The sequence below is a fragment of the Cohnella thailandensis genome (genome assembly GCF_014212135.1).
Classification (GTDB): domain Bacteria; phylum Bacillota; class Bacilli; order Paenibacillales; family Paenibacillaceae; genus Cohnella; species Cohnella thailandensis.
This window is the reverse complement of record NZ_JACJVQ010000005.1, coordinates 57672-286559: the sequence shown is the minus strand read 5'-3', so window position 1 is coordinate 286559 and position 228888 is coordinate 57672. Positions and strand designations below refer to the sequence as shown.

Annotated in this window: 216 protein-coding genes, 6 tRNA genes, 2 pseudogenes and 1 riboswitch (2 of these 225 running past the window's edge); of the genes and pseudogenes, 60 read left to right on the top strand and 164 right to left on the bottom strand. The window is 57.7% G+C overall.

Annotation, left to right across the window (positions count from 1 at the left end; genetic code table 11):
- Positions 1–468, bottom strand: the beginning of a protein-coding gene (gene thiC, locus H7B67_RS06175; protein ID WP_185118914.1) for a phosphomethylpyrimidine synthase ThiC. Its footprint begins 1296 nt before the window's first position; only the first 468 of its 1764 coding nucleotides appear in the window; it begins with the start codon at positions 466–468; its stop codon lies off the left edge, out of view.
- A 344-nt stretch (positions 469–812) separates the two neighbouring features.
- Positions 813–918, bottom strand: a riboswitch (TPP riboswitch).
- A 673-nt stretch (positions 919–1591) separates the two neighbouring features.
- Between thiC and H7B67_RS06170 the strand changes: the two genes are divergently transcribed.
- A complete protein-coding gene (locus H7B67_RS06170) occupies positions 1592–2329 on the top strand; it encodes an MBL fold metallo-hydrolase (RefSeq protein ID WP_245363968.1) in 738 nt (245 codons plus the stop codon).
- A gap of 139 nt (positions 2330–2468) precedes the next feature.
- Here the strand turns inward: H7B67_RS06170 and H7B67_RS06165 are convergent, their stop codons facing one another.
- Positions 2469–2864 (bottom strand): hypothetical protein, encoded by a 396-nt coding sequence (locus H7B67_RS06165; RefSeq protein WP_185118913.1) that lies wholly within the window; start codon positions 2862–2864, stop codon positions 2469–2471.
- A 397-nt stretch (positions 2865–3261) separates the two neighbouring features.
- Here H7B67_RS06165 and H7B67_RS06160 point away from each other — a divergent pair, with 397 nt between their 5' ends.
- From H7B67_RS06160 to H7B67_RS06135, 6 genes are all read left to right on the top strand, one after another.
- The gene (locus tag H7B67_RS06160) at positions 3262–4731 is read left to right on the top strand and encodes a PTS mannitol transporter subunit IIBC (RefSeq protein ID WP_185118912.1); all 1470 of its coding nucleotides are present in this window, start codon (positions 3262–3264) and stop codon (positions 4729–4731) included.
- An 88-nt stretch (positions 4732–4819) separates the two neighbouring features.
- Positions 4820–6898, top strand: a complete 2079-nt coding sequence (locus tag H7B67_RS06155; RefSeq protein ID WP_185118911.1) for a BglG family transcription antiterminator — start codon at positions 4820–4822, stop codon at positions 6896–6898.
- 7 nt (positions 6899–6905) lie between these two features.
- Positions 6906–7343 (top strand): PTS mannitol transporter subunit IIA, encoded by a 438-nt coding sequence (locus tag H7B67_RS06150; RefSeq protein WP_185118910.1) that lies wholly within the window; start codon positions 6906–6908, stop codon positions 7341–7343.
- Entirely contained in the window at positions 7343–8503 is a 1161-nt protein-coding gene (locus tag H7B67_RS06145; RefSeq protein ID WP_185118909.1) for a mannitol-1-phosphate 5-dehydrogenase, read from the top strand. Before H7B67_RS06150 ends, H7B67_RS06145 begins: the two co-directional genes overlap by 1 nt.
- Positions 8504–8526: 23 nt before the next feature.
- Positions 8527–10254, top strand: a complete 1728-nt coding sequence (gene ptsP, locus H7B67_RS06140) for a phosphoenolpyruvate--protein phosphotransferase (protein WP_185118908.1) — start codon at positions 8527–8529, stop codon at positions 10252–10254.
- Positions 10255–10518: an HPr family phosphocarrier protein gene (locus H7B67_RS06135; protein WP_185118907.1), complete on the top strand. Its 264-nt coding sequence runs from the start codon at positions 10255–10257 to the stop codon at positions 10516–10518.
- Positions 10519–10646: 128 nt separating this feature from the next.
- Here H7B67_RS06135 and H7B67_RS06130 read toward each other — a convergent pair whose 3' ends face one another.
- The 4 genes from H7B67_RS06130 to H7B67_RS06115 form a co-directional block, all read right to left on the bottom strand.
- A complete protein-coding gene (locus tag H7B67_RS06130) occupies positions 10647–11273 on the bottom strand; it encodes a YcnI family copper-binding membrane protein (protein ID WP_185118906.1) in 627 nt (208 codons plus the stop codon).
- Between the two features lie 117 nt (positions 11274–11390).
- Positions 11391–12107 carry a response regulator gene (locus H7B67_RS06125; protein ID WP_185118905.1) on the bottom strand — a complete coding sequence of 239 codons (717 nt, stop codon included), beginning with the start codon at positions 12105–12107 and terminating at the stop codon, positions 11391–11393.
- Positions 12104–12943 (bottom strand): sensor histidine kinase, encoded by an 840-nt coding sequence (locus H7B67_RS06120; RefSeq protein WP_185118904.1) that lies wholly within the window; start codon positions 12941–12943, stop codon positions 12104–12106. The genes H7B67_RS06125 and H7B67_RS06120 overlap by 4 nt, the downstream gene beginning before the upstream one ends.
- Positions 12944–12965: 22 nt before the next feature.
- The gene (locus tag H7B67_RS06115; RefSeq protein WP_185118903.1) at positions 12966–14639 is read right to left on the bottom strand and encodes a copper resistance CopC/CopD family protein; all 1674 of its coding nucleotides are present in this window, start codon (positions 14637–14639) and stop codon (positions 12966–12968) included.
- A 366-nt stretch (positions 14640–15005) separates the two neighbouring features.
- On the opposite strand from H7B67_RS06115, the gene metE reads away from it, so the two are divergent.
- Positions 15006–17282 (top strand): 5-methyltetrahydropteroyltriglutamate--homocysteine S-methyltransferase, encoded by a 2277-nt coding sequence (gene metE, locus H7B67_RS06110; RefSeq protein WP_185118902.1) that lies wholly within the window; start codon positions 15006–15008, stop codon positions 17280–17282.
- 743 nt (positions 17283–18025) lie between these two features.
- Here metE and H7B67_RS06105 read toward each other — a convergent pair.
- The 3 genes from H7B67_RS06105 to pxpB are packed head-to-tail and all read right to left on the bottom strand — an operon-like array spanning position 18026 to position 21153.
- A complete protein-coding gene (locus H7B67_RS06105; protein WP_245363966.1) occupies positions 18026–18433 on the bottom strand; it encodes a gamma-glutamylcyclotransferase family protein in 408 nt (135 codons plus the stop codon).
- Between the two features lie 22 nt (positions 18434–18455).
- Positions 18456–19232: a 5-oxoprolinase subunit PxpA gene (locus H7B67_RS06100; RefSeq protein WP_185118900.1), complete on the bottom strand. Its 777-nt coding sequence runs from the start codon at positions 19230–19232 to the stop codon at positions 18456–18458.
- Positions 19233–19251: 19 nt separating this feature from the next.
- Positions 19252–21153: a 5-oxoprolinase subunit PxpB gene (pxpB, locus tag H7B67_RS30635; RefSeq protein ID WP_209649215.1), complete on the bottom strand. Its 1902-nt coding sequence runs from the start codon at positions 21151–21153 to the stop codon at positions 19252–19254.
- Positions 21154–21240: 87 nt separating this feature from the next.
- Between pxpB and H7B67_RS06090 the strand changes: the two genes are divergently transcribed.
- Entirely contained in the window at positions 21241–21567 is a 327-nt protein-coding gene (locus H7B67_RS06090; protein ID WP_185118899.1) for a hypothetical protein, read from the top strand.
- On the opposite strand, the gene H7B67_RS06085 is transcribed toward H7B67_RS06090, so the two are convergent.
- The 5 genes from H7B67_RS06085 to fur form a co-directional block, all read right to left on the bottom strand.
- Positions 21564–22187, bottom strand: coding sequence for a TetR/AcrR family transcriptional regulator (locus H7B67_RS06085; protein ID WP_185118898.1), 624 nt, complete (start codon positions 22185–22187; stop codon positions 21564–21566). The genes H7B67_RS06090 and H7B67_RS06085 overlap by 4 nt on opposite strands.
- Positions 22188–22345: 158 nt before the next feature.
- Positions 22346–23314, bottom strand: coding sequence for an aldolase catalytic domain-containing protein (locus H7B67_RS06080; protein WP_185118897.1), 969 nt, complete (start codon positions 23312–23314; stop codon positions 22346–22348).
- A 339-nt stretch (positions 23315–23653) separates the two neighbouring features.
- Positions 23654–24205, bottom strand: a complete 552-nt coding sequence (gene ssuE / locus H7B67_RS06075) for an NADPH-dependent FMN reductase (RefSeq protein ID WP_185118896.1) — start codon at positions 24203–24205, stop codon at positions 23654–23656.
- A 137-nt stretch (positions 24206–24342) separates the two neighbouring features.
- Complete coding sequence (locus tag H7B67_RS06070) at positions 24343–24990, bottom strand: hypothetical protein (RefSeq protein WP_185118895.1); 648 nt, start codon at positions 24988–24990, stop codon at positions 24343–24345.
- 75 nt (positions 24991–25065) lie between these two features.
- Positions 25066–25560: a ferric iron uptake transcriptional regulator gene (gene fur / locus H7B67_RS06065; RefSeq protein ID WP_221468678.1), complete on the bottom strand. Its 495-nt coding sequence runs from the start codon at positions 25558–25560 to the stop codon at positions 25066–25068.
- A gap of 174 nt (positions 25561–25734) precedes the next feature.
- Here fur and H7B67_RS06060 point away from each other — a divergent pair, with 174 nt between their 5' ends.
- On the top strand, positions 25735–26409 hold the full coding sequence (locus H7B67_RS06060; RefSeq protein ID WP_185118894.1) for a futalosine hydrolase: 675 nt from the start codon (positions 25735–25737) through the stop codon (positions 26407–26409).
- Positions 26406–27236, top strand: coding sequence for a 1,4-dihydroxy-6-naphtoate synthase (locus H7B67_RS06055; protein WP_185118893.1), 831 nt, complete (start codon positions 26406–26408; stop codon positions 27234–27236). The genes H7B67_RS06060 and H7B67_RS06055 overlap by 4 nt, the downstream gene beginning before the upstream one ends.
- A gap of 117 nt (positions 27237–27353) precedes the next feature.
- On the opposite strand, the gene H7B67_RS06050 is transcribed toward H7B67_RS06055, so the two are convergent.
- The 19 genes from H7B67_RS06050 to ilvB form a co-directional block, all read right to left on the bottom strand.
- On the bottom strand, positions 27354–27803 hold the full coding sequence (locus H7B67_RS06050; RefSeq protein ID WP_185118892.1) for a Fur family transcriptional regulator: 450 nt from the start codon (positions 27801–27803) through the stop codon (positions 27354–27356).
- A 114-nt stretch (positions 27804–27917) separates the two neighbouring features.
- Positions 27918–29147, bottom strand: coding sequence for an MFS transporter (locus H7B67_RS06045; RefSeq protein ID WP_185118891.1), 1230 nt, complete (start codon positions 29145–29147; stop codon positions 27918–27920).
- A 255-nt stretch (positions 29148–29402) separates the two neighbouring features.
- The gene (locus H7B67_RS06040; RefSeq protein ID WP_185119237.1) at positions 29403–30158 is read right to left on the bottom strand and encodes an ABC transporter permease; all 756 of its coding nucleotides are present in this window, start codon (positions 30156–30158) and stop codon (positions 29403–29405) included.
- Positions 30159–30203: 45 nt separating this feature from the next.
- Complete coding sequence (locus H7B67_RS06035; RefSeq protein WP_185118890.1) at positions 30204–31007, bottom strand: ABC transporter permease; 804 nt, start codon at positions 31005–31007, stop codon at positions 30204–30206.
- Positions 31004–31981 (bottom strand): ATP-binding cassette domain-containing protein, encoded by a 978-nt coding sequence (locus H7B67_RS06030; RefSeq protein ID WP_185118889.1) that lies wholly within the window; start codon positions 31979–31981, stop codon positions 31004–31006. Before H7B67_RS06030 ends, H7B67_RS06035 begins: the two co-directional genes overlap by 4 nt.
- A gap of 345 nt (positions 31982–32326) precedes the next feature.
- Positions 32327–32908: a sulfite oxidase-like oxidoreductase gene (locus H7B67_RS06025; protein ID WP_185118888.1), complete on the bottom strand. Its 582-nt coding sequence runs from the start codon at positions 32906–32908 to the stop codon at positions 32327–32329.
- A 40-nt stretch (positions 32909–32948) separates the two neighbouring features.
- Entirely contained in the window at positions 32949–34331 is a 1383-nt protein-coding gene (locus H7B67_RS06020) for a two-component system sensor histidine kinase NtrB (RefSeq protein WP_185118887.1), read from the bottom strand.
- Between the two features lie 157 nt (positions 34332–34488).
- Positions 34489–35886 (bottom strand): anti-sigma-I factor RsgI family protein, encoded by a 1398-nt coding sequence (locus tag H7B67_RS06015; protein ID WP_185118886.1) that lies wholly within the window; start codon positions 35884–35886, stop codon positions 34489–34491.
- On the bottom strand, positions 35883–36689 hold the full coding sequence (sigI, locus tag H7B67_RS06010; protein ID WP_185118885.1) for an RNA polymerase sigma-I factor: 807 nt from the start codon (positions 36687–36689) through the stop codon (positions 35883–35885). Before sigI ends, H7B67_RS06015 begins: the two co-directional genes overlap by 4 nt.
- 204 nt (positions 36690–36893) lie before the next feature.
- The gene (locus H7B67_RS06005) at positions 36894–37319 is read right to left on the bottom strand and encodes a hypothetical protein (RefSeq protein WP_185118884.1); all 426 of its coding nucleotides are present in this window, start codon (positions 37317–37319) and stop codon (positions 36894–36896) included.
- A gap of 188 nt (positions 37320–37507) precedes the next feature.
- Positions 37508–38056 (bottom strand): peroxiredoxin, encoded by a 549-nt coding sequence (locus tag H7B67_RS06000; protein ID WP_185118883.1) that lies wholly within the window; start codon positions 38054–38056, stop codon positions 37508–37510.
- Between the two features lie 59 nt (positions 38057–38115).
- On the bottom strand, positions 38116–39195 hold the full coding sequence (gene leuB, locus H7B67_RS05995; RefSeq protein WP_185118882.1) for a 3-isopropylmalate dehydrogenase: 1080 nt from the start codon (positions 39193–39195) through the stop codon (positions 38116–38118).
- 238 nt (positions 39196–39433) lie between these two features.
- A complete protein-coding gene (locus tag H7B67_RS05990; protein ID WP_185118881.1) occupies positions 39434–40438 on the bottom strand; it encodes a hypothetical protein in 1005 nt (334 codons plus the stop codon).
- A complete protein-coding gene (locus H7B67_RS05985; protein WP_245363982.1) occupies positions 40399–40872 on the bottom strand; it encodes an RNA polymerase sigma factor in 474 nt (157 codons plus the stop codon). The genes H7B67_RS05990 and H7B67_RS05985 overlap by 40 nt, the downstream gene beginning before the upstream one ends.
- A 565-nt stretch (positions 40873–41437) precedes the next feature.
- Positions 41438–42637, bottom strand: a complete 1200-nt coding sequence (locus tag H7B67_RS05980) for an aminotransferase-like domain-containing protein (RefSeq protein ID WP_185118880.1) — start codon at positions 42635–42637, stop codon at positions 41438–41440.
- 93 nt (positions 42638–42730) lie between these two features.
- Entirely contained in the window at positions 42731–44281 is a 1551-nt protein-coding gene (locus H7B67_RS05975; RefSeq protein ID WP_185118879.1) for a 2-isopropylmalate synthase, read from the bottom strand.
- Positions 44282–44421: 140 nt separating this feature from the next.
- Positions 44422–45414, bottom strand: coding sequence for a ketol-acid reductoisomerase (gene ilvC / locus H7B67_RS05970; protein ID WP_185118878.1), 993 nt, complete (start codon positions 45412–45414; stop codon positions 44422–44424).
- Between the two features lie 215 nt (positions 45415–45629).
- A complete protein-coding gene (ilvN, locus tag H7B67_RS05965) occupies positions 45630–46115 on the bottom strand; it encodes an acetolactate synthase small subunit (RefSeq protein ID WP_185118877.1) in 486 nt (161 codons plus the stop codon).
- The gene (gene ilvB / locus H7B67_RS05960; RefSeq protein WP_185118876.1) at positions 46112–47857 is read right to left on the bottom strand and encodes a biosynthetic-type acetolactate synthase large subunit; all 1746 of its coding nucleotides are present in this window, start codon (positions 47855–47857) and stop codon (positions 46112–46114) included. Before ilvB ends, ilvN begins: the two co-directional genes overlap by 4 nt.
- Before the next feature lie 529 nt (positions 47858–48386).
- Here ilvB and H7B67_RS05955 point away from each other — a divergent pair.
- Positions 48387–49193: a GNAT family N-acetyltransferase gene (locus tag H7B67_RS05955; RefSeq protein ID WP_185118875.1), complete on the top strand. Its 807-nt coding sequence runs from the start codon at positions 48387–48389 to the stop codon at positions 49191–49193.
- A 98-nt stretch (positions 49194–49291) separates the two neighbouring features.
- Here the strand turns inward: H7B67_RS05955 and H7B67_RS05950 are convergent, their stop codons facing one another.
- The 6 genes from H7B67_RS05950 to H7B67_RS05925 form a co-directional block, all read right to left on the bottom strand.
- On the bottom strand, positions 49292–49564 hold the full coding sequence (locus H7B67_RS05950; protein ID WP_185118874.1) for a 50S ribosomal protein L33: 273 nt from the start codon (positions 49562–49564) through the stop codon (positions 49292–49294).
- Positions 49565–49771: 207 nt separating this feature from the next.
- Complete coding sequence (gene rplT, locus H7B67_RS05945) at positions 49772–50131, bottom strand: 50S ribosomal protein L20 (protein WP_185118873.1); 360 nt, start codon at positions 50129–50131, stop codon at positions 49772–49774.
- Between the two features lie 51 nt (positions 50132–50182).
- Entirely contained in the window at positions 50183–50383 is a 201-nt protein-coding gene (gene rpmI, locus H7B67_RS05940) for a 50S ribosomal protein L35 (RefSeq protein ID WP_185118872.1), read from the bottom strand.
- Between the two features lie 19 nt (positions 50384–50402).
- Positions 50403–50897, bottom strand: coding sequence for a translation initiation factor IF-3 (gene infC / locus H7B67_RS05935; protein WP_185119235.1), 495 nt, complete (start codon positions 50895–50897; stop codon positions 50403–50405).
- A 295-nt stretch (positions 50898–51192) separates the two neighbouring features.
- Positions 51193–52455, bottom strand: coding sequence for a glycosyltransferase family 2 protein (locus tag H7B67_RS05930; protein ID WP_185118871.1), 1263 nt, complete (start codon positions 52453–52455; stop codon positions 51193–51195).
- A gap of 104 nt (positions 52456–52559) precedes the next feature.
- Positions 52560–53735 (bottom strand): glycosyltransferase family 4 protein, encoded by a 1176-nt coding sequence (locus tag H7B67_RS05925; protein ID WP_185118870.1) that lies wholly within the window; start codon positions 53733–53735, stop codon positions 52560–52562.
- A 193-nt stretch (positions 53736–53928) separates the two neighbouring features.
- Between H7B67_RS05925 and H7B67_RS05920 the strand changes: the two genes are divergently transcribed.
- Positions 53929–54456 (top strand): phosphatase PAP2 family protein, encoded by a 528-nt coding sequence (locus tag H7B67_RS05920; RefSeq protein WP_185118869.1) that lies wholly within the window; start codon positions 53929–53931, stop codon positions 54454–54456.
- Here H7B67_RS05920 and H7B67_RS05915 read toward each other — a convergent pair.
- The 6 genes from H7B67_RS05915 to H7B67_RS05890 all read right to left on the bottom strand — a co-directional run bounded on the left by H7B67_RS05915 (position 54453) and on the right by H7B67_RS05890 (position 60862).
- The gene (locus H7B67_RS05915; protein WP_342592613.1) at positions 54453–56126 is read right to left on the bottom strand and encodes an ABC1 kinase family protein; all 1674 of its coding nucleotides are present in this window, start codon (positions 56124–56126) and stop codon (positions 54453–54455) included. The two genes, H7B67_RS05920 and H7B67_RS05915, sit on opposite strands and share 4 nt — an antisense overlap.
- Positions 56127–56177: 51 nt before the next feature.
- The gene (locus tag H7B67_RS05910) at positions 56178–56477 is read right to left on the bottom strand and encodes a phasin family protein (protein ID WP_185118867.1); all 300 of its coding nucleotides are present in this window, start codon (positions 56475–56477) and stop codon (positions 56178–56180) included.
- A gap of 95 nt (positions 56478–56572) precedes the next feature.
- Entirely contained in the window at positions 56573–57160 is a 588-nt protein-coding gene (locus tag H7B67_RS05905) for a sterol desaturase family protein (protein WP_185118866.1), read from the bottom strand.
- Positions 57161–57426: 266 nt separating this feature from the next.
- Positions 57427–59592, bottom strand: a complete 2166-nt coding sequence (locus H7B67_RS05900) for a DNA topoisomerase III (RefSeq protein ID WP_185118865.1) — start codon at positions 59590–59592, stop codon at positions 57427–57429.
- A gap of 86 nt (positions 59593–59678) precedes the next feature.
- A complete protein-coding gene (trmB, locus tag H7B67_RS05895; protein ID WP_185118864.1) occupies positions 59679–60464 on the bottom strand; it encodes a tRNA (guanosine(46)-N7)-methyltransferase TrmB in 786 nt (261 codons plus the stop codon).
- Positions 60465–60673: 209 nt separating this feature from the next.
- Complete coding sequence (locus H7B67_RS05890; protein ID WP_185119234.1) at positions 60674–60862, bottom strand: hypothetical protein; 189 nt, start codon at positions 60860–60862, stop codon at positions 60674–60676.
- Between the two features lie 335 nt (positions 60863–61197).
- On the opposite strand from H7B67_RS05890, the gene mnmL reads away from it, so the two are divergent.
- Genes mnmL through H7B67_RS05865 form a run of 5 tightly spaced genes read left to right on the top strand, consistent with a single transcriptional unit; the run spans position 61198 to position 64694 of the window.
- The gene (gene mnmL / locus H7B67_RS05885) at positions 61198–62157 is read left to right on the top strand and encodes a tRNA modification radical SAM protein MnmL/YtqA (protein ID WP_185119233.1); all 960 of its coding nucleotides are present in this window, start codon (positions 61198–61200) and stop codon (positions 62155–62157) included.
- Between the two features lies 1 nt (position 62158).
- Positions 62159–62794 carry a class I SAM-dependent methyltransferase gene (locus H7B67_RS05880; RefSeq protein ID WP_185118863.1) on the top strand — a complete coding sequence of 212 codons (636 nt, stop codon included), beginning with the start codon at positions 62159–62161 and terminating at the stop codon, positions 62792–62794.
- Between the two features lie 20 nt (positions 62795–62814).
- Positions 62815–63219 carry a VOC family protein gene (locus tag H7B67_RS05875; RefSeq protein WP_185118862.1) on the top strand — a complete coding sequence of 135 codons (405 nt, stop codon included), beginning with the start codon at positions 62815–62817 and terminating at the stop codon, positions 63217–63219.
- Positions 63216–64196, top strand: a complete 981-nt coding sequence (locus tag H7B67_RS05870; RefSeq protein WP_185118861.1) for a type I phosphomannose isomerase catalytic subunit — start codon at positions 63216–63218, stop codon at positions 64194–64196. Before H7B67_RS05875 ends, H7B67_RS05870 begins: the two co-directional genes overlap by 4 nt.
- A 30-nt stretch (positions 64197–64226) precedes the next feature.
- Positions 64227–64694, top strand: coding sequence for a hypothetical protein (locus H7B67_RS05865; protein ID WP_185118860.1), 468 nt, complete (start codon positions 64227–64229; stop codon positions 64692–64694).
- Positions 64695–64990: 296 nt separating this feature from the next.
- Here H7B67_RS05865 and H7B67_RS05860 read toward each other — a convergent pair whose 3' ends face one another.
- The 8 genes from H7B67_RS05860 to H7B67_RS05825 form a co-directional block, all read right to left on the bottom strand.
- On the bottom strand, positions 64991–65179 hold the full coding sequence (locus H7B67_RS05860; protein WP_185118859.1) for a DUF4177 domain-containing protein: 189 nt from the start codon (positions 65177–65179) through the stop codon (positions 64991–64993).
- A 15-nt stretch (positions 65180–65194) separates the two neighbouring features.
- A complete protein-coding gene (locus H7B67_RS05855; protein ID WP_185118858.1) occupies positions 65195–65500 on the bottom strand; it encodes a hypothetical protein in 306 nt (101 codons plus the stop codon).
- A gap of 32 nt (positions 65501–65532) precedes the next feature.
- A complete protein-coding gene (locus H7B67_RS05850) occupies positions 65533–65961 on the bottom strand; it encodes a GNAT family N-acetyltransferase (protein WP_185118857.1) in 429 nt (142 codons plus the stop codon).
- An 11-nt stretch (positions 65962–65972) separates the two neighbouring features.
- On the bottom strand, positions 65973–66260 hold the full coding sequence (locus H7B67_RS05845) for a YhfM domain-containing protein (protein ID WP_185118856.1): 288 nt from the start codon (positions 66258–66260) through the stop codon (positions 65973–65975).
- A gap of 147 nt (positions 66261–66407) precedes the next feature.
- Positions 66408–66800 (bottom strand): DUF2500 domain-containing protein, encoded by a 393-nt coding sequence (locus H7B67_RS05840; RefSeq protein ID WP_185118855.1) that lies wholly within the window; start codon positions 66798–66800, stop codon positions 66408–66410.
- Between the two features lie 21 nt (positions 66801–66821).
- Positions 66822–67217 (bottom strand): hypothetical protein, encoded by a 396-nt coding sequence (locus H7B67_RS05835; RefSeq protein ID WP_185118854.1) that lies wholly within the window; start codon positions 67215–67217, stop codon positions 66822–66824.
- Positions 67218–67312: 95 nt separating this feature from the next.
- Entirely contained in the window at positions 67313–67678 is a 366-nt protein-coding gene (locus tag H7B67_RS31430) for a zinc ribbon domain-containing protein (RefSeq protein ID WP_425353916.1), read from the bottom strand.
- Between the two features lie 336 nt (positions 67679–68014).
- Positions 68015–68827, bottom strand: a complete 813-nt coding sequence (locus H7B67_RS05825; protein WP_185118853.1) for a hypothetical protein — start codon at positions 68825–68827, stop codon at positions 68015–68017.
- A gap of 291 nt (positions 68828–69118) precedes the next feature.
- Between H7B67_RS05825 and H7B67_RS05820 the strand changes: the two genes are divergently transcribed.
- A complete protein-coding gene (locus H7B67_RS05820; RefSeq protein ID WP_185118852.1) occupies positions 69119–69649 on the top strand; it encodes a MogA/MoaB family molybdenum cofactor biosynthesis protein in 531 nt (176 codons plus the stop codon).
- A 53-nt stretch (positions 69650–69702) separates the two neighbouring features.
- On the opposite strand, the gene H7B67_RS05815 is transcribed toward H7B67_RS05820, so the two are convergent.
- From H7B67_RS05815 to H7B67_RS05795, 5 genes are all read right to left on the bottom strand, one after another.
- A complete protein-coding gene (locus H7B67_RS05815) occupies positions 69703–71883 on the bottom strand; it encodes a methyl-accepting chemotaxis protein (RefSeq protein ID WP_342592609.1) in 2181 nt (726 codons plus the stop codon).
- 262 nt (positions 71884–72145) lie between these two features.
- Positions 72146–72748 (bottom strand): molybdenum cofactor guanylyltransferase, encoded by a 603-nt coding sequence (gene mobA, locus H7B67_RS05810; RefSeq protein WP_185118850.1) that lies wholly within the window; start codon positions 72746–72748, stop codon positions 72146–72148.
- A 20-nt stretch (positions 72749–72768) separates the two neighbouring features.
- On the bottom strand, positions 72769–74880 hold the full coding sequence (gene nasC, locus H7B67_RS05805) for an assimilatory nitrate reductase catalytic subunit NasC (RefSeq protein WP_245363963.1): 2112 nt from the start codon (positions 74878–74880) through the stop codon (positions 72769–72771).
- On the bottom strand, positions 74867–76984 hold the full coding sequence (gene nirB / locus H7B67_RS05800; RefSeq protein ID WP_185118849.1) for a nitrite reductase large subunit NirB: 2118 nt from the start codon (positions 76982–76984) through the stop codon (positions 74867–74869). Before nirB ends, nasC begins: the two co-directional genes overlap by 14 nt.
- A gap of 24 nt (positions 76985–77008) precedes the next feature.
- Entirely contained in the window at positions 77009–78274 is a 1266-nt protein-coding gene (locus H7B67_RS05795; RefSeq protein ID WP_185118848.1) for a molybdopterin molybdotransferase MoeA, read from the bottom strand.
- A gap of 476 nt (positions 78275–78750) precedes the next feature.
- On the opposite strand from H7B67_RS05795, the gene H7B67_RS05790 reads away from it, so the two are divergent.
- The gene (locus tag H7B67_RS05790; protein ID WP_185118847.1) at positions 78751–79986 is read left to right on the top strand and encodes a nitrate/nitrite transporter; all 1236 of its coding nucleotides are present in this window, start codon (positions 78751–78753) and stop codon (positions 79984–79986) included.
- 91 nt (positions 79987–80077) lie between these two features.
- Here H7B67_RS05790 and H7B67_RS05785 read toward each other — a convergent pair whose 3' ends face one another.
- Positions 80078–81553: a DHA2 family efflux MFS transporter permease subunit gene (locus H7B67_RS05785; protein ID WP_185118846.1), complete on the bottom strand. Its 1476-nt coding sequence runs from the start codon at positions 81551–81553 to the stop codon at positions 80078–80080.
- 151 nt (positions 81554–81704) lie between these two features.
- Here H7B67_RS05785 and H7B67_RS05780 point away from each other — a divergent pair, with 151 nt between their 5' ends.
- Positions 81705–82277 (top strand): TetR/AcrR family transcriptional regulator, encoded by a 573-nt coding sequence (locus tag H7B67_RS05780; protein ID WP_185118845.1) that lies wholly within the window; start codon positions 81705–81707, stop codon positions 82275–82277.
- Positions 82278–82297: 20 nt separating this feature from the next.
- On the opposite strand, the gene H7B67_RS05775 is transcribed toward H7B67_RS05780, so the two are convergent.
- From H7B67_RS05775 to H7B67_RS05765, 3 genes are all read right to left on the bottom strand, one after another.
- Positions 82298–84037 (bottom strand): B12-binding domain-containing radical SAM protein, encoded by a 1740-nt coding sequence (locus H7B67_RS05775; RefSeq protein WP_185118844.1) that lies wholly within the window; start codon positions 84035–84037, stop codon positions 82298–82300.
- A gap of 234 nt (positions 84038–84271) precedes the next feature.
- Complete coding sequence (locus H7B67_RS05770; protein ID WP_185118843.1) at positions 84272–85618, bottom strand: GH1 family beta-glucosidase; 1347 nt, start codon at positions 85616–85618, stop codon at positions 84272–84274.
- Positions 85619–85769: 151 nt separating this feature from the next.
- Positions 85770–86813, bottom strand: coding sequence for a hypothetical protein (locus H7B67_RS05765; protein WP_185118842.1), 1044 nt, complete (start codon positions 86811–86813; stop codon positions 85770–85772).
- Between the two features lie 180 nt (positions 86814–86993).
- On the opposite strand from H7B67_RS05765, the gene H7B67_RS05760 reads away from it, so the two are divergent.
- A complete protein-coding gene (locus tag H7B67_RS05760; RefSeq protein WP_185118841.1) occupies positions 86994–87848 on the top strand; it encodes an alpha/beta hydrolase in 855 nt (284 codons plus the stop codon).
- Positions 87849–88004: 156 nt separating this feature from the next.
- Positions 88005–88808: a Cof-type HAD-IIB family hydrolase gene (locus H7B67_RS05755; protein WP_185118840.1), complete on the top strand. Its 804-nt coding sequence runs from the start codon at positions 88005–88007 to the stop codon at positions 88806–88808.
- Positions 88809–89313: 505 nt separating this feature from the next.
- Here the strand turns inward: H7B67_RS05755 and H7B67_RS05750 are convergent.
- Positions 89314–89688, bottom strand: a complete 375-nt coding sequence (locus tag H7B67_RS05750) for a helix-turn-helix domain-containing protein (RefSeq protein WP_185118839.1) — start codon at positions 89686–89688, stop codon at positions 89314–89316.
- 283 nt (positions 89689–89971) lie between these two features.
- Between H7B67_RS05750 and H7B67_RS05745 the strand changes: the two genes are divergently transcribed.
- Positions 89972–90199, top strand: a complete 228-nt coding sequence (locus tag H7B67_RS05745) for a hypothetical protein (RefSeq protein ID WP_185118838.1) — start codon at positions 89972–89974, stop codon at positions 90197–90199.
- Positions 90200–90280: 81 nt separating this feature from the next.
- On the opposite strand, the gene H7B67_RS05740 is transcribed toward H7B67_RS05745, so the two are convergent.
- From H7B67_RS05740 to H7B67_RS05710, 7 genes are all read right to left on the bottom strand, one after another.
- The gene (locus H7B67_RS05740) at positions 90281–91363 is read right to left on the bottom strand and encodes a GNAT family N-acetyltransferase (RefSeq protein WP_185118837.1); all 1083 of its coding nucleotides are present in this window, start codon (positions 91361–91363) and stop codon (positions 90281–90283) included.
- Positions 91364–91610: 247 nt separating this feature from the next.
- Positions 91611–92654 carry a glycoside hydrolase family 5 protein gene (locus H7B67_RS05735; RefSeq protein WP_185118836.1) on the bottom strand — a complete coding sequence of 348 codons (1044 nt, stop codon included), beginning with the start codon at positions 92652–92654 and terminating at the stop codon, positions 91611–91613.
- A gap of 22 nt (positions 92655–92676) precedes the next feature.
- Positions 92677–94305 (bottom strand): response regulator, encoded by a 1629-nt coding sequence (locus H7B67_RS05730; RefSeq protein WP_185118835.1) that lies wholly within the window; start codon positions 94303–94305, stop codon positions 92677–92679.
- A complete protein-coding gene (locus H7B67_RS05725) occupies positions 94298–96133 on the bottom strand; it encodes a sensor histidine kinase (RefSeq protein WP_185118834.1) in 1836 nt (611 codons plus the stop codon). The genes H7B67_RS05730 and H7B67_RS05725 overlap by 8 nt, the downstream gene beginning before the upstream one ends.
- Before the next feature lie 39 nt (positions 96134–96172).
- Positions 96173–97864, bottom strand: coding sequence for an extracellular solute-binding protein (locus tag H7B67_RS05720; protein ID WP_185118833.1), 1692 nt, complete (start codon positions 97862–97864; stop codon positions 96173–96175).
- A 90-nt stretch (positions 97865–97954) separates the two neighbouring features.
- The gene (locus H7B67_RS05715; protein ID WP_185118832.1) at positions 97955–98857 is read right to left on the bottom strand and encodes a carbohydrate ABC transporter permease; all 903 of its coding nucleotides are present in this window, start codon (positions 98855–98857) and stop codon (positions 97955–97957) included.
- Positions 98858–98868: 11 nt separating this feature from the next.
- Positions 98869–99789 carry an ABC transporter permease gene (locus H7B67_RS05710; RefSeq protein ID WP_245363591.1) on the bottom strand — a complete coding sequence of 307 codons (921 nt, stop codon included), beginning with the start codon at positions 99787–99789 and terminating at the stop codon, positions 98869–98871.
- Between the two features lie 235 nt (positions 99790–100024).
- Here H7B67_RS05710 and H7B67_RS05705 point away from each other — a divergent pair, with 235 nt between their 5' ends.
- Together H7B67_RS05705 and H7B67_RS05700 are read left to right on the top strand one after the other, a co-directional pair.
- On the top strand, positions 100025–100909 hold the full coding sequence (locus tag H7B67_RS05705; RefSeq protein ID WP_185118831.1) for an ATP-binding cassette domain-containing protein: 885 nt from the start codon (positions 100025–100027) through the stop codon (positions 100907–100909).
- Positions 100909–101691: an ABC transporter permease gene (locus H7B67_RS05700; protein WP_185118830.1), complete on the top strand. Its 783-nt coding sequence runs from the start codon at positions 100909–100911 to the stop codon at positions 101689–101691. The genes H7B67_RS05705 and H7B67_RS05700 overlap by 1 nt, the downstream gene beginning before the upstream one ends.
- A 92-nt stretch (positions 101692–101783) precedes the next feature.
- Here the strand turns inward: H7B67_RS05700 and H7B67_RS05695 are convergent, their stop codons facing one another.
- From H7B67_RS05695 to cysT, 5 genes are all read right to left on the bottom strand, one after another.
- Positions 101784–102575 (bottom strand): TetR/AcrR family transcriptional regulator, encoded by a 792-nt coding sequence (locus H7B67_RS05695; RefSeq protein WP_185118829.1) that lies wholly within the window; start codon positions 102573–102575, stop codon positions 101784–101786.
- A gap of 162 nt (positions 102576–102737) precedes the next feature.
- Positions 102738–103838 (bottom strand): sulfate ABC transporter substrate-binding protein, encoded by a 1101-nt coding sequence (locus H7B67_RS05690; protein ID WP_185118828.1) that lies wholly within the window; start codon positions 103836–103838, stop codon positions 102738–102740.
- Positions 103839–103939: 101 nt separating this feature from the next.
- A complete protein-coding gene (locus H7B67_RS05685) occupies positions 103940–105004 on the bottom strand; it encodes a sulfate/molybdate ABC transporter ATP-binding protein (RefSeq protein ID WP_185118827.1) in 1065 nt (354 codons plus the stop codon).
- Positions 105005–105037: 33 nt separating this feature from the next.
- Positions 105038–105832 (bottom strand): sulfate ABC transporter permease subunit, encoded by a 795-nt coding sequence (locus H7B67_RS05680; protein ID WP_185119229.1) that lies wholly within the window; start codon positions 105830–105832, stop codon positions 105038–105040.
- Positions 105833–105834: 2 nt separating this feature from the next.
- A complete protein-coding gene (cysT, locus tag H7B67_RS05675; RefSeq protein WP_221468694.1) occupies positions 105835–106641 on the bottom strand; it encodes a sulfate ABC transporter permease subunit CysT in 807 nt (268 codons plus the stop codon).
- Positions 106642–106812: 171 nt separating this feature from the next.
- Between cysT and H7B67_RS05670 the strand changes: the two genes are divergently transcribed.
- Positions 106813–107214 carry a secondary thiamine-phosphate synthase enzyme YjbQ gene (locus H7B67_RS05670; protein WP_185118825.1) on the top strand — a complete coding sequence of 134 codons (402 nt, stop codon included), beginning with the start codon at positions 106813–106815 and terminating at the stop codon, positions 107212–107214.
- 16 nt (positions 107215–107230) lie between these two features.
- Here H7B67_RS05670 and H7B67_RS05665 read toward each other — a convergent pair whose 3' ends face one another.
- Together H7B67_RS05665 and H7B67_RS05660 are read right to left on the bottom strand one after the other, a co-directional pair.
- On the bottom strand, positions 107231–107863 hold the full coding sequence (locus tag H7B67_RS05665; protein WP_185118824.1) for a YigZ family protein: 633 nt from the start codon (positions 107861–107863) through the stop codon (positions 107231–107233).
- Positions 107864–107993: 130 nt separating this feature from the next.
- On the bottom strand, positions 107994–109343 hold the full coding sequence (locus H7B67_RS05660) for a glucose-6-phosphate isomerase (protein ID WP_185118823.1): 1350 nt from the start codon (positions 109341–109343) through the stop codon (positions 107994–107996).
- Between the two features lie 203 nt (positions 109344–109546).
- Here H7B67_RS05660 and H7B67_RS05655 point away from each other — a divergent pair, with 203 nt between their 5' ends.
- On the top strand, positions 109547–110428 hold the full coding sequence (locus tag H7B67_RS05655; protein ID WP_185118822.1) for an NAD(P)-dependent oxidoreductase: 882 nt from the start codon (positions 109547–109549) through the stop codon (positions 110426–110428).
- A 156-nt stretch (positions 110429–110584) separates the two neighbouring features.
- Here H7B67_RS05655 and H7B67_RS05650 read toward each other — a convergent pair whose 3' ends face one another.
- From H7B67_RS05650 to H7B67_RS05635, 4 genes are all read right to left on the bottom strand, one after another.
- Positions 110585–111940, bottom strand: coding sequence for an arsenic transporter (locus tag H7B67_RS05650; protein ID WP_185118821.1), 1356 nt, complete (start codon positions 111938–111940; stop codon positions 110585–110587).
- Positions 111941–112244: 304 nt separating this feature from the next.
- Positions 112245–113090: a carbohydrate ABC transporter permease gene (locus H7B67_RS05645; protein WP_185118820.1), complete on the bottom strand. Its 846-nt coding sequence runs from the start codon at positions 113088–113090 to the stop codon at positions 112245–112247.
- A gap of 3 nt (positions 113091–113093) precedes the next feature.
- Positions 113094–114011 (bottom strand): ABC transporter permease subunit, encoded by a 918-nt coding sequence (locus tag H7B67_RS05640; protein WP_185118819.1) that lies wholly within the window; start codon positions 114009–114011, stop codon positions 113094–113096.
- Between the two features lie 88 nt (positions 114012–114099).
- A complete protein-coding gene (locus tag H7B67_RS05635) occupies positions 114100–115410 on the bottom strand; it encodes an ABC transporter substrate-binding protein (protein ID WP_185118818.1) in 1311 nt (436 codons plus the stop codon).
- A 453-nt stretch (positions 115411–115863) separates the two neighbouring features.
- On the opposite strand from H7B67_RS05635, the gene H7B67_RS05630 reads away from it, so the two are divergent.
- Positions 115864–116781 (top strand): ArsR/SmtB family transcription factor, encoded by a 918-nt coding sequence (locus H7B67_RS05630; protein WP_185118817.1) that lies wholly within the window; start codon positions 115864–115866, stop codon positions 116779–116781.
- Positions 116782–116857: 76 nt separating this feature from the next.
- Here H7B67_RS05630 and H7B67_RS05625 read toward each other — a convergent pair whose 3' ends face one another.
- From H7B67_RS05625 to H7B67_RS05505, 26 genes are all read right to left on the bottom strand, one after another.
- A complete protein-coding gene (locus H7B67_RS05625; protein ID WP_185118816.1) occupies positions 116858–118510 on the bottom strand; it encodes an FAD-binding dehydrogenase in 1653 nt (550 codons plus the stop codon).
- Between the two features lie 581 nt (positions 118511–119091).
- Positions 119092–119406, bottom strand: coding sequence for a pyrimidine/purine nucleoside phosphorylase (gene ppnP / locus H7B67_RS05620; protein WP_185118815.1), 315 nt, complete (start codon positions 119404–119406; stop codon positions 119092–119094).
- Positions 119407–119440: 34 nt separating this feature from the next.
- Positions 119441–121456, bottom strand: a complete 2016-nt coding sequence (gene tkt / locus H7B67_RS05615) for a transketolase (protein WP_185118814.1) — start codon at positions 121454–121456, stop codon at positions 119441–119443.
- Between the two features lie 199 nt (positions 121457–121655).
- Positions 121656–122552, bottom strand: a complete 897-nt coding sequence (gene purU / locus H7B67_RS05610) for a formyltetrahydrofolate deformylase (protein ID WP_209649190.1) — start codon at positions 122550–122552, stop codon at positions 121656–121658.
- 30 nt (positions 122553–122582) lie between these two features.
- Positions 122583–123704 (bottom strand): deoxyribonuclease IV, encoded by a 1122-nt coding sequence (locus H7B67_RS05605; RefSeq protein WP_185118813.1) that lies wholly within the window; start codon positions 123702–123704, stop codon positions 122583–122585.
- A 152-nt stretch (positions 123705–123856) separates the two neighbouring features.
- Positions 123857–124090: a hypothetical protein gene (locus H7B67_RS05600; protein WP_185118812.1), complete on the bottom strand. Its 234-nt coding sequence runs from the start codon at positions 124088–124090 to the stop codon at positions 123857–123859.
- A 271-nt stretch (positions 124091–124361) separates the two neighbouring features.
- Positions 124362–125120, bottom strand: coding sequence for a C39 family peptidase (locus tag H7B67_RS05595; protein WP_185118811.1), 759 nt, complete (start codon positions 125118–125120; stop codon positions 124362–124364).
- Entirely contained in the window at positions 125113–125619 is a 507-nt protein-coding gene (locus H7B67_RS05590; protein ID WP_185118810.1) for a phage holin family protein, read from the bottom strand. Before H7B67_RS05590 ends, H7B67_RS05595 begins: the two co-directional genes overlap by 8 nt.
- A gap of 252 nt (positions 125620–125871) precedes the next feature.
- Positions 125872–125976: a CD1375 family protein gene (locus tag H7B67_RS30630; RefSeq protein ID WP_209649189.1), complete on the bottom strand. Its 105-nt coding sequence runs from the start codon at positions 125974–125976 to the stop codon at positions 125872–125874.
- Positions 125973–126584, bottom strand: a complete 612-nt coding sequence (locus H7B67_RS05585; protein ID WP_185118809.1) for an XkdW family protein — start codon at positions 126582–126584, stop codon at positions 125973–125975. The genes H7B67_RS30630 and H7B67_RS05585 overlap by 4 nt, the downstream gene beginning before the upstream one ends.
- Positions 126585–126602: 18 nt before the next feature.
- Positions 126603–129320: an autotransporter outer membrane beta-barrel domain-containing protein gene (locus H7B67_RS05580; RefSeq protein ID WP_185118808.1), complete on the bottom strand. Its 2718-nt coding sequence runs from the start codon at positions 129318–129320 to the stop codon at positions 126603–126605.
- Positions 129320–129607: a ketopantoate hydroxymethyltransferase gene (locus H7B67_RS05575; RefSeq protein ID WP_185118807.1), complete on the bottom strand. Its 288-nt coding sequence runs from the start codon at positions 129605–129607 to the stop codon at positions 129320–129322. Before H7B67_RS05575 ends, H7B67_RS05580 begins: the two co-directional genes overlap by 1 nt.
- Entirely contained in the window at positions 129604–130188 is a 585-nt protein-coding gene (locus H7B67_RS05570; RefSeq protein ID WP_185118806.1) for a putative phage tail protein, read from the bottom strand. Before H7B67_RS05570 ends, H7B67_RS05575 begins: the two co-directional genes overlap by 4 nt.
- Positions 130181–131260, bottom strand: coding sequence for a baseplate J/gp47 family protein (locus H7B67_RS05565; RefSeq protein ID WP_185118805.1), 1080 nt, complete (start codon positions 131258–131260; stop codon positions 130181–130183). Before H7B67_RS05565 ends, H7B67_RS05570 begins: the two co-directional genes overlap by 8 nt.
- Positions 131253–131654 (bottom strand): DUF2634 domain-containing protein, encoded by a 402-nt coding sequence (locus H7B67_RS05560; protein WP_185118804.1) that lies wholly within the window; start codon positions 131652–131654, stop codon positions 131253–131255. The genes H7B67_RS05565 and H7B67_RS05560 overlap by 8 nt, the downstream gene beginning before the upstream one ends.
- Positions 131651–131941: a DUF2577 domain-containing protein gene (locus H7B67_RS05555; protein ID WP_185118803.1), complete on the bottom strand. Its 291-nt coding sequence runs from the start codon at positions 131939–131941 to the stop codon at positions 131651–131653. The genes H7B67_RS05560 and H7B67_RS05555 overlap by 4 nt, the downstream gene beginning before the upstream one ends.
- Entirely contained in the window at positions 131938–132912 is a 975-nt protein-coding gene (locus H7B67_RS05550; protein ID WP_185118802.1) for an XkdQ/YqbQ family protein, read from the bottom strand. Before H7B67_RS05550 ends, H7B67_RS05555 begins: the two co-directional genes overlap by 4 nt.
- Before the next feature lie 11 nt (positions 132913–132923).
- A complete protein-coding gene (locus H7B67_RS05545) occupies positions 132924–133604 on the bottom strand; it encodes a LysM peptidoglycan-binding domain-containing protein (protein WP_185118801.1) in 681 nt (226 codons plus the stop codon).
- The gene (locus H7B67_RS05540; RefSeq protein WP_185118800.1) at positions 133604–135844 is read right to left on the bottom strand and encodes a tape measure protein; all 2241 of its coding nucleotides are present in this window, start codon (positions 135842–135844) and stop codon (positions 133604–133606) included. Before H7B67_RS05540 ends, H7B67_RS05545 begins: the two co-directional genes overlap by 1 nt.
- 249 nt (positions 135845–136093) lie before the next feature.
- Positions 136094–136516 carry a phage tail assembly chaperone gene (locus H7B67_RS05535; protein ID WP_185118799.1) on the bottom strand — a complete coding sequence of 141 codons (423 nt, stop codon included), beginning with the start codon at positions 136514–136516 and terminating at the stop codon, positions 136094–136096.
- Between the two features lie 28 nt (positions 136517–136544).
- The gene (locus H7B67_RS05530) at positions 136545–137006 is read right to left on the bottom strand and encodes a phage tail tube protein (protein ID WP_185118798.1); all 462 of its coding nucleotides are present in this window, start codon (positions 137004–137006) and stop codon (positions 136545–136547) included.
- A 1-nt stretch (position 137007) separates the two neighbouring features.
- On the bottom strand, positions 137008–138324 hold the full coding sequence (locus H7B67_RS05525) for a phage tail sheath family protein (protein WP_185118797.1): 1317 nt from the start codon (positions 138322–138324) through the stop codon (positions 137008–137010).
- Position 138325: 1 nt separating this feature from the next.
- On the bottom strand, positions 138326–138565 hold the full coding sequence (locus H7B67_RS05520; RefSeq protein ID WP_185118796.1) for a hypothetical protein: 240 nt from the start codon (positions 138563–138565) through the stop codon (positions 138326–138328).
- Positions 138562–138990: a phage tail terminator family protein gene (locus tag H7B67_RS05515; protein WP_185118795.1), complete on the bottom strand. Its 429-nt coding sequence runs from the start codon at positions 138988–138990 to the stop codon at positions 138562–138564. The genes H7B67_RS05520 and H7B67_RS05515 overlap by 4 nt, the downstream gene beginning before the upstream one ends.
- 4 nt (positions 138991–138994) lie before the next feature.
- On the bottom strand, positions 138995–139477 hold the full coding sequence (locus H7B67_RS05510) for a phage scaffolding protein (RefSeq protein WP_185118794.1): 483 nt from the start codon (positions 139475–139477) through the stop codon (positions 138995–138997).
- A gap of 224 nt (positions 139478–139701) precedes the next feature.
- On the bottom strand, positions 139702–140133 hold the full coding sequence (locus H7B67_RS05505) for a transcriptional regulator (RefSeq protein ID WP_342592506.1): 432 nt from the start codon (positions 140131–140133) through the stop codon (positions 139702–139704).
- A 219-nt stretch (positions 140134–140352) separates the two neighbouring features.
- On the opposite strand from H7B67_RS05505, the gene H7B67_RS05500 reads away from it, so the two are divergent.
- From H7B67_RS05500 to H7B67_RS05485, 4 genes are all read left to right on the top strand, one after another.
- The gene (locus H7B67_RS05500) at positions 140353–140670 is read left to right on the top strand and encodes a helix-turn-helix domain-containing protein (RefSeq protein WP_185118793.1); all 318 of its coding nucleotides are present in this window, start codon (positions 140353–140355) and stop codon (positions 140668–140670) included.
- A gap of 68 nt (positions 140671–140738) precedes the next feature.
- On the top strand, positions 140739–141173 hold the full coding sequence (locus H7B67_RS05495) for a DUF2621 family protein (protein WP_185118792.1): 435 nt from the start codon (positions 140739–140741) through the stop codon (positions 141171–141173).
- Positions 141174–141325: 152 nt separating this feature from the next.
- A complete protein-coding gene (locus H7B67_RS05490) occupies positions 141326–141787 on the top strand; it encodes a hypothetical protein (RefSeq protein WP_185118791.1) in 462 nt (153 codons plus the stop codon).
- A 21-nt stretch (positions 141788–141808) separates the two neighbouring features.
- On the top strand, positions 141809–143209 hold the full coding sequence (locus H7B67_RS05485; RefSeq protein ID WP_185118790.1) for an epimerase: 1401 nt from the start codon (positions 141809–141811) through the stop codon (positions 143207–143209).
- A gap of 50 nt (positions 143210–143259) precedes the next feature.
- Here H7B67_RS05485 and H7B67_RS05480 read toward each other — a convergent pair whose 3' ends face one another.
- The 11 genes from H7B67_RS05480 to H7B67_RS30750 all read right to left on the bottom strand — a co-directional run bounded on the left by H7B67_RS05480 (position 143260) and on the right by H7B67_RS30750 (position 154609).
- On the bottom strand, positions 143260–144078 hold the full coding sequence (locus H7B67_RS05480) for a GNAT family N-acetyltransferase (protein ID WP_185118789.1): 819 nt from the start codon (positions 144076–144078) through the stop codon (positions 143260–143262).
- Positions 144079–144170: 92 nt separating this feature from the next.
- A complete protein-coding gene (locus H7B67_RS05475) occupies positions 144171–145859 on the bottom strand; it encodes a DUF6382 domain-containing protein (protein WP_185118788.1) in 1689 nt (562 codons plus the stop codon).
- A gap of 17 nt (positions 145860–145876) precedes the next feature.
- Complete coding sequence (locus tag H7B67_RS05470; protein ID WP_185118787.1) at positions 145877–146323, bottom strand: prepilin peptidase; 447 nt, start codon at positions 146321–146323, stop codon at positions 145877–145879.
- Positions 146324–146344: 21 nt separating this feature from the next.
- Positions 146345–147238, bottom strand: coding sequence for a TadE family protein (locus tag H7B67_RS05465; protein WP_185118786.1), 894 nt, complete (start codon positions 147236–147238; stop codon positions 146345–146347).
- Positions 147239–147278: 40 nt separating this feature from the next.
- The gene (locus H7B67_RS05460; RefSeq protein ID WP_185118785.1) at positions 147279–149570 is read right to left on the bottom strand and encodes a hypothetical protein; all 2292 of its coding nucleotides are present in this window, start codon (positions 149568–149570) and stop codon (positions 147279–147281) included.
- A gap of 49 nt (positions 149571–149619) precedes the next feature.
- Complete coding sequence (locus tag H7B67_RS05455) at positions 149620–150237, bottom strand: pilus assembly protein (protein WP_185118784.1); 618 nt, start codon at positions 150235–150237, stop codon at positions 149620–149622.
- Positions 150238–150326: 89 nt separating this feature from the next.
- Positions 150327–150536, bottom strand: coding sequence for a Flp1 family type IVb pilin (locus H7B67_RS05450; protein ID WP_185118783.1), 210 nt, complete (start codon positions 150534–150536; stop codon positions 150327–150329).
- A gap of 24 nt (positions 150537–150560) precedes the next feature.
- Complete coding sequence (locus tag H7B67_RS05445; RefSeq protein ID WP_185118782.1) at positions 150561–151445, bottom strand: type II secretion system F family protein; 885 nt, start codon at positions 151443–151445, stop codon at positions 150561–150563.
- Complete coding sequence (locus H7B67_RS05440; RefSeq protein WP_185118781.1) at positions 151442–152182, bottom strand: type II secretion system F family protein; 741 nt, start codon at positions 152180–152182, stop codon at positions 151442–151444. Before H7B67_RS05440 ends, H7B67_RS05445 begins: the two co-directional genes overlap by 4 nt.
- On the bottom strand, positions 152179–153420 hold the full coding sequence (locus tag H7B67_RS05435; protein ID WP_185118780.1) for an ATPase, T2SS/T4P/T4SS family: 1242 nt from the start codon (positions 153418–153420) through the stop codon (positions 152179–152181). Before H7B67_RS05435 ends, H7B67_RS05440 begins: the two co-directional genes overlap by 4 nt.
- Positions 153383–154609 carry a nucleotide-binding protein gene (locus H7B67_RS30750; protein WP_185118779.1) on the bottom strand — a complete coding sequence of 409 codons (1227 nt, stop codon included), beginning with the start codon at positions 154607–154609 and terminating at the stop codon, positions 153383–153385. The genes H7B67_RS05435 and H7B67_RS30750 overlap by 38 nt, the downstream gene beginning before the upstream one ends.
- A 270-nt stretch (positions 154610–154879) precedes the next feature.
- Between H7B67_RS30750 and H7B67_RS05425 the strand changes: the two genes are divergently transcribed.
- A complete protein-coding gene (locus tag H7B67_RS05425) occupies positions 154880–156184 on the top strand; it encodes a WD40/YVTN/BNR-like repeat-containing protein (RefSeq protein ID WP_185118778.1) in 1305 nt (434 codons plus the stop codon).
- A 47-nt stretch (positions 156185–156231) separates the two neighbouring features.
- On the opposite strand, the gene H7B67_RS05420 is transcribed toward H7B67_RS05425, so the two are convergent.
- From H7B67_RS05420 to H7B67_RS05405, 4 genes are all read right to left on the bottom strand, one after another.
- Positions 156232–157170 carry an SPFH domain-containing protein gene (locus tag H7B67_RS05420; RefSeq protein WP_185118777.1) on the bottom strand — a complete coding sequence of 313 codons (939 nt, stop codon included), beginning with the start codon at positions 157168–157170 and terminating at the stop codon, positions 156232–156234.
- Positions 157171–157608, bottom strand: coding sequence for an NfeD family protein (locus H7B67_RS05415; protein ID WP_185118776.1), 438 nt, complete (start codon positions 157606–157608; stop codon positions 157171–157173).
- Positions 157609–158552: 944 nt separating this feature from the next.
- Positions 158553–160067, bottom strand: coding sequence for an alpha-glucosidase/alpha-galactosidase (gene melA, locus H7B67_RS05410; protein WP_185118775.1), 1515 nt, complete (start codon positions 160065–160067; stop codon positions 158553–158555).
- 112 nt (positions 160068–160179) lie between these two features.
- The gene (locus tag H7B67_RS05405) at positions 160180–161088 is read right to left on the bottom strand and encodes an AraC family transcriptional regulator (protein ID WP_245363590.1); all 909 of its coding nucleotides are present in this window, start codon (positions 161086–161088) and stop codon (positions 160180–160182) included.
- Between the two features lie 137 nt (positions 161089–161225).
- Between H7B67_RS05405 and H7B67_RS05400 the strand changes: the two genes are divergently transcribed.
- From H7B67_RS05400 to H7B67_RS05380, 5 genes are all read left to right on the top strand, one after another.
- Positions 161226–162170 (top strand): J domain-containing protein, encoded by a 945-nt coding sequence (locus tag H7B67_RS05400; protein WP_185118774.1) that lies wholly within the window; start codon positions 161226–161228, stop codon positions 162168–162170.
- Between the two features lie 215 nt (positions 162171–162385).
- The gene (locus tag H7B67_RS05395) at positions 162386–162490 is read left to right on the top strand and encodes a sporulation protein YjcZ (protein ID WP_185118773.1); all 105 of its coding nucleotides are present in this window, start codon (positions 162386–162388) and stop codon (positions 162488–162490) included.
- Positions 162491–162627: 137 nt separating this feature from the next.
- On the top strand, positions 162628–163356 hold the full coding sequence (locus tag H7B67_RS05390; RefSeq protein WP_185118772.1) for a M50 family metallopeptidase: 729 nt from the start codon (positions 162628–162630) through the stop codon (positions 163354–163356).
- A 33-nt stretch (positions 163357–163389) separates the two neighbouring features.
- Positions 163390–164355 (top strand): asparaginase, encoded by a 966-nt coding sequence (locus H7B67_RS05385; protein WP_185118771.1) that lies wholly within the window; start codon positions 163390–163392, stop codon positions 164353–164355.
- Positions 164356–164489: 134 nt separating this feature from the next.
- Positions 164490–166325, top strand: coding sequence for an ATP-binding protein (locus tag H7B67_RS05380; protein WP_185118770.1), 1836 nt, complete (start codon positions 164490–164492; stop codon positions 166323–166325).
- A gap of 77 nt (positions 166326–166402) precedes the next feature.
- Here the strand turns inward: H7B67_RS05380 and H7B67_RS05375 are convergent, their stop codons facing one another.
- The 3 genes from H7B67_RS05375 to H7B67_RS05365 are packed head-to-tail and all read right to left on the bottom strand — an operon-like array spanning position 166403 to position 169935.
- Positions 166403–168484 (bottom strand): carbohydrate-binding domain-containing protein, encoded by a 2082-nt coding sequence (locus H7B67_RS05375; RefSeq protein ID WP_185118769.1) that lies wholly within the window; start codon positions 168482–168484, stop codon positions 166403–166405.
- Positions 168485–168518: 34 nt separating this feature from the next.
- Positions 168519–169199 (bottom strand): DUF4956 domain-containing protein, encoded by a 681-nt coding sequence (locus tag H7B67_RS05370; RefSeq protein WP_185118768.1) that lies wholly within the window; start codon positions 169197–169199, stop codon positions 168519–168521.
- Positions 169192–169935, bottom strand: a complete 744-nt coding sequence (locus tag H7B67_RS05365; protein WP_185118767.1) for a polyphosphate polymerase domain-containing protein — start codon at positions 169933–169935, stop codon at positions 169192–169194. The genes H7B67_RS05370 and H7B67_RS05365 overlap by 8 nt, the downstream gene beginning before the upstream one ends.
- A 204-nt stretch (positions 169936–170139) precedes the next feature.
- On the opposite strand from H7B67_RS05365, the gene H7B67_RS05360 reads away from it, so the two are divergent.
- From H7B67_RS05360 to H7B67_RS05345, 4 genes are all read left to right on the top strand, one after another.
- Positions 170140–170817, top strand: coding sequence for a response regulator transcription factor (locus tag H7B67_RS05360; RefSeq protein WP_185118766.1), 678 nt, complete (start codon positions 170140–170142; stop codon positions 170815–170817).
- Entirely contained in the window at positions 170817–172115 is a 1299-nt protein-coding gene (locus H7B67_RS05355) for a sensor histidine kinase (protein ID WP_185118765.1), read from the top strand. Before H7B67_RS05360 ends, H7B67_RS05355 begins: the two co-directional genes overlap by 1 nt.
- A 134-nt stretch (positions 172116–172249) precedes the next feature.
- Positions 172250–172711 carry a chemotaxis protein CheX gene (locus tag H7B67_RS05350; RefSeq protein ID WP_185118764.1) on the top strand — a complete coding sequence of 154 codons (462 nt, stop codon included), beginning with the start codon at positions 172250–172252 and terminating at the stop codon, positions 172709–172711.
- Positions 172712–172741: 30 nt separating this feature from the next.
- Positions 172742–173101 carry a response regulator gene (locus H7B67_RS05345; RefSeq protein ID WP_185118763.1) on the top strand — a complete coding sequence of 120 codons (360 nt, stop codon included), beginning with the start codon at positions 172742–172744 and terminating at the stop codon, positions 173099–173101.
- Between the two features lie 110 nt (positions 173102–173211).
- On the opposite strand, the gene H7B67_RS05340 is transcribed toward H7B67_RS05345, so the two are convergent.
- Positions 173212–174921, bottom strand: coding sequence for an adenine deaminase C-terminal domain-containing protein (locus H7B67_RS05340; RefSeq protein WP_185119225.1), 1710 nt, complete (start codon positions 174919–174921; stop codon positions 173212–173214).
- A gap of 86 nt (positions 174922–175007) precedes the next feature.
- Between H7B67_RS05340 and H7B67_RS05335 the strand changes: the two genes are divergently transcribed.
- Complete coding sequence (locus H7B67_RS05335) at positions 175008–176282, top strand: Zn-dependent hydrolase (RefSeq protein WP_185118762.1); 1275 nt, start codon at positions 175008–175010, stop codon at positions 176280–176282.
- Positions 176283–176341: 59 nt separating this feature from the next.
- Here H7B67_RS05335 and H7B67_RS05330 read toward each other — a convergent pair whose 3' ends face one another.
- The 8 genes from H7B67_RS05330 to H7B67_RS05295 form a co-directional block, all read right to left on the bottom strand.
- A complete protein-coding gene (locus H7B67_RS05330) occupies positions 176342–177088 on the bottom strand; it encodes an amino acid ABC transporter ATP-binding protein (protein WP_185118761.1) in 747 nt (248 codons plus the stop codon).
- Positions 177089–177158: 70 nt separating this feature from the next.
- Positions 177159–178523, bottom strand: coding sequence for an LLM class flavin-dependent oxidoreductase (locus H7B67_RS05325; RefSeq protein WP_185118760.1), 1365 nt, complete (start codon positions 178521–178523; stop codon positions 177159–177161).
- Between the two features lie 12 nt (positions 178524–178535).
- A complete protein-coding gene (locus H7B67_RS05320) occupies positions 178536–179651 on the bottom strand; it encodes an acyl-CoA dehydrogenase family protein (protein WP_185118759.1) in 1116 nt (371 codons plus the stop codon).
- A 38-nt stretch (positions 179652–179689) separates the two neighbouring features.
- Positions 179690–180385 carry an amino acid ABC transporter permease gene (locus tag H7B67_RS05315; protein ID WP_281067841.1) on the bottom strand — a complete coding sequence of 232 codons (696 nt, stop codon included), beginning with the start codon at positions 180383–180385 and terminating at the stop codon, positions 179690–179692.
- A 48-nt stretch (positions 180386–180433) separates the two neighbouring features.
- On the bottom strand, positions 180434–181138 hold the full coding sequence (locus H7B67_RS05310) for an amino acid ABC transporter permease (protein WP_185118757.1): 705 nt from the start codon (positions 181136–181138) through the stop codon (positions 180434–180436).
- Positions 181139–181154: 16 nt separating this feature from the next.
- Complete coding sequence (locus H7B67_RS05305; RefSeq protein WP_185118756.1) at positions 181155–182012, bottom strand: transporter substrate-binding domain-containing protein; 858 nt, start codon at positions 182010–182012, stop codon at positions 181155–181157.
- Positions 182013–182052: 40 nt separating this feature from the next.
- Positions 182053–183828 (bottom strand): adenine deaminase, encoded by a 1776-nt coding sequence (locus tag H7B67_RS05300; RefSeq protein WP_185118755.1) that lies wholly within the window; start codon positions 183826–183828, stop codon positions 182053–182055.
- Between the two features lie 57 nt (positions 183829–183885).
- Positions 183886–185340 carry a 4-hydroxyphenylacetate 3-hydroxylase family protein gene (locus H7B67_RS05295; protein ID WP_185118754.1) on the bottom strand — a complete coding sequence of 485 codons (1455 nt, stop codon included), beginning with the start codon at positions 185338–185340 and terminating at the stop codon, positions 183886–183888.
- Positions 185341–185616: 276 nt separating this feature from the next.
- Between H7B67_RS05295 and H7B67_RS05290 the strand changes: the two genes are divergently transcribed.
- The 3 genes from H7B67_RS05290 (at position 185617) to H7B67_RS05280 (ending at position 190061) form a co-directional block, all read left to right on the top strand.
- Entirely contained in the window at positions 185617–186246 is a 630-nt protein-coding gene (locus H7B67_RS05290) for a TetR/AcrR family transcriptional regulator (RefSeq protein WP_185118753.1), read from the top strand.
- 277 nt (positions 186247–186523) lie between these two features.
- Positions 186524–188299 carry an ABC transporter ATP-binding protein gene (locus tag H7B67_RS05285; RefSeq protein ID WP_185118752.1) on the top strand — a complete coding sequence of 592 codons (1776 nt, stop codon included), beginning with the start codon at positions 186524–186526 and terminating at the stop codon, positions 188297–188299.
- Positions 188286–190061, top strand: coding sequence for an ABC transporter ATP-binding protein (locus tag H7B67_RS05280; protein WP_185118751.1), 1776 nt, complete (start codon positions 188286–188288; stop codon positions 190059–190061). The genes H7B67_RS05285 and H7B67_RS05280 overlap by 14 nt, the downstream gene beginning before the upstream one ends.
- A 126-nt stretch (positions 190062–190187) precedes the next feature.
- Here H7B67_RS05280 and H7B67_RS05275 read toward each other — a convergent pair whose 3' ends face one another.
- On the bottom strand, positions 190188–190421 hold the full coding sequence (locus H7B67_RS05275; protein WP_185118750.1) for a ferredoxin: 234 nt from the start codon (positions 190419–190421) through the stop codon (positions 190188–190190).
- Positions 190422–190600: 179 nt separating this feature from the next.
- The gene (locus H7B67_RS05270) at positions 190601–190825 is read right to left on the bottom strand and encodes an H-type small acid-soluble spore protein (RefSeq protein WP_185118749.1); all 225 of its coding nucleotides are present in this window, start codon (positions 190823–190825) and stop codon (positions 190601–190603) included.
- Positions 190826–190947: 122 nt separating this feature from the next.
- Here H7B67_RS05270 and H7B67_RS05265 point away from each other — a divergent pair, with 122 nt between their 5' ends.
- Positions 190948–191094 (top strand): hypothetical protein, encoded by a 147-nt coding sequence (locus tag H7B67_RS05265; RefSeq protein ID WP_185118748.1) that lies wholly within the window; start codon positions 190948–190950, stop codon positions 191092–191094.
- A gap of 26 nt (positions 191095–191120) precedes the next feature.
- Here H7B67_RS05265 and H7B67_RS05260 read toward each other — a convergent pair whose 3' ends face one another.
- From H7B67_RS05260 to H7B67_RS05230, 7 genes are all read right to left on the bottom strand, one after another.
- Positions 191121–192737: a LeoA/HP0731 family dynamin-like GTPase gene (locus tag H7B67_RS05260; RefSeq protein WP_342592510.1), complete on the bottom strand. Its 1617-nt coding sequence runs from the start codon at positions 192735–192737 to the stop codon at positions 191121–191123.
- Between the two features lie 5 nt (positions 192738–192742).
- Complete coding sequence (locus tag H7B67_RS05255) at positions 192743–194728, bottom strand: GTPase (protein ID WP_185118746.1); 1986 nt, start codon at positions 194726–194728, stop codon at positions 192743–192745.
- A gap of 126 nt (positions 194729–194854) precedes the next feature.
- Positions 194855–194940: transfer RNA gene (locus H7B67_RS05250), tRNA-Leu, on the bottom strand.
- Between the two features lie 143 nt (positions 194941–195083).
- Positions 195084–195320 carry a hypothetical protein gene (locus H7B67_RS05245; protein WP_185118745.1) on the bottom strand — a complete coding sequence of 79 codons (237 nt, stop codon included), beginning with the start codon at positions 195318–195320 and terminating at the stop codon, positions 195084–195086.
- Between the two features lie 153 nt (positions 195321–195473).
- Positions 195474–195559, bottom strand: a tRNA-Leu gene (locus H7B67_RS05240).
- A gap of 36 nt (positions 195560–195595) precedes the next feature.
- Positions 195596–195671: transfer RNA gene (locus H7B67_RS05235), tRNA-Lys, on the bottom strand.
- Between the two features lie 11 nt (positions 195672–195682).
- Positions 195683–195757, bottom strand: a tRNA-Glu gene (locus H7B67_RS05230).
- A 170-nt stretch (positions 195758–195927) separates the two neighbouring features.
- On the opposite strand from H7B67_RS05230, the gene corA reads away from it, so the two are divergent.
- Positions 195928–196860, top strand: a complete 933-nt coding sequence (gene corA / locus H7B67_RS05225; RefSeq protein WP_221468688.1) for a magnesium/cobalt transporter CorA — start codon at positions 195928–195930, stop codon at positions 196858–196860.
- 80 nt (positions 196861–196940) lie between these two features.
- Here corA and H7B67_RS05220 read toward each other — a convergent pair.
- The 3 genes from H7B67_RS05220 to H7B67_RS05210 form a co-directional block, all read right to left on the bottom strand.
- Positions 196941–197031: transfer RNA gene (locus tag H7B67_RS05220), tRNA-Ser, on the bottom strand.
- Between the two features lie 3 nt (positions 197032–197034).
- Positions 197035–197110: transfer RNA gene (locus tag H7B67_RS05215), tRNA-Asn, on the bottom strand.
- A 130-nt stretch (positions 197111–197240) separates the two neighbouring features.
- Positions 197241–197729, bottom strand: a complete 489-nt coding sequence (locus H7B67_RS05210; protein ID WP_185118743.1) for a SprT family protein — start codon at positions 197727–197729, stop codon at positions 197241–197243.
- A gap of 94 nt (positions 197730–197823) precedes the next feature.
- Here H7B67_RS05210 and H7B67_RS05205 point away from each other — a divergent pair, with 94 nt between their 5' ends.
- On the top strand, positions 197824–198186 hold the full coding sequence (locus H7B67_RS05205) for a hydrolase/acyltransferase (protein ID WP_185118742.1): 363 nt from the start codon (positions 197824–197826) through the stop codon (positions 198184–198186).
- Between the two features lie 98 nt (positions 198187–198284).
- On the top strand, positions 198285–198431 hold the full coding sequence (cmpA, locus tag H7B67_RS05200) for a cortex morphogenetic protein CmpA (RefSeq protein ID WP_185118741.1): 147 nt from the start codon (positions 198285–198287) through the stop codon (positions 198429–198431).
- Between the two features lie 161 nt (positions 198432–198592).
- On the opposite strand, the gene H7B67_RS05195 is transcribed toward cmpA, so the two are convergent.
- The 7 genes from H7B67_RS05195 to H7B67_RS05165 form a co-directional block, all read right to left on the bottom strand.
- A complete protein-coding gene (locus H7B67_RS05195; RefSeq protein ID WP_185118740.1) occupies positions 198593–200785 on the bottom strand; it encodes a Tex family protein in 2193 nt (730 codons plus the stop codon).
- A gap of 83 nt (positions 200786–200868) precedes the next feature.
- Positions 200869–201480 carry a TetR family transcriptional regulator gene (locus H7B67_RS05190; RefSeq protein ID WP_185118739.1) on the bottom strand — a complete coding sequence of 204 codons (612 nt, stop codon included), beginning with the start codon at positions 201478–201480 and terminating at the stop codon, positions 200869–200871.
- A gap of 119 nt (positions 201481–201599) precedes the next feature.
- The gene (locus tag H7B67_RS05185) at positions 201600–202778 is read right to left on the bottom strand and encodes an ABC transporter permease (RefSeq protein WP_185118738.1); all 1179 of its coding nucleotides are present in this window, start codon (positions 202776–202778) and stop codon (positions 201600–201602) included.
- 186 nt (positions 202779–202964) lie between these two features.
- Positions 202965–203315, bottom strand: coding sequence for a type II toxin-antitoxin system PemK/MazF family toxin (locus H7B67_RS05180; protein WP_185118737.1), 351 nt, complete (start codon positions 203313–203315; stop codon positions 202965–202967).
- Positions 203316–203318: 3 nt separating this feature from the next.
- A complete protein-coding gene (locus H7B67_RS05175; RefSeq protein WP_126961022.1) occupies positions 203319–203600 on the bottom strand; it encodes a CopG family ribbon-helix-helix protein in 282 nt (93 codons plus the stop codon).
- Between the two features lie 141 nt (positions 203601–203741).
- Complete coding sequence (gene alr, locus H7B67_RS05170; protein ID WP_185118736.1) at positions 203742–204926, bottom strand: alanine racemase; 1185 nt, start codon at positions 204924–204926, stop codon at positions 203742–203744.
- 308 nt (positions 204927–205234) lie between these two features.
- Positions 205235–206455, bottom strand: a complete 1221-nt coding sequence (locus H7B67_RS05165) for a LolA family protein (protein WP_185118735.1) — start codon at positions 206453–206455, stop codon at positions 205235–205237.
- A gap of 262 nt (positions 206456–206717) precedes the next feature.
- Here H7B67_RS05165 and H7B67_RS31425 point away from each other — a divergent pair.
- From H7B67_RS31425 to H7B67_RS05135, 7 genes and pseudogenes are all read left to right on the top strand, one after another.
- Positions 206718–207123: pseudogene (locus H7B67_RS31425) on the top strand (response regulator); the annotation flags it as partial.
- 68 nt (positions 207124–207191) lie between these two features.
- A pseudogene (locus tag H7B67_RS31420) lies at positions 207192–207419 on the top strand (response regulator transcription factor); the annotation flags it as partial.
- 13 nt (positions 207420–207432) lie between these two features.
- Positions 207433–208554 (top strand): sensor histidine kinase, encoded by a 1122-nt coding sequence (locus H7B67_RS05155; RefSeq protein ID WP_185118733.1) that lies wholly within the window; start codon positions 207433–207435, stop codon positions 208552–208554.
- Between the two features lie 125 nt (positions 208555–208679).
- The gene (locus H7B67_RS05150) at positions 208680–209615 is read left to right on the top strand and encodes an ATP-binding cassette domain-containing protein (RefSeq protein WP_185118732.1); all 936 of its coding nucleotides are present in this window, start codon (positions 208680–208682) and stop codon (positions 209613–209615) included.
- Positions 209616–209627: 12 nt separating this feature from the next.
- Positions 209628–210749, top strand: a complete 1122-nt coding sequence (locus tag H7B67_RS05145; protein WP_185118731.1) for an ABC transporter permease — start codon at positions 209628–209630, stop codon at positions 210747–210749.
- Positions 210750–210751: 2 nt separating this feature from the next.
- Complete coding sequence (locus tag H7B67_RS05140; protein ID WP_185118730.1) at positions 210752–211903, top strand: ABC transporter permease; 1152 nt, start codon at positions 210752–210754, stop codon at positions 211901–211903.
- A gap of 152 nt (positions 211904–212055) precedes the next feature.
- On the top strand, positions 212056–213075 hold the full coding sequence (locus tag H7B67_RS05135) for an AI-2E family transporter (RefSeq protein ID WP_185118729.1): 1020 nt from the start codon (positions 212056–212058) through the stop codon (positions 213073–213075).
- Between the two features lie 78 nt (positions 213076–213153).
- Here H7B67_RS05135 and H7B67_RS05130 read toward each other — a convergent pair whose 3' ends face one another.
- Both H7B67_RS05130 and H7B67_RS05125 read right to left on the bottom strand, forming a co-directional pair.
- Complete coding sequence (locus H7B67_RS05130) at positions 213154–214335, bottom strand: SulP family inorganic anion transporter (RefSeq protein WP_185118728.1); 1182 nt, start codon at positions 214333–214335, stop codon at positions 213154–213156.
- Between the two features lie 257 nt (positions 214336–214592).
- A complete protein-coding gene (locus tag H7B67_RS05125; protein ID WP_185118727.1) occupies positions 214593–215408 on the bottom strand; it encodes a hypothetical protein in 816 nt (271 codons plus the stop codon).
- Between the two features lie 198 nt (positions 215409–215606).
- On the opposite strand from H7B67_RS05125, the gene H7B67_RS05120 reads away from it, so the two are divergent.
- A complete protein-coding gene (locus H7B67_RS05120; RefSeq protein ID WP_185118726.1) occupies positions 215607–217538 on the top strand; it encodes an ABC-F family ATP-binding cassette domain-containing protein in 1932 nt (643 codons plus the stop codon).
- Positions 217535–218200: an HAD family hydrolase gene (locus H7B67_RS05115; RefSeq protein ID WP_185118725.1), complete on the top strand. Its 666-nt coding sequence runs from the start codon at positions 217535–217537 to the stop codon at positions 218198–218200. The genes H7B67_RS05120 and H7B67_RS05115 overlap by 4 nt, the downstream gene beginning before the upstream one ends.
- Positions 218201–218772: 572 nt before the next feature.
- Here the strand turns inward: H7B67_RS05115 and H7B67_RS05110 are convergent.
- From H7B67_RS05110 to H7B67_RS05070, 9 genes are all read right to left on the bottom strand, one after another.
- Entirely contained in the window at positions 218773–219057 is a 285-nt protein-coding gene (locus tag H7B67_RS05110; RefSeq protein WP_185118724.1) for a hypothetical protein, read from the bottom strand.
- 994 nt (positions 219058–220051) lie between these two features.
- Positions 220052–221185 (bottom strand): FMNH2-dependent alkanesulfonate monooxygenase, encoded by a 1134-nt coding sequence (ssuD, locus tag H7B67_RS05105; RefSeq protein WP_185118723.1) that lies wholly within the window; start codon positions 221183–221185, stop codon positions 220052–220054.
- A gap of 48 nt (positions 221186–221233) precedes the next feature.
- Positions 221234–222679 carry a 4-hydroxyphenylacetate 3-hydroxylase family protein gene (locus H7B67_RS05100; protein WP_185118722.1) on the bottom strand — a complete coding sequence of 482 codons (1446 nt, stop codon included), beginning with the start codon at positions 222677–222679 and terminating at the stop codon, positions 221234–221236.
- A gap of 6 nt (positions 222680–222685) precedes the next feature.
- On the bottom strand, positions 222686–224071 hold the full coding sequence (locus H7B67_RS05095) for an LLM class flavin-dependent oxidoreductase (protein ID WP_185118721.1): 1386 nt from the start codon (positions 224069–224071) through the stop codon (positions 222686–222688).
- A gap of 18 nt (positions 224072–224089) precedes the next feature.
- The gene (locus H7B67_RS05090; RefSeq protein WP_185118720.1) at positions 224090–225466 is read right to left on the bottom strand and encodes an LLM class flavin-dependent oxidoreductase; all 1377 of its coding nucleotides are present in this window, start codon (positions 225464–225466) and stop codon (positions 224090–224092) included.
- Positions 225463–226587 carry an acyl-CoA dehydrogenase family protein gene (locus H7B67_RS05085; protein WP_185118719.1) on the bottom strand — a complete coding sequence of 375 codons (1125 nt, stop codon included), beginning with the start codon at positions 226585–226587 and terminating at the stop codon, positions 225463–225465. Before H7B67_RS05085 ends, H7B67_RS05090 begins: the two co-directional genes overlap by 4 nt.
- Positions 226588–226632: 45 nt before the next feature.
- Positions 226633–227703: an ABC transporter substrate-binding protein gene (locus H7B67_RS05080; protein ID WP_185118718.1), complete on the bottom strand. Its 1071-nt coding sequence runs from the start codon at positions 227701–227703 to the stop codon at positions 226633–226635.
- 52 nt (positions 227704–227755) lie between these two features.
- Positions 227756–228556, bottom strand: coding sequence for an ABC transporter permease (locus tag H7B67_RS05075; protein WP_185118717.1), 801 nt, complete (start codon positions 228554–228556; stop codon positions 227756–227758).
- A gap of 24 nt (positions 228557–228580) precedes the next feature.
- Positions 228581–228888, bottom strand: the final stretch of a protein-coding gene (locus H7B67_RS05070) for an ABC transporter ATP-binding protein (protein ID WP_245363589.1). It continues 445 nt past the right edge of the window; 308 of the gene's 753 nt are visible here — the last part of the coding sequence; its start codon lies off the right edge, out of view — the gene reads right to left on this strand; the stop codon is at positions 228581–228583.

Sequence of the window (228888 nt, the reverse complement as noted above, 5' to 3'; positions counted from 1 at the left end):
CTCCGGACTCATTCCTTCGCGAATCGCGATGAATTCCATCTCCGGCGTCACGATGCCCTTGCGGGCGTAATGCAACTGGGTTACGTTGCGTCCCGCCGCGGCTCGCCGAGGACGCCGCAGCAGCCCCGGGAACGCCTCCGCCCCTTGGCGAACCGCCTTCTCCTCCGTCTTGAATCCGTTGTCTTCCGGCTTGACCGTTCTGCCCTCGTAGGCTTCCGTATCCTCGCGCTCGATGATCCAACCGTCCCGCAGCGCGGGCAAGCCCCTGCGAACGTCGGCTTCGAACGAGTCGTCGGTATACGGGCCGCTCGCGTCGTAGACGCGGACCGGCTCGTTCGGCGTCTCGGTTCCGCCCGGACCGCCGCTCGGCTCGAGCGCGATCTCCCGCATCGGAACCCGGATATCCGGGCGGGATCCGGTCACGTAAACTTTGCGGCTTCCCGGCAAGGGCGATGTTAAAATCGGCATGAAAAAAAACCTCCATACGGGTTGGATTGGAATCCCCCTGGAGGTCGCTGTCTAGCATCCGGAAATTGGACAATTGTCGCCGCGAGCGGACTCTTCGCCTGCTCCTGCCGCTTCTGCCGCGAAGGCAGAATGCTTGCGCCGATGACTTCCGAGCGCGGCGGAGCCGCGACATCAGAAAAGCCGCCCCCAGAAGGAGCGGCCTAAGTGCGCGCCACGCAAGCGATACGCGGAAGAACCCTCCGGGGACGGACATCCTCGAAGGATCTTCCGCCGACGTAAGGCACGCCGCTTGCGCTCGGAACGCCCGTTACCGCGGGACCGTTCCGGCAGACGCATCGCCATATGACACCCATTGCCCACTTTCCTACGCTGGCATGACCCAGATCAGGTTCAAAGGGACCAAGGCGAATCGCCTTATCTCAGCCCTTGCGGGCGCCCCTAGTGGAATTCCTAAAGACACTGTACATGTTGACGGAGCGGCTGTCAACTTCATCCAACCCTAATTCGGCGCCGGGAAGGCCGTTCAAGCTGCTTCGATGGCGGGTTCGGGGAAAAGACAATGCTAGCGATGCACCTGGTCGGACTGCCGAGAAAGTCATCCGGCGACTTTCATGCCCGGGATCGGCTAACGGACACTGGCGACTCTTAACCGCTGTTTTATGGCCCTTTGGAAATGTAATGGACATACAGATCAACGTATTTAACGGACTGTAAGTCCGTTAGAATCGCGGTTAACCCGTTTGAGGGCGTGGCGATTCCTTTTTGCCGGCTTCGAGCATCCATTTATCTGCCATCGATTCGGTTTGATAAAGAGTAATCGGGCTTTACTAATGCAAAGCTAGCGTATCCAGTACTACTCATTGGCGGAATCCGGCGCGGAAAACGAATGCGTGCCACCCGGCACCTCCTCTTTTGGCGCGATCAGCCAATGGGAGTAATCCGGTTATTCGTTTGTTAAAATCATGACACGCCGCCTTTCTCGCAACCCTCATTTGCCTATTGACAAATAAATATTTTTGTGTTATAATTATAAATTTATCTATTTACACATTGAAACATCTCCTTTAAGATAGTCAAACAGACCCCGGCCGGGTTCCTCCATCCTCAAGGAGTGTGAATCGCATTGCTTATCGATCAAGGAATTGCCATGCTGTCCATCCGCGCTCAGGTGATGGGACAAACGGATACGGTCCATCCGGTGCTGCTGTGGGACGAGCAGGACGTCGTTCTCGTGGACACGGGATTCCCGGGCCAGCTCCAACAGCTTCGCGAGACGATCCTGTCCCTGGGCGTAGATCCCGCAAGGATCAACCGGATCATCCTCACTCACCAAGACATCGATCATATCGGCAACCTGCAAGCTCTTACGGAGAATTCGTCGCCTCCGATCGAAGTAAGCGCGCATGCCTTGGAGAAGCCGTATATCCAAGGAGAACGAAGGCTCCTTAAATTCACGGACGAAGCGATCGCCAGCGTCGACCGGATGCCCGAGCAGGTTCCCAAGTCGTTCCGCCGGGGCCTTAAAGCCCTCATGCTGAATCCTCCGAAGGCCGCCGTCGATCGCGTCGTCGCGGGCGGAGAGCGCCTGCCCTGGTGCGGAGGCCTCCTTGTCATCGATACGCCCGGGCATACGCCGGGGCACATCAGCCTTTACCACGAGCCTTCGCGCACCTTGATCGCCGGAGACGCGCTATTCGTACGGGACGGCCAGCTCCATGGCTCGGAACCGGAAACGACGTTCGACATGGAGGCGGCCAAAGCTTCCGTGGCCAAACTTACAGGCTATGCTATCAAGAACCTTGTTTGCTACCATGGCGGCTTTTACAACCATAGGATCATGGAACGGCTTGCCGAGATATGAAAAAGCTTCGAACGGGGGAGATTCTCCCCCGATCCATGCCAATCCCCTCTGCCGCTGCATCAGCGGATCAGAGGGTATCTTGATTAACGGCTATCGTGCCTGCCGGCCGTTATGAAACAGAATCGGTCAAGAGCTGAAATCAGTTCACGCTGAACGAATAGTTATAAGCGGTGCTGCTGTAGAAGCTCGCCACGACATACAAGGTACCGCCGCCGAAGAAGGAGACGCTCGTCGTTCCCGCCGGCTTATAAGCAAGCAGGCTTCCGCTGGAGTTGCGCACTTCCATCGCGGTTCCGGAATTTCCGTATAACGTATGGGTTCCGTAGCTCGCGTCGGTCAGCTTCCAGTAATCGTTCACGTCGCTGCCGCTGACGACTCCCCAGTTATATTCGCCCAGGGACGTGGCGCTTGCCGCAGCCAGCGAGTCGTTCGGCTCGGTTTCCCCGGCTGCGGTCGCAGTCGCCGAGAATGCCAACGCCATCGCCAAAACCGGCAGCGCGACTCTTGCGAATCTTCCCGTCTTCCTTTTCATCATTTACACCCTTTCTTTACATATTTTTCCGGCAGGCGAATCTATTATATCACGCGGTCATCCCTTTTTGTCTCCATCCTTTTTCCTCGTACGCCGTCTTCCCCGTTCGGACAAGAACCTCGCATAACGAAAATCGAATTGTAATATACCGACCGTTTGGGTAAATCCGGAATAGGGAGGTATCGAAGCCGTTTTCATTCCAGCCTGATTTTTGCCGCCATTCCGGGGAGAATCGCGAGTATTATTTTCATCCGCGGAACTCATCTTAAATGCTGTCAACAGCGCAAGCGACAAAACCTCGTTATCCTCTTGTTGCCGGTAGATTCGGGATTGAATTACGATAGCAATTGTCGACGGCAAGAAAAAGAAAGCGATTACTTAAAACGAGGAGGAACCCTCAATGGCAGAAGTCCGAAGCAATTCTTCAGCCGAAGGAATTCGGGTTGGCGTCCAGAAATTCGGCCGCTTCCTCAGCGGCATGGTGATGCCCAATATCGGAGCGTTCATCGCTTGGGGCATCATAACGGCGCTGTTCATTCCGACCGGTTGGATTCCGAACGAAGAAATGGCTAAGCTGGTCGACCCCATGATTAAATATATGCTTCCGCTCCTGATCGGCTATACCGGCGGAACCATGGTCCACAAGCAGCGCGGAGGCGTCATCGGGGCTCTGATGACGATGGGCATCATCGTCGGGACGGACATCCCGATGTTCCTGGGAGCGATGATCTGCGGACCGCTGGCCGCTTGGGTGCTGAAGCAATTCGACCGGTCGATCGAAGGCAAGATCAAGTCGGGCTTCGAGATGCTGGTCAACAACTTCTCGCTCGGCATTATCGGCGCCATTCTGACCTTGATCTCGTTCAACGGGGTCGGCCCCCTGATCGAGCAGATCACGAAGTGGCTGTCCTCGGGCGTCGAATTCCTGGTCAACCAGAACCTGATTCCGCTCGCGAACATCCTGATCGAGCCGGCCAAGATCCTGTTCCTGAACAACGCCATCAATCACGGCGTTCTCAGCCCGATCGCGGTCGAGGAAGCGGCGCGCACGGGACAATCACTGCTGTTCATGCTGGAAGCCAACCCGGGTCCGGGACTCGGCATCCTGCTGGCCTACATGATCGCGGGCCGCGGAAGCGCCCGGCAATCGGCGCCCGGCGCGGCCATTATCCACTTCTTCGGCGGCATCCACGAGATCTACTTCCCTTACATCCTGATGAATCCGCGCCTTATTCTGGCCGTGATCGCAGGCGGGGTTACGGGAACGTTTACGTTCTCGCTGTTCGGAGCAGGCCTTGTCGCTCCGCCTTCCCCCGGAAGTATCTTCGCCTTCATCGCGATGGCGCCGAAGGGCGGATTGCTGGCGGCGCTGAGCGGCATCGTAACCGGCGCGGCGGTATCGTTCGCGGTAGCGGCGCTGCTGCTTAAGACGAGCAAGCAGACCGCGGAAGATGGCGACCTCGAGGAAGCTTCCAGCCGGATGAAGGAGATGAAGGCGGCCGGCGCGATCGGAGTCGCGACCGCGGGCCCGGCTGTCTCGAATGCCTTCGCTCAAGCTGCCGTATCCTCCGGGAACGCCGCGGGCAAGCCTAAGGAGGAAGTCCGCAAGATCGTCTTCTCCTGCGATGCCGGCATGGGATCGAGCGCGATGGGCGCTTCGATTCTCCGCAAGAAGATGCAGGCGGCCGGTTCCGGCGTTACGGTCATCAACACGGCCATCAGCGACATTCCGGAGGACGCCGACATCGTCATTACGCACAAGACGCTGACCGACCGCGCCAAGCTCAAGGCGCCGGGCGCGGAGCATATCTCGATCGACAACTTCCTGAAGAGCCCGGAATACGACAAACTCGTCGAACGGCTCGCCTAATTCGAAGCACCAATCATAGGTCGCTAACGCCGGGGATAAATATCCGGCGTTAGCGCTATTCTGTCGTTATGGGGGCATGCCCGTGATCATGTCTAGTCGAACTCAACGGATTCTGGAGCTTCTGCTCCGCAGCGAGCGGGATCTTACCGCCGCCGAGATGGCCGCCGCCGTGCAGGCGAGCTCGCGAACCGTTCACCGGGAGCTGGCGGCCCTCGAGGAATGGTTGGCGGGGCAAGGCGTGGAGCTGCAGCGCAAGTCGGGCTCGGGCATCCGTCTTCGAGCCGATCCGGCCGATCTCGAGAAGCTCCTTCGAACCGTCTCCGCTTCGGAGGCGATCGCCTTCTCCCCGGACGAGAGGCAGATGTATCTGCTCTGTTCCCTGCTGGAGAACAACGAGCCCGTCAAGCTGTTCGCGCTCGCGAGCGAGCTGAACGTCGCGGTGCCGACCGTGGTCGGCGATCTGGACGAACTGGAAGCTTGGATAGGCCGGTTCGGCATCCGGATCATACGCAAGAGAGGCTACGGCATCGAGCTGGAGGGCTCGGAAGAGCGGTTTCGGGAAACGATCCGCCAGCTCACCAAGCGAAGGCTGGACGATGCCGAGCTGACGGCAGGCGGGCTGGACCCGCCGCCCCATCCGCTGGACCGGGAGCTGTTCGAGCTCGCGGGCAAGTCGGAGATGGCCGCCGTCGAAACGGTCCTCTGGAGCTGGATGGACAACGCGGACGTGGAGTTAAGCGAGCACGCCTATACCGATCTGCTCATTCGCCTTAGCATCGCGCTTCGACGTATCCGTTCGAAGAAGAAGGTCGAGATCGATCCCGCGAGGGAAAAGGAAGCCGGGCGATTGCCCGACGGGCGGGAGGAAGAAGAAGCGCTCGGACTCGTCGGCCGGCTGTCGGAACGTGCGGGAATCGATTTGCCCCGCCCCGAGATCCGTTATATGGTCGATCTGCTAAGACGCATCCGCCAGTCGGACGAGGAATTGCTCCAGGGAGACGATCTTACTCTGGCGGAGACCGTCCGTTCGCTGATCGAATCCATGCAGGCCGCGACGGGCGCCGAATTCTCCCAGGACCGCTCCTTGCGAGACGGCCTGTTCTCCCACCTGAAGCTGGCGATCCAGAGGCTGGAAGAGGGCCAGCGCATTCGGAACCCTCTGCTGGCCCAGATCCAGAAGAACTACGGAGGCCTGTTCCGGACGGTTCGGGAAGAGGTCAATCGCACGCTGTCCCGGTTGAAGGTGCCCGACGAAGAAATCGGATTCCTGGTCATGCACTTCGGAGCTTCGCTGGAGAAGCTCAAGCAGCTTCAGCGGCCCGTTCGCGCCATCGTCGTCTGCACGAGCGGGATCGGTTCCTCGAAGATGCTGCAATCCAGGCTGCAGAAGGAGCTGCCGCAGCTTGAGATCGTCGATAGCGTCTCTTGGTACGAAGCATCTAGGCTCCCTAAGGAGTCCTATGATCTCGTCGTCTCCACCATCGAGCTCCCGTTGAATCCGACGCAGTACATTAAAGTGAGTCCGCTGCTGTCCCCCGAAGAGGCGGACCGGCTCCGCTCGTTCATCCAGGGCACGACGCTTGCTCCGGAGCGCTCCGGGGACGCATTCAAGGAAGAGCCGACGGCGGTCTCTCCGGACGGTTTCGCGAAGCTGCAGAGCCTGAAAACGACGCTTGACGAAATTATGCGCCTCGTCGGCCGGTTCCGGGCGATCCGCCTTCGGGTGCGCGGCGGAGGACTGGCCGACGTTCTGGAGGAAGCCTGCCGCCGCGAGCAAGCTGCGGGCGCGCTGACGGGCAGTCCCGCTCGAATCGTGGAGCGGCTGCTGGAAAGAGAGCGGCACGGCAGCCAGATGCTGCCCGGCACCTCGCTGGCCTTGTTCCATACCCGCAGCGCGGACATCGGCCAATCGTCCTTGTCGCTATATATTTTGGAGGACCCGATCCCTATGGATGCGGAGCCCCGTTCCCGGCTTAGCCGGTTCCTGCTGATGCTCGCCCCGCAGTCCTTGACGAAGGAAGGTCTGGAGGTGCTGAGCGAGATCAGCGCCATGCTTCTGGACGGCCGGATGATCGAGCTTCTGGAAGAAGGCGATGAGGCGGCTATCCGCTCATTCATGACAGCCAACCTGAAAGACTACTTTAGATCGATTACCGAAAGCGAGTGATTGGGCAATGACTATCTTATCCACCGATAAAGTGAAACTGAACGCGAAGGTTCAAGACAAATACGAGGCGATCCGAATCGCCGGCGAGCTCCTCGTCCAAGCGGGCCATGCGGATCCCGGTTACGTCGACAGCATGATCGAGCGCGAGAACTCCCTGTCCACGTTCATGGGCGGCGGACTGGCCATCCCGCACGGAACGAACGAGTCCAAGGGAACGATCAAGTCGACCGGCCTGTCCATCGTGCAAATTCCGGAGGGCGCGGACTTCGGCGGAGGCGATATCGCCCATTTGGTCATCGGAATCGCGGCGGTCGGCGACGACCATCTGGATATTCTGACCAACGTGGCGATGATCTGCTCGGATGACGACAATATGGAGCGGATATTGAAAGCCTCTTCTCCGGAGGAATTGATCGCCATCTTCGAGAACGGGATGGATTCCTGATGAAGGCCTTACATTTCGGAGCGGGGAACATCGGACGGGGATTCATCGGATTGCTGCTGTCCCGAGCGGGATATGAAGTGACGTTCTCGGACGTGAACCGGACGCTGGTCGACGAATTGCGCAAGCGCGGCGAATATACCGTCACGCTGGCCGAAGACGAGAAGCGGCAGTTCCGCGTGACCGGCGTGACCGCGATCGACGGCACCGATGCGGACGCCGTCGCCTCCGCCGTGGCGGAAGCCGATTTGGTTACGACGGCCGTCGGCGTGAACGTTCTTAGGCATATCGCCTCGGGCATCGCCAGAGGAATCGAGAAGCGGATCGCCGGATCCGGAAGGCCGCTGACGGTCATCGCCTGCGAGAACGCGATCGGCGGGAGCACGCAGCTGAAGGAGCACGTTTACGGCCATCTGAACGAATCGGCCAAGACGAAGGCCGACGAGCTGGTCTCCTTCCCGGACGCCGCGGTGGACCGGATCGTTCCGATCCAGCGCCATGACAATCCGCTCGCCGTAACGGTCGAGCCGTTCTACGAATGGGTGGTCGATTCCTCGGCCTTGCCCAAGGGCTACAAGCTGATCGAGGGCGTTCATTACGTCGACAACCTGACTCCTTATATCGAACGCAAGCTGTTCACCGTCAACACGGGCCACTGCGCCGCCGCCTACCTCGGCAACCTGAAGGGCTGCGAGACGATTCAGCAGGCGATGGCCGACGAGAGCATCGTCGCCGAAGTGAAGGCGACGCTGGACGAGACGGGCGCGGTCCTGGTAAAGCGGTACGGCTTCGACCAAGCGGAGCACGACGCTTATATCCGCAAGATCATCGGCCGTTTCCGCAATCCTCACCTGACGGACGAGGTGTCGCGCGTAGGCCGCTCGCCGATTCGCAAGCTGTCCCCGAACGATCGCCTGGTGAAGCCGGCGCTGCAGGCCTACGAACTCGGCGTCTCTCCGAAGCAGCTAGCGAGAGTAATCGCCGCCGCGCTCTTCTTCGACGAGCCCGAGGATCCGGAATCCGTCGCCCTTCAGCAGGACATTCGGGCGCTCGGAGCCGGCGAGGCGGTGGCTAAGATTACGTCCATACCCAAGGACCATGCCGTGTTCCGGTCGATTATGGATCAGTACGAATCATTGGAGGCCGCTCTATCTTCCCAATGACAGAATAGAAAGGACAGACCTTTATGGCTAAAATACTGACAGGCATCGCGGCTTCGCCGGGCATCGCCATCGCCAAGGCGTTCCGGTTCGGCCATGCCGCTCCCACCCCCGAGAGGAAGACGATCGCGGACTCGGAGACGGAAGCCGAAGCCGCGCGCTTCCGCGAGGCCGTTCGGCTGGCGCAAGGCGAGATCGAGGAGATTCGGGCGCAGACGGAACGGCGGTTGGGAGCGCAGAAGGCCGAGATTTTCGAAGCTCACCTGATGCTGCTGGAGGACCCGGATCTCGTGGACGTCACGCTGGACAAAATCGCGGAAGAGAAAATCAACGCCGAATACGCGCTGTACGAAGTGACGAATGCGGTCGTCGACATGCTGCAGGAGATGGAAGACGAGCTGCTCCGGGAGCGCGCGGCCGACGTCAAGGACGTATCCGGCCGGGTGATGGGCCACCTGATCGGCCAACCCTACGCTTCGCTCTCCGGCCTCTCCGAGGAATCCGTGGTGATCGCGGAGGATCTGACTCCGTCCGATACCGCTCAGTTGGATTTGGAATACGCGCTCGGCTTCGCCACGGCCGTCGGAAGCCGGACGTCCCATTCGGCGATCATGGCGCGCTCACTGGAGCTTCCGGCGATCGTCGGAATCGGGGCCGAAGCCGCTTCGATCCCTACCGGAACCGTCGTCATCCTCGACGCCGCGGAAGGCAAGCTGATCGTCGATCCGAGCGAGGAGGAGCTTCGGGAGTACCGCGGCAAGAAAGCCGCATACGAGGAGCGCCGGGCGAAGCTGAAACAGCTCTCCGGGCAGCCTTCCGTGTCGGCGGACGGAGTCCGTCTCGAGCTGGCCGCCAATATCGGCAGCGTCGAGGATCTGGCGAAGGTGCTGGAGAACGGCGCCGACGGCGTCGGCCTGTTCCGCACCGAATTCCTGTACATGGGTCGCAGCTCATTTCCGTCGGAAGAAGAGCAATACCGGATCTATAAGCACGTGTTGGAGAAAATGAACGGCAAACGCGTCGTCATCCGGACGCTTGACATCGGCGGAGATAAGGAGCTTCCTTACCTCGAGCTGCCGAAGGAGAGCAATCCGTTCCTCGGCCTTCGCGCGCTTCGGCTTTGCCTGGACCGCCAGGACTTGTTCCGCACTCAGCTGCGGGCTTTGCTTCGGGCCAGCACGGCCGGGAAGCTGAACGTCATGTTCCCGATGATAGCGGTGCTGAGCGAGCTGCGGGAAGCGAAGCGCATTATGGAGGAAGAGCGCGAGAAGCTGCTGCGGGAAGGCACCCCCGTGTCCGACTCGATCGAGGTCGGCATGATGATCGAGATTCCGGCCGCAGCTCTGAACGCGGACTCCTTCGCCAAGGAAGTCGACTTCTTCAGCATCGGCACCAATGACCTGATCCAGTACACGATGGCGGCGGACCGCATGAACGAAGCGGTCGCCTACCTGTACCAGCCCTACCACCCCTCCATTCTGCGCCTGATCGGCATGGTCATCCGGGCAGCTAACCGGGCCGGCAAGTGGACGGGGATGTGCGGCGAGATGGCCGGCGACCCGACGGCCATTCCCTTGCTGCTCGGCATGGGATTGAACGAATTCAGCATGAGCGCCGGTTCCGTGCTCCCCGCGCGCGAGCTGGTCGGCCAGCTGTCCAAGCGGGAATGGGCCGCCTTCGCCGAAGAAGCGCTGGCGATGGGGTCTCAGGAAGAAGTCAAACAATTCGTTGAAGACAAAAGGAGATTTGACTAAATGTTAACCCAAACCTACACCGTCATTCATCCGTCCGGATTCCATGCGCGCCCGACGAAGGTTTTCGTTCATACGGCGACCCAATACCCTTGCAAGGTGAGCTTGATCAAGGGAACGAAGAAGATCAACGCCAAGAGCTCCCTCGGCTTGCTGTCCCTCGGCCTGAAGCAAGGGGACGAGGTGACGCTGGAGGTCGACGGCGAACGGGAAGCGGAAGCTCTTCAAGAACTGGGGGCTCTGCTGACGAAGATTTACGAGGAATAAGCTTCCGACATAAGAAACGGCAAACGCAGCGCGGCGCAGAGGGCTCTCCCTCTCGCCGCGCTTCTTTAATTAAAAAAGCGCCGAACCCAACGTCATCAGACGCGAGTTCGGCGCTTTCGTTCATTCCCTTAAGCTTTGCGGCGGCGGGCCAGCGCGACGATGAGCGCCAGGGCGCCCAGCACGACGCCGGCGATGCCGAGACCGAGAGACAGGCCGTCGTTGTCGCTAGACTCGTCAGCGGTCGCACCTCCGGTTGTAGAGGCTCCGTGCCCGTGATCGTCGCCTTCTACTTTAGCCGTAACGGCCGTTACCGAAGCCGGCTTATCCGCATCGGGCGCTCCCGTCCACTCGACCACGCTTCCGTCGGAGTAGGTCTGGTAGGCTTTCCAGCTCAGCTCGGCCGCGTCGTCGGCCACCTTGCCCTGGAAGTTGAACTGGCCGAATTCGGTGCCTCCGAGGCCGCTCCCTTCCTCCGCTTTCCAAGTGAAGGACGTGATCTTGCCGTCGGCATTCTTCTCCGTCTCGTACGTCCAGCCGGCCTTCGGCTCGAAGCGGGACACGTCTACCGCGTCGGGGACTTCAACCTTCACCTGCGTCGTCGACAGAGTGTCCGATTCCGTCGGCACGCGCAGCGTGAACACCTGGTAGGAGCCCGCCGGCACCGAGCTCGGCAGGACCGTGACGTGCGCGCTCGCGACGCTCGCGAAACCGAACGCGAGGAAGAGAGCCAGCAGAACAGATACGCTTTTTTTCATTTACGACTCAACCTTTCTTGATCCCCTCGGGATTTATCGAATACCTCAAGTATAGAATCGGGCAAGGGGACGGACATGACTACAAAGGGCTATTCCCCGCAACAAATTTGTGACGATTTAGTCGACGCTCTCCCGCGAATGGACCAGCCCCCGCTCGTACGCATACCTCGTTAGCTGGACCCGGTTGTCGAGATGGAGCTTCTGCAAAATGTTCTTGAGGTGGTTTTTGACCGTGTGCTCGGACAGCTCGAGCACCGCCGCCACCTCCCGGTTCGTCTGCCCGCGGGCGACCTCCTGGAGGATCTCCTTTTCTCTCGCGGTCAATTGCTCCCGGTAACCGTCCTCCTCCGAAACGCGCGCTTGGGCTTGGCCTTGATTCGTTTCCGTCGGCGCTTCCCGGCGAGTCCTTCCGGCGAACTCCCTCAGGATGGACAACGCCAGCTCCGGGTTCAGCGGCGCCTCGTCGTAAGCGATGGCCCGGAGGTATTCCCTCCAGGACGAAGGATTGAGGTTCTTGAGCAGGAAGCCTTGGGCCCCCTTCTTCAAAGCCTCGAATAAATGCGCGGGATCGTCGGAGACGGTGACCATGACGATCTTCGCGGGCGGATAAGCGCCCTTGATCGCCTTGGCCGCCTCCAGTCCTCCCATCCCCGGCATCTGAACGTCCATCAGCACGATGTCGGGGTTCGCCCGCTCCATGAGCTCCAGCGCCTGCTCCCCGCTTGCCGCCTCGCCGGCGACGACGAATTCGCCCCCTTCGGAGACGATCTCCCTCATTCCCTGGCGCGCGTGTTTATTATCGTCGACGATCAGGACCCGAAACGCTTCGGTCATGCTCCAGCACCCGCCTTTCTCAGCTCCACTACCGTCCGCTCTCCTCGCCTCTCCGCCGCGAAGGTCCAACCCATTTTGCCGGCTCGCTCGCGGACCATTTTCAGCCCGAATCGGTCCTTCGCCTTCATCGGATCGCCGACGAAGCCCACTCCGTTATCCTCCACCGAGCAGCGGAAGCCGCCGCCATCCACCGTCTCGCCGACGACGAGCACCTCGCTCGCCCGGGCGTGCTTGCGCACGTTGATGAGCGCCTCGCGGAGGCAGGCATGCAGCTCCACCTTCTCCTTCCCGGTCAGGCTGCTCTCCGGAATGCTCCAGCGGAACTCCGCCTTCGCCTCGATGACGCCCGCCGTGTCGCCCAGAAGCTCGCGCAGCGGCACCACCCAGGCGTCCCCTGCCGGGGAAGGCGGCTGCTGCAGGTTCGCGATCGCCTGCCGTACGTCGTCATGGATGACCCGAACGGTCTCGCGCAGCTGCCCGGCAAGCTCCCTCACCGCGTCGTCCTTCGCCGCCCGGTCCAGCTGATCCAGCTTGACCGCGAGCAGGAACAGCGATTGGGCGATCCCGTCGTGCAGCTCCCGGGCCAGGCTCTCCCGCTCCTCGAGAGCGGCCGTGGCGGCCTGTTGGCCCCGAAGCGCCTTCTGCGACTGCTCCAGCCGCCGGAACAAGCCGAGGACGAGCGTCAGCGTGACGGCGAGCACGATGAACGGCGCCAGGAAATTCCCCAGATCCATCGACAAGTACGGCAGCAGGAACGCGTGCCGAATATATTCCCACAAGCCGATCGTAAGCGTCGGGATGAGCAGGATGAGCCATTTGATTTTCTGATCGCTCAATGGGACTTCCCTCCTTGCCCGGTCAGTAAATGCGGAACGTCGTCTCTCTCACCAGCTCGTTGTCTTCGGAGTCCATAACTCGTATCTGCGCCTGCCACTTCCCGGCGAACGGCAGATAAGGCCCTTGCGCCTCGTAAGCCGCTTTCACGAAACCGGGAAAATCGTCGAGCTCTTGGTCCTCGTAAGGCTCCAGAGGTACGTCGATATAAGCCACGTCCTCGCGGTCGATCGGCTGCAGGCGAAGCACCGTGGACTTCGGTTGTCCCAGCGATTCCGGCAGCCACACCTTCAGCTGGATCGAATTGTCGCCCGGCGCGTTCGGGGAAATTCGGAGCGTGACGTGCATGTCCTCGCCCATATCGTGATAGTGGAGCGCTTCGTTCGCCGGCAACGGATTCTGGTAAGTCAGGATGCCGACGACGACGACGATCGCGGACAGCAGCCCGATATCCGACCACAGCAGGCTTTGCTGCGGGAGATTGCCCTTACGAAGCCTTAAGCGAATGAAGAAGGCCACGATGACGACCAGGAAGGAGACCGCGGCCTTGACGATCAGCCACGTGCCCCAATTCGTATACAGAACGTACTTCCACGACGGGAGAAAATTCAAGGTGCTGAGCACGCCGGTCACCCATAAGACGAGGAACGAGATCAGCGCCCACTTCGAGAACAGCAGAGCAAACCTTCCCGCCTCCGGACGTTCCTTCCGCCAGATCAGCGCGAGCAGCACGAGCCCGCCCGTCCATAGCGATGCCGCGACCAAATGCGCGTAATCCAGAACGATCGAATACGAGAGCGGATCGAACGCGGCCGCGTGGCCGTTCCACGCTTCGACGAACAGAGCGACCGCCACCCAGAACAAGCGACCCGGAGCGGTCAGGCTCGTCACGAGAGGAGCCGCGAGCGCGAGCAGCAGGCTGGCGGAATACAGCTTCCCGACCGTCGTCTCCGACAGAACCCGCCACCATTCGGAGAGCGGCTCCCCTTGCGTCAGGTTGTTGATGCTCAGCACCACGTAAACAAGAGTCGCGCACAGAACGAACTTGCCGCCGAAGCGCGTCACCGTCTCGCGAGCTTCCTTGACGACCGGCGAAGCGGAACGCTGCAGGCTCCAGAGCAGCAGTCCGGCCAGGCCGAGCAAGCCCGCGTAATAGGCGATGCGGGAGGCGTAGAGCAGGAAGCCCATCACCGTCAGTTGCTCCTCTCCTCCGTGCGAATGATCATGGCCGACCTGGGCGTGCGGGTCCAAGCTGCTCGAATCGGGAAGAGGCGGAGGATTGCCCACGGTGAACACGTAAGCCCCGGTCACCGGGTGGCCGTCCGCCGAGATGACGTCGTAGCTGACCGTATAGTGATCTTCCTTCAAGGTCGGCAGAGCGAGCCGGATGCCTTTGCCTTCGGAGAATTTCTCGACCTTGCCGTCGGCTATTTTCTCCGAGGAGCTGTTCAGCACGAGGATCTTCGGCGTCGAGGAGGAATCCAGCCGCTCGTTGAACAGAAGCTCTACGACGCTCGGGCCGGTCTCCAGCTTCTCGTCCTGCGAAGGCGTCGCCTTCTCGAGCACGGCGTGGGCGGATGCTTGGCCCGGAAGAAAGCCGAACGCGAGAAGAGCCGCCAGAAGCGCGTATAGAAGCCATTGAATGGTCTTGTATTTAGAAAAAAAGGATTGCCCGTTCTTGATTCGGACAGCATGCATGATATAAAACCTCCTACCGCGACTTATCCAACTAACTAATCGTAACCAAAACGGCAGGCATGTTCAACTAAACGTAAAGCACAAGAAGGGTTCGACGAACGATTCGACGTAAACATGTCACATATTGATTGCGGCTTTGCATAGCTTTGAATCGCTTCGAATGCCTCGAATCGCTTCGATTCGCTTCTGATTCCCAATCGTTCGGACACAAGACTTCATTTGTTATAGTTTATGGCTATATCTAGATATAATTTTTTGAAATTATCGATAAGGGTTTGCCGCGTGATAAGGTTTATACAAGATTTATGGTTCTGCCAAATTCAAGCCGTTGATCGGGAAGATAAGGGAAAGGTGCGTGGGCAAGCAATGGCAAAGGTCAAAACAGCCGCACTCGGCTATCCGCGAATCGGAGAGAAACGCGAATGGAAGCTTCTGCTCGAGAGCTACTGGGGCGGCAAAACGAACCGCGAGGACTTTCTCGCCCAGATGAAGGAGCTTCGGATTCGCCGGCTTAAGCGTCTGCAAGCGAGCGGAATCGACTACATTCCGGTCGGCGACTTCACCCTATACGACAGCATGCTGGATCATTCGGCGGCCTTCGGGCTTATTCCGGACCGCTTCGCCGGCCTCGCTTCGCAAGATGCGCTCGACGCGTATTTCGCCATGGCGAGAGGCGCGTCGGGGGCGCCCGCTTGCGAGATGACGAAGTGGTTCGACACGAATTATCACTATCTCGTTCCGGAGTGGACGGCGAGCAGCACTCCATCCCTGGTTCGCAACCCTTGGCTGGAGGCTTTCCTGGAGGCGAAGCGGGAGCTCGGCATCGTCGGACGTCCGGTGCTCATCGGTCCATATACGTTCGTTCGCTTGTCGAAGGGAATCTCCGGCGGCGCGCTGGCCGAGAAAGTGCTGGCGCTGGTCCCCGTCTATATCCAAGCGGTATCGGAACTGGTTGACGCCGGAGCGGAATGGATTCAGATCGACGAGCCTTCCCTCGTTACCGACGTTCCCGCCGAGCATATCGAGCTGCTTCGAACGGTGTACGAGCAGATCAAAGCGGCGGCGCCTGCGGCCAAGCTGCTTCTGCAGACGTATTTCGGACCTGTTGCCCATCTGGAGAAAATAAAGCTGCTGCCGGTGGACGGAATCGGGCTGGACTTCGTGAGGGACGGAGGCGCGAATGCAGAGGCTATCGAGAATTCGGGATGGCCGGCGGATAAAACGCTTGGAGCCGGCATCGTAGACGGAAGAGGAATCTGGCGCGTCGATCCGGATGCCGCTCTCGGCAAGCTGGAGAGCCTCGGCTCCAACGTCGCTCCCGGCAAGCTGATCCTCCAGCCTTCCTGCAGCCTTCTTCACGTACCGGTCAGTTCCAAGCTGGAGACGACGGGCGACCTGATCGTGCGCCATTCGTTCGCGTTCGCGGACGAGAAGCTGGAGGAGCTCGTTGCCCTGGCGTCGGTGTGGGAATCCGGCAAGGCATCCGCCCGCTTGGAAGAGAACCGTCAAGCGCTCGCCGCGCTGCAAGCTCACCCGGCGCGGAATCGCGCGGAAGCCTCAAGCTCGGCGGCCGTACGCGCGGAACGCGCTCCGTTCGAAGAACGCCGCGTTCTGCAGCAGAACAAGTTCAAGCTCCCGCCGCTGCCGACGACGACGATCGGAAGCCTGCCGCAGACGGCCGACATCCGCCGCGCCCGCGTCGATTGGCGCAAAGGCCATATCGGCCAAGCGAAATACGAAGAGATTCTCCGCGAGAAGACGGAGCTCTGGATCAAGCGCCAGGAGGAACTCGGCATCGACGTGCTCGTTCACGGCGAATTCGAGCGTACCGACATGGTCGAGCACTTCGGCCACCTGCTGGACGGCTACCACTTCACCGGCAACGGCTGGGTGCAATCGTACGGCTCCCGCTGCGTGAAGCCTCCCGTCATCTACGGAGACGTAGTGGCTCGCGGCGCCATGACGGTCGCCGACACGGTCTACGCGCAGTCGCTGACCTCGCGCCCGGTCAAAGGCATGCTGACCGGCCCGATCACGATGCTCGCCTGGTCGTTCAGCCGCGACGATCTGCCGAAATCCGAGATCGCCTTCCAGATCGCGCGCGCTTTGAACGTAGAAGTGCTTCGCTTGGAAGAAGCCGGCATCGGCATGATCCAGGTCGACGAGCCCGCCCTGCGCGAGATCGCTCCTCTTCGCCGCGGCGAATGGAAGGAATATCTCGGCTGGGCGGTCGGAGCATTCCGCATGAGCGTGAGCGGCGTCAAGAACGAGACGCAGATTCATACGCACATGTGCTACTGCGACTTCCACGAGATTCTTCCGGCCATCGAGGCGATGGATGCCGACGTCATCTCGCTCGAGACGTCCCGCAGCCACGGTGCCCTCGTCGAAGCGCTCCGTGAGGAGCCGTACGCGAACGGCATCGGACTCGGCGTCTACGACATCCACAGCCCGGTCGTTCCGGACGCTCAGGAGATGCTGGGCGTCATCCGCTCCGCGCTTGCCGTCGTGCCGTCCGAGCGCCTCTGGGTCAACCCGGACTGCGGCCTGAAGACCCGCGGCGAAGCCGAAGCTCTCGCCGCGCTCAAGAACATGACGGAGGCTGCCTCCCTCGCCCGGCAGGAACTGGCCGTCGGGAAGTAAGCAGCTTCAGGTTCGGTTCCTCCGAGACTCGCGGATGGGTTGTGGCAACTCATCAAGGAAGGTGCCCGGGTGCAGGATCCCCCAGGTTGAGTCCTCACGACTCATCCTGGGGGATCTTCTTAGATTCTAGAGGCTTAGTTGGGTAGCCACGACTCATCTGGCAGGGTTCTTGGGTGCAGTAGAGCCGAAGTTGAGTCCTCACGACTCAATTGGGGATCTTCCTCATCCCAAGAGGCATAGTTGAGTAGCTGCGGCTCATCTGGCAGGGTTCTTGGGTGCCCTAGCGCCTCGATTGAGTCCTCACGACTCAATCGGGGGGATCTTTTCGCCTCAAGAGGCTTAGTTGGGTAGCTACGACTCATCTGAGGGATCTTCTCAAAAGACAAATCGCTCCTCTCAGGTTCCCTTTCACTCGAATCTGTGCGGCGATAGTCGAATGTGCGCAGTCTGGTTACTCTCTTTTGCGGATCTGTGCGGCGATAGTCGAATGTGCGCAGTCTGGTTACTCTCTTTGGCGGATCTGTGCGGCGATAGTCGGATGTGGGCAGTCTGGTTACTCTCTTGGCGGATCTGTGCGGCGATAGTCGAATGTGGGCAGTCTGGTTACTCTCTTTGGCGGATCTGTGCGGCGATAGTCGGATGTGGGCAGTCTGGTTACTCTCTTGTAAGAATTTGCGGCGCGTCTAGCCAAAATGTAACCTCTTCATTAAAAAAGGCCCCAGCGATCTCTCGCTTGGGCCTTCTTAATCCTTCGTTTTATCCGGCCACCAATCGACTCCGGCCGGAGGGAAGCCGCGATCGTCCGTCCAGACGTAGACCCACCCCGAGACGTCGGGGCGATCCGCGTCCGTCATCCGGATCCGTTCGTAATCGTTGCTCTCTTCGATCCCGTAGAACTCCTCGTACTCGTCCGCCCGAGCGAGCCCCTCGCGGGTAATCTCGAACCACATTCCTCGAACGAAGGAAAAGGGAGCGTGAGAAGGAGATGAAGGCGGTTCCGACCCTTTCGCGGGAATCAACGCGGGGTAAGCTCCGACATCGACTAGCCTGCCTCTTACTCTACCCGGAAAGGCCGTTCCGACAATATAGGGCGAGATATAACGATGCGTCTCGAATTCCGGCAGCAAAGTCCCGTAGACGAACAATCTCAACGGTTCTCCCCCCTTCAAAGGCCTATTGCGGAGAACGAACGGCATAACCGCGCTCCTGCAAGCTGCGCTTCAGCGCGGCCGCGAAGGAGGCGGCTCCCGGCGTGTCCCCGTGCAGGCAGAGCGTTTGCGCCTTAACCTCAGCCATGCCGCCATCCAATGCGCGCACCGACCTGCGCTCGACGATCGCGAGAGCCTGCTCGATCGCTTCCCGTTCGTTCGCGTGCACCGCCCCTCGCATCGAACGCGGAGCAAGGCTTCCGTCGGACATGTACGCCCGATCGACGAAACCTTCCTCGACGGTGCGAAGACCGGCGTCGGTGGCGGCAAGCAGCAGTTCGCTTCCGGAAGGGCCGACGATCGCAAGCCCGGGATCGATCGCCTTGGCGGCGCGAACGATCGCTTCCGCCAGCTCGCGGCGGCGGGAGGCCATATGATAGAGGGCGCCGTGCGGCTTCACGTGCGCAAGAAGAACTCCCGCCGCCGAAGCGAATGCTTTCAGCGCCCCGATCTGGTACAGGACGTCCGCTTCGACCTCGGAGGCCGTCACCGCCATCTCCCTGCGGCCGAAGCCGTGCGGGTCCGGCAAGCCCGGATGCGCTCCGACCGCGACTCCAAGCTCCGCGCACCATTCGACCGTGCGCCGCATCACCTGGGCATTGCCCGCGTGATAGCCGCAAGCGATATTGGCCGAGCTGACGCAAGAGAGCAGGAGCCGATCGCTCTCCATTCGCGAGACGTCGAATTGCTCACCCGCGTCTACGTTCAGATCGATGGAACGCGAAAATGCCGAATTGCCCATCCTTCTCTCCCCCCAGTCTCTACGAAAACCACTTCAGCTTAATTCCCGCCGCAAGCCTGGAAAGCCGCTCTTCCTTCTCCCGGTAGACGCTCAACGCTTCCCCCAGGCCGACCGCCTCGAACGAGACGACGTCGCCCGGACGAAGCTGAGCGACGATCCCCAGATCGGCAGCGGCCACATGGGCGATGATCGGGTAGCCGCCCGTCGGTTGGCAGCCCTGCGCCAGCAGGATCGGCTGACCGGACGCCGGCACTTGGATGGCTCCCGCGCAAACGCCGTGGGACAAGATCTCTTCCTTGCGGGATACCGTCAGCTCGGCTCCGCTCAATCGCAGTCCCATCCGATCCGATTCCGTCCCCACCTTATATTCGGATTCGAAGAAAGCCCGGCGGGCCTCCTCCGAGAACCGGTGCCACCCGGAGCCTTCCAGAACCCTCAGGACGGTCGGCTTGGGGCTGGAATGGCCCGGCGACGCTTGCTCGTTTACCGAGTGCCAAGCCGCTTCCGGCGAAGCGTCCTTCCGCAGCTTGCCGATCAACACTTCCGCCGCCTTGGAAGGCTTCCCCAAGCGAAGCAAGTCTCCCGTACGAAGAGCACGGCCCTCAACCCCTCCGATTCCGGCGCGAAGATCGGTGCTTCGGCTGCCTAGCATCGGCTCGACCGCGATGCCGCCAGCCGCCGCTAAGTAAGCTCTGCAGCCGCTCGCTGCGCCGCGGAATCGAACGATCGATCCTTGACGGAGAAGCACGGGCCGATTCAAAGGCAAGCTCTCGGCTTCACTCTCGCTCCCAACCCTTCCTTCGCTCTCGACCGTCGCGCCGAGATCCGCGCCCGTCAACGCTATAAGAGTATCCTGTAGCACCTGATATTCCCCGCCGGACAGCGTCAGCTCCAATCCGGCGGCGCCGTCTTCATTGCCGACCAACCGGTTCGCGACGCGCAGCGAATCCGCGTCCATCGCTCCGCCTGCGGAGACGCCGAACGCCTGCCAGCCCTCCGACCGGCCCAGATCCTGAACGGTCGTCTGCAGGCCGGGCCGAAGGACGGCCAAAGACGGCTCTCCTTCCGGCTCCCTTTGCCGAGCCTTTCTGTCGCCGTGCTTTGAATCCGAATCCGAATTCCTATTCGAATCGAGCCAAGCCACTTCCGATTCCGATTCCACCGGGACGAACCTCACCGCATCGCCCGGACGGATCGGGAACGGCTCGTCCGATTCCGGCCGGAACAGCCGCATCGGCGTGCGGCCGATAAGCCGCCAACCGCCCGGCGACGCGACCGGATAGATGCCCGTCTGACCTCCCGCGATGCCGATCGAGCCTGCCGGTACCCGCAATCGCGGATTGTCGTGTCGGGGCTGCGCCAGCTCGACGGGCAACCCGCGCAAATACGGGAATCCCGGGGTGAAGCCGATCATCGCCACTTCGTATCTAGCGGAAGAGTGACGCTCGATGAACTGCCTCTCCGTCAAGCCGCTGCGCTGCGCCGAGGACAAGAGATCCGGTCCAGACTCTCCGCCGTATACGACCGGGATCGTCACTTCCCGTTCGGGTTTTGCCGTCTCCTCCCGCTCCGACTCCGCAAGCCGGGCAAGCTGATCCGCCGCCCGCTCCATCATCGATTCCGCCTCCGATTCCGTAAGCGGGATGCCCCCTAGCAGAAGCTTCAAGTCCAAATAAACCGCAATCGAGTCATAAGCGGGCACCGTCTCTATCACCCATGGCAGATTAGCGGCGGCGATCCGACCCGCGGCCGCGGCCGTCCTATTGCCGCTCCCCAAGGGAGACGCATCCGGGCAGGTCAGCAGAATCGCCCGCTCCCCAAGAGGCAGCGTGCTCCAGCTCCTCATTTTGCCACCACCCGCCTTCGTTTTATCCCGATAATCCGGTTCAAGCTCGCAAGCTTCCGCTTGAATAGGTTGCAATTCAAAGTCTGCTGCGGCTACAATCGAACAATAACCTCTCGCGGCCGCGAGCCCGCAAAATCGACCCGACAGGAGCTGAACCCTTACATGGAGAGTTATGATTTGGCAAGCTTGCGAATGACGCAGAACGAGAAAGCATGGACGATCTTGTTCGACAGCGCCAAGCTGATGGTGATGGACGAATACGGTACGCGTTCTTGGTTCATCGATGTGGAAGGAATTCCGGACGAAGAATTGCTGAGCCGATTCGCCAATACGGTCGATATCGACGTTGCCGTGGAGGCGGTAACGATCGGAGGCCGGAGTCTGCAGGGAAGCGGCTATTTCCACCCGAATCCGAAGCATAAGGCGGCTGCCGTTCGCGGACACGGAGAGCTGGCCGGATACGTCCCTGGAGCTCCCCGTTCCTCCTAACTTATCGAGTCCGTAACGAGGGGCGAATCCGGAGAACGCGTCCCGGCGCGAATTCCGTCGATAAAGACCGAGTAGATCGACTTCATCCTCTCGAGAAGGGGCACCTCGTCCAGATCGAGCGACCACAGCATGAGGACGCCGTAATACGCTTCCACCGCGATTGCGGCGATCTGCTTGGCGGACCGATCCGATGCGATCTCCCCGTTGTTCTGTCCCCTCTCCAGAATCGGAGTCAGGAATTCGATGAATTTCTCGCTTCTCTTCCTCTGGACGTCCCCTATCTTGGGGCTTCCGAACATCCCCTGAAGAACCGCGCGCGTCGTCGATTTGAACATCGGGTACTCTTTCGCGTAAGCGACAATGCCGTCGTACAGACTAGGCAGAACGGGACCCTCGGGCTCCACCTTGCTTCCGATAACGCTGATAAGCGTATCCGATTGAAGCGCCAGAATCATGTCTTCTTTGGAAGCGAAGTAATTAAAGAACGTCCCTTTGGCCACTTCGGCCCGATCCGTGATCATCTGAACGGACGTCGACATAAATCCTCTCTCTTCGAACAACTGTACGGCCGACTCCATGATGCGTTGTCTCGTTAGTATTTTTTTATCTTCGCGGTTCATGTCCATCTCCTTCGGTCGGTGATTCATTCCAAGGCCTGATCGAATATTCTGTATTCAAAAGATAGCCCATTCTTCCTATATTGTCGAGGTTTTCTATAGGAAAACAAGAAAAAACGGCCCCCGCAGGAACCGCCTTAGTTAAATTTTGCCAGTTCTGTTTATCCCTTAGGAAAAACCTCGGGAGTCGTCATCTTGTCGTAGAACTTCAGGTACTCATCCTTCTCGGAGGAAGCGCGCCATGCCATTGCCGAACGAGGATGCTCGTCCAGCACGCCCGTCACCATGTAGGGAATGAGATAGCCCCACTCTTCTTTCTCGCGGAGCGTGACCATGTGCTTCTCGATCATGCCGAGCAGCGGACGCAGATTGTATTCCGCCTTCGCCAGCTTGGCCAGCAGCAGCTCCGTATGGCAGTTGCCCGCCGCGCGGCCCATTCCGTAAACGGAAGCGTCGAGCAGCTCGACGCCCATCTCGGCCGCCGTCAGCGTGTTCGCGAGAGCCAGCTGCATGTTGTTATGGGTATGAACGCCAAGGCGCTTGTGCTTAAGAGAGCGGCGGAACTTCTCGACCAGGTAGCGGAAGTCGTCCGGATCCAGGCTGCCGTAGGAGTCGACGATGTAGACGACGTCGATCGGGCTGTCGCTGATCAGGGCGAGCGATTCGGTCAATTCGTTGTCCATGACGTTGGACAGGGCCATGATGTTGATCGTCGTCTCGTAGCCGCGCTCATGGAACATCGTGGCCAGCTCGATCGCCTTCTCCGTATCACGGGCGTAGCAGGCGACGCGAATCAGGTCGAGCATCGACTCGCTGCGCGGAAGGATGTCGTCCGGATCGACTCTTCCCACGTCGACAAGCGCCGACAACTTCGTTTTCTTCTTTTCCGGGATTACCTTGCGAAGGAAGTCGTCGTTCAAAAAGCGCCAAGGACCCGCGTCCTCGGAACCCTTCAGCAGCTTCGGGGAATTCTTGTAGCCGACCTCCATGTATTCGACGCCGGCTTCGTTAAGCGCTTCGTACAGGTCCTGAACGAACTCCACGCTGAAATCCCAATTGTTGACAAGTCCGCCGTCGCGAATCGTGCAATCCACGATCTGGCAATGGCGCGTTTTGTTGTGAACGGTCATCTTGCGCAAACTCCTTTACTCATCTCCGTCGGTGTGGAGGAACATGGTATCTAGTTTATAACGAAAGCTACCGTTTTAACAAGCAGGAACGCTTCCCCGCGTTGAAGGATGCAAGGATTGGGGAAAAGGAGCTTCGCGATTCCGGCAGGCGGGCTTAACCCGGGGAAAAGTTTCGCTCGTTCTGTTATCCGCTGCGCCGATGCACGGTTTTTCCGCGCATCTCCCGCTTCAGCACCCTCTCGCGGCTCCCCCATCAAACGCAACGACGGCCCGCCAGTTAAATGTACTGGCAGGCCGTCGGCGGGTTCGTACCTTATCCAAGTCATTCCTATCCCGACTCTAAGCCTGAACCTTGCTCGTCTGCCAGTGAACCTCCTGCACGAGAAGGTCGATCGCCCCGTCGACGCGGGACGCGATCTCTTCCGCGAGGGTGGCGGTTCCGTCGTCGTTCCAGGTCACTTGGCTGTCGATGACGAAGACGCCGGCGAGAATGTTGCGGGGCGCCATCGTCGAGAGCACCGGCTTCATCGCGAAGTCGATCGAGAGCAGATGCGCGATCGTGCCGCCGATCGCGATCGGAAGGACGATCTTGTTCTCGAGTCCCTTCTGGGGCAGCAAGTCGATATACGCCTTGAGCACGCCGGGGAAGGAGGCTTTGTACACGGGAGTGGCGATAACGACAGCGTCCGCTTCCGCGACGACCTTGTTCGCGGCTTGGATCGCCTCGCTTCCGAAGTTCGCGAGAAGAAGATCCTCCGCCGGAAGATCTCGCACGGAGATGACCGACACCTCCAAGTCGGACGTTCCGAGGCGGCTGGCAATTCGGTCGACAACTCCATTCAGTCTGGATTTCGCCGAAGGGCTGCCGATCAGGATCACTACTTTGGCCATATGGGATCACGTTCCTTTGCTATCGTCTCTTATATATCCAACTCAGAAACTCGGAATATATCCGATTTATAAACTCGGAATTATTCCCATTATATGCTTCTTTCCCGGAAGCCGTCAAGCTCCTTTCAGTCCCGCTTCTATTCCGCGTTGCGAGGACGATGCCCCGATTCCAGCTCCTCGATCCGGGTCTTGCTCGAGTCCAGCGTCTCCCCATGGCCGAATACGACAAGCCCCTCCCCGTTCGCCAAACGAAGCTCGAGCTCTTTCGTCTCGGGAACGTACCTGAAGCCGAGCACGAACACCAGGTTCGACTCCTTGGCATTGACGGTCAAGCCCCCGTATACGAGCGTTTTGCCTTCGCCAAGAGAATCCGAATGCATGACGGAGGTCTGATCGATCGCAAAAGGAACCGATGCCCCATTGCCGTTGTTCAGCTCCCCTATGCCCGTCGCAAGAAGAAAATCCCCCCGCTTGTCCAGGCTTAAGGTTAACCGAATGCCGGCTTCCCGGCTTCCTTCCGCCACGTAAATCGGACTATCCTCGGCCAGCGGATCCGGCTTCGTTCCCTCCGGCGTCTGCTCGAAGCTCTCCGCTTTCAATTCGAACAGCTCGCCGCTCTCCTCTTCCTGTTGACCGGAAGGCGTCGTCAGCGGCGAAGAGGCCGCTGGCGACGCGGAGCCTTCCTTGATCTTGCCGCTCGAACAAGCGGTCATTCCTACAGCCAATAGAGCGATAAGCGCTAAAATAAAAAGCTTTCGTGTTTCCGTTACCCGATGTTTGCCCATGCCGAGTGCTCCTTTTTCCATACCCCTATCATAGCAAAACCCGAGCCCCAAAGGGGAACTCGGGCCAAACTCCGATTACGAGACCGCTTTGCCGCAATCTCCGTCATTGTCCTTCTTAGCCTTCTCCTTGGCATTGCATTCGCGGCAGATGCCATGGAAGTCGAGGCGGTGGTCCGTCACGCGGAAGCCAAGCTCCTTCTCGATCCGGTTCTCCATCGGCAGCAGCCAGTCTTCCTTGATCTCTTCAACCGTCCCGCATCGCGTGCAGATCAAATGATGGTGCATGTGCGGCTGATCGTCGCTGCGAAGGTCGAACCTCGCCCCGCCGTCTCCGAAGTTGACCTTCTCCACGACGTGAAGCTCGGCGAGAAGCTCCAAGGAACGGTATACCGTCGCAAGCCCGATATTCGGATAATTCGGCTTGATCAGCATATACACGTCTTCCGCCGTCAAGTGGTCCTTCTCGTTCTCCAGAAGCACCCGAAGCGTCGCCTCGCGTTGCGGCGTCAGCTTGTAGCCTTTATTTATCATCTGCCGGTTGATCTTCTCAATTTGTTCCGTTATCGACATGGGTCCTCACCTCTCTGACCGCAGTTACGGAAATCTCGTCCCGGTAAAGCGATTCGCTTGTTTAGAATAATTCTAATCTGATTGTACCCTAAAACTCCGGACTAAGCAAACCCCTTTTGTCATTCGGCAACGCTTTTGTTAAAGTTAAGTTATGGTGCGATTGGAGATGAAAAGATGCAAGACAGCGAAAGAAAGCGATACAAGAACGTCCTGATCATGACGGCCGTCCCCATCGAGCGGGATGCGGTTCAGCGCGGCCTCGAAAGAGCGGATGCGGACGGCATCGCCGTCCGGGTCGCCGGAGTCGGCCCTGCCGCCGCGGCGGCCAGCACGGCGGCCGTATTGGCCAAGGGAAGCTACGATCTCGTGATCAGCGCCGGAATCGGCGGAGGCTATCCGGGGCGAGCGGAGATCGGCTCCATCGTCGTCTCGAGCGCGATTATCGCCGCCGACCTGGGCGCGGAGACGCCGGACGGCTTCTCCGCCGTGGACGAGCTTGGCTTCGGATCCGCCCGAATCGAGGTGGATCCCGAGTTGGCCGGCCGATTGACCGACGCGCTGCGGAACGCGGATCTCGCTGCCGTCCAAGGTCCCGCCCTCACTTTATCGACGGTAACCGGAACGGCAGCCACGGCGGAGCGATTGGCCGCGCGGATTCCGGGCGCCTCGTCCGAAGGGATGGAAGGCTTCGGAGTAGCGGCGGCCGCTCGCCAATTCGGCATTCCGGCGCTCGAGCTGAGAGCGGTCTCGAATCCGGTCGGTCCTCGCGACCGATCCGCGTGGCGCATCCCGGACGCCCTTCAGTCTCTTGAACGCGCGACTACTATACTAGCGGAGGTACTGCGATGAATATTGCTTTTTCCCCATGTCCGAACGATACCTTCGTCTTTCATGCTTGGGCGCACGGCCTCATTCCCGGAGCTCCCGAGCTGAACGTCACTTATGCCGATATCGACAAAACCAACCATTGGGCCGCCGATGTCCAAGGACCCGAAGTGATGAAAATCTCCTACGCCGCCCTTCCATGGGTTCTTGACCATTATGCCCTCATTCCTTGCGGCGGAGCCCTTGGCCGAGGCTGCGGACCGCTCGTGCTGACGAAATCCGGCTCCGCGGATCCGGCGTCCCTCTCCGGCAAGCGAATCGCGGTGCCGAGCGACCGCTCGACCGCTTATCTTCTGTTCCGGCTCTGGGTCGCCCAGAAGGTCCCGGGCGGCGTAGGCGAAATCGTCATCATGCCGTTCCATGAGATCATGCCCGCCGTCCGCGACGGCCATATCGATGCGGGACTCGTCATCCATGAAGCCCGCTTCACCTACCCGAATTACGGGCTTAATCTTGTCGCCGACATGGGAAGCTGGTGGGAAGAAGACACGGGCTTGCCGATCCCGCTGGGAGCGATCATCGCCCGCCGCCATCTGGACTTGAAAGCGGTCGAGAACTGGATCCGAGCTTCCGTGCAATACGCATGGGCTCACCCGGATGAATCGAAGGCTTACGTCGCCAGCCATTCGCAGGAGATGGCCCCGGAAGTCACCAAGCAGCATATCGAGCTCTACGTGAACGAATTCACGGAGAGCCTTGGCGATAGCGGATACGCCGCCGTCGAAGCCCTTCTAGGACGCGCTGCCAAGGAAGGACTTGTCCCCTCTTTCGACCTGGCGCTGCTTCGTTGACCGCAAAAGGAGGCTTGCCGAATAAATCGGACAAGTCTCCTTTTTTCGTTTGAGACTGTAATTATTACAATTAATCGCAATGGAGAATGGCTTCGTTCGCAAGCGACGATAGAGCGATCACGCCTGCGGAGCCATTTCTTTCTGGCACTCCTCGCAAATCCCATAGATCTCGAAGCGATGGTTCATGATCTTATAATTCCCGGGGAGCTTAAGCGTATCCTGCATCGGGCAAAAATCGAACGTCAGCGTCTTCTCGCAATTCGTGCAGATCAGATGGTGGTGGTGGTGGTCCAGACAGGAGGATTTGAACTTGAGTCCGCCCTCCATGAAATAGAACTGCTCCAGCACGCCCATCTCGCTAAGCATCCTCAGATTGCGGTAAACCGTATCGAAGCTGACGCTCGGGTATTTCTCCGTCAACTGATCGTAGACGTCCTTCGGGGACAGGTACTGCTCGGTAGACGAGAAAATGTTCGCGAGCGTTCGGCGCTGATCGGTAATTCTCCAGCCATTCCGCGACATGACGGCAAGCATATCCTGCGCTTTGTGATGCTTGTGTTCGGACATAACGAAATCTCCTCTCCATCGGCGGCAAGCTTATCAGCGCAATGCCGATGTCGTCGATTCCTTAATCATACCAGCAATCCCGCCGAACCGACAAGTTCGGCTAGAGGCCCCCCCTTATCCCGCTTTGCTTTCGGCATTAGCCGCGGCGCGAGCCGCCTTGGGGCTTCGGTGGACGAGCCATACGATAAGCGTGAGCGTAATGGCGCTGCCGCCCGTCAAGCAAACTCCCGTCCAGCCCCACTCCTTCCACGCGAAGCTTCCGAGCGTGGAACCGATCGCTCCCCCGGTGAAAGTGATAAACATCTGAACCGTGTTCAGTCGGCTTCTGGCGGAAGGCTCGAGCGCATAAATCCGCGTTTGATTCGAGATTTGCGTGCCTTGCACCCCCAGGTCCATCAGAATGATTCCGACGATCAGGGCCCATAGGTAAACGCCGAACAAACCGAAGCAGATAAAGGCGACCATCGATAGCAGAGTCAGCATGCCGATCATCCTTTTCGGCGAGAGCCGATCCGCCAAGCGGCCCAGAATCGGCGCCCCTGCCGCGCCCGCGACGCCGATGAGCCCGAACAGCCCGGCGATTTGGCTGCTATAAAAGTAGGGCTCTCCTTCGAGGTAGAAGGACAACGAGGTCCAGAACGCGCTGAAGCCGACGAAGTTGGCCGCTCCGATCAGAGCGGATTCCCTCAAGATGGAATACTTTCGAACCAAAGTGCCGAGAGACATGAGCAGTTGTCCGTACCGAAGGTCGGAGACCGGCCGGCTTCTGGGCAGAAGCAATCTCAGCAGCACGAGCAGCGCCAGCATCGCGGCCGCCGCGATCCAGAACATGATTCGCCATCCCCACGTTCCCCCGATGAGCCCCGACACGGCGCGGGCCGATAGAATGCCCATAAGCAGCCCGCTCGACACGATGCCGATCGCCTTGCCCCGCTCCTCGGGGGCGGCGAATTCCGCCGACAGAGGAATCATGATCTGCGGAACGATCGTCGTCATTCCGACCGCGAGGCTGGCCGCGTACATCCAGGCCAGGCTTTGGGCGGTTGCTACGCCAACGAGCGATAGGGAGACGAGCGCAAGGAGCGCCGTGATAAGGGATCGGCGCTCCTTGATGTCGCCGAGAGGAACGAACAGAACGAGCCCGAGGGCATAGCCGATCTGGGTAAAGGTCGAGATCAGCCCCGCGGCGTCCGGGCTAACGCCGAACGAACGCGAGATGTCCGCCAGCAGCGGCTGATTATAGTACAGATTGGCGACGGTCATTCCCGTTGCAAAAGCCATCGTCAAAAGCAATCCCTTGGATAAGCGCAAGGCGGGGGCGGCGAGAGCGCCGGTATTCGTCATAAGGCCAATTCCTCTCCGTGAATATCGAAGACTTCCTCGTAATTCCCCCATTATAGATTCGCGCCGTGTTCCTGCATAGCTTATGGGTAAGATTTCGTTAGAATGACGAAAAGGCGATAGGAAGTCGGAGGCTGACAAGGCTTCGAGCCTAGGAGGGAACCTGTTATCCTCCCAGCAAGTCGATATTGTCGGCGTACAGCCGCAAACGCCGGCGTCCCGCGAAGACGACTTCTCCCCCGCGCCCCCTTCGCACGATCAAGACCCGGTCGACCGGTAATGCCGGACGCCGATCTGCCAGACCAGCACGCAAGGAACGAGGAATACCGCTCCGGCAAGAGGCATCGCCATATAAGCGAGATCGCGGCCTTCCACCCTGTCCAGAATATAGAGCATCGGAAGGTAATTGATGCAGCCGAAGGGGATCACGAACGTGAAGAAGACGGTCACCCAACGTTTGTAAATATCCAGCGGATATTGCGCCATCTCGCGCCCGCCGTCCGTGAAGATATTGGCTACTTCCAGCCCCTGGACGGTCCAGAAGCATAGCGTGGCGAACAAAATAAAGATGCCCGCGAAGATGAACACGCCGCACGCGATCATTAGCGCAAGCGTAATTCCCTTGGCCACGTTCCAATCGACCGGCAGCTTCGCGAGAGCCCAGACGAGCACGATGGCGCTCTGCAGCAGGCGTCCGAACCTCGTGAACTCGAATTGGGAGCCGAGCACCTGCACCACGGTGCTTCTCGGGCGAACGAGCAGCCGGTCGAATTCTCCCGCTCCGACGAGCGAGGAGAACATGTCGAACCCTCGCGCGAAGCACTCCGCTATCGAGAACGCCATATGGATGACTCCGAAAATAAGAGCAACCTCGAAGAAGGACCAGCCGCGCAATTGCCCAAAGCGCTCGAACATAAAGTACAGCGAGGCGAAAACGGCGAACGGAATAAAGAACTGGCCGAACGTCAGCAGCAGGAAGGACGCGCGGTACTGCATCTGCGAACGGAACAGCATCGATAAATACTTGAAGTAAAGTCGAACTCCGGACACGGCCTAAGATCAACCTCCTTGGATAACGGTCCGTCTCAGCGCCCTGGAGAGCAGCCATTGTCCGAAACCGATAAGTACGACGATCCATGCTAGCTGAGCGGCGATTCCTAATAGCGCCTCTCGCTCGGGAATATGCCCGGTGTACACGCGGAACGGAAAGTCCGCCGTCCAGCGAAACGGCAGGAAATTCACGATCTTCTGCAGCCACTCCGGCATAAGCGGCACGGGAATGACCATTCCGGCGAAGAACTCGCCCGCGATCGAGATCAAGAGCGTCGAGCCGACCGGCGACATCGTCCAGAAAACGGAGATGTAAAGCAGCATCGACACGGAGACGACGATCAGGAGCCCGATCGCTAGCGATAGTATAAACAATCCTAAATTGGCGATCGAAGGAGGAAAGCCGAGCCGGTAAGGCTCCGGAAGCAGAAGCGCGATCGGCAGAAGCGGCAAGCAGCGAAGCGACGCTCCGGCAAGGCGTTGTCCGAGCAGCTTGGCGTACCAGAAGCCGTAGATCCCGCATGGGCGGCATAGCTCGTAGGCGATGTTGCCGGAAGTGATTAGCCGGAAAATCTCATTGTCCCGATACCAGAGCATGATAAGAGTGAGGAAAATTTGCTGGAGCCACGTGTAAGAGATCAAATCCGGAAGATCGATCGGAGCGCCGCCCGCTCCGTGCTCGTAGAAAGCGATATAGATCATGATAAAGATAAAGCCGAAAAAAAGCTGGGTCGCGATGCCGGCGAAGGCCGCCGTCCGGTATTGCAGCCCGAGCAGGAACCTGAGCCGCCAAACGGAAGTATAAGCCCTCATATTCGGTGCTCCCGATACAGCTCGACGATCATCTCTTCGACCGGCTTGGCTTCCACGGAGACGTCGAGCAGCTCAATCTGCCCCGACAAGCGGGAGATCAGATCCGCGATTCGGTATTGCCCCGTGTCGACGCTGAATACCGCCCTCTCCGGCGACCAGGAGAGCGTCTTCGCTCCCTCTATCTCGAGAGGCCGATCGCAGGTTTCGTAGTCGACCGTGATTTTCCGCTCCGTCCCGAACCGGTTCCTCAGCTCCCCGATCGTTCCGTCATAGAGAAGCGTTCCTTTGCCGATCATTAGGATTCGTTCCGCAAGCGCTTCGATGTCGCTCATGTCGTGGGTCGTGAGGATCACCGTCACTCCCTTCTCTTCGTTCAGCGTTCGAATGAATCGCCTGACCGCCAGCTTGCTGACCGCGTCAAGGCCGATCGTCGGCTCGTCCAGAAACAGAATGCGAGGCCCGTGCAGCAGGGACGCGGCGATCTCGCAGCGCATGCGCTGGCCCAGGCTGAGCTGCCGGACGGGCACCTTCAGGATCGGCTCCAGATCCAGCGTCTCCGTCAGCATGGAGAGGTTGCCGCGGTATTCGGCATCCGGAATGCGATAGATGTCCTTAAGGAGCTCGAAGGAATCGAGAACCGGCACGTCCCACCATAGCTGCGATCGCTGACCGAACACGACGCCGATATTCTTGACATAGGCCGTTCGGTCCTTCCAAGGCGTGTAGCCCATGACGCTGCAGCTTCCTTCGTCCGGAACCAGAATTCCGCTCATCACCTTGATGCTGGTCGACTTGCCCGCGCCGTTCGGCCCGATGTAGCCGACGATCTCTCCTTCGCCGATCGAGAACGAAATTTCCTGCAGGGCATGAACGGTGGTATGCTCCCTCGCGAACAATGCCTTGAAGGCTTGCCCGATTCCGGACGATCGCTTGGCGACCTTAAACGACTTGCTTATTCCTTGCAGCTCGATCACTCGTTTTTCCCTCCTTCTTTCTTTTCCGCTTCTAGATGATTTCCGCAAAGCTTTTTCGGCGCCGAAAGGGCGCAGAAAGCGTTTTTGCGTGGCGCTCAAAAAATATATCCAAATCCCGCCAAAAAGTATAGACTTATGTTTTTCTTTAAGTTATACTAATATTATAGATGGCGAGGACATCTATCTTTTCTTAAAAACTGTCTAAAACAAGCTGGCGACGTCGTTTACGTCGTTTTTTTATTGTCTTTTCGAGCATTCCGCTACAAAAAAGAGGCTGTCCATAAGCTCAAAGTTCTAGCTTTGAGTTATGGAGCAGCCTCTTTTTTTTGAAACGTTCCTATTCCGTCATTCAAAATCGTATCTTTGCTCGAGCCAGGGATCGCCGTACATGTGATATCCGTTCCGCTCCCAGAAGCCCGGCCGGTCGGTCGCCCGGAACTCGACGGCCCGCAGCCACTTGGCGCTTTTCCAGAAGTACAGGTGCGGAACGACCATCCGGACCGGATACCCGTGCTCGGGCGTGAGCAGCTCTCCGTTGTGCTTAAGCGCGAAGAAGGAGGTGTCCCGGAGAAAATCCTCCAGAGGCAGATTGGTCGTCCATCCTCGTTCGGCATGCAGCATGACGTACTTCGCTTCCGGCTTCAGCTTGACCTTCTCCATGATCGTCGCCACCGCGACGCCTTCCCACTCGTTATCGAGCTTGGACCAAGTCGTGACGCAATGAATGTCGTTCACGAACGTCCGTCTGGGCAGCTTCATGAATTCCGCGTACGAGATCGTGACGTTCTCCTCCACCAGGCCAAGCAGCTTCAGATCCCACAGTCTCATGTCCCGATAATACGGAACCTCTCCATGGTGCAAGACGGGAAAACCCGTCGTCAACCGTTGTCCGGGCGGAACCCGGCTCTCCGTATCCGTTCGGCTCATCTGCATCCACTCTCCTTCTGGGCACCGCGACCGGTTATCCTTACTCTCTCGCTTCCACTAAAGGCAAATAAATCAAAAATTCGGTACCCTCTCCCGGCGTACTCTGAACTTCTATCATTCCCCCATGGTTGCGGATGATACGATAGCTTACGGATAACCCCAGCCCGGTTCCTTCTTCTTTGGTCGTAAAGAACGGGTCGAAAAGCCTGCTTAGCGTAGCTCGATCCATCCCTTTGCCGTTGTCCCGGATCCGGATAAGCGCGAATCGCCCTTCCTTGCGGGAGGAGAGCTCGATCAGCCCTTTGCGCTGGTCCCCCGTATCCTGGATGGCGTCGATCGCGTTCTTCACCATGTTGAGGAGCACCTGCTTGATCTGCTTCACGTCGATCGCGACGGAGATATCGGTGTCGTAGATCTCCGTCTGGAACTCGCAGCCCTTCATATGCGCTTCGCTCTCGGTGAGCAGAATCGTCTCCTTCACGAGATCGGCCACCGTCAGCGTCTGCTTCATCGGCGCCGAGGGCTTGGAGGAATTCAGAAATTCATAGATGATATCGTTCGCCCGATCGATCTCGGAGAGAATGATCCGAACGTATTCCTGCTTGCCGATCGATTCCAGATAGGGCTTCAAGAGCTGGATAAAGCCGCGGATCGAAGTAAGCGGATTCCTGATTTCATGCGCGATAGCCGCCGCGATCTTGCCGAGCATCGCCAGCTTATCATTCTGGAAAGCCGTCTGTTCGATCTGTTTGTATTCCGATACGTCCTTCATGCTGACCAGATAGTCCCCGTCGAGCTCATCCATTCGGGAGATGCTGATCAGCAGTATCCGTCCGTTCGAATCCTCGAATTCGCCATGATAACGGTGATAATAGACAAGCTCCTTGTACATCCGCAGGAAAATCTTCCGAATCGGTCGGCGCAGAGCGGGATGGAAAAACAGCTGACGCACCGATTGGCCGATAAGCGCGCGCCGGGGAGTCTGAAGCACCCGGGCCATCTGTACGTTCAAGAAACGAAGATAACCGTCGGAATCGAACAGAGCCACTCCCGTATCCATATGCTGAAGAACGGTTTCGAACTTGCTCGCCGGCTCGTACTCGATCGGAATGGAATCGATTACGGCATCTTTCAGACGTTCCGGATCGATGTCCTCGGTCGTCGCGGCCGTCTCGGGCATCTTCAGCACGGAGATCACCTCCATTAGAAACAAAAGAGACCGGTGCATGATGGACATCCGGTCTTCGTCTTCGGCGTTGGAAAGCAGCATTCTTACGCTCTCCTCGTGGTACTTCAGAATATCGTCGGTGGAGATGCCCTGCAGCCAAGTTCGCAACTCCGCCAAGTTCCTGCCGCTCGAGTCTTCGTTGCTCATCACGAAGACAACCAACGCGGAGAAGTAGCGAGTCTCCCACCTTTTCATATGAGGACTCCTTCCGGGATGTTAGATGAAGGACAATCATACAAAAATTCACATCTATCATAGTCGCGACAAGATCACCCTGTCAATGAGAGATCTTGTCGAGAGAGGTCCCGCATTCTGTCGGAACCCTTATCCCGGCGCGCAGGCGGCTCCGCTCTTAGTCGTTGCCGCCGTTATTCCCCCGGCTATCCTGTCGATCGTTGCCATCGCGATCCCGTTGGCCGTTCTTGTTTTTGTCCTTGTCTTCGTTCCGCTCGTTCTTCTCCTCTCGCGGATCGTTCTTCGAACTGCTTTGGTCGTCATACGAGGATTTCTTGTCGTCTTGATCCTGATCCTCTCTTCCCCAGCGATTGCCCTCGGACTTCCCGTTCCAAGGCTTGTTCTTGCCCGGATCCTTAGGGGAAGAGGGACGATTGCTCGTCCCGTTCGTGGCTTTCGGCGCGTTGTCGCCGTTCTCGGCCTTAGCGCCATTCTTCGAGACGGAAGCTTGCTCCGCGCTCGGGGAAGAAGACGGCGCAGGGGGGGCGGTCGAAGGTTTATTTTCCTTGCCGCCGGCCGCAGTCCCGGGCTTCTGTTCCGCCTTCGGCTTATTGGACGTCTTGCCCTTGTCGTCCTTCGCGGAATTCTGCTTTTTCTCCCGGGCTTCCTGGCGTTTCTTCTCTTTCTCTTGAGCTTTGGAGACCAGTTCTCTCCACTCTTCGTCGGATTTGATCTTATCCTTGTCTTCGGACTCCTTCAGCACCGAGCTTACTCCGCCCCAGGAGGAAGAAATCTGATTCAACGATTCGCTCTTAAGCTTCTGAAGGGGGACGCGATGACCTTGGCTTTCGGCCTTGAGCCAGAAGGCCATCTTCCCTGCGGAGACTCCCTTCGCGTTCGCTTGCTCTCGAACCTCCTTGGGAACCGATACGGTCGTGACGACGGGCGTCGTCTCGGCCGTCTCCGCCCCTTCGCCATTTCCCTTTGCGGTACCCTCGGACGTTCCCGCGGTTCCCGCAGAGGCTCCCGCTTCTTCAATGGAATGCTTAATCATCTCGGAGATTTCGCTCTCCCATTCCTCGTCGACCTTGCCGACCGGAACGGTCGTCAGGACGACCTCGGCGTCCTCTCCTTCAAGCAGCTTCAAAGAAGCCAGCTTATCGACGATCTGATCGGTTACGCTCTCGAGAGACTCGCCCTTGTAATCGATGCCTTCGATAATCGGGATCGCGTCAGGGTTCACGGCTCGAAGCTGCCGCACCCGGTCCTTGCCGTCGACGCCGAGCTCCACGCTCGGATTGACGTCCATCGTCACATAGGCGACGACCGGAGGCGTCCTCAGCCACAAGCCCCCGAACAGCAGAAGGCATAGCACGGCCGCGCCGCCGGCTCCCGCCGCCCACCGAACGCGCCTTCCGGATGCCGTTCGGGGCAAAGAGCGTACTTCCTCGGCCTCGAATTCGATCTCGTCTCCTATTTGGTAGTGCTTTTCGCGGGGCACCATGACGAAGCGGCCTCCCTGAGCTAGAACAACCGCTCGCCGTCCCTTTAACGACATGACTATTGCCTTGCTCATAGCCGACCCTCCTCGCTGCCCGCGTCCGCACCCGTTATGTATTGTTGGAGCAAGGGATAAGCCCCCGCCGCAATCAAAGCTACCGTTATCAAATACTTGCGATGTCTCTCCAGCGTCTTGCGCGATACGTTCTCCAGCTGGCCCAGCTCCTTCAAAGGAAGTTTCTTCTTATCCTTGAGCAAGGCAAGCAGGGATTCCCGCTTAGCCAGACGGATCCCGATCTCCAGCAAGGACTCCCTGGAGTCTTGATGCTTCGGCGATTGCTCGGTCAGCTCGAAGAAGGAAATCCCGTACTCCGACAGCTCCTCCGTAATCGTACGGATCTCATCCCGCCGGTCCTGGGCAATTTGCTCCCTGGAATAAACCGTCAACGCTTCCTTGGCTTCGATCTTGCTCAGCACGGAGCCTTCCTCGTCCGATTCCCCCTGGAGAGAGCTGTAGGGAACCGCCGTGAGATGCCGCTGCTCCTTGCGCGCGTAATCGATCAGACGCCTGTTCATGACTTGCGCGGCGAAGCCGATGAAGCGGCTCCCGCCCTCGTTCGAATATCGCGTGATCGCCTCGTCAAAGGCTAATAAGGCCACGCTGAACTCATCGTCCCGATCCGGATCGATGTACCGCTTGCTGAAGCGGCTCGCCGTCGTTACGATGAAGGGTCGATACTGTTTAATTAGGTCGTTGCGCAGCTCTTCACGGCCTTGCTGGATCGCTTCGACCGTTTCCTCCGGATTCAATGCCTCCGGTTCAGGCACGGCTGCCGCACTGCCGCGTCCTGTCCATTTTCTCCACAATACGAGAAGCAAGCGCTCACCCCACGTTCATAACATTCGTAGACGACTTCCATGGATTGGGGGGTGGAAACAAAAAAAAACATCCCCGCGCCGATCTTCATCCCATGCCGTCCGGACACGCACGATGCTAGGGCATCGCTTGATCGGTCAGATCGCCAGGCAATCGGATCTCGCGCGGAGATGGCTTTATTCCGCAAAGGTCGGGCAGGGCGCCGCTCAGAATGCGCCTCCCGTCATCCGCTTCGACTTCAGCTTTTGCTTGCGCTGAGCGAGCACGCCGAGTCTTCGCTTCAACTGCTGTTCCCATTCCGTATCCTTCAATTGTTTGGAGAAGGACAGCAGATCAAGAGCCATATCGATCTGACTTTGGACAACCTGCATGGGATCCTCGTCCTCATTGTTTACGCAGTTCTCATGAAGCTCTTTGTCCGATTCGTCAACGTAGTCGTGGAAGTCGACTTCGGAAGCGCCGTCTCCATGCGCGTATTCCGCCAGAATCTCGTATTCGTTCTCCACCAGATAATGGACCTCCACCCGGTGGCACACGGGACAGAACAGAATGGGCACATTATGGATTCGCGTCCGATAATGCTTTAAAGTCCCTTTGGTTCCGATCATGCTTGCTCCGCAGCAGAAACTCATCGTCTTCCCTCCTCGAACCGGCCGTTACGCAACCTGCAATGCGTTATTCACTATATTCTCTTCTATCCTTCCGAATTCCTGCCGCATTACCCATTACCCTATGCTACTGATTTTGACGCATTATGGCGAAAAAAGCAAAGACGCATGCGGATACATGCGTCTATTGTTAAGTATTGGATAGCAGAGAGCTACTTGGATGCGAGATTCTTGTCGCCGGGCTTCCAGTTGATCGGACATAACCCTCCGGACTGCAGCGCCTGAAGCACTCGAAAAGTCTCCTCGACGCTTCGGCCCACGTCGTTATGGTTGACGACCTGGTACTTGATCTCGCCTTCCGGATCGACGATAAAGAGGCCGCGAAGGGCGACTCCTTCTTCTTCGATCAGAACCCCGTAATCCCGAGCCGTATTCTTCGTGATGTCGGACGCGAGCGGGAAGTTCAGCTTGCCTACTCCATTATCGGTTCTAGCCGTGTTGATCCAAGCCTTGTGGCTATGGACGCTGTCGACGCTGACGCCCAGAATGTCCGCGTTAAGCTCCTGGAACCGCGCCGCCGCTTCGGACAAAGCGACGATCTCCGTCGGGCATACGAACGTGAAGTCGAGCGGATAGAAGAAGAGGACGAGCCACTTGCCTCTATAATCGGACAAAGCCGCTTGACCGAAGCCGCTTCCGTCGCCAAGAGCGGTCTTGAGGGAGAAGTCCGGGGCCGGACGGCCAACCATGCGTTCTGCCATCTTCCTAACCTCCTGTCATGCCGACAAAGATCGCCGGAGCCGAATAAGCTTTCGGTCGATTAGCGAGCCATTGCAGCGACGATCAGGTCGCCCATCGCCGTCGTTCCGATCGCTTTGCTCTTGTCGACGGCGATATCGCCGGTGCGGTGGCCCGCGTCCAGTACTTGCTTAACCGCGCGCTCGATGACGTCTCCGGCTTCTTGGTAGCCGAACGTCAGCTTGAACATCAGCGCGACCGACAGGATCGTCGCGATCGGGTTCGCGATGCCTTGGCCCGCGATGTCCGGCGCCGAGCCGTGGACCGGCTCATACAGGCCGAAGCTGCCTTCGCCGAGGGAGGCGGACGAGAGCATGCCGATCGATCCGGTCAGCATGGCGGCTTCGTCGCTCAGGATGTCGCCGAACATGTTCTCCGTCACGATGACGTCGAAGCTCGAAGGACGGCGCAGCAGCTGCATCGCACAATTGTCGACGAGCACGTGCTCCAGCTCGATGTCCGGGTATTCCGGAGCGATGCGGTTGACCGTCTCGCGCCACAGGCGGGACGTCTCGAGCACGTTAGCCTTGTCGACGGACGCCAGGCGCTTGCTGCGCGTGCCGGCGATCTCGAACGCTTGGCGCACGATGCGCTCGACTTCGGTTACGTTGTAGACGCAGGTATCGACCGCTTCTTGGCCTTGAGCGCCTTCGCGGCGGAACTTCTCGCCGAAGTAGATGCCGCCCGTCAGCTCGCGCACGACGATCAGGTCGGTGCCTTCCAGCACTTCCGGCTTCAGCGTGGACGCGTCCTTCAGGCAGTCGAACACGACGGCCGGACGGATGTTCGAGAACAGGCCGAGCGCCTTGCGAATCCCGAGCAAGCCCGTCTCCGGACGCAGCTCCTTCGGATTGTTGTCCCACTTCGGACCGCCGACCGCGCCAAGCAGCACGGCATCCGCCTTCTTGCAGATGTCCAGCGTCTCTTTCGGAAGCGGAGTTCCTTTCTCGTCGATGGCGATCCCGCCGAACAAGCCGTGCTCGAGCTCGAACTTGTAGCCGAACAGCTCTTCGGTTTTTTTCAACACTTTAATGGCTTCCCCTACGACTTCAGGTCCGATCCCGTCGCCGGCGATGACGGCGATTTTCTTCACTTCAGACATCCGTATGCACACTCCCGTATCGATTCGATTGTCCAAGCAAAAACGCCAATGACGTTCCCGAACGTCATTGAAGCTTTGCGTCGGTATCAGAGAGGAGTAGAGGACTCTTAGCTCATCCTATCTGATATCCAATGATGGCACTATATCAGTTGTAGCATACTTGGGCAGCGTAGGCAAAATAGATAAAAGCTATCGTTTTCATAGTTGTAGCCTATAGGTTGGAGCTTGGAGACGCGGTTTACCGGTCTCCCGCCGCTTGAACGATGCTTTTCCCGATTCGCAGCATCTCATCCCGGGTAACCGAGCTGTCCGCATATATGGAGTAGTAAATGTTGGATGCTTCGTCGTACCATGCTAGCGTATTGGTATTGGTCGCTTCGAGGCCGTCATCCCGCACGTAGACGGCTTGCTGGGCATCGCTCAGACGAACCGACTCCGATCGATCCGATTCTCGCTGCGAGATCGTTGCTTTGGGAGTGCCGTTCTCCGCTCCGGTTGTCGCAAGCAGTTCAATCTTGGCGCTCCCCTTGGCGAAGACGAGCTTGGAGTTCAGGATCGACTTCCACTTGACGGTCTCCATGAACAGGATTTCGCCTTTCTTCGCGGCTTCGGCAGCCGACTTTAGCCGGTCTCTTATCTGTTCGAATTCGTTGCCCGGGTCTCCTCGCAGGGGAGGTCTCGGCGTCAGCTTGCCGAATTCGAACTCGTATCCCCTCGGCAGGGAATCCGGCTTGGGCAGGTATGGCGCTTTCGCGCTCTGCATCCGACTCTCGTAATCGCCGTACGTGTCGTATTCCAGCTTCGATTCGAAATCGATCTGATCGATTGCGGCATAAGCGTTGACCTCGTCATCCTTGATGTAATACGCCGCCATCTCGTCCTGCTTAAGAGCTGCATGCACGCGGTCGCGATACTCGCTCATCCTCTGGCCAATATCCTTCGGCAACTCGAATTTGGACGCCTCGATCGTCTCAATGACCACCCGGCCTTGGGAATCTTTAAGCTTGACGTACTCCGTCGCCGCGTAGCCTGCTACCGAACCTAATAATACGAGGCTCCCCGCCGCGGCAAGAACCGCCGTTTTCGTCAGGCGTCGAGGGCGCCTGGCTTTCCGCGGGCCATTGTCCAGTCTCCGCACCCTTCCCATCACCGCATCCACGATGTCGATCTCGCGGAACCGCTCTTCTTTTCGACCGCCCATCCTCAGCTTCGAGTCTGCCAAAGAGTCTCTTGCTTGTTCCATGCTTCTACCTCCCCATCTTCCTCTAACATTGCGCGCAGCTTTCGTTTCGCTCTTCCAATTCGTTTTTTTACCGCATCCGGGTTCTTGCCGATAATGGCCGCGATCTCGGGGTACGTCTTCTCTTCAAAAACGCTCAATACAAGCAAACTGCGTTCAAAGGCCGATAATCGCCGCAGTGCATCCTCCAGGGGCGGGCTGAACGTTCGTTCGTCGACCAACGTCTCCGGACCGGGCATTCGGTCATCGCGCATGATCAGACCCTGAAGCTTTCGTTGCAGCTTGCGCCTTCTCAGGATGTTCAGACAATGCCGGTAAGCGATGCTGTACAACCAGGAAGAGAAACTTCCCGTCGGCTCGTAGCGGCCAATGGACCGATAAGCCTTTACAAAAATGTCCTGCGCCGCATCCTCCGCTTCCGTATCGTCCCCAAGCAGCCTGCAACAATAGATGTAAATGGGACGTTGATAGTGGCGGACTATCGAACTATAGGCGTCCGACTGGCCGTTGCGTATTGCATCGATCGTTGCTTGAATCAGCTGGAGTTCCGTGTACGCTCACCTCTCTTGCTTCTTTGCTCTATATAACACATAACCTGGATAAGAAGGGGACAAATTTTTGCGATTCCTTCGTTTTTAACGGAAAAATCGTTATGGGTGATGGTGATCGGCATAGAGCGCGGTTCTTCTATAACAAGCCTATAGGGCTCTGGCCTCTATTGAGGAAGCCAATAGTAAGGGCGGCACTTCGAGCGGGATTCCGGGGGAGATGCACGGTTTTTCCGTGCAACGGCGGCACTCCGAGCGGGAGCCCGAGGGAGATGCACGGTTTTTCCGTGCAACGGCGGCACTTCGAGCGGGATTTCAGGGAAGCGGTTTGCAGATCTGCTCGCAAGAGATGTCTACTCATAGCTGAAAACTTTTTAAACCTCCAGTCAAACTGGAAGGTTCTACAAAAAAACGCCCTGACAGGCCGAAGCCTATCAGGACGGTTTATGTTCCGTTACCCCTTCACCAGAACGCTCTGCATCGCCCTGTCGAGGCGCTTCATGCCCTCGATCGTGGTCGCGGTGTCGTTGTAGGTGAAGTTCATGCGCAGCGTGTTGAGCTCGGGATCCTCCGCGTAGAAGGAGACGCCCGGCACGAAGGCCGCTCCTTCCTGGACGGCGATCTTAAGCAGCGCTCCCGTGTCGATCTCCTTCGGAAGCCGCAGCCAGATGAACATGCCGCCCTTCGGCTCCTCCCAGGTGACTCCCGGCCATGCGTATTGCTCCAGCAGGGAGACGAGATGCTTCTTGCGCGCTTCATACTCCGTGCGAACGAACTCGATGTGTCCGTCGAGATCGAAGTGCTCGAGCAGCTGATAGAGCGTCTGCTGGTCGAGCGAACTCGACTGCAGGTCGGCCGCTTGCTTAGCGCGGGCCATCTGGCGAATGATTTCGGGGTCGGCCATCACCCAGCCGGTGCGAAGGCCCGGAGCGACCGTCTTGGAGAAGGTGCTCGTGTACACGACGCAAGAGCCTTCCGGATGCCGGTCGAGCGAGAACAGCGAGCGGTATTCCACCGACTTGTCCCCGAACTTCAGCTCCCCGTAAGGATCGTCCTCGAGGATGAGCGTGTCGCAGCGACGACACAGCTCCAGAACGCCGCGGCGGCGCTCCTCGCTCCAAGCGCGGCCCGCCGGGTTAGAGAACGTCGGGATCACGTACAGCATCTTCGGATTGTATTGCTTCAGCTTGGCTTCCAGGTCCGCAAGGTTCAGGCCGTCCGTGTCCCCGTCGACGGAGATCGGAACCGCGCCGTACGAACGGAACACCTGCAGCGCCGACAGGTACGTCGGACGTTCGACCAGGATCACGTCGCCCGGATCGATATAGATGCGGGTGAGCAGGTCGATCGCTTGCTGCGAGCCCGTCGTGACGAGCATGTCGTCCGGCGTCACCTTGACATGCTTCTTCTCCATGCGGCGGCACAGCGCTTGACGCAGCGGCAGATACCCTTCCGTGAGTCCGTACTGCAGCGCCTTGTTGCCTTGCTCCATGACGCGCCCGAACGCTTCCGAGATCGCTTGCGCCGGGAAGTGCTCTTCCGCGGGCAAGCCGCCGGCGAACGAGAGAATCGAATTGCCTTGGGTCAGCTTCAGGATCTCGCGCACGGCCGACGAAGAGAAGCTTCCCAGCCGCTCGGAAAATCGATAATTCATATCAGTTCCCCATTTCTAGTAACGAGGCCCTCGCCAGGGCACCGTCTTCCTATATTGCCGTCGTCCATGGGGCGGCGGAGCTTATCGTATTAATCAAATCAGCGTTACATTGTCGCGACGGTTGCGTCTCGGAGCGTTCTTCTTGTCGATCAGGCGGTTCAAGGCATCCACGTAAGCGCGGGCGCTCGCTTCGATAATGTCGGTGCTGACGCCGCGTCCTTGCGCGCTCTCGTCGCCTTGCTTAAGAACGACGTGCACGTCGCCCAGCGCGTCCGTACCGTCCGTAACCGACTTGATCGTGTAGTCGTCGAGGACGACTTCTTCCTTCGTAAGAGCGTCGATCGCGCGATAAACCGCATCGATCGAGCCGTTGCCCTCCGACTTCGTCTCGACGATCCCTTGAGGAGTCTTGAGCCGAACGGTCGCGTTCGGGGTCGAGTGGCTGTCGAAGGAAACGATCAGCTGCTCTAGAGCGAACACTTCCGGCGTATCGACCATCTTCTCTTCGAGCAGAGCGATGATGTCCTCGTTGCTGACGTCCTTCTTGCGGTCGGCCAGATCCTTGAACTTGCCGAAAGCCGCGTTCACCTGATCCTCGGTCAGGTCTTCGAAGCCGAGGTCGATCAGCTTCTCGCGGAACGCGTGGCGTCCGGAGTGCTTGCCGAGCACGAGCTTGCTGTCCTTGAGGCCGATCGTCTCCGGAGAGATGATCTCGTACGTCGTCTTCTCCTTGAGCATGCCGTCCTGGTGAATGCCGGATTCGTGCGCGAACGCGTTCGCCCCGACGATCGCCTTGTTGCCCGGAACGGCCATGCCGGTCAGCTTGCTGACGAGACGGCTCGTCTTCGCGATCTCCTTCAGGTTGAGCGTCGTCTTCGCTTGGAAGAAATCGGCGCGGGTCGCCAGGGCGAGCGCCACCTCTTCCAGAGCGGTATTGCCGGCGCGTTCCCCGATCCCGTTGATCGTTCCTTCGATCTGGTCGGCTCCGTTCAGAATCGCGGCCAGCGAGTTCGCGGTAGCCATCCCGAGATCGTCGTGGCAGTGGGCGGACAGCTGGATTTGCTCGATTCCCGGCACCTTCTCCTTAAGCGTCTTGAAAATATGGCCGAATTCCTGAGGATTGAGATAGCCGACCGTATCCGGAATGTTGACGACCGAGACGCCTTCGCGAACGGCCAATTCCGTTACCTGGCAGAGGAAATCGAGCTCCGTGCGTCCGGCGTCCTCCGCCGAGAATTCGACGCGGGCGAAGTGCTTCTTGGCGTAGCGGATCGCGCGTTCCGCCGTCTCAAGCACCTGCTCCTTCTCCATCCGCAGCTTGTGCTTGCGGTGAATGGGCGAAGTGGCGAGGAAAATGTGGATGGCCGGATCGGCGGCGCCCTTCAGCGCTTCCTTCACGGCATCGATGTCCTTCTCGACCGAGCGCGCAAGCCCCATGACGGAGGCGTTCTTGACCGCGCGGGCGACCGCGTTGACGGCGGCCAGATCGCCCGGAGAGGCGGCCGGGAAGCCCGCTTCGATGCGGTCGACGCCGAGCTTCTCGAGCTGGAGAGCGATTTCAACTTTCTCTTGGGTGTTCAGGTTAACGCCGGGAGATTGCTCTCCGTCTCGCAAAGTCGTATCAAAGATATAAATTTTCCTCATGGCAGGGGTTCACCCGCACCTCCTGAAGCAGACAGTGTATTGCCTTAAATTATAGCATACTCGGATCGCATGCACGGATAAAAGAAAAGCTGCCCAGGGAGCAGAGCCTGCCCCCGGGACAGCCGGTGCCTGACATGCGATTATTTCTTGATCCAGTGCATCAGGCCGCGGAGCTGGCTGCCGACCACTTCGATCGGATGCTCGGCTTCGTTGCGGCGGGTAGCCGTCAGGAACGCGCGTCCGGATTGGTTCTCTAGGATGAAGTCGCGTGCGAACTTGCCTTGTTGGATGTCGGACAGAACGGCCTTCATCGCCTTCTTCGTCTCGTCCGTTACGATGCGAGGTCCGGTAACGTAGTCGCCGTACTCCGCCGTGTTGGAGATCGAGTTGCGCATGGAAGCGAGTCCGCCTTCGTACATCAAGTCGACGATCAGCTTCAGCTCGTGCAAGCACTCGAAGTAAGCCATCTCGGGAGCGTAGCCTGCTTCGACCAGCGTTTCGAAGCCGGCTTTGACGAGGGCGCTAGCGCCGCCGCAAAGTACGGCTTGTTCGCCGAACAGGTCGGTTTCGGTTTCTTCGCGGAAGGAAGTCTCGATAACCCCTGCGCGGGTACAGCCGATGCCCTTCGCGTATGCCATGCCGATCTCGAACGCCTTGCCCGTTCCGTTCTGGTGAACGGCGATCAGTCCCGGTACGCCGAAGCCTTCGACATACGTGCGGCGAACCATGTGGCCCGGGGACTTCGGAGCGACGAGCAGAACGTCGGCGTCGCTTGGTGCGACGATTTGGCCGAAGTGAACGTTGAAGCCGTGGGAGAACATGAGGGCGGCGCCCTTCTTCAGGTTCGGCTCGATCTCGTTCTTATAGACGGCGGCTTGGGTTTCGTCCGGCATCAGGATTTGAACGACATCCGCTTTGCGGGTTGCGTCCGCAACGTTCAGAACTTCGAAGCCGTCGTTGCGAGCCGCTTCGGCAGATTTGCCTTCACGAAGACCGATGATAACGGACAGACCGCTGTCACGCAGGTTTTGAGCTTGAGCATGGCCTTGGCTGCCGTAGCCGATGACCGCGATTGTCTTGCCTTTCAGGGCGCCGAGGTCGGCGTCTTTCTCGTGGAATAACTTGACTGCCATTGGATGTGTTCCTCCTTAATTAAATGAAGCAAATATTGGCAACCCTCATGGAACGGGCGTTCCAAGAGAGAAGTCGACCCTTGCGGAAGCTCTAGGTGGACAAGCCTTCCCCGCGGCCAGCCGCTCCTCTCCTCGAACACCCGCTCCAGCGGGGAGCGGACGGTGGATAAGGACGTCTTGATAGACTAAAGCACTAAAGCGCTCGGCTGCAAAAATTAGCGGGCGCCGCGAATCATCGCGGTTACGCCCGTGCGAGACAGCTCGCGAATGCCGTACGGCTTCATCAGCTCGATCATCGCATCTATTTTATCCGAATCTCCGACAACTTGTACAATCAGGCTGTTCGGGCCGATATCGACGACCGCCGCGCGGAACGTCTCGACGACGCCCAGAATCTCCGGACGGGCGGAGGGCTCGGCGTTGACCTTGATCAGGCCGAGCTCTCTTCCGACCATCGGGCTCGATCCGATGTCGATAACCTTGATTACGTCGATAATCTTATAGAGCTGCTTCTGAATTTGCTCGAGCGTATGATCGTCTCCGGTCGTTACGATAACCATCCGGGACAATCCGGGCTCTTCGGAGGCTCCGACCGTGATGCTCTCGATGTTGAAGCCTCTGCGTCCGAACAGCCCCGACACCCGTTGCAGAACGCCGGGCTGGTCGTTCACGAGAATGGCAATGGTATGTTTGGTGTTCATTCGGAATCCCCCATGAGCATTTGATCGATGGTGCTGCCTTGAGGAACCATCGGATAAACGTTCTCGCCCTTGCGAACGACGAATTCGACCAGCGCGGGGCCGGGATGACGCAGCGCCGCTTCCCAAACCTCTCTCGCTTCTTCCTTGTTCGTCGCACGGAACGACTTGACTCCGTACGCTTCGCCCAGCTTCACGAAGTCCGGGCTGCCGGCGAGGTCGATGTGGCTGTAACGGTTGTCGTAGATAAGTTCCTGCCATTGGCGAACCATGCCGAGCACTTGGTTGTTCAAGATGACGACCTTGACCGGAATGTTGTGGATCGCGCAGATCGCGAGCTCCTGCGCGCACATCTGCATGCCGCCGTCGCCGTTGATCGAGACGACCGTGCGATCGGGGTTACCCATCTGTGCGCCGATGGCGGACGGGAAGCCGAAGCCCATCGTTCCGAGTCCGCCGGAGGTAACGAGCGAACGAGGCTTGTTGAACGGATAATATTGAGCCGCCCACATCTGATGCTGGCCGACGTCCGTCGTGACGATCGCGTCGCCGTTCGTCGTCTCGTGGATGAGGGAAACGACCCATTGCGGCTTCAATTCCGTGTCGGAGTCCTGGAATTTGAACGGCTTGCTCGCCTTCCATTCCTGGATCTGCGCGCGCCAGGCGTCCGCCTGGTCCGCTCTCTTCGCCAGCGTGTTCGCCAACTGAAGCACCGTCTTCACGTCTCCGACGATCGGAATGTCGGTAGGCACGTTCTTGCCGATCTCCGCCGGATCGATATCGATATGAACCACTTTGGCGTTAGGCGCGAATCCTTGCAGCTTGCCCGTCACGCGGTCGTCGAACCGGGCGCCGATGTTGATCAGCAGATCCGCGTTCTGAATCGCCGTGTTCGCCGTCCAGGTTCCGTGCATGCCCGGGAAGCCCATGTGCAGCTCGTGGCCGGTCGGGAGAGCGCCAAGCCCGAGCAGAGTCGTCGTGACCGGAATCTGCGTCTTCGTCACGAATTCGTGCAGCTCCTCATGCGCTCCGGAGTAGATCGCTCCGCCGCCGACGAGCAGTACCGGACGCTCGGCCTTCTCGATGGCGCGAATCATCTTGTCGACCTGGTTGCGGTTCGGGTTGACCGTCGGATGATAGCCGCGCAGGTTCACTTCGGTGACGGGCTGGAACAGCGCCTTCGCCGCGGAGACGTCCTTCGGAATGTCGATCAGAACCGGTCCCTTGCGGCCCGTGTTGGCGATATGGAACGCCTCGTGAATGACGCGAGGCAGCTCTTTGGCGTCGCGTACCATGTAGCTATGCTTCGTGATCGGCATCGTGATGCCGACGATATCGGCTTCCTGGAACGCGTCCGTACCGATAAGGCTGGTCGCCACGTTGCCGGTGATGACGACGAGCGGCACCGAGTCCATGTAGGCGGTCGCGATACCCGTTACGAGGTTGGTCGCTCCCGGACCCGAAGTGGCGATGCAGACGCCGACCTTGCCGGTGCTGCGAGCGTATCCGTCCGCGGCGTGAATGGCGCCTTGCTCGTGTCTGGTGAGCAAGTGGTTGAAGTCTTCGAAGCCGTACATGGCATCGTAGATATATAGAACCGCTCCGCCCGGATAACCGAAGACGCAATCCACACCCTCCAACAACAGGCTGCGCAGCAGCATCTCGGAACCCGAAATGACTTCCGGTTTGCTCCATTTCTCAATCAATTCTTCTTTGGATTTCAGCGTGGCACTTTGTGCGCTCATCCGTCATCCTCCTTCCGGAATGTAGAGTTTGCAATCGGCTTTACGATCGTAAAAGCCAAAAAAGCCTTTCGTCCCGAACATCGTTCTGAATGTTCAGGGACGAAAGGCTGTGCCTTCCGCGGTACCACCCGGATTTACCGTACGCCTCGCGGCGACGGCCTCATAAAGTATGGCTGCAAGCTTGAGCGCTCAAGAGGCAATCGCATACCTTAGGCACGTTAACGAGCGCCACTCCGTTTCACCCTACAATGCCGAAATCGGCGGTTCAGGCGAACAGCTCCAAGGAGACCCAGCGTCCAGGGATTAAGGCATCGGTCTCAGCATATCCGACGCTCTCTGAGCTCAAGAGCCCTCCCGCTTCTTCCTTATCATTGCTGTTGGATGTTCGGTTGAATGAGTTTAATTATATGCTTCCCCGAACCATTCGTCAATACAAGGATGAAATTCGCGGAGAACAACCCCCGGAACGATTTCATACCCTATAGCAATCCGCCGCTTATCCCGCATCGTTCTTCTGGAGGTGAATAGGATGATTCGTTGGAGGCAGCCTCGGGATACGAAAGGGATCGTCAAGCTCGTCCGCAGCCAGCTCGTGCCCAAATCGCCTTGGGCGCACCCTCGCGACGGCCGTTTATACAGCGAGGTCGCCGAACGTCTTCGAAACGGCTCGACTCTCGTCGCGGCAAAGAACCGCGGCGGCGACCCCTATGGCTTTCTGCATATGGTCATTCAGAACAAGGTTCTCTTTATCGACCTTCTCGCCGTCGATCCCGCCTATCAGAACCGCAGATGGGGCACGGAGCTCATGCAGCGGGCCGAAGAATACGGCCGCAAGAAAGGCTGCATCAGAAGCATGCTTTATGTCGACAAAGACAACGCCAGAGGGATTCGTTTTTATTCCCGGCTGGGCTATTCGAACGCGCAATACGTGGAGGCTTTGCTTTGCTATCGCATGGAGAAAAAGCTCGATCCCGAACCAGGCTGGCTCTGGGACTACGCCGCCCAAGGAGACGCTCAGCGATCGCCTGCCTCCGCCCAGCGCTCCGTCGGCAGCGGACAGCCGCAGCATTCCGTCGGCGGCGGGCAACGACAGCGCTCCCCTGGCAGCGGACAGTGGCAGCACTCCTCAGGCAGCAGGCAGCCGCAGCATTCCGCCGGCAGCGAACATCGGCAGCGTTCCGCCGGCCGCCCAAGCGCCGATCCTTGGCGGACGAGCAAAGGCAGCGCCTCTCCTTCCCGACCCGGCAACAACCCGGCTGCGCCTGGAGCTTGGAAGCCCGTGCTCGGCAATGAGCTGGACGCCGCCGACAACAGCTGGCTCCTGCGCAGGATCTAACCAATTAGCCTCCCTCTCCGAATTCCGCTGGCCGCGGGCATTTCGGGAAAGGGAGGCTAATCGTTTACCTTATCGACCCGATCGGAAGGAAATCCGTTTTACCACCAGCCGCCTCCGTAGAAGCCGTTATAGCCGCCCCATCCTCCGAAGCCTCCGAAACCGAAAGGAGTCGTGCCGATGGCGAGAAGATCGAAGAGCACGAGCGGTATGATCGCCTTCGTCCGAGCCTTCTTGCCTGTCGGAACTTCAAGGATGAGCTCGTTGCCGCTCAGGCGGACAAGCTTGCCGCTGACGACGCTTCCGTCCTTGCGCTTTGCATAGATCGTCTTGCCTACCAGCTTAGCGGCCTGTTCGCGAGTCACTTGTGACATTTTCCCCCTCCTCCCCACACAGGCAACCTTCTGGAGCGCCAAGAACATGCTTAGCAAGGTTGAACCCGTTGTCCTTTATCTTATGAAGGAGGACAGGCGGACGTCTGCACCCTTGTCCTTAATGGCGAAAAGAGGCGGAAGTTCCAGCAACAAAAAACCGCCTTCTCCCGGCGAACGGGATAAGGCGGCTTCTTATCGTGGCGCGAATTACGCGTTGATCTTCGACTTGGCGGTGCCAGCCAGGCTGTTGAACGCGGCGATGTCGTTCACGGCCAGGTCGGCCAGGATCTTGCGGTTCACTTCGATGCCGGCCAGCTTCAGGCCGTGCATCAGCTTGCTGTAGGACAAGCCGTTCTGACGAGCGGCCGCGTTGATGCGCACGATCCACAGCTTGCGGAAGTTGCGCTTCGTTTGGCGACGGTCGCGGTATGCGTACGTCAGGGACTTCAGGACTTGCTCGTTAGCTTTCTTGAATAGGCGGTGTTTCGCGCCCCAGTAACCTTTGGCCAGCTTAAGAACTCGATTGCGACGGCGGCGAGTAACGAATCCGCCCTTGACTCTTGCCATTGCTCATTACCTCCCGGAATATGAATATCGCTTGCGCGATCTTGTAGTCGATTATTTCAGGTTGCCGATTTGTTGTTGCAGACGGCGGTAGTCGCCTTGAGCCAGCAGCGGCTGCGAGCTCAGAACGCGCTTCTGGCGTCCGGACTTATGAGACAGCAAGTGGTTCTTGTAAGCCTTGAAACGCTTCACTTTGCCGGTACCGGTAATCTTGAAACGATCCTTCAGGCTGCTGTGTGTCTTCATCTTAGGCATCTGTTTGTCCTCCTGTTCATTAATGGCTCTTCGGAGCCAGAATCATGATCATGCTGCGGCCTTCCAGCTTCGGAACCCGTTCGACGGTGCAGATGTCCGCAACCTCGTTCGCGACGCGCTCCAAGATCTTAAGGCCGATATTCGCGTGGGCAATCTCACGACCGCGGAAGCGCACGGAACATTTGACCTTATCGCCCTCGTTCAGAAACTTCACGACGTTGCGAAATTTCGTCTGGTAGTCGTGCTCCTCGATGTTCGAACGGAACCAAACTTCCTTCAGGTCGACGATCTTCTGATTCTTCCGGGCTTCCTTCTCTTTCTTCTGCTGCTCGTAACGGAATTTGCCGTAATCCATGATGCGGCATACCGGCGGCTTCGCCTGCGGCGCAACGTTCACCAGATCCATGTTCGCATCGATGGCCATCTGCATCGCTTCGCGGAACGGCTTGATGCCGATCTGCTCGCCTTCCGGTCCGACGAGTCGGACTTCCTTCGCCCGGATTTCCTCATTGATTTGATGATCCTTGCTGATAATGTTCCACCTCCAAATAGGACTGAGTTGCCTTGTTCCTCTCTTCTCTTACACAAACAAAAAAAATGCGAGTCATGAAGACCCGCATTCCGTCGCAAACGTTAAGATGGCTCGCGCGGATTCGCTCCGTCGCCTGCCGGTACGTCGGCTACGCAAAACCAGCCGACCGGTGCCGGGCAGGTGAGAAGCGGGTGCTTCTGCTTGTGCGTGCTGATGATTAGAACAGTCACTCGAACAATATATCACGCGATCGCGGCCATGTCAACTCGCCCGAGGATCAGGCCGAGTTCGTGTTCTCCGCGCTCATTCGCTTGCCCTGGACCTCTTCCAGGCGCAGCACCCGGGAATGCTTCGTGTGGCTCCATGTCTTGTTGTTCTGGGTGAAGAACGCCCAGAAGGTGATCGGCCACCAGGACACGAAGAACAGAGGGAAGGTGATCAGCCGGGCGTAGCTCTTCCACTCCACCTTCTCGAGAAGCATCGCCAGCGGGCACTGCATGTAAATATACAGGGAGATCGGAATCGCAAGCCAGGCGGGCATGAGCGAGTAGACGGAGTCGAGGCGCGGCTCCCCGGGAAGCAGCATATCGATCCATAGCGTCGCGGTCAAGAGAGAGCCGATCAGAAAATTGTACGCGTTGAAAATATACAGGGCCGCATCCAGCTTGATCCAGCTTCTCTCCTTGATTCCTTGCCACAGCATGGGAAGCATGTATCTCCTGGCCACGTCGAAGTGTCCCTGCATCCAGCGGAGGCGCTGCCGGGAGGACGCTCGGAAGGTGATCGGCTTCTCGTCGTATACCCGGGCGTCGAAGTTGAACTTCGGATAGACGTTCCTCTGGATGCAGCGGACCGTAAATTCCAGATCCTCCACCAGGCTCGTCGCGCCCCAGCCCATCTCCTTCAGCAAGGCGGCGTCGAAGCACATCCCCGTGCCTCCGAGGTAGTTCGACAAGCCGACGTTGTGCCGGGGCAGCTGCCAGAGCCGGTTGCAGAACCAATAATTGATACCGTTCGCGGCGCTCACCCAGGAATCGTGAGGATTCTTCGTGTCCAAGTAGCCTTGTATGACCCGGTAACCGCTCAGCAGATCCTCGTTCATATAGGCAAGGAAGTCCGTCGCGACCAGATTGTCCGCGTCGAACATGACGACGGCATCGTAGACCTTAGGACGCTTCCACAGCTCCTTCAGCATCCATTCGATCGCGAAGCCCTTGCCTCTCTTATTCGGCATAACGCGTTCGCAGGCATAAACCCCGGGATACCTTCTTACGACCTCAGCCGTGCCATCGCTGCAGTTGTCGCAAATGACGAAGATATCGTACAGCTCCCGGGGATATCTCAGCTTCAGCAGATTTTCCACTAGAGCCCCGACGACGGCCTCTTCGTTGTGAGCGGCCACGAGAAGGGCGAACGATTTCGTCGGCGGGCGCGCGATCTTCTCCTTCTTGCGATGCCAGCCGAACAGGGACAGGACGACCTGGTAGGCGCCGATCAGCAAAAAGATCAGTTGCAGACCCATAAACGCTTTGTTCCACATATTCAGTTTTTAACCCCCTGAACCCCTTTTTCTTTACGGCTTAGTGCCGGCTCCCTCGGTTTGTTTGTAGGAAGGATTCCGACGCCGCTTTGTTTCTCTCGAATTTAGACGGAGATAACGTCCTGCTCCTTTCTTTGTCTGGGGGAGACTTGAGCGACGCAGTCGAGCAATCCGCCGAACACCTCGTCCCAGGACTTCGAACGTGCCGTCTCCAGAGCCGCCTTGGACAATTTCTCCCTCAGCTCGCGGCTCGCTCGCAGCTTTGCCATCGCGGCGGCGAACTCGTCCGGGTCGCCCGGGGCGCAGAGAAGGCCGTTCGTTCCGTCCTTAAGCGTGTCCGGAACCGCGCCCGCGTTCGCGCCGATCACGGGCAAGCCGCAGGCCATCGCTTCCAAGACGACGTTGCCGAACGTCTCGGTCGGGGAAGGGAACAGCATCACGCTGGAGGCGGCCATCCACTTCTGCAGCTCCGATTGAGGAATGGAGCCCAGGAAGGTCGCCCGGACGCCCAACTTGGCGGCCAAAGCGCGGATATTCGCTTCGGCAGGCCCCTCGCCCGCGAGAACCAGCTCGACCTCTTCGCCCGTCATCGAAGCGAATCGGGCGACGGCCTCGACGGACACTTCCGTCTGCTTCTCCGGAGCGAGCCTTCCCGCGCTCAGCACGACGTGCCGCGATGCCGGAATTCCCGCCTGCTCGAGCAGGCGTTCCCGGTCGACTTCCGGATGGAACACGGACGTGTCGATCGCTCGGCTCCAGACCTCGAGTCCCCCCCATCCTTTCTTGCGGCACTCCTCCAGAACGGAAGGAGACGGGACAAGAATACGTTCGCAAGGACGGTGGAACCAATACAAATATCTCCATAACAGTTTACCCATCCACTGGAGGTTGTAATACGGAAGGTAACGGTCAAAGTGGGTATGATGGGAGGCGACCAAGGGAATCCCGTGCTTCAGCGCCAGATGCCTGCCGGCCATTCCGGTTCCGAACGGGGTCGCCACATGGATGATCGTGGGACGGAAAGCGAGCAGCTTGCGCTCCGCCGCCGGGGAGACGGGGACGGACAAACGCAGCTCCGGGTAGAGGAAAAAGGGGATGCTCGCCAGCCTTTCCGCCGCGCCGGAAGGTGCCGCTTCTTTTCTCGGACGCGAGGGAGCGAACACCTGAACGGCAATGCCTTGCTTCCGCAGGTAAGTCGTCCACCTCTCCAGCGTCTTGGCGACGCCGTTCACCTCGGGGGTGTAGGTATCGGTAAAAAGCGCGATACGAAGCTCTTCCATACACTCATCGCCTCCTCGTTCTTATCTCCATCCTAAGGGGGAGAAGTTAACGGGGTATAAGAGGAGTGTCAAATCCTACCTTCGACAAGGGTTAACAATCCGTTGCTTTTGCGTTGATATCCTCAGAACATAAAAACAGTACGATAAAGCTGCATTCGATATCGACATCCCTAGGTCTAAGGAGCGTGAAGGCATGAGCCAAATTTACCGCCTTCTCAATCAGGTAGAAGGGCCGATCTTCCTGCACGTGAATCAAAGGTGGAATCGCGAGGCGTTAAACCGGCTGTTCTTCCTGCTGACGATAATGGGAGGGGCGACCTTCAGCCTGCTTTTCTCGGCCGCGGCCGGGCTGCTCGCTCCCGAACCCTGGAGCACGGCGGGGTGGCAGGCGCTTGCCGCCGTCGCTTTAAGCCACGTGCCCGTCTTCATCGCGAAGCGAAGCGCTCCCCGCAAACGCCCTTATCAGGTATATCCGCAGGCGACGATCGGCCGAAGCCCGCTGCAGGACCCTTCCTTCCCGTCCGGCCATACGACGGCGGGCTTCGCCATGCTTACGCCTTGGATGCTCGCGGAGCCGCTTCTCATTCCGCTCCTGCTGCCTCTCGCGATCGGAATCGGCTTGTCCCGCATCTATTTCGGCCTTCATTTTCCGAGCGATACGCTGGCCGGGGCCTTCCTCGGAAGCGCGACGGCGATGCTCGTATCCCTCTGGATCGTCTAACGGCCGGAACGAAAAATAGAATAAAGCAGCCATAGCAGCATCGTTCCGGCGACGGCAAACCCGATCTCGATCGCGGGGAAGCGCCCGATCGTAATGCTGCTTTCGCTATTGATAGAAGAACCGACGATAAGACCGACCATCAGAATGCTGAACGCAAGCAGGACGATGCTGATCGAGAGCCGATTGCCGATCCGGTCAAGCTTCTTCATGAAGGCTTCCGTCTCGGGGACGGTCAGCTCGAGCTTGATCTTGCCCTGCTTCGCGAGCGTCATCAGCTCCTTCAGCTTGCCGGGCGCGTCCCACAGCCAGTCGGCGATCTCCGGAAGCTTCGTGCCAGCGCGCTTGATCGCCCGAACCGGATTCACCTTATATTTCAGCAGCCTCCGCCCGAACGGCTCGGCCACCTTCAGAATGCTGAACGAGGGATCCAGCCCGGAAGCCACCCCCTCCGTCGTAAGGAGCGCCTTGCCGAGCAGCGTCATCTCGGACGGAATCCGGATGTCGTGCTTGCGGGCCACGTCCATCAACCGCCGAATCGAATCCCCCAAGCTGATCTGACTTAGCGGAACTCCGTAATAAAGCTCGCGAAGCTCGTCCACGTCGGCGTGCAGCGAGCTTTGGTCTATGTTGTCCGGAATCAGGCCCAACCGGGAGATCGCGCGAATCACCCCTTCGGTGCTCTGGCCGCGAAGGGCGATGACCAGCGAGGAGAAATACAGCTTCATCGTCGTGCTCAGCTTGCCGACCATCCCGAAGTCCAGCAGCGCGATCCGGCCGTCCTCCAGAACGAGCGCGTTGCCCGGATGAGGATCCGCGTGAAAAAAACCGTCGAACAGCACCTGGTGAAGAATGATCGAGACGAACCGGTCGGCAATCTCGGCGGGCGAATGTCCCGCGGCTTGAAGCGCCTCCTTGTCGGACAGCTTGATTCCGTCGACCCGCTCCATCGTCAGAATCCGGCCGGTGGAGCGTTCCGAATACACGGCAGGGATGTGCAGGTACGGAATCGAGGCTCCGAGAACGGCGAATTTCTCGGCATTGCGCCTTTCCTTCCCGTAATCGAGCTCGGCGAGCAGCGCCCTTCCCAGCTCGTCCGCCATCTCCCGGATCCGGTAGCGCTTGGCCCACTCGAGCCTTCGTTCCGCCATTGCGGCCAGCTCGGCCAGAATCTCGAGATCCGTCTCCACGATCGTTCGAATGTTCGGCCGCTGAACCTTGACCGCCACCGATTCTCCCGAGCTGAGCACCGCCAGATGGACTTGTCCGATGGAAGCCGCGGCGATCGGCCGTTCCTCGAACTCGGAGAAGAGAACCTCCAGCTTATCCCCGAGCTCGGTCTCGACGATCCGGGCCGCCTCCGAGAACGGGAACGCGGGCACGTCGTCCTGCAGCGATCTCAGCTCGGCGACGATATGCCCGGGAAGCAGATCGGAGCGCGAGCCGGCGAGCTGCCCCAGCTTGACGAACGTCGGCCCGAGCTCCTCCAGGAACAATCGGATGCGGATGCCGAGCGACTTCTTGTCCACGCCTTTCCTTTGCCCGTTCCAGAACGTCCGGTAAGGCACGACCTCCGCCAATCCGAGATCCTTGACCAGATAGCCGAAGCCGTAGCGAACGAAAGCCGACGCGATCTCCCGATACCGGTGAAGATGCCGAAACCTGCGCCCCACGTCCAAGCCGCTCCCTCCTTTGCCCTATTTTCCAGAGGGACCGAGATCCCGCTACTCGCTCTTCTCGAGCCTATCCAACAGCTGGTCCAGGCGCCTCTCGATTCGTTCGATGTCCTCCTTGGTCGCCCATTTACGCTCGCCGACCTTCTGAACCTTCTCTTGAATGAGCGATTCCAGCTTATGCTGGGTCTCCTCCCCCTTCTTCAGCAGATCGTCGATAAAGGCGAACGATTCCGCGCGGGTCATCTCCCCTTTTTTGACCAGTTCGCCGGCCAGCTTCTCCACCTGCTCCTTGCTCGCGACCGCGATTCCCAATCCTAACGATATGGTTTTGCTGATCAGATCCCTCATCTCGTACCCTCCTTCTTTCTGCCTGGCTTTCGCCCGTTCTAAGTTAGTTTGGATCATCCAAATACGGGTCATTCGGGAAAATGAAGATTGCGGAGTCAGGCGCGTTTTTGTCCGGCGTCCTTTCCTTTCTTGCTTTGGGGCTTGCTCGTGCCGAAAAGGTAATCCATGACGGGGTGGGACACTCCGTACCAGGATTGCTCGTCGAGATAATGGTGGAGCAGGTGCTTCTTCCGCATCCATCTCCCCCAAGGCGTCGCGAGCTTGATCGGCCGGTGCGCGGCATAATGCATCCATTGGTAGTAGAGCTGGAACAAGGCCGAACCGGCCACGACCGCGCTGGCAAGCCGCCAATCGCGGAAAATCGCCAAATTCGCCAAGGAATATCCCAGATAAAGAACGGCGTCGTAGCGGATCGGGCTGAACAGGTGCTCCAGCTCGGTCGGATGGCGGTGGTGCTCGGCATGGCCGCGATGCATCGCCGGAGCGATTCGCGGGAACCGGTGCAGCAGAAAGCGATGGACCAGGTACTCGAATATCGCGTAGACGACCGCTCCGCCGGCCAGGCATAGGACGGTAGCCGTTCCCTGGAAACCGGCGACGGCAAGCGCCAAGGCGGCCAGACCCGTTCCCAGAATGAACGCGATCATGGGATTGAACCAGAATTCGCGATGGGCAAGCTTCATCCGGACCGCTCCTTTCTTGGCAGCGCAAACTCTCGACTTGACCTCTTTTATATCTATGCGGCTCTATGCGGCAGCTTGACAAAGCTTCCCTCGCAGCCGCGCAAAACGCCTTCGGCGCCATAAGAGTCGAATAGTTCGAATTGGTAAAAGAAGAGAAAAAATCGCCCTTCTCCCGGCCGGGTTGGCCTTGGACGAAGGACGATCTGCTGTTGGGGTTGCACGGACGCGGCACTGCTCTTGGCTGGTGATAGCCGGAGGGGGTTCGGTTACTCGTCTTTTTTCTTCATGGCGGCGAGAAGAGCTTCGCCCAAGCTGTTGGAAGCGGGGGCGCTGTCGCTGCCGAACTTCTCGATCAGCTTGCGCTGCTCGTGCTTGCCGGCGCGGCCTCCGCTTGTCTTGTCGCCGAGCTTCTCGATGACGTTGCACGGACGGCAATGGAAGAACTTGCCGGCCTTGCCGTCGCGGAGCTCCATCTTCTTATGGCATTGCGGGCAGCGATGGTTCGTCAGGTTCGGCTCCGCCGAGCGTCGGTATTCGCACTCGCGGTCGGAGCAGACGTACGATTTGCCTCGCTTGCTCTTGACTTCCTTCAGCGGCTTGCCGCATTCCGGGCAGCGGTAAGCGGTCAGATTGTGCGGCTTGTATTCCCGGTTCTGGCGCTTGATCTCGTCGACCCATAGCCGCGCCCTCTCCCGGATCCCGGCCATAAACTTATCCGGGTTGCCGCTGCCCTTCGCGATCCGCTCCAGCTCCGACTCCCACTGAGCCGTCATGTCGGGGCTGCGCAGGTCGTCCACGACGAGCTCGTACAGCTGGGTTCCCTTGCCGGTCGGGGCAAGACGGTTCTGCGAGCGATCGATCGTGTCGGTCGACAGCAGCTTCTCGATAATGTCGGCGCGGGTGGCCGGAGTGCCCAGCCCGTGCTTCTCCATCCGGGCGAGCAGCGCGGCCTCGGTATACCTGGCGGGCGGCTGCGTCCGCAGCTCCTTCGCGCGGCAGGCCTTCACCGGAAGCGATTGGCCGGCGGCCAGCTCCGGCAGCCGCTGGGAAGGCTGGGCGTCGGCGCGCTCCGCGCCTTCTTCGGAAGCGTCATCCCAATCCTCGGCTCCTTGGTTCGAGTTCCCGGAGGCGTACACTTCCCTCCAGCCGGCATCCTTCTCGATGCGTCCTTTGGCATGGAAGTGATCGCTTCCTACCGACAGCACGACCGACGTCTCGTCGTAACGGTACGGCGGATAGAACAGCGCGATGAAGCGGCGGACGATGAGATCGTACAAGCGGCGCTCGTCATTGGAGAGAGCCGACAGGTTGACGTACTGATCGGTAGGAATGATGGCATGGTGGTCGCTCACCTTGTTGTCGTCGACGAAGCGCTTCGACACCGGCAGCGATCCCCTCAGCAGCTTGCGAGCCAGCGTCGCGTAAGGGCCGATCGCGATGCTGTCGAGCCTTCCCTTCAGCGTCGGAACGATATCGCTGGAGATGTACCGCGAATCGGTGCGCGGGTACGTGACCAGCTTATGCTGCTCGTACAGCTTCTGCAGCACGTTGGACGTCGTCTTCGCCGAGAAGCCCAGCTTCTTGTTCGCGTCCCGCTGCAGCTCCGTCAGATCGTACGCCTGCGGGAACGGCTCGCTTTTCTCCACCGTGTTCAGCTTCGCGACCTTGGCGGTTCCTCCGCTTACCCGCTCCGCGACGGCCCGCGCCTGAGCTTCGTCCCATACCCGGCCGTCGTGGCCGTCCTTCTCGCGCCATTGCGCTTGGAACGAACCGAAATCGGCCGATATCGTCCAGTAAGGCTTCGGCTGGAATTCGCGGATCTCCCGTTCGCGCTCGATCAGGATGGACAGCGTCGGCGTCTGCACTCGGCCGGCCGCCAGCTGCGCGTCGTATTTCGTCGTCAGCGCGCGCGTCACGTTCAGTCCGATGAGCCAGTCCGCTTCGGCGCGGCACACCGCCGACCGGTACAGCGCGTCGTACTGGCGTCCCGGCTTCAGGCTGCGGAAGCCGTCGCGGATCGCCTGATCGGTCTGCGACGAAATCCACAGCCGCTTAAAAGGCTTGCGCCAGCCGACAAGCTCCATGATCCAGCGCGCCACCAGCTCCCCTTCCCGGCCGGCATCGGTCGCGATGATCAGCTCGCCGAGATCGGAACGCTTGCACAGCTGCGCGACGGCCCGGAATTGGCCGGACGTCTCCTTCATGACCTTGAGCTTCATGCGATCCGGAAGAATCGGCAGCTCCTCGAGGTTCCATGTCCGGTACTTCGGATCGTAATCCTCCGGCTCCGACAGCGTGACGAGATGGCCCAGCGCCCAAGTGACGACGTAGTTCGGTCCTTCCAGATAGCTTCTATGCTGCTGCCCGCAGCCGAGCACCCGGGCGATCTCCTTCGCCACGCTCGGCTTCTCGGCCAATACGAGTGATTTCATGTTGTTGCTCCTTCCCTCGATCTCCGACTAAAAGAGAAGGTGTCTCTCCGTCATTCGCCATGACTGCTGAGACACCATCCTATGTCTTATTCCTCCGACGAGGCTTCCGTTACGGGCTCGTCCTTCTCCGCGGCATCCTCATCCGGCGCGCGCCGCTTGGATTTCTCCATCGCTTCGGCCACTCGGCTTCTATGCTCCCGGATCGCCTCGCTGCCGATAACGGCTTCCAGCCGATAGATCGGCATCCCTTGGCCGGAGAACTTCGTCTCGTATTCCGTCAGGACGAGATCCTCGCGCAGCCCGTTGCGGTGAAGATCGAGAGAGATGTTCTTCATCTGAAGCTGCGAGTCCGAGAAGCTGTTCAGCGAGAATTCGAACAGGCTCAGAGAGTCCGTCTTGAAGTGAATCTCGCCCCTCTCGTTAAGGACGTTCTTGTACATGGAGAGGAATCGATGATACGTCAGACGACGCTTCGCATGCTTGGACTTCGGCCACGGATCGCTGAAGTTCAGATAGATCCGCTCCAGCTCGCCCGGCTCGAACATCTCTTCCAGGTGCTCGACGTTGCCCCGCACAAGGAACAGATTCGGAACCTCGTCCGAGTTTTTCTCTTCCTTCCATAGAGTACGCGCCTTCCGGCTGCCGATCCTCAGCAGCTCGTCGAACATGTCCATGCCGAGATAATTGATATGCGGATGGTTCGCGCTCATTCGGCTGATGAATTGTCCCTTGCCCATTCCAAGCTCGATATGTATCGGATTGTCGTTGCCGAACAGCTCATGCCACTTGCCCTTCAGCTTCTTCGGCTCCAGCACGACCAAGTCCGTCTGGCTCTCCAAGCTAACCCTATTCTTCTTGCCGCGCAGGCGCATCGATTAACCCCCTGTCGTCCCGACGCCGGGACGATTTCCGTTCTGCATAACCGACACTTATTGTGCCGAATCTCGCGGCAAAAGTAAAGGGTATCCGCTCGCCGATCCTAGCGAATGCCTCTCCTTCGGGGAACCCCGACAAAAAAGACCGCCAAGCTCTCCGCGAAGGAGGAGCCGGCGGTCCTTCTCTGCACTATTGGGACGAAACGTCAGTTGACCGTACGGGGTTCATCGATATGATATTGAGCATCCAGGGCATCCTGCAGCTTTCTCTTCGCGGAAACCTCGACATTATGGTTGCTGTGGAATTTGATGCCCGCGAGCGCCATCACTTCCTTGATGGTCAGCTCTACCTTCATCGTGTCGTCTCCTTGCGGGATCTTAACGGTCGAAGTCATGATCCTCACCTCTCGCTTTCTCCTGATCGGATTTATTGTGGGATAAGGGTTCCCAGAACGGAGTGGCGCAACTGGAAAGTCTATTGCTGGATCTATTGGGCCATGTCAGCTTTATTTGTTGATTTGACGCACTTTTAATATAACGCATCATGTTAGGTATTGCAAGTTGAAAGCGCTATTTTCCGCTCGTTCCCAGTCAAAAACCTCTTTATCGGAAGTCGCACGGGCACCAAATAGCTTTTATCAGGAAGCCTCCCTCTTCTCGCCAATGCCGCATTTTTTCGGTACAATGGGCTTAGGGTAAGTCAAGCAAGGAGCGGTTATGCAAAATGGCAATGACGGAGAAGGCCCGGGCCGGGGAGCTCCCGACTTGGAGCGACAACAAAAGGTTCCATACGTGGAATCACGAGATGCGGGAGCGGTTCGGCGCCAAGGTGATGAAGGTCATGCTCGATGCCGGCTTCACTTGTCCGAATCGAGACGGCACGATCGCGGCGGGCGGCTGCACGTTCTGCAGCGCGCGCGGGTCCGGCGACTTCGCCGGGAGCCGGCGGGACGATCTGGTGGATCAGTTCAATAAGATCCGGGACCGCCAGCATCTGAAATGGCCGAACGCCAAATACATCGGTTACTTCCAAGCCTATACGAATACATATGCTCCTCTGGCGACGCTTAAGGAGTATTACGAGACGATTCTTGCGCAGCCCGGAGTCGTCGGCTTGTCCATCGCCACCCGTCCGGATTGTCTGCCGGACGATGTCGTCGATTATCTGGCCGAGCTAAGCGAGCGCACGTACCTGTGGCTGGAGATGGGCTTGCAGACCGTTCACGAGTCTACCTCCCGGCTGATCAACCGCGCCCATGATACCGCATGCTTCGAGGACGCGGTCGCAAGGCTTCGAGCCCGCGGCATTCGCGTCTGCGCGCATATCATATACGGCCTTCCGGGCGAGGATCGGGAGATGATGCTGGAAACGGGACGCCGAGTCTCGCGCATGGACGTTCAAGGGATCAAGATCCACCTGCTTCATCTGATGCGCAAGACGCCGATGGTCCGTCAATGGAAGGAAGGGCTGCTGCGCTTCCTCGAGATGGACGAATACATCGGGCTCGTCGCCGATACGCTCGAGATCCTTCCTCCCGAGATGATCGTGCACCGGTTGACCGGCGACGCTCCCCGCGATCTGCTCATCGGTCCGATGTGGAGCCTGAACAAGTGGCCTGTGCTTAACGGAATCGACGCCGAGCTCGTCCGCCGCGGCTCGTGGCAAGGCAAGCTGTGGAAGGGGCGTTAGAATGGGCTTTCTCTCCGTATTGACGATGGCCCAGCGGTGGGTCGCCGAGAACGCCCCGCCCGGCTCGGTCGCGATCGACGCGACGGCCGGAGGCGGCGTCGACACTCTGTTTCTCGCTCGTACGGTCGGACCGAGCGGCCGCGTTTATGCCTTCGACGTGCAGCAGGAAGCGCTAGAGGCGACGAAGCTCCGCTTGAAGGCCGCATCGGAGGAAGACGAGAAGGCCGCTGCTTTAGGCGAGAATCGGAAGAAGCGGCCGCGGCAGCCGCTCGCCCCGGTTACTCTGCTCCGCGCCGGCCACCAGCGAATGGCGGAGCTTATCGGACCCGAGCATCGCGGCCGGGTGCGGGCGGTCATGTTCAACCTCGGCTACTTCCCCGCCGCAGGCGAGGAAGGACGCAAGCTGATTACGCTGACGGAGACGACTTTGGCCGCGCTCGAGGCGGCCATGGGGCTTCTCTCGCCGGGAGGAATCATTACGATTGTCGTCTATCCCGGCCATGAGGGCGGCGGCGAGGAAGCCTCGGCCGTGGCCGCTTGGAGCGCGGGTCTCCCTTCATCCGCCGCCCAGTCGGTCGTCTATCGCTTCCAGCAGAAGCCGGACGCCCCGTACCTGATCGCCATACAAAAGAGATAAATAAAGGAGTTGGATAAACCATGGCTGTACGCAAGATCGAGCACGTCGGCATTCACTCCAGCAATCTGGAAGCGTCCATCGAGTTCTACACGAAGGTGATCGGACTCGATTATCTCGAGACGTTGGATCATACGAACGGGGTCATCAAGCTGGCCTTCCTATCGTTCCCCGGCTCCCGCGATACCGAGATCGAGCTGATCCAAGGGTATGACGGAGACGTTCATCCCGAAGGGCTCGTTCATCACGTCGCTTTCGCCGTGGACGACATCGAGGAGGAGCATGAGCGGATTTCCAAGCTTAACGTGGCCGCCCTCGACTCCGAGATCACCCGCTTGCCGAACGGAAGCCGCTATTTCTTCTTCCACGGCCCCGACGGCGAATCCATCGAATTTTTCCAATCAACCAGAGGAGGAAATGCGCAATGACCATCAAACCTTATCCGCTGCACTTCAAACCGGAGTTCAAAGAAAGAGTATGGGGCGGCCGCGCGCTCGAGCAGTTCGGCTACGACGTTCCGGAAGGCCACATCGGCGAAGGCTGGATGATCGCCGATCACGCGAACGGCGTCTCCCACGTCCTTAACGGCGAGCTTGCCGGCCAAGGCCTCGACCAGATCCGCGAGAAGCTCGGCGCCGAATGGTTCGGCTCCGCCGGCAACCGCTCCGGCAACGGTCGCTTCCCGCTTCTGATAAAGCTTCTGGATTGCAACGACGACCTGTCCGTGCAGGTTCACCCGACCGACGATTACGCCGGACTGCCGAAGGGCGAGCTCGGCAAGACCGAAATGTGGTACGTGCTCGACGCGAAGCCGGGCGCGAAGATCATCTACGGCCTGCAGCCGGGCGTCACCCGCGAATCGTTCGCGGCCGCGATCGAACGGAACCGCATCATGGACACCCTGCAAGAGGTATCCGTCCAAGCCGGCGATACGTTCTACATCCCGGCGGGAACCGTCCATGCCCTGTGCGCGGGCGTGCTCGTCGCGGAGATTCAGCAGAACTCCGACACGACCTACCGCTTGTACGACTATGACCGTCCGGGCTTGGACGGCAAGCCTCGCGAGCTTCACATCGAGGATTCCCTGAACGTCACCGCCTACGAAGGTGCCGGTGCGACCCGCATGAAGACGGACGGAGCGAAGCCGAACGAGTGGCTGACGCTGGCGGAGTCCCCGTACTTCATTACCGATAAAGGAGTCGTAACCGGCTCTTGGAAGCAAGAAACGTCGCCGGATAGCTTCGACATCCTGATCGTCGCGGAAGGCAAAGGCTCCATCGGCTGGGGAACGGAATCGATCGATGCCAAGGCGGGAGACTGCTTCCTGCTTCCCGCGACCTTGGGAGCTTATTCGCTGGACGGCAGCTTCACCGTGCTCCGCAGCCGCGTTCCCGGCACTAACTAAATATCGGCCCATGCGAAAGGAAGTCGTGCGATGCTGCGTCAAACGTTGATTTTAACCGGACTGGGACTTGCCATGTGGGCGGTCTCCCTGCTATTCTTCCTGCTGTTCGGAGACTGGCTGCTGGTGAACACGGAGGAATCCGGCTTCGGCTCCTCGCTGTTCCTGCTCGAAGCGCTGACGGTTCTTGTGCTGATCGGGATCTCGCTGGTCGTCCGGCTGCGGCTGTTCCGCGAGCCCGGCTCGGCGACCCGGCTCGGCTTCATCAGCACGCTCATCGGTCTTCTGCTCAATACGATCGTCGTCTGGAACCGCGACAGCGTGTTTACGAAGTTCGACGAGGGGCAGCACCAAGCCTTCACGATCTGGATGACGCTAGCCTACGCCTTCTTCCTTCTCGTGCCGGCGATCACGGACCGTCTCGTCCGGACGAAGGACGCGCCCCCGGTCCAGCCGAGCGAGCCCGCTCCCGAGGGATACGAGACCGAGTCGGCGGAGTAGAATTTCATCTATGAATGAGAGAAACACCTGCCCGAGGGCAGGTGTTTCTTTTGATATTCAGGCGGCCATCAACAGAATGTCCCTTGTCCGCTTCCTGCCGCTCTAACCCGAAATCGTCGGGTTACAGAGCCGAATCTGATGCTTCTTGCCGCTCTAACCCGACACCATCGGGTTACAGAGCCGAATCTGATGCTTCCTGCCGCTCTAACCCGACATCATCGGGTTACAGAGCCGAATCTGAAGCTTCTCGCCGCTCTAACCCGACATCATCGGGTTACAGAGCCGAATCTGAAGCTTCACTCGCCCTGAACCGGCCTCTCGAAAATAATCTCGTATTGAGTCGGTTTGCCGTGTCCGTTGTAATTAGTGGGCAGCACTTGGACAAGGCGCCAGCCTTGCTTGGCGTACTCGACTATCGTTTCTTGATGGGTCGCGGAGGTGAAGAAGCCCCCGAGAGAAGTCTCCACGAAAACATATTCGTACATCCCGTTCCCCGCCTTTCAAATATATGGAAATTCCAATGCGATTCCGAGGACGACTAGCCCGACGATCAAAGGGATCGAATTCCGGAGCCTGACCCGTTTACTGCGGGTAAATAGAACATAGAGAAAAGAGACGACCAGCAACCCATAAAACAAGGCATAAGCCAAGAAACCCAAGAAGAACGCGATAAATCCGGTTAACTCGTCGGCAATCGTCCAGCGCAAGACATGGAAAATAAGGAGTAACGCGTAGCTGACGCCGCTCAGCGCCAACATCAGCCGGAAATACAGCTTGGACTTTTCCTCCCTTACCGCTTGTTCCATGCTCTGATGCGCCTCCATCCGTCCAATGATCGTTATCCGATTATTTTCCGCAAATAGTGCCGTTTGAAGCCTTCGGGGAAGCCTTCCAACGTACCGAACAGCTCAAAGCCTTGCTTCTTATAAAATTCCGGGGCTTGGAAATCCCAAGTGTCCAGATGGATGAGCCGGCAGCCTTTGGCCCGTACCCTCTCTTCCAGCTCCTTCAGCAGCTTCGAGCCGTAGCCTTGGCCTCTGAGTTCGTCGCTGATCCATAGCACATGAATGAACAATGCGTAGCGGTAAAGGATGCCCGTCGCCCCGCCGTGGATTCGCCCCTCCCGATCCTTCAGGAACAGCTGGACCGTTTCCGATACGGGCTCCTGAGCCGTAGGGGCTGTCGTCCGGTTAAACGAATCGATCCTCTCGATCAGAAATTTTGCATCCGCTTCCTGTCCTTCATCCGTAAAAAACAAAGAGTTCATTGCTTAATCTCCTACTCGTAGATGATTTTCTTAAGCTTCTCGCTCGTTGCCTGGGAGATCCTATAGCCTTGGCTCGTATTTGGCAACTTCAACAACAGACCGTTCTGCGGGCTATCCGTATTTGCGATGTTGAAATGATACTCCGAGGAGCTTCCGTCCTTCATCCGAAAAGTCATCAGAAAGATGGCGCCGTAATCCAACTCGCCCTCCATTTTTTCCGCTTGGTTGACGGCTTTCGCGAAGAGCGCAATGGACGCTCTATCCTCGTAAACCTTCTTGTCGAACGGCTTAACTTCCATTCTCAAGCACTCCTGAATGCACTCGAGCGTAACGCTCTTAACTTCGCTCGCATTTACATTTGAGCATCCGGCAACGGCAATCGAACCCATCAGGAAGAGTATCGCCATTCGGAAAAGCCGCATCGCCCGCTCCTCCTTATTTTCCGATTATACGCTCAATGCCCGGTTAAACTCCTTGAATCTCGTTCCTTGATACATGAGCTCCCCCGTATCTCCTACCGCGATCAAGCCGTATTGGTTCGCTCTCACTTGCAATTCAATTCGGGTATGGTCCTCGAACTCGAAGGTGATGTAGTAACTCGTGTTCGCGCTGGAATCCCCGGAGCCTCCCCACACCTCGGTACGCTTGTCGACGACCCGGCAGGGTCGCTGCATAAGCTCCGCCGCATTGTTGGAGGTCCACGTCGTTAAGCCTTTGCCGATGACATAGAGGAATCCCCCAACCACCAATACAATCACCAAGCCGCCGAAAATCTTAAAAAACGCCGGCATCTCGCCAAGCATATCCCCGAAACCCGGTTCTCCGAAATTCGTCCCCATTTTGCTCCTCCCAGTAGGCCATTATCGCTCGGTTAACGACCCGTCGAATAAATCGCGTTGTTCCTTAGGTACTTCGATGACGTTCTGTATCTTGTAGGATTGGGTCTCAGGATCGTTCACGATCTCCAGAAGGAGGATTCGGTCGCCCCTCTTCAAAAAACTATACGTTCGGATTTCCGTGGCTCCGGTATCGTTCTCAGGTTTCATCTGATCGAAGTATTTCTTGGTCAATTCCCCTTGCTTCGGCTCCGTAAAGTAAGAACGCCATTGTTCGAAATTCTCGATACTGATGGCATACGCAGCAAGACTAGCCAGGTTCTCCGGGGTATCCGGTCGGACGGACTTGCCCGAAGAGCATCCGACGACGGCGACTAGTAATAGGGGCAGCAGCAGGATCAGGAAGTATCTTGGCCTCAATTCGGCTTCGACTCCTTTTCGAGGTTCGCTTCAATCTCGACCCATCGGATAGCTTCGTTTTCCTCCAAACAATCGTTTATGCTTCTCATCGATGCTTATCCTCCAAACAGAATGTCCATGATGGTGCCCATTTTTCCGGCTTTGTGCCCGTTCAGAATGTCCGGGTTATACACTTCGACGAAGCCGCAGTTCGTGCAGGAGACGAACAGAAAATGATTGTGCTCGATATCGAACAGCTTGCTAAGGCCGGTTCCCGTCATCGCGACTTCTTTGATTTCGCAGTCGTCGTGCTTGCATTTGGAGCATTTAAAGCTGTCGCGAATCATGTCCTCTGCGTTGGCGTAAGGCTGCTCATCTTCCAGAAAATCTTCCTCGTCGACCTCGTCCAACCTGCGTTTGCATTCCGGGCATCTGCCGTTCGCGATCTCTACTTCGCTATAGCAGTACGGGCATTCGATCATGGGACACCTCTCCTATGCCATTACGTAATCTGTAAGAATTCCTGCGAACATTATAGGCAGAGCCATCGACAATTTGACTTTTTTATCGTTTATCCCGGTCTTTTCGCCGATTAATATGACTACCGCGATCACTAAGAGAAACAGGAGCGATTCTGCATAAATGTCTGTTTTGGAAGAGGGGAAGCTGTTGTAAACCCATTGAACGGTTCCCGAGAGCACTCCCACAGTAAAAACGAACAGAGGAATCCTGAGCTTCCTGGTTCTCCCCCTTGCAAAATCCCTTTATTAGCTTAACTCCAAATCATACCTATTGGTTTCTAAAAAAATGCTTAACTCCTAAGGAATCTCATGGTAAATCCGAATCTCGGTGATCTCGCCCTCGGCTACTTCGAACCATAGACGGTTGTATCGCTCCCCGTCGCTCATCAGGTAGGCGCCGTTATTCTCGTCCGTTCTTCCGTCGGGAGCCAGCTGAATATCCGGATAGGCCGCCTTCAAATCGGACACCGAATCTCCAACGGATATGCCTCTTGAAGTGCTGTATCGATCCTTCGTGAGCTTCATGCTCAGAATCCAGAATCGATCCTCCTCTTGACTCGGCGAGAACAATTCGATATCCAGGCCGTCATAGGTTATATATTTCGTACTTGAGCCGTTAAGCGTATCCGCATTCGTCAATATATCGCTCTGACCGGATGTCGGACTCCCTAGAATCTTTTCCAGGTCGACTTCGTCACTCCAGTCCTGCAGGGCAAGAAACGTCCCGTTCGCATCGATGGCGTAGTCGTTGGACTTCTCGGGGACGACGTCAACTGTCGCGTTAGGCGGGAGAGCCCCTTTCTGCTGGCCGATGACCTTTCCTTCAAGGGGATCGACGAAAACCCGGTACGGAGCGTTCGTACTTCCCCCCAGCATCAGCTTAAAACTGACTCGGGCAACCTCATCCGGTTTGCCATGCAGCACGCGCGCCTGAACGGCGGCAGCGATCTCCGACTCGCCAAGAAACTTTACTTCCGCTTGTTTCCACACGTCCGACGGCGCATTATTGATTATGACGTTAACCCCCGACGGCTCGACCCGGTAGCCGATATCCCCCTCGGACCCGATAACGTTATTCTTTACTTCCTCGCCTAGCGAGTTCCACGCCACTTCCCGAATCCGCTCATCGCTTAGGCGTTCAATCTTATTGGAGGAACAACCGCCCATTAAAATGCAAACCGCTATAAGCAGAATCCCTGCTCTCCTCAATCCGTTCACGCCCTATCATGTACAATCCCCCAGAACTAGAAGATTCATGGAATTAATCCCTGCAATAGTAAACGTGGCAAACGATCGATTAGTTGCGGTTTCGTCCGGTGCGCCCGTCCGCATTCTTTGATAAACTAACCCTATCGACAAAAAAAGGACTTCCGCAATGAGAAGCCCCGAGGGGAGAACGTTATGTCCAACAGTCCTTCTACCGAGCAGCATAGACGGGAGGCGCCCGCTTCCGTAGCCTGCCTCATCATTACCGTATCTGACACTCGTACGCCGGAGACCGACAAGAGCGGCCAGCTCGCGCAGACTCTTCTGGAGGAGAACGGGTACGTCGTCGCCGAGCGGAAGATCGTGCCGGACGAATACGAGAACATTAAGAAGCTGGTGGAGGAGGCCGCGGCCGATCCCGCCATCGAGGCGGTGCTCCTGAACGGCGGAACCGGAATCGCCGGAAGGGATACGACCTACGAAGCGGTTCGCGACGTTCTTCAGAAGGAGATGCCCGGCTTCGGGGAGATTTTCCGCATGCTGAGCTTCGCCGAGGACATCGGCTCCGCGGCGATCCTGTCGCGGGCCATCGCCGGAACGGTCGGCACGACGGCCGTGTTCTCGATGCCGGGCTCGACGGGAGCCGTGAAGCTGGCGATGACGAGGCTGATCGTTCCCGAGCTGCGCCACGTCATGCGCGAGCTTTATAAAGATTCCTTAAGGTAGCGCAACGCCTCGGCCGTTCCCGTACGGGAAGGCCGAGGCGCTGAATCTCCGTTTTACCGAAGCCTGGTCTCCGTCAGGCGGAATTGCCCGACGATATTCTGCAGTTCCTTCGTAATGACTTCCACGCTTTGGGAGGTATGGCGGACTTGGGAGATGTCCCCCGTCAGCATCTGGACGTTGTCCTCCACACGTCCCGAAATCTGACGGTTCTCCTTGCTCACGGCCGCCACCTTCTCCATCAGGGAGACCACTTCTCCGACCACGTCCTCGACCGTCCGGGTGCGCTTCGCCTCTTCCGCTTTAACCTCCGACAGAATGCCGCTGGCTTCATGCACGAGCTTGCCGCTCTGCTCGATTACCGCCGTTCCTTCGTCCATCAGTTCAAAAGCCTGCCGGGCGTTTTGCTGTATGAGCTCGATGATGCCGGCCACTTCTTCCGTCGACTGCTGCGTTAAAGAAGCCAGCTTGCGAATCTCCGACGCGACCACGGCGAAGCCTTTGCCTTGTTCGCCGACCCTCGCCGCTTCTATCGAGGCGTTCAGCGCCAACATGTGCGTCTGGCTCGAGATGCCCTCGATCGCCATCAGGATGCCGTTCACCTGCCGCGTGGTCTCGAGAAACTCGCGAATCGTCGCATTCGTCTCGCCGACCTTGACGGAAACATCGTTCATCGCTGCGCCGATCCGCTCCACCTCCTGCTGCAGAACCTCGATTTGCCTTGTCGCCTGCCTCTCAAGCTCATGAAGCGTGGCCTGCATTCGGTCGAACGTCTCTTTGGCGATGTCGATATCCTGCAGTTGGCTGCGGATGCTTCCGATCATGGCGCGAATGTTTTGCGCCACCTGCCCTGTCGATTGCTCCGTCGTCTCCGTAGTACCCAGCAGAACTTGCTGGTTCGACAATACTTCGGTGGCAGCCGCTTTCACTTGAATCATAATGCCCTCCAGCGAATCGATCATATTGTTGATCCATTTCGCCAATTCGCGAATCTCATCGTTATCCAGCTTTTCCGGCGAGAGCCGCTTCGTCAGGTCCCCCTTACCTTCCGCGTTCATTCGAATGAAGCGAATGATCCCTCGCAGCTGTCCGACGGTCCGGTCGACGCTCCGCTTGCCTGTCCGCTTCGCCGCCGCCAGACCGGCCAACAAGCAGAACGCAAACAGGCTGACCGCGGTCCATAAGGGCGAAGCCGCCGCGGCGACAAAATAGACGAGAAGCGCCGCCGCAGCGCTCTGGACGACCCCTGTTCCAACATGGGTTGCCCAATGCCGCCAGCTTAGACTGCGAATCCGATACACTTCTTCCAGATCCGCTTCGCACATCATTCCCCAAAGATCGGGGCTATGCGGAAGCCGCAGCGTCACTCCCTTGCCGATGACGGGAACGTGGCGATAGTCGCTATAGCCGGGAAACTCGACGAACAGATTGCTGCCGTTGCGAATCGTATTGCGAACTCCTTCATGAAGCTCGCCGGTCGATGGATCGGTGAACGCGAGCTCCAGCTCCGTATGCTCCTTCACCGATACGATGCCCCAGTCCGTCTTCACCCCGTCCTTCAGGTTCTCGCCGCGAGTGAACGTCCGATCCTCGAACCGGCTCCGCGACAGCGCCGTGCCCGGCGCGATTCTCGCGCTGAGCTTCGGCTGGGCCATAAAGATATAATTATCGCCGGAGTCGGGGTATACGTGGCCGGACTCTCTCTGGATCAAGTCTCCGATGACGTCGTTAGGCACCCTCCCGCATAAGTACCGAAGGCTTGTCCCATCCCGAACGATCGGATAAATAAAGAGAAGCGTCATCTTATCGTGAAAAGACGAGGATCTCGGCCCGATCGTCGCGGTCATCGGATCGGCGTACGGGCCGTACAGGCAAGGCCGATCTCCTCCGGCTTCCGAATAGTCCAACGCGGCGGCGAGCAAGCTCTCCGGCCCATACGCGACGCCCTCGTGCGCGGGATAAGTGCTGGCAACCACCTTCCGCTCCCGGTCAAGCACGAACAGCTCGGTCCAATCCGCTCCTTTGGCATAGATGGAAGCAAGCATCCGCTCAACGCCCTTCGCCGGGCCGCGCCTCTCCGTTCCCTCGGCAGCATGAGCAGTCGTCGCTTCCAGTTCGGTCTTTAGCCGCTCCAGATGACCCCAGTAATCGTTCGCCCAAGAGGTGAGAAGCTCCTTGCGCGTCTCCGCGATCCCTTCGAAAACTTGTTTGATGTCATTCGCCAAGCCCTTGTTCAAACGCCATGATCTCCACAGCGGCAATCCCTTACGGAAGCCGAGCCAGTTAAACAAATTGCTCACCCTTCGACTATGATTGTAGTTGCGACCAAATGGTATATTTAGTTACATGGACAGCCAATTCTTTTTTTTCGTCGCCTATGCGGCGCTTTTCGAAAAACCCGGACATAAAAAAGAAGCCGCGAGCGCGACTCCGCCTGCCGAGCCGAAAGTCATTCCTTGTGAGCTCGACATGAAGCGGTTGATTGGCGTTTGCTCGGGCTCAGCCCATTCGATATCCGGGCACAATCCGATCGTAATCCTCCGGAGTGTTGATATTCGTCACGAAGCTTAAATCGATCCCCACCTCCTTAAGCTCCGACTCTTCCGCTACTAGCGGCCGGATCGCTTCCAGCAGCTTCATCATTCTTCTCTCTCCGCGGTCTATGCACTCCCGCGTGTAGACGGAACAGTCGGAACGATAGACGGCTTGAAGAGGGTGCAAACGTCCATGAACGAAGGGCACGACCGCGTTCGCCCCGCTCTCGGCAAGCCTGCCGGCCATCCAGCTTGCCGCCTGCGGACTGACGAAGGGCATGTCGCAAGCCGACACCCACACGAGCGGCTCCTCCGCGCCCGTCAGCGCGGAATGAAGAGCCGAGAGGGGGCCGCTCCCCGGAAGGAAGTCCAAGCGAGTCGGCAGCTTCAGCATGGCGAATTCCTCCGCCTGCTTGTCGGAAGCTACGATAAGGGAAACGCGGTTGCAGCGCGCAGCCATTCGGCTCGCGATCGTGCGGATCAAAGGCGCGCCCTCGAACGGGAGCAGTCCCTTCGCCAGCCCTCCCATACGCCGTCCCGAACCGCCGGCCAGGATCGCTCCTTCCATCCCCCTTCCCTCCTCCCGATTTACGACCAAGGCTCGATCGCGACGGCGCTGACCTTAAAATCCGGCATTCGGCAAACCGGATCGAGCAGCGGATTCGTCAGAAGGTTGACGTTCTGAATGCCGCCCCAATGCATCGGAACGAACAAGGTGTCTTCGCGAATGCCGCTCGTTACCTTGCTTCGCACGACAGCCGTTCCCCTGCGCGAGCGTATCCTCACGAGAGCTCCGTCCTCGATGCGGTATCGGCGAGCCGTTGAAGGATGAATCTCGACGACGTTCTCGATCGCCCGCGCGGTGAGCGACGGGCTTCTCCTCGTCTGTACTCCCGTCAAGTAATGAGGCAGCAGCCGCCCGTTCGTCATGAGCAGCGGGTATTCCGGGTCGACATCCTCGCCCGGAGGCAGATTGTCGACCGGCAGCAGCTGCGCCCTTCCGTCCGGGTGAGCGAAGCTCTCCTCGAACAGACGCTGCGAGCCCGGATGGTCCGGCGAGGGGCAAGGCCAATAAATCCCTTCTTCTTGCCTGAGCCGCTCGTACGTAATGCCGTAATAATCCGCGACTCCGCCCTTGCTCGCGAGACGCAGCTCTTCGAAGATCTCTTCGGCGTGCGAGTAGGAGAACTTCTCTCTCTTCCCCCATCGCGCGGCCAGGTCGCACAGCCACTGCCAATCATGCCGGGCTTCTCCCGGAGCCGGCCGCGCCGCTTCCCGAAGCAGCACCCTTCCCTCGAGGTTCGTCAGCGTTCCCGCGTTCTCCATGTAGGAAGTCACCGGCAGCACGATGTCGGCCAGCTCGGCCGTCTCCGACAGGAACATGTCGGCGACCGCCAGGAATTCCAAGCTTTTCAGGCCTTCCTCCACGACTCCCGCGTTCGGGTTCGAGACGATCGGATTGGAGCCCATGACCAGCATGCCCCGGATATCCCGGCTTACCGTCAGCTCCATCATCTCGTAGGCAGATACCCCCTTGCCGGGAAGCTCCGCCGGATCGATCCCCCATACGCCGGCGACGTACTCGCGGTCCTCCGGGTTCTCGATCAGGCGATAGCCCGGGAGCTGATCCGCCTTCTGCCCATGCTCCCGGCCGCCTTGGCCGTTCCCTTGTCCCGTTACCGCCCCGTAGCCGGAGCCCGGACGGCCGATCTTGCCGGCGGCCAAAATCAGATTCAGGTAGGCGCGGACCGCCATATGACCGTCCCGATGCTGCTCGACGCCCCGGGCCGTGAAAACCATTCCCGTCCTCGCTCGACCGTAGGCGATCGCCGCCTTGCGAATGCTCGCTTCGGAGACTCCCGTCAGCTCGGAGATGTCCTGGAGCGAGAGCCCCTTCAGGTGGGCTTCGACGTCCGCGAATCCATTGGTCCTCTCCCGCAGGAACGCCCGATCCTCCAGCCTCTCCTCCAGCAGGACCTTAAGCAGGCCGTTCGCCAGAGCCGCGTCGGTGCCCGGACGAACCTTCAGGTGAAGATCGGCGATCGCGGTCGTTCCCGTCTCTCTCGGATCGACGACGATAAGGTAAGTTCCGTTCTCCTTCGCCCGGTTGAAGTAAGGCATCAGAGTCGGCTGGCATTCCGCGATGTTCGTTCCTACCAGAATGAGGCAATCCGTCTCGGGGATCTCCGATAAACGGTTCGTTAAGCCCCGGTCGATGCCGAACGCCTTGACGCCGGCCGATGCGGCGGCCGACATGCAGAAGCGGCCGTTGTAATCGATGTACTTCGTTCCGAGCGCCACTCTGGCGAACTTGCCGAGCAGGTAGGCCGACTCGTTCGTCAAGGAACCGCCTCCGTAAACGCCGACGGCGTCGCGCCCATGCTCCCGCTGGATCGCGCCCATGCGCTCGGCGATCGTCGAGACGGCTTCTTCCCAACTGACGCGGACGAACTTCCCGTCCTTCTTCGCGAGAGGATAGAGCACTCTCTCTCTCGACATGGCATGCTGATGGGCGTTTTGCCCTTTGACGCACAGCCTTCCTTCCGAGGCGGCGTTCATCCGGCCCTCGGCGCGATATTGGAACCGTCCGGACGGCAGCGGCTCCGAAACGACGTTTATCTTGCACTGCACGCTGCAGAACGGGCATTGCGTGCTCATCATGGGCAGTACCGCCGCCCCCTTGCGATCAATCTCCGGCATGACCTTCCCCCCATCCCGCTCCGATAGCGATTTTTGGATCCGACGCTCCCGCGGGCTTCTCTAAGAGCAAATCCACTCTTGCCTCGGGATCGAGCAATCTCTCCCGCACCCCGATCAGGCCGATTCGGTCCAGCCATCTCCACATCGGCTCTCCGTAATAAGCGCTGTTCCCATACCAGACGCAGCAGGCGACAATCAAATCGACGGCGGTGCCGAGCGACGGTTCTACCGCAATAAGTTGCGCTTGCCGAACCGGAATCGTCTCGTTCCCTCCCGCGTAAATCTCCCAGCCGGCCGGCGCCAGGGAAATGCCCAGCTCCTTGACGAGCAAGCCCCCTCTCCCTTTGGAGCCGACATCGACGGCGATCGTAAGCGGATTCGGCAGCCGGAGCCCGCTCAGCGAATGCTCAAGCGTAAGGCCGATCCCGGCCGCTTGCTCGAAGTCGCCTCCGGTTCCGTAAGAGAGCTTGACGGAGTCCCATTCCGCGCGCTTTTTATTCAAGCTCTCGCCGTCCCGCGAATAATAGAGGATAGCCGGCCTGCAGGACGTGCACCCGCTTGGCGTTCGCCAGCCAAGCTCGGCCATCGCTTGGTCGAGCCGCGCGAACCTTCTCTCCTCGAGAATGGCCTTCAAAGCGGAATGACCCAGCTCCGTGCAGCCGCACACCGCCGGCTCCTTCTCGACCGTCGCCTGTACCGCGCCGCTTTGCGCCAGCCTCAGGACGGCCGACACCATCGGCTTGCACCCTCCGCAGGAGCCGGACGCCTTCGTCCTCTCCTTGACCTCCTCCACCGTCTTCAGCCCGCCTTCTTGCACCGCTCGAATAATGGCGGCTTTGCTGACGCTATTGCAATTGCAGACGATCTCGCTCTCCGGCATGGAGGCCGCGGCGTCCTCGCCCCGATCCCCCCCTCCGCTCGAGAACGTTCGCGCGATCGCGGAGATATCCGTTCCCCGCTTCAGATGCTGAAGCAGCTTGCTTCCCTCCGAGATGTCTCCGTATAAGATGGCCCCCGAGATTTTCCCGCGGTCCGTCAGGATCTTCTTGTAAGTGCCCTGAATGCCGTCAAGGCTCTGATAGGCGATCTCCCCTTCGCCGTCGTCAATCCTGCCGACCGAATAGACGTCGACGCCGGAGACCTTGAGCTGGGCGTACGGGATCGAGCCGCGGTAAGGCTCCGTCTCGGCGTCGCACAGCCGTCTCGCCAGCACCTTGCCCTGCTCGTACAGCGGGGCCACGAGGCCGTAGACGATGCCTTCATGCTCCGCGCATTCCCCGACGGCATAAACGTCCGGCACGTTCGTCCGAAGATAGTCGTCGACGACGAAAGCCCGGTTCACATGGATGCCGCTCGTCTTCCCCAGCTCGACGTTCGGCCGAATGCCCACGGCCATGACGATCAGATCCGCGCGCTGTTTGCTCCCGTCCGAGAATTGAACCCCTTCCGCCCGTTTGCGTCCCAGAATCCTCTCGGTTAATTTGCCGAACAGAAATTGCATGCCTTGGCTTTCGAGTTCCTTGCGAAGCATCTCGGCGGACGTTCGGTCGAGCTGACGGTTCATCAGATAGGAGGCGTTATGAATGACCGTCACCTCCATCCCGAGGTTCAGCAGCCCGCGCGCCGCTTCCAGCCCGAGCAACCCTCCCCCTATGACGACCGCACGCCTGTACTGCCCTGCCGCCTCGACCATTTTCCGGCAGTCTTCCATGCTTCGAAAAGCGATCACGCCCGGCTTGCCGATGCCGGGGAGCTGAGGAATGAAAGCGGAGGACCCGGTCGCCAGAATGAGGCGGTCGTATTCGAGCCTGAGACCGGTTTGCGTCTCCACGAACTTGACGTCCGTGTCGACCCGGACCGCCTTCTGCCCGGCGAACAGCCGGATTCCCCGCTCCTCATACCACTGCCAAGGGTTCAGAATGATCTCCTCCATGGAGGCGTCTCCTTGGAGCACCTTCGACAACAGGATCCGGTTGTAATTCGGATGCGGCTCGCTGCCGATAATCGTAATCTCGTATTTATCGGGAGCCAGCTCGCAAATCTCTTCCACGCACCGGACTCCCGCCATCCCGTTGCCTACGACAACCAGCCTCATTTTGCTCATTGCGTCAGACTCCCCCATTCAAGCTTAAGTCAAACGAAGCCAGCGAACGCTCTGCCCCGCGGCCGCTCCTTGCCCTCCGGCGGGAATCATCGCGAGCGCTCCCGCCCCGGAGAAGGCCGCGATGTTGCCCGATCGATCGTTCGGCAGCGGAGTCAAGCTCCACGCGCCGCCGGCCGGACGAACCCGGGAACGAATGTATCTCGGATAAGGACAGGGCTTGGAGACCCCCTCCTCCAGCACGCCCGACTCCCATTCGTTTAAGTAGGAATCGGACCCATAAGCTTTTCTCACGTAAGGTTTCACCAGCAGCTCCAAGCCCGCGAAGCAAGCGGACGGATTGCCCGATAAGGCGATCAGCGTCTTGGCCCCTCTCGCGTATGCCGATGTCGGCGTTCCCGGCCTCATCAGCACCTTGGTGAACAGCGGCTCGGCTCCCGCCAGTTCGGCCGCGGGCTTGGCATAATCGTAGCGCCCGACGCTCACTCCCCCGGTCGTCACGACCAAATCCGCGGTTTCCCAAGCTTGGTCGATAAGACGCGCAATCTCATCCTCCCTGTCCGCGCAAGGCGGAAGTCGGCGAACGGTCGCTCCCATCTCCTTTAAGCTGGCTTCGAGCATAAAACCGTTCGAATCGTAGATGCGTCCGGGTAGCAGCGGCTGTCCAGGCAGCACGAGCTCCTCTCCGATCGGAAGGACGGCGACCGTCGGCTTCGTATGCACCGACACCCTTTCGAAGCCGAAGGAAGCGAGCAGCGCCATCTCCTTAGGTCCGATTCTCTTCCCCTGCTTCAGCAGCAGGCTGCATTCCGGAATGTCCTTGCCCGGCTCCGCGATGTGCTGCCCCCGTTCGGCCGGACGGTCGATCTGAGCGACGCCGATCCCATCCTCCCCGATCACTCGCCGAACTCTCTCTTGAATGATGATGGAATCGAAGGAGGCCGGGACCGGCGAGCCCGTGAACACCCGAACGGCCGAACGTTCGGAGGAGAAGCCTTGAACGCCTTCCGCGCTCTGGCCGGCCTTGAGCTCCGACTCGACGAACAATAGAACGGGCTGTTCCGGGGAAGCGCCCAGCGTATCGATCGTCTTCACCGCATACCCGTCCATCGCCGCCCTTCGGAACGGAGGCATCGAGAAAGGGCTGACATAGGCTTCGGCCGCCGTCCGGCCCAGCGCCTGGGACAGCTCCACGACTTCCTTGCCCGGTGGGAGCGCCCTCGATACGAGCAGACCTTCCGCCTCTTCCACCGATACGACGCCGTTCCTCGTTTTCTCTGTCGCTTCGATCATTCGAATTCCCCCTCCATCGAAAACACCATCGAATCGCTTAAAAAAAGCATAAAAGCCCGTCCCTTGCAGCAAGGGTACGGGCGTCATCGCCATTGTCGGGCACTTCGTTGTGCGACCTTTTATTCCATTGAATATAGAGTACGCGGCAATCTTCATAATGTCAATACAAATGTCACATTATATGACGTAAGTGCCGAATAAAAACACAAAATCGGAGGGTGAATCGTTTATTTTCAGAAAATTTGCGTGATGTATATTGACATCAAAAAATCGATTTTCTATAATTCAGCTTGGGTTCACAATGACGTGACCGAAATATTCCCGGCGAGCACAGAGGCGTGCCGCCGTTAGGCAATGGGGCCGCAGTTTCCTTCCTAAGGGAGGAGTGCGGCCTCTTCTTGTTCAATCAGCCTTTCAGTGGAAATTACACTAGGACTCTTCAGGGTCCGGATTGAAGGAAAGGGGAGTTATTCTCGATGGAAAACGAAAACAAAAGCTTCTGGAAAAGCGGACATAAACCTACCTTATTCAGCGCCTTCCTGTACTTCGATATGAGCTTCATGGTATGGGTGCTGATCGGCCCTCTTGCCGTCGTCATCATGCAGGATTATCCGATGGACCCCGTACAGAAGGCCAACCTCGTCGCCCTTCCCGTTCTGGGAGGCTCGATCCTTCGTCTCGTTCTCGGCTTCCTCACCGATTATATAGGAGCGAAGCGAACCGGGCAGATCGGCATGCTGCTGACGACCATCCCTCTTATCTGGGGCTGGCAGTTCGTCAACTCCCTGGACCAGCTATATATCGTAGCCCTTCTGCTCGGCATCGCCGGCGCTTCGTTCGCCGCCGCTCTTCCTCTGGCCAGCCAGTGGTACCCGAAGCAGCACCAGGGTCTGGCCATGGGGATCGCGGGAGCCGGCAACAGCGGCACCGTCTTCTCCACCTTGTTCGCCAACCGGCTCGCTCAGCATTACGGGAGCTGGGAAGTCGTCTTCGGACTCGCTCTCATTCCGATCCTGACCGTATTCGTTCTCTTTACGATCTTCGCCAAGGACAGCCCGAACCGCCCCGCTCCCAAGAAACTGTCCCACTACGGCAAAGTGCTTAGCCAGAGAGACGCTTGGCTGTTCTGTATCCTGTACAGCGTGACCTTCGGCGGATTCGTCGGCCTGTCCAACTACCTCACCATCTTCTTCAACGCCCAATACGACCTCTCGGCCGTACGCGCGGCCGACTTCACGACGCTTTGCGTCATCGCCGGAAGCTTCTTCCGCCCGATCGGCGGTGTCCTGTCCGACAAGCTCGGAGGCGTGCGAATGCTCACCATCCTGTATGCGGGCGCGGCTATCATGCTCGCTTGCGTCTCTTCGCTTCCTCCGCTCGCTCTCGTCATCGTTCTGCTCTTCGTCGGCATGATGTGCCTCGGAGCCGGCAACGGAGCGGTATTCCAGCTTGTCCCCCAACGATTCTCCAATGAAATCGGGATCGTCACGGGAATTGTCGGTGCCGCCGGCGGCCTCGGCGGCTATGCCCTCCCGCTGATTCTCGGCAGCCTGTACAAGTCGACCAACTCCTACACCCCCGGCTTCCTTATCCTTAGCGGCATCGTCGTCCTCAGCATGATCATGCTGATGGTCGTGCAGAACAGCTGGAAAAAAACTTGGAGCGGGCAAGGCGGGACCGCGAAGATCGAAACGGTCGGTCAGGCAAGCTAATAGCTCCGCAACAAAGAACCCCGATGTCTCTACGCGAGACATCGGGGTTCGTCTTGCTTGCCTATAGATTACGGATAACGATCCGTTCCGATCAGTGGCCCATGCCGCCGCGGGTCTCGCCTTCCGGCGCCTTCGTCTTGCGGATGAAGAGGCCGAGCACGAGCGCGACGAGCGCGATGATGAAGCCGATCCAGAACGCGCTGTGCAAGCCTTCGATCAAGCCTTTGGCCATCTCGAGCGGGTTCTGAGGATCGCTGGACGTCTTCAGGTAATCCTTCTGGCCGTTCGACATGATGCTGATGAACAGCGCCGTGCCGATCGCGCCGGATACTTGCTGCAGCGTATTCAGTATCGCCGTTCCGTGCGGATACAGATGGCGCGGCAGCTGGTTCAGACCCGTCGTCTGCGCCGGCATCATGACCATCGAGAGGCCGATCAGCAGAACGATGTGAACCGTGATCAGGTAACCGTTGCTGGTCGTCTCGTCGAACCCGGTGAACAAGAAGATGGACAGCGCCACGATAATGAGACCCGGAATAACGAGCACGCGCGGTCCGAACTTGTCGAACAGCTTGCCCGAGATCGGAGCCATGATCCCGTTTACGACTCCGCCCGGCAGCATCGTCAGGCCGGACTTGAACGCCGTCATGAACAGGACGCCTTGCAGGAACATCGGAAGCAGCGTCATCGTGGAGAACAGCGTCATCATGATGACGAAGAGCAGGACGGTCACGAGCGCGAACATCGGATACTTGAATGCGCGCAGATCCATGACGGGATCCTTAAGCTTCAATTGACGGAAGATGAAGATAACGAGAGCGACAAGGCCGACGCTAATCGCCCAGATAACTTCCGAATGACCCCAGCCGCCTTCTCCGGCTTTGCTGAACCCGTACACCACGCCGCCGAAACCGATCGTCGAGAGAATGATCGACAGGACATCGACCTTCGGCTTCGTCACTTCGGATACGTTCTTCATGAAGACCGCCGCGAAGATGATCGAGAACACCGCGATCGGGATGACGAGAATAAACAGCCAGCGCCAGGACAGCGAGTCCATGATCAGACCGGACACCGTCGGACCGATCGCGGGCGCGAACATGATGACGAGACCGATGAGTCCCATCGCTCCGCCCCGGCTCTCCGGAGGGAAAATCGCAAGAATCGTGTTCATCATGACGGGAAGCATAAGGCCCGTTCCGAGAGCCTGAATGATCCGGCCGGTAAGCAGCAATTCGAATCCGGGAGCGATCGCCGCGATGACCGTTCCGACAAGGAACAGGATCATGGCCGACAAGAACATCTGCCTGGTGGTGAACCATTGCTGAAGCACGGCCGTTACCGGCACGAGCACGCCGATGACGAGCATGTACGCGGTGGACAGCCATTGGATCGTGGAATAAGGAACGTTTAAGGCAGTGACCAATTCGGGAAGCGCGTTCCCGAGCAACGTCTCGTTAAGAATGGCAACGAAGGCTCCGATAATAAGCGCGAAAACGATCGGTCCGCGCTTGATGCGGCTCAGATCGACGCCGGAACCGCTTTGGGTTGCGCTTGCAGTACTCATGGTTGGTGGTTTTCTCTCCCTCTTCTATCTTTTTTCTACACTTGTATGTCTAAGCCTACAGATGTATAGTTTCCAATATACTAGTTAGTTTGCCCAGCGCTCAAGATTCAAATTAAGCGAAGTTGTAGAGTAATCTACAGATGGGGGTCATATGTCGAAAAAAAATTCAGAATCCGCCTCGACCGATTTGCGGGTAAGACGCACTCATAAGCTGCTGTGGGAAGCTCTTTTGCGGTTGTTCCAGCGCCATCCTTACGAATCCATCACCGTCCAGCAGATCTGCGACGAAGCGATGGTGCACCGGACGACCTTCTACAACCACTTCGAGGATAAGGATCACTTGCTGATGTACGGATTGGAACAGATCGATAAGCAATTCAGCCAGGAATCCGTTCGGGATCGCTTGCTGAAACCTACGCAAACAGCCGAGAAAATTATGGATGAGAACAAATTCACCCCTTTGAAGACAAGCGAATCCGACGGCAAAATCTCTCGAATGCTGTACAAGCACGGGATGGAAGGACTCAAGAAAGACCTGAGGGAGCTCGAGGAGTCGGGAGTGAAGTTCCCGCTTCCCCTGGAAGTGATCGCGGCGTTCGTCTCCGGAGCCCGAATCGCCCTTTGCGCGTGGTGGATGGAGAACGGCAGGAAGGAATCCGCCGCTCAAATCGACGAATACCTTCAGCAGATGATCAACCCGAAGCTGTTCTCCAAGGACGCATAAAGGCTTGCCCCGCGTTCGGTTTACTGGGCGGCCGCGAGGGGAAGAGGAATCGGCACGAGCCGCGCCGGCTCCTCTTCCCCTCCGAATACGGCGACGAGAAGGGTCTGGGTCCCGGCGTCGTACTCCTTCTTAGCCACCCATGCCTCGTAATCGAACGGAATCCTCTCCAGAACGAGCTTCTTGGCCGCCTCTCTCTCCTCCATGCCCAGCCGCTGCGCGGCACGTTTCAGATCCGCCGTCCAGGTCGTCTTTTCCAATCGTTCGGCGTCCCACCAAATCTTGCGCGGTTTGTACTTATGTTGAAGGAAATAATCCGCTTTAAGCAGCGCCAGCGCCAGCTCCATGTTGAGCTCGGGATTCGCGTCATCCTGCAGGAACGACCAGAGCCTGATGAACAAATCCTCCAGCTGGTGGCCGATTCTCTGCCATCCCTTTCCTTCCCAATAATCACCGAATCTCTGGAAAAAGTCAAACGGAGACGGGTAAGCCGTATCCACCAAATATTCGATCGTCCGGTCCATCCGGTGCGCGTTCCAATATTTCTCCAGCACGTCTTCCACCCGCTTGATTCTCACGATGTCGGAGAAAGGCATCAGCTCGTTGCTGAGCATCTCGTACGGAGCCCGATCCATGAACACATAGCCGTACTTTTCCGCGTCTAGCCGAAGCCCGGTTCCCCGAAGCATCTTAAGAAAGCCGAGCTGAAGCTCCTCCGGACGCAGCGCGAACACGTCGTTGAACGTTTTCCGGAACGTGTCGTAGTCCTCATGCGGAAGACCGGCGATCAGGTCCAAATGCTGGTCGATCTTGCCGCTCTCCTTCACCTTGGTCACCGTGCGGGTCAGCTTGCTCCAATTCTGGCGCCGCTTGACGGCCAGGTTCGTCTCGTCGTTCGTCGACTGGACGCCGATCTCGAAGCGGAAGATGCCCGGCGGCGCGTTCTCGGAGAGAAAGTCCAGCACCTCGGGCCGCATGATGTCCGCCGTAATCTCGAATTGGAACACGCAGCCCCGGTGATTGTCGATCAGGAATCGGAAAATTTCGAGCGCATACTCGCGTTTGATGTTGAACGTCCGGTCGACGAACTTGATCAGCTTGGCTCCGCTGTCGATCAGATAGGTCAGGTCGGCTTTGACCCGATCCATATCGAAGTAACGCACGCCCACCTCGATGCTGGACAAGCAGAATTGGCAGCTGAACGGGCAGCCGCGGCTCGTCTCGAAGTACACGACCCGGTTGGCGAGCGTCGGCAGATCCTCCTCGAAGCGGTAGGGCGAAGGGATGGCGTTCAGATCCAGCTTCGGGCGGCCCGGATTCACGATGACTTCCCCGTTCTTGCGGTAGGCGAGGCCGAACACGAAGTGGAACTTGCGATCGCCCTCCAGCTCCCGCAGCAGGTCGCGGAACGTCTCTTCCCCTTCGCCGACGACGATGTGGTCGACCGACGGCAGACGGTTCATCCAGTACTCGGTGTCATAGCTTACCTCCGGGCCTCCGAGCACGATCGTCGCCTCGGGCAGCACCTTGCGAAGCATGTCGATGACGGTGATCGTCTCTTCGATGTTCCAGATATAGCAGGAGAAGCCGACGACGTCCGGTTTGCGCCGGTACAAGTCCGCAACGATGTTCATCGCCGGATCCTTAATCGTATATTCCGCCATATCCACCTTGAACTCGGGCTCGGCATACGCCTTGAGGCAGCGCAGGGCAAGCGAGGTATGGATAAACTTGGCGTTCAGCGTCGCGACGACGACGTTCATAAGCTAGGTTCCTTCTTTCCGATAAAAGCATTTGACTTCGATTCCCTTATTGTAACGGATATACGGCTCCGGTGGAAATTTTATGGTCTCTTGCATTGGATTCAGTTGAGTAACTACTACTCATCTTGATGCACATGCGTCGGTAGCGTTTAAGAAAGGTATCAAAAAAAACAAAGAGCCAGCTCCCCGCACGCCCCAACGAGCGATACGGGAAACCGGCTCTTTTAATAACCCTTAAACTTCCAATCCGTCGTCGGCGATGACCTTCTGGATGAAGTAGTAGCTGTCCTTCGGGTGACGCTCGAGCGTCTCGTAGTTCGTGTACACGATGCCGAAGCGCTTCTTGTAGCCTTCCGCCCACTCGAAGTTGTCGAGCAGCGACCAAGCGAAGTAGCCCTTCAGTTGAACGCCGGACTCGATCAGGCGATGCAGCTGGATGAAGTGCTTCTTGTAGTAGTCGGCGCGAAGCGCGTCATGCACGCGATTGCCTTCGGCGAGTTCGTCTTCGTAGCAAGCTCCGTTCTCCGTGATGTAGATCGGAATGTCGCCGTACTCGTCCTTCACCCAAGACAGAACCTTGTACAGGCCGTCCGGATAAACGTTCCAGTCCATGAACGTCTTGTCGAAGCCGACTTGGACGTCTTCGCTGTCGAACAGGCCCTCGTCCTTCTTGTAGCGCGTGTAGCCGCCGCTGTAGAAGTTGACCCCGATGAAGTCGATCGGCTGCGAGATCGTCTCCATGTCTCCGTCTTGAATCGGCACTTCGGCGCCCTTGGAGCGGTACCAGTCGACCATGAACTGCGGGTAAGTGCCCTTGAGCGTCGGCTCCATGAACCACTCGTTGTAGTAAGCGCGGCTGCGGCGAGCGGCTTCCACGTCCTCCGGCTTGGTGGTGAGCGGTTCATACCAGTACAGGTTGTGAGTCGTGCCGATTTGGCCTTCGATTCCGAGAGCGCGGAACTTCTTGACCGCTTCCCCGTGGGCGACCATGCAGTTATGGGCGACGGTCACGGCGAGCTGCAGGTCTTTGTTCCCCGGCGCATGGGCGCCGATGTAGTTCGACAGGAACGATACGCACCAGGTCTCGTTGAACGTAATCCACTGCTTGATTTTCCCGTTGAACTCTTTGAAGATCACTTCCGCATACTTCACGAACGCATCAATCGAATCGCGGTTCGCCCAGCCGCCCTTGTCTTGCAGAGCTTGCGGGAGATCCCAGTGGTACAAAGTAACGGCCGGCTCGATGCCTGCGGCAAGCAGAGCGTCGACGACTCGGCGGTAGTAATCGAGACCCTTCTCGTTCACTTCGCCCGTTCCTTGCGGGAAGATGCGCGGCCATGCGATGGAGAAACGGTAAGCCTTGACGCCCAGTTTCTTCAGCAGAGCGACGTCTTCTTCATAACGATGGTAGCTGTCGCAAGCGACATCGCCGTTGTCGTTGTTCACGACCTTGCCTGGAGTATGCGAGAACGTGTCCCAGATGGACAGGCCGCGGCCGTCCTCTTGATATGCACCCTCGATCTGATACGAAGCCGTTGCCGTGCCCCAAACGAAATCAGACGGGAAATTTAACTTAGCCAACGTAAACCCCTCCGCGCATAATAATGGATGTACAACGTATAAAACGTTTTCCTTGATTCATTGTAATTCATTTCGGCGGAAAAGGCATACGGGAAACATGTGCGATGTTGGCGAGTCTTTATTCGAATTGGCTGTAGCCGCTGCGATCCGGTTACCCGAGCAAGGACTTGGCTTTCTCCTCCAGTTGATCGCGGAAAGCCTGAACTTCCGGGATACTCGATTGCCCGCCGCTATCTCCCTTGCGGAACACGTATCCGTCCGTCTTCGCGAGCACGTCCAGGAACTCCTGGGCAAGCTTAGCCGTCGCCGTATCCGGATTCTCGCTGACTATTTTCTCGTAGAGCTCGGTGATGTCCGGCTTTACCTTGTACGTATCGAAATCGAAAATCGGCGTGTTATCGAGACCATAGAGCAGGTTGGTCAGGTAAAGAAGGTATCTCTCCGTCGCCTTGGCCTTCTCCGGCGAATCCGGATAATCCTTCACGAATCGCTCCGCGGTCAGCGTCCGGTTCGCCAGCTCCTCCCAAGAGATCGTTAGCCCGCCGTCGGCCGCCCTTTTCTGATCCGATTCCAATGCCAGCAGCGCCACGTAATCCTTCATGGCGGGGCTCGCGTAAGAATCGAACCTCTTCAGCTTGCCGTAATCCACGACGGGAAAAGCAAACCCTTCGGCCGTCTCCAGCTTAAAGCCTCCGTCCAGCGCGGCTTGCACCTTCTCGCGGGCGGCTCCGTCCTCGATGGTCGAAAGCTGATCCTCGGTGAACGGCCACTGTACCTTCTGAAGCTGCTGCTGCAGCTTCTCCTCTTCGAAGCTCGACTGCATCTCGCTCAGATTCGTTTCATAATAAGCGAGAAGCTGACGCAGCATCTCGTCCGCCGTGTCCTTGGATACCTTCGGCAAATCGGCGTCCAGCTGGGCGTTCAGGTCGGCATAGGAAGCCTTCTCGCTAATCTTCCCTTTAAATGCATCGAGTATCGCGCCGTCCTCCGAACCGGACGTAGGGGCCGTGGTTGCGGACGAGGACGCGGAAGGGGAAGCGGAAACCGCTGCCGATGGCGAGCTTGGCGACGGGGTCCCCGAAGAATCGGCGTTGTTATTGTTCGTGCAGGCGGACAAGCCCGCTACGACGATAGTCGAAGCCATCGCCACGATCAGAAGCTTGCTGTTTCTCTTGTTTGTAAAGTTTGTTTTCATTTTAACACCCTCCTCACCCCTTACAGACGAACCGAAACCGTGCAAGGTTGCCAATCATCCCCCGGATTGTAAGCTGCCATTTTCTTCACGCCCGATGCTTGAACCGGGGATTGCAATTGTCGTTTATTTGGGCTACAAAGAATAGAGATGCAGATCCGATGAAGAAAGGGGCTGGCAAGGATGAGTTATAGGGAGACGGAATGGCGAATGCGGGACGACACCCGCATGTTCGCCTGCGAATGGCTGCCGGAAGACCCGTCGCGGGCGAAAGCCTTCATCGGTCTGGTTCACGGGATGGGCGAGCATACCAGGCGCTATGCCCATGTCGCCGAGATGCTCGTTCGGGAGGGTTATATCGTCTGGGCGTTCGATCAATACGGCCACGGGAGAACGCCGGGCAAACGCGGCCATGCGCCGGGCTACGACGCTCTCCTCCAAGGTCCCGATTTGCTGATCGCCGAAGCCTCTCGCCGTTATCCCGACCTGCCGGCGTTTCTCTACGGACACAGCATGGGCGGCAACGTGACCCTGAATTATCTGCTGCGCCGCCAGCCGACTATCGCCGGAGCGGTCGTATCGAGCCCTTGGCTTAAACTTGCGTTCAGCCCGCCGCCTCTAACCGCTCTCGTGGGCCGGATCGTGGAACGAATCTATCCGCAGTACTCCAACCATCGCCCTCTTGTCGCCGAGCGCTTGACCTCGGATCCCGCCATGATCCGTAGGATCGCCGAAGACCCGGACGGTCACGGCTATATTACCGCCGGTTTCTTCTACGGAGTAAGCCGCGCCGGCCATTGGGCGATCGCGAACGCGGGCAAGCTCTCCGTTCCGGTGCTTCTCATGCACGGAAGCGACGACAAGGTCACCTCGCTCGAAGCGAGCCGCCAATTCGCCGCCCGCGCGGGGAGCCGCTGCAAGCTGGTCGAATGGCCGGGATTTCGCCATGAGCTGCACAACGAGACGGAGCGGGGAGCCGTGTTCGCGGTCATTCGCCAGTGGCTTGGAGAGAAGGTCGAGGAATTTAACCGCGATTGACGTTAAGGAGCCGCCTTCCGATGCAACGCTGATACAGCGCCCGGTCCGGCGGCTTTTCCGCGCTTGTCCTATTCCGAACGTTTGCTATACAATTTTGGAAGGCTATAATTTAGATGGCTATAGATAGAAGCCGTACTCGGATAAGGAGAGGTAACCATGTCGAAATACCGTTTGATTGCGATGGACCTGGACGACACGCTGCTGACGGACGATCTTGCCGTAACGGAGAAAACCCGCAGCAGAATGGCCGAAGCCATCGCGCAAGGCGCCCACCTGACGATCGCGACCGGCCGCATGTTCGCTTCCGCGAAGAAAGTGGCGGAGCAGGTCGGCCTCAACGTTCCGATCATAACGTACCAAGGCTCTCTCATTCGCAACCTGCTTGATGAAGAAGTGCTGTACGAACGATTCGTTCCTTACGACAAAGTTCGTTTCTTGTACGAATACACCCGCGAGCACAATCTCCACCTTCAAACTTATATTAACGATCGGCTTTATTCCTTCGATAACGGAGACAAGCTCGCCGCGTACGCGAAGCAGTCCGGCATTCCTTACATCGTGGAGCCCGAGTTGGACCGCCTGCCGGAAGGCAACCATACGAAGCTTATCATCATCGACGATCCGGCCAAGCTGGACGCCCTTATTCCGGTCTTGAAGCCTCTGCTCGGAGAAGGCGTTCACGTGACGAAGTCCAAAGCGAACTATCTCGAATTCCTTCATCCCGAAGGCACGAAGGGGCATGCGCTGCGGTTCCTGGCGGCCCATTACGGCTTCACGATGGACGAGACGATCGCCATGGGCGATGCCTGGAACGATCACGAGATGATCGAAGCGGCAGGACTCGGCGTCGCGATGGCCAATGCCATTCCTGAGCTGAAAGCGATCGCCAACTACGTCACGTTAAGCAATAACGAAGACGGCGTGGCTCACGTGCTGGAGAAGTTCGTGCTGAACCAATAAAAAAAACGGCCCGGGAATGCGAAGCTTGAAGCTCCCGAGGCCGTTTTTTTACGTCTTGTCGTAGTTCACGTTCGCAAGTTAACCGAACCCGCCGCCTTCGCGGCGTCCACCGGCCGATGCTGCCGCAGTTGTACATGAAATTTCATGTTCATGGAGCCCCATTCCCGTAAAATCGAGGAATGTACATTAAATTTCATGTTCATTGAGCCTCATTCCCGTAAAATCGAAGAATGTACATGAAATTTCACGCTCATTGAGCCTCATTCCCGTAAAATCGAGGAATGTACATTAAATTTCATGTTCATTGAGCCTCATTCCCGTAAAATCGAGGAATGAACATGAAATTTCATGTTCATTGAGCCTCATTCCCGTAAAATCGAAGAATGTACATGAAATTTCACGCTCATTGAGCCTCATTCCCGTAAAATCGAGGAATGTACTTGATATTTCATGTTCATGGAGCCCCATTCCCGTAAAATCGAGGAATGTACATGAAATTTCACGTTCATTTAGCCCCATCCCGGTCTCCATACGCGTCTTGTCCTCGCCGATCCTTGAGCCGCTTGGCTTTGAGCAGACGGAACATCTCCAAGCTATCGAGAAGGTGCTTGGCCTCCTCGTCGGTCAGCGGCTCCTCCGCGCCGTTGACGAGCAGTCGGTTCTCGGCGCCGACGTTCCCTTTCTTCTCCCCGGTCAGCAACCAATCGATCGAGACCTCGTAGATATCCGCCAATTCCCTCAGCACGTCGTTGTCCGGCTGAGACCTATCGTTCTCGTATTTGGAGATCGTCGTGAAGTCGATGCCAAGCTTGTCCGCGACCTGGTTCTGCGTCCATTGTTTGCCGTTGCGAGCCTGCTTCAGACGCGATCCGAACGACATCTTCATCACCTCTTCTGATTCCCAGTATAAGAGAATGGGCGAACCTCCAACAGAATACTTGAAGAAAGTTCAAATTATCGGTTGATTCAGGAATAATTTACAAGTTAAAATAAGGATACTTGACGATTCTTCAACGTCAGGAAAGGAGCTTCCGCATGTTGCTACCGTCCATGCCTTTCTGGCTCATCATGTATGTCATTCTGTTTTTCCCTTGCGTTATCCTCTCTATTATCCTTGAGCTTCGACATCGCAAACGGCTAGCCGCCAAGAAGGAGGAGAAGCCATGATCGTACGCTGGCTAAGGCCCGGCTTGCCTCCCTCCGACTGGGATTGTCCCGACATCGAGCAATTGCTGTTTCTGCTTCGGCTTGTGCCTGCCATCCATTTGAACGGCCATTACTATCGATTCGTGCGCGCGACGCTGATGGTCGAACCGGAAGCCATGTCCGTCGCGATCCAAGTCGCGAACGATGCCGCGCCGGACTTCGAATCCGGAAGGCAAAGCGAATAACCGCCGTCCCGGCGGCACCGAATAAAAAAAGATCGCCCGCCGCCAAGCCGGAAAGGCTTAAGCAGCGGACGATCTATTTTTTTATTCGATTCCGATCTTCTTCTCCAGCTTCAGCGACTTCACCGTGCCTAAAGGGCGAACGAACAGCTCTTGGCCGACAATCTCGTAGCCCATGTTCTCGTACAGCACCAGATTCCGGTGAACCGATTGGCGAACCATGCACGTGCTTCGGGACATCCCCTTGCTGACTCCCTTCCGCTCGATCCACTCCACCAGCATGCGGGCAAGGCCGCGTTTTCTTCTCGTGGGGATGACGGACAGGCGGAAGAAGTAGATCGCGTCCCCTTCGAACCGGTATCGGACCATCGCCGACGGAAGGTTGTCTTCATATACGATAGCGGCGAATTCGCTGCCGGATTCGAGGCCTTCCCGGATGCTATCGACCGTCTCCTCCAGAGCGCTGGAAGGCGGAACCGCGGAGCGGAATTCTTCGAACGCCTCCAGCATGATCGAGTGAATGGCTTCGGCATCGGCCGCCGTCGCTTCCCGCACTTCTACGACCGGATCGGCGCTCGGCTTCGTTCTGGCAGCCCCTTGGCCCGCAGGCGCAGCGGATGCGGCGGACGGCGCCGCGACCGTCTTCGGAGCCTCTTTCTCCCGCTCCTCTCCGTCCGGCAGCGCTTCCTCGTCGGAGGACTTGCGCGTCTGCTCTTCGTCGGCAACGGACGGCTCCTCCGCTTCGACCTCGTCCGGATCCACCTCCGCTTCCACTTCGATCGCTTGCGGCTCCGCTCCGAGCCTGTCCCCTTCGCCTCTTAAGTAATTCCGGCTTTTCCTGTTGAACAAGAAGAGCAGCGTCGCAAAAGACAGCACCAATTGGATCACGTCGATGGAGCTCAGCCACAGAATAAAGAAGCACATGATGATCGTTGGCCAGTACATCCGCCTCTTGATGAAGTACAGCGCAAGCGCGACCGGAAGGACGGCCATCGCGAAGTTCATGAACACGGTCGACATGTCGATGTCTTCCAGTTCCTTCTTATCGAGGGTGAAGATCTGCCCGAAGACGGTCACGATAAAAACTAATTTGATTAGCAACAAATACTGGGCGGTTTTGATACTGCTTGGTTTCGCGTTTTTGTTGAGACTGCTTGGCTTCAGCAAGTGGGGACCTCCTGGCGGTTGATGAGTTACTCCAATTATAGCTTATCTCTCCGGGAAAAATCGACTATCGTTCCTCTCCGGCTTATGACCCTGTTAGGATAGTACGGGCTTCGTTCCAATTGGTTGCATTCAGAAAGCGATTCTCGCTTGCCCATGGACGCGGCAAGCCGCATAGTCGCAAAGAAAACCGCCCCTCCCTCGTAGACGCGGATGACGGCCTTGAGGGAGGAGCGGTTTCTTTCCGTTTTTATTCGAACAATGCTCTAATCAGTTCTTTATTGACTACGGCGCCATTCCGGTCGACGAGCCCGAAATCCATCTCTTTATAGCTCCAGTACGCGCGTCCGATCCCGCGTTCGTCCAGCAGCCTCACGACATCGCGGACCCAACGAACGGCGTCGTCCGGCTGCGCCTGGTCGATGACTCCGAATTCCCCGCAATAGAGCTGCTTGCCCGCGTAGGTCATAAAGTTATCGGCATGGCGCAAGTATTTCTCGATCAACTGCTTGTCGTTTCTCTCCCACGCTTGGCGCCCCAACTTATGCAGATATTCGGGATGCTTGTTCAGGTACGCTTGCGCCTCCGGCATCTCTCCGGGGTAGTGAACGATCTTGCCGTACTCCAGAATATCTTCGCTGAACGGAGCCAATTGATGGGTGAAGAACAGCGGCTCGTAATAGTGAAAGTTATATACGACTAAAGGATCGTCGCTTAATGTCAACTCCTTCAGGGTCAGAACGCTGTTCGCGTCATTGCCCCCGACGAGCACGACCCGCTCCGCATCCGTTTGCCGTATGGCTTCCACCGCGCTTAAGTAAACCCGGTTCCACTGATAGTCGGTGGAATCGGTAATCTCGTTGACCAGCTCGAAGACGAGCCGGTTCCCGATCCCTTGGTAACGCTTGGCCAACATCGTCCAAATCGCCAGAAATCTCTCCCGGTTCCCGTCCTCGTTCAGCATCGGATTCGGCTCGGGGACGTACCCGTACACTTGGCCCGGAGCCTTGTGCAGATCGAGAATGACGTTCAGCCCGTGCTTCCCGCACCATTCCAAGCAGCGGTCGATCCGCTCGAGATTCGCTTCGTCGTAGGTCATCGGCGCGCTCTCGTTCTCGATAATATCGTAATCTACCGGAAGCCGGACGTGATCGGCTCCCCAGCCGGCAATGACGGCGATATCCGATTCGGTAATGAACGAATCGAAATGATTCCCTCCCGCCAGATTGGCGAAATACTGGGATAGCCAGCCTCCCAGGTTCACTCCCGCTCTGAATCGGTCATAAAAAATCATCGATAACCCTCCTGGTCCGTCGTTAATTTGGCCTATCGTTTGCGCTTGCCTGCCCTCTGCTCCTGTATTCGTTAGGCGTGCAATGCGCGTATTTCTTAAAGGCGATGTAAAAATTGCGAGCGACCTTATAGCCGACCCTCTCGGCGATCTCGGACACTCCCCAATCCTTCTCGTCCAGCAGTTTTTTGGCCGCCCGTATCCTCACCTGCGTTAAATATTGATGGTAGCCGATCCCCGTCTCGCTCTTGAACAGTTGACCCAGATAGACCGGATTCATAAAGAAGATACGGGAGATGCTCTTTAACGTAATCTCCTCGGCGTAATTCTCGTCGATGTAATCCTGCATCTGCTCCACCAGCTTGCCGGGTCTGTTCCTTCGCGCCAAACGAATGTAATCCACGATCTTGGCGCAGACATCGTAGAACCGTCCCTCCAGCTCGTCGAGCGTAAGCTTATCGAACCAATCGTCGAGCTTAAAGCCGTCTCCCAGAACTTCGCCCGCGTCGCCATGGATTCGGATCAGAATGCGCAGCGCGGCGACCAGGTTCTCCGTCAGAATCCCTCGAATGAGGGCGGGTCCGGAGCTCAGCTCCCGAAGCGCGGAGAACAATCTCTTCGTCTCGTTGCGCACGTTATCCAAATCCAGTGACCGAATCGCCTCTTCCAGCCCGCTGCGGTCGAACTCGGCCAGCTTGTTCCAGCTCCCTGCCGCAGAGTTGCCCGCGACGTCCGGATACCCGATCGCCTTGTTTCTGCCCAGAACAAATTTGCCTTCAACCGCTTGAACGGCCTGGGCGAAGCTCGAAGACACATCCGCAAGCCGGGCAACGGCTTCGCCGTAACCTACGGTTACTTGCCCGTCGAGAACTTCCCCGCATTGCTCGAGAACCCTCTGCGCCAAAACGCGGGGCTCTAGCCGGGACAGGCCGTTCGCTTGAGCGGCAGGTCCGACCGGAGCCAGATGAAGAACGATGTATCTCTCCTGTTCATCCGTCACGATAATGGGGTTGCCGAACGGCAAGAGAGCTTGTTCGATTGCCAATCGGAACAGAGTGTCCAGCAGCTTCTCTTCCTCCTCCGCCTCGTCGTGCGAAGCTTCTCCTTCGTTTGTCCAGTCCACGACAAATACGGAGTACCGGACGTCTTCCAAGGTCAGCTTCAATTCGGTGGCCCGTTGAGGAAGACCGGATGCGTTCGCCCCATGAAGCGCATCGGCCGCCCATTTCTCCCGAAGCGCCTCCATTCCCTTGCCGATCATCCGGTCTTGCTCGCATCGCCGAACGAGCTCCTCTTTGACGGTCCGAACCGCTAAACGGAGCTCCTCTTCGCCGACGGGCTTCAGCAAATAATTCCGAACGCCGAACCGGATCGCTTCCCGGGCATACTCGAAGTCGCCGTAACCGCTGAGCAAAATGAAATGACAATGAGGAAGCTCGGGAATCGCCTTGCGAATCAGCTCCAGGCCGTTGAAGACCGGAATTCGGATGTCCGTGATCGCAAGGTCGGGCTTCTCGGCCAGAAGCAATCGGTATGCGTCTTCGCCGTTATCCGCTTCTCCGGCCAGAACGAACCCGAGCTCTTCCCAATCGATCAGCTCGCGCAGCCTGGCGCGAACATTGAGCTCATCGTCGATGATCACGGCTTTAAACATCGGAATCCTCCTCTTCGAGCACCGGAATTCGAACTTCGATCTCCGTCCCCTCGCCGTAAACGCTGTTTATCTCCAAGTGTCCTTGATCTCCGTAATACAGCCGAATCCGATCGTACACGTTTTTTAAACCGATATGACGATCCGTCTCACCTGCTTCATGACCATGCAGAATTTCGCGAATCTCCTCCAGCCGCCATTCTTCGATGCCCACGCCGTCATCCCGGATCCGAATGACGATCTCCCTGCCCGTTCCCTTATCCTGCTCCTCCACTTTAAGAAGAAGACTGCCGCCTTCCTTCTTTAGAGAGAGACCGTGATGCACCGCGTTCTCTACCAGCGGCTGAAGAAGCATCTTCGGGAGCTTAAGAGACAGCGCCTCCGCCGGCACCTCCGCTTGCCAAGCGAACTTGTCCGGCATCCGGAAGCGTTGAATGGCCAAATATTCCTTGATGAACTTCAGCTCCTCCTCCAGAGAGACGAGATCCTCCGTCCACTGGATGCTTCGCCTGAAGCTGTTCGCCAAGAATTCCACGATCTTGGCCGTCTCCTCTTTATCGTTGCGGATGCCGTAGAGTACCGCGTCCAACGTGTTGAAGAGAAAATGCGGGTTGATCTGGCTCTGAAGCCATTTCAATTCGGATTCTCTGTTCTTGAGCTCCATATCCTTCTGGGTCAGCTGCATCTCATAGACCTGCCCCACGAGAGTGTTGAGCTTCGCGGCCATCGCGTTGAACGTATTGCCCATGTAGGAGACTTCATCCTGCCCTCCGAAGCTGACCGCGACGTCGAAGTCTCCCCGCTCTACTTTTCTCATCTTGATGACAAGCTCCTTGATTCTTCGGGTGATGCTTCCGGACATGGTGACGGAAATGAGGCAGAGCAGCACGACCAATAGAGCGAACGCGCCAAGCTGGTAGATCTTCGACTGCCGGGTCACCGCAAGGATCGTCTTCTGAGGCACCGTCTTGACGAGAGCCCACTGTTCGTTCGGGAATTGAGATAAGGCGAAGGGGATGCCGGTCAGCCGTTCTTCGCTCCCGTCGCGCTCGATCTCCTTCGAGAGGAGGCCTTGTCCTTCCGTCCGGACGTCCAGCTCCGTTCCGCCGTAAGGTTGGCCCAGAGCCGTTCGGTCCGTCGAACTGAGAACGGCTCCGTCGGGCCCGAGAAGATACGCCTCGCCGCCTTCCGTTTGCCCTCGGATATTGCCGTACAATTGATTCTCGTCGATGTAGAGAACGACCATGCCGACGACGACGTTGTTCAGGTTGAGCATCCGCGACAGCGTAACGAGCTTCTCGCCGGAATCGGAATCCTCCCGCAGCTTCCACAGCACCTTGCGGCTAGCCAACGTTTCGTCATAAAGCTTAGCTTCATAGGTTCCCGGCTCGACGGGCGCGATCTCGAAACGGTTATAAAGCAGCGTGTCGTTCTTGGTGTAAATCGTAATCTTCCTGATCTCCGGCCTGAGCGTCAGGTATCGCGCGAACAGCGGCCGAATCAGGGTGTAATAGCCTTCCATGCTCTCGCCCGGCTCGTCATAATCGGAATAGAAGTATCTCCAGATCTTCGGATCGTAGCTGATATCGCTGGATAAGGATACGAATGAATTCAAGGAGGATTTCGCGTTCTCCATGATTTGCAGCAGGTCCTGCTTCTCTACGGATATCGATTGTTCCTTAAGAGAAGAGTCCAGCAGCCTCATCGAATAGATTCCGAGAGTGAGCAGCGGAATGGCGATCGCGGCCAAGTAAGTCAGAAGAAGCTTGGAACGCAACGTGCGAAGCCGTATCGGACTCCATCGCGCCATCATCGCTCCAAGCTTCTTCATGTTCATACCTCCGCTAATTCTTAGATGTAGAAATCCTGGTTATTGCGTTACTCCCCACAGCTTAAGCCGGGTTTGAATCGCTTCGGACATCGCCTTCTCCCAATCGCCGATCTTGCTCTCGTTGCGCAGCTTGTCGACGAAGTCGTTCCATTTGGCGTCGAAGGTGGCGTCATCGCCCGACATCACGATATCCCCTACCATGATATGGCGAAGCTCATTCGCTTTCGCGCTTGCCAGCTCCGCCTTGGAGCCTGACTCGATCGGAATCGTCCACGCGAAGCCGTAAGGCGTTCTCGTCCCGGTCGTATCGAACAATTGCCCCCAATATTTGACCCCGTATTGCTGCAGCACCTTCTTGGTCTGGTCATCGTAGGAAGCATAGATCGCATCGGTATTGAACGGAGAAGCGTAATCGCCGTCATCCAGCTTGATGGCGCCGTTGTACTGGGGCCACCAGGTCAGAGAGTTCACCCCTTGCTGCCATCGGTATGCGGGATCGGAGTTCCACTCCTTCGTGACTTCCGGCTTCTGCACGCGCTTGCCGTCCACGATGTCGTAATGGACCCCTTCGATCCCCCAGTTCAGCAGCACGTTGCCTTCTTCGCTCAAGAGGTAATCCATGAACTTGATCGCCGCTACCGGATCCTTGGCCTTGATCGTGATACCCATGCCCGTATCGTAAGACTCGCTGTACACCTGGCTTCTGTCCTGGATGCCTTCTTCCGCGACGATCGGGAAACGGGCATAAGCGCGTTCCGGCATGCCGGCTTGGCGCAGCGCCGCTTCGTCTTCGCTGATCAGGCCCGCGTTGTAGATCATGGCGAGCACGCGGCCGCTGGCTACCTGGGAGTTGAACTCGTCGTATTTCGTGATAAAGCCGTTCTTGTCGAGCAACCCGCCCTTATAAAGCTTATTGAGGAATTTCAAGTAGTTCTTGAAGGAATCGGTCGTATTGAAATAAGTGACGTCGAACGTCTTCTGATCGACATAAGCGTCCGAATCGTCCGTGAAGCCGTAAGCCCATAGCGCCGGATTGTTCACCGTCTGGTTATAGCCCCAAGAATCGGCCCACAAGCCCCATGGAATAAACGGCTTGCCGTCGATCTGCTTGTTCTCCGCCGTGTATTGCTTAAGCATATTATAGACGTCGTCCAACGTCTTCAGCTTCGGATAGCCGGTCTTCTCCAGCACGTCGTACTGAACGAGAAGCGTGCCTCCGGGCTCGACGATCTCCTCCGGACGGTTCTTCGGCGAAGGCAGGAAGTAGATCTTGTTGTCCTTCGGATTGCGCAGCTTGTTCAGGGAGTCTCCCCATGCTTTCTTGATGTTGGGTCCGTACTCCTCGATCAGATCGTCCAGCGGAATGAGCGCTCCGGCGTCGATGAACCGCTCGTCTATGCGGTCCAGGATATCCGGATATTCGCCGCTTGCGATCATGACGCTCCTCTTCTCGTCAGCGCCGGCACCGGAGATGGTCTGAAGGTCGATATCGACGTTCGTTTTCTCCATCAGCTTCTTCCATACCGGCGAATCGGTCAGGCTGGACTGCACTTCCTCGGTGAAGGTAAACATGCTCAGATGGGTTGGCTTGGAGGCAGCGCTTTCATTTGCGCCCTTCGAGGTTGAACCGGCCTCGCCATTGCCCCCGCCGTTCGAGCAGGCCGTGAAGACGGCCGTCATTAACGACAGTGCCAGGACGCCGGCAATCTTTCTCTTCTTGCCCCTATGCATAGATGTCTCGCTCCTTCTAGTAAATTATATTATAGATCAGTTGCCCGATCTTTAATATCCGGTCCCTGTAGCTCGGCGCCATGTCAAGGGTTACCCCTTGACCGCGCCCAGCGTCATTCCGTGAACGAAATATTTCTGAACGAACGGGTAAACGACGACGATGGGGATCGTAGCGACGATGGTAATCGCCATGCGGATGGATTGAGGCGTAGACACGACTCCCGCGCCTCCCGCCAGCTTGTTTCTCAGATCCGCGTCGTTCTTCACGCTCGCCGTCGACTGGGAGAGAATCTTGACCAGCTCGTATTGCAAGGTCGTCAGCTTCTCGTTGGCCGTATAAATGAACGTATCGAACCACGCGTTCCACTGGTCGACCGCCACGAACAGCAGGATCGTCGCGATGATCGGCATCGACAAAGGGAAAATGATTTTCGCGAAAATGATAAAGTCGTTGGCGCCGTCGATCTGAGCGGACTCCTGCAGGCTCGCGGGAAGGCCGTCCATGTAGCTGCGGGCGATCAACAGGTAAAACGGCTGCAGCAGCATCGGTATCAGGTAGACCAGGAAGTTGTCGAGCAATCCGAGCCCCTTGATGACGAAGTAGATCGGGATCAACCCGCCGCTTACATACATCGTGATGACGAAGAGACGCTGCAACAACTTTTGGAACAGGAAATCCCTTCGGCTAATGACATAGGCGAGCATCGCCGTGCTTCCGACGGACAAAAGCGATCCGATAATCGTCCGCAGGAACGAATTGCCGAACGCTGTCGCCAGCTGCGGGAGATCGAAGATCATCTTGAAGTTATCGAGCGTGAAGCTTCTCGGCCACAGATAGACGCCTCCGCGAAGCGTATCGAGCGCATTGTTGAAGGAGAGCACGAGAATGTTCCAGAACGGATACAAAGTAACGACGCCGACGATCAAGAGAAGAAGCGCGTTGATGCCGTCAAATACCCGGTCTCCTTTGTTTCTTCGGATTCGATTGATCATTAGAGCCTCCTCTATATGGCTTTGCCTTCGATGAATTTCCCGGATAGCTTGTTCGCCGAGAAGAGCAGAATCAAACAAATGACCGAGTTGAAAATGCCGAGCGCTGCGCTCATGGAGAATCGGGACATTTGCAGACCGTAGCGGTACGTATAAACGGCCAGATTATCGGAATAAGTCAGCGTCATGTTATTGCCTAGCAGGTAGCTGGGATCGAAGCCCGACGCGTTGAACAGATTGCCGATATTGAGAACCGTGAGAATGGCGATCGTCGGCATAATGCCCGGAAGAGTAATGTAGCGTATCTTGCCGATTCGCCCCAATCCGTCCACTTCGCCGGCTTCGTAAAGGGTTTTGTCGATGGACGTCATCGCCGCGAAGTAGATGATCGCGGTCCAGCCGGCTTCCTTCCATACCTGGCCGACCGTGACGATGACCCAGAACAGCTTGCCCTGCGCCATCCAGTTGATCGGCTCGTCGATGAGGCCGACCCACAGAAGCAGATTGTTGACGACGCCTCCGTCCGTGGACAATACCGTGTAGAAAATGTTGGAGACGATGACCCAGGAGACGAAGTGAGGGAGATAGGAGATCGTCTGGATGCTTCGCTTAAAGAACTTGTTCCTCACTTCGTTCAGCATGAGAGCCAGCAGGATCGCGCACGCCGTGCCGAAGACGACGTTCAGAATCCCCATGACGAACGTATTTCTGACAATCTCGTAAAACCTCGGATCGACGAGAAACTCCTTAAAGAATCGGAACCCGGTCCATTCCGATTGCAGAATGCCGATCGCCGGCTTGTAGTCCTTGAACGCCATGATCCAGCCGAACAAAGGCGTATAGGAAAAAATGAGCACCCACGCAACGAACGGAAGGCACATCGCGAGCAAATAACGCTGACGGACCAGCTTGCGGTAAATTCCCGGCTTGAGCAACGGTTCTCTCCTCCTTCTTTTCTTGCTGCCTCCGTATTATAAAAAGAAGCCGCAACCCCATATAAGGACGCAACTTTAGGCGGAACGGAAAAAAAGATAGGAATTGAAACCGATTACAGAAATCGCAACAGAAAGTCGGATGAAAAAAAACGGCAGCCAAAAAAACAGATGTTGCCATTTTACTGTGTACGTTATATATTGTTTATACAATACACTATTAGAAAGGGAGATTGAGATGTCAAAACTGGCAATCGAAATCCAAGGACTGCGCAAAACCTTCGGCCGACAGGTCGTACTGGACGGAATCGACCTGAACGTAGAGACGGGAACGGTCTTCGCGCTTCTCGGGCCGAACGGCGCGGGCAAGACGACGCTGATCAACCTCTTGACCACCCTGGTCGTTCCGGACGCAGGGATCGTCAAGGTCGCCGGACACGATGTCGTCAAAGAGAAGAAGGAAGTCAAGCGTTCGATCAGCCTGACCGGACAGTTCGCCGCGGTGGACGAGGTGCTGACGGCGGAAGAGAATCTTCGGATGATCTCTCGGCTCTCGGGACTGTCTGCCTCCGAATCGCGCAGCCGCGCAGCCGAGCTTCTCCGGCGCTTCGATCTCGCGGACTCCGCCAAGAAGAAGGTGAAGACGTTCTCGGGCGGAATGCGGCGCCGGCTCGACCTTGCCAACAGCTTGGTCGCGGACCGTCCGATCCTGTTCCTCGACGAGCCGACGACGGGACTCGATACGGTGAGCCGCCGCACGCTGTGGGACATGATTCTGGAGCTTAAGCAGCAGGGGATCACGATTTTTCTTACGACGCAATACTTGGAGGAAGCCGACCAGTTGGCCGATCGCATCGCCGTGATCTCCGAAGGCCGGGTCGTCGCGGACGGCACTCCGGAGGAATTGAAAGCCCGGGTCGGCGGAGAAGTGCTGGAGGTTCGGGGGACGGGGGATGTCGTGCTGGAATCGATTCCGATCGACGGCAGCGTACGGGACGTGAGCCGGATCATCAACGAGCTGTCCGCCCGCTATCCGTCGGATACGCGAATCGCGATCCGCAAGCCGAGCATGGACGACGTGTTCGTCTCCTTGACGGCTAAACCTAAGGAGGAGATTGCCTAATGAGAAATTCACTATCCGGTTCCGTATCCGTGTTCACGAGCCAATCGGTGTTCATCGGCCGGAGCATGCGCCATAGCCTTCGCAACGTCGATGCCCTGATCATGGCAATCGTGCTTCCGATTATGTTGATGCTGATGTTTACTTACATTTTCGGCGGAGCGATCGACCCCACCGGCGATTACGTGAACTACGTCGTGCCGGGAATTATCCTTCTGACCGCCGGCTACGGCTCGGCCAGCACGGCCGTGGACGTGAACCAAGACATGACGGGCGGCATCATCGACCGCTTCCGGACGATGCCGATCGCGAGCCACGGCGTCGTCATCGGCCATATCGTCTCCAGCCTCGCCCGCAATCTGCTCGCGACCGGAATCGTTATTCTCGTCGCGATGCTCGTCGGCTTCCGTCCGTCGGCCGGCCTCATGGATTGGATCTTCGCGCTTGCCATTATCGCCCTCTTCATTCTCGCGTTGACCTGGCTGTTCGCCGGCATCGGTCTCGTCGCGAGCAGCCCGGCGGCGGCGTCCGGATATGGATTCATCCTTCTGTTCCTGCCGTATCTGTCCAGCGCGTTCGTCCCGACCGAGACGATGCCGAGCTGGCTTCACGGAGTCGCGAACCATCAGCCGATCACCCCGATCATCGAGACGATCCGGGGACTGCTGACCGGCACTCCGATCGGGAACGACGCTTGGATAGCGGTCGGCTGGTGCCTGCTCATCCTCGCCGTCGCGTTCGCCTGGAGCGTCCGCTCCTTCCGGCGTTTGGCGGGGAGAAGATAGAAGGCGGCCATGAATCATAGACGTAATAAGGCGGCTCCGGGATCCCTCCCGAAGCCGCCTATCTTTCATGGGTCTGTACGTTCCGCCTATCGTTATTTCCCTTTCTTGCTCTCAACGTACATCTCGATGCCGTCCAGAATCCGGTTCAAGCCGAATTCGAGGTCGTCTCCGATCGGATTCGGCTCCCCGCCTTCTTCGGTGTAGACCCCGGATTGAACCATCGGGTACAGATTCGGGTAATCCTCTTGACGTACCAGATGCTTCAGCGCTTCCGTGTAGCCTCTTCCGCTGAACGAATCCTCGGTGGCTCCGTTTCCGATCGCCCGGTCCATATCCCGCAATAGGATGCCGTAATGTCTCGCATATCCGCTAAGCAGCAGAACAAAAGAGATTTTCTCATAATCGTTAAGCTCGAGATTTCGCATCGTCCGTATTCCCCAATCGACGAACAGCAGATTGTTCGGAGTTACCGGAACGCCCGTGATGGGAACATCGACATACCACGGATGTTTGCGTATCATTTGTAAAGACAGCCAAACGTAATCCTTCATCTCCTCGCGCCACTGCGATTCCGGACGCTCCGCGGGAGGCTCGACGGCGCAAACGGCATCCTGCATTAGAACGAGCAAATCCTCTTTGCTCGTTATATAACGATAGAGAGACATCGTCGTGAACCCGAGCGACTGCGCCACCCGGTTCATGGAGACCGCGGCGAGTCCGTCCCGATCGGCTATCTTCACGGCCGCTTCGACGATCTGGGGAATGCTCAGCTCGCCCTTCGGCCCTCTTTTCGGCTGTTTGACCTTCCCCCAGCTGAGCAGCACTCCGTTCGGAAGGCTCTGCAAGGCTTCATGCTCCAAATCCGGTTTCTCTGTGTTCGACATAAAAGCGGTCCTCCGTTTATCTTCGCCGTCCCTGTAAGACCGTTCACGAAAGTGTATATCTCGTAAACAGTATACCACAGGAAAGGTCGCGGATACACGCGGACCGCTATTGGAATGCCTAAACGACGCCAAGCCGAGGGCCGGAGAGAAATATCCGCTCCCCTATTGCCCCGCCAACACCTGATACCAAATCCCGCGATCGGAATACAGCTTCGATCGGACCTCGTCCCAGCCGCCGAGATAACCGATGTCGAACAGCTTCTCCGGCTGGGCGAAGCTGTCGTCCCACTTCGCCGCGACGTTCTCCGATACCGGCCGAAAGCCGTTCTCGGCGAAGATCTCCTGCGCGACGTCGCCGTGCAGGAACTCCACGAACGCGTCTGCCGCTTCGCGAACTCCGTGCTTGTCCGCGTTCTCGTCGACGACGGCGGCGGGGTTCTCGATCAGAATCGTACGGCTGGGGGTCACGATGTCGTAATGGACGCCTTGCGCGACTCTCGCCAGCAGCTCGTTCTCGTAGGTGACGATGACGTCGCCGACCCCGTATTCGAACGCGGCCATCGACGCTCGGCCGCTCTTGTCCATCGACTCGATATTCTTGTGAATGTCGACGAGGAACCGCTTCGCCGCCGCTTCGTCCCTCGATCCCGTCTCCTCTTCCGACTTCATCAGCCCCGCGCCGTAGAGAGCGTTGATGTCCCATTGGGCGCCGCCGGACGTCTGCGGATTCGGATAGAGCACCTTGATTCCCGGCTTCGTCAGATCGTCGAAGTCCTTGATCCCCTTCGGGTTGCCCTCTCTCGTCCCCATGACGACGATGGACCGGGTAATCATCCCCCCGTTCGCCCCGTTCTTCCAGTCCGAGCCCATCAGGCCGGCCTTCGTGATCTTGTCCATGTCGCCTTCCATGGACAAGACGGCCACGTCCGCTTCGAAGCCTCCCGCGATCGCTCTCGCCTGGGTGCCGGACGCCTCGTACGATTCCTGGAACTTCACGTCCTGGCCGGTCTTCTCCTTCCATTCCTCGCCGAACCGCGGCAGAATCTCCTGCAGCGCGTCCTTGGCGACGGAATAAGCCCCGATGACGAGGGTGACCTCCTTGCCGGCTTGCCCTGCCCCCGAGCCTGCCGAAGGCGAAGCCCCAGCTCCTTCCTCCGCGCCGTTCCCGCAGCCGGCCACAGCGCCGGCAAGGAGCAAGCATGACGCCAATCCGAGAACCCCGGTTCTGCGGCGCCTATCCGAATGTTGGCTATCGCGTTGCATGCAAATATCCTCCCCGTAGTGCCTCCGTAGGCTCCTACTCCTCTTGCCTTCGCTTGACAGACAACCGGAACCGTCTTCAGTCCGACAGTTCCGGCGGCGAATCAGATATGAACAGGCAAGGGATCCACCTTCAGTGAATTTTCCATGACCCAGTTGTCTTTATTGTTGAACAGGTAAGCACGATGGATGAGGACGTGAACCTCGTCGCCGACTTGCAGAACGCTCTTCTCGAGCGAGCGGTATGTGACCAGCTTGATGTCGCCGATCTGGACCTCCACCAGCCATTCGCTTCCGCGGAAGTGGATGTGGCTAACCTTCCCCGTCTCCGTCGCGGAGAGCAGCGTAAACTCGTTCTCCTTGCCGATCTCGATGTATTCCGGACGGATAAGCCCCTTCGTGCCCGGCCAGTTGGCGGCCTCCTTGAAGCCCTTCAGCGCCGAGATGTCCTCCACCGTCGTCGACTCCCCGATGAAGCCGGCAACGAACGGGGTTTTCGGATCCTTGTAGATCTCCCAGGGCGAGCCTTTCTGCTCCAGATTGCCTTTGTTGATGATCATGATCTCGTCCGCCACCTCGATCGCTTCGTCCTGGTCGTGCGTGACGAAGATCGACGTAATGCCGAGACGGTCGATCATCTCGCGCAGCCAGGACCGCAGCTCGTGGCGGATTTTCGCGTCGATCGCGGCGAACGGTTCGTCCAGCAGCAGCAGCTGCGGCTCCGGCGCCAGCGCTCTCGCGAAGGCGACGCGCTGGCGTTGTCCGCCGGAAAGCTGATGCGGGTAGCGCTTCTCGAATCCGGAGAGGCCCGTCAGCTCGACGAGCTCCGCCACTCTCTCCTTGATCTTCGCTTTGTTCCACTTCTTCACTTCGAGGCCGAACGCGATGTTGCCTTCGACGGTCATGTGCTTAAACAGCGCGTAGTTCTGGAAGACGAAGCCGATGCCCCGCTCTTGGGGAGGCAGATCGTTCACCCGCTGCCCGTGGAAAACGATATCGCCGCTGTCCGGGGACTCGAGTCCGGCCAGCATGCGCAGGATGGACGTTTTGCCGCCGCCGCTCGGGCCGAGCAGGCCGATCAGCTGCCCCTTGGCGATGGAGAAGCTCACGTCCGCGACGGCTTGGAATTCGCCGAACCTCTTGTTTAATCCGGTTACTTCTACGTGCATGTATACGCACCCCTTATCGGTGATGATCGATCGTTAACTCTCCTTGCGGGACTTGACCCACTCCATGAACAGGAGAAGGCCGACCGAGCAAGCCGCGAGCACCAGCGCGACGGAGTTGGCGGCCGTCACGTTGAAGTTCTCGACGTCTTGGTAAACCAGGGTCGTGGCCGTCTGCGTCTTGAACAGGATATTGCCCGAGACGACGAGCACGGCCCCGAATTCGCCGAGCGTCCGGGCGACCGTCAGGACGACGCCGTAAACGACGCTCCACCGGATGGACGGCCAGGTTACTCTCCAGAACGTCGTCCACGGATAGGCTCCGAGCATATGGGCGGCTTCCTCCTGCGAGGCTCCGATCTCCTGCAGAACGGGCATCACCTCGCGGATGATCAGCGGGAAGGTCACGAACAAGGTCGCGATAACCATTCCGGGAAGCGCATAAACGATATCGATGCCCGCCTTGTTAAGAAGGGCGCCTAGCGCGGCATCCGGTCCGAGCAGCAGCACGATCATAAGCCCGCCGATAATCGGCGACACGGCGAACGGAAGATCGACGACGCTGTTGAGCAGCCTCTTGAGCTGAGGCCCCAGCCAGTTCGCGCGAACCAGATAAAGCGCCAGCATGACTCCGAATACCGTATTGATCGCCGTGACGATGACGACGATAATCCCCGTCATCATGAGCGCGTGGAGCGCCTCCGGCCTGCCGACTCCGTCGATAAATCCCTGCACGCCGCCATCGAAAGCGCCGATCGCGATTCGGACGACCGGAACTCCGAGCAGCAGGCCGAACAGGACGAACGTCAATCCGATCCATAGTCTGCGCATCGTCATCTTGCCGTCCTCCTCGTCTGCACGTAATTCACGAGCCAGAGAATGAGGAACGAGAAGGTGAGAAGCAAGACGGATACGGCGGCCGCGGCCGCGGGATGATCGCTCTCGATCTGTCCGAAAATATAAACCGAAGCCACCTGCGTCCGGCCCGGGATGTTGCCCGCGACGAGAACGACGGCCCCGAATTCGGCGAGCGCCCTGGAGAAGGCCAGCATCGCTCCGCTTAGAATGCCCGGCAGCATATTCGGCAGGATGATCCGGAAGAACGTCTTCGCCTTCGTGGCTCCCATCGTGTACGCCGCCTCTTCCTCGGAGGCGTCTATCTCTTCCAGCAGCGGCTGTACCGCCCGAATGACGAAGGGGAACGTCACGAACACCATGGCCACGACGATAGCCGGTTCATGAAACAGAATGGTAAAGCCCAGCGAATCGGCCCATTGGCCGACCGCGCTGCGCGGTCCGAGCAGCAGCAGGATCATGAGCCCGACGACCGCCGTAGGCAGCGCGAACGGAAGATCGACCATGCTGTTCAGCAGCTTCCTTCCGGGGAAGCGATAACGAGTCAGAACCCAACCGGCCATCGTGCCGATCGCCATGTTGACGATCGTCGCGATGATCGCCAGCTTGACCGTCAGCATGACCGCCTTCCAGGCAAGCGGCTCCGTCAGATTGTCTACGAACGAGGCCCAACCGTCCGAGAACGATTGGCCGTAGATGCCGAGAATGGGAAAAACGATCAAGAGAACGAAATAAAGCATGACGGCGCTGCGAAATCCCCAGCTCCACCATCGGCTCCGCAGCATGTTAGTCACGTATGCGAACCTCCCGAGATGTGGGACAACATTATAATTCCTATTAACTTAGTAGGTATTATTAATGTAGCAGAAGGTCCCATCTCCGTCAATGAGAAAAAGTCGAATTATTTCCGATCCTTCGCTATAATCGGGTATATCGACCGAACGGAGGAGAGGACCATGCTTAAACAAGAGAATTTGCGAACCCATCGCCGAGACGAGATGATCGACGTTACGGCCCAAGTGGCCCGCGCCGTCTCGCAGGACGGAATCGAAGACGGCATCGCCGTCGTCTATTGCCCGCACACGACCGCCGGTATCGCGATCAACGAGAATGCCGATCCGGACGTCAAGCACGACGTGCTGCTCCGCTTGGACGAAGTGTATCCATGGAACCATCCGGGCTACCGCCACGCGGAGGGCAACACCGCGTCCCACCTGAAAGCCATCACGACGGGCGCCTCGCAGACGATAATCGTATCCGGGGGGCGCCTGGTGCTGGGCCGCTGGCAGGGAATCTACTTTTGCGAATTCGACGGTCCGCGAGAGAGAACCTATTACATCAAGACGATCCGAGGCTGAACGCCGTACGGCCGCTTCATTCGCCTTCAATAAAATATTTCGCTTCTCCTAATTCGATGACGGTCTGGCCCTGCGTCAAATCCGTCATCCATGCCGCGAACCGCTCCGCTTCCCCCGCCTCGGGAAGGCAAATGACGCGCACCCGGTCCGTGAATCCGACGTCTCCGACCCGGATTCCGCGGTTTCGCAGCTCGTTCTCGATTTTCCCGTACCAGGTGTAATCGGCGTCGACGATCACTTCCCGGTGAAGCACGTTGACTATAGGGTCCGCGGCATCGATTCCGGCGACGGCCCCGTCCGTATACGCGCGAACGAGACCGCCTGCCCCCAGCATGATTCCGCCGAAATACCGGGTGACGACGACGACCGTATTTTTTAAGCCGCGGTTTTTGATGACTTCCAGAATGGGCTTGCCCGCCGTTCCGCTCGGCTCCCCGTCGTCCAGCGCCTTCTGGAATTGGTCCCTCTCCCCGACCACGTAGGCCGAGCAGTTGTGCGTGGCGTTCCAGTGCCGCTTCTTGATCTCCTCCACGAACGCGACCGCTTCCTCTTCGCTCTCCGCCGGCTTCGCATGGCCGATGAATCTCGACTTCTTGATCACGATCTCCGCCTCGCCGTATTGCCGGACCGTTGCGTATTTAGCTAGCATATGCTTCCCCAACCTCTCCGATGATTCGCTTGAGCCTTATCTTAACACGACAGTTCCGCGGGGGAAAAGAAAACGGCCCGTCCCCGGAGGGTCAGACCGTAATTATCGGCGATGGGACGACGTTGGCGGATTAGAGACGAGCTTCGAGCTCTTTCTTCTTCTCTTCGAATCCCGGCTTGCCGAGCAGAGCGAACATGTTCACCTTGTAGGCTTCGACGCCCGGCTGGTCGAACGGATTGACGCCGAGCAGATAACCGCTGACGCCGCAGGCGATCTCGAAGAAGTAGACAAGCTGGCCGAACGAATGCGGCGACATGTCCGGAATGTTCACGACGAGGTTCGGCACGTTGCCGTCCGTATGCGCCAGAATCGTTCCTTCGAACGCCTTCTTGTTGACGAAGTCGATCGTCTTGCCGGCCAGGAAGTTGAGCCCGTCCAGATCGTCCGGATCGCTCTTGATCGTGATTTGCTCCTTCACTTCGCCGACTTGGATGACGGTCTCGAAGATGATCCGGTTGCCTTCCTGGATGAACTGCCCCATGGAGTGCAGGTCGGTCGAGAAGTCGACGGAAGCCGGGTAGATGCCCTTGTAATCCTTGCCTTCGCTCTCCCCGTACAGCTGCTTCCACCACTCGGAGACGAAGTGCAGCCCCGGCTCGTAGTTCACGAGGATCTCGACCGTCTTGCCCTTGCGATAGAGCGCGTTGCGGATCGCCGCGTATTGGTACGCCGGGTTCTCGGCCAGATTGCCGTTATTATAGAGCTTCGCCGCGTCCTGCGCGCCCTTCATGATCGCCTCGATGTCGATTCCGGCCGTCGCGATCGGCAGGAGGCCTACCGCCGTCAGCACGGAATATCGGCCGCCGACGTCGTCCGGGATGACGAACGTCTCGTAGCCTTCTTCGTCCGAGAGCTTCTTGAGAGCGCCGCGGGCCTTGTCGGTCGTCGCGTAGATGCGCTTCTTCGCGGCTTCCTTGCCGTACTTGGTCTCAAGAGCTTCCTTGAAGATCCGGAACGCCACGGCCGGCTCGGTCGTCGTGCCCGACTTGGAGATGACGTTGATCGACCAGTCCTTGCCCTCCAGCGCTTGAAGCAGATGCGTCATGTAGGTGGAGCTGATGTTGTTCCCCGCGAAGAACACTTGCGGAGTCTTGCGCCGCTCCTTCGAGAGAGTGTTATAGAAGGAGTGCGACAGCATCTCGATCGCGGCGCGCGCCCCGAGATAAGAGCCGCCGATTCCGATGACGACGAGCGCTTCGGAGTCGGATTGGATCCTCTTCGCCGCTTGCTGGATGCGGGCGAATTCTTCCTTGTCGTAATCGAACGGCAGGTTGATCCAGCCGAGGTAATCGGAGCCCGCTCCGGTTCCGTTATGTAATTGATCGTGCGCGAGCTTGACCGCCGGCGCCAGGTTGTCGATCTCGTGCTGCCCGACGAACTTGAGCGCTTTGGAATAGTCCAGACGAATGCTTTGACTCACTTTTATGGGCTCCCTTCCGTACTGCCAATATTTTCACCGTGGATGGCTTAGAACTAGAATACTCCAAGGGAGCCCCCCGGTACAAGCGCCCTCCCCGTTCGTTCGCCTATCCTTCGCAGGTTAAGTTATCCTAAACTTTTCTAACGATTCCTAGTCCTCTATAATGAAAGCAATCTGGATAACGACTAAGGAGAGAACCCCGCATGCCTACCATCGGTTTCATCGGACTCGGAACGATGGGCGCGCCCATGGCCGCCAATTTGCTCCGCAAGAACTACGCCGTCACCGTCTATAACCGCACCCCCGGCAAAGCCGCCGAGCTGATCGGGCTCGGAGCCAAGGAAGCCGCTTCCCCCCGCAAGGTCGCGGAGAGCTCGGACGTGGTCGTGACGATCATCAGCAACGACAGCGCCGTGGAGGAAGTGTTCTACGGCGAAGAAGGAATCCTCTCCGGCTTGAAGCCGGGAGCGACCGTCATCGACAGCAGCACGATCTCCGGCGATCTGGCTCGCCGCCTTGCGGCCAGCGTGGCCGAGAAGGGCGCTTCCTTCCTCGACGCGCCCGTTACGGGCAGCAAGGACGGCGCGATCGCCGGCACGCTGCTGTTCATGGTCGGCGGCGATCAAGCCGTCGTCGAAGCGAACCGCGACGTCTTCCTTGCCATGGGCAGGGAGATCGTCTATATGGGAGCCAGCGGAAGCGGCGCGACCGCTAAGCTGTGCCACAACGCGATCGTCGGCATCAACGCCGCCGGCCTGATCGAGGGCATGGCGATCGCCGCCAAGGGCGGGCTGAACATGGAATCGTTCCTGCGCGTCGTGCAGGGCGGTGGCGCCGCGAGCAAGCAGGCGGACTTGAAGGGCGTCAAGGTGATCGGAGGCGACTACTCCGTTCAATTCTCTCTCGCCTTGATGCTGAAGGACCTGAAGCTAGGCTCCGTCCTGTCCGACGGAATGAGCGTGCCGACCCCGATGCTCGAGGTCGCCAAGAGCCTGTTCCAAGCCGGCCAAGCGAAGGGCTACGGCGAAGAGGATCTGGCCGCCTTGGCGAAGGTTTACGAAGAGTGGATCGGGAAGAAGATTTAACGGAAGCCCCGGGACATACGCGGTTAAATAAATGGCGGGGGACAGCCGCACAAGCCTTTGCGTCCCCCGCCGCATACCTTTTTGATGTATAACCTAAATTCCTCTTGTCTTGGACCTTCTTTTTTGAAGGTCTTTTTTTTTATGCGATCTATTTCTCTAGAAAATCCACGATACCCAAGCCGCAAGGATCACGAGCGTAAACAGCACCGTAATCGGAATGACGACGATCGTTACCTTCACGTAATCGCCCCAGCCGATCTTCACCTTGTCCTTCCTAACGATATGCATCCACATCAGCGTCGCCAAAGTCCCAATCGGCAGCAGGAGCGAGCCGATGTCGCTGCCGATGACGCTGGCCAGGTAGGCTATCTTAATCGTCAAGGGATCCAATCCCATGTTCGTCAAAGTCAGGGTTCCGATCATCAAGGCCGGGTGGTTGTTGAAGACGTTCGACAGCAGGCTGATCAGGAAGCCCATCGCAACGCTTGCGTCGAGCAGCCCGCCGGAGGCGATCGGTTTCAAATAATGAATGAGCTGGTCCGTTAGCCCGATGTTCCGGAGGCCGTAGATGATCACGTACATCGAGAACGCGAAGATCAGAATATACCAGGGCGTCTTGCGAACCATATCCTTGGGCGAGATGCGCAGATAATGCCATCGCCAGGCGAGCAAGCAGATCGAGCCGATCACGGCCGCAAGCGGCACGGGAAAATGGAAATACGAAGCGACGAACAAGCTGATCCGCACCATGAAGACGAACAGCAGAATATTGCGAATAAAGCCCTTGCTCTTCTTTGCCGGCAGAGGAGGCTCCAGCTCCATGAGCGGATGGTCTCGTCTGGCCGGGGAGCGGGCTTTGGCCGGGTACATGGAGACGATCGGAATCTTGCGCGGCAGTTCCCGATAGAATACGGCGAACAGCAGGAACGATAACAGCAGAAGTCCCAACGTGGCCGGTACGAACATCATCGCCGTGTGCATATAAAGGTCCATATGAACGATTTTCAGCGCGATAAGATTGACGATATTGCTAACGCCGATCGGGGCGCTCGACGCCGTGGCGATCAAAGCTCCCGACAGGAGGTACGGAATCTTCTGCCGATTCCTTAGATTCAGCCTTCTCAAGAGCATAAGCAGGATCGGCGTCGTAATCAGGATGCTTCCGTCGTTGTTGACGAACAGCGTCATCAGGAAGCAGAGCAGATTCGTCAGCCAAAATAATCGAATGCCCGAGCCTTTGGAAGCTTCCACCACTTTCTCGGCGGCCCATTGGAAGAAGCCGAAGCTCTCCAGCACGATCGCCATCACGATGGTCGCCATGATCGTAATGGCCGCGCCGCCTATCGTCTCCGTAATGATGCCGAGCTCGGAGAACGATACGGTTCCGCTGATCAGCACGATGGCCGCGCCTATCGAAGCCGGAATGGCTTCGTTCGATTGGGGACGCCAGAAGAGGAAGCCGAGCGTTCCCAGGAAGGCGGCGATCGTTAGCCAAGCAGATGCGTCCAACATAGTGTTCTACCTCTTTTCACCCTCCGTTTATCAATCTAGTAAAAAACGAATAATCATCCCTCCTCTCGATATGTCTTGTCCTTACACTAGCAATGTATGTTGCCGATAGAGAGCCTGCGATCCGTTTTGTCCTCCTTCCCCGCAATACCAACGATTCGCTCTCCTTTATACTTTGCTAGGGATGATAGATGCTTCCCGGCGGCAGCTGCCCGCTTCCAGCAAACAAATACGCAGCAAAAAAGCCCCGGAGTCAGATTCGATTCGAACCTGGCCGGAGCCTTATTTGCGCATATGCGAGAACGAACTATCCCTTCACACCGCCGACCGTTAGACCGGAGACGAAGTAGCGCTGGAAGAACACGAAGATGATCAGAATCGGAACGATCGCCAGAACCGAGCCCGCGATCAGGATGTCGTAGTTGTTGCCGTACGGGGTGAGCAGGCTGGCAAGCCCGATCGGAAGCGTCAGCATCTCGTTCGTCTTCAGCACGATCATCGGCCAGACGAAGCTGTTCCAGCTGGCCAGCGCCTGCAGGATCGCCATCGCCCCGAATGCCGGCGCCATGAGCGGCAGCATGATCCGGAAGAAGATGCCGTATTCGGAGCAGCCGTCGATCCGTCCCGCGTCGAGGAAGTCCTTCGGAAGACCGGAGGCGTATTGGCGGAAAAAGAAGATCGGCAGCGGAGCCACGATAAACGGAAGAATGATGCCGCGGAACGTATCGATCATACGCAGATTGATCATCAGCTTGTAGAGAGGCAGCATGATGATCTCGACGGGCACCATCATGACGAACAGAACCGCTACGAAAATCAGGTTGCGCCCGAAGAAGCGGTAGACGGCCAGCCCGTAGCCTACCATGGAGGAGAGCAGCAGGCAGCCCGCCGTATAGACGACCGTGACGACGACGCTGTTGCGGTACCAGAGCAGGTACTTCCGCGCCGATTCCGAGAAGAGGAACTGGTAATTGTCGAACGAGAGCAATTCCGGCTGGAGACGGACGTTGAGGCCGAGCCGCAGCAGCTCCTTCGACGGCTTAAGGGAACCCAGCACCAGACAGTAGAACGGGAACAGGGCCAAGGCCGCGAGCACCAAGAACAAGAGGAACAGCAGCAGCCGCTCCCAGGGCGAGGAAGGTTTGACCGCCATCCGTTAATCCTCCTCCTTCTTGAACAGGCCGAAGAACTTGAGCTGGATAATATTGATGACCAGCATGATCGCAAGCAGAGTGAGCCCGATCGAGGAACCGAAGCCGAGCTCGTTCTTCTCGATTCCCGAACGATAGATGTAGCCCAGCATCGTCAGGCCGATGTCGTTCGGCGAATGGTTGCCGCTCCACAGCATATAGCTCTCCGTGAACATCGCGTACCCGCCGTAGATGCTGATCGTGATGACGTAGATCGTCACCGGCTTCAGCAGCGGGACCGTGATCCGCCAGAACCGGTTCCACCGGTTCGCTCCGTCGATCTCGGCGGACTCGTACAGATCCTGGGGAATGGTCTGAAGGCCGGAGAGAAAATAGATCAGGTTGATCCCCGCGTAACGCCAAGTCGCGAGCACCACCAGCACGAACATCCCCGTGGTCGAATCGGCCAGCCAATTGATCGTCTCGAAGCCGAACGCATGGCGCAGCATGTTCATGACCGCGAGGTCCGTCTGACCGAAGATGAGCCGGAAGATCGTGCCGGCGACGACGACCGAGGTAAGGGTAGGGATGAACAGCGCCGACCGGAAAAATCCGCTCCACCGCATCGCCTTGGAGTTAAGGAACACGGCCAGGACGAGCGGCAGCGGGATCAGGATGAGCAGCGTCCAGATCGTATACCTCGTATTGTTCTTCAAGGCCGTGAAGAAGGAATCGTTCCACAGCCTCTCGTAATTGTCGAATCCGATAAAGCGGGTTTGTCCCGGGAGAACCTCCTGGAAGCTCATCAGGATCGTGCTGACGACCGGGTACGCGAAGAAAATCAGGAAGGATAGGATAAACGGCAGCACGAACACATAGGGGGCGACCCGTTGCGAATAAAACAGCTGCTTCGCCGCTCCGGCTTGCTTCGGTCCTTCTTTCACCTCAAAGCCTCCTTTGCCCGTCCGGAAAACAGTCGTCGCCTGCTCTGCCCATCATTAGGGGCGGCAGAGCAGGCAGCGGACCGATTCGTTATGGAATGCTCTTCACTGCATCGTCCAGTACCGTCTTGACGTCCTTCAGGTCGTTGAAGATGGAGAACACGACCTTCGTCTTCACGACGTCGGAAGCGGCCGGCGTCCTCTCCTTGATGTTGACCGGCGCGATCTCGTCCTTCAGCTTAAGCAGGTCTTCGAAGATCTGCGTTCCGAAGTAGTCGGTGAACTTGTTCGATTCCTTCATCGCCGCGTCTCCCCACACGTCCGTCCGGATCGGATCGAAGCCGAGGTCTCTCCAGATCTCGATGTTGCCCTCCTTGGAGATCTTCGCGTATTCGAGGAACTTCTTGGCGAGCTCCTGGTTCTTGGATTGGTTCGTAATGACGGTACCCGTGCCGCCCATCCCGGAGGAGCGCATGTCGCCTTCCTTGAACACCGGCGTCGGCCGAATGATGATCTTGCCCTTCAGGTCGGGCATATAGTCGGTGAAGCGGCCCATGTACCACATCGGCATCCAGACCGCCGCCGCGCCTCCTTGGTTCATGAAGCCGTAATATTCTTCGGCGTGGTGACCGCCGCCCGGAGCGACGACCGCCACCTTCTCCTTCACGAGATTCTGCAGATAAGTCAGAACCTCCACGTTGACCGCGTCGTTCATCGTCACGTTGCCGTCTTTGTCCAGGAAGTCCGATCCGTGCTGAGCCACCAGCGGCCAATACGACCATTGGTCCGTCGTCTCCAGCGTCGTCATCGGCTTGCCGGTTTTCTCGAGCACCTGCTTGCCGGCCTTCTCGAAATCGTCCCACGTCCGGATGTCGTCCGGGTTGACGCCCGCTTGGTCCAGAATCTCCTTGTTGTAATAGATCACTTCCGCGCCGACGTGATAGTCGATGCCGTAGTACTTGCCGTCCTTCGCGTAATTGTCGAGGCGGGATTTGACCAGGTTGCCGATCTCCGGCTCCACGATATCGTTCAGCGGAACGAGCTGCGGCTCTCCCTTCAGGAAGTTGCCGATTTTGCTGATCTCGATATCCGCGAGGTCCGGAGCTCCCGTGCCCGACTGCAGGGCGACGAGCAGCTTGCTGTGCGTATCCTCGTAAGGGAACGTCGTTGCTTCCAGTTGGATCTGCTGATCGGCGTGCGCTTTGTTCCAGTTGTCCGCCATCTTCTCGAAGAACTTCTGATGCAGCTCGTTGAAGGTCCAGAAGACGAGCTTCGTCGTTCCTCCCTTGGAGCCTCCGGACGATTCGGTTCCCTCGTTCTTGTCGTTGCTGCATCCGGCCAGAACCATGGAAGCGGCAAGAAAAACGGCGAAGACATACTTAAGCGACTTAAGCGGTTTCATAAAGGCGGAATGCCCCCTCTTTAAGAGATGAAAATCTATACTTTAACCCTGTTGCGGGCAAAAGCCGAGCTCCGATATTGCCGTTTACTTCACACTATTGCGAAATAAAAGCTTCTGGAAGTTCGTGATGATTAACCGTCTCTTGAGGCTGCGATTCGTTGCGGAGTTGATTCTTTTGTTTCTAGGCTGTATGAAGCAAATGCCGAGGAATTCTGTGGGGAAGCCGTTGGATGAGCATCTAGGTGAGCAGCTGGAACATTTGATAGCGCTATTATATAAGCGCTTACAGCAATAATCAAGGGACATTTTTAAAATTATCTAATCATTTCGCATTATTTAGAATTAAACGAGATTTTTTTGATTTTCGGCTTGAAAAATTTCTCTTCATGTTTCCAATTGAAGCGGTTTCATTTATAATTAAGCGAAATAAACGTCAACGGAAAGGACGTCGCCATGATCTACATTAAGGATCTGAAAGCAGGGATCAATATTTACAAGGCGCTCAGCTCCGAGATCCGGATTCAGATCCTGGAGCTCCTGGCGAACAATCAAAGCCTCAATCTGAACGATATCGCGACCAAGCTGAACCTCAGCAACAGCGTGATCACCATGCACGTCAAGAAGCTGGAAGAGAGCGGGCTGATCGACATCAATACGGCGGTCGGCAAGCACGGCATCCAGAAGATCTGCTACCTGAACGAGGAGAAGCTGGTGATCGACCTTCGCAACAAGGAGATCTCCAACCGGTACGAGGTCGAGATCAAAGTCGGCCACTACAGCAACTACTCCGCCTCCCCCACCTGCGGGCTCGCGACGAAGGACAGCATTATCGGCGACTTCGACGACCCGCGTTTTTTTGCCGACCCGATGCGCATCGATTCCGAGATTATCTGGCTGTCCGAAGGATTTCTCGAATACAAGATTCCGAACTACCTGAAGGCCAACCAGAGCTTCGAAGAGATTCAATTCTCCATGGAGCTGAGCTCCGAGGCCCCCGGGTTCAACAACAGCTATCCTTCCGATATTTTCTTCTACGTCAACGACATCGAGATCGGCTCCTGGACCAGTCCCGGCGACTTCGGCGACATCCGGGGAACGTTCAATCCCGACTGGTGGCCGCCGCACCTCAACCAATACGGCGTGCTCAAGCTTATTCGCGTCACCCGAGGGGGAAGCTTCATCGACGGCTGCCGGATCTCCGACGTCACTCTGGACGATATCCGACTGAACTACCAGAGCGAGATTACGTTCCGGATCGAAGTGGGCGAACGAAGCGTCAACAAAAGAGGCCTGACCATCTTCGGCCGCCATTTCGGCAACTATAGCCAGGACCTCCTCGTGCGGGTGCTTTATCAGGTTCAGGAGAGTTAATGGCGACAGAGAGGCCAGCCAGGTGAAAATGCTAGCCAATCGAATCGGAACGGCTCCGGTCCGGCTGGCTATTTGCCTATTGGCGAAGCTCTTCGACGATAGCTCTTCCCGCCGTTCGTCCGGTGTAAAGACAGCCTCCGAGGAACGTGCCTTCCAGCGCCCGATAGCCGTGCAGTCCGCCTCCCCCGAAGCCGGACGCTTCCCCTGCCGCGTAGAGCCCCGGAACGGGAGCACCTTCCTCGTTTAAGACTCGGCAGGAAAGGTCCGTCTGCAGGCCTCCCAGCGTTTTGCGGCTGACGAGCTGGAGCCTCACGGCGATCAAGGGACCGTTCTTCGGGTCGAGAATCACGTGCGGGGGAGCCGCGCGTATGAGCTTATCTCCGAGATAGCGTCTCGCTCCTCTGAGGGCCGTTATCTGGAGATCCTTCGAGAACTTGTTGGCGATCTCCCGATCCCGCGCCTTCAGCTGCCTCTCGATGTCCTCCAATCGGAGGAGCGGGTCGCCCGTTAGCCGATTCATCCCCTCGACCAGATCGGGCAGGTTATCCGAGATGACGAAGTCCTCCCCATGATCCATGAACGCCTGAACCGGTTCCGGCGCTCCCGGCAACACGCGGCTTAGCACCTTCCTGATGCTCTTGCCCGTAAGATCCGGATTCTGCTCGGAGCCGGAGAGCGCGAATTCTTTCTTGATGATCTTCTGCGTCAGAATGAACCAGGAATAGTCGTAGCCGGTCTTCCGGATGGCTTCCAGCGTGCCGAGCGTGTCGAAGCCGGGGAACACCGGCGCGGGAAAACGGCGCCCCTTCGCATCCAGCCAGACGGAGGAAGGTCCCGGCAGGATGCGGATGCCGTGGTTGCTCCAGACGGGATCCCAGTTCTTGAGCCCTTCGGTGTAATGCCACATCCGGTCGCGGTTTACGATTCGCCCGCCCGCCTCCTCGGCGATGCCGAGCATTCGGCCGTCGACGTGCGCCGGAACGCCGGACAGCATATGCTTCGGCGGCTCCCCGAGGCGGGACGGCCAATTCCGGCGGATCAGCTCCGGATTGCCTCCGATGCCGCCGCTCGCGACGAGAACCGCTTGCCCCCGATATTCGAAGGCGCCGACGGCGTCCCTCGTGCTGGCTTCCCCTCTCTTCGCATTGCTAGGAGCCAGCACGGTTCCGGATATACCCGTGACGGCGCCGTTCTCCGTAAGCAGCCGGTCGACCCGATGGCGGGGAAGATAGGTCAGCAAGCCGTTCTGCATGTGCCGCTTGACTCGCTGCTCGAACGCCGAGACAAGGGCCGGCCCCGTCCCCCACACGATGTGGAAGCGCGGCACGGAGTTGCCGTGCCCGTCGGCCAAGTAGCCGCCTCGCTCCGCCCACCCGACGACCGGGAAGAAGCGGATGCCCATGCTTCTTAACCAGGCTCGTTTCTCTCCCGCCGCGAAGTCGACATAGGCTTCCGCCCATCTGCTCCCCCAACTGTCCTCCTCCCTGTCGAAGCCGGCCGATCCAAGCCAATCCTGCCACGCCAGCTCGCGCGAATCCTTGATCCCCATCCGCCGCTGTTCGGGCGAATCGACCAGAAACAAGCCCCCGAACGACCACCACGCCTGCCCTCCGAACGAAGCCTCCGGTTCCTGATCGACGAGAAGCACCTTGCGCCCCCCATCCGCAACCTCCGCCGCCGCGGCCAGCCCCGCCAGGCCGGCTCCTATTACGATGACATCGCTCTTCATCCGTTGACCCCTCCGCTTAGGAATGATTGACGGCTATCCATTCGATCAAGGCGGCACGTCGAATTCCGTTAATTGAAGCGCTTTCTTTCTTTCTTTTAAATAGATATTACACGTCCTGCTCGATAATCCTTCTATTCGGCGTCGTTAGTCGATTCTTTAGACTAACCCCTTGCTCGCATGGGCTTCGACGCTCCCGTTAGTCGAATATTTCGACTATCTGCTTGCTCGGATGTGCCTTGGCGCTCCCGTTAGTCGATTAGCCTGCTCCTTTTGCTACTTAGTTGCACGACTATTCTCTACTTATCCATTCGCATCCGACTAACGAAGCTTCCGTTGTGCATGTTTTCCGTGTATCCGGTTCTTCCCCTGGATTCGCTACCCGTTATTGACTTTTTTCAACGCCAGCCGGTCCCCGCACCCTCAGACGCCGTTATTGCACATTGTTCAATAAATCCCTCGGCCTCCCAGCCCACCTGCCTTACTTCTCCGAAGCTGTCAGAAAGCAAAAAAACTGCCCCGCAAGGTCCTAAGACCTTACGAAGCAGCTTTTGTCGCTTACGAGCTACCGTTACGCTTCTCGATTACAGATAGGAACAGACGTAGTCGGTCGTTTGCTCGATCTTCAGCTTGAACTTGGAGTCGGCCGGGACCGTGAACTCGCCCGTTCCGGAGATCGAGATCCACTCTTCGCTGCCCGGCAGTTGAACCGTCAGCTTGCCGGCAAGGATCTCCATCAGCTCGGCTTGGCCGGTGCCGAATTCGTATTCGCCCGGCAGCATGATGCCGAGAGTTTTGCGGGTGCCGTCCGCGAACAGAACCGTGCGGCTGGTTACCTTGCCATCGAAGTAAATGTTGGCTTGCTTAACGACGGATACTTGATCGAATTGTTGCGACATACGCGGATTTCCTCCCCAGGTCTAAAAAAGCAGCTTAGATCAACTTCTTGAATTGCTCGACGACGTTCTCGACGGTAAAGCCGTATTCCTTGATGACGCGGTCGCCTGGAGCGGAAGCTCCGAACGTATCGATGCCGAGAATCGCGCCTTCGTCGCCTACGAAGCGATCCCAGCCGAACGGATGAGCCATCTCGATCGCGAGGCGAGCCTTGATCGACTTCGGAATGACGCTGTCCTTGTACTCCTTGGATTGCTTGTCGAACAAATCCCAGCTCGGCAGGCTGACAACGCGAACGTGAATGCCTTGCTCGGCCAGCGCCTTCTGCGATGCGACAGCCAGTTGAACCTCGGAGCCGGTCGCGATCAGGATGCCTTGCGGCGCTCCGTTCGCGGCTTCGGAGATCACGTAGCCGCCCTTCTTGATCGCTTCGCGTGCGTTCTCTTGCGTGCCCGGCAGAACCGGCAGGTTCTGGCGAGTCAGCACGAGGGCGACCGGATTGTCGTTGTTCTCGACCGCGTAAGCCCATGCCGCGGAGGTCTCGTTCGCGTCCGCCGGACGGATCACCGTCAGGCCCGGAATGACGCGGATCGAAGCGAGCTGTTCGATCGGCTCGTGCGTAGGACCGTCTTCGCCGACGGCGATCGAGTCGTGAGTCAGAACGTAAACGACCGGTTGCTTCATCAGAGCGGCCAGGCGAACGGCCGGACGCAGGTAGTCTGTGAACACGAAGAACGTGCCGCCGAAGATTTTAACGCCGCCGTGGAGGGAAGCGCCGTTCATGGCGGCAGCCATCGCGAACTCGCGGATGCCGTAATAAACGTTGCGGCCTTCGTACTGGCCGGCCTTGAATTGCGGCAGACCCTTCAGGTGGGTCATCGTGGAGCTCTCCAGGTCGGCGGAGCCGCCCAACAGATGAGGAACGTTCTTCGCCAGGCCGTTCAGCGCGTTGCCGGAAGCGACGCGAGTGGACAGCGGCTTGTCTTCCGTCGAATAAGATGGAAGGTCCGCGTCCCAGCCGGCCGGAAGGAAACGGCCGACCGCGTTGTTGAATTGAGCGGCCAGGTCCGGATAAGCCGCTTGGTACTTCGCGAACAGCGCATCCCAAGCCGCGTTAGCTTCTTCGCCTTGCTTCTTCACTTCCGCGAAGTGAGCGCGAACTTCTTCCGGCACGTGGAAGTCTTCGCCTTCCCACTCGTAGAAGCTCTTCGTCAGCTTCGCTTCTTCGGCGCCCAGCGGGGAACCGTGAGGACCGGCGTGGCCGCCCTTGCCGCCCTTGTTCGGGGAACCGTAGCCGATGACCGTCTTCACTTCGATCAGGGTCGGCTTGTTCTTCTCGGCTTGCGCTTCCGCGATCGCCTTAGCCAGCGCGTTCAGGTCATTGCCGTCTTCGACGCGAATGACTTGCCAGTTATACCCTTCGAAGCGCTTAGCCACGTTCTCGGAGAAGGACAAGTTCAATTCGCCGTCGAGGGAGATATCGTTCGAATCGTACAGCATGATCAGCTTGCCGAGCTTCAGGTGACCTGCCATCGAAGCCGCTTCGTTCGAGATGCCTTCGGACAGGTCGCCGTCTCCGCAGATTCCGTACGTGAAGTGGTTGATCAGGTCGTAGCCTTCGCGGTTGTAGGTCGCGCCCAGGTGCGCTTCCGCCATCGCCATGCCGACCGCCATGCCGAAGCCTTGTCCGAGCGGTCCCGTCGTCGCGTCGACGCCGGCCGTGTGGCCGAACTCCGGATGCCCCGGAGTCAGGGAGCCCCATTGGCGGAAGTTCTTGATCTCTTCAAGAGGCAGATCGTATCCGCTCAGGTGAAGCAGCGAGTAGAGCAGCATCGAGCCGTGTCCGGCGGACAGCACGAACCGGTCGCGGTTGATCCATTCCGGATTCGAAGGGTTGTGCGTCATCGTCTTGGCGAATAGCTGGTACCCCATCGGAGCCGCGCCCATCGGCATGCCCGGGTGACCGGACTTCGCCTTCTCGATGGCGTCGATCGAGAGGGTACGGATGGTCGTTACGGCTAATTGTTCAATCGTTTTCGAGCTTGCAGTCATGAATCTTGTCCTCCTCCATCTTTTGCAACGCGGGTTTAGCTGTTTTTTCTCTTTGTGTGCAGAGCTTATGATAAAACATCTCGCCGACTCTGGTGCTCATCGGAGATGCCTTATATCGTTCCTGTTTTGATCCTGCCTATTGTACCACGACGCCCCCGACTTTTCCATTACTTGTACGGACAAGTGGGAGATCATGGAACTATTCGAACACGACGGTCTTATTGCGGAAAACGACCAATCGGTCCTCGACATGCCAACGAACGGCCCGCGCCAGAACGATTCTTTCGATGTGTCGCCCGATGCGCTTCAGCTCGTTCACGTTGTCCCGATGGCTGACCCTTTGAACGTCCTGTTCGATGATCGGACCGGCGTCCAGCTCCTCCGTCACGTAATGGGCGGTCGCGCCGATCAGCTTCACGCCCCGATCGTAAGCGCGATTGTACGGCTTAGCCCCGACGAACGCGGGCAGGAAGGAGTGGTGAATGTTGATGATCCGGTTGGGGAAGCGCTCGATGAACTTCGGAGTCACGATCTGCATGTAGCGGGCCAGCACGATCAGATCGACCTTGCCTTCGGTCAGCTCCAGCTGCTTGCGTTCCGCCTCGGCCTTCGTATCCGGCGTCACCGGAATATAGTGGAAGGGAAGTCCGATCGATTCGACAAAAGCGCGGCTGTCCTCATGGTTGCTGATCACCATCGTGATGTCCGCGTCGAGATCCCCCGATTGCCACTGCCATAGCAGCTCCAGCAGGCAATGGTCCTCCTTGGAGACGAACACCGCGATGCGCTTGCGGCGGCTCGCCCGGTAGACGCTCCAGCGCATATCGAACCGGTCGGCCACCCGGGTGAAATCCTCTTGCAGCGAAGCGAGCCTGCTCTCCAGGTTCTCCAGGTCGAATTCGACCCGCATAAAGAACATGCCGCCCTCCGGATCCATCGTGTACTGGTCGGACGAGACGATATTGGTCCCCTGGTCGAAAAGGAACTGCGATACCGTCGATACGATTCCCGCGCGATCCGGACAAGAGATCAGCATGCGAGCGCGGTTCGCCTTATCGGCGAAGTCGCGCGGGTTTATTGGCTTATTCGAACTCATTCTTGACTTCTTCCTCTCGGATATACCAGATTACAGCTTGGCCAGCACATCTTTGCCGGCCAGGGCGACGGTCAAACGCTGGTTCACTTGCTCTTCCGAATAATCGGCGGACAGGACGGAATTCGCCAGCAAGAGGTCGTAGAGACGGTCCATCGGCTCGCGCGGGTCGGCTTTCTTCGCTTTGGCATCGTTCTTCAGCAGCTCCCATGTATCCAGAACGTACAGCCGGGGAACGATGACCTCCTTCTCGAAGAAGTAGTGAATGCGCTCGACGTCTTCCAGGAACTCGCCGCCGAATCTCTCCTCCACGTCCCCTCGCAGCAGCGCGATCTCCGCTTCGTACATCGGCCTTTCTTTTTGACCGATCCATGGGGTTTCCAAAATAAACGGACGGCCTTGGAGCGCCTCGTGATGAACGACGTTATGAATCCCTTCGAAGCCGATATAGCCGGAGCCGATCGGAGAGTGACGGTCCTTCGCCGCTCCTCGCGGGTTCTTGCTGTCGTTCACGTGGACGACCGCCACGCGGTCCAGTCCGACGATCTGGTCGAAGAGCTTCAGGACGCCGTCGATGTCGTTCACGAGGTCGTAGCCGGCATCGTGCATGTGACAGGTATCCATGCAGACGGTCAGGCGATGGTTATCCTCTACCTGATCGATAATGGAGGCGATCTCCTCGAAGCTGCGGCCGATCTCGGTCCCTTTGCCCGCCATCGTCTCGAGCGCGATATTGACCTCGGTCTCCCGCGTTCCGGACAGAACCTCGTTCAGGCCTTCGGCGATTCTGGCGATCCCGTACTCGGGGTCCTTCTCGGTATACGCACCGGGGTGGAGCACGATGTTGCGAACGCCGATCCGGTGGGTCCGGCGAATCTCTTCCTGCAGGAAGGTCACGGCCAGATCGAACGTCGACGCCTTATAAGAACCCAGATTGATGATGTACGGCGCATGGACGACGATCTCCCCGATCCCGTTCTGGGCCATCAATTGTTTGCCTTCGTCTATGAATAGATCCTCGATCGGTTTGCGTCTGGTATTCTGCGGTGCTCCCGTGTAAATCATGAAAGTACTGGATCCGTAAGTCAAAGCTTCCTTCGTCGCGGTCAGCAGTCCTTGGTCCGAGAACGATACGTGCGATCCGATCTTCAGCATGGCTGGCTCCTCTCGATAAGCTTCCCGGAGTCTTGTCCGGGCTTGGCCGAATAAATCCGTATTTAATTGTAACTTGAACATCGAAATAAATCTAGGATTGAAGCCCGTCGGTATGGTAAGGATAGAGAATGCGACCTAAGAAGAGCTCGATTTCATTTGAAAATACGATAGGCATCCTTAAAGCCTTGACGATAAGTCCCTTTCGAGATAAGGGCTACTCGATCGTTGATTAAATCTTCTAATTTATAAATCAACTTCAATTCGGAGGAAACGAACAATTCTTTTATTTCAGCCAATACGGCATTGATTTCATCGTTTATGGCAGAGTGTGAGTCTTCCGCAGCTGAATAAGCCTTTTCGAACGCGCAATCGATCGAGGGCTCCATCCAATTTAATATCTCCATATGTATGCTCCCTTTGGTAAAGAATCGCGATTAAACAACAAGAACACTTTTGAGCCTACGAAGAAAGTCAAATTGAAAACGCTAGGCTTGCAATGTCTGAGGTGCTTTGTCGCTAAAATTAACCCGCCCTTTCGAAGTCGTAAAGTTGGTGCTGGCCCTCCATTTGAAACTCTAAATCATCCTTCTATATATTGGTGGCAATCGTTCGACAAAACCAAACAAAAAAGCCCGAGAACCGAAGTCCTCGGGCTCCTTATTTCTTTATCGCTCGCAATGCGACCGATAGCACTCTCCATCCTTCGGACGTAAACTTCGGTTCGCTGATAAGCCCGTTAAGATTACCGGACCCGAATTCCTTCAGGAACCACGCCGGAGCTTCGATCTTCTTCTCCAGGGCCTCCACCCGGGACGTAAGTTCCTCGAATTCATTTTTTTCCGCTGCTATCATAGGCTGCTCTTCCTCCTCGATAACGGGTTTGTTGATGATCCAAAATTGCCGAGCCTCGTTGCGTATAACCGACTCTTTCGCCCGAACCTTCCCGTCGTCTTTAACCCCCTGGTCGATCAATCCGTCCGAGCCGTATTTCCGGTTATCTTGGTTTGGATCGTATACGTCGAACCATCCCCCTCCGATGCCGACGAGCAGAATGTAATGACCGCCAGCCGTGAAATGCCCGGATCGCATCGAGGCCACGACTAGGGCTCCTGTAGCGAGCGCTGCTTTTACGGTTTCCATCGTTCCCGTCTGTTCGCACGCAAGACCGTATTTCTTGGCTGCCGCGGCGAAGTAGGTCCATTTCGTCCCTTGATCGTCCGTTCGAAAATCATTGTCTACCGCAAACTTGGCCGCCTCCGTAGGGAGGATCGATTTGCCTAGAAGCGAACTCGCTGCCATCGCGAAGCACGTGGGCCCGCATGCGGATGTTCCGATAGTCTGTGTCGGGTCGTTGCGGTTCGTGTATGGCGTGTTTTTCCAGCGGAGATCTTCTTGGCTGTAGTAGACTTTAGCCATTCTTCCCCTCCCCCTTAATATTGGCAGCTCTCTCTGCTTTGGCCTTAATCTCGGAGGCAACGTAATTGAGGACAGACTTAGGAATCCATTTATCCCAACCAGCTCGAGCGCAATTGGCCGTCATGCTCTCCCAACTATGGTAGGCAAGCATCAGCGTTAGTCCGTAGAAAGCGACGCCGGGCTGATCAATAAAAAAGATTGTTGAAGCCATTTTGTCCAGCAGCATCCCAATAAAGGGGATGAAGGCGAGGAATATCGTCCGGAGCACTCCCGTTTGGCCATATTCGCTGCGATAAGATTCAGTCTTCTTTGCTGCAGTTATTCCTGCTAACCAGTCTGCCGCTACGATCGCAATGAAAAAAAGATATGCCCAGAACTTACCGCTGGATGTAACATATTCGATGATCGGAGAAATGAATGCCCCCATGGTTGCGATCACTCCGTTCATTGGCTTGGCTAATGTATCGAGGCTCATTAGTGACTTAATAAAGCGTTGCATGGTTTCCCTCCTGAAAATAAAGAGGCCGGACCATCGGCCGACCTCAAATTCCCAAACGTTTGCGATTATGCAGCGAGCGGCTTTCCGTATGTTCCGAGACCAAGGGCTTCCAGTTCGTCTTTTACTTCCGGTCGCAAGTTGACAGGAACCTGATTGAAAGATTTGTAGACTTTAACAATCAGAGTTGTGTATATTTTGACCACGGTGACTTCCCCTCTCAGGAAATAAAGAAAGAGCCAGATCACGGCTCCCCTAAACATTGTTTATCAAAGCTTGTACTTCCGCTCGAATGACTTGCGGAACATCCTCGATGGTTTTAAGTCCTTTTCTAATCAGCGTTGCATATACCTGAATCATGCTGCACCTCCTGTTGCTTGGCTGGCTTCCAGTTGAGCGATCTTCGCTTGCAACTGCTCAATGACTGCTTGTTGCAGCATAGCCAGTTCGTAAACCTCCGTAAGCCCCAGCATAGCCGTGATATTCTGCTCCTCCTGTGTAGCGCTGGCCGAGAGTTGCTGCTCGTAGGCGTCAGCGACACCAAGTAACGCCGCGTCGGTATTCGTTTCAAGCGTCTGGAGGCGTTCTTCCTCCAGTTCCTCCGGAGTCTTAGGAATCGGTAGTGCCTGATAGGCTTCCCATGCGGCTTGAAGCTCCTGCTCGGTCGGCTGCGGGACGTCGTTTCCGTTCGCATCTTTCACGTTCCAAGTTGCGATATATGGCACGCTGGGGAGCCATTCAAACTCTACGCCCTCGGTCATCTCGCTTGGGTTTTTCTTCCGATATTCGAAGTGAACGCCCTCGATCCAGTCTTCCGGATCTGCCCCCTCGGCATCGGGTAGAAGCACCTGCTTCGTAGGATGCTCGTCCACTATTAGGTGAAACATTGGGCCGTCGTCTTTCGCTATGAAGTCGTAAAGCGGATTCGCTTGCGGATAAAGATACATGATTGCTAGTGCTAGGTTCATCTCTTAAGCACCTCCTGTCTAGGCGATTCGAACAACTTCGAAAAAGCCTGTTGTTCCATCTTGATAACTAGGCAGGGTGCTTCCTAGTTGATGAATCAGATAAATTTCCAAGAAGTCCCCTGCGAGAAGCCGTATGGTTCCTGATCCTGCAATTGTTACTGCACCAGAAGAGCCGGGACGCATATGATTTAATGTTCGATCGGCAGAGTTGTTCAAAAATATTTTTAGAACGTACTCCACCCCTGAAACATTCGGTGCTAAACCAATACCGGCATGAACCTGATAAATACCTGCTTGAGGCACTGTAAACCGCGATAGAGTTGCGTCGTAGTTGCCTAAATGATCGTATTCCTCAAAGGCGTACGCCACTTTCGTCCAAGTACCTGTAGGGAAATTTTGAATCGCCGAAACTTTCCCCCTAGCCGCAGGTCTATAATCCCTCGTGTTTTCTCCCCAAGGATTGAGAACACCAAACCCTCGGTTGGCAATACCCCGGTCAATCCAGTCGGCTCCTGTTGCAGTCGGTACGTTTCCGTTTGTGTCAACTCGGCCCCCACTTTGTGCGTATATCGTGCTGGCATTACCCGAACCTGTGCAATTATATCCGTATACATGAGATCCCGGACCTATCGCTCTGAATGCCGCCTGCCTATTACTGATAACACAATTGTCAGCAGTTACGACAGCGTCCTCTGCGGCTTCAAAAGCGAAGTTAGCCGTCGCGCTTACAGTGGTATTGAATTGAACACATCGGACGTAAGACCTAACGGCATATACGTTGTTATTTGTGGAAACATTCGTCATACCTTTGATATTGATATTTATTCTATTATTGATAACTATCCAGCCGTTCATTTTGACGTTTGCTGGGGTTGTCTCATTGCCGACAATCTCAAACCCGCCTTTACCGTGAAACCCATCGATCCATACCTGTTCCGGGTACGTGCCGTCTGCAATATCAATGGTCACGGTATTGTTAACCATTTGGGGAATGGATGCGATTGCACCTGCGATCGTCTTTTTCGCCCCTGCAGCCGTGTTTGCAAACCCTGTGTTAGCGTCGTTTCCATCCGGGCGGACCCAAATAGTAAACGCGTCGGTTGTACGCTTTGGTACCGTTACCACATTGATATCTTCGAATGTCGGACTACTCGTCGTGTTGACAGCCTGATTAAGCCGGCTGTTCACCGTCTCCAGACTTATAGCCGGAGCCGTATGCCAGTCCGCCTTCCCAGTGACCGCTCTGATCATTGCCCCGATCTTCGAGAAAAGGTTCGTCACTGTATCCGTGTCCGTTGTTCCGACCGCTATTGCATCATTAATCGTTCGATTGCCAATCTTGGCGTCTGTGATGCCCCCATCCTTGATCCGGATCGTTTTTCCCGAGAACTCGAGCGTCGTTCCATCTGGAGGAGCTCCCGCTTGAGAGAATGTGAGCGCCGTCGTTCCTACCGTGATTGTCCCCGTTGTCGTAAGTCCCCACGACGTCGTTCCGTTCGCCATCCCCTCGGCTACACGAACAAGCATTCCCGACTTGAGTTTCGCCGCCGTGTCTGCATCGTTGGCCCTAGTCCATGCTGCCGATGCGACCGTGTAGATCCCGTTTTGAGATCCGGTCGTCTGATTCTTAACGAGGACTCGGTCGCCAGCAACGACGGCGATTCCGTCGATCGTTTGCGTTCCGGAGAGCGTGATATTCGCCGTAGTCGCCACACGAACCGGCGTCGGCATGCTTGTCTCATCGACATAACCCTTCGTCGCAGCGTCTGAGTCCGCCAATGGGCCTGCGAATTTCGCACGTCCGGACGAGTCGCGATGTACGAGTCGGCTCGCTGTCGCTGCATCCGTTGATCCGTGGATACTTGCAGCCGTTAAGTTAGAGTGCGTAGTCAAGTTCGTTTGAACCGCATTCGCCTTCGTCGTGGCGTCATTAGCTGCTGTAGTAATAGCAGCATCAACGGTATCTTTACGGGCAATGTCTGCTGCCGCAGAAGGAGCAGCCACTTGCGCTCTTCCAGATGCATCCCTCTGAATAAGCGTGCTGGCGGCCGCGGAAGACGTCGCACCATGAATACCCGTAGTGGCGTCAATATGGGATTTTGCTGACGTTAGCGTTGTTGGTGGTGCAGTCCGCCAAGTCGCCCCGCCAGTAATCGATTTAATCATATTGGCCAGCCAGCCGAACAGCGTCGTAACAGTACCGCTGTCACCGGTAGGAGCCGTCGCGTCGCTAATAGCGCGACTGCCGATGACCGTATCCGTGGCGGATCCTGCCCCACTGCTCTGTACAAAGGTTATGGCCGTCGTACCTAGAGTAACAGCGGATGTGTTGCTCATGTCAAAGGTCTTGCCGCCGCAGACTGTTCCTTCGCGGACGTATACTCTAATGCCGGCCGCGATCTTAGCCGTTGTATCGGCGTCAGCGGCTCGTGTCCAAGTACTTGCTGACGCGACATAGATGCCGTTCTGACTGCCGGTCGTCTGATTCTTGACAAGCACCCGATCCCCTGCCGCCAACGCGACTCCGTCGATCGTCTGGAGTCCTGACAGCGTAATGTTGGCCGTCGTCGCGACGCGCACGGCGCCGTCGACCGATTTGGCTTGGATGGCTCCGTTGAGATCCGCGTAGCCGGCTTTGTCCAGGTCGAGAGTCTTGATTCCTTGCTCGATTCGGTTAAGGTCCGTTTCCGTAACCGTGTCCCCGAATTGCCAGTTTGTTTTGCCGTTGTAGGCCATTATGCCGATACCTCCTCTACGGTTATTGCATGGCGCATGATCGTGTCTTCCACGATCGGCACATTGACCGTTCGGGAGCTGACCACGGCGCCGGTTGATGATTTAAGTTCCATTTTCGAAACCGTGGCAACGGTCCCCATTGGGACGAGATATTCCAGCGTCAACACGTTCTCTGCCGTCTCCTTAAACAGAAAGTTAGAGATCTCAACCGTATCGTTCAGCACGACCTTGACGATCTTCGCGTTCGTATATGCGGTCAATTCGTTCAGGTAGGATTGAGCAATCATAGCGATATTGCCTCCCTTCGAATTGCAAATGGCGTCTTGCCGACTTGCCAGCTTCCCAGTTTAGTCCGTCGTTCAAGTCCGATCGCGAAAGCCCGATCCGAGATCCCCAGCCTTTCTGCCACGAAGGTCTTAGGTTGATAAATCAAATTCGCCGGCCGGAGCAGATTGACCGTGTACTCGATTTCTCGCAGCACGGCCGCATTCTCAACTCCGACACTGATTCCGAGCACATAGCTGATCGGATCGACTTCGACAAGCACGAGTCCAGGCACACCGGCAATAAAATCGAGCTTTTGCTGAAGATACCTCTCGGTAAAAGGCGGCTTGGTCGTATATCGGTTGATGATGCGCGTTCTTCTGAAATTTAATGTCTCTGCCGTAGGATCGGCGACGATCTCCAGCATGCGCTCCCGTCGCCTCACCGCCTCCTCCGAGCTGGTCAGAACGAATTGATCGTCGAAGAGTCGAATAACCGCCTTCTCCAGAGCAGCCAGTTCTGCATCCTCCGTCTCGGTCAGCTCGACAAATTCTGTTATATCCCGGTAAAACGTCGGGAGAAAAGTCATCAACGGCTCACTCAAGAAGCGTCACCGTCCCCGGCATCGGAATTTGTTCGTTGGTCAGCGTTATGTTGGCGGCCGAGCCATTAAGCGTGGTCCCCGATACGTCGGCAATGCCTTCCACGCCGAGCATTCGGGCTTCCATGGGCGAAATTCGGACAATCGTCTGGTCTACCGATGACCAGGATTTGCGCAGGGATAGCAGATACTCTTCTACTGCCGCTTCCAAGGATTCGCGAACCTGTCCGATCGTAAAGCCGCTCTGCAGTGTCACGGTTGTCGAGACATTAACGGTAACCGGCGCCGCGCCGACAACGGTCACGCGATGGCCGATGGGCGCCATGCCTATTCCTTCTCCGCTATTAACCACGGGATCCATTACGGTCTGAACCTCGTTTACGAGAGCCGACGGGGGTGCGGCGTAATTGCTGTCCAAGATCGTTAGTTTAACTGTTCCTCCGCCCGCCCAAGCCGGGAACACCTTAACCCCGCCTACGCCGTTCAGATCGCCGACCTTCTGCAGGTAGTCACCAACGTTGCCGCCGAACGGCTGCGCGTTGATCTCTGTCAGGAAGCGCGCCCGCAGCGATTCATCCGTCTCTTCATCGGCACCGGGTATGCGAACGTCCGCCAGTTCCCCGCGCGCTAGTCCTTCGACGTAATCGATCGGCAATAAGGGACCGAAATATTGGTTGCCGATAACCCCGGTCGATTCGCAAGTCAACTCGTATTTCCCGAGCGACAATCGACTGGAGACGGCATAATTGACGCCGGATATCGAGAAGCGGGTGCCGACGGCCACATCCATCAACGCGTGGCTAGCGTCATAAAACAATCCCAAACGCTTCGCCGCCGTTGCCGCCTTGCGAATCGTTCCGTGTTCCGCCGTACGCCTGGTCAAAAACTCTCCGCTTGCCGTATCCGCAAAGGACAAGTTGTAATTGATGTCTATCTCGGCATACATTTGCGCAAGCTCTAATGCGGCCGGCGCAAGAGCGTCGAAGATGACCGAGCCTTCTCGTTTGTCGATGTCATTCGGAACCCTGGCCAACATTCTCTGGAGAATCGTCTCGTACGTCTGCGCCTCATACATTTACCATCACCCCTTCCTTAAATGAACCTTGATCCGTAACGACGGTAAAAGTCGCTAACGCACCATCTCCGCTGTCCGTAATCGACATATCGGTTATTTCTCTTATGCGGTCATCCTGCAGCAATGCCTCTTTGATCCGTCGACCAAGCTCGGAACGTACGACTCCCGGCGATCCTCCTAATAGCCTTGTCGCCTCGGAGCCATAATCGGCGCTGTAAATCATGTAGTCATACCGCTGGGTGCTCAGGATTTTGAGGACGGCTTGCCGCACCGCATCGATGCCGTCGATCGTGCCGCGTGCGCGCTGCTTGTCCAAATCGAGACGGTACGTTTTGCTTGGCGGACGGAGCTCCTGCAGTTGGTCAGAGCCAATCTGCCCCCCTGTCGGAATCATGTCTCCACCGCCCTGTCCAAGATCAGATATTGGTTGCCGCCCTGTACTCGCAGCAGAATAAGCTTATCGCCCGTCTCCAGCCGTTTGCGAATGAGCAGCTCCTCGATTTTGTACTCGGTCAACGACTCGGGCACGATCAAAAAATCCGCCATGAGCGTAAACCGTTGATCGACGGTTACCTCAAGCGGATCTATTTTGACCACTGTCCCCGTTAGGATGGCAACAGGCTGCGAAGCCCCTACCGCTCCCGCACCTGCTTGTTTAATTACTTGCAGCAATCGGCTCATGATATCACCTTCAACGTCAGCGACATCGTATGGTCGCCATCGAATTTATGATTGCACTCGTCGACCAGCATCGGTTGATTGATCCCTAAACGCTCGATAAAGATACGGACGTAGCTGCCTGCGCGAACCCGAATATCGCCGATAGCTTCAATTCTTAGGGATTTGGACTCGCGATTCTTGAGCGTAATCAAAGTTTCGAGCATCTGACTGATTTGGGCGGAATTCATGCCTTCGTCAGCCGTCTGATAGAGCTGCAGGCGCCCCCACTTGGCCATATTGGCGCTGTCCTGGGCGAGATAAACGTCGCGCCTGTTCGTCGACTTATTGTCTTGCACGATCTTGATTCGGTTATACGTGTCGCTGTCGATCGATACGGCGTAATCGTAATCGGTCATTAAGCTCTCGTCCCCGAAGTAAAAGTCTGTAAGCGGCTGAGATACGTTCGCGAGAGTCAAGCCTCCGAAGTCATCGTAAAGATAGAAATTGCCGTAACCGTTGATAAGTGTGTAATCAAGCGCCTTGCACATCGTGTCGAGCAGCTTCTGCCCATCGGCTACCAAAGAGGGAATCTTATACTTCGTGTCGGCCAGTTTGCCCAGCTTCAGGCCCGAATCCGTAGCAATCTTTTGAATGATTTCCGTCGCCGTTTTGCCGGTGAAGACATAAGTATCATTGGCCATTAAATAACGGATTTGATCGTACGCTTTGATACGGATTTCCTCGCCTGCGCCATAACCGATCTCAAAAACATAGCCGTAAAAGACATTTGTCTGATCTTTGCGGACTTGGATAATATCGCCGTTCCTAATCGCAAAGCTCTTGTCCCCGTAGAACCTGTTGTTATCGATTAACGTAAACGAAAGAGTTCCTGCCTTGCCGATTCGGGCGGTTTGCCACTGCAGATCGGCGACAATCTCCGAGATGTCCCATACCCTTCCGTTTTTTTTGTCCAGCATCACTTCAAGCTGCATTCCTTCGCCTCCTAAGATGGCATTTTCAGGATGCGCCCGATCTGAAGCGTCTTGAGCTGAGCATCCGTAATTCCGTTTAGCTTCTGAATCTCGCGCCAACGTCCGCTATCTCCAAGAACCTTCTGGGCCACCTTGAATAAACTGTCCCCCGCTACTAGAGTGTAAGTTTTGGGGATCTGCTTCTCGTCAGGTCTCGCCGTCTTCGTCGCTTTGGTCGTATCGCTCGGCAGTTCCACTTTCTTGGCGGAATAGAACCGGTATTCCTTAAGCTCGAGCTTGTACTCGATATCTCCGCCGCTGCCCGCCACCTCCGACCATTCGAAGGACTCGATGCTCGCCGCGGTATTGACCTGGTAGGCATCCGACGTAAAGATAAACCGGATCGGGATTTTCGAAGCCAGCCAACTCTCGATTCGTTGAACGTACCATTCCGGTTCAAAATAAGTCGACTTATTATCGCTCCCATTCTGGAGATCGGGTTCCCGATAAATCCGGGACGGGTCCATGGGAAAAAAAGAAGAGAAACGGATCTCTCGCAGCGACCGATCCTTGATTACGCTGATTTCTCCAAGCCCGACGATGGTATAAGTACTGCTTCCGCCATCTCCCTTAAACTCGATGGAATCCGGCAAGACAGGCAGCTCGAAGAATTCCAGTCTGTTGTTATAGCTGAGTTCCATGCTGTACGGCATCAAACATACACCCCTTCGGCGCTGCTAACAATTGCAACCTCTAGATGCTCGGATAGCCTCGAGATCAGCGAATCCACGTCCGCTTCCTTGGTCACATTGCCGGTCCTTACGTTTACCGTCGTTTGCGGCTGCAACGTCACAAAATTCTGAATATTTTTGAGCTCTGCCAGTTCTCGCATCATCTTAAGGTCTTCGCTGCCGATGTCGACTTTATCGTTAATCTTCCCGACTTCGTTGACTCTATCAATATTTGCGGTCGTATTGGCGGTCGACCAGGCATCCCCTGGTTGCTTGATGCTGTCCAACGCGTTCGACGTTTTGCCGAAAAGCCCTTGCCCATACTTATCGCCGGTTTGGTAAGCGTCTTGGATGTCTTTCTCTTCCATCCGATATTTAGAAGAGTCCCATAAATCCTTATCCGTTGTCGGAGCTTCGAGAGAACCCATCATGGTCTTTAACCCGTCCGATAAGGCATGAACATTGTTCGTGTTTAGCAAGTTGACCGGCTTAATATTACCCATGCCCGGAATTTTACTTATCGCTTTTAGTAGCATATTAACGCCGCCGATCGCACCGTTAATTCCCTCGAGAATAACCTTCATGAATCCTCCGGCGAAATTCTCCGTACCTCTAAGCATGTTGTATAGATGGCCCATAAAAAACATCGCCAAGTCGTAGAACAGCTTATTGATCGTATAGACGGGATCGATAAAGAGATTGACGAGGAATTCGGCAAAGGAAAGGAAGCCGTTCCATATTAAAGCTACTCCATTCCATAGAAAAGAGAACAGCGCATTGAAGAACCCCATCACGGCTCCGACGATCTGCTGCGTCGACACTCCGAAGGAATTAAGCACCCCAATCAGTAACGCTATAACTCCGATAACTGCCAGAATGGGCCATGATGCCGCCGCCCACATGATAAGCCAATACCCGGCAAGCCCCAACACGACGATTCCGACTGCCATTAGGACGTTCCGGACGATATTCATGTTGTCGAGAATAAATTGGACTCCGGCCGCGAAAGCATCGGACACGAATCGGATGCCCGCCGTTAAGCCGTCAAAGAATCCTTGGCCTTGAGAGGAACCGAGCCACTCCACGAGCTTCATAACGGAATCCGTCACCTTCTGAAGGGGGCCGTTCGCGCCATTAAGCGACGAAACCCATTCTATCGCTTTGTTTTTGCCTATAGTCATCGCTTGGCTAAACGTGACCGGCATCTTCGTAAACATGGCATTGATGTAAGCGTCTTGTTGCGCAAAAGCCTTTACGATCTTCTCGGAGGTCATTTTGCCGTCGGAGGCTAGTTGCTCAAGCGACCCCCGGGCTACTCCCAGCCCGTCCGCCAATACCTTAGTTAGCAGCGGTGCCGACTCCGTCAAGGATTGAAGTCCATCGCTTTGAAGCCCGCCGCTCGTCATCGCCTGCGTCATTGCCGTCATCGAGCTTTGGCTTTCTTCCGGCGAGGTTCCGCTTGCAACCAACAGTTTGTTATACCGGGAAGTAAAATCCAGCAGTTCCTGATTGCTCTTGAAGGTGCCCGGATTCGAGGATCCCAGTTGGGTGATCATGGTTGCCGTGTCGGCATAGGACTGGCGAGAGCCGTTAGCGACATCCATAACTTTCTGCTGCAAGGCGAACTGAGTCTGAGTACCGTCGTTGACCATTCCCAATCGCGCGTTGACTCTGGCGATTTCGTCGGACCATTTGACGAAGTCGACCGCTTTCTGCAAGCTGGAAATCGAGAAGATCTCGCTCGTGATCGATTTCAGATTGCCTAGCAGTCCCTCGGATGAGGCTTCCTTTTCCCCGGTGTCGTTCTGCTTTTGCTCTTGGCCCTCCTGTTGTTGCCCGACATTGTTCGCGAACTGGCCAACCGTTGGCGTTTGGGTCAGAATAGACTCGGCAGAGCCTTTGCTCGTTCGGCCCAATTGCCTCACGGCAACCAATAATCTGGAAATGAGCCGCTGCGTATTGGCGAACATTTCATTGAGCGAGCTCGGGAGCTCGATATTCAGCTTTACATTCATCTTACTGAGCTCTTGGTTAATTCTCGCCAGCGCCCTTGGAGCTTCTTGCAAGGCCGGAGCGGGATCTATTTGTATCGTGACCGGTCGTTCAAGCTGCCTCCTCATGAGCTCATGTATGATAACGATTCTCTTAATGCCGACATAGGTTCGATTTAGAACCTGGTTATAGCGATCGATTAATTCGAAGCCTTCGTCGACGGTGGCCATGCTCGCCACCTCCCCCATTATGTTGAAAGACGGCTTCCCCCGAAGAAGAAGCCGCGCTTTCGATACTCGCATAGAAACCCTATGTTCTTCTGGTTTTGCGTTCTTTTCTTTCTTTCTCGACGCGAACGTCGATCATGGCGAAGATGGCCGCTTTCTCGCGGCGGCTCAACTTCACCAAATGATGCGGCATAAGGTGAAGCTCGTGGAGGGCGTAGTAAGCATAATTCGCTTCCCCGTCGCCCTCCTTGATCAGTTTTTTACCTCGTCGACGAGCTCCGACATGTCCTTGTCGTAGCCGTTTAACTCTTGAACCTTCTGGACCAAACCGACGTATTCGCCGGCCAGCAGCATCTTGCGAAGCAGGGAATCGGCCCCGATGACCCCGTACGACTTCTGCAGTTCGGCATCCTTGAGGTTGGGGTATACGATGCAGGCTACAGCCACCTTAGCCAAATATTCCTCGGTCGAAATTTCGGTCACGGTTTGTCCGCCTTTGCCTTTATTGCGTTTGGTAGCCGCTTTACGGCACTCTTCGTCCTCCGCAGCTGAGATGCTGCGCAATTGCCAAGAGATCGGCAAGCCATCCTTCCCTTTGAATCGATCGGAGACGATGAACTCTTCCGTCGAATCCGCCGCGGCGTTCTGTGCAAAAAATGCGCTTAAGTCACTCATTAAATTAGCCTCCTCAGTATTTACCCGTTTACCCGTTAATCTGCCTGAAATCGGAACCGATCTCGTAGCCCTCGAAAGTGAATTCCATCTCTTCTTCGAGCGCTTCGCTGTCGGTATCCAGCTTGGCTGCAATAACCTTGTTGAGATTTACATTCATGAGGGTAATCGTCTGCATGCCGACGCCGGAATTAGGGTCTTCATTGATGACGGTGATCGTGAAATACGTGTCGATGCCGCTCTTGACATAGTCCAGCATCAGGTGACGGAATCTCGACGTCATATAGTAAATCGTCATCGTTCCGCTGCCGGACCAGCCTGTCGCTTTATGCTGCGTTCCCCGGCGACCGAGCGTTTTGATCTCGGCCTTCGTTTTCTCGATCGTGGCTTCAAGCGTCTTAATGTAGAACATCTCAACGTTCTCACCGTTGATCGTTGCATATGCCCGGCCTTCTTGGCCGTTGATCGTATCGCGAGCTTGGAGGTAAGTCATCTTACTTCACCTTCACTTTCATATAAATTTTCTCGATCGCATCAATAGGCTGCACGTTAAGATCGACATACACGCTGTCGGAATCCGTGCCGGCAACGATCGTGACATCCGTTTGAGAGTCGAAGTTCTGAATGGCTCCAGCATCTTGCAGAGAATTGAGATAAGAGATCATCTCCACCTTGAGCAGGTTGCGGCCGTCGTCGTCGTTGTTGACCTTCCCGAGGTAATAGCTCTCGAAGATTCGTTTGAAATCGTTGCCGATTCCGTCGAGAACGCGGATGACGCGATTTTTGGAAAATTTCTTGCCTTTGTCGACCGTGAAGCTGGTCAGGCTGTTGATGTCCTGCTCGACGATCGCCTTCCCGCCGCTTGCGGTGAACAGGAATTCCCCCGCTTCCAAGCCCGCGATCGTTTGCGAGTTGGTATACCGCGGAGCGGCATCCGTTGCATCGTCATAGGCCTGATAGGTCAACGATTCGGCAATGGTGGCCGCAGCCGTCGCTCCCGCGACCCAAGCCGTTGCCTGTGCGGCCGTCAGAGTCGTGCCGTCAGTCAGAATAACGCCATTCTTGACGCTAATGACGCCTTCGTGATCCGCGGTCGGATAATTCTCGAGCACGGCCTGGATTTTCTTCCCTTCATCCTCTCTTAGACGCCGAGCAAACGCCGAATAGACGCCCTTTAGCGTACTGTCCGTCGAAGGCAGGGCCACCGTCTGGAACTCCTGCAATTCAAGCGCTCCGAGGAAATCCGTATGGTCCGCGTTCGTTGTCGTGCCGTCCGATCCATCGGTCAAAGAAGCGCCCGCAGTGACGGTGAGCGTGCCGCTGCCCGACCACGCTACCCAAGCGTTATCTTTGAGATCGGAGATCGCCGAAACCACTTGCTTATCCACTTCGCTTCCTTCCAACACGGTGATGACATCAAACTTCGCGTTGTCGTCAACGTTCGTTTGCACGATAATCGTCAGATCGTTTCCGCGAGTGCCGCCATATCGGGCAGTTGCCGTAAGGCCGCCGATCGCCTTGCTTGCCGCCGTACCTTCATTTAGACGATAAAGGAGCAGCTGTTGAGCCCGTTTTAGCGCCTCGCGAATCAAAAGCATCTCTTCCGAAGCGATATCGTATCCCAGAAGCTCCTTCACGTTGTCTCCCGCGTTGATTCCGATGATTTGTTTGCTCGGCCCCCATGACAGCGAAAGGGACATCGCCGTTACTCCACGTTCTCCCAATGCTCCCAACGTTCCGCCGTCGCTTACGAAGTTGATATAAGCGCCGGGGCGCACCTTATTTTGAGCGATCCAAGTTCCTCCTGCCATTTCACTCCACCGTCCTTTGTTCGAAATCCGCCATTAAGCGGTTAACCTTGCCTAGGGAATATGTCTCATAATCGTTTAGAATGGCGTTAAGCACGTCTTTCTGTTGCGGCTTAAAGCGATCCGCGGCTAGCAACTGCTTCTTCGAATAGACAGGCTCCAAAGATTCCGTCTCAAACGCAGTTGCCGAACTTGACGTGTCTACAGCAGTCGCCGCTTTTCCAGCGCTCTTTCTAGTGCTCATTCGACCCTCTCCTTAAAAGAAGCCGATCCCATTAGAGGTACCGGCTCCTTTGTTTTGAATACATGAATATCAGTAGTAACCATGAAGCGAAGGACGCCTTCGACCGTTTCGAACCTCATCCCTTTGCCGCGCAGATTCCCCGAACCCAAACGAATTTGCTCCAATAACTCCGTCAACCGCTCGGCGACGTCAAGAATCTCTTGATTGGCGCCTTCAATCGAGGAAGGAAAATACTGCACTTCATAGCTATGAGAACGAACGTAACGGCGTCCCATGATGCGCGAATGAACGACAGGAAGATCTTTGACGAAGAAAAAGGGTCTCGCTTGTTCCTGGGGAATCTCTTCCGCCAGTATCGGCATTCCCGGAAAAGCTTCGCCGATCGTCCCGATGACCGCCTCGCGCACCTCGAATATCGTGGTCATTTTCTCACCTCAAGCTCTCGGAGATAAATAAAAATGCCTTGCTCGAGCACAGGGCTTCGATCTGATCATCCAGTCCGGAACGCACGTTGCCCGATTCGTCCCATTCGATTTTGGTCTTATCGATCAACCCGATAACGATGTTCGGATCGTGTACCTTACCGATTAAAGCCTGCTTAAGCGCGGCGTTGAGCTTCAGATCTATCAGCTCCGCCTCATAGTTCTCCGCAACTGACTCGATGCCCGCAAGCAGCCTTGTCATCCTCGCCTTAAGAGAATCGACATCGGCGAGCGCTCTTCGAAGCTCCTCGATCTGCTTGTCGCGCTCCTTCAGCGTCTCTTCCGCGACCCTCCGCGCTTTGTTCGCTTCGTTGAATTTGCCTTTCGGAATCCAAGTTCCGTCAGAGACGATAGCGATCTTATGCTTCTCGCCCGACTTCGCGAGAACTTGCGCATGAAGTCGTTCGCCTAGCAATTCCAGCAAGTCCATTCGTTACACGCTCCCGTTTGGTTTATATGGCGCAACCCCGCCGCGGGCAGCCGTGATGCTCCGGCCAACGAGCGTTGAGTCCCGGATGCCTCATCCGGATCCCGAAAAGCAAAAGGACGACCGTCATTCCCTTGGGGAATCCGTCGCCCTTTTCTTTCACGTTATCATAGTATCACGGAAAATGAGGCCGAAAGTGACATCAATGCGACAATAGGCTTTATCCGTTACCTCCACCCGATCTTATGGGCGATGGCCGCGATAATCTCGTCTCTCCATCGCATGGCCTGCCGAGCGCTCACGTTTATTTCCATCCCGATTCCCTCCCATGTCAAGCGTTGAGTCCTGGACCAATACTTCAAATGAATCAGGCGCTGCTTCTCTTCCGGAAGCCTCTCCACGATCGATTCGATGGCATCGACGATTGCTTGCAGTTGTTCCAGCTTCTTATGGCTGGTAAGAAGGACAGCCTTGCGGCCCGTTGGATCTCCGGGAAGATTGCCTCGTCCACCGCCGACATTCTCGTCGTCCCCTCGGCCTCCGCCGCGAAGAATCTCGTTTCTCAATACGATGATTTCTTTGCGAGTGTCATGATAGCAGCCTAATTCGGATTCCACGTGTTGAAAAGTAGCTTTGTGCAGCTTCATCAGTTCGGACACTACTTTCACCTCTTTTTTCGGAAGTCATGCGACGAACCGAAGAAAACCTCTCCGGTCAAATATACGTCGCAACGTAATTGTTAATCTACATTAAATACGATACATCGTATTTTGTCAATATTTATACTCATTTTTCTACGACACATCGAATAAAGCCTTATTTACATTCCCGATCTTATGAATTAATATGAAATCAAAATTACGTTGGAGGGTAACTCGATGTCGCTGACAAATAAATTAGTCGAGCTCATGAACGAACGTGGGATTAATCGCTCCGAGCTTGCTAAAGGAGCCGGTATCCCCTACACGACAATAGTTGCTCTTTTCGAGAAAGGATCGGAAAACACGAAGTTATCCACTTTAAAGAAGCTGACGACTTATTTTGGTGTTAGCCTGGATACGTTAGCCGGCGAACCGGAAGAAATGAATCGAACCGATCCCGCGCATCGCGAGAAAGAAGAATGGACCGAGGAGGAAATCGAGGAGATTAAGCTATTCAAGGAATTTCTTAAGCAAAAGCGCAAGAAACAGGAATGACTCCGGTAATAGACGGGATTTTATCTTGACCGGAAATCAGATATAATTTGAAGTTGAGGTGATCCCTGGTGAACTCCACCCCAGATTGGTTTCTCTATTTCATAGGGTTCTGGACCATCGTGCTCGTCGCCTTCATGAGCATCGGCGGCTTTTTCATGTTCCGCAAGTTCCTGAAGGTGCTTCCCAAGCAAGACGGCAAGTCCAAGCTCGATTGGCAGAATTATTGGGTCGAGCGCAGCCGTCCTCTCTGGACCGAGCAATCGAAGCAATTGCTGGATAAGCTGGCGTCTCCGGTCCCTTCGGCTTTCCGGGACATCGCCAAGCATTCCATCGCGGCTAAAATAGGGCAGTTGGCCGTCGAAAGCGGAGCGAAAGAAGTCACGGAAGCTCACTGCATCGAAGGATATATACTGGCAACGCCGAAGCGCGATCATAGCTTTCTGATCAGCTTCCTGGAGGAGAATCAAATCGACTATTCCTCCTATCGCCATCTGCTCGGATAACGCGATTTACGACTCGGGCTGTCCTAGACCTAAGGCTGGATTCCCGTTAATCGCGACGAATTTCGAAACCTTTGGTCCATCTTGTCGTCTAACCTCTTGAGGGAGCTCTGCTACAGCTTGGATTTACGCATAACTCTTGGAGGTGTTCACCCATGAAACGACTCGGCAAAAACACGGCTTGGACGATAGGTCTTCTTTCTATGCTTCTGCTAGCCAGCGCTTGCAGCAACGACAATAACAACGCGAAGAACGCCAACGCGACCCCTAGCGCAAGCGCAAGCTCGTCGCCTACGGAATCGTCAAGCGCTTCTCCGGAGGCCAGCCCTTCGGCGTCGCCTTCTTCATCCCCATCCGAATCCCCGTCCGCATCGCCTTCGAACGAAGTGAAGAAGCTGGAGGGAAGCGGCGTATACAACGGTCAAGTGGACAACCATTCGATCGAAGTGGAATTCAACGGCGAGCCGACGGTGTTCCAGATCGACTCCGACGTCTCGGAGAAGATCTCCGATTGGAACGAAGGAATCAAAGTGAAGTTCGAATATACCGAAGAAAGCATCGACTCCGGCGGTCAGACGCTGAAGCAGTTAACCATCGTCGCCATCGAGAAGCAATAGTCAAAGAAGGAGTGCGTGCCCATGCGCCTAATGCTATGCGGCGGAACAGGGTTTATCGGGAACGCCCTCGCGCAAGCTCTGCTGGAACGCGGAGATGAAGTTTGGATCGTCACGCGCCGATTGCCCGCGACTCCCGTCGCGGGCTTGCTCTATGTGACCTGGGAGGAATGGTCGCAGCAGCCTTGGCAATGGAACGGAATCGACGCGATCGTCAACTTGGTCGGCGAAAGCGTCGGGAAGAAATGGACGGAGGAGCGGAAGAGACAGATTCTCGTCTCTCGCACGTTAACGGCTCTTCGCATCGAAGATATCGTACGGAGAATGGATCAGCCCCCGAAGGTGCTCGTGAACGCTTCCGGCATCTCTCTATACGGCCACTCGTACTCTCCTCTCATGAAGAGGAAATCGATCTCCGTTCGTTCCAAACTCTCCGCTAAACGCTCTTTGTTCACCTTGAAGAAGGAGCGCGAAGCCGAGGACGATCCGCTTCCGGAAAGTTCGATTCCAAGCGCGCCGGAGCCGAAGTTCGAGCCGATGACGGCAGAACGCGCCGGCATTCGCGGGTTCTCCTCAAGAACAAGCGAGACGGACGAAGAGAAGAACGCGGCGGAGCAAGCTTGGGCAGGGGAGCCGGTCTATTCGGCCCGGCCTCGGCACGAGGAGATCCCTAGTCAACCCGAATCTCCGCCTTCCTACGAATCGCAAGAAAATGATGAGTTCCTGCCGGAGAGCCGGAAATCCTCCTCTGCCTCCGAATACGAGACGGATGCCGATCTGATGGAGCTGCTGGCCAAGCTTCGTTCGTCCGAACCGGATACGGATGAGAATAGGGCGGAGGATTTGGACGTCGACTTCCCGCTGCTTAGAGAGGAACGGCGCGAATCCCAGACGGTGGAGCTGTTCGACGAGGATTCTCCCGCATTGCCGGAGGACTATCTCGGCCAGGTCGTCGTCGCCTGGGAGGAAGCCGTCGACCGAATCCCGATCGAACGGATCGTTAAGGTCCGCATCAGCTTGGTGCTGGGAAGGGACGGCGGGACGTTCCCGCTCCTGCGGCTTCCTTACCGGATGTTCGCGGGAGGGCGAATCGGCTCCGGGATGCAAGGGTTCCCTTGGATCCATATTGACGATATGGTCGGTCTCATCTTGTTTTGTTTGGACGATTCCCGGATCTCCGGGCCCATTAACGCGGTCGCTCCCGATCCCGTCAACAACGACGAATTCGGCCGAACCCTCGCTTACGTATCCAGACGCCCTTATTGGTTCCACGCGCCGGCTTCCTTGGTCGAGAAAGCTCTTGGCGAGCAATCGGTGCTGCTGCTGACCGGTCAGCACGCTTACCCGCGCAAAGCGTTGGAGCATGGCTACGTCTTCTCCTATCCGAGATTGGAAGACGCTCTGCGGAACTTGTTGAACCGATAAGCCAAGATAAAAACAACGGACGCCGAGCTTTTGCCTCGGCGTCCGTTGTTTTACTCTATCGGCCAAGAATAATAATCTTGCGAATGCACCGCTCGAAACCCTACGGATCGGTACAGCCCTAGAGCATGGTCATTCTTCGCTTCGACCTCCAGGTGCACCGAATACCCCTCCGAGCTCAGCTCGCCGACGATCCGGCGGAGCGCTTGTCTTCCGATTCCGCGCCCTTGCCGCTCCTGAAGTACGCAGAAGCCGTATATCCAGGCTTGCCCATCCTTGCGGCTGACCCGGATCTTGCCAACCGGCTCCTTGTCGGCCTCGATGATGAGAACTTCGCCTTCTCCCGCCTGTTCGTTCTCGAGCGCGCGAGAATCCGCTTCGCTCATGCGGAAAGCCTCGACATTCAGCCGCACGCGCAGCTCCATATCCCGTTCCTCTGCCGGTCTAAGCTCGACGCCAGCGACCCCGTCCAGATCTCTCGCTTCCCACTCCATCTGATGCTCGGAGAAAGCATATTCGGCGCCGATCCGGGCCAGAAATTCACGGGCGGCAACGGATTCCGAAGGAGCGTTCAACAAAATTTTCTCGAAGCCATGCTCCCGGGCTCTCGCCATCCCTTGCTTAAACAAGCTGCCGAAATGGCCCTTACGTCGTTCGCTCGGCTTCACCATTCCGCATACTTCAACCGTTGAGGCGAAAGGATACAAGCCCAGAAAAGCGATCAACTCCGCTCCCTCATAGAGAAGAAAATCCAGTTCATCGCCCGTGCGTTTCCCCAGCATGCTCCAATTCAGCTTAAGCTGCACATGGTCATAAGCCTCGCATTCCAGCTGCAGCCGCTCGATATCTCGCAATTGCTCGTTCGTTGGCATAGATGGCCCCTTTCGGAAGGAATTCGATATCCATGCCATTCTAGCAGGAAAGCGCCCACTACACTAGCGAAAATCTACCAAAAAACATCCGCTCAAATGGGGATGGGCTTGGTCTCTTCGCGGAGCCGATACAAGGAAGACGCGATCTGTAGACTGTCACCCCGTGCAAGAGGATAGGCTTCGTAAGGAGCCATGGGAACTCCGTTCAGCCAGCTTCCGTTGCGGGATCCCAGGTCCTTCGCCTGCCAACGGTCCACCTCGCGCAAGAGTTCCAGATGGGCCCGCGACACTCCGGGCGTCTCGTCAACATGTTGCGAGACTTCCTTGGACCTTCCGATGACAAGGGAATCGCCCGATAGACGGATTTTCCGGCTGGCTCCGTCCTGCTCCCACTCCAAAAACCAATCTTCCCTTCTCGCGGGCGAGCCTTCCGGTTCGGACAGCAGCATGGTTCCCGGATCGGAACGCAGCCAAGTGGTTGCCGGATCGATCGCTTTGATTTTCTGGTCATTCCGGCCAGCGATCTCGGAAGAATGAACGTGCTCGAACGGTTCGGCATCCATTGCGCCGGAAGGCATCCAAGCCTTGCCGAAACGGCCGCTCTTAGGCGGCTCGGTGTCGGACGCCGGCCGGTCGCCGAATTCATCGGCCGCTTCCCAAGACGAGCCGTCAACGTCTCGATCGCTTCCATTGCCGCCATCTTCTTCTACCTCCGGCTGGCGCCTGCTCTTGCCGCCTCCCCATCCGTTCCAGAGAAAGATGACCGCCCCGACCGCAAGCAAGGTCGCGCCGGACGCCAGTATAAGTCCTCTCCGGCCAGGCTGCGGCAAATAAGCGAAGCGCCATATTAAGGCGATAAATCCGCCCGCTCCGGCCAACAGCCACGTTCTCCAACGGCTCGAAGCCTTCCCCTCGTTCTCGACCCGACCCTTCTCCGACGACTCCCACCTTGTTGGCTCTTCTCCAAGCAGTCCGGATAGGCTCTGGGCTTCCGAAATCGATGCCTTATTCGGCAGCGGCAGGCGTTCCTTTGCCGTTGGCTCGCCTGAGCTAGCCGGATTAACATCGGGCAGGACGGGGCGTAACGATGCCGGAGCTCTTTGTTCCCATGCGGCGGCCTCGCGGCGAACAAAGAGGGATTCCACCCGCGGAGCCGCCTGCTTACCCGAGCGCACGTCCGAAAATCCCGAAGCATCCGTATCGCTCCGGGTTGGATTCATCAATTGCCGGATCAGCTTTCTTAGGTCGACCGGAGAGAAATCGGCGCTTGCCGCTTGCCTTAACAGCTTCTGAAGAACAGGGCCGTCCGGCAGCTCTACGTTCATCATCCACCGGATAATCAACCGTTCCATCCGCGCGGCGAAACCGATCGTTTGAAACTCGCGGACGGCCGGCACATAGGTCACGGAAAGTTCTCCCCGACCGGGGCCCGCGAAGATAAACTCGTCTTCCAGGAGGAAACGGTCGACGTCGAGCATATGCTCATTCGCTTGCTCCAGAATCTCGGCCAGCTGCGCGAGAGCCTCCAGCGCTTCTTCCATCGTCCATCGTTCGACGCGGAACGTTTGAGAGAGCATCCGGCTCCCTTTGAGAGAATATCGGAAGGAGACAAAGCCGTCCAGCTCCTCCGCCTGAATCGGCAAAACGCCGGGAATGCCGTCCATGCCCGTCAGCATTCGGAGCTGAAGCCGGTCCAACTCTTCCGTCCGGAGAGGCGGCTGCCCCTCCAGCACCATTTGATGGCCCCTTCCTTGCTCGAAACGAACCCGATAACCTTGCATGCTGTTGCCTCCCCTGCCTAAAATTCGCCGCTGAGCAGAAACGCCAATGCCGGCGCGACGGCAGCCATGAATGGAAAGGTTGCGGCCGCTTCCTTTTTCTCCCGATTGCCTATCCGCCGGACCAAGAGCATGATGAGCGCAATGACGCCGGCGGCTAGTATCGAATGGACGACCAGTTGAAGGGCGAAGGAAGCCCCGGACCAAAATCCGAATGCCGCGAACCATTTGACGTCGCCGCCTCCTATGCCCTTCAGTACATACATCAAAAGCAGCGGAGCCATAGCAGCGACTCCCCCGACCAAAGACTCCGCCAAGCCCTTCCAGCCGAACGCCGCGCCGTGATAAAGCAAGCCGCCGCAGGCATAGGAAACCGTCAGCGCATTCGGGATAAGCCGCTTGCGCAGATCGGTCCAGCTGGCCAATGCCGTTAACGACGTTAACGCGATCAGAACGATGAGATTCACGTTAGAGCATCCTCTCTCCCTTTAATTTCGCGATACGAGAAACGTCTGGTTCCAAGTGAATCCGCTCTCCGTCTTGGCCTCCCAGTTCCAGGTACCCGACGTCGTGTTCCCGGATACGAGCCACGTCCAGGACACCCGTCCTTCCGAATCCGCCGTCGCTTGTCCCAAGTGCTTGGCCGCGCTTTGCCCGCTTTTATAGTAGACGGACAGGTCAACCGTCTGCCCCGGCGCCGCCTTCAGCGTCAAGGTGACTTTGCGTCCCGGCCTTGCCGGGCTTGGTTCCATGGAGAGAAAGCTGAGCCCGCTCCCCTCCCCCTCGTCCCCGCTATCCAGGAGCGCGGTCGAAGGGCTTCCTCCGATCCACGCCCGCTCCGTGGCGGAGGCCCGCAACGTCAAGTCGCGCCCGAGGAACGGAACCTTCATCGGAAGACGGTACTTCGATTCGAGAGTCAGATTCCCATCGTTCCCTTCGCTGTCGGGCAGAGCGACCTTTACGATGGAGAGACGATCCTTATCCAGCACTCGCGGGTCCGCGATCTTCTCCATCAAAGCTTCGAACAGCGGAATCGCCGCGTTCTCCTCTATCGTCCAGGAGCGGCTTGCGGCCTCTTCCGCCCATTCGGACAACGGCGACGGAAGGAGGCTGCCGTATTGCTCCAGCATCTCCTGCATGCCGCCCAGCTTCCGATTAACCGATTCAAGCCCTTCGCCCGCCTCCGTATTCGAGAACGATTCCTGCGCCATGGACAGCGGATACCACATCGAAGCCGCTTGGCGCGCCGTCTGGGACAGCGCTCCGTGAAGCGCCATCGTCGTCACGCATGTCTGGATCAAGAAGGTCAGAAAGATCGCGAACAACAGAAAAACCGGCATGATCAACGCCGCCTCCAACGTGACGGAACCTTCATCCCGCATCAGGCGTTTCCTCCAATTGTGCCGTTCAGGTACCCGCCTTCTATTGATAGGCATCATCCGCCTGGTAAGTCGCCTCGTATCTCTCCCCATTTACGGTCCCGCCCCACCTGCCGGACAACCCCAACGTCTTGACCAGCCCAGGAAAAAACCACAGGGTAATCGAAGCCGTTCCTTGCCCGCTTACATAAGTATATAATCGCTCGAAACTCAGCCCGCTCTCCTGCTCCATGATTGCCGTCATTCGAGCCCAATGCTTCTCCGAACCGCCATGCATCAATAGAAACAAGCGAAGATAATCCGAATAAGTCGTCGTAACGGCAACGTATTTGGATAATGGGATCGTGTCCGTGGCGAGAAGGCTCCGCATGTCTTGGGCGGCGGCGCGAACGGCATATAAGGTAGCCGCGGCCAGAACGAGCAAGGGGTGGCCGTAGCGGGCGCTTTCGATGAGTCCTTCCGCCATGCGGATAGATAATCTTGCCGCCAAGACTTCGGAATAGGCCGCCATGAGATTGCTTGACGCCTTGGAGAAGCCATACAGTATATACTCCGCCTGCTGGAAGGTCGGAGACGCGGGAAGCTCCGCTTGTCCGGCCAGAATCTCCCGTACCTCGGTCGGATCGCTATGAACGAAGCGGCCAACGACATACTCCGACCCGTAGAGTCGATCTCTTGCACCGACTGCAGCATCCGACATCGCCGACAGCCATCCGCTTGATTGCTCCAAAGCTTCTTCGCGAGCGGAGCCTAATTCGGAAGCTTGCTCGTAGGTCTCCGTCGAATCATCGCTTGCGGAATTCCAAGCTAAATTGCTCCGGTAGAGCCGCTCCAATTGCTCGAAGGTCTTCGAATCTTCCGGCTCCGCCTCGTCATGGCCAGCGAGAGACAATATGCTCTCTTCCGCTTGCCGCCATTCCCGATCCGCCTGCTCCTCGAGCGTTCGGCGTTCTTGATCGGTGGAGCGGTATTCTTCGATCCTCTCCCGTCGATTCATCACGACGGAGCCGGATTCGCCAAAGCCGGAACGATAAAGCTCAGCTTGGGATTGAAGCTGGTCTCCTTCCGAAACCAACTGAGCCGACAATCCGGTGGAACCCGGAATTCCTCCTATCGTACCGGCCATTTGCAGCGATGCCTGCGACAATCGCTCCCCGGCTTGGCGCTGCCGGTCGACCTCTCCTAGGAATTCTTCGAACCATTCATCCCCGAGGACGAGCTCTTGAATAGAGCGGCGGAGTTCCTCGTAGGCAAGGTTGGCCTCGTATCCGAAGGAGGATTCCTCCGGGGACAACGCATCCCCGGCATTCTCCGCATCCTCCGTCTCCGCGCTCCCTTCTTCCGCTATTCTCCTCATTTCTTCATCCGTCCGACGTGCCGCCTCGATGGCTTGCGCCGCTCTCTCCAAACGCGACTCCGATTGCTTGCGTGCTCCCTCTAGCCGGAGGAGCTGTGAGCGTACTTGCTGAATTCCGTCTACATATTCGCTAATCTCCTTGTCATACAGAGGCGGCGTCGGTGCCGGCGGCGGTTCGGTGAATTTGTCGCCCGCGGCTTCCGCTTGCCTCGCCCTCTCCGCCCATGCCTGGTAGGCTGCGCTATACGCGGCCGCCCTGTTCTCGTCCGACGTTCTCTTAGCCACGTAGTCCGGGTACATAAGAACAACGTCCGGCAGGGTGCTTGCTTTAGCCGCGCTTCTCTGTCCGTTCAGGGAGACGACCGGCGAAGGAATAACCGTCTCCAGGGGTTCGACGAGGAGCTTGCCCGCTTCGGAGACCATCTCTAACGCCTCGTCAAGGGACGCTTCCCTTCGCTCGTACGCTTGCCTCATCTCCTCAAGGCGATCGACCGTGGAACCCGCTTCCTTCACCGCGTCCGCGACTCCCCTCCATCTGGAGATCAGCTCGATGGTAAGGTCGATCGGGGCTTTGTACTTCATCTCTTCCAGCACCTGGCGACGAAGCACCTCATGAGAAGCCAGCGGCCGGCTCTCGATCGCGGCCGAAGCCGTCCACTTCACGTCCAGCAAAGAGAAGGTTTGTCCGTCCGAAGTAGGCTGGTTCCCCTCCAAGGTTCGAAGGAACAGCTCGTCCGCCGAGTCCCCTCCTCTGGCGAACAAGCCGTATTTCTCATAAAGCTCGGGATCGTAAGCCGACAGGACGGAACGAGTTCCCGACATGACCGAGAGCTCGGCCTGCTTGCGGAAAGCGGCGACTCTAGCGTAATCGATCAAAAGTCCGTTCAGCAGCACGAAACCCGCGGCGGCCGCGATAAAGAAGATCGAGACGGAGCCCCTTTCCCTTTTCCTTTTCCTGCTTTTCTTCCGTCTCCTCATGATGGACGACACCCCTGTCCCCCCTCTCTATGGCGTCTCCACGGCATTGCTAGGAAGAAAGCTTCGATTGCAGAACGGCCTGCGCCTTCGAGCGATAAGCCTCCTCGCCTTCCTCCGCCCCGCGGAACTTCTGGGCATAATAGCGGATCAGATCGACCGTGCGAATGAATTCGGCGGGCTCCACGACGACCGAGGTCGGCACCGAACGAATCGCCGCCGCCGGCCAGATCCTTCTCAATGCCTCCGGAACGGCCGAGCTTGAAGCTTCGCCAGCGATCTCTCGGAATACTGCCGTGTTCCGGTAGCTCCATTCACCGGGGATCGAGGCTTTCAAGCTGTTCGCCGCCGCCGAAAGCTTGCGCTCCGTCAACCCGCCGTCAGCTCCCGTCGACGCCTCGTTCTCGATCGATAGGCCTCCTTCGTCCTCCGCTGTCGCTCTCCCTGCGAAGAGCCCGGAGATCAGCCGGTCTTCCGTCAGCCGCCAGTAGAGTCCTTCGTATTGCCCCTCCGGATAAGCTCCCGTGCGCGGGTCCTTGTTGGAATTCGACCATGCGAAGGCCGCCCTCTCGCTCGCGGTCGAGGCCTCGTAATAGACAATCGCGCCCTGGGCGATATAAAGGGAGAAGAACAAGATCAAGAAAGTAACCATCAGTAGGACAGGGAACACAAGGGAAGACTCCAGAACGATAGACCCGGCGGTATCCCTCCACCCCCTCCGTATCCGCGAGCTGCAGCTAAGCGTATTTAATCCCCGTTTCAGCTGAACACCTCTTCCGAATTGCTTTCCACCTTGCCGAACAAATCCTTCAAGAACTCGATGATCCAGTCTTTGAACAGCAGGGCGATCGCGATAATGACCGCGGCAATCAGCACGATCTCCAGCGTTCCGAGACCGCTCTTGTCCTTCCATAGAATCGTCATCCCTCTCGCGCTCCAGCGTTGAAGCCGTTTGCTTCTCTCCAGCATCTTAGTTCCTCCTCTGAATTTCGTTTAGGTAGACATCATGAGCAAGGACGGGGCCCCCACCAGAATCAGAATAAGCAGAAATATAATCGCAAGGGGAAAAGCCATCTTCGAGGAGGCCTGCTCCCCAAGCGTCCTTGCCATCGCCTTTCTTCGTTCCCAAAGCGTTCTCGAGAGCTCCTGCAGCGAAGCGACGAACGTCTCGCCTCCCCGCCGCGAATTCATAATGACGGTTGTCGCGAACAGCTTCGCTTCGGGGACGGCGCATCGGCGTCCGAATTCCTCCATCGCCCAGGCATAGGTCTCTCCTCTCTTCAGCGATTCCAACGCATGCGAGAGCTCCAGGTAGAGAGGGTGCTCGGCAGCCGTGCCCTTCCTTCGATGGAGGCACTTCTCCAACGCTCGGAGCACGTTCTCTCCCGCGTTCACGAGGAGAAGAAGCCGGCTCAGAAGCTCGGGAAGCTCCAGAACGATCATCCTCCGCCGTTCCTCCACCCGCTTGCCGATCTCTCTCGCCCGAAGCAGCGGAAGAAGGGCCGCGACGACAATGCCTAGAACGGCCATCTCGGCTCCGCCGCCGGACAGCGCTCCCAGCAGGCCTGCCAAAAGCAAGGTCAAGTAGGAAAGGCCGATCGTTTGGGCCGCCCAGCCCGCGAGTCTCTCGTTCGAGCAGATTCCTCCGTGAAGCAGCGCCAGATGGGCTTGCGGGCGGTGAAGCCACGGCAGAATTCTGTTATTGAGCGGCGGCAGCTCCAACCAAGCGCGGAACGGCTCCGCGATCGGCGCCGGCTCCCCCTTCTTCTTATTCCTGCCGGAACGGAGAACCGCTCCCCACGTCTTTGTCTTCCAGAGCAGCCAGACATAGAGAAGAGCTAGCGCGGCCAGCCAAGTCCACCAGAAGGCCGACCTCATATCCGGATCTCCATGATTCGGTACATCCACCAGCAGCAGCCGCCGAGCAGCAGCAGACATCCCGTCAGAACAAGCCAGCCCGCTCCCTGATGCAAGCCCTCCATGTAATCTCCGGCGAAGAAGCCGAGCAGCCCGACAAAAGCGAAAGGCATGCCCATCATAAGGCTGGATTCAAGCCTCTTCTGGGCTATCAAGACGCCCAGCTCCTGCTCGACCTCCATCTTCTCCCCTATCATCGCCGAGCTTCTCCGGACGACCTCGACCAGGTCGCCTCCCGATCTCTTGCAGATGGAGAACACCTCGGCGAAGCTTCTCGCCTCCTCCAGTCCGCTTCGCGCCGCGAAATCCGTCAAAGGGGCTTCCAGAGGGTCCCCGCTCTTCGCCCGTATCCTTACCGCGCGAATTTCGCGAATAATATCCGCGTTCGGATCCCCGAGAAGCAGAACCATGTCCCCCTCCAGCGCGTCGAAGGCATTCTCCACGGAACGTCCTGCCGCAAGCAGGGAGGCCAGCGCTTGGAGCATGCTTTTGAATTGCAGGCGAAGGCGTTCTTGCCTCTGTCTCTTCAAGCGGCTCCGGAGCAAACGAGGGCCGAGCAAACCGAGCGGAGACGCCATCAGGGCGATAACGGCGTGCCGGTACATCAACCAAATGACGATACCGAATATCGCTGCCGCGACGAGAACCGCCATAACGCGTTGGGAACGGGTAAGGGGGTACTCCGAATAGTCCGTCATCGCTCCGCCTCCCTCCCTAAGCCTGCAAACCTCAGCTTCTCCGTATGAATCAAACCCTCCCGCTTCCGGAGCCCTCCCTGGATGACCCCGTTCCGTTCCCCTTCTTCCTCGAATTCGAACAGCGTGCGCAGCTCGACCTCGCCGTCGCGCATGCCCGATATCTCGCAGATCTCCGCTACCTTGCGGCTGCGGTCCCGATAGCGGCTTAAATGAACGATGACGTCGACGGCCGACGCGATCTGCTGTCTCACGACTCCGATCGGAAGATCGGCTCCGCCGAGCACCATCGTCTCCAACCTCGAAATCATGTCCTTGGCGCTATTGGCGTGTCCCGTGGATAAGGATCCCTCATGCCCCGTGTTCATCGCCTGAAGCATCTCCAACGCCTCCTCTCCCCGGACCTCGCCGACGACGATCCGGTCGGGTCTCATCCGGAGCGACGCCCGAATGAGCTCGCGCATGCCGATTCTTCCCTTGCCCTCCGAATTGGCATTGCGCGTCTCCAGCGACACCAGATTCGGAATGCTCCTTAGTTGAAGCTCGGCTGCATCTTCGATCGTAATGACCCGTTCGTCCCGCGGAATCCATTGGGACAAAGCGTTCAGGAACGTCGTCTTCCCCGAGCCGGTTCCTCCGCTGACGAACAGGTTATACTTGGCCCGGACAAGCCGCTTCAGGAAATCCGCCGCTTCCCCCGTAATCGAGCCACGTTCGATCAATCCCTCCATCAGAATAGGCTGGGCCGGGAATCGGCGAATCGTCACCGTCGGTCCTTTGAGCGCGATCGGCGGAAGCACCACATGAACCCGCGAGCCGTCCGGCAGCCTCGCGTCGACAATGGGAGAGGCCTCGTTCACCATGCGGTTCACTTGTCCGACCATCGATTGGATGAGATCCTCGAGCCTCTCCCGGCTCTCGAAGCGAATCTCCGATTCGAACAGCTCCCCCAGGCGCTCGTAGAAAATCTCCGAGTGCCCGTTAATCATGATCTCCGTCACTAGAGGGTCGTCCAGCAGCGGCTGCAGAGCATCCAAGCCTCGAAAAGAATGAAAGAGCCGATTCACCGCCGCTTGCCGTTCGACCGCCGTCAGCGCCCGGACCGTCCGGCTTGCGAACAGCTCGGACTCGATGACGCTCCTCAGCTCCTCATCCGTGAGCGCCGTCTCCCAGGAGAGCCTCGCTTTGACCGCTTCCCGAAGACTAGCTAATTCTGCTGAAGATAGCGCCTGCGTCTCCACTCGCCGCACCTCTTCTTCTGCTCGCCCGGGAAGGGCGATCCTCCTTGACCGGGCACCCCCATTCCTCGACGATCCTTTCTACCGCTCCGCAGAAAGCCGGCGCGCGAAGCAGCTTGTCGATCTCCTCGAGTCCTTTCCATTGGGGCATATAGGGAAGCCTTGCGGCGATTCGGGCTTGCGGCAAGCGCTCCCGAAGCTCTTCGCTTCCGGAAGCCTTATTAAGCAGCCACGAAGCCTTCTCGAACAGGCCCGTACTCTTGCTCTGCCAATAGCGCAACTGCTTCTCCGTCTTGCGGACGCTCATCGCTTCGGGAGTTACGAGCCAGGCAATCCGGTCGCTCATCGCAAGCAGCTCCTGGTGCCATTCCCCGCTTCCGCTGTCCGGGTCAACGACGACGACCTCATACCGCCCGCTGCCGGCGACAACTCCCAGCAGCTCCTTCATTCGCGTGGGACTCATCGCGAGGCGCTCCGCCGGATGCTCCGGCGCATCCAGGTAGTCGCCGAGCAGCACCGAATGCTGCCTGCGCCGCTTCTTCCATTCCTCCTCCATCTGGTCCGGCCGGGCTTGCAGCTCGTACAGCAAACCCGACAAGCTGTCCGGATCCCCTCGTCCGAACAGCAGGTCCGTTGCGTTCAGCGGCTCCAAATTCAAGTAGAGCGCCCGGTACCCCCTCTCTCCCAGTTGACGGACGAGGTTCATCGCCACCGTCGTCTTCCCCGCTCCGCCCGATGCGGAGAATACCGTCCAGATGGCGGCGCCGAGGCGCGGATCGGCATGGCCGCCTCTTCCCGCCGCTCCAAGCAGCTCCTCGGCCATGGAGTTCAATAACGCCGACAGCGGCCGATACATCGGAATCGTCGGCGTTCCATCCTCCAAGACGGTCCCCGCGGCCGCGCCAGCCTCGTTCCTGCCGCTCTCGCCTCTTGGCTCCGTCTCGCCGTTCGATTCTCGAAGCACCAGCATTTTGCCCATAAAGCCGCCGGCCTTTATCGCTTCCCGAGCCGCCGTCAGCATCGATTCGTGCACCGCTATCGCGTCCGCCCCCTCGCCGGAGGATAGATAACGAACCAACGCAAGCTCCTGCGTGAACGCCTTCACCTCCCACGTAGGCTGCTTCTCCTTCATATAGCGGGCGAGCTTCGCCGTATACTGCGGCTCCGGCACGGCCAGTACCCATCGTTTCACTCGAATTCTCTCCTTCCTTGGCCTTGCGGCGTCCGAGCCGGAGGACCTCCCGATCCCCATGCCGGCGAAACGCAAAAAAGCACCGCAACTCCCGAGACGCTCTCGCGCCGGAAATTGCGGTGCTTCCGCAAGCCGAATTGAATGTATGGATAAGATACCATTTCGAGGAAAATCCGTCAACCCGAATTTCGTTCCGCAATGATTAAAAATGGGAAAAGAAGGGAAAACCTAATGGCTGGCGCAAGTCCAACCCGAACAGGAGAGATCCCGATGAGAAAATACGCGCGTCTGCCGGCCTTGCTGCTGGCTATTGCTGTCCTTGCGGGAGGAGCGGCGACCGTCTCCGCCTCCGCCCCGACGCCGAGCCCAAGCCCTAGTCCGGCTCCAAGCACGGCTCCAAGCCCGGCCCCGAGCGCAAATCCAAGCCCTTCCGCCGCTCCGGCTCCGAGCTCGGCCCCAAGCGCGAACCCAAGCCCGTCTGCCGCACCGGCGCCGTCGGCGGCTCCCGAAGCCAAGACGACTTCCTTAAAGCTCAAAGGCGTCCAATTCGTCGATTCCGAACACGGCTGGACCTTCGGAACGAGCGGAGACGATAAGCGGACAAGAGTGTGGCGCACGACAAACGGCGGCAGCAAGTGGACGGAGCGCCTGCTCCATGACAACGTGCGGGAAGCCTCCTTCGCGATGGCCAACAACCGAAGAGGCTGGGCCGTCGGACCGTCGGAGTGCAGGGAGGAGTCCGGCCAAACCGTCTGCTCGAAGCTCACCATACTGAACACGCGCAACGGAGGCGAATCTTGGTCCGCCCAATGGACCAAGGAGGATCCGAAGGCAAGCGCGGATAACGAGGTCGCCGCCGTCGATTCCAGCAACGCCTTCGTCCGGACGGGTACCCGCATCTGGAGAACGGAGAACGGCGGCAGGCAATGGACGGACGTCTCCCTTCCGAACAACGAGGCCGCTCCCTACCGGATTTCGTTCCCGGACGAGAGGACCGGCTACGCGGCGGGAAGACTCGGCACGGCCTGCCCGGGACCGGGGCTCGTCCCGTCCGATTCGAACGCCGATTGCCGAACCGCCGTCTGGAAAACGAAGGACGGGGGGCGCCACTGGAGTCTGCTGTCCAACGCTCCCAAGCTGAACGGCGAATGGACTCCCGTGGACATCCAGTTCATCAATCCTCGCAACGGCTTCCTGCTGCTCGCGAATCCGAACACCCACGGATCGAAGCTGTATCATACGTCCAACGGCGGCATCAGCTGGCAGCTCCGCAATCAGCAGATCCCGGGAATCCGCCCCTACCCGGTCAAGCTGGATTTCGTAAACGCGAAATTCGGATACGTTCCGCTTAGCGTAGGCGCGGGACCGGTGGAAGGCGGGCTGCTTCATACGAAGAACGGAGGAAGCTCCTTCGCGAAGATCGAAGATCCGCGCCTCGTCAGCGTGGAGGATTCCAGCTTCCTCTCCCCTCAAGACGGATGGGTCGTCGCGATGAATCCCCGGAACCCGAGCTCCAGCCTTCTTCTCGGAACGACGGACAGCGGCCGCAGCTGGCGCGATCTGACGCCTAAATGAACGATTAGAGCCCATCCTCCGGAATTGCCGGGATGGGCTCTTTACGTTTACTTGCCTTCCTTAGCGGCGGTCTTGAAAAGTTCCCCGATGGACCCTATGCTCCCAAGCACCTCCACGGCGCTGGAAGGAAGGAATACCTTGTTCGCCGGGCCCTTCGAGATCTCCGTGAGCGCATCGAACGATTGGTACGCCAGCACTCTCTCGTCCAGTCCCGCCGCCGCAAGCAGCTCCACCCGCGTTTTCTCGGCTTCCGCCACGGCCTGAATCGCCTTCGCCTGTCCGAGCGCCTCGAGTTCCTGGGCCTGCCGCAGCCCTTCCGCCTCGCGGATGCGCGCCTCCTTGTCGCCTTCGGCCTTCAAGATTTTGCTCTGCTTGTCGCCTTCCGCCCGCAGGATCATGTCCTGCTTGGCCGCTTCGGCTTCGAGCACGATCGCCCGCTTGCTGCGCTCGGCCTTCATCTGCTTATCCATCGCTTCCTGGATGTCGGCAGGCGGCTTGATGTCGATCACCTCGACGCGCTCGATCCGCACGCCCCACTTCTCCGTCGCCTCGTCCAGCGCCAGCCGGATCTCGATCGAGATTTTCTCCCGCCCGGACAGCGTCTCGTCAAGCTCCATCTTGCCCAGGATCTGCCGCATCGTCGCCGTCGTGATGTTGCTCACGCCCGACACGTAATCGGAGATTCCGTAGGTTGCCTGCTCGGGAGCCACCACCTGGTAGAAAATAATCGTATCGATCTGAACCTGAACGTTGTCCTTCGTAATGACCGATTGGGGCGGCACGTGCGCTTGCTGGATTCGGAGGTCGTGGTTCACGCGAACGTAATCGATGAACGGCACCAGAATGTTGACGCCCGGCGTGAGAAGCCGATTATACTTCCCGAGACGCTCGACGACGCCGACCTTCTGTTGAGGCACGATCTTGATCGAGAAGCCGACAAACACGACAGCCAGCAAAAGGATCAATACGACGATAACGATGGCCACCTAGCGATTCCCTCCCCATTTTTGCACCTCTACCTGCGCCGTTCCCCTGCGAAGGACGACGACGGGCTCTCCTTTGGCCAGACGCTCATCCGAGACGGCGCTCCACAGCTCGCCCTCCACCTTGACGATGCCGGACTTGCCCTCTTCGATGTCCTCGATCACGATGCCTTGCTTGCCGATCAACCGATCGATCGCATCCTCGAACCCTTTGCCGGACTTGCGGAACCTGCGGGATAACGGCTTGGTGAAGACGGTCAGCACGCCCGCCGCGACTACGGCCGCCAGCGCCTGAACGAAGAAGGAATCCGGAGCCAGCCATGCCGCGATCGCCCCTGCGAAAGCCCCAATCGCCAACCACAGCAGGAAGAACGTCAGCGTCAAAATCTCCGCTATGACGAGCAGCAAACCGGCAATCAACCAGAGGATCGATGACTCCATGTGGGACCTCCGCCTTTTTCGGATCGAATATCGCCGTAAAATCTTGTCCACCGCCGCGGACTGCCGGCCCATTCTTGCCTCGAGGCATATATACGTCCGTCCGGGCGGGATCATTCCTGCTTTCGGGCTGCTTTTCGAAGGGATGGCGTACCATTATCCCTTTCGGTCAGGAGAGGCTGGGGTGGGTCCTTCGTCGTGCGATCATGTCGACGTGGCGTTTGACGCTGTAACGGAAGTGAGAGCCCTAATTTCTCTGCTTAGGCACGCTCTGGAAGTCTAACGGAACGCAGAGCCCTTATTCTGGGAAAAGGCTTGTATTTAGAGGCTTTTTGCCAAAATAAAGGCTCACACTTCCGTTAAAATGGGAAAAGGTCGATTTTGACGGGAATAAGGGCTCTGAGTTCCGTTACAGTCGAGGGGGGCATTGATCGTGGCGCAGGGTCGTAGGATTGTAGGATTGTCATCGGCAAGACGGAATCCTCTCCCGTCTCGCTATCGCCTTTTGCATGACCGCTTGCGACTGCCCGTTCGCATACTGCTGCCGCCGTAAATAAACCAATTAGTCTCGCAACCGGACGGATCCTCTATTTTAACCTGTAAGGTTCGTGATGCGATCGTGTTCTATCTCGGGTTTCGGAGTAACGGACATACGAGACGCTTATTTTCTATTCTATCGCTTCGAATGGAGGTTACCGACATTTAAGGGGCTCCTGTGTCCGTTAAAATCCGGAATGGTCGTAAAAAGCCGAATAAGAGTCGCTGATGTCCGTTACATAGAAATGAGGAGTGCGTCTGGAAGAAACGCCGCATCGCACAGCCGCGCGAAGGAAAAGAAGCCTCCGCTCGCTCTCCCGTTCGAACAACCGTCGCAGCCCGGTGCATAGCGCTAAAAAGCCGCCCCCGGGAGCGCCATCGCGCTAGGGAGCGGCATTTCAACATGATGCTTAGATATCCGTCGGCAGCTTGTGCCGGTTCTTGCCCTTGTCGGACTCGCCGGCGTTGCGGTTGGCTTCGTCCCGGTCCAGCTGCATCTGCTCGACCGTCTTCACCTGCTGGCGCGCGGCGCCTTGATAGCCTTCGCGCGTCGGCAACAGATTGCCCGACGCCAGGCGCTCCTTCGCTTCCGCGATGACCGCGCCGTATTGCGGCAGCCACTTCTCCTGCGCGACGAGCATCTCGTCCACCATCTGCCAGATCTCCTTCGGATTGCAGACGGCACCGACGAGAGGATCCATCATGAACGCCTGGCGAAGCAGCTTGTCGTCGCCGCTCACCGCCGCTTCGACCGCGAGGCGCTGCACGGAGATGCTGACGCTGCACACCGCGGCCGGTCCGAGCGGAAGGTCTCCGACCGTCGTCATCGAGATGCCGTTGCCGTCGACGTAGCCGGGCGCTTCGATGACCGCGTCCGCCGGAAGATTGCGGATGACGCCGTCGTTGACCACGTTGAAGTGCCCGCGATAAACCCGGCCCGTCTCGAGCCCTTCGATGATGTAGGAGCCGTGCTCGTGGCTGCGTTCGGACGGCTTGTACTCCAGCGCGGGGTCCTTCATCCAATTCGGGAAGTCGGTCTCGAACCAGTTGCGGCCTTCCGTGCAGACGCGCAGGTATCCGCCGGTCTCCCCGTTGATCCAGCTGCCGAGGTCGATCCAATCCTTGATCTCGTCCGGACGCTTGCGGTACCACGGAACGTATTCGCTGAGGTGTCCGTTCGATTCCGTGCTGTAGTAGCCGAAGCGCCGCAGCATGTCGATCCGGACCTTCTCGGTGCGGCTGAAGTCTTCATGCTTCTCGAAGGCTTCGAGCAGCTTGCCCGTCAGGTCTTCGCCCTTGTGCTTGATCTGGACGTACCAGGTTTGATGGTTGATGCCCGCGCAGACGATATCGACCTCTTCCATCTCCAGTCCGAACGCCTGCGCGATCTGCCAATGGCCGCCCTGCACGCCGTGGCACAGGCCGACCGTCCGGATGCCGCCGTACTTGTTGCAGGCCCAAGTGAGCATCGCCATCGGGTTCGCGTAGTTGAGCAGAAGAACGTCCTTGGCCGCCGCTTCCCGGATATCCTTGCAGATATTCAGCATCTCTTGAATGCCGCGCTGCCCGTACATGATGCCGCCCGCGCAAAGCGTGTCGCCCACGCATTGGTCGACCCCGTATTTAAGCGGAATGTCCACGTCCGTCGCGAACGCCTCCAAGCCGCCGACGCGAATCGTGCAGATCACGTACTTCGCGTCCTTCAGCGCTTCCCGGCGGTCGATCGAAGCTTGAATCCGGATCGGCAATCCGTTCTCCTCGATGTCTCTCTGGCACAGCTCGGTCACCATCTCCAGGTTATGGGGATTGATGTCCGTAAAAGCAACCTCGATGTTATGGAACTCCGGCACGCTGAGCAGGTCGCGCAGCAAGCCGCGGGTGAAGCCGATGCTGCCCGCTCCGATGAACGCAATTTTAAATGACATCGCTATAACGCCTCCGTGGACTCGTTTCTTCAATGAACGACTTTCTCTTTCATTGTATCGACGCAGCCGACAAGAGCGTTATCAATATCGTGACTTCCTGTGCGCGCAGCTGTCAGAAATCCTCACTTTTATCCAAGTCCCAGCGATGGGTGTCCCGCAATCCCCGAAACTCGACCGGAGTAAGTCCCGTATATTTCTTGAATAGTGCGTGGAAATACGGCCTGCTGCCGACGCCGACGTATTCCGGGATATCCGACACCGGAATGTCCGTCTGCCGGAGCAGCATCCGGGCTTTCTTCATTCTAAGATCCGTCAAATATTCGACCGGCGTCCGTCCCGCCTGCGCCTTGAAGATCCGCTGCAGATAGCCGGGGTGCAAGCTGACGGCCGCCGCGATATCCTTCACTTGAATCTCCCGGTCGTAATTCTGGTGAAGGTATTCGATCGCTTGCCGGACGTATTGCTCCGCCGGAAGAGAATCGCCGCCGAGGGACTCCGAACGCAATCTTCCTATGCGGATGATCAGCTGGGAGAGCAGCAGTTGAATCATCGCCCCGTCGGAGGAGCCGTTCCTGTCCAGCTCGAGAACGAGGCTTCTCAGCGTATGGTAGACATCCTCCGGATCGCGAAGCACCGCGTACGGCTCCGGCTCGGCCAGCAATCCGCGAAGCGCCTTTTCTTCGACGGACAATTGTTTAAAGGAGGGAACCGGTCCCGCCCAATCGACCCGATGAAATTCGATGTTGAGCATCCGGCACTTGTCCGCGACGATCAGGCGATGAGGGGCGTCGGCGTTAAGAACGACGAATTCGCCCTTTTTCATAAAGATCGAAACCGGGTTGTCCGAGGGCGTCGCCGCGAGCTCCACCCGGCAAGTGCCGGAGATGACGTACATGATCTCGGTGGACGGGTGCCGATGGTAGTCCATCTCGAACCGGTTCCATTCCTTGAAGTAGTAGGCATGCACCCGAGGCTGATATTGTCCTTCCAGCCACTCCGCCGGAAATAAGCTTATGGTCAAAGTCGCCAGGCTCCCTTGCGCGAGTTTCCTCCTATTCTAACCGATCGGCCCGTGAAAAGAGTAGACCCGGTGGAAGCGCCTCAAATTATCACGTATACTAATTAAAGTGTTGAAGACAACGACAGAAGGTGACCGAATTGGAAGACTTGAAACAGGCTTACGAAACGCTTGGACTTCCGGAGACCGCTACCAAGGAAGAGCTGGAGAATCGGTTCTTCCTCTTGACGCGCCGGGCCCGCGCCCAGAAGATGAGGGAAGGCGGAGATACGCCCGCCGAAGAAGCCGTGGACTTGGACAAGATCAGCGAAGCCTACCGTTTTATCCGCGATTACGAGGAGAACCAGGCCAAAGCGGAGTTCACCGCCCAGGAATACGGCAAATTCAAGGGCATGGCGAACAAAGCCCAGAAATGGGATCACTTTTTCCACTATTATAAATTTCACATGCTTATCGGACTTATCGTTCTCGCTTTGATCGGTTACGGAATCAAGGCTTTTGTCGATCATCGGGAGGAGCAGGCGAGATTGGCCAAGCTGCCGCCGATCGACCTGTCCGTCATGTTCTACGGGGAATTCTTCTACGGGGAGAGCTTCGGCGCCGACACGGAGCCGCTTGGCGAGGAGATTCTGAAGCGGTTCCCGGACTGGAAGCGCGTGAAGGCCGAGCTTACCTACGTCCCTAGCGAGGTTCGCAGCGAGCAGGATATGGCCCTCATTCAGAAAAGCGTGATCGTCTTGCTCGACAACAAGTCGGACCTGTTCATCGTGGACAAGGCGAACTTCGAGAAACTCGCCAACCAAGGCTTCTTCCTTCCTCTCGACTCTTACGAGGGCGCCGGCGCCGGGGAGCTGCCGCAGGATGGGGACTCGCAGGCCATCGTCTACCAGCCGGTCGATTCGAACGGACAACCCGAGCCCTCTCTGGACGAAGCCGTATATGCGATCGACTTGTCCGAAACGCCGCTCGGCGATGAGCTGGGCGTGAACGGAACCGGCCAGTATTACGCCGCCATCAAAGCCTCCGCCGCCAACCCGGAGAAGGCCGCTCAGTTTATTCTTCACTACTTGAACGAAGCCGAATAAGCGTTATGGCATGTGCGGATGGCTTCCGCCGTTGATCGAGTCGAGGCTCGCGACGGCGGAAGCCTTTTTCTTGCGCGCTAAATCGAAATGCCTATTATGGGCGGGCGTTCGCGGAACCTGAGTTTGATCTGTGCGTTTGCCTCGGTCATCCGAATGTCCCCGGTCATAAGATGACAGGGTGATACACAATCCTACTTCCACGGTGGTGATAACGCATGAGTTACCCAGTTGCAGGCGCCAGCTACGGCGGCATGGGAGCAGCAGCTTTCGCTCTCGTACTGTTCATCCTGTTGGTCATCATCCTGAAGGCAGGCTACTAATTCGCGGACATTCCACACGAGGCTAACCTCACCCCATCGCGTCCTTGCGGCGCGGTGGGCTTTTTTTATCGCCGCTTGCAATTTAGGATCATTATGTGAAAATAGAGAAAACGCCGGGAGACGAGGAGCGAAGCTCGTTGAGCAAATGGCTGTTGTCGATCCTTTATCTGATCGTATCCCTGTTCCTGACCAGGCTGATTCCCTTCTCGGCCTTCTTCCGCAATCTCGATACGATGGTTCACGAATTCAGCCACGCGGCTACGACCCTGCTCTTGTCCGGAAGCGTGCTCAGCGTCGAGCTGCACGCCGATCACAGCGGAGTGACGTATTTCCGATTGGCCTCCTCGTGGAGCCATCTTCCCATTGCGCTCTCGGGCTACATAGGCGCCTCATTGTTCGCCCTTCTGCTGTTTTATCTCCAAAGCGCGGGGAAGCAGAAGCTCGGGCTTTGGCTCATGACGGGAATCGCCCTGGCGCTGCTCGCGTTCTACGTCCATTCGGGCTTCGGCTTTAGGTGGCTCATCGGGTTCATCGCTTTAAACGCGCTGGTCCTATTCCAGAAGAAGGACTGGATCCGAAGCGTTTATTACGGGCTTCTCGCTTTCCTGACGCTTGAGGAATCGGCGATGGGGCCTTTCACGCTCGTGCTGAATTCCCTTGACGGCTCCCGGAGCGCGGGCGACGCTTCCTCGCTGGAGCGGATTACCGGCTTGCCGGCTCTTCTCTGGTCGATCCTCTTCCTGTTGTTCGCTCTGGCTTGCGTCGGCCGGTCGCTGCAGCTGTTCGTTCGAACCGTGAGCGGCCCCTCCGCCGCTGCGGCGAAACGAAGGGACGGCATTTGGCCCAAGCGGCGAATGGACGTATAATAGGACGGTATGTTTAAACGGGGGGATTCCTACATGAGCAAAATCAAGCTGCTGACCACCGGCGGAACGATAGCGATGTCTCACGACGCGAGCACGGGCAAGGTGGATCGCCCGACGAACGACGTGTTATCCGGATGGCTGAACGGGGAGATCGAGGTCGTCTCCGAGGACGTATGCAACAAGTCAAGCCCTCAGATGACCCTGACGGAACTGAACGCCCTGCTTCGGGCGGTTCGGGACAGCCTCGCGAACCCGGAGATCGACGGGGTGGTCGTCACCCACGGCACCGATACGCTGGAGGAGACGGCCTACTTCCTGGATCTTCAGCTCCCTTGGGGCAAGCCGGTCATCGTCACCGGAGCGATGAAGGCGTCCAATGACGCGGGAACCGACGGCCCGGTCAATCTGATGAGCGCCGTCTATGCGGCCGCAAGCGGGAACGCGCGCTCCCGCGGCGTGCTCGTCGTCATGCAGGATCAGATCCATGCGGCGCGTTATGTCACGAAGACGCATACGTCCAGCCTGCTCGCCTTCCAATCCCCGGAGTCCGGCCCGATCGGCTGGGTGCGGAACGGCAAGGCGGAGTTCCGCTACTCCATGGAACCCGCCGCAAGCTACGAGGACGCGGCGGTTCTCTCTCTCGGCTCCGTCTTCCTCGTCAAGGCCGTGCTCGACATGGGAGCGGACTGGCTGGAGTTCGCGCTCTCCAAGGGGGCCGAAGGCATCGTCCTTGAAGCGTTCGGCCAAGGCAACGTCCCTCCTTCCCTTCTGCCCGGAATCGAACGGGCGATCGCGGCGGGGATTCCGGTCGTTCTGGTCAGCCGCTGCATCGGCGGAGAGCCGCAGGGCACTTACGCCTATGAAGGCGGAGGAGCGATGCTCACGGAGCTCGGCGTCGTCTTCGCCCGCGGGCTGAACGGGCCGAAAGCCCGCTTGAAGCTGGCCGTGCTTCTGGCTTCGAAGAAGAACGCGGCCGAGATCAAGGCCGCGTTCGAATAACGACTAGGGTCCGGGAACAGCCCACGCTGCCATCCCGGACCCTTTTGCATGCGCCTTTACGGCCCCTTTCCTTGTTCGACGGCTCTTTGTATAATGAGGGCACATCAATCGAAAGAAGTCGAAGCGGGTGGCGCATGGGATTCCTTTACTACTTTGCTCAATGCAGCGCGTTGATGGTCAGTTTCGTTTTCCTGCTGAGATGGATTTACCCCTATTATGCCCGCCAGTCCAAGAGAATGCAGGAGGTCATCTTCGGACTCCTCTTCGGAATCATGGGAATCGTCGCGATGTCCTTCCCTTACCATATGGGCCTGCGGCTGGACGTTCGGCTCGAATGCCTCTTTTTCTCCGGCGTTTTCGGGGGGCCTCTATCCGTTCTATTGACGACTCTGCTCATCGGAATCTTCAGGCTGTTCCTCGGAGGGTACCTTCTGCCCGGATTAGCCTTGATCGCCAGCGGAGCCTTGATCGGCCTTGCCGCTTACCGGCTCCGTCGCGAACGGCCCGGAGTCTTAAAGAAATACGCGGTGCTGTTCGGCTTGCTTCTCGGCGTCCAATCCATCCTCTGGGTACGCCTCGGTTCGATCCGGGTCGACAGCGACTACACAGGCCAATATTTCGTGCCGTACGTCCTTTTCCATGCCTTTGCGATTCCTTTCTTCTATTCTCTGATCTCATACGCCATCAAGAGAATCGAAATCGAGAAGCAGCTGCGGATCAGCGAAAGCTCTCTGCTTCATTACAAGGAGCATCTCGAAGAGCTCGTCGAGGCCCGCACGGCCGAGCTGGAGAGCAAAAACGTTCAGCTCGAGGAGGCCAAGGAAGCGGCGGAGGCGGCGGACCGCGCCAAAGGGGAATTCCTGGCCAACATGAGCCACGAGATCCGCACCCCGCTGAATGCGGTGATCGGACTCGGCAATCTCTTGCAGCGTACGTCGCTTAACGAACAGCAGAAGGGCTATGTGGACAAGACCATCCTGTCGGCCAAGAACCTTCTCTCGCTCATTGACGATATTCTCGACTTCTCCAAAATCGAAGCGGGCAAGGTCGTTCTCGAACGAATCGAATTCGATCTCGGCGAGACGTTGAATCGAATCTCGAACCTCATCGGCATCAAGGCCCATGACAAAGGACTGAAGCTGAGCTTCTCGATCCATCGCGACGTCCCTCGGCTGCTGGTCGGCGACCCGTTCCGGCTGAATCAGGTGCTCCTGAACCTATCCGACAATGCCGTCAAATTCACCGACCGCGGGGAGGTCGTCTTGGGGGTCGCCGTCTTTAGCAGGGACGATGCGGAAGTCCTGCTCGAGTTCACCGTCGCCGACACGGGAATCGGCTTCTCCGACGAGCAGCGTTCGAAGCTGTTTCAGGTTTTCACCCAAGCCGACATGTCCACGACCCGCGTATACGGAGGAACGGGACTCGGTCTCGTCATCAGCCGGAATCTCGCGACGCTGATGGGCGGCACGATCCGGGCCGAGAGCGAAGTAGGCGTCGGGAGCCGTTTCTCCTTCACCGCCCGGTTCGGCCTTGCGGAAGGTTCGGCGCTTCCGGACAAGCCGGTTGACGTTCCGATGCTTGCGCTAAGCATCCTGATCGTCTGCGACAATCCCGAGACGAAGCTGATGCTGAAGGGACAGCTGGAACCGTTCGGCTTCGCCGTCCGCACGACCGGCAGCGGATCCGAAGCCTTGGTTCTTCTGAATCGTCCGGAACGCTTCGATCTGGTGATGATCGACCGGAAGCTTCGCGGCGAGAATGCGGTCCGGCTGGCCGAGAAACTTCGGCTGGACGCGGCTAAGTCCGTAGGAGCGATCGTTCTCGTCAGCGCCGATCGCGAGCCTGACAGGAACGAACCGGTCCAATCCTCCGCCGTCGAGAAAGTGCTGCAATATCCGCTAAGCCGGTCCCAGCTCTATAACGAAATCGCGAGAATGTTCCCGGCTCTCGATCGCGGGATCAAACCCTAACCGAGAAGTGGACGACCTCGCACATAAAGAAAGGACGTTTCCAAACCGTTATGCCGGCTTGGAGACGCCCTTCTTTATTAGCGGCGACCGCCGCCCATGCCGCCCATGCCGTGACCCGTATTCGCGGCGGTCACGCCAGACTCGTTAACCCATGTAGAGTTGCTCTCGAGCTGGAACTCCACGACCTTCGTTCCGCCGGAGTACTGGCCGTCCGTATATAAGCCGTTGCTCTCCGTGCCGGTCGACGATCCGCCGGAATAGAGCGCGTACGTCTCGCCTTGCTTCAGGTCCGGCGAGCTGATGACGAAGGACGAGTAATCCTTGGCCGGAGCGAAGGTAACGATCGCGTTGCCCGCGCCGTCCTCCAAGTGAACGAGCGTTCCGGCCGCTTGGGTCGCCGAGTAAGTCATGATCATCGAGGATTGGCCGGAATCCTCCGCGGTCGTCTGAGCCATGCCGGAGCTGCCGGCGCCGATCAGGAAGCCGCCGCTCATCGTGAACGTGCCGTCGTAATCGAGCGTTCCGTTGCCGTCGTTCGTCGGTCCGTTGACGATGACGGTGCCGCCGCTCATCTCGATCGAACCGTTGGAATCCAATCCGTCCCCGCCGGCGTTCACCGTGAGGGTGCCGCCGCTGATGCGGACCATGGCGTCCGTGCCGGATCCGTTGACTCCGTCATCGCTTGCGACGATGCTAGCGTCTCCGCCCGAGACGAGGATGGTCTCTCCTTCGAGCCCTTCATAGCTGCTTTCGACGGTAAGCTTGCCGCCCGCGATCGTCAGGGCCGTGTCGGCATGGGCCGCATCGTCGCCGGACTTGATCGCGATCTCTCCGCCGTTCACCGTCGCGGCGCCGTTGCTGTGGATGGCGTCTTCCTTGGAATCGATCGCGATGCTGCCCGAGTTGATGACGAGGTTCGTGCCGGCCTTCAGGCTCTTGGCGCTCGTCGACTCCTCCGTACCCGCATCGTAGGTAGAATCGCTTTCCTCCGTCGTCGTCGTATCGGTCGCCGTCGTATCCGTTGCCGCCGTATCCGTCGCCGCCGTAACGATCGCGGGATCTGCGTTTGCAGTCGTTACGGAAGCCTTCGTCGCAGTCGTTGTCCCGTTATCCGGAGCCGCCGGCGGCTGGCCGTCCGTGCCGGACCAGTCCGGGCGCGTTCCGCCGTCCGGACGCATGCCGCCGCCGAAGCCTTGGCCCATTCCTCCCGGACCGCTCTCGACCTTCGCTTCGGCGTTCGCGCTGCCGCCGCCCGTCACGATCGTATAGGTGCCGCCGTCGATCAGCAGCGTCGTTTCGGCTTGAATGCCGTCGTTGCCGGCTTTAATATCTAACGCGCCTCCGGCGATCGCGATGACGCCCTTGTCCGCGTCTTCGTCGTTGGTCGACTTCATCGCGTCTCCGGCGGCGTCGATCGCGATCGTGCCGGCTTGCACGGCCAGCAGGTCGCGTCCGACGATGCCGTCGTCCGCCGCCTTGATCGCGATGCTGCCGTCCGCGATCAAGAGGTCGTCCTTGCCGGTGATTCCGTCCTTGTAATTCGCGTTGACCGTCAGGCTGCCCGTGCCGTTGATCGACAGGTCGGCCTTGCTGAAGATCGCCGCGCTAGGCTCGTCGGAACCGGCGTCCAAAGCGTATTCCGCGCCGTCGGTTACCGTATTCTCGGTTCCGTCCGCCAGCGTGATCACCGCTTTGTCCGCGGACTTCACGTAGATCGGGGCGCTGTCGCTATCCGCGAGGCTCGCTCCGTTCAGCACGAGCCGGACCGTATCCTCTTCGCCGGCTTCGACGACGATCTGGCCGTCGCTGAGCGTACCGCTGAGGACGTAAGTGCCCGCCGCGGCAATCGTGACCGAGCCGTTCTCGGCCGTCGCGCCCGATCCGCTGACCGTGGCGCTCGTTCCGTTCAGCGTTATCGAGGTCGAACCGTCCGCGCTCCAAGCGGAATTCGTATCTTCTTCGAACGCGACCAGGTCGGCCATCTTAAGCTCGGTCGGCGCGCTTGCCGCCGCGGTTTCATAGGACGTCGTCGCGGCCTGCCCCGCGGCAGCCGGTTCCGTGCTCCCGCCATTCGTCGTCGCGGCATTGCTGCATCCGGCCAGGATCGCCAGGCTCAGCAGGAGAATGGCCGTTTTTCTTTTCGTCGTCAGTTCTTTCATAGGAAATCCATCCTCTCGGGTATGAATGATGCCGTTAATATTCCGGTGTCGGACTCATCGTCAGCGACAGGTCGAGGTTGCCGTTTCTCGCCCGGATCTCGTCCAGGAACTCCTTCTGGTTGATCCGCTCGCTAAGCGTGACGTTGTACACGAGCTCGTACAGGCTGCCCAGCTCGGTGGTGCGGATCTTCTTCAGCTCGTAAGGAACGCCGAACTTGCCGAACACTTCGTCGAACGCCTCCTCGTAGCCCAGGTTTTCCGGAATGGTCACTTTCAGCGTCTTGACTTGCGTTTTTCTGGCTCCGAAGTTATAGCGGTTTAGAACGAACATCAAGATGCACAGAATAAGGGTAAACAGGACGGCATAGGCGAAATGCTCGGTTCCGCACGCCAGGCCGGCCGCCATCGTGAACAGGACGTACGTGATATCCTTCGGATCTCCGGGAGCGCTTCGGAAGCGAATGATGGAGAACGCGCCGGCCAAGCTGAAGGCGCTGGCGATGTTGCTGCCGATCAGGAGAATGATGATCGCGACGATGACGGGAAGCACGACCATCGTCAGGGCGAAGCCTTGCGCGTAGCCGGCTTGGTTCGTTTTCATGTAGGTAAGGCTGATGATTCCGCCTAATGCGATGGATATGAAAATCGTGAGCAGGGCGGACGTTAACGTAAGTTCGGCCGAGGTCGTCGTACCGGTAAAAAGCGATTCAAGCATATGCGATAGTCTCCTTCGTCGACTGTTGGTTTTTGAGCATTTTCTTATATTCGTTGCCGTATTTCGAGAAGCTCGTGCGGTACAGCCCGTGCTCGGAGAGCAGCTTCGACAGCCAGAACGGAACCGTCTTCTCCGCCTTCACTTCCATGAGCCATTGGCCTTCCTCGAGCAGCTGCTCCCCGTAATCGCCTAGCTCCAGCTTAAGATCGTAGCGCCTGCAGCGGATGTTCGTATCGAACGTGATTCGAAGATCCCGGCTGCGCTTGTCGAACAACGCTTTGCGCTCGTAGCTCAGATACAGCTTCGGCCTAAGATCCCCGTACATTCTTAAGATGTAGTCGATCTCGTTCACGACCTGCCGGTTCATATAGCTCTTAAGCTCCGGCGCCTCCTTCGTGCGGACGAATTCGTAGGCTTCGTTCAGCTTGAGAGCCGTTCTTCGCTTGTTCACGAGCCCGTTCACTTTCTTCTTGATCTCCAGGTACACCTTCGAATCCTCGTTGGGCACCCCGTACGCCCGGAGCCGGAGCTTCTCCTTGTACTTAGGCTTCATCAGGCTTGTCCGGATCATCGTGTCGTGCTCGGTATCGAAGTACAGGTTGCTGATCGAGTAAAACTCGTTCTTGTTGTATTCGTCCTTCTCCATATACTCAAGCAGCGCGTTATAAAAGGTAAGGTACTTCTCGCGGTTCATCAGGTATTTGTTCTCGTGGCGGTTAAAAACCTCGATAGCCATAGGGCCACCCTTCCTCTCGTGTAAAGTGTTGCTCGCTTGCCATGTCCGTATCTTATCCCCCGAACCTTTAACGAAGCTTAAACGAGTTTACATTCCGATAACATTTCAAATTTTCGCCGGTTATGCCGTTAAGGTTTATTAAAGGTAGCGTTAATATAATGAGAGCGCATAAGAGGAAGCCAAACGATAGAGGATGAAGAACCGATGAGAATATTAATCGTAGAAGACGAGCAGCATCTCGCCGAGGCTCTCGCGCAAATTCTGAGAAAAAACCATTACTCGGTCGATGCGGTCCATGACGGAAGCTCGGGCTTGGATTACGCGCGAAGCGGGATATACGATCTGATTCTGCTCGACATCATGATGCCGGAGATGGACGGAATCTCCGTGCTGAAGGAGCTGCGCAAGGGCGGCGACTCCACGCCGGTCATTCTGCTGACGGCCAAAGGAGAAGTGGACGACAAGATCGCGGGATTGGATCACGGGGCGGACGATTACGTCGCCAAGCCGTTCTCGACCGGCGAGCTGCTGGCCCGGATTCGGGCGGCGCTGAGACGCAAGGGCGAGGTCGTTCCGGAGGGCGCGCTGAAGTTCGGAGACATCGAGCTGAACACGTCGAACCTGAAGCTTAGCGCGGGCGGCAAGGAAATCAAGCTGAACCTGAAGGAGAGCGAGTTGCTCGAGCTTCTTATTCTAAGGAAGCAGGCCGTGACCTCCAAGGAGCAGATCATCGAGAAGCTGTGGGGATTCGATTCGGAGGCGGAGCATAACAACGTGGAAGTATACGTATCTTTCCTGCGCAAAAAACTGACCTTCCTGGATTCGAGCGTGCGCATCGGCACGATTCGAGGATTGGGATACGTGCTCGAGGGGAATGCCTAATGTTCAAAAAGCTGCGGAATCGGCTTCTGGTCGTCAATCTCGTCATTTTCTCGATTATTATGCTGGTTGCCTTCGCCGCCATCTATACGATTACCTATAACAACACCCAGAACGATATCCGAATGGATCTGTCCCGCGCGACGGATTCTTATCACAAGATCAACGACGGTCCCCGCGGGGGACGGATGGGAGATCCCGCGTACGGCAGCGGGATCTCCGGGATGCCTCCCAAGGATAACGTCGGCATGGCCCCGATCGAGCGTTCGCTGTCGTTTATGGCGATGACCGACAAGGATGGCGCGCTGACGGGAAGCAAGTCCCAATTCGAGGTCGACGACGAGCTGCTCGAGCTTGCCCTTGGGGAGGCTTGGTCGAGCGGCAAGGATACGGGGCAATTTACGCTGGACGGCAGCCGTTGGGCATTCTCGCGCGAGAGATCGATCGACGGCGGGTACATGTTCGTCTTCCTGGACGTCAGCGCCCAGCAGAAAATCCTGACCAACCTCATCTATACGTTTCTCGCGGTCGCGCTGGCGATGCTTATCGTCATCTTCTTCGTGAGCCGCTACTTCGCCAACCGCTCGATCGCTCCGATCAAGGAAGCGTTCGACAAGCAGAAGCAATTCATCGCCGACGCGTCGCATGAGCTCAAGACTCCGCTTACTATCATCAACACGAACACGGACGTTCTTCTGGCCAATAGCGAAGATACGATCCGGAATCAGTCGAAGTGGCTCCACTATATCAAGTCGGAGACGGAGCGCATGACCAAGCTGACGAACGATCTGCTTTTCCTCACCCAAATGGATGATACTCGGGAAGAGCTGCTCGTTGCCGCCTTCGATATCAGCGACGCGATCGAAAGCATCATCCTGACGATGGAAGCCGTCGTTTACGAGAAGCGCATCCGTCTCGATTACGAGATCGAGCCCCATCTGACGATGGTCGGGAGCAGCGAGCAAATCAAACAGGTCGTCATGATCCTTCTCGACAACGCGATCAAATACACGAAGCCGGAGGGCTCCGTCTCGCTCTCGCTGAAGAAGCAAGCCGGGGAAGTCGTCCTGTCGGTTACGAACACGGGAGACGGGATCGCGCCGGAGCATCTGACCCGGATCTTCGACCGCTTCTACCGGACGGACTCTTCCCGCGCGCGCAAGCAAGGAGGCTACGGGCTGGGCCTCGCCATCGCCAAATCGATCGTCGAGCGGCACAAAGGACGCATCGTCGCCCGCAGCGTCCTTGGGGAGTCGACCTCGTTCAGCGTATACTTGCCAAGGAAAAATTCCGATTCCTAACAATCGCCAAACAATAAATGGACTTTAGGCCCATGCGAAGAAGAGATTTCCAAACGATTTTCCTATAGAATGGGAGTGCGATGGACTCACTTAAGCGGTCCGCAACTCACAGAACATAAGGAGACTTGTAGGGAATGACAACCCAGCACATCCATCCGTTTCTGGAATCAGCCAGCAACATCTTGGGCATGTTCCAATTCTCTCCGCGCATCGGAGAGGCCGCCGAACAAGCGAAGCCGCTGGACGGCAAGGAAGTGATCACGGTCATCGGGGTCACGGGGCATCTTCGAGGACAAGTGTACACCGGAATGTCGACCGCCGACGCGCTTCGGATCGTATCCGGCATGATGGGAGGAGCGACGGTCGCCGAGTTCGACGACATGGCCCTGAGCGCGATATCCGAGCTGGCCAACATGATCTGCGGGAACGCGGCCATCCAGCTCTCCCAGGGAGGAGTTACGCTGGATATCTCACCTCCGACCATTATTACCGGCAGCGGTCTCGGAGTGGCAGCCTCCAGGATGAAGACGGTGTCCGTTCCGATCCATATGGACGGCATGGACGGGTTGGAGATCTGCATGGCTCTGGAAGTATAATAGACGCAATCGATTGGGAGGCAGCTAAGAATGGCAAAAATATTGGTCGTCGACGACGCGGCTTTTATGCGGATGATGCTCCGGGACATTCTTCTTAACGGGGGACACGAGGTGGTCGCCGAAGCGGCCAACGGCCTTGAAGCGGTCGAGCAGTATTCGATCTGCAAGCCGGACCTCGTCACCATGGATATTACGATGCCCGTCATGGAGGGGATCGACGCGGTGAAGCAAATCAGGCAAAACGATCCGAACGCCAAAATCATCATGTGCTCCGCGATGGGCCAGCAAGGGATGGTCGTCCAGTCGATTCAGGCGGGAGCGCGGGACTTCGTCGTCAAGCCTTTCCAAGCGGAACGGGTATTGGAGGCTATCGGCAAGGTATTGGCTTAAGGGCAGCTCGCTTTAAAGATCGGGAACAAGGCGGCATGCGGGAGTTTCTCCCCTAGCCGCCTTGTTCCGTTTTGATCTTGCGATACGCATAGAGGCAACGGGCGCTCGGCTCACGCGAAGAGAGAAACGATCTCCCGCTCGTCGACGCGGACGAGTCCCAAATCCGTGATTTTGAGCCCGGGGCTGACCGGGAGGGAATGGGTGCTGAAGGACATGATCGGAGTGTAATGCTCGTAGCCGAGTCCGATCATCGCTTCGACCAGGCGAGAGGCGTCCTCCGCCACCTGCTCCAGCGGCTCCTCCGACAGGATCCCCCCTACTGGCAGCTTCAGCATCGCGAGTACCCGGCCATTCTCCGTTACGCAATAGCCCCCCTGATGCTTGATGACCTCGTTGGCTGCCAGCAGCATATCCTCCGCGTTGCGACCGACGACGATCAGGTTATGGTTGTCGTGAGAGTAGGTCGTCGCGATCGCTCCACGCCCGATCGTGTTCCCTCCTACTAGGCCTAGTGCCCGGTTGCCGGACGTTCGGCCGTACCGCTCGAAGGTGGCGACCAGGGCATAGGGCGATTCCTGCCACCTAACCTCACCGCCTCGAACCGCGAACTCGTCGATGCGCTCCTCCGTGAAGAAGGTGCCGTCCGCGACGGTCATCGTCCGGCAGCGGATCGTTCCCTCCTCGGCCGGCGCCTTCAGGACGAGGTCCGCTGCGACTAGCGGCGCCAGCTTCACGCTCTCGTAGAAGTCGTCGGGGAACTGCCTCAGCTGAAGCTGCTGCGGATACTCCTCCCGGCTGTCGAACGCCTTGGCGCCGTTCTTGTACACTTCATCGATTCGGAACTCGTCCAGGCTAGAGAGGAGAACAAAATCCGCTATCTTGCCCGGAGCGATGCTTCCGCGGTCGCTCAGCCGCATCCTCCTCGCGGGAGTGAACGTTCCGGCGTAGATGGCGTCCTCGGGAGCCATTCCCATGCCGATCGCCTTGCGCAGCAGATGGTTCAGATGCCCTTTCTTGACGAAGTCGTCCGGCATGACGTCGTCCGTCACGAAGCAGAAATGCTCGGATACCGGCTCCGAGATCAAGTAATCCATTACCTCCCGGGTCATCGAGAGCTCCTGTACCTGTACGAAAACCCCGGCCTTGATTCTCTCGTCCAGGCCGCGAACGGTCTGCTGGGTATGGTCCGAATCGACGCCGGCGAAGACGAAGCGGCTCAGCTCCGTCCCCAGCAAGCGCGGGACGTGGCCTTCGACGATCAGCTTCGGGTGATGCTGCAGGATATGGTTCAGGATGCGGTTCGTCTTGCAGTCCGGCTCGTGGACGACCTCCATGTAGTTCATGATCTCCCCGAGGCAGATCACCCTGTCCTCTGGGAGCAGCGCCTCGATGTCCTCGAGCTCGATGCGGCCGCCGGACGTCTCCAGCTCCGTCGCCGGCACCGAGCTCGGTATCGCGTAGTAGATGTCGACGGCGCAATTCTTGCTCGCCTTGATCATCTCCCGGACTCCCCGGAGCCCGAACACGTTGGCCATCTCGTGCGGCTCGGCGACGATCGTCGTTACCCCGTTCGGCAGAAGTCCGTAGGAGAACGAGCTCGGCGTCACCATCGTGCTCTCGATGTGCATGTGGATGTCGATCAGCCCCGGAATCATGTAGCGGCCGCGGCCGTCGACCGTCCTCGCGGCGTCGAACTCCTCGGCGCCCGCCTCTCCGACATGGAGGAATCTCCCGTCGAGAATGGCGGCGTTGCCTTTATAGAATCGCTTCATGTACGCATTGAAGATATTCACGTTCGTGACGAGCAGGTCGGCTCGGATCATGGCGGTTCCTCCCGGATTCTCTATTGTTGTCGCAATCAATCTGCTGTAAGATGGTGAACAAACGACAGACGAAGGTGGACATCATGAACTTATTCGCGAAATTAACCGAATCTTATGACAATAAGACGAACCTGGACCGTTTGGCTTCCCGGTTTCATGCGCTCAGCGAGATTGGCGCGACGCCGGACTTCGGAGCGACTCGCGTCGCCTATTCTCCGGAAGACAGGCAGGCGAAGGAGCTTCTCAAGGGCTGGATGCGAGAGGCGGGCCTTCGAGTCCGCGAGGACGCCGTCGGCAACGTCTTCGGGCTGCTGGAAGGCTCGCGGCCGGAGCTTCCGATCGTGCTAGCCGGCTCGCATATCGATACCGTTCCGAACGGCGGCCACTTCGACGGCGTCGCCGGCGTTCTGACCGCGTTGGAGGTGGCCCAACGCTGGAAGGAGCAAGGCTACGCCCCGATCCGAGGGCTGGAGGTCGCCGCCTTCGCGGACGAGGAAGGCTCCCGCTTCCATGCCAGCCTGACCGGCAGCCACTTCATGATGGGCGAGCTCGATCTCGAAGCGGTCAAGCACTATCGCGACGATGATGGCCTCGGCTTCGAGGAAGTGCTGCGGGCGGACGGACTCGATGCCGCCCGGGCCCATGAAGCGGCCCGCAAGCCGGACGAGCTCCACGGCTACGTCGAGCTTCATATCGAGCAAGGCCAGGTGCTGGAGAAGCAAGGCCTTCCCGTCGGCATCGTGAACGGCATCGCCGGTCCCGCCTGGCTCGACATGAGATGGACCGGCCGCGCCTCCCACGCCGGAACGACGCCGATGGGCATGCGTTCCGACGCGCTGGCGGGCGCCGGCGAATTCGTTGCCGTGCTGGACAGCCTTCCGGAGGCGTTCAGCCCGACCGCCGTCGCGACCGTCGGCAAGTTCGACGTCTACCCGAACGGAAGCAACGTCATCCCCGGCGAGGTCAAGCTGGTCGTCGACGTGCGCGATATCGATCTCGGGAGCCGAGACCGGCTGATCGACGAGATCGTTCGAGTCGCGCAAGAGATCGCGGCCAGGCGCGGGCTTCAGGTTAGCTGCGACGTCAACATCAAGATCGACCCGACGCCGATGTCCCCGCTCCTCATGGCCTGCATTCGCCAAGCCGTGGAACGGGAAGGCTTGCCCGCCTTCGAGCTGACGAGCGGCGCCGGCCACGACGCGATGGTAATCGGACGGCGGGTGCCGACCGGCATGATCTTCGTCCGCTGCCTCGAAGGCATCAGCCATAATCCCGCGGAATGGGCGTCGCTGTCCGATCTCGCCGTCGGGCTGAGGGTGCTGGACGATACGCTTAAGCAGCTGGCCTCTTCCCCGTAAACCGGAATCACCCGCCCCGTCTCGCGAATTCGCGGCACGGACGCGGGTGATTCGGTTTCCTAGACGTTCGCTTCCGGCCGGATCCGCTTGAGGAATTGCTTCGTGCGCTCCTCCTTCGGATTGTTGAAGAGCTCGGACGGCGCGCCTTCCTCTACGATGACGCCTTGATCCATGAACACGACGTGGTTCGCGACTTCCTGCGCGAAGCTCATCTCGTGGGTCACGATGATCATCGTGATGCCTTCCTTCGCGATCTGGCGAATAACGCCCAGAACCTCTCCGACGAGCTCCGGATCGAGCGCCGACGTCGGCTCGTCGAACAGAATGACGTCCGGATTGAGCGCCAAGGCGCGCGCGATGCCGACCCGCTGCTGTTGTCCGCCGGACAGCTGGCTCGGGTAGGCATCGAGCTTCGCGCCGAGGCCGACCTTTTCCAGAAGCGCGATGCTTCTCCGTTTCGCTTCTTCCTTCGGAACCTTCTGCGCGATGACGAGGCCCTCCATGACATTCTGCAGGGCGGTCTTGTTCTTGAACAGGTTATAGTGCTGGAATACCATCGCCGACTTCTGCCGCAGAGAGTGGACGTCCTTCTTGTGCGGGCGCTTGCAGCGGAAATGGAAATCCCCGATCGAGATCTCCCCGTCTCCCGGCTTCTCCAGGTAGTTGATGCAGCGGAGCAGCGTCGTCTTGCCCGAGCCGCTCGGCCCGAGAATCGCCACGACCTCGCCCTTGTTCACGACCAGGTCGATGCCCTTGAGCACCTCGTGCTTGTCGTACGATTTCTTGATGCCGGCGAGCTTGATCATTCTTCGTCACCTCGATTGTTCATGCGCGCATCCATGACCCTCACTCCTTGATTAGTACTGGTTCTGTGCATCAGGGCAAATTCCGGAACGACGCCGCGGGATGTCGCTCGGGCAGCCTTCCGCTTCCTCCGAACAGCTTCTCGCGCAATGTTCCCGGATCGTATTCGGTCTTGTAGAGGCCTCTCTCCTGCAGAACGGGCACGACGAGATCGACGACGTCTTGGAACGTACCCGGAAGGATCAAGTTCGCGAGATTGAAACCGTCGATGCCGGTGTTCTCCATCCATGCCTGCATGCCGTCCGCAACTTCCTCCGGACTGCCGAGGATGAGGCTGTTGCGGCCGCCGATCTTCCGCACCGTCTCGATGACTTCTCCGACCTTGAGCCTCTTCTCGGACTGGGTGGTGAACCGCGCCACCGACGCCTGCCCGTGGTCCGTCGCCTTGTACCCCATGTAATCGTCCGGATCGTACTGCGACAGATCGATGCCGCTGAAGCCTCCGTACAGCGCGAGCGGTCCCTCGGGGCTGCTTAGCCTCGTCATCTCGCGAAGCTTCTCCTCCGCTTCCTCCCTTGTCCGGCCGACGACGATGTTCGTCGCCATGAACACCTTGACGTCCTCGGGCCTGCGGCCGTTCGCGACCGCCTTGGCGCGTATGTCGTCGACGTAGAACTTCGTGCTCTCGAACGAGTGGGAATCGATGAACACGCACTCCGCGTGCTTGGCGGAGAACTCGCGTCCTCGCCCCGAAGCTCCGGCTTGGAGAAGCAAAGGCGTCCGCTGCGGGGACGGCTCGCTGATATGCGGTCCCGCCACCCGGAAATGGGCTCCCTCGTGGCGAATCTCATGCACCTTGGCGGGATCGGCGTACATGCCCCGGGCGAGATCCCGGACGACCGCGTCGTCCTCCCAGCTGCCTTCCCATAGCTTGTAGACGACTTCGAGGTACTCCTCCGCCATCTCGTACCGGTCGTCGTGGGCGATCATCTTGTCCATGCCGAAGTTGCGCGCCGCGCTCGGCAGGAAGGACGTGACGATGTTCCAGCCGATTCGGCCTCCCGTCAGATGATCGAGAGTGGACATTCTTCTGGCATGGGCGAACGGCATCTCGTAGGTCGTCGGCACCGTGACCGCGAAGCCGAGATGCTTGGTCGCGTACGCCATAGCGGAGATGAGCAGGGTTGGGTCGTTGTTCGGAACCTGGACGGCGTCCCGCAGCGCGGCGTCGCGGCTGCCTTGGTACGTATCGTAGTAGCCGAGCACGTCCGCGAAGAAGATCGCGTCGAAGAGGCCGCGTTCCAGCAGCTTTGCCTGCTCCACCCAATAGTCCAAGCTCGTATAGTTCCGTTGATTCAGGGGGTGCCTCCACAAGCCGTGGGCGTTGTGCATGGCGCTGTTCATGTCGAATGCGTTAAGCAGGATCTTCTTCGCCATCTTCCCGCCTCCCTACTTCCCGACCCGAAGCTCGGATTGTCCGATGTGAATCTGGCACAGCTCGCTGGAATAAGCCATCAGGCCGCCCGCCTGGGCATCGCGGAGATGCCGCTCGAACGGGAGCGCCTTCGTGTAGGCAAGCCCGCCTCCGACGCGGATGCCAAGGTCCGCGATCTCCTTCGCGACCTGGTTCGCCATCAGCTTCGCCTCGAGTCCCGCCCGGTTCGTCTCCTCCGAATGCTCGTCCGCCAGGCGAAGCAGGTCCTCGGCGAGCAGCTTGGCCGCCTTCAGCTTCACGTAAGCCTGGGCAACCTCGACCTGAACCCATTGCGCGTGGCCGAGCGGCAAGCCCGTCGACGGAAGCATTTTCTTCTCCGCGTGCGCGCGCATGGCATCGTAAGCCGATTGGGCGATGCCGAGCGACAGCCACGGAAGGCCGAGCGCGATCAGGCCCTGGCGGGCACGCAGAGCCTCGCCGCAGCGATTCTCCTTCTTCAGCCGGGTACCGTTGAAGCCTATCAGTTGGCTCCGGGTCCCCCTCATGCCAAGAGAATCCCAGATGTCGTGGATGACGACGGAATCGTCCCGCTCCACGCCGAAGAAAGTCGTCTTGCCTTCGATCCCGATGTTGACGATGAAGTAGTCGGCCCACTCCGATCCGGAAACGAAGCGCTTGGCGCCTTCGAGCTTCCAGTCGCCGTCCGGCAGAGGGATCGCCTCTTGCACCGGGCTGAGGAACAGGTTGCCGGAGGCCGGCTCGCTGAGCGCGCTGGCGAACCGCTTGCCTCGCTTCAATTCCTCCAGATAGTAGCGAGACCTCTCCGGAGAGGACAGCATGACGAGACCTTCGGCCGCTCCGGTGTGCATGAGCCAGATGCAGGCGGTCGCCGGGCAGCCCCGGGCAATGGCGAAGACGATCTTCCCGTAGGTACGGTAGGAGATGCCCCCTCCGCCCCATTCCTTGGGCAGGATCGCCAGATCCAAGCCGCTCTCGGACAGCGCGATCAGATTCTCCTTGGGCAATTCGCCCATCCTGTCCACGTCCGCCGCCTTCTTCGCGAATTCCGCGGACAGATCCCCGGCGATGCCGAGCCAATAGCTATCCGTCTTGTCCGTCCCCTTGCTCATGATCCGTTCCTCCTCGTTGGCTGTCGGCCTCTTGTCGGTTACGCGGACTTCGAACGATAACGCCCGCTTCTCTTCTCCAACCATGCGAACAATCTCTCGAAAACAATGCAGAGCAACCAGTAAACGATAGCGGCGTCGACGTAAGATTCCATGTAGCGATACCCATCCGCCGCCGCGATCTTGGCGTTGGACATGACTTCGATAACCATGACGGTGAACGCCAGAGACGTTCCCTTGATCAGACCCAGGAAGTTGTTCCCGATGCTCGGGAGCGCCACGACGAACGCCTGCGGAATGACGATCCGGCGGAACGTCTGCCAGGTGGTGAGACCGACCGAATAGCCCGCTTCCATCTGCCCCGGGTCGACCGCGCTAAGCGCCGCGCGGATCGTCTCCGACAGGTAAGCCCCCGAATAGATCGTGAATGCCGTAAGCGCGAAGGCGAGCGGCGGGAGATCCGCCGAAGAGATCGGGAGGCCCAGCTTCATTCCGGCCCAATCGGCGACCATCGGAAGAGCGTAGTAGATCACGTAAATCTGCACGAGCAGCGGAGTCCCGCGAATGAACGAGACATAGATGATCGCGAGTCTATTTAATACCGGCACCTTGTACATGCGGCAGAGCGTCACCAGGAACCCGATCACGAGGCCCGCCAGAATGGCGAAGACCGAGATGAGCAGGCTCATCGGGATGCCGGCGATTATTTTCGGTAATGACTTTAGTGCAAACTCCATGTCGAAGACCATAAGAAACGTTCCTTCCCTTATGCCATTTGTCGAACGTTATCCGGCGACTCCCTTGTGCCCCTTCTTGAACGCTCTCTCGAGCAAGGCGACGGCTTTCTCGATGATGAAGCAGAGTGCCCAATAGAGAAGCGCGACCGCGATGAACAGCTCCAGCTGGTTGACGCCGTTCGAGCGAATGCTGATGACCTGCGCGCGGCCCATGACGTCGACGACGCCGATCGTGAAGGCAAGCGAGGTCTCCTTCAGAAGAGAAATCGCGGAGTTGCCGAGATTGGGAAGGGCGATCGCGAAGGCCTGCGGCAGCATGACTCTCCGGAACGCTTGAAACGGGGTCATCCCTACGCTAAAGGCGGCCTCTTGTTGTCCGCGATCGACGGCCTGGTAAGCCGATCTCATGATCTCCGACAGGAATGCCGCCCCGTTTAATGAGAAGGTAATGATGGCGAATACGACTTTGTCCCAGCTGTTGATATCGATGCCGATGCCTTTGAGCACCTGCGGAAGTCCGTAAAAGACCAGGAACAGCTGAACGAGAGGAGGAGTTCCCCGTATGAACGAAATGTACCACGTAGCCAGGATTCGAAGAATCCGGCTGCTTCCCAGCTTCGCCGCGGCAAGCAGCAAAGCCAGGAGCAGTCCGAAGGCCAGCGATAGGATTACGATCAATAGAGTCAAGGGCAAAGCCTCGAGCAGCTTGGGAAAAACCTTGACGATGTATTCCGGATTGAAGGTAATGCCCATCTGTCAGCCTCGATTCTTATTTGAAGATGTCTTCGCCCATCCACGTCTGGGAGATGGTCGAGAGCGTGCCGTCGGCCTTGAGCTCCTTAAGCGCCTCGTCGATCTTGGTCTTGAGGTCCGTCTCGCTCTTGTTCAGGACGAAGTAGATCGGGTTCGTCTGAATGGCGTCCGTCAGCTTCAGGTCGAGGTTCAGGTCCTTCTGCGTATCGTAGTAGGTCATGCCCGGAATGAGGAAGGCGTCGTAGCGGCCGGATGCGACCCACTTGAGGGCGTCCGCCGTCGTCACGTTGTCGATCGTCTCGAGCTTGATCGGAGCGTCCGGATGAGCGTCGTTGTAATCCTTGATGATGTTGTAGTTGCTCGTGTTCGGCATGAGCGGAACGAGCTTCTTGCCGACCAGGTCGTCCAGCGAGTTGATGTCGGAATTGTCGCTCTTGACCGCCAGGTACATCACGATGTTGCCGTAGTTCTCGTCCGGGAACAGGTACTTCTCTTCGCGCTCGGCCGTCTTGAAGAAGCTGCCCGCTCCGAGAACGTCCTTGCCGGTGTCGACGCCGACGAAGACGGCCGATTGGTCGACGCCCTCGTATTCGAATTCGTACTCCGGAATCTTCTCATCGATCGCCTTGAGCACGTCGACGTTGTAGCCGGCCAGCTCGTCCTTGTCGTCCACGAAGCCGAACGGCTTCCATGTGTTGTTGATCGCCATCTTGACGACCTTCGCTTCCGCGGATGCCGATGCCGACGAAGAAGCGGATGCCGATGAGGAAGCGGTCGGGCTGGCCGCTCCCCCGTTATTGTTGTTGTTCGAGCATCCAGCCGCCACTACCGTCACGCTGAGCGCGAGCGTCATTACCGCAAAGCTTTTTTTCATCTCCACTCATCTCCCTTTTCGATCTTGTTTCTATTTGGTGTTACCGTGTTGCCATGATGAAGGGCTTGAATTGCTGCGTCTCTACCTCGACCAGCCCGAGGTCCGTGATCTTGGCCTTCGGGATGACGGGAAGGGTGACGGCGATCATCCGGTGAATCGGATTCTTGCCCGGCATGATCTCCTTAAGCAGCACGTCCACGAAGCTCTTGAGCTTCGGCACGAGCTCGGACGCCGGTTCAAGGCTCATCAGTCCCGCCAGCGGGAACGGCAGATGCGCGATCACCTTGCCGTCCTTGACGGCGACGAAGCCGCCTTGGGACTTGCGAAGCTCGTTCGCCGCGATGACCATGTCGTCCGTGTCCACTCCGAGCACCGCCAGGTTGTGGCTGTCGTGAGCGACCGTCGTCGCGACCGCCCCCGCGATAATCCCGTACCCCGCCAGCAGGCCAAGGTTGCGATTCTCGTTCAGCCCGTGGCGGTGGAATACCGCGACCCGGCAGAGCGGACCTTTCGGACCGTCGTACGCTTCGGGAACGAGCTGTCCGTCCTTCACCGGAAGCGCGGTCTCGAGGAAGTCGGTCGGGATTCCCGGCGCCACGTCGTACTCGATGAGGCGCACCCGGGCCTCCGTCGCGTTCGGATCGTCCACGCGGAGCACCAGATCCTCCGCGGTGATCTCGGGAAGCTTCACCGTCTTGAGAAAGTCCTCCGGAGGAGCGATGGCCGGCTGGGGACGAATCAGCTCTCCTTCGCGCACGACGTGCTTGCCGCCGACGAACACGTCGGACACGTTCATCGCCGCCAGCTCGTCGACCAGCACGATGTCGGCGAGCCTGCCGGCCGCGATCGCTCCCAGATCTCTGCGCTCCAGCCGCTCCGCCGAGTTCAGCGTCGCGTAGCGTATCGCGTTGACCGGGTCGATGCCATGCTCGATGGCCTTGCGGACGATGTAGTTCATGTGTCCGCGGTCAGCCAGGTCGTGCGGGAGCAAATCGTCGGAACAGAAGCAGACGTTCGGCAGATAGCCCATGTCCTTCAGAATCGGGGCGCATTCTTCGATGCTCAGGGAGAAGGAGCCTTCCCGAAGCTCGACGATCATGCCCGAGCGGATCTTCTCGATCGCTTCTTCCTTGGTCCGGGATTCGTGATCGGAATTCGGGCCCGCGATCATGTATGCCGACAAGTCCCGGCCCGAGACGCGGGGGGCATGGCCTTGAATGAGCTTGCCCGACCGTTCTCCCGCTTCGAGAATGCCGGCCATCCGTTCTTCGCCTTGAATGACGCCGAGGTAGCTCATCACTTCGCCGAGGCCATAGATGCCGTCCCAGGCGAGCATCTTCCCGACCGCCTCCGGCGTGAAGTCCGCTCCGGACGTCTCCAGCCCGGGGGCGGCCGGAACGCAGGAGGACAGCATGTTCATCATCCGGATGTCCATGCCCTCCGTCGCGTCCACCATGTACTTGACGCCGCGCTCCCCGAGCACGTTGGCGATCTCGTGCGGATCGGTAAGCACGGTCGTCGTTCCGTGCAGGAGGATCGCGTTGGCGAACTCGGCCGGCGTCAGCATGCTTACTTCCACGTGAACGTGCGTGTCGATAAGGCCGGGAATGGCGTACCGGCCGCGGCCGTCGATCTTCGCCTTGGCTTCCAGCGTCGTGACGCCCGGCGAGGTCACGTGAACGATGGTGTCGCCCGTAACCCCGATGGCGGCCGGATAAATCTCTCCGGAGAATACGTTGACCAGCTTCACGTTCTCGATCGCCAGATCGATCGGCGCATCGCCTCGGGCGGAAGCTACGAGTTGTTGTCGGTTCATAAGGACAAGCTCCTTTCGGGTTCCATCATCCTTGATTTCAATCTGATTTATTTCGTTCTAGAGCAGGGTGGATCCGTTCTTGCTGGTCATCTTAAGCAGCCTCCAGACCGGATCCGTGAGGCTCGATTTGTCGTGGGAGGCGTATTGGGCCGCGATGTTGCGAACCGGATCGCCGGCATAGAATCGCTCGTACAGCTCATGCCGCGATCCCAGCGGACTGCCGATCAGGTCCCAAGCGAGCTTGAACAGCTGGACCTTCTTCTCCGCGCTGACGTTCGCCCCTTCGAAGTAGAGATGCATCAGCTTCGAGATCGGACCGTAGAAGTCCTCGACTCCCGACGGCGACTGAACGAAGCCTCCGCCGCCGACCTGCTGCAGGATTTCGAGCGCTCTCGGATAAAACTTCGTTCCGATATTCCTCGCCGAATGAATATAGCCGAGCTCCGGCACGAGAACGCCGGATTCGTCCGGCTTCGCCTTGGCTTCCGAAGCGACGACTAGCGACTTGATGACGTCGATCTGGATGAGCAGCTCGCCCAGCTTCTCCTGGACGTGAAGGAAGCCGTTCGCCCCGATCGATTCGGCGACCGCGAAGGCGACTCCCGTTACGAATTCCAGCTTGGCGACGAACCGGACGATGTTCTGGTGGAACGCCAGCGCGTTCGCCGTATGGTTGTTCCGAAGCGCCAGCACCTTCTCGGCATCCCCGTACAGCAGCACTCGCTCCCAAGGGATCAGCACGTCGTCGAAGAACAAAACCGCGTCCATCTCGTCGTAACGGGAGCTGAGCGGATGGTTCTGCTCCCGGTTGTCCGCGAACGATTCCCGGCAGACGATATGCAAGCCCGGAGAATTCGCGGGAACGACGAGGACGTGGGCGTGCTTGCTGTCCTTCATCTCGAACTTCAGGAAAGAGGAGATAATAAAATCGTGAGTGTAAGGGGCTCCGGTGGCGATCATCTTCGCGCCCCGAACGACGATTCCCTCCGAATTCTCCCGAACGACGTGCAGAAAGCGTTCGGAGATCCGCCCGTCGTCCAGCCCGCTGGAACGGTCGATCTGAGGATCGATGATCGCCGTCGTCAGGAACAGATCGTTGTCTCTCGCTTGCTCGTAATAGGCCGAGATCTTGCTCTCGAACCCGGGATCCAATCGGCCGAGCTGGCTTCGCGCAGCGTACCAGCCGGTGATCATCGAACGGGCGTAATCGGACAATCGGCTCATCATGCCATGGGTCTGCTCCGACCAATAGGAGAATGCTTCGTTTCGCTTCGCGAGGTCCTCCGCCGTGAAGGGAACGAGGAACGAGCTGTGGGCGTAACGATCTCTTCCCGGAATCCGGAAGCCCACGCGGTCCCGGACGCCCGGGTTGTCCAACGTGTCGAATAGCGTTCGGATCGTCTCCAACGTTCCGCGGAAAGCCGGATGCTGCGGTAGATTCTCTAACCTCTTGCCTTCAAGCCAGACATGGCGACCATCGTTCAAGCTATCTAGAAACCGTGCTCCCCTCAAAGCCTATAAACCCCTCTCTATCTGCCGATAGCGAAACGGACTACCCGTTGATTAACATTAGATAATCATTTATGATAGCTATTATCACATTTATATCAACCGACATTTTCGCGATCGTAGTATGATAACCAACAAAACATCACAGAAAGTCTATTATCGGGTAGATAATGCGCATTGAAAACGCAAGCATTCTGTTATTTTACCTAACATACATCTGTCCAATATGTTGGCTAACCAACAAATTCAAGTCATATGTCGGTCAAAATGATGGGAGGTATGCCAGTGACTTCCAGTCGCCTTGGCGGTCCAACGGATCGTAGAATCGTCCGCACGCAACAGCTCGTCCGAGACGCTCTTTTGTCTCTGGCGACAGAGAAACCTTTTTCCGAGATCCTCGTTCGGGATATCACCGAGAGAGCCAACGTGAATCGTTCTACCTTCTATGCCCATTATCAAGACAAATTCGAACTGATGGATAAGATCGCCGAAGAGAAGCTGTCCGCTCTCGGCAAGCTCGCCTCGCCCGAATACGGCCTCTCGGCTCCCCCTTTCCAGACCGATTTCGAGACGCCCGACCCGTATTTCCTGGCCCTATTCGAACATTTGGCGGAGAACGAAACTTTCTATCGGATTATCCTCACCCGGATGCAGGACTCCTCCTTATCGGATAGAATGCTGGAATCCATCCGCGAATTTTTCTACCTGAGAATCACCAGCGCGCAGCCAAGCCAGAAGCTTCTTGTCCCCCTGGATATCCTGCTCGATTACGCGAGCTCTTCCGCGATGGGCACCATCCGCAGATGGTTCGAGCAGAATCGAATCTATTCGCCTCATTACATGGCCTTGCAGCTGACCCGAATCTCGGAGTTGGGCTTCTATCGGGCGATGGGCTACGAGGCAGGATAGCTTGGCTTTTCCCCGAGAACCAAAAACCGCATCCTCGGAAGCTTCGGCTTCTAAGGGCGCGGTTTTCTTCTTTTGCAGCCCGAAATGTCGCGATTTCGGAGTCGTATGGCGCGAAACGATAGAGGGATGCGGACATATTTTCGGGCTTCAAATATTATTTGTTCACTTATGCCGGAAAGCGTCCCTCTTCCTCTTATTTGTGTTATAATCCCATTGTTTTGTTAAAAAAGGAGATCGCTTTCAAGCATTCAAACCTACAGAAAAAGCCGGTGATCGAATGTTTCAACTGAAGTGGTTATGGCACAATTTGATCGGGGATCGAGCACGGTACATTATCGCTTTATGTCTCTCCGTCATAGGCTCGTCGCTGACCATCATCAACCCGTACCTCGGACAGCGCATCGTCGACACCTTCATCGCCAACGACAACGCGATGGCCAATCTGACGAACGAACGGGGTCTGCTGATCGGCCTCTGCCTCGGCATGGTGGGCTTCTCGCTGCTGCGCACGGGGCTCGCCTACGGCACGACTCTGCTCTATGAGGTCGCTTCGCAAAGCATGCTCTACCGGGTTCGAATCTATCTCTACAACAAGATTCAGGGCCAGGACATGAGCTACTACGACCGCAACCGTACCGGGGACCTCATGACGAAGATGACGGGCGACCTCGATATGGTGCGGCACACGATGGCGTGGATATTCAAGACGATCATCGAATCGCTGACGATCTTCGTGGCGGCGGTCGTCTACTTCTTCTATATCGACGCCGAACTGACTCTATGGCTGCTCATTCTCTCGCCTCCTATCTTTATAGTAGCGTTTCTATTCGCCAAGCGAGTACGGCCGATGTACATCGACCTGCGGGAACGGCTGTCCCAGCTCAACACGACGACCCAAGAGAATATCGCGGGCAATCGCGTCGTCAAGGCGTTCGCTCGCGAGGAGTTCGAAGTCGAGAAGTTCACGGAGAAAAACGTCCACTACGCGAAGGCCAACAAAGCGGCGGCGATGGTGTGGCTCGACTACTTCCCTTACCTGGAGACGTTCGCCCAAGGCTTCAACGTCATCCTGATGATCGTGGGCGGCATGCTCGTCATGGACGGACGGCTTACGTTCGGGGAATTCTCCGCCTTCTCCGCTCTTATCTGGGGCCTGTCGAACCCGATGCGCAACATCGGCATCATTATCAACGACATTCAACGCTTCTTCGCCAGCCTTAACAAAATCATCGATATCTACTACTCCAAGCCGGGCATCGTCAACGATCGCAATCCGATCGAGAAGCGCCGTTACGAGGGCCGAATCGCCTTCGAGCACGTGAGCTTCAAGTACGACAACGCGACCGTCCTCGACGACATCGACTTCACGATCGAGCCCGGCGAGACGGTGGCGATCATGGGGGCGACCGGTTCGGGGAAAACGTCGCTCATCAACCTGATTCCCCGCTTCTACGACGTGACGGCCGGCCGGGTTCTGGTGGACGGCAAGGACGTTCGAGGCTTGGAGCTGGGCGAGCTGAGAGCCAATATCGGAGTGGCGACGCAGGACGTGCTGCTGTTCTCCGATACGATCGACGGCAACATCGCCTACGGCGATCCGGAGATGCCGGAGGAGGAGGTCCATCGGTTCGCGAGGCTCGCCGCCGCCGACGCCTTCATCCGGAAGATGCCGGAGGGCTACGACACGATCGTCGGCGAACGCGGCGTCGGCCTGTCCGGCGGTCAGAAGCAACGCATCGCGCTGGCGCGCGCCCTGGCCGTCAAGCCTCCGATCCTCATCCTGGACGACACGACCTCGGCCGTCGACCTGGAGACGGAGGAGCATATCCAGAAGAGCCTTCGGGAGCTCGACTATTCCTGCACGAAGATCATTATCGCCCAGCGCGTGTCCACGACGGCAAGCGCGGACCGGATCCTCATCCTGGATAACGGCCGCGTCATCGAGGACGGCACGCACGCCGAGCTATTGGCGAAACGAGGCTATTATTACGAAGTATTCATGCTCCAGAACGAGGGCTTGGGAAGGCAGGTGACGGCACATGGCCAGAAATAAATTCGACATCGACGAGGATCTGGAATCGCCGTTCGACATCCGCCACTTCCGCAGGGCGATGGTCTATATCCGCAAACAGAAGACGCCGATGCTCGTCGCCTTCCTGCTGAGCGCCCTCTCGGCCGGCATCGGACTCTCCGCGCCGCTGATCGTCCAGCACGTCATCGACGTGACGATTCCGGCCAAGGACAAACCGGCGTTGCTGTTCTGGTCGGCGATGACGCTCGCGACCATCGTCGTCAGCGTCATTCTGGCGACGATCCGCTCGCGCATCATGACCCGTGTCGGCCAGGACATCATCTTCGAGATCCGGTCGGATCTGTTCAAGCATCTTCAGCAGCTGCCGTTCCAGTATTACGACGACCGGCCGCAAGGGAAGATCCTGATCCGGGTCGTTAACTATGTCAACGCTGTCTCGGACGTGCTGTCCAACGGTATCATAAACTTCATTCTCGAAATCCTGAACCTGGTCTTCATAGCGATCTTCATGTTCGCCGTGGACGCGAAGCTGTCGCTCGTCATCCTTGCCGGGCTGCCCATCTTCCTCCTCGTCATGTTCCTGCTTAAGACGAGACAGCGCCGGGCTTGGCAGATGGTGTCCAATAAGAGCTCCAACATGAACGCTTACCTGCAGGAGAGCATCAGCGGCATTCGCGTCACGCAGATCTTCACGCGCGAGGAGCGCAACGAAGGCATCTTTACCCGGTTGGCGGTCAACTACCGCAAGGCATGGATGAGAGCGATGTACTTCACCCATCTCGTCCCGTTCTCGGTAGACAACCTTGCGACCCTCGTATTGACGGCCATTTTCTTCGTCGGACTGCTGGTTATGGGCCCGGCCGAGGCGACCTTCGGCGTCATTCTCGCCATGAGCGCCTACGCTTCCCGCTTCTGGCAGCCGATTCTGAACCTGTCGAACATCTACAACAGCTTCATCAACTCCGTCGCTTATCTCGAGCGTATCTTCGAGACTCTCGACGAGCCGGTCACCGTCAGCGACGTTAAGGACGCGCGAGAGCTCCCGCCGATCAAGGGCAGCGTCACGTTCGACAACGTCACCTTCGCTTACGATCCGGGCTTGAATATCCTGGAGAACTTGAACTTCCACGTCAAGGCGGGCGAGAGCATCGCGCTCGTCGGCCCGACCGGCGCCGGCAAGACGACCGTCGTCAACCTGATCTCGCGCTTCTACAACGTCACGGACGGCGCCATTCTCGTCGACGGCCACGACATCGCGGAAGTGAAGCTGAAGTCGCTGCGCAGCCAGATGGGCATCATGCTGCAGGACAGCTTCATCTTCTCCGGCACGATCCTGGACAATATCCGCTACGGCAAGCTGGACGCCACCGAGGAAGAAGTCATCGCCGCGGCCAAGGCCGTCTGCGCCGACGACTTCATCCGCGAGTTCGAGCAGGGCTACCTGACCGAAGTCAATGAGCGCGGCTCGAAGCTGTCCCAAGGCCAGCGCCAGCTCATCTCGTTCGCCCGCACGCTGCTCGCCGACCCTCGCATCCTCATCCTGGACGAGGCCACCTCGTCCATCGATGCCCGGACCGAGCGCCTGCTCCAGAAGGGGCTGAACGAGCTGCTTAAGGGCCGGACGTCGTTCATCATCGCCCACCGCCTGTCCACGGTCAAGAACTGCGACCGCATCCTGTACGTCTCGGACAAGGGCATCGCCGAGAGCGGCTCGCACGACGAGCTTATGGCGCAGCGCGGCAGGTACTACAAGCTGTATACGGCTCAGAAGATGGAGGCTTAAGGCTTCCGGCAATAGGCAGCAATCCCCCGAATCCTTGTTCGGGGGATTGTTTTTCCATCATCGAAAAACGCCCCGCATCGACTGCCGACGCGGAGCGTTAAATTCGCTTTAGAGGAACGGAATGGTTCAGGAGAAAGGCGTGTCCGAGAGTTTGACCGCAAGCGTCGGACAGCCGTCTTCCGCGTCCAGCAAATCATCCAGAAACTCCTCGTCGATAGCCGTGACCCCGCGATTGTCGTCCCCGCCGAAGATGACGCCGGCATATCCCTCGTCATCGTATTCGTAAACGTCGGGCGCTATCGCCACGCAAGCTCCGCAAACGATACATCTGTCCTTTTCTACCCGCGTATACTTGGCCATCCTCAACTCCCCTTTCGATTTTCGGCATTGTTGCCATACAAAGTCATTCTCCAAATTCCGCCAAAAACCTCTATCGTAAGACAAAAAGAAAGTAAAACAAGCTGTCCCCGGTTGATATTCCGGAAACAGCTTGTTCGATAGGGGGATTGACCAATGCGGATAGGGGCTTGCTTCTTCCTTCAGATGTCGCGGCAAAGGATCGGGCCGACGGAGCCGACCTCTTCCCCATCCTCGACCAGTTGCCTTACGGCCACGTTCATCTCTTGGTCCGGACGGTCAAGCGGGTATACCCGGGCGACCTCCTCGGCCTCGTCGACGTGTTGAATGTATACCGGAGTACCGTCCAAGGTCACGTTCGCCATGATCGGCGATGCGGCAATCTCCGACGCGCGCTGTACGTTCATCTTTCGGTTCCAACCTTTCCTTCGCGTAAACTCCGTTTCATTCTTCACGTGTAGCCGCCGGAATATTCTTGGGTTCCCCGGAACATGACTATAGATACTTATGCCTCGAAGGAGAGTTCCCCATGACCGAAAAACATCGCAAGAACCCCGAACAAGAAAACGCGAAGCTTGCCAACGAAACCTCCGAAGAGGAAGAGAGGACGGTCGATTTCGAGAACCAGTTTCTGTATCCCACGATCGAGCCTCATTATCGGAATGACGTTAAATGACTGTACGAAAGGTTAGCTTCATCGCCTCATACAAGAAGTTCGATATCTTCCCGGAGCCTCGAGGCGATATCGCCAAGCGTCGCTTTCAGCTGCGTGAACTCCTCCGTCGACTTCCGAATCTCTTTAAGCATATCGATCGTTCCTTTAACGGCAGGGAAATAAGCGGCCGTATAGTCTTCGATCGTAAAGGACTCGAAGAAATCCTTAAACAATTCTTCTAGCTGCTCCTTCATTTGCTGCTTGGCGCTTTGAAGCTTTTGTTCTTCGACGGCTTTCATGACCATGCTTACGACGTCTACGATGACGGGCATCCACGCGGCGAATTTGGAGATACGGGAAGCCCATTTCATCGCCCCCCATGGCTTAAACTTGATATTAAGCTTGGTCATGTCCCGCAGTTTAAGAATGGAGTCGGCAATCGCCCGCGTGGATTGGGTGCCCAGCTTCGATACCAGATTCATTCCCATTTTTCGGGAATACTCCAAGAGCTGAGACTGAAGCTGATTGTGATACTCAACCGAAGTTTCGACTTCCCTAATCAACTGATCCTGTTCATCTAACAACTGTTCCGTATACTTCTGGATCACTAGGTTGATTCTTTCCTGAAGAATGTATCCGTTGTTGCCCAATCTCTCCTGCACTCGCGATCCGAACTGCTTGCGATCCGCCGCCCCTTCCATATAGACGAGCAGGTCCTGGCGTATCGTGAGAATTTCTTCCTTGATCTGTTGGTGCTTCCGGGAGATGTCTCTTTGAAGCGTCTCGACGGAATCGGACACTTCCCGCTCTTGGTTCCGAATAACCTCGAGCTTGTCGGACAGCTTCTCGTTCATGGCCTTCAACTGGAACTCCAATTGGAGAACGGCGTCCCTTATGACGCTGATTCCGGCTTTGATCATCAGGCCGCTTCTGGATTCCCGTATGAAGGCATTTAATTCCTCTACGAGCAACGGGATCCGCGAAAGCTGCATGTACTCCTCTTCATTAGCGAACCAATGCTCAAGCCCCTGATCGAAGGGGTTGCCTGCCGTGCATACGATTCGCGGAGAAACATCATGGGAAAGAATCCGCCCCAGGGTATCCCTCACGACTTCCTTCTTGATCGAAGCATGAAGCTCGAAGTCCTTTTCATCGTCCAGATCCGCAATTTCGTCCATTTTGTTGACGATAAAGATCGTCGAATCGATTTTCTGCAAGTCCTGCAGCAACCACCGAATCGTCGCATGGTGGCTCTCCTTCAGCGGGTTGACCGGATCGACCGTATAAAGAAGGACATTCGCTTCGGATATGTATTTCTTTGTGCGTTCGTCATGCAGCATGTCGTCGGAGAATAACCCCGGGGTATCCACAATAACGTAATCCCCGTACGGATACACTTGAATGGAGTCGGTGGTCGGTTCGGGAGCGATCCGGATATCCAGCTTCTTGGTCAAAGCGGATAAAAGCGTGGATTTCCCATCGGTAAACGCGCCGAACATGGCGATGACGAACTTCTCGTTCTCCAGGTTGTCTCTAGCCGCGACAAGCTTCCGAGTCAGCTCCGCGTTCTCGAGGCCCAGTCTCGTCTTACTCTCCTCAAGCGTGCTCTCCAGCTTGAATAGCAGATTCCTCAGCTTATTCTTTTGCTCCGTATAGGATGTAATGATGGTTACCCTCTCCTGACTTGTTTGATCGGATGAGCCGGATTCTTCGACGCGTAGTAATCGTTAATTCCCGACAGCATGCGGTAGTGAAACTCGTCTTTGCCTCCATAGAATAGAATCTGCCGCTCGACTCGCTGATCGAGCCCGTTGAGGAGCTCGTTGATGGAGCCGTATTGCTCGAAAGCTTCAAGCTGCAGCAGCTCTTCCCGGTATCGAATAGGCTTATCCAAGATACACACCGCTCTTCTCATCCGAAGATCCAAATAAGCGACCTGCGGCCGCGTCCCGCTGACGAACTCGATAAGAGAATTCGAGATGTCGATTCGAACGAGATTCAACTCCCTGACTTTCGCGTTCAGGGCTTGACTCAGCCTCTCGGTGGAGCGGACGAATTGGTTCACCGCATGCAGCTGTCGCTTGATGCCTCGTTCCAATGTCGCCGCTTCTCTCCTCATGTTGGCTTCCATTTCCTTCTTCACGCCATTGATGCTTTTGTCGATTTCGTAGTAGGCCTTATCCTTCGCTTCCCGCTTGCGTTTGGCCGGATCTCGGAAGAACCAGTCCCAGATCTTGCGGATGACTCCGACGACAAGCGTAACCGCCCCGAGGATCGGGTTAATGGCGAACGAGGTTACGATTCCGACTATCGTAAAGCCTAGATCAGCGACTTGATCGAAAATATACTTAAAGCTTAGCTTCATCTCCCGGACGATCTCTCCAAGGTCGATATCCCCGTTCTTGACGCCGTTGAATTTCAGCCCAAGGTCGATCCGGGTTCTCAGGTTGTCCAGATGTTTCGCGATTTCCGACCGGAGGCTCGCAATGTGAGCTTCCAACCCGTCTTTGATCTCGAGTTCATGCCGATCCTTCACTTCCCGCAATGCGTTCTGAATCGCGCTTTCGCCGAGTCCGTTGTCGATACACGACGCAAGCTTATGCTGCATGTCGGATTTCATTCGCTCCAGCCGGGCATCCAAGTCGTTCAGCAAATCCCGGTTGTATTTGCCGATCGTATGCTCCACTTTCTCCGTCGCTTGTTTGACTTGGTCTTTGAGCAGCTTAATATCCTGATCGAAGTTCTTCTTCTCGCGCAGGAGGCTGGAAAGGATGGATTCGATTCCTTGGACCAATTTATAGGTATTGTTGACGGCAATTTCTTTGGGAGCCATCTCGTGAAGACGCTTGATCTCCGCCTCCAACTCGTCGAATCGGCTGAACGCGTATGCTTGCTCGGCGCTTCCGAATACGGATATGGCTTTGTCTCGGTCCGCGATGAATTCGTCTCTTGCCGGACGGCCAGAAGCGACATAAGCCAGATGGGAGTTAACGAGAAAAATGCCTTTATATTGCGCGCCAATAATGGATCGCAGCTTGGCTTCCGTCCGGTCCCGAACCGATTGAACATTCGGCGAGATCAGCTCCTTGACCCGCGCGTACATCCCCGGCTTTCCCCGAATGTTGAGAATAACGTACACCTTCGCCTGGTCCTTCAGGTATTTCTTGATTTTGCGTAGCGTCCCTTCTTCGGGCTCCTTGTTGGCCGCGGCGACATAGAAGATAACGTGCGATTTCAAGACCGAAGTCCGAATCTCGTTCTCGTATTTAAGCTCATTGCCTTCGATGCCCGGCATGTCCATCAAATGTACGCCGTTCCAAGTCCGGCTTTGCTTCCGTTGCGTAAAATCCTTGCGGCCGTCGCCTATTCCCTCATCGTTGTCGCGCAGCAGCGCCCCGATCGTCGTGCTCTTTCCCGCATTGGTCTCGCCGAAGAAGGAGACGTTGAAGGAATCCCATTCGACGTTCTCCATCAATTGGTCAAGCGTCTTTCGGATGCGGTCCATGCCTTTAACGATTTCCTTGTGTATGCCTCCGAGCGATTGCGCGATACGTTCATCGCTTCCGGATTCTTCGACGGATATCTCCCGGATCGACGACATCACCTTTAACGCTTCTTCCGCATGACCGTTAAGAATCCTTGCGTAACTGCTCATCGTTTGCCCCCAGAATTTATGCGTTCCTATATTCCTTTGTCGATAAGCCATTTTATGATGGAAATCAAGTCCGTTGCAATACAAAAAAATCCCTCGCCTAAGCGAAGGATCTCATCATCGATATTATGGTGCGGTCGAGAGGACTCGAACCTCCACGAGATTGCTCCCGCCAGCCCCTCAAGCTGGTGCGTCTGCCATTCCGCCACGACCGCATAATCATTCGTCCCGGGAAGCTTTATTCAAGCTCGTCCCCGAAGGACACTTAAATAGTATAGGCGGTTCCGGCTCAAAAGTAAAGGGCGAGAGAAATAGTCATACTTTTCAATATCTTCTCCCGCCCTTTGGTGCCCTCCGATCAGATCAGAGCGATCGCCAGCAGCGTAAACAGGGACAGGGCAAGGATGCCCGATCCCCAGCCGTATCCGTAGCCGCCATAGCCGCCCCAAGCGGACAATGTCAATTCGCCCTTGGACGTCCTTAGGTACAGGTTCTCCCGGTCCACGTCCACGATTGTGCCTTCATAGGTTCCATAATGCGTCTGTACGCGAACTCTGCGATTCTTATGATTGAGACAGAAGTCATACATATTCATCCGAATCTCACCCTCCCCTACGTTCGCTTAGCAAGGCCAGTATCAAGGTATGAGAGATGTCCCTGATGAGATTGGATGATGGAGCGAAATGTGCGGTTGTCCCAAAACCAAAAAAATCCCCCGCCTAAGCGAAGGATCTCGTCATCGATATTATGGTGCGGTCGAGAGGACTCGAACCTCCACGAGATTGCTCCCGCCAGCCCCTCAAGCTGGTGCGTCTGCCATTCCGCCACGACCGCATATTCTTGGGTAATCGTTCCTTCATGAGAAGAAACTGGTGAGCCATGAAGGACTCGAACCTTCGACACCCTGATTAAAAGTCAGGTGCTCTACCAACTGAGCTAATGGCTCGAAAAGAAAGTTGGTGACCCGTGGGGGAATCGAACCCCCGTTACCTCCGTGAAAGGGAGGTGTCTTAACCGCTTGACCAACGGGCCATGGGCACATGCTTCTAATCTTTCCGACTGCCGTCCCGTTTCGACGACAAAAATGATTATATCGGATGCGCCCAGGAAACGCAAGCTTAATTATCAAGTTTTCCTCAAGTTTTTTCGGTGTAAAAATATGTTATCCTTATTGCAGGAAAAGAGGTGTCTCCGTGTCTAATATGCTCGTTTATAACTCGGAATCCCAGACCGTCGAGGAGACGCCCGTGCGCGTTCCAGGCGAGAACGAAGTCGCTTGGGTCCCCCTTATCGGGGCCAAGCCCGAAGAGATCGAGCGGGTGCTCGGAGATCTCTTCCAATGCCACCCTCTCATCATCGAAGATTGCATCAAGGTGAACCAGCGTCCGAAGCTGGACAAGTACGACAAGCACATGCTGATCGCCTTTTTCCACGTCAACAAGGATCTGTCCACCGCCGAGTTCGAGCATGTGATCGGCCCCAATTACATCATTACGGTCGCCGCCCGCAAGATTCAATCCCTTCAGGAGACCGAGGAAGAATTCAAACGGCTTCCGAACCTCATGGAATACTCGGGAAGACTGCTGTATACGCTTCTGAACCGATGCGTAGACGACTATACCCTTGTCAGCGACAAAGTGGACGACCGGCTGGACAAGCACGAACGCGCCGTCTTCGACAATCCTTACGTGAAGATCGCCGGAGACCTGTTCCGCCTTAAGCGCCAGCTGCATAATTTGAGACGGATCTTCTCGGAGGAGAAGCTGATCTTAAGCCAGCTCAGCCATGAAAGCTTCCCTTATAGCCGCAAGGAAGCCGACGTCTACTTCATCGATCTCCACGACCACCTCTCCCGGGAGCTCGATTCCATCGATACGTTCCGCGAGTCGATCACGGCGCTGCTCGACCTTCAGATCAACATGAAGTCGGACCGCATGAACGAGATCATGAAGACGCTCACCGTCGTTAGCGTGATTTTTATGCCGCTGACCTTCATCGTCGGCCTCTACGGAATGAACTTCAAGAACATGCCCGAGCTCGATTGGAAATTCGGCTACCTGGGCGTTTGGATCGTCATGCTTATCGTGTCCGGAGTTCTGTGGTGGTATTACAAAAAGAAAAAGAAGTGGCTGTAGAGCCGCTTCCGCGAAAATGCGAACGTAATAAAAGGACCTTCCCGGGCGCCCGAGAAGGTCCTTATCGTATTTGGAAGTTGTGGCGGAGAAGGAGGGATTCGAACCCTCGCACCACTTACGCAGTCTAACCCCTTAGCAGAGGGTCCCCTTGAGCCACTTGGGTACTTCTCCATCTGGCTCCCCGAACAGGACTCGAACCTGTGACAACTCGATTAACAGTCGAGTGCTCTACCGACTGAGCTATCAGGGAATGTGTTTTCCAAAAGCGACATGTATTAATTTATCATGGGTCCACAGAGAAGTCAAGCTTTTTGAACGCTGTTTTTTAATGGAAAATCGGAATCCGCTTCATGCCCGCAAGCAGCGGATTTATAGCGGATTTAAACCTTCTCCCGAACCCCATTCTCCTGCGGCGGAGCGGCAAGCAGCTTCAGCTTGCCCCGGCATCTTCCGCACGCGTAGCGGCGAGGATCCACCTTCCGCTTCCGGGGATACGTCATTCCGCATTCCTTGCAGACGAGCAAATATTTAACCGGCAAGCTTCTGCGCGCGCCCGGAAGGGACTTGCAATGAAGCGTCGCTCCGACTTTCTTCAACAGCTGCTTAAAATCCGCGTCCTGATGCCGATAGCCTCTGCCCGCCAGATGGAGATGGTAGTGGCACAGCTCGTGCTTGATGATTTTCTCCGTCTCCTCGGCTCCGTGAACGGCCAGCTGCTTCGGACTGATCTCGATGTTGTGGCTCTTCAGAAAATAACGTCCGCCCGTCGTGCTCAGTCTTCCGTTAAAGGTGGCGCGGTGGCGAAAAGGAATTCCGAACGACTTCAGAGATACCGATTCCACCCATGCCTGCAATTCCCGATCGTCCATTCGTTCCTCCCGAACCCTTGTCCTACTTGAATTGTAGACGCCTCATGGGCTACACTGTCAAGTATAAGTTGCATGAGGGGAGCTACACGACGCAATGTCGAACAAGGCCTACAATATTCTGCAAAATAGCGACGGCACCCTCCAATTCGTGGAGATGCCCGCTACGCATGCGTACCAATTAAGCGCGCTCAACCTGAGGCTTCACAAGGAGCTCGCCAAGCTGACCGCCGACAACGTGCCGGAGCTTCCTAGAGCGGTAGCCGAGTGCACCTCGCTGGAGCTGCTCGAAGAGAACGCTTCGCCGACGAACGGTCTGACGTACATCAACGAATTGGAGAAGACGTTCTCCTCCATTCGGGAATCCTCTTATCCGCTCGTCTCGCTGCTGACGGAGATCCGCGCGCTGCAAGCCCAGCTGGAGCAATGGTACGAAGAGGAAGAGGAGCTTTCGATTTAATTCGTACCCGCTGGCGACTTTCGCCGTCGGACCTGCACGGTTATGCCGCCGTTCCCATATGCTAGGGAAGCAGCGTATACGGGAGGAGGGCGACAGCGATGCCGCAGTGGCTGTGCAACCAGCTCATGCGGGCGTACTTCAAGAAGGATCGCCGGCAGATCAAGATGCTGAACGATTGCTGGTTCTTCTATCAGCGACAGTCCCCGGCAGGGACGAGCGGAACGGTTCCGCGTTCGCATCATTGAGAGACGAAGAGCCGCTTCCAGCGTTTGAGATTCGCAAGATCAGGCTGCTTAGGCAGCCTATGAACAAGACCGCCACTCCTTATCCGGCCGGCCGAGCTTCGCTCGACTCTTCCGAGGGGTGGCGGTCTTAATAACGTTAGGGGAAGCGACCGGCTAAGCGGTTACCCTTCCGACGGCCCCTTCATGGTGAGGCTGACCCTTCCCTTCTTCAGGTCCACCCCGATGACCCAGACCTTGACCGTATCGCCGACCGCGACGACTTCGGTCGGGTGCTTGACGAAGCGGTTGCTCAGTTGGGACACGTGCACGAGGCCGTCGTTCTTGATCCCGATGTCCACGAATGCCCCGAAGTCGACCACGTTGCGAACCGTGCCGTTCAGCTCCATCCCCGGCTTCAGATCCTCGATATCCAGAACGTCCGTATGGAAAATCGGCTGGGGAAGCTCGTCGCGAGGGTCCCGGCCCGGCCGCAGGAGGCTGTCGACGATATCCCGCAGGGTCGGTTCCCCGACTTCCAGCTTCGCCGCCGTCTCGCCGATAGCGAGCGCGTCCAGTTTGGCCTTCAGCTCGGGAGTGCCGATGGCATCCGGCTTCAGCTTCAGCTCCTTGAACAGCCGATCCACTACCTTATAGGACTCCGGGTGAATCGGGGTCTTGTCCAGCGGATTCGCCCCGTCCGTAATTCTCAGGAAGCCGATGCACTGCTCGTAGGTCTTCGCTCCGAGCCGCGGCACTTTCTGGAGCTGCTTGCGGTCGGTGAACTTGCCGTTCTCTTCGCGCGCTTTGACGATGTTCTTCGCCAGCGTCGCGTTGACGCCGGAGACGTACGCGAGCAGCGAGGGCGAAGCGGTGTTGACGTCGACGCCGACGTGGTTGACGGCGGACTCGACGACTCCCCCGAGGCTCTCCTCGAGCCGCTTCTGCGTCACGTCGTGCTGGTATTGGCCGACGCCGATCGCCTTCGGCTCGATCTTTACGAGCTCGGCGAGCGGGTCCTGCAGGCGTCTCGCGATCGAGACGGCGCTTCTCTCGGCGACGTCGAGGTCCGGGAACTCCTCCTGCGCCAGCTTGGACGCGGAGTAGACGCTCGCCCCCGCCTCGTTCACGATCAGGTACCGGAGCTTGCGCTCCGGCATGCCCTTGATGACGCCGACGACGAACTGCTCCGTCTCGCGCGAGGCCGTTCCGTTGCCTACGACGATAAGCGTAACCCCGTACTGGGTAATCAGCCGGCGGAAAATCGCCTCGGCCTCCGCTTTCTTGTTGTGGGGAGGAGTCGGGTACGAGACCGCGACCTCCATCAGCTTGCCGGTCTCGTCGACGACCGCGAGCTTGCAGCCCGTGCGATACGCAGGGTCGACGCCCAGCACGACCGCCCCCTTCACGGGAGCCTGGAGCAACAGATTCCGCAGATTCTCGGAGAAGATGCCGATCGCGTGCTCCTCCGCCTTCTCGGTCAGCTCGCCTCTAAGCTCGCGTTCGATCGACGGAGCGATGAGCCGTTTGTAGGCGTCTTCGATCACGGCCTCCAGCGTCTCGGCGGTCGCGGAAGGTCCGCGAAGGATGCGGCGGCGCAGCTCCTCCATGAGCCGGTCCGTCTGCAGCTCGATGCCGATGCTTAGGACGTCTTCCCGCTCGCCGCGATTCATCGCCAGTACCCGGTGCGGAGGCAAACGCTTGAGCGGCTCCGAGTATTTATAATACATCTCGTAGACGGATTCCGCGTTCTCGTCTTTCGCTTTGCTCTGCAAGATGCCGTATTCCCAAGTATAGCGGCGCACGCGCTTACGGATATCCGCATCGTCGGCAATGATCTCCGCGACGATGTCCATCGCACCCTGCAGCGCTTCCTCCGCCGTGGCGACGCCTTTCTCCTCGCTCACGTACCGGGCCGCTTCTGCCAGAACTTGGCCTTGGCGCGGCTGCGAGCGCAGCCATTCGGCCAGCGGCTCCAGCCCCTTCTCCTTCGCGACGCTCGCCCGCGTCTTGCGCTTCTGCCGGTATGGCCGATAGAGATCCTCGACCTCCTGCAGCTTCGCGGACTTGCGAATGGCGTCCTCCAGCTCGGGAGTCAGCTTGCCCTGCTCCTCGATCAGCCGAACGACCTCGCCTTTGCGATCCTCCAGCTGCTTCAGGTACCCTCTGCGCTCCTCGATCGCCCGAAGCTGGTTCTCGTCCAGCTCTCCGGTCATCTCCTTGCGGTAACGGGCAATGAACGGGATCGTATTCCCTTCGTCGAACAGCCCCGCCACGGTTCGGACTTGGCCGGGCTTCAGCCCCAGCTCCGCCGCGATCTGGGCGATCATCCGCTCCTCCGCTTCCTTGACGGTCAATTGCTGCGTTGCTTCGCTCATTGCTTCGACTCCCCTTCGAATATATTTATGTAGTAGCGAGACGGCTAAAGGACGCCCCTTTGGGAAGCGTCCTGCTTAGCGGATTATGGTGTCTCGGGCTCCGGGTCGCCGTTGTATCCCAACGCGCCCAGCACGAACCGGGTTACGTCCGCGATCTTCTCTTCCGTGCTCGGAAGCGGCTCGCGGATGACCGGATTAAAGAAGCCGAAGTCTCTCGGGAACAGAATTCCTCCCCACACATACAAGAACGTGTTGTCCAGCGAGCGAAAATGGAAGACGCCTTGATGCCTGCCTTCTTCCAAAATGTCCCTTGCCATCTGCCATACCGGAACGAGATACTTCTGCACGATCGCGACTCTCGGCGTCAACTGAGCGGATTCCTGCTGGATCAGCCTCACCAGCTCGGGGTCGTTCGCCTGATAGGCGATGACCTTTCGGATAAGCAGCTTGATCGCCTTCACCGGGTCCTGCTTCGCTTCCTCTCCTTCGAGCAGAAGGCTCTCGGGGAAGGACATATCGAAGAGCGCCCGATACATGTTGTCCTTGCCTCCGAAGTAGTACGAAACAAGCGCGACGTTCGCGCCGGCCTCCTCGCAAATCTGCCTTACGGTCGTCCCGTCGAAGCCTTGACGGGAGAACAGCTTCTTCGCGGCCACCAACAGCCGCATCTTCACGTCGTGCTCGGCCGATTCCATCGCTGCCTCCGATCTTCAACCCGACTTGTCTTCCGTATACGCGCGGATAGGTTCATCCTTTTTATTATGAACGGACCGATCGCTCGAAGCAAGAAGGCAAGCCGTGCGAGTTGCTTCGATCAAAGGGAGGAGCCGGTCGCTCCGGCGGCGCCTTGCGCCCCGGCCATAGCGGCGGCGGGCTTGCGCCGAGGCTTGAGCGCCGTCGCCAGCGCGCCGATCGCGAACGCGACTGCCGCGATGACCGCAAGCATTCCGAACGCGCTTCCGGTGCCCGCGCCGCCGAAGAGCACGTTCATCAGCCCTTTGACCGCGTAGGTTGCCGGCAGTCCGTCTCCAAGCGCCACGTAAAAGTTCGGCAGCAGCTCTCTCGGAACCATCGCCCCGGAGGAGACCAGCTGCATCGACAGCATGAGGATGTTGAACAGCATGCCGGCCATGCCGAACAGGATAAGGAACATCTGGCTGACGAACATGAAGGTCAGCAGAACCGCGAACACCGTCCCCCAGAGGGCGAAGAAGCCATGCTCCGACTGTCCTCCCAGCGATTCCACCAACGAGACGCCTACCAAGGAGACGAAGAACGCCGCCACGACATTGATAAGCGCCCGCGCTCCGAATCTCTGCCAACGCCCGGTCGAGGCCGACAAGGCCATCGAGGACTGCTCCAGGTTCATCCCCATGATCATCGCTCCTACATAAGAAGCCAGAACCATCATCATCGGAACCATCTGATTGTTCATGCCTTTCACCGGATTGATCGACTCGGTATTCGAGACGACTCTCTCGGAGAGGGAAGCCGCCATTGCCGAGGCTTGCTCGGCAGGCACTTGGGCCGAGGCAAGCGCCTGCGCGGCGCCCTGACCGATGACGGCCTTATTGACCGTCGCCGTCACCTGGGACGCGACGGACGTCATCATCGACTTGATCGTCGCCGGATTCGATTCGTTAACGACGTAATCGATCTTGGCCGTCTTCGCCGCGTCTTGGGCGGACGCCGAGAAATCGGCCGGAATATGAATGATCATCTGCAGCTCGCGGTCGTTCAACTGCTCCTTCGCCGCTTCGTAGTCCGTCTGCACGGAAGTCTTGACCGGAAGATTGGCCTGCAGTTGCTCGACTACCGTGGCCCCGAAGCCGGCATCCTCGTTGACGATCGCGACCTTCAGCTCGCCCATTCGGTCGGATACGCCGTCGTACCCCGTCATCCACACCAACGAGAAAATAACCTGGAACAAAAACGCCGTCGCGATCCCGATGATCGTCGTCGGTCTTTTGAAAAACAACTTGATCGTATTCACTGCTTCTCTCCGCCTTCCCTATCTCTTTTCTTTTTATTTGGTTCAAACCGACTTAAACAATCGTTTAAATCACTGGTTTAATATACTGTGCGCCGCGCCTTCTGTCAATCCCCTTCCAGTTTTCACTAAATATCTATGCAGCGGGACCGCGGAAAATCAAAAAGAGCCGCAGGGCGGCTCTTCCACTTAAAACTCGATGAGACCCACGCTGATCAGCAGCGCGTCATCGACCTTACGCATCATTTCTTCGTCCAGATGGGTGATCTTATCCGTCAGCCGCTGCTTGTCGATCGTGCGGATCTGCTCCAGGAGGACGACCGAATCGCGATCCAGTCCGTGCAGCTTGGAGTCGATCTCGACATGCGTAGGGAGTTTGGCTTTCTGTATCTGTGCCGTGATGGCGGCGACGATTACGGTTGGGCTGAAGCGATTCCCGATGTCGTTCTGGATAACCAGAACCGGCCGCACGCCTCCTTGCTCCGAGCCAACCACAGGCGAGAGGTCCGCATAGAACACATCCCCGCGTTTGACGATCAAAGGCTACACCCCGCTAACGAGACGCCCGAGAGTGCTTTCCGCATCCTCTTCCGCTTGGAACGCTTCCGATGCCATATTCAGATTGATTTTAGCCATTTCCAAATATCCGCGCTGCATGGAATCGCGAATCATCCGCTTTTTCCGCTCCACGAGATATTGCTTCATCGCTTGCCTGACGATTTCGCTGCGGTTCGTATTCTCCTTAGCGACGACGAAGTCGACCTCGCGCAGCAGATGATCAGGCAGGCTAATCATAATCCGCTTCGTATTCTGAATATTGGCCACCGAACAAGCACCTCCAAAGATTTTCCAAACCCCAGCCTAATTGCCAGTATACCGTCCAGCGTGATAAATATACGACCTTGGCTAAAACATTCGCTGCGGCACGTCCACATTCCTGCTAATTTCGATAAAAACAGCTGAGTTTCACCCGGAAACGATCGGATTCCGGACGGAGACCGCGACGCCGTCGCGGAGGAAGACCCGCGGAACCCGAGAAGCGACCATGCACGTCACCTCGTAATTGATCGTTCCTAGCTTAGCGGCGACCTCCTCCGCCGTCAAGACCTGATCTCCCTGCCGTCCGATAAGGACGACTTCTTCCCCGGGCTCGAATTCGGGCTCTCCCGTCGCCGCCGCCGCGTCCAGGCCGATCATGCATTGATCCATGCAGATCGTTCCCAGAACCGGAACGCGACGCCCGCGCAGCAGCGCCTCCGCCTTCCCCGTCAGCATGCGGCTGAAGCCGTCGGCGTAACCGACCGGAATCGTTCCCACTCTCTCCGTTCGGCTCGTTACGTAACGGGCGCCATAGCTGATCCCTTCTCCCGGCGGCACGGTCTTGACGTGCACGAGCTTCGTCTTCAAGGAGAGCACCGGCTTCAGCTCGATCTCATCCTTGCGAACCTCGTCGCTCGGATAAAGGCCGTACATGCCGATTCCGAGCCGAAGCATCTGCCCGATCCGATCGGGAAGATCGATCCCGGCCGCGCTGTTGCCGGCATGGACGATCGAGATGGGCAAGCCCCTCTTGCGCACGTATTCCGCTACGCCATGGAACCGTTCCGCCTGCATCAAGGCGTGCGTTTTGTCCGTCTCGTCCGCCTTGGCGTAATGAGTGAACATTCCCTCGACGTCAAGCTGAGGCAGGGAGCAAGCCCTCTCCAGGAACCGTTCCGCCTCCGGGCCCGGAAGCACGCCAAGACGCCCCATGCCGCTGTCGATCTTAACATGGGCTTTTAATCGGGGACCTTGCTCCGTCAGCCTCTCGACGGCGTCGAGCTGATCGTGACGGTACAAGGTCAAGGTGATCCCTTGCCTTCTCGCAAGGCCGAAGGCTTCCGCCGGCGTGTATCCCAACACTAGAATGGGAGCATCCACTCCGCCCTGGCGAAGCTGCAGGGCTTCGTCCAGGAAGGCTACCCCCAAATAATCGGCTCCGACCGAGACCGCGGCCTTCGCCGACTCGACCGCGCCGTGTCCGTACGCATTCGCTTTGACCGAGGCAAGGAGCTTCGTTCCGTTCGCCAGCCGACGGCGGAAAGCGCGAACGTTGTGCTCCAACGCATCGAGAGAAATCTCCGCAATGGTCGGCCTGTAATAACTGTCCATCTTTGTCCACCCGCTTCTTGTTCGCGATCCCGAGCAAGCCGTTGAAGACCCGCACGGAATCGTCGTCAACGCGATGACGGCAACGCTGCCCAAATCAGACAGCGCTGCCGTCAGCCGCATAACTAACCCAGCTTTAAACCCATCAAAGTAATGTTAACGGGAGAGCGCTGGACTGTCAACGCAAGCGGGGAAGACAACCTTTTCCATCGATAGCCCGCAAGAAGCCGGCTCGCGTTCGGCCGGCTTCCTGTTCAAAATCCAATCCTATTGACTGTCCGAAACTTCGCGCGCAATGCCCGATTAATCCTTTATTTGACTGCGCCTTGGGCAGCGAGCGACTGGGCGATTCGGATCATATCCTCTTGAGGAAGATCCGCCGTCGTCAATCGATACTCGATCCCGTCGTACGTCCAGGTCAGCGTGGTCGTATCCTCTCCGGACAGCAGCCCCCACGTGGCGCCCAAATCGAGCATGATGCCCTCGCTCGAAGATACGGCTTCATCCTTCGGCATCGATTCGACCAACGTGAAGTCATACGTACCGGTATATCGGAGCATGACTCCTTGCGTCTCCGCCAATTGCAGATCGCGCGGCGATTCCCGAAGTTCCACGCCTTCCGGCAGCGATTCGGGATCCGGCTCGATGAATTGGAATTCGTCCGAGTTCCCTTGAACCGGCGCCGCTCCATCGCCCTCGTTCGCTTCGCCGCTCGTCGCGTCTGTCTGCCCGGATGCCGCTCCGTCCGTCTCGGCGCCGTCTGTATTTCCGCTCGCCGTCCCCGGATTCGTCCCGTCCTCGGTGATTCCTTCGACGTTGCCGGAGGACGTATCCGAATCCGGAGCCTTGCCGTCCGAGCCCGTTCCCGAAGCGCTGGACGAACCGGTGCCGGGAGCGCTGCCCATGTTCTGCTGCATATCGAACGCCGACTTATCGAACTTCTTATCGAATTCAAAGCTGTCGAACTTCACTTCGACCATCAGGTTCGCGTTCGTATCGGTCACCTGAACCTGCTGCGGCTTGTAATCGGACTTGGCCAGCCAGATCTTCTGGCGCGCGAAGGACCCGTTCTGATAATTGCCCGCCTGCACGTCGAACACGTATGCGTCCTTATCCGTCGTAAACTGCCGGGAATTATCGAGAGCGATGCTCTGCAGCAGCGTTTGGTATAGGTACACCTGTCCTTGATTTTCCGGCCAATCGCTTTGGAAGCGATAGCTCTTGTTCAGGCGAGGCGTCAGGACGAACACCCCGTCGTCGTTGCGAAGCACGATCTGCGTGATGTCGCGTTGCTCGTTCGTAAGCGCGATGCGATAGTACTGCGGCTTCTGGTACCATACCTCGACCTTGTACTCCAGCGGTTGCTGCCCCGTATGAAGGATCATTTTACCGCTGCCTTGATAGCTTTCCAGCTTGCTTGCCACCTTGTTCAAATCCTTCACGACCGAATCCGCGTTCTTGCTGCCGCACGCCGACAATACGGCCGTGAACAGCACGACCATGGACAAGATCCATGGGATCCGACGACGCATGAGATCAACCCCTCTGCACATTGGTTATTCCATGGTTCATGTCTATGAAGGGACTTGGCCGATTATTCGGACTAGATTGACGAGCCGTGAGCTTGGCTAATGAACTTGCTTCTGGGCGGTCTGCGGTAACGAGTAATGAGTACTCATCTTGGTGCGTCATGCGGCGGCCTCCCCCCAACTCCCCAATCCCATCTAGCGCATTCCCCCGTCTCTGATATAATCTAATACAACATGCCTCGGGAAAAAATGGGAGGTCCGCGCCATGACCATCAAGATTCTGATCGCCGACGACAACTCCTTCATCCGGGAAGGGATGAAGATTATTTTGACCAGCTACAGCGACTTCGAGGTCGTGGCTACCGTGGAGAACGGCGCCGAAGCGGTCGAGTATTGCCTCGCCAACGAAGTGGACATCGCCCTGCTCGACATTCGGATGCCCGTCATGAACGGAGTGGAAGCGACCCGCTCGATCGCGGAGCGCACGAAGACGAAGCCGTTTATCCTGACGACCTTCGACGACGACGAATATGTCGTGGAGGCGATTCAGGCGGGAGCCCGAGGCTATCTTCTCAAGAACAACGAGCCCGATCGGATTCGCGACGCCATCCGCAGCGTGTTCGCCGAGCACCGCGTGCTTCAGGACGTCGTGCTCGACAAGCTGAAAACGACGTTGACTCAGGCTCCTTCCGCGGCGGAAACACAGCCCCCTGCCTCCGCTTCCCCGACGGCGAACGCCGAACCGGCATGCAAAATTGACCGCAGCCTGTTCACCGAGAGGGAGCTGGACGTCATCGCCTTGATCGCGAAGGGGTTGTCCAATAAAGAAATCGCGAAGAAGCTCTTCATCTCCGAAGGAACGGTCGCCAACCACATCACGTCGATCCTGAACAAAACCGCTCTGGAGCACCGGACTCAAATCGCGATCTACTACTTGACCGGAGCCACGAAGCCCGCTGAGGAATAGGAGGAGCTGCCGCATGGAGTATTGGTTGATCGGCAACAAGGCGGCCTTGCTCTTTTACGTGATCGCCGCCACCTACTTTCTCTCCGGCACGAGCACGTCTTGGGAAATTCTCGCTTATCTCCTCTACCTGATCTTGAACATAGCCATTCCTCTTTTTAAACCTCGCAACGCGAAGATCGTCCTGGTGCTGCTCTCGTCCGCCTTCCTCGTGCTGTGCGCCGTTCGTTTGTCGCCGGAATTCCTGCTGCTGCTGCCGGTTCACCTGTTCGAGCTCGTGGAGCTGGCGCCGGGCGCGGCCGGCCGGTCCTTGCTTGCGCTCGCGATCGTTCCGCTGCCTTTTCTGCCGAAGGGCGCGATCCCCGTTTACATCCTGGCGACTGCCTTGAGCTCCCTGGTTTACTTGGGCATGAGAACCCAGTTGGACAGGCTGGAGAGAATGGATCATACTCGCGAAAAGCTGAGGTCGGAGCTGGAAAGGCTGTCGAGAACGTTAGGAGAGAACGAAGAGTATATCCGGCAGTCCGAGTACACGATCAAGCTCGAGGAACGCAATCGGCTCTCCCAACGAATCCATGACGAGATCGGACATTCCATGGCCGGCGCTCTCATTCAGATGGAGGCTTCCCGCACGCTGCTCCATGTCGACCGGGACAAGTCCGCCGAGCTGCTCGGCAACGCGATCTCCATCTCCAAGGAAGGCTTGGAGCGAATCCGCCTGGCCCTCAAGGACATCAAGCCGAAGTCCGAGGAGCTCGGCATTCACCGGCTTCGCCTGTATGCGGACGAGCTGTCGGCCAAGCACAACAACTCCTTCACGACAACCGTGACCCACGAGGGAGAGCTTGACGCGATCACTCCCCTTCAATGGAAGATCATTCAGGAGAATACGACCGAAGCGGTCACCAACGCGATGAAATACTCGCAAGCGACGGTCATCGGAATCGAGATCCAGGTGTTGAACCGGTTCGTGAAATCGGTCGTCTCCGACAACGGAATCGGTACGGATAAGGTGATCAAGGGACTCGGAATCGTCGGTATGGAGGAGAGGGCCGCGGCCATAGGGGGAACGGTGGTCGTGGACGGGACAAGAGGGTTCCGGGTGACGACGCTGCTGCCGAGAGAAGCGGCCAGGTGAATTTTCTCCTCGGAGAAAAATGAGATTTCTCATGCTCAAAGGGTGAACTTATGCACTGACATAAGGGCGCCCTTTTTTCTTACAATGAGCTCAAGAGTTCGGAAACCAAAAGGGAGTGAGCCCAAGTGAACGTATTGAACATTCGCAACGTGACCAAAACCTTCGGAGACTTCGCGGCCGTCGACAATATGAGCCTCAGCGTCAGGGAAGGGGAAATCTTCGGCTTCCTCGGCGCGAACGGAGCCGGCAAGAGCACAACGATCCATATGGTCTCCTCACTGCTTAAGGCGACCAAGGGAGAGATCGAGGTTCTGGGCAAGAACATCGCCAAGCATCCCCGCTTCGCCAAGTCCAACATCGGGATCGTACCGCAGGACCTCGCGATTTACGAGCAGCTGACCGCTTACGAGAACGTGCAGTTTTTCGCCGGGCTGTACGGCCTGAGAGGATCGCTTCTCAAGGAGCGAACGGAGGAGGCGCTGGAATTCGTCGGACTCGGGGACAAGGCGAAGAGCTTCCCGAAGAGCTTCTCCGGCGGAATGAAGCGGCGTCTGAACATCGCTTGCGCGATCGCCCACCGCCCCAAGCTCATTATCATGGATGAGCCGACCGTCGGCATCGACCCGCATTCGCGCAACTACATCCTGCAATCCGTCCTGAAGCTGAACGAGATGGGCTGCACGATCATCTACACGAGCCATTACATGGAGGAAGTCGAGGAGATCTGCACCCGCATCGCCATCGTCGATCACGGCAAGATCATCGCCGAAGGAACGAAGGAGCAGCTCAAATCGATCGTGACGGATACGAAGGAGATCTGGATCGGGGTTCGGTCGGAGAGCAATATCTCGGTCGAGAAGCTGAAGAACGTGCCGGGCGTCGTCTCCGTTCGGATCGAGGACGGCCAGATCAAGCTTCAGTCCAAGGCGGAGGTCAACAACCTGAACGAAGTCATTCAGCAGCTCATCCAGGATAACGCCGACATTCGCTCCGTCGAAGAGCAGGCTCCGAACCTGGAATCGGTATTCCTGACCTTAACCGGCCGGAACCTGCGGGACTAGGAGGAGGACAAAATGATCATTCTTCACATCGCCAGGAAGGAGCTCCTTCGGAGCTTGCGGGATACGCGCACCTTCATGTTCATGCTCGCGTTCCCGATCGTCCTGATGCTTATACTCGGTACGGCGCTTACGAATGCTTTTACGACAAGCCTGACCTTCGATGATCTTAAGCTGGCCTACAAGCTGGAGGATCCCGAATCGCAAGCGAGCGGCTATTGGAACGAATTCGCGAAGTCCATCGAGCAGAACGGCGTTCTGGTAACGCCTCTCTCCGCCGATGAGGATGGCAAGAAGGCCGTCAAGAACGGAGAGTACGCCGCCTTCGCGGAGATCAAGAACGACGGAATCGAGTTCTACGGCAGCAACAAGCTGACGGTCGAGAGCGACATTCTGCAAGGGATGGTATCCGCGTTCGCGAATCGCTACTCGCTGGCCGCGGCCGGCGCCAAGCAGGATCCCGCGTCGCTGGAAACGCTGCTCTCCGAAGCCGGATCCGGCACCTACGTGAAGGAGACTTCCCTTCAAGGAGATACCGTTCCGGACTCGATGGATTACTATGCCATGGCCATGTCGACGATGATCGCTTTCTATGCCTGCATGTCGGCCAGCCAGCTCATTCGGGGAGAGAAGGTTCGCAACACCGCGCTCCGCTTGGCCGCCGCTCCTATCTCGAAGGCCGAATTGTTCGCCGGCAAGGTCATCGCCTGCACGCTGATCAATTTCCTGTGCGTAATCGTCGTCGTCGCCGTCAGCCGGTTCGCTTTCGGCGCGAATTGGGGAGACCATTACGGCCCCATCCTGATCGTTCTCTTCACCGAAGTCCTGCTGGCGGTAAGCCTGGGGCTCGGCGCCAGCTACCTGTTCAGCGGCGAGGGCGGCTCGTCGGCCGTCATGACGTTCACCCAGATCGCCTCGTTCACCGGAGGAGCGTACTTCCCGGTCAACGACATGACCGGATTCTGGGCGATCCTGGCGAAGATCTCCCCGCTCTGGTGGGCGAACGACGCCTTGACCAAGATCATCTACTCGGATGAAGTTCAAGCTCTCTGGCCGGCCGTTCTTTTCAACGTCATCTTCGCGGCTTTATTCTTGTCTCTCTCCATCCTGTTCATGCGCCGAAAGGAGGCCCTCTAATCATGTGGAAGGATTGGTTATGGCTCGTTCGCAAAAATCTGGCCCTCATCCTGCGCGATAAGAAAAGCGGATTCCTGCACGTCGGGCTTCCCCTTGCCGGGGTCTTGCTCTCCATGCTGATCTACGGGAGCGCGAACAGCGGAACGCTTCATATCGGAATCGTCAATGAAGATAAAGGCTCAAAGGTCGCCGAGGACGCCGTTCAATACCTCGCCCAGCTTCAGAAAGTGAAAGTGACGGTTCTCGAGAATGACGAGATGCGAACGGAGATCGAGAACGGCTCGATCGACAGCGGGATCGTGTTCCCGAGCGGATTCTCCGAGAAGCTGAAGAACGGCGAAGCCCCGTCCGCGGACATCGTCTCCATTCAGGGAGCCCAAGTGACCGCCTACGTCAGCTCCATGCTGAACAATTATCTTGGCAACGTGGCGGCTATCGCGAAGACGAGCGAAGGAGACTCCGCGCGATTCGATCGGCTCTACGAGGAATTTACCGGCAGCGGGTACGCGGTCAACGTCGAATCCCTGCAGGATATTTCGGGCAAAAAGGACATCACGTACCAAGCGATCGGCTTCCTCCTGCTGTTCATGCTGACCTCCTCCTTCTCCCTGACGGAGATCATGCAGAAGGAGAGACAGGATCGCACGTTCCTTCGGATGATGTCGTCTCCCGTATCGTCCCGCACGTACGTGTTCTCCAACGTAGCCGTGAATGCCATCGTGCTGATCGTCCAGATCGTGCTTACGCTGGTCTTCATGAAATTCGTGCTCGGCATCGATTCGGGAGTTCCGTTCGGACAATTGGCCGGCATTCTGTTCCTCTTCTCGCTGGCGGCGATCGGATTGTCCCTGCTTATCGTCTCCCTCTCGACGAGCAACGCCGCTTCCGGAGCGCTGTCGACTCTGATCATCACGCCTACGTGCCTGCTCTCGGGCTGCTTCTTCCCGATGGATATCATGCCCGACGCCGTGCGTCGAATCTCCACTTTCCTGCCCCAGCACTGGCTGCTCGATTCCCTGGGCAAGCTCCAAAGCGGAGATGCCGGCTCCGGCCTGATGCTCAACCTGGCCATCCTGGTCGCGTTCGCCGCCGCCTTCGCGCTGATTGCCGCTTACCGGCTCAGCCGCAAGGACAACACCCGTCAATACGTCTAATTCCGCTCAGGCATTCGTTCCCTTATGGGACGGATGCCTGTTTTTGCGCCGGAGGGATTTATTTGATATAAACTTGTTAAAAAGAAGAAACCACGGCGGACTTTATCCGTAAAATTATCTTACGCACAAGTCTATATAGAAGAGGGAATTAAATGGGAATGATTCGAGAATTTTTTGCCTCGCCGGTAGTTCGCAAGATCGCGATCTGCCTCTTCGTCCTCCTGGCGGTTTACTTGCTCAGAGACATGCTTAATCTTATCCTGCTTCTTTTCCTGGTCACCTTCGTCATGAACAGCCTGACCGGGTTCCTCACGAAGAAGATCAGCCGCTTGTTCCCGATTCATCCCAATGCGGTCGCAAGCCTTCTGTATATCGTCATTATCGCGGCCATGGTCATCGGCATCACGAATTACGTCCCGAAGATCATCGGCCAAGTCACCGACTTGATCAACAACATCGACAAGTTCCTGGACACCAACAAGGACGACAAGATCGCCCAGCAGCTCACCGAGGCGATCAACAAGGTCAATCCCGAGGACTATCTCGATCAAGCGATTCATTATATTTCCAAGCTGGGCAAGTGGCTCGAAATCATTCTCGTCGTCATTCTGCTAAGCTTCTTCTTCCTTCTCCAGAAGGCCTCGATCATGAGGTTTACGCGCAAGTTCAAGAAGAGCAAGATCGGTTGGCTGTACGACGAGATGGAGTATTTCGGCAAGAAGTTCGTCGATTCCTTCGGCAAGGTTATCGAGGTACAGCTGATCATCGCGATCGTGAACACCATTCTGACGATGATCGGGCTATGGATCCTCGGATTCCCTTATCTGTTCATTCTGACGATCCTGGTTTTCCTGCTGAGCCTGATTCCGGTTGCCGGAGTCGCCATCTCGTTCATTCCGATCAGCGTGATCGGCTATCAGACCGGCGGATGGGTGCTCGTCATCTGGACGGTCGTCATGATCCTCGTCATCCACGCCATCGAGGCATACGTGCTCAATCCGCGTCTGATGGCTCACAAGACGAAGCTTCCGATGTTCTACACGTTCGTGATTCTCGTGTTCTCCCAGCACTACTTCGGCATCTGGGGACTTATCCTCGGCATCCCTATCTTCATGTTCCTGCTCGACGTTCTGGAAGTCAAGACCGAGGACGAGAAGCCGTTAATCGAGTAAAAGGAGTAAAATTAGCAAAGGGGCTGCTCCCGGGCACGCGACGACATGGTCGCTTGCTCCGGGGGCAGCCCCTTCTCTTTATCCTTCCAGTTCCTCGGTTCGTCTCATCGGCTGCGCGAGCTTCGTAAGGAGATGAAGCGCGACGCCGACGATAACGCCGAGCGCCAGATTGTCCGTCCAGACGACGATGACGACCGTCAGCACCATAATGATCGCATCGATTAACGGAACGCGCCGCAGATTCGCGACGGACTTCCAGTCGAAGATCTCTACGCACACGTACATCATGACGCCGACCAAGCCGGCAATCGGGATCGCGGCTACGACATCCGCCAGCGCGAAGATCAGTACGAACAGCACGACCCCCGCCACGATCGTCGACAGCCGGGTACGGCCGCCGTTCTTGACGTTGATGACCGATTCCGCGACGAGAGCGCAGCCCGCCATGCCGCCGATAAAGCCGGTCACCGTATTCGCGATGCCTTGGCCGCGAAGCTCCCGGTCCTTGCTCGTCCGCTCTCCGGTTTCTTTGTCGATCATCGTCTGGGTCAGCAGCGTCTCGGAATAGCCGACGATCGCGAGCGACAGCGAGATCGGCAGGATCGTCCACAGCGTCTCCCAGGTCATCGGCAGATCCGGGAAGTGAGGCAGCGGAATGGACGCCTTGATGTCGGCCAGATCGCCTACCGACTGGAAGTGCCCGCCCGGGAGCAGCGCATAAAGAATCGTCATGGCGACGATCGCGACGAGCGGCGACGGAATCGCCTTAAACCAACGCGGCAGCAAATAAATAATGACCAGGGTTCCCGCCACCATCGCGTACATCGGCCAAGCTTGTCCGTCGAAGTAGCGCAGTTGGGACAGGAAAATCAGAATCGCGAGCGAGTTGACGAAGCCGGTCACCACCGATTGGGGCACGAAGCGCATCAGCTTCCCCATCCGGAACACGCCCATCAGGAATTGGATGATCCCCGTCAGAACGGTCGCCGCGAACAGATATTCCAGCCCGTGATCCGCGACCAGCGCCGTCATCAGCACCGCCATGGAGCCCGCCGTCGACGATACCATCCCCGGTCTGCCTCCGAAGAAGGAGATGAGGATAAGAATGCAGATGGTAGAGTACAAGCTGACCATCGGGTTGACTCCCGCGATGAAAGCGAACGCGAGCGAGTCGGGAATCAAGGCCAACACGGTCGTGATCCCGGCCAGCACGTTCAGACGTACGTTCGACAGATGAGTCTGCCGCCACTTGCTAAGCATCTAAAACGATTTCCTCCTTTAATTCTATTATTGGCCGTATCCTATAAAAAGCGCCCGACTCCCGCCGCCCCAAATCCGGAACGTACGAGGTCACGCGCCTTATCCTTGAGGGTAAGAATTCGCTCGGATGTTGCTATTCGTCTAGCGATCCGTCTAGCAGTCCGCCTAGCGATCCGCTTATCATCATAGCATAGAATTGTTCGCTACACATAAAAAAAGCCGATCCAAAGATCGGCAGCTTGGCCAAAACCAAAAAATCATTGCGTGCTCACGTAAGCAAGATTGGAATCTTCGATCTTGGAGAGCTTGGCCCCGTCGAAGACGAGGTCGGCATTCGGATCGAGCCGGGTTCCGCTCCCGACCTCGTTCCGGCCAGGAAGCGGCTCCTCGTCGGAGACGACCGCAAGCCAGATCGTGAGGCCGATCGCGATGATCGCCAGAGCGAACGAGCCGCGCGAAGTGCGGGCCGTGAAGCTCGGAAGCACCCAATCGACCCTTCCGATCCTTCTCCGCTTCTTCTTGGCCCGGTTCTGCAGCGTGCTGATCGAGAGCGCCGGCAGCAGCACCATTCCCACCGCGGTGATCCAGCCGATCGGCTCCGCGGCGACGCAGGTCAGGTAGAAGGCCAGCACGGAGATGAAGGCCATCAGTTGAATCGGCACCTTAAGCGCCGGATCCGCGGCCTTCCGGCGAGCGGGCGCGTCGAGCGGCTGCTCGGGATCGGCGACCGAATCCGCTTTCACTTCGATCCCTGCGTATAAGGTCCACAGGCGAAGAACGGATGTCCTGAGCGCGAAGATGCATACGGGCACCATTGGGATCAATTGGACGACGAATCGGCTATGCCATTCCCTCCAGCCGGTCTGCGGCCATTCCATCAGCCCGGTGGCTATTCTTAGCGCCACGAGCACGATTCCCAGTATCACGAACAGGAACGCGCCGAGGGCTCGTCTTCTCATATGGGCGTAATTGGCCGAGTAAGCGATCCTGCCGGTCCGATAGACCGCGATGCCCCAGACGAGCATGAGCCAGAAGGCGATCATCCCGTCTACCCCGAATATGTATTCCGTCATCTTTGTCTTTCCCCCGATCTTTCCGTTCCTTCTATTGTAGCGAAAGCTACGGCAATCGGAAACCTTCTCTATCGTATTATATCCTTACGCCGGGATTCTCGCCAATCCGCCTCAGGTCGGTTTCCATATCCGCCGGCGGTTTTATGTTATAGTAGAGAAAGTCGAGTACCGTATCATTTCGTAAAGTAGGGTAGAACCATGCACTTCATGTCTATTGAACATATAACCAAATCCCACGGGGAGAAAACTCTATTCGAGGACGTCACCTTCGGAGTCGAGGAAGGCGATCGCATCGGCATCATCGGCGTGAACGGAACCGGGAAGTCCACCTTTCTCAAGGTGATCGCCGGTCTCGAGCCGGCCGACTCGGGAACGGTAAGCGTCGGCAACCGGGTCCGAGTCCGCATGCTGGCGCAGGATCCCTCGTTCGCGCAAGGCGAGACCGCCCTCGAACACGTTCTCGGCGGCAGCACCCCGCAGCTTCTCGCCGTTCGCGAATATGCCGCCGCCCTCGATGCGCTGAATGCGCGTCCGGAAGACGAGAAGCTCCAGCAGCGGCTCATCGCCGCCAACCAGCGAATGGACGAGCTGGACGCCTGGCAGCTCGAGAGCGAAGCCAAAGCGACCCTAAGCCGACTCGGAATCGAGGATTTCGACGCGGCTGTCGATACTTTCTCCGGCGGGCAGCGCAAGCGGGTGGCGATGGCGGCCGCGCTGCTGCAGCCTTCGGACGTGCTGATCCTGGACGAGCCGACGAACCATATCGACAACGATTCCGTCGCCTGGCTGGAAGGTATGCTGCAGAAACGCCGCGGCGCTCTTCTTATGATTACCCACGATCGCTACTTCCTGGACCGCGTCAGCAACCGGGTTATCGAACTGGATCAAGGCAGGGCTTACTTCTATGAGGCGAATTACAGCCGGTTCCTGGAGCTGAAGCTGGAGCGAGAGCAGCGGGAAGCCGCCTCCGAAGCGAAGAGGCAGAACCTGCTGCGCAATGAGCTGGCCTGGATTCGCCGCGGGGCTCAAGCTCGCTCGACGAAGCAGAAGGCGCGAATCGAGCGCTACGAAGCGCTTAAAGAGCAAGGTCCCAAGGCCGGGAACGGCAAGCTGGACGTCTCCGTCGCCTCGACCCGCCTCGGCAAAAAAATCGTCGAGCTTAGCGAAGTAACCAAGCGGATGGGAGACCGTACGCTGATTCGGGATCTCAGCTACATCGCGGTTCCGGAGGACCGCGTCGGCATCATCGGCCGCAACGGAAGCGGCAAGTCCACTCTGCTCAAAATGATCGCCGGCAAGCTCGCCCCGGACTCCGGCTCCGTGGAGCTCGGTACGACCGTGAAGCTTGGCTGGTTCTCGCAGGAGCACGAGGAGATGGACGGCAATCTGCGGGTGATCGAGTACATTCGCGAAGGAGCGGAGCAGATTCGCACGGCGGAAGGGGAGTCCTTGTCCGCTTCGCAGATGCTCGAACGGTTCCTTTTCCCTCCGGCGATGCAGTGGTCGCTCATCTCTAAGCTGTCCGGCGGGGAGAAACGCCGCCTGCAGCTGCTTCGCGTCTTGACGGAGGCTCCGAACGTGCTGCTGCTGGACGAACCGACGAACGACCTGGACATCGCCACGCTCGGCGTGCTCGAAGACTACCTGGACGATTTTCCCGGAGTCGTCTTCGTCGTCTCCCATGATCGCTACTTCCTCGACAGAACGGTCGACCGCCTGCTCGTCTTCGAAGGCGACGGCGTCGTTGCGAAGCAAGAAGGCAACTATACGGATTACGAGGAACGGCAATCCCGGCTGGGATCCGGATCCGCTTCGGATGCCGCGGCTTCCAGGAGCAAGCCCGAGGCGGCCTCGCCCGCGAAGCCGGCCGAACGGGAACGCGCATTGAAGATGTCCTATAAGGATCAGAAGGACTTCGAACAGATCGACGGCTGGATCGCCGAAGCGGAGGAGAAGCTTAGCTCGATCGCCGGCCAGATGGACGCCGCGGGCAGCGACTCCGCCCGTCTTCAAGAGCTGATGGAGGAGCAGCGCCAATTGGAAGAGAAGCTCGACGGGCTGCTCGAACGCTGGACGGAGCTGAACGAGCTCGCGGAGAAAATCGCGGCGCAGAAGGAGAATCGCTCATGACCATTCGCAACATCGTTTTCGATTTTGACGGGACGCTGGCCAACACGCTTCCGATCATCGTAAATGCCCTGCAGCGGGTTTTTAAGGAGCACGACGGCTTCGACCTCGGCTATGACGACTTCATCCGCTTGGCGGGTCCATCGGAGCTCGGCATAATCGAGCTGAACCTCAAGAACCGCGAACGGCTCGAGGCCGCGACGGAGCAGTTTCTATTGCATTACGAGGAGAAGCATCACGAGTTTGTCGAGCCCGTGGAAAAGATCGCTCTCCTGCTGAAGGAACTCGCCGAGGCCGGCGTGCGCATGGCTCTGTTCACGGGCAAGGCGCGCCGGACGCTCGACATTTCGCTCGCCAAGCTGCGAATGAACCTCGCCTTCGACCAAATCGTCACCGGAGACGACGTGAAGGAATCCAAACCTTCGCCCGAAGGCTTGCATAAGATCCTCGGCTCGCTTGGCTGGAACCGCGAGGACACCATCTTCGTCGGCGACAGCAACGACGACATGGAGGCCGGCACGGCCGCCGGCGTCCGCACCTATGCCGCCCAATGGATGCCCGCCGTCCAATCGAAGGAATACGCGACTCCTCCTCTGCTGACCTTCTACAGCGTGGAAGAGTTCCGCGCTTTTCTGGCCGGAGAGGTTGCGGGGTTTGAGGGTTAAAGGCTATCGTACCGGCTTTCCCTATAACCGGATTTTCGGGTAATACCCTCTTTAAGCTCTAGTTGAGGCTATGTGCGAGAGAGAACACGACAAGATATGCGAAAGTGCCATTGTTGACAAGCGCTCCGACGAACTTTGATGAGAACTCGCATTGTACTCCGATATCACGCACTACAACGAAAACGGCAGCCGACGAAGACAATTGGCTGCCGTGGTATCAAAATCTGGGATTTCTGATAAAAGGTACAGGGCTTCTCGCCTTCAAACATGCCGGATCTGCTCAACCGATTGCTCAGCCCCCATTTCTCCGCTGTCTTCCCTATTGATGAACTACTTTCCGGTTTTTGAAGCATAGGCCGCGTGATTCCGAAAGTGCCCGCCACTTAAGGCAACTTCATCTATTCCCTGCATTCGGATTGATACCCTTCGTTTTGCGGGTAGGTTGATGAGACGTCTTCAACTTGATCCGGTTTAGAACGTAGAGCGTCCCCTTTTGCAATTTTGTCCTCAATGCCTTCGATTCCCTGAACGTGTGCGTCACAGTTGTTCATTGTCACTAGAGCGACACTCCCTTAGGGTTCCTGGGGTTCCTGGGGTTCCTGAATGAGCGGCGGTTGTTGAGCCATTTGAACTTGCGCTTGTTGAGGAGAGGTTGAAGATAAATTGGATTTATTGTTTAAGTTCCTTAATACCATTGGCATTTGCACATGATCTTGTTCATCTTCTTTGTGCGGATTGGCCGATGTATACCTAGCCGCATCCATTCCATCCATTATATTCAACTTGGATCCCCCCTTGGTTGCATGACTTTTTCTTCTTTTAACCTTTCCCCAACGAACTAACAAATATTCCTTCATACAAATCTTCCTTCCTAATAGTACAAATCAACAAAGGCCGAGTTTATCGATCGCCCTCGGAGCCACCGGACAGTGAGTGCGCTGCGCTCCCTATCTGCTTCTAGTGCACGGCGCTTGCATCCGGTCTGAGCCTGCATGACCCGCCGGACAATGTGGGCCGACCGATTGCTCACCAGGAATACCCGATAGCAGCCGAGCAAGGGCTCCATCAAAAGATTACAACCTACTGCTTTATTATTTATAGTGCAGGAAGACCCCTCGTTGACAAAAACAGGGCGTTCGACGCAAAGATGAATAGAATGAATGTAACTCAATGTATTTATCCTTTGAGCCTACAAGATGTTCGGCGAGAGGGAGATGTGTTCTCCTAGTATTTCTGATAATAACCAATAGCTCCCCTCTGCCTAGCTCCGTAAGAATGGAAAATCACAGACTTTCTCCGCGATAAGGTTTACCCAGGGAGAAAGGAGGGGGGAAACGATTGTTGCATCCCGAAAGCTTGTTAATCCCGTTGTCGATTCTCCTACTCAATCTCCTCTTCGCCACTAAACAACCGCTCAACGTTCCCGATCCTCCCCTTAAACACTCGAGTATCTTCGCCGCAGCCGAATTTATTGGAAGATTCGGAGTCATCGTTACGCCTCTTTTTTACTCTGTCCATTTCCGTGCCCCTACGAAATGGCGGCGTGCATCGTCATGCTGCTCGCCCTTCTTCTCTACTATCTCGGTTGGGGAAAGTATTTCTCGCATAATAGGGAATACGCGATTCTTTATACTCCTCTTTTTCGAGAATTCCGGTGCCCCTGGCCATAAAGCCGGTTGCGTATTTCTGTCGGCGTCGGTGCTTCTGCACTCGGTTGCGATGCTTTTGTTCAGTTTCGCTCTTGCGTTCGGCCATATTCCGAACAGTCTCAACGAATGGCGCAGGATTAGCAGACAGACTAGAGCCGCCTCGTTGCCGAGACGGCTCTATTCAATCTGCAAGAGGCTATGCTTACTTCTTCGGAAGCTCGTTATTGGCGATCATCTCGCCGAACGGGCTAATATAGGAGCGCTGCTGCTCCTTCTCCTGTTTGCCCTCAAGCGGCAGCAGAGGGAAAACAAGCTCGGCCATCCGATACGCCTCCTCAAGGTGAGGATAGCCGGACATGATGAACGTTTCGATGCCGAGCTCCTTGTACTCCAGCATCCGCGCGGCGACCGTCTGCGGATCGCCGACGAGCGCGGTGCCCGCTCCCCCGCGCACGAGACCGACTCCGGCCCATAGGTTCGGGCTGATCTCGAGCTTGTCGCGGCTGCCGCCGTGGAGCTCCATCATCCGGCGCTGGCCGACGGAATCGAAGCGGTCCAGAATCCGCTGCGCATCGGCGATCGTGTCGTCGTCCAGATAACGGATGAGGTCGTTCGCCGCCGCCCACGCCTCCTCCTCCGTCTCGCGCACGATGACGTGCAGCCGGATGCCGAAGCGAACCGTCCTTCCCTGCTCGGCAGCGAGCTTGCGCATGACCGCGATCTTCTCGGCTACTTGAGCCGGCGGCTCCCCCCAGCTGAGGTAGACGTCGATGTGCTTGGCCGCTACCTTGTGCCCCGCGTCCGAGGAGCCGCCGAAGTAGAGCGGCGGATAGGGCTGCTGCACGGGAGGATACAGCACCTTGCCTCCTTTGACATTCACGTAATCGCCTTCGAAGTCGACTTGTTCTCCTCGGAGGGCTTGACGCCATACCGTCAGGAACTCGTCGGTCAGGTCGTAACGGGCATCATGGTCCAGATGCAGGCCTTCCCCCGCCAGCTCCACCGCGTCTCCTCCGGTCACGACGTTCACCAGTAGGCGTCCCCCGGAAATTCGGTCGAAAGAGGAGGCCATTCTGGCCGCGATCGTCGGCGACATCAAGCCCGGACGGACGGCCACGAGGAACTTCAGCCGGCGAGTGGACGCAAGGAGCGCGGACGCCGCGATCCACGGATCCTCGCAGGACTTGCCGGTCGGCAGCAGCACGCCGCCGTAGCCGAGCGTGTCGGCCGCCTTGGCGATTTGGCTCATATAATCGAAGTCGACCGCGCGGGCGCCCTGGGTCGTCCCCAGATACTTCCCGTCGCCGTGGGTCGGTATAAACCAGAAAACTTCCATGATCGTTTATTCTCCCTTCTTTAGCCAGGCTTTTTTAGCCAAACATCTTTAAGCCCGAGACTTCTCCAACAGCTTCCATACGCGCTCCGTCCACGGCGTCTTGTCCGCGTTCAAATATTGGTTCGCGAGGCCTCTCACCGGGTCTCCCGCGTAAAATCTCTCATAGAGCTCGTGCCTCGAGCCGAGCGGGCTGCCGATCAAATCCCAGGCCAGCTTAAACAGCTGGATCTTGCTCTCCGCGTTCAGCGCCACTCCTTCGAAATAACGGTGAAGCAGTTCGCCGATCGGGCCGCCGAACTGGCCGAGGCTGGACGGAGTCTGGATGAAGCCGCCTCCGCCAACTTGCTGGAGGATCTCGATCGCCCGCGGGTATAGCTTCGTCCCGAGGCTTCTCGCCGTATCGATGAACGACGCCTCCGGCACCCATATCCCCGTCGCGGGATCTGCATGAGCCTTCGCTTCCGAAGCGATCAGCAGCGCCTTCATCGTGTCGATCTGGGTGATCAGCTCGCCGAGCTTCTCCTGCACGTGCAGAAAGCCGTTCACCCCGATCGATTCCGCGATCGCGAACGCGACGCCCGCGAGGAACTCGAGCTTCGCGACGAAGCGGACGACCGTCTGGTGGAACGCGAGCGAATTCGAGCTCTGATGGCTTCTCAGCTTCCACACCGCTTCGGCATCCCCATAGAGGAGAACCCGCTCCCAAGGGATGAACACCTCGTCGAACAAGAGCACCGCGTCCATCTCGTCGTACCGGGAGCTGAGCGGATGATCCGACGTCTTCTCTTCCGCGAACGACTCCCGGCAGACGATGTGCAGCCCCTTGGAATTCGCCGGGACGAGCAGGGCGTGCGCGTGCTTGCCATATTGGGATTCCAGCCGGTAGAACGAGAACACGATAAAATCGTGCGTATAAGGAGCCCCGGTCGCGATCATCTTGGCGCCGCTGACGTAGATGCCTTCCTTGTTCTCGCGAACGACGTGAAGGAATCTCTCGGCGATCCGCTTGTCGTCGAGCCCCTTGGAGCGGTCGATCTGAGGATCGAGCAGCGAGGTCGTCAGGAACAGGTCGTTATCCCTCGCTTGCTCGTAATAGGCGGCGAGCTTCGATTCGATGCCGGGATCGAGCTGGGAGAGCTGCTTGCGCGCCCCGTACCAGCCCGTCACGAGAGAGCGGGCGTAGTCGGACAAGCGGCTCATCACGCCGTTCGTCTCCTGCGCCCAATAATCGAAGGCGCGGGTTCTCTTCGCCAGGTCCTCGGCCGAATACGGAACGAGGAACGAGCTGTGCGCATAAGCCTCGCGTCCGGGAACGGCGAAGCCGACCTCGTCTCTGCGCTTCGGATCGTCGAGCAAGTCGAACAAGCCGCCGATCGTGCCGAGCGTCCCCGAGAAGGCCGGGTGCTCCGGCAGGTTCTCCACCCGTTCGTCGTCGATCCATACGCTCCGCCCGTCGCTCAAGCTGTCCAGGAACTTTTTCCCCCTTAGTGCCATAGGTCGTTATCTCTCCTTTATCCCCTCGAACGATCGGCGGAACGCGGCGCCCGGATGCCGGTCCGGCAAGCGGTCGCCCTCCCCGAACAGCTTCGCCCTCATCGTCCCCTCTTCGTAGCGGGTTTTGTACAGTCCGCGCTCCTGCAGGATAGGAACGACAAGGTCGATCATGTCCTTCAGCGTGCCCGGCGTCATGAGATGAGCCAAATTGAAGCCGTCGATGCCGGTGTTCTCCATCCAGCCCTGCATCTGATCCGCTACTTCCTCCGGCGAACCGAACAGCAGCGGGCTTCTTCCGCCGATCCTGGCGTTCTCCTCGATAATTTCCCCGACGTTCATCCGCTTCTCGGACATCGTCGTATATCGGGCCACCGACGCCTGGCCGGCATCGGAAGCGAAATATTCCAGGTAATCGGAGCGATCGTACTTCGACAAGTCGATTCCGCTGAAACCGCCGTATAGCGCCTGCGGACCGTCTTCGCTGCGGAGAGCCGTGTATTCCCTGTACTTCTCTTCCGCTTCCGCCCGCGTCCGGCCGATGACCGCGTTCGCCGCCATGAACACCTTGACGTCCTCGGGCTTCCTGCCGAAGGAAACCGCGCGAGCCCGGATATCGTCCACGTAGAACTTCATGCTCTCGTAATTATGGGCGTCGATAAACACGCACTCCGCATGCTTCGCCGCGAAATCCCGCCCCCGCTTCGACGTGCCCGCCTGATACAGGACGGGGGTTCGCTGAAGGGAAGGCTCGCTTAAGTGGGGACCCGGAATGTTGTAAAACTTGCCGGCGTGGTTGATCTCGTGCACCTTGGACGGGTCGGTATAAATTCCTCTCTCGACGTCGCGGATGACCGCATCGTCCTCCCAGCTCGCTTCCCACAGCTTGTAGACCACTTCCATGTATTCGTCCGCTCTCTCGTACCGATCGTCATGCTTCACGACGGCATCGAGCCCGAAGTTCAAAGCCGCGCTGGGCAAAAAGGAGGTCACGACGTTCCAGCCGATCCGGCCGTTCGTCAGATGGTCGAGCGTGGACATTCTTCTGGCGTGGGCATAGGGAGGCTCGTAGGTCGTCGGCACCGTGACGGCGAAGCTGAGATGCTTGGTGGCGTAAGCCATCGTCGGGATGATCAGCGACGGATCGTTGACCGGCGCCTGGATGCCGTCGCGAAGCGCCGCGTCGCGGCTCCCGCGATAAATATCGTAGAAGCCCAGAACGTCGGCGAGGAACAGAGCCTCGAACATTCCTCTCTCCAGCAATTGGGCCAGCTCGACCCAATAGTTCAGATCCTTGTAGCGGTACCGCTCGTTCTCCGGATGCTTCCAGAGGCCGTGGGCGCTGTGCATGGCGCAGTTCATGTCGAACGCGTTGAGCAGAATTTGTTTGGCCATCTCTTCGTATCTCCTCGCTTAGTAACGATAACCTGCCGCCGGATGACGATCCGGCAGCCGGCTCGCGCCTTCGCCGAACAGCTTCTCCCGCATCGTTCCCGGCGCGTACTCCGTCTTATAGACGCCTCTTTCTTGAAGGATCGGGATGACGAGGTCGACCACGTCCTTCAGGCTCGAAGGCGTCACCAGGTGCCCGAGATTGAAGCCGTCGATGCCCGTCTTCTCCACCCATTCCTGCATCTGATCGGCGACCTGCTCGGCGGAGCCTGTCAGCACGACCGCCCTTCCGCCGATTCGCTTCACCTGCTCGACGACCTCGCCGTAGGTGTACGTCTTCTCCGCCATCGTCGTGAACCGCGCCATCACGGTCTGCCCGTGATCGGTGCGCCGGTACCCGAGAATATCGTCCGGAGCTCCCTTCGACAGGTCGATGCCCGTATAGCCCCCGTAGATCGCTTGCGGGCCCTCCTCGCTGGAGAGCCGGGTCAGCTCCTCGAACTTCTCGCGGGCCTCCGCCTCCGTTCGTCCGACCACGGTGCTGAGCGCCATGAACACCTTGACGTCGTCCGGTCTCCGTCCGTACGCGGCCGCCTGAGCCCGGATGTCGTCCGTATAAAACTTCATGCTCTCGAACGAGTGGCCGTCGATGAAGACGCACTCCGCGTGCTTCGCCGCGAACGCCCTGCCTCTGCCGGAGGCTCCCGCTTGGTACAGCACGGGAGTCCGCTGCGGGGAAGGCTCGCTCAGGTGCGGCCCCGGCACCCGGTAATGGCGTCCTTCGTGTTTGATCTCGTGCACCTTGCCCGGATCCGTATAGATGCCGCGCGCCGCATCGCGGATGACGGCGTCGTCCTCCCAGCTTCCCTCCCACAGCTTGTAGACGACTTCCATGTACTCGTCCGCGATGTCGTAACGCTCGTCATGAGGAATCATCTCCTGCATGCCGAAGTTGCGGGCGGCGCTCGGCAGGAAGGAAGTGACGACATTCCAGCCGATCCGTCCGTTCGTCAGATGATCGAGCGTCGTCATGCGTCTCGCGTGGGCGTAAGGATGCTCGTACGTCGTCGGCACCGTCACCGCGAAGCCGAGATGCTTCGTCGCGTAGGCCATCGTCGGAATAAGCAGCGAAGGATCGTTGATCGGAACCTGGATCGCATCCTTGAGCGCGGCGTCGCGGGTTCCTCTGAACACGTCATAGAAACCGAACACGTCCGCCAGGAACAGCGCGTCGAACTTGCCTCTCTCGAGCAATTGGGCCAGCTCCACCCAATAGCGCAGATCCTTGTACCGGTAGCGCTCGTTCTCCGGATGCTTCCACAAGCCGTGGGCGTTGTGCATTGCCGCGTTGATGTCGAAGGCGTTCAGCCGGATCTCCTTCTTGGCCGCCGCTTTCATTCCGTCTCCTTCACGTTCAATTCATACTGCCCGACGAAAATATGGCACAGCTCGCTGGAATAAGCCATCAGCCCGCCCGCGTGGGAATCCCGCAGGTGCCTCTCGAACGGCAGCGCCTTCGTATAGGCGGAGCCGCCGCCGACGCGGATGCCGAGCTCCGCGATGTCCTTGGCGATCTGGTTGGCGAGAATCTTCGCTTCCATGCCGACGACGTTCGTCTCCGCGGAGCCTTGATCCGCCAGATCGAGCAGATGCTCGGCCAGCAGCTTGGCCGCCGTCAGCCTCGCGTGAACCGCCGCCGTCTCGAACTGGATCCACTGGGCGTGCGACAGAGGCTTGCCGGTGGCGCCGAGTTTTTTCCGCTGTACGTGCTCCTTCAGCGCGTCGTAGGCGGATTGGGCGATTCCGAGCGACAGCCAAGGCAATCCGAGGCCGATCAGGTTCTGCCGGTCCGCGGAAGGAGGACCGAGCCGGTTCTCGGCTTTCAGCCTCGCTCCGTTGAAGCCGATCAACTGGCTTCGAGTGCCGCGCATGCCGAGCGCGTCCCAGATGTCGTGAATCTCCAGGGTCTCGTCGCGCTCGACCCCGAAGAACGCCGGCGCGCCGTCGATGCTGACGTTGATCAGGAAGTAGTCCGCAAGCTCGGCTCCCGACACGAAGCGTTTCGCGCCTTCCAGCTTCCAAACGCCGTCCTCCAGCCGCTGCGCCTCCTGAACCGGGTTCAGGAATAGGTTGCCGGATGACGGCTCGCTGAGCGCGTTGGCGAACCTCTTGCCGCGCTTGAACTCGCTTAAGTACTTGGCGGACGTCTCGGGAGAGGAGAGCTCGATCAGCGTCTCGGCCGCTCCGGTATTCATGAGCCAGATGCAGGCCGTCGCCGGGCAGCCCTTCGCGATCTCGAACAGGATTCGCCCGAACGTCTTGAAGGAGATGCCCGCTCCTCCTTTCTCGACCGGGAGGATCGCCAGATCCAACCCGGATTCGAACAGCCTCCGCAGATTCTCCTTGGGCAGCGCGGCCTCGCGGTCCGTCTGCGCGGCGGTCTTGGCGAACTCCTTCGACAGCTCCGCCGCCGTGTCGATCCAATGCTGCTCCTTCAAAGGGTAAGCAAGAGTGCTCATCGTACGTTACCTCCGTTTACTGGATTGCGATAGTTTAACTCGGCGTTACTCGGGCAGGAACTCCGTCGTGAACGCCTCGTTTACGTCGACGTCTTTGGTCAGGAGACCGGTCTCGAGCAGCTGCCGCTTGTTCTCTTCCCAGCGCTCCTCCTTCATGACGCCCCAGCCCTCCGTAGCGGCGTCGCCGCCGTTGACGAACGGCTCGTAAGCTTTGGCTTGCTCGTTCATCGCGGCGACCGGCAGGTCCTTGTTGTCCTCGTGGATTCTCTCGTTGATCTCTTCCGCATGGTCGAAGTAATATTCCCAGCCCTTTTTGACCGCCCGCAGATACGCCTTGACGACCTCCGGGTTGTCCTTGATGAACGATTCGTTCGCGATGATCGTAATCTCGTAAGGGTCATAGCCGGATTCGGACAGGAGGAACGCTTCCGCCTCGACTCCTTGTTCCTTGAGCGTAATCGGCTCGGAGGTCGAGAAGCCGTGCAGCAGCGACGTCTGGTCCTCAAGGAAGCGGACGAGCGTCCCGTCGGTTACCTGCTCCTTAAGCTGGAGGTTATACTTCTTCTTCACGTACTCGTAAGCCGGTACTCCCGGCACGAAGAAGGCGGTGCGTCCGTTCAAGTCCTCGAACGACTTGATATTCTGATCCTTGTGGTAGATGAGCGCCTGGGGAGAGCTCTGGAGCACGCCCGCGACGGCGACGATCGGCAGCCCTTCCTCGCGGTTCTGCAGCACCGTATCCGCCTTCGCGAAGCCGAAGTCGGCCTTGCCGGTGGCGACGATCTGACGGCCGTTCACCTTAGGGCCTCCCGAGCGGATCTCGACGTCGAGCCCTTCTTCCGCGAAGTATCCCTTTACGAGGGCGGCGTAATCGCCGCCGTATTCCGGTTCGGCGAACCAACCGAGCTGAACCGTCACTTTGCGGAGTTCCTTGGCAGGCTCCGCGGATGGCGATGCGGAGACCGATGCGCTTGCGGAGGATGCGGATGGGCTCGGGGAGGCTTCGCCGGAAGGCGAGCCCTGGCTGTTCGCGTTGCCGTTATTCTGGCCGCAGCCCGAGAGAGCAAGGGCGAATAACGATGTTGCGGCAATAAGGCTGACTTTACGGATAGACATGGATAGTTCATTCCTCTCGAATTAGGAGTTATTGCTTCCGGGTTGAAGCCGTTTATTCGTTCTCGCCGCGCATCTCGGATTCATGCCAAGAGCCCAGCCATTTGCGGGATAGGAAATTCACGATTTGATAAAAAGCGATTCCGAGAACGGAAGCGGCCAATCCGCAAGCGAACAGGTAAGGAGTCTGAATGCGCATGGCGGCGTACGTGATCGCGTAGCCGAGACCGCCTTGGCCGCCGCCGACGCCGGCCACGTATTCCCCTACGATCGCTCCTATTACGCAGAGCGAGCAGGAGATTTTGAGACCGCCGACGATATAGGGGAGGGCCGCCGGAATGCGGAGTCTCCACATCGTCTGCCACTTCGTCGCGTTATAGAGAATAAACAGATTCTTCAGGTTCTTGTCCGTCGAGTTCAGTCCGATCAACGTGTTGGACAGCATCGGACAGAACCCGATGAGGAAGGCGACGATCACGATAGAACGAACCCCCGCGCCGAACCAGATAACGATGATCGGCGCTACCGCCACGATCGGAATCGTCTGAAGGACGATCGCGTACGGATAGATGCTCCTTTCGATAATTTTGGAGCTGGCGAGCAGAATGGCTCCGAGAACCCCTCCGACGACCGAGAATAGAAATCCCAGGATCGTTTCGACGAGAGTCGTGGATACCGATCCGAGCAGCCGGGACCAATTGTCTGCGGCGGATTTCACGATATCCGAAGGCTTAGGGAGCAGATAAGTCGGAAGCTCCGCGATCCGAACCGCGGCTTCCCAGATCCCGACGAACAGCACGAAGGCGGCAAGCGGCGGCCCGACTCGGTAGAGCAAACGGCGCAGCGAATGATTCATGGCTTGTTGGTTAGCACCTCCCGTCTAATGCTTCAGCGATTCGTTCACGAGACCGACGAAGCGGCTGAATTCCGCGCTGGAGCGGAACTGCTCCCCTCGCGGATAAGGAACGTCGACTTCGATCTCGCGCGAGATTCTTCCGGGCCTGGGCGTCATGACCAGAATGCGATTGGACAGATAGACCGCCTCGAAAGCGTTGTGGGTGACGAACAAGACCGTCATCCCCTTGCTTCGCTGCCAGATGGACAGCAGCTCCTCCTGCAGGGTCTGCCTCGTGATCTCGTCCAGCGCCCCGAACGGTTCGTCCATGAGCAGGATGCGGGGTTTGGCGA

Excerpts from the sequence above, each read along its gene's own strand:
- H7B67_RS06040 (WP_185119237.1), bottom strand. The coding sequence starts at position 30,158 with ATGCTGTTCCGTTCGCAGATGCAGTACCGCGCGTCCTTCCTGCTGCTG.
- H7B67_RS05270 (WP_185118749.1), bottom strand. The coding sequence starts at position 190,825 with ATGAACGTACAGCGCGCGTCGGAGATTGCCGCATCGCCGATCATGGCG.
- H7B67_RS05655 (WP_185118822.1), top strand. The coding sequence starts at position 109,547 with ATGCCTACCATCGGTTTCATCGGACTCGGAACGATGGGCGCGCCCATG.
- H7B67_RS05395 (WP_185118773.1), top strand. The coding sequence starts at position 162,386 with ATGAGTTACCCAGTTGCAGGCGCCAGCTACGGCGGCATGGGAGCAGCA.
- H7B67_RS05120 (WP_185118726.1), top strand. The coding sequence starts at position 215,607 with ATGCACTTCATGTCTATTGAACATATAACCAAATCCCACGGGGAGAAA.
- H7B67_RS05480 (WP_185118789.1), bottom strand. The coding sequence starts at position 144,078 with ATGCCAACGAACGAGCAATTGCGAGATATCGAGCGGCTGCAGCTGGAA.
- H7B67_RS05310 (WP_185118757.1), bottom strand. The coding sequence starts at position 181,138 with ATGGGCATTACCTTCAATCCGGAATACATCGTCAAGGTTTTTCCCAAG.
- H7B67_RS05680 (WP_185119229.1), bottom strand. The coding sequence starts at position 105,832 with ATGCGCAGACTATGGATCGGATTGACGTTCGTCCTGTTCGGCCTGCTG.
- H7B67_RS05900 (WP_185118865.1), bottom strand. The coding sequence starts at position 59,592 with ATGAAATCACTCGTATTGGCCGAGAAGCCGAGCGTGGCGAAGGAGATC.
- H7B67_RS05080 (WP_185118718.1), bottom strand. The coding sequence starts at position 227,703 with ATGTCTATCCGTAAAGTCAGCCTTATTGCCGCAACATCGTTATTCGCC.
- ppnP (WP_185118815.1), bottom strand. The coding sequence starts at position 119,406 with ATGTCGCAACAATTCGATCAAGTATCCGTCGTTAAGCAAGCCAACATT.
- H7B67_RS05780 (WP_185118845.1), top strand. The coding sequence starts at position 81,705 with ATGTCGAAAAAAAATTCAGAATCCGCCTCGACCGATTTGCGGGTAAGA.
- H7B67_RS05110 (WP_185118724.1), bottom strand. The coding sequence starts at position 219,057 with ATGAAGGAATATTTGTTAGTTCGTTGGGGAAAGGTTAAAAGAAGAAAA.
- H7B67_RS05845 (WP_185118856.1), bottom strand. The coding sequence starts at position 66,260 with ATGGAAGTTAAGCCGTTCGACAAGAAGGTTTACGAGGATAGAGCGTCC.
- H7B67_RS06150 (WP_185118910.1), top strand. The coding sequence starts at position 6,906 with ATGACTATCTTATCCACCGATAAAGTGAAACTGAACGCGAAGGTTCAA.
- H7B67_RS05115 (WP_185118725.1), top strand. The coding sequence starts at position 217,535 with ATGACCATTCGCAACATCGTTTTCGATTTTGACGGGACGCTGGCCAAC.
- ilvB (WP_185118876.1), bottom strand. The coding sequence starts at position 47,857 with ATGAGCGCACAAAGTGCCACGCTGAAATCCAAAGAAGAATTGATTGAG.
- H7B67_RS05910 (WP_185118867.1), bottom strand. The coding sequence starts at position 56,477 with ATGAGGGATCTGATCAGCAAAACCATATCGTTAGGATTGGGAATCGCG.
- H7B67_RS06020 (WP_185118887.1), bottom strand. The coding sequence starts at position 34,331 with ATGAAAAGGTGGGAGACTCGCTACTTCTCCGCGTTGGTTGTCTTCGTG.
- H7B67_RS05775 (WP_185118844.1), bottom strand. The coding sequence starts at position 84,037 with ATGAACGTCGTCGTCGCGACGCTGAACGCCAAGTTTATCCATACCTCG.
- H7B67_RS06145 (WP_185118909.1), top strand. The coding sequence starts at position 7,343 with ATGAAGGCCTTACATTTCGGAGCGGGGAACATCGGACGGGGATTCATC.
- H7B67_RS06055 (WP_185118893.1), top strand. The coding sequence starts at position 26,406 with ATGAATATTGCTTTTTCCCCATGTCCGAACGATACCTTCGTCTTTCAT.
- H7B67_RS05245 (WP_185118745.1), bottom strand. The coding sequence starts at position 195,320 with ATGAATATGTATGACTTCTGTCTCAATCATAAGAATCGCAGAGTTCGC.
- alr (WP_185118736.1), bottom strand. The coding sequence starts at position 204,926 with ATGGACAGTTATTACAGGCCGACCATTGCGGAGATTTCTCTCGATGCG.
- H7B67_RS05490 (WP_185118791.1), top strand. The coding sequence starts at position 141,326 with ATGAAACGACTCGGCAAAAACACGGCTTGGACGATAGGTCTTCTTTCT.
- H7B67_RS05860 (WP_185118859.1), bottom strand. The coding sequence starts at position 65,179 with ATGTACGAATATGTTTTCGTGGAGACTTCTCTCGGGGGCTTCTTCACC.
- H7B67_RS05605 (WP_185118813.1), bottom strand. The coding sequence starts at position 123,704 with ATGCTGAAGATCGGATCGCACGTATCGTTCTCGGACCAAGGACTGCTG.
- H7B67_RS06165 (WP_185118913.1), bottom strand. The coding sequence starts at position 2,864 with ATGATGAAAAGGAAGACGGGAAGATTCGCAAGAGTCGCGCTGCCGGTT.
- H7B67_RS05595 (WP_185118811.1), bottom strand. The coding sequence starts at position 125,120 with ATGGCTAAAGTCTACTACAGCCAAGAAGATCTCCGCTGGAAAAACACG.
- H7B67_RS05565 (WP_185118805.1), bottom strand. The coding sequence starts at position 131,260 with ATGTATGAGGCGCAGACGTACGAGACGATTCTCCAGAGAATGTTGGCC.
- H7B67_RS05485 (WP_185118790.1), top strand. The coding sequence starts at position 141,809 with ATGCGCCTAATGCTATGCGGCGGAACAGGGTTTATCGGGAACGCCCTC.
- H7B67_RS05095 (WP_185118721.1), bottom strand. The coding sequence starts at position 224,071 with ATGGCCAAACAAATTCTGCTCAACGCGTTCGACATGAACTGCGCCATG.
- H7B67_RS05265 (WP_185118748.1), top strand. The coding sequence starts at position 190,948 with ATGACCGAAAAACATCGCAAGAACCCCGAACAAGAAAACGCGAAGCTT.
- H7B67_RS05705 (WP_185118831.1), top strand. The coding sequence starts at position 100,025 with ATGTCAAAACTGGCAATCGAAATCCAAGGACTGCGCAAAACCTTCGGC.
- cysT (WP_221468694.1), bottom strand. The coding sequence starts at position 106,641 with ATGCTGCGGAGCCGATGGTGGAGCTGGGGATTTCGCAGCGCCGTCATG.
- H7B67_RS05440 (WP_185118781.1), bottom strand. The coding sequence starts at position 152,182 with ATGACGGACTATTCGGAGTACCCCCTTACCCGTTCCCAACGCGTTATG.
- H7B67_RS05190 (WP_185118739.1), bottom strand. The coding sequence starts at position 201,480 with ATGGAATCGGCCGAGCACGACGTGAAGATGCGGCTGTTGGTGGCCGCG.
- H7B67_RS05850 (WP_185118857.1), bottom strand. The coding sequence starts at position 65,961 with ATGAACTCTTTGTTTTTTACGGATGAAGGACAGGAAGCGGATGCAAAA.
- melA (WP_185118775.1), bottom strand. The coding sequence starts at position 160,067 with ATGTCATTTAAAATTGCGTTCATCGGAGCGGGCAGCATCGGCTTCACC.
- H7B67_RS05760 (WP_185118841.1), top strand. The coding sequence starts at position 86,994 with ATGAGTTATAGGGAGACGGAATGGCGAATGCGGGACGACACCCGCATG.
- H7B67_RS05460 (WP_185118785.1), bottom strand. The coding sequence starts at position 149,570 with ATGAGGAGACGGAAGAAAAGCAGGAAAAGGAAAAGGGAAAGGGGCTCC.
- H7B67_RS05385 (WP_185118771.1), top strand. The coding sequence starts at position 163,390 with ATGAGCAAAATCAAGCTGCTGACCACCGGCGGAACGATAGCGATGTCT.
- fur (WP_221468678.1), bottom strand. The coding sequence starts at position 25,560 with ATGTCGATAACGGAACAAATTGAGAAGATCAACCGGCAGATGATAAAT.
- H7B67_RS05285 (WP_185118752.1), top strand. The coding sequence starts at position 186,524 with ATGTTTCAACTGAAGTGGTTATGGCACAATTTGATCGGGGATCGAGCA.
- H7B67_RS05880 (WP_185118863.1), top strand. The coding sequence starts at position 62,159 with ATGGGCTTTCTCTCCGTATTGACGATGGCCCAGCGGTGGGTCGCCGAG.
- H7B67_RS05135 (WP_185118729.1), top strand. The coding sequence starts at position 212,056 with ATGGGAATGATTCGAGAATTTTTTGCCTCGCCGGTAGTTCGCAAGATC.
- H7B67_RS06070 (WP_185118895.1), bottom strand. The coding sequence starts at position 24,990 with ATGGGCAAACATCGGGTAACGGAAACACGAAAGCTTTTTATTTTAGCG.
- H7B67_RS05355 (WP_185118765.1), top strand. The coding sequence starts at position 170,817 with ATGTTCAAAAAGCTGCGGAATCGGCTTCTGGTCGTCAATCTCGTCATT.
- H7B67_RS05535 (WP_185118799.1), bottom strand. The coding sequence starts at position 136,516 with ATGAGTGACTTAAGCGCATTTTTTGCACAGAACGCCGCGGCGGATTCG.
- H7B67_RS05290 (WP_185118753.1), top strand. The coding sequence starts at position 185,617 with ATGCCAGTGACTTCCAGTCGCCTTGGCGGTCCAACGGATCGTAGAATC.
- H7B67_RS05720 (WP_185118833.1), bottom strand. The coding sequence starts at position 97,864 with ATGCATAGGGGCAAGAAGAGAAAGATTGCCGGCGTCCTGGCACTGTCG.
- H7B67_RS05725 (WP_185118834.1), bottom strand. The coding sequence starts at position 96,133 with ATGAAGAAGCTTGGAGCGATGATGGCGCGATGGAGTCCGATACGGCTT.
- H7B67_RS05500 (WP_185118793.1), top strand. The coding sequence starts at position 140,353 with ATGTCGCTGACAAATAAATTAGTCGAGCTCATGAACGAACGTGGGATT.
- H7B67_RS06015 (WP_185118886.1), bottom strand. The coding sequence starts at position 35,886 with ATGAGCAAGGCAATAGTCATGTCGTTAAAGGGACGGCGAGCGGTTGTT.
- metE (WP_185118902.1), top strand. The coding sequence starts at position 15,006 with ATGGCAAAGGTCAAAACAGCCGCACTCGGCTATCCGCGAATCGGAGAG.
- H7B67_RS05790 (WP_185118847.1), top strand. The coding sequence starts at position 78,751 with ATGGAAAACGAAAACAAAAGCTTCTGGAAAAGCGGACATAAACCTACC.
- H7B67_RS05625 (WP_185118816.1), bottom strand. The coding sequence starts at position 118,510 with ATGAAGAGCGATGTCATCGTAATAGGAGCCGGCCTGGCGGGGCTGGCC.
- H7B67_RS05745 (WP_185118838.1), top strand. The coding sequence starts at position 89,972 with ATGATCGTACGCTGGCTAAGGCCCGGCTTGCCTCCCTCCGACTGGGAT.
- H7B67_RS05630 (WP_185118817.1), top strand. The coding sequence starts at position 115,864 with ATGATCTACATTAAGGATCTGAAAGCAGGGATCAATATTTACAAGGCG.
- H7B67_RS05280 (WP_185118751.1), top strand. The coding sequence starts at position 188,286 with ATGGCCAGAAATAAATTCGACATCGACGAGGATCTGGAATCGCCGTTC.
- ssuD (WP_185118723.1), bottom strand. The coding sequence starts at position 221,185 with ATGGAAGTTTTCTGGTTTATACCGACCCACGGCGACGGGAAGTATCTG.
- H7B67_RS06000 (WP_185118883.1), bottom strand. The coding sequence starts at position 38,056 with ATGGCAGAACGCATGGTTGGCCGTCCGGCCCCGGACTTCTCCCTCAAG.
- H7B67_RS05145 (WP_185118731.1), top strand. The coding sequence starts at position 209,628 with ATGATCATTCTTCACATCGCCAGGAAGGAGCTCCTTCGGAGCTTGCGG.
- H7B67_RS06125 (WP_185118905.1), bottom strand. The coding sequence starts at position 12,107 with ATGACCGAAGCGTTTCGGGTCCTGATCGTCGACGATAATAAACACGCG.
- H7B67_RS05590 (WP_185118810.1), bottom strand. The coding sequence starts at position 125,619 with ATGCAACGCTTTATTAAGTCACTAATGAGCCTCGATACATTAGCCAAG.
- H7B67_RS05365 (WP_185118767.1), bottom strand. The coding sequence starts at position 169,935 with ATGGCTATCGAGGTTTTTAACCGCCACGAGAACAAATACCTGATGAAC.
- H7B67_RS05750 (WP_185118839.1), bottom strand. The coding sequence starts at position 89,688 with ATGTCGTTCGGATCGCGTCTGAAGCAGGCTCGCAACGGCAAACAATGG.
- H7B67_RS05990 (WP_185118881.1), bottom strand. The coding sequence starts at position 40,438 with ATGGAACAAGCAAGAGACTCTTTGGCAGACTCGAAGCTGAGGATGGGC.
- ptsP (WP_185118908.1), top strand. The coding sequence starts at position 8,527 with ATGGCTAAAATACTGACAGGCATCGCGGCTTCGCCGGGCATCGCCATC.
- H7B67_RS05600 (WP_185118812.1), bottom strand. The coding sequence starts at position 124,090 with ATGGAGCCCTCGATCGATTGCGCGTTCGAAAAGGCTTATTCAGCTGCG.
- nasC (WP_245363963.1), bottom strand. The coding sequence starts at position 74,880 with ATGCCGGAGATTGATCGCAAGGGGGCGGCGGTACTGCCCATGATGAGC.
- H7B67_RS05695 (WP_185118829.1), bottom strand. The coding sequence starts at position 102,575 with ATGTCGAACACAGAGAAACCGGATTTGGAGCATGAAGCCTTGCAGAGC.
- H7B67_RS05515 (WP_185118795.1), bottom strand. The coding sequence starts at position 138,990 with ATGACCACGATATTCGAGGTGCGCGAGGCGGTCATCGGGACGATCGGC.
- H7B67_RS05840 (WP_185118855.1), bottom strand. The coding sequence starts at position 66,800 with ATGGGGACGAATTTCGGAGAACCGGGTTTCGGGGATATGCTTGGCGAG.
- H7B67_RS05155 (WP_185118733.1), top strand. The coding sequence starts at position 207,433 with ATGGAGTATTGGTTGATCGGCAACAAGGCGGCCTTGCTCTTTTACGTG.
- H7B67_RS06135 (WP_185118907.1), top strand. The coding sequence starts at position 10,255 with ATGTTAACCCAAACCTACACCGTCATTCATCCGTCCGGATTCCATGCG.
- H7B67_RS06130 (WP_185118906.1), bottom strand. The coding sequence starts at position 11,273 with ATGAAAAAAAGCGTATCTGTTCTGCTGGCTCTCTTCCTCGCGTTCGGT.
- cmpA (WP_185118741.1), top strand. The coding sequence starts at position 198,285 with ATGCCGCAGTGGCTGTGCAACCAGCTCATGCGGGCGTACTTCAAGAAG.
- rplT (WP_185118873.1), bottom strand. The coding sequence starts at position 50,131 with ATGGCAAGAGTCAAGGGCGGATTCGTTACTCGCCGCCGTCGCAATCGA.
- H7B67_RS06050 (WP_185118892.1), bottom strand. The coding sequence starts at position 27,803 with ATGTCCGAACACAAGCATCACAAAGCGCAGGATATGCTTGCCGTCATG.
- H7B67_RS05875 (WP_185118862.1), top strand. The coding sequence starts at position 62,815 with ATGGCTGTACGCAAGATCGAGCACGTCGGCATTCACTCCAGCAATCTG.
- H7B67_RS05090 (WP_185118720.1), bottom strand. The coding sequence starts at position 225,466 with ATGAAAGCGGCGGCCAAGAAGGAGATCCGGCTGAACGCCTTCGACATC.
- corA (WP_221468688.1), top strand. The coding sequence starts at position 195,928 with ATGCTCGTTTATAACTCGGAATCCCAGACCGTCGAGGAGACGCCCGTG.
- H7B67_RS05575 (WP_185118807.1), bottom strand. The coding sequence starts at position 129,607 with ATGATTGCTCAATCCTACCTGAACGAATTGACCGCATATACGAACGCG.
- H7B67_RS05465 (WP_185118786.1), bottom strand. The coding sequence starts at position 147,238 with ATGCGGGATGAAGGTTCCGTCACGTTGGAGGCGGCGTTGATCATGCCG.
- H7B67_RS05865 (WP_185118860.1), top strand. The coding sequence starts at position 64,227 with ATGCTGCGTCAAACGTTGATTTTAACCGGACTGGGACTTGCCATGTGG.
- H7B67_RS05920 (WP_185118869.1), top strand. The coding sequence starts at position 53,929 with ATGAGCCAAATTTACCGCCTTCTCAATCAGGTAGAAGGGCCGATCTTC.
- H7B67_RS06025 (WP_185118888.1), bottom strand. The coding sequence starts at position 32,908 with ATGAGCCGAACGGATACGGAGAGCCGGGTTCCGCCCGGACAACGGTTG.
- H7B67_RS05670 (WP_185118825.1), top strand. The coding sequence starts at position 106,813 with ATGCTTAAACAAGAGAATTTGCGAACCCATCGCCGAGACGAGATGATC.
- H7B67_RS06090 (WP_185118899.1), top strand. The coding sequence starts at position 21,241 with ATGGAGAGTTATGATTTGGCAAGCTTGCGAATGACGCAGAACGAGAAA.
- H7B67_RS05335 (WP_185118762.1), top strand. The coding sequence starts at position 175,008 with ATGAACTTATTCGCGAAATTAACCGAATCTTATGACAATAAGACGAAC.
- H7B67_RS05275 (WP_185118750.1), bottom strand. The coding sequence starts at position 190,421 with ATGGCCAAGTATACGCGGGTAGAAAAGGACAGATGTATCGTTTGCGGA.
- H7B67_RS06100 (WP_185118900.1), bottom strand. The coding sequence starts at position 19,232 with ATGGGCAATTCGGCATTTTCGCGTTCCATCGATCTGAACGTAGACGCG.
- H7B67_RS06155 (WP_185118911.1), top strand. The coding sequence starts at position 4,820 with ATGTCTAGTCGAACTCAACGGATTCTGGAGCTTCTGCTCCGCAGCGAG.
- H7B67_RS05305 (WP_185118756.1), bottom strand. The coding sequence starts at position 182,012 with ATGAAAAAAAGCTTTGCGGTAATGACGCTCGCGCTCAGCGTGACGGTA.
- H7B67_RS05930 (WP_185118871.1), bottom strand. The coding sequence starts at position 52,455 with ATGTGGAACAAAGCGTTTATGGGTCTGCAACTGATCTTTTTGCTGATC.
- nirB (WP_185118849.1), bottom strand. The coding sequence starts at position 76,984 with ATGAGCAAAATGAGGCTGGTTGTCGTAGGCAACGGGATGGCGGGAGTC.
- H7B67_RS05375 (WP_185118769.1), bottom strand. The coding sequence starts at position 168,484 with ATGAAAGAACTGACGACGAAAAGAAAAACGGCCATTCTCCTGCTGAGC.
- mnmL (WP_185119233.1), top strand. The coding sequence starts at position 61,198 with ATGACGGAGAAGGCCCGGGCCGGGGAGCTCCCGACTTGGAGCGACAAC.
- leuB (WP_185118882.1), bottom strand. The coding sequence starts at position 39,195 with ATGTCTGAAGTGAAGAAAATCGCCGTCATCGCCGGCGACGGGATCGGA.
- H7B67_RS06060 (WP_185118894.1), top strand. The coding sequence starts at position 25,735 with ATGCAAGACAGCGAAAGAAAGCGATACAAGAACGTCCTGATCATGACG.
- H7B67_RS05870 (WP_185118861.1), top strand. The coding sequence starts at position 63,216 with ATGACCATCAAACCTTATCCGCTGCACTTCAAACCGGAGTTCAAAGAA.
- mobA (WP_185118850.1), bottom strand. The coding sequence starts at position 72,748 with ATGGAAGGAGCGATCCTGGCCGGCGGTTCGGGACGGCGTATGGGAGGG.
- H7B67_RS05980 (WP_185118880.1), bottom strand. The coding sequence starts at position 42,637 with ATGAATTATCGATTTTCCGAGCGGCTGGGAAGCTTCTCTTCGTCGGCC.
- ssuE (WP_185118896.1), bottom strand. The coding sequence starts at position 24,205 with ATGGCCAAAGTAGTGATCCTGATCGGCAGCCCTTCGGCGAAATCCAGA.
- H7B67_RS05765 (WP_185118842.1), bottom strand. The coding sequence starts at position 86,813 with ATGAAAACAAACTTTACAAACAAGAGAAACAGCAAGCTTCTGATCGTG.
- H7B67_RS05685 (WP_185118827.1), bottom strand. The coding sequence starts at position 105,004 with ATGCACGTAGAAGTAACCGGATTAAACAAGAGGTTCGGCGAATTCCAA.
- H7B67_RS05555 (WP_185118803.1), bottom strand. The coding sequence starts at position 131,941 with ATGAGCCGATTGCTGCAAGTAATTAAACAAGCAGGTGCGGGAGCGGTA.
- H7B67_RS05130 (WP_185118728.1), bottom strand. The coding sequence starts at position 214,335 with ATGCTTAGCAAGTGGCGGCAGACTCATCTGTCGAACGTACGTCTGAAC.
- H7B67_RS06085 (WP_185118898.1), bottom strand. The coding sequence starts at position 22,187 with ATGAACCGCGAAGATAAAAAAATACTAACGAGACAACGCATCATGGAG.
- H7B67_RS05330 (WP_185118761.1), bottom strand. The coding sequence starts at position 177,088 with ATGATCAAGCTCGCCGGCATCAAGAAATCGTACGACAAGCACGAGGTG.
- H7B67_RS05645 (WP_185118820.1), bottom strand. The coding sequence starts at position 113,090 with ATGGCGGTCAAACCTTCCTCGCCCTGGGAGCGGCTGCTGCTGTTCCTC.
- H7B67_RS05925 (WP_185118870.1), bottom strand. The coding sequence starts at position 53,735 with ATGGAAGAGCTTCGTATCGCGCTTTTTACCGATACCTACACCCCCGAG.
- H7B67_RS05650 (WP_185118821.1), bottom strand. The coding sequence starts at position 111,940 with ATGTTGGACGCATCTGCTTGGCTAACGATCGCCGCCTTCCTGGGAACG.
- H7B67_RS05475 (WP_185118788.1), bottom strand. The coding sequence starts at position 145,859 with ATGCAAGGTTATCGGGTTCGTTTCGAGCAAGGAAGGGGCCATCAAATG.
- purU (WP_209649190.1), bottom strand. The coding sequence starts at position 122,552 with ATGAGTTCGAATAAGCCAATAAACCCGCGCGACTTCGCCGATAAGGCG.
- H7B67_RS05690 (WP_185118828.1), bottom strand. The coding sequence starts at position 103,838 with ATGCAACGCGATAGCCAACATTCGGATAGGCGCCGCAGAACCGGGGTT.
- H7B67_RS05785 (WP_185118846.1), bottom strand. The coding sequence starts at position 81,553 with ATGAGTACTGCAAGCGCAACCCAAAGCGGTTCCGGCGTCGATCTGAGC.
- H7B67_RS05165 (WP_185118735.1), bottom strand. The coding sequence starts at position 206,455 with ATGCGTCGTCGGATCCCATGGATCTTGTCCATGGTCGTGCTGTTCACG.
- H7B67_RS05795 (WP_185118848.1), bottom strand. The coding sequence starts at position 78,274 with ATGATCGAAGCGACAGAGAAAACGAGGAACGGCGTCGTATCGGTGGAA.
- H7B67_RS05320 (WP_185118759.1), bottom strand. The coding sequence starts at position 179,651 with ATGAGCAAGGGGACGGACAAGACGGATAGCTATTGGCTCGGCATCGCC.
- H7B67_RS05100 (WP_185118722.1), bottom strand. The coding sequence starts at position 222,679 with ATGGCACTAAGGGGGAAAAAGTTCCTGGACAGCTTGAGCGACGGGCGG.
- H7B67_RS05820 (WP_185118852.1), top strand. The coding sequence starts at position 69,119 with ATGTCCAACAGTCCTTCTACCGAGCAGCATAGACGGGAGGCGCCCGCT.
- H7B67_RS05715 (WP_185118832.1), bottom strand. The coding sequence starts at position 98,857 with ATGATCAATCGAATCCGAAGAAACAAAGGAGACCGGGTATTTGACGGC.
- ilvC (WP_185118878.1), bottom strand. The coding sequence starts at position 45,414 with ATGGCAGTCAAGTTATTCCACGAGAAAGACGCCGACCTCGGCGCCCTG.
- H7B67_RS05370 (WP_185118768.1), bottom strand. The coding sequence starts at position 169,199 with ATGCTTGAATCGCTTTTTACCGGTACGACGACCTCGGCCGAACTTACG.
- H7B67_RS05890 (WP_185119234.1), bottom strand. The coding sequence starts at position 60,862 with ATGACTTCGACCGTTAAGATCCCGCAAGGAGACGACACGATGAAGGTA.
- H7B67_RS05560 (WP_185118804.1), bottom strand. The coding sequence starts at position 131,654 with ATGATTCCGACAGGGGGGCAGATTGGCTCTGACCAACTGCAGGAGCTC.
- H7B67_RS05210 (WP_185118743.1), bottom strand. The coding sequence starts at position 197,729 with ATGGACGATCGGGAATTGCAGGCATGGGTGGAATCGGTATCTCTGAAG.
- H7B67_RS05755 (WP_185118840.1), top strand. The coding sequence starts at position 88,005 with ATGTCGAAATACCGTTTGATTGCGATGGACCTGGACGACACGCTGCTG.
- H7B67_RS05540 (WP_185118800.1), bottom strand. The coding sequence starts at position 135,844 with ATGGCCACCGTCGACGAAGGCTTCGAATTAATCGATCGCTATAACCAG.
- rpmI (WP_185118872.1), bottom strand. The coding sequence starts at position 50,383 with ATGCCTAAGATGAAGACACACAGCAGCCTGAAGGATCGTTTCAAGATT.
- H7B67_RS05350 (WP_185118764.1), top strand. The coding sequence starts at position 172,250 with ATGACAACCCAGCACATCCATCCGTTTCTGGAATCAGCCAGCAACATC.
- H7B67_RS05205 (WP_185118742.1), top strand. The coding sequence starts at position 197,824 with ATGTCGAACAAGGCCTACAATATTCTGCAAAATAGCGACGGCACCCTC.
- trmB (WP_185118864.1), bottom strand. The coding sequence starts at position 60,464 with ATGCGCCTGCGCGGCAAGAAGAATAGGGTTAGCTTGGAGAGCCAGACG.
- H7B67_RS05550 (WP_185118802.1), bottom strand. The coding sequence starts at position 132,912 with ATGCAGCTTGAAGTGATGCTGGACAAAAAAAACGGAAGGGTATGGGAC.
- H7B67_RS05325 (WP_185118760.1), bottom strand. The coding sequence starts at position 178,523 with ATGGCGAAGAAGATCCTGCTTAACGCATTCGACATGAACAGCGCCATG.
- H7B67_RS05520 (WP_185118796.1), bottom strand. The coding sequence starts at position 138,565 with ATGAGCACTAGAAAGAGCGCTGGAAAAGCGGCGACTGCTGTAGACACG.
- H7B67_RS05580 (WP_185118808.1), bottom strand. The coding sequence starts at position 129,320 with ATGGCCTACAACGGCAAAACAAACTGGCAATTCGGGGACACGGTTACG.
- H7B67_RS05530 (WP_185118798.1), bottom strand. The coding sequence starts at position 137,006 with ATGACTTACCTCCAAGCTCGCGATACGATCAACGGCCAAGAAGGCCGG.
- H7B67_RS05700 (WP_185118830.1), top strand. The coding sequence starts at position 100,909 with ATGAGAAATTCACTATCCGGTTCCGTATCCGTGTTCACGAGCCAATCG.
- H7B67_RS05855 (WP_185118858.1), bottom strand. The coding sequence starts at position 65,500 with ATGGAACAAGCGGTAAGGGAGGAAAAGTCCAAGCTGTATTTCCGGCTG.
- H7B67_RS31430 (WP_425353916.1), bottom strand. The coding sequence starts at position 67,678 with ATGATCGAATGCCCGTACTGCTATAGCGAAGTAGAGATCGCGAACGGC.
- H7B67_RS05735 (WP_185118836.1), bottom strand. The coding sequence starts at position 92,654 with ATGATTTTTTATGACCGATTCAGAGCGGGAGTGAACCTGGGAGGCTGG.
- H7B67_RS05450 (WP_185118783.1), bottom strand. The coding sequence starts at position 150,536 with ATGCTGGAGAGAAGCAAACGGCTTCAACGCTGGAGCGCGAGAGGGATG.
- H7B67_RS05905 (WP_185118866.1), bottom strand. The coding sequence starts at position 57,160 with ATGAAGCTTGCCCATCGCGAATTCTGGTTCAATCCCATGATCGCGTTC.
- H7B67_RS05345 (WP_185118763.1), top strand. The coding sequence starts at position 172,742 with ATGGCAAAAATATTGGTCGTCGACGACGCGGCTTTTATGCGGATGATG.
- tkt (WP_185118814.1), bottom strand. The coding sequence starts at position 121,456 with ATGACTGCAAGCTCGAAAACGATTGAACAATTAGCCGTAACGACCATC.
- H7B67_RS06115 (WP_185118903.1), bottom strand. The coding sequence starts at position 14,639 with ATGCATGCTGTCCGAATCAAGAACGGGCAATCCTTTTTTTCTAAATAC.
- H7B67_RS05665 (WP_185118824.1), bottom strand. The coding sequence starts at position 107,863 with ATGCTAGCTAAATACGCAACGGTCCGGCAATACGGCGAGGCGGAGATC.
- H7B67_RS06080 (WP_185118897.1), bottom strand. The coding sequence starts at position 23,314 with ATGACCGTTCACAACAAAACGCGCCATTGCCAGATCGTGGATTGCACG.
- H7B67_RS05950 (WP_185118874.1), bottom strand. The coding sequence starts at position 49,564 with ATGTCACAAGTGACTCGCGAACAGGCCGCTAAGCTGGTAGGCAAGACG.
- H7B67_RS05975 (WP_185118879.1), bottom strand. The coding sequence starts at position 44,281 with ATGAGGAAAATTTATATCTTTGATACGACTTTGCGAGACGGAGAGCAA.
- ilvN (WP_185118877.1), bottom strand. The coding sequence starts at position 46,115 with ATGAACACCAAACATACCATTGCCATTCTCGTGAACGACCAGCCCGGC.
- H7B67_RS05635 (WP_185118818.1), bottom strand. The coding sequence starts at position 115,410 with ATGAAACCGCTTAAGTCGCTTAAGTATGTCTTCGCCGTTTTTCTTGCC.
- H7B67_RS05510 (WP_185118794.1), bottom strand. The coding sequence starts at position 139,477 with ATGGACTTGCTGGAATTGCTAGGCGAACGACTTCATGCGCAAGTTCTC.
- H7B67_RS06005 (WP_185118884.1), bottom strand. The coding sequence starts at position 37,319 with ATGAGTTTCTGCTGCGGAGCAAGCATGATCGGAACCAAAGGGACTTTA.
- H7B67_RS05195 (WP_185118740.1), bottom strand. The coding sequence starts at position 200,785 with ATGAGCGAAGCAACGCAGCAATTGACCGTCAAGGAAGCGGAGGAGCGG.
- H7B67_RS05255 (WP_185118746.1), bottom strand. The coding sequence starts at position 194,728 with ATGAGCAGTTACGCAAGGATTCTTAACGGTCATGCGGAAGAAGCGTTA.
- H7B67_RS05445 (WP_185118782.1), bottom strand. The coding sequence starts at position 151,445 with ATGAGGTCGGCCTTCTGGTGGACTTGGCTGGCCGCGCTAGCTCTTCTC.
- H7B67_RS06045 (WP_185118891.1), bottom strand. The coding sequence starts at position 29,147 with ATGACGAATACCGGCGCTCTCGCCGCCCCCGCCTTGCGCTTATCCAAG.
- H7B67_RS05360 (WP_185118766.1), top strand. The coding sequence starts at position 170,140 with ATGAGAATATTAATCGTAGAAGACGAGCAGCATCTCGCCGAGGCTCTC.
- H7B67_RS05425 (WP_185118778.1), top strand. The coding sequence starts at position 154,880 with ATGAGAAAATACGCGCGTCTGCCGGCCTTGCTGCTGGCTATTGCTGTC.
- H7B67_RS05315 (WP_281067841.1), bottom strand. The coding sequence starts at position 180,385 with ATGGAGTTTGCACTAAAGTCATTACCGAAAATAATCGCCGGCATCCCG.
- H7B67_RS05380 (WP_185118770.1), top strand. The coding sequence starts at position 164,490 with ATGGGATTCCTTTACTACTTTGCTCAATGCAGCGCGTTGATGGTCAGT.
- H7B67_RS05955 (WP_185118875.1), top strand. The coding sequence starts at position 48,387 with ATGATTCGTTGGAGGCAGCCTCGGGATACGAAAGGGATCGTCAAGCTC.
- H7B67_RS05140 (WP_185118730.1), top strand. The coding sequence starts at position 210,752 with ATGTGGAAGGATTGGTTATGGCTCGTTCGCAAAAATCTGGCCCTCATC.
- H7B67_RS06035 (WP_185118890.1), bottom strand. The coding sequence starts at position 31,007 with ATGAGGGCTTATACTTCCGTTTGGCGGCTCAGGTTCCTGCTCGGGCTG.
- H7B67_RS05075 (WP_185118717.1), bottom strand. The coding sequence starts at position 228,556 with ATGAATCATTCGCTGCGCCGTTTGCTCTACCGAGTCGGGCCGCCGCTT.
- H7B67_RS05085 (WP_185118719.1), bottom strand. The coding sequence starts at position 226,587 with ATGAGCACTCTTGCTTACCCTTTGAAGGAGCAGCATTGGATCGACACG.
- H7B67_RS05585 (WP_185118809.1), bottom strand. The coding sequence starts at position 126,584 with ATGAACCTAGCACTAGCAATCATGTATCTTTATCCGCAAGCGAATCCG.
- H7B67_RS05545 (WP_185118801.1), bottom strand. The coding sequence starts at position 133,604 with ATGCCGTACAGCATGGAACTCAGCTATAACAACAGACTGGAATTCTTC.
- H7B67_RS05300 (WP_185118755.1), bottom strand. The coding sequence starts at position 183,828 with ATGAACCGACAACAACTCGTAGCTTCCGCCCGAGGCGATGCGCCGATC.
- H7B67_RS05730 (WP_185118835.1), bottom strand. The coding sequence starts at position 94,305 with ATGTTTAAAGCCGTGATCATCGACGATGAGCTCAATGTTCGCGCCAGG.
- H7B67_RS06160 (WP_185118912.1), top strand. The coding sequence starts at position 3,262 with ATGGCAGAAGTCCGAAGCAATTCTTCAGCCGAAGGAATTCGGGTTGGC.
- H7B67_RS05125 (WP_185118727.1), bottom strand. The coding sequence starts at position 215,408 with ATGACGGAATACATATTCGGGGTAGACGGGATGATCGCCTTCTGGCTC.
- H7B67_RS05415 (WP_185118776.1), bottom strand. The coding sequence starts at position 157,608 with ATGGAGTCATCGATCCTCTGGTTGATTGCCGGTTTGCTGCTCGTCATA.
- H7B67_RS05525 (WP_185118797.1), bottom strand. The coding sequence starts at position 138,324 with ATGGCAGGAGGAACTTGGATCGCTCAAAATAAGGTGCGCCCCGGCGCT.
- H7B67_RS30630 (WP_209649189.1), bottom strand. The coding sequence starts at position 125,976 with ATGATTCAGGTATATGCAACGCTGATTAGAAAAGGACTTAAAACCATC.